The following is a 230686-nucleotide window of genomic DNA, read 5'->3' as shown; positions in this document are numbered from 1 at the left end:
GGGGAGTCTTCCGTGTCCCCCCGGACGCCGCCAAGGGGGTCCTCCCTTCGGACATCCCGTACGCCGCCGCGGCGGTCATGGTGGCACCCCGGCTGGGCGCGGCGGCCCGGGTGGCGACGGCCGCGCGGGTCGGGAACCCCGCGGCTGTCGATGAGGGCACCCTTTCCCGGCGAAGCGCCGATGCGACCGTGGACGCCTCCCGCCGATAGTCTGGTCGGCGGCCCACGAGCCGATCGCCACCCCGGCACCCCGACCGCCCGTCGGTGGACGAGGACCGGCGGCGTTCCCCGCGGCCGCACCGACCCATTCCCCTCACGAGAGCGGACGCCGTACACCCATGTCTGAGACCAGGACCCGACGCAACGATCTGCGCAACGTCGCCATCGTGGCGCACGTCGACCACGGCAAGACCACCCTGGTCGACGCGATGCTGCACCAGGCCGGCGCGTTCACCGCCCACCAGGCCGAGGGCGTCGCCGAGCGCGTCATGGACTCCGGCGACCTCGAGCGCGAGAAGGGCATCACCATCCTCGCCAAGAACACCGCGGTCCACTACCGCGGTCCCTCGGCGCAGGAGCTCGCCGACGGCGACATGGTCATCAACATCATCGACACCCCCGGCCACGCCGACTTCGGTGGCGAGGTCGAGCGCGGCCTGTCGATGGTCGACGGCATCGTGCTGCTGGTCGACGCCTCCGAGGGCCCGCTGCCGCAGACCCGGTTCGTGCTGCGCAAGGCGCTCAACGCCGACATGCCGGTGATCCTGGTCGTCAACAAGACCGACCGCGGCGACGCCCGGATCGACGAGGTCGTCGACGAGACCTACGAGCTGTTCATGGACCTGCTCGACGACAGCCACGGCCAGGACGCCCTGGACTTCCCGGTCGTCTACGCCTCGGGCAAGGCCGGCATCGCCTCGCTGGAGAAGCCGGAGAACGGCGCGCTGCCGCCGGGCGAGGACCTGGAGCCGCTGTTCCGGACCATCCTGGAGACCATCCCGGCACCGGAGTACGACGAGGGCGCGCCGCTGCAGGCCCACGTCACCAACCTCGACGCCTCCCCGTTCCTGGGCCGCCTCGCGCTGCTGCGGATCAAGCAGGGCTTCCTGCGCAAGGGCCAGACCGTGGCCTGGATGCAGCGCGACGGCAACGTCAAGAACGTCAAGATCACCGAGCTGCTGATCACCGAGGGCCTCGAGCGCAAGCCCGGCGAGCAGGCCGGCCCCGGCGACATCGTCGCGGTGGCGGGCATCCCGGACATCACCATCGGCGAGACGCTGGCCGACCCGGAGAACCCGGTGGCGCTGCCGCTGATCCACGTCGACGAGCCGGCGATCTCGATGACCATCGGCACCAACACCTCCCCGCTGGTCGGCAAGGTGAAGGGCCACAAGGTCACCGCCCGCCTGGTGAAGGACCGCCTCGACTCCGAGCTGATCGGCAACGTGTCGCTGCGCGTCCTGCCGACCGAGCGCCCCGACGCCTGGGAGGTGCAGGGCCGCGGCGAGCTGGCGCTGGCGATCCTGGTCGAGCAGATGCGCCGCGAGGGCTACGAGCTGACCGTCGGCAAGCCGCAGGTGGTCACCCGCGAGATCGACGGCAAGGTCCACGAGCCCTACGAGCGCCTCACCATCGACGCGCCGGAGGAGTTCCTCGGCACCATCACCGAGCTGCTCGCCAACCGCAAGGGCCGCATGGAGGGCATGACCAACCACGGCACCGGTTGGGTCCGGATGGAGTTCGTGGTGCCGGCGCGCGGCCTGATCGGCTTCCGCACCGACTTCCTCACCGACACCCGCGGCACCGGCATCGCCCACCACATCTCCGAGGGCTACTTCCCGTGGGCCGGCGAGATCCGCTCGCGGGCCTCCGGCTCGCTGGTCGCGGACCGCGCGGGTGCCGCGACGGCGTACGCGATGACGTCGCTGCAGGAGCGCGGCGTGATGTTCGTCGACCCGGGCACCGAGGTCTACGAGGGCATGGTCGTCGGCGAGAACTCGCGCGCCGACGACATGGACGTCAACATCACCAAGGAGAAGCAGCAGACCAACATCCGGTCCGCCACCTCCGACAACTTCGAGAAGCTCATCCCGCCGAAGAAGCTCTCGCTCGAGCAGTGCCTGGAGTTCTGCCGCGAGGACGAGTGCGTGGAGATCACCCCGGAGATGGTCCGGATCCGCAAGGTGAACCTCGACGCCAACGAGCGGGCGAAGGCCGCGAGCCGAGCGCGTAAGGCCAACAAGTAACCCCGCCCTGCGCAGACACTCAGGCAACCCCGTCCAGTTGGGCGGGGTTGCTTGTTCGTCTTCTGCGAGGCGAGCTGCCGCGCGACGAAGGAGCGCCGGCCGCGAGCCGAGCCCGCAAGGCCAACAAGTAAGACCCCCCGGTCAAGACCCCCGGACTGCCACGGCAGTCCGGGGGTCTTCCCATTGCGCGAGTCGGTCGTCGCGACCGCCCGACTCAGTCGTCGCGACCGGCCCGAACGGCCGAATCGACCGGCGCTCACGACCGAATCGGCCGGCCCTCACGACCGATTCGGCCGGCCCTCACAACCGATTCGGCGGACGAGGTTGCCTTGGCGGCCCCGTCGCGGCATCCTCTTCCGAACAAACGTTTAGTTCGAGAGGACAACGATGCCCGCCTCGTACGTCGACGACCTCGTCGCCCGCACCCGCGCCTTCATCGCGGAGACCGTCCTTCCGCTGGACGACCAGTACGACGGCGACGTCGCCGCGGCCGGCGGCGACCAGCTCCGGCTCGAGCTCCAGGCCGCCGCGCGGGAGGCCGGGGTCTTCGCCCCGCACGCCCCCACCGAGCTGGGTGGCCTCGGCCTGAACATGGTGGACCGGGCGCGGGTCTTCGAGGAGGCCGGCTACTCGCTCTTCGGCCCGCTGGCGCTCAACATCGCCGCTCCCGACGAGGGCAACGTGCACCTGCTCGACCACCTGGCGACGCCGGCGCAGCGCGAGCGATACCTGGCGCCGCTGGCCCGCGGGGAGCAGCGCAGCGCGTTCGCGATGACCGAGCCGGCGCCGGGCGCCGGCTCCGACCCGAGCGCACTGGCGACCACCGCCACCCGCGTGGACGGCGGCTGGCTGGTCAACGGCGAGAAGCACTTCATCACCGGCGCCGACGGCGCGCACTTCTTCATCGTCATGGCCCGCACCGGCGAGGACGCGACGATGTTCCTCGCTCCCGCCGACCGCCACGGCCTCACGGTCGGGCGGCACATGAAGAGCCTGGACACCTCGATGATCGGCGGGCACTGCGAGGTGTCGTTCACCGACGCGTTCGTCCCCGCCGAGGACGTCCTCGGCGAGGTCGGGCGCGGGTTCGCCGGCGCCCAGATCCGCCTCGGCCCGGCGCGGATGACGCACGTGATGCGGTGGACGGGCGCCGCCCGCCGAGCCCACGAGGTCGCCGTCCGGCACGTCGCCGGCCGCGATGCCTTCGGCACCACGCTCGCCGGCCTGGGGATGGTCCAGCAGATGATCGCGGACAACGAGATCGACCTGGCCGCCACCCGCGCGCTCCTGCTCGAGGCCTGCCGGGTCCTCGACGAGGGCGGCCGGGCCAGCAAGGAGACCTCGATCGCGAAGACCTTCGCCGGCGAGGCACTGCACCGGGTCGCGGACCGCTCGGTCCAGATGTGCGGCGGCCTGGGCACCACCCACGACCTGCCGGTCGCCAAGATCTCCCGCGAGATCCGCCCCTTCCGGATCTACGACGGTCCCTCGGAGGTGCACCGCTGGTCGCTGGCCAGGCGCGCGGTCCGGGAGATCACCCGATGACCACCGAGATCCTCGGCGCCGACGAGCTCGCGGCCGTCGCGACCGTGATGGCACAGGCCGGTACGACGCCCGAGGGTCCGCTGACCGCGCGGGTGATCGCGGGCGGCAAGTCCAACCTGACGCTGCGCCTGAGCGACGGCGTACGGGACTGGGTGATGCGCACCCCGCCGCGCGCCGGCCGCACGCCGTCGGCCCACGACGTGGTCCGCGAGTACCGCGTGGTCAGCGCGCTGGGCCCGACCGAGGTACCGGTGGCGCCGACCGTGGTCGCCTACCCCGAGGAGGACCTGATCGGCGGGGCCTTCGCCATCTGCGACTACGTCGCGGGGGCCAACGTGCAGAGCCGCGAGGACCTCGCCCGGCTCTCCGACGCCCAGGTGGACGCGGCGATGAGTGCCCTCCTCGGCGCCCTGGCCGCGCTGCACCAGATCGACCACGTCGCGGCCGGCCTGGAGACGTTCGGCCGCCCCGACGGGTACGCCGCCCGCCAGCTCAAGCGCTGGAGCGGCCAGTGGGACATCGTCGGCCAGCACCAGTCGGCGGCCACGCGGGCCGCGGCCGCCGAGCTGGCCGCCCGCCTGGGCCGGCGCCTGCCCGAGCAGCGGGCCACCGGGATCGTCCACGGGGACTTCCGGATGGACAACACGCTGCTGCGCCTCGACGCCGAGCACCCCGAGCACGTCGAGGTGGCCGCGGTGGTCGACTGGGAGCTCTCCACGATCGGGGACCCGGTCGCGGACGTGGCGATGATGTGCGTCTACCGCCACCCCTCGTTCGACCTGGTCGCCGGCGGACCCTGCGCCTGGACGAGTGACCGGCTGCCGAGCGTGGACGGCTTCGCGACGGCGTACCTGAAGGCGGGCGGGGTGGAGCTGCACGACTTCGAGCAACACCTGGCGCTGGGCTACTACAAGGTCGCGGTGATCGCGGCGGGGATCGACCACCGCTACCGCGCCGGCGCCACCGTCGGCGACGGCTTCGACGCAGCCGGCGAGGCCGTCGCGCCGCTGCTCGAGGCAGGCCTGGCGCTCACCTGAGCGCGGGGCGGTGGGCACCTCCCGCACCAGCCGTCACCGCGCTTCGGGGTTCCCTTGTGCGGCTCAGGGCCCCTCCCCCACCGCCCGCACGGTCCCCAGCGCGAAGTCGATGTACCGCCGCGACATCTCCTCGGGCGTGAGCTCGCCCCCCTGCCGGTACCAGACCGAGACGGTGGAGCCCATGTTCAGGATCGCCCGCGCCGCCTCGCGCGGGTAGCGGGTGGCGAACTCGCCCGACGCGACGCCGTCCTCGACGATCCCGCGGAAGAGCGCCTCCTGCTCGTCGCGCAGGCCGACCACCGTGTCCCGGCCGGGCCCGTCCAGGCTGCGGATCTCCGAGGCCCCGATCAGCGCCTCGGCCTGGCGCTGGGTGTGGAAGAGCACCCAGGCATCGACGACGGCCCGGAGCCGGCCGCACGCTGTGCCGTCGGCAGCGGCGTCGGCGGCGGTGGTCGCGGCGAGCAGGTCGGTCAGGGTGCCGGCCATGATGTGCACCAGCACCTCCTGCTTGGAGGAGAAGTGGTGGTAGATGCTCGCCACGGTGACGCCGGCCCCGGCGGCGATGTCGCGCATCGAGGTGCCGTGGTAGCCGCGCTCGGTGAAGTTCTCGACAGCCGAGGCGACCAGGGGTCCGCGTCCACTGCGGACCTGCTTGCTCTGCGTCACCCGTCCTCCTGAATAGCCGGCCGGGCGCCCCCCGCCAAGGGACTCATCCTCCCAGAAGGAAGCATTGTGGCGCACGTCACTCGCCGCGACGGGATCACCGGGCACCCGGCGAGGTGCCGGCGGAACCCCCACGCTCAGCCCCACGCTCAGCCGCCCCGCCGACACCAGCCTGTTGCCCCCCAGCCTGTTGCCCCCCAGCCTGTTGCCCCCCAGCCTGTTGCCCCCCAGCCCGTCGCCCGGGTTCAGTCCCCGGGTCGGTCAGTCCCCCTGGCCATTCCCCCTGGTCAGGCGCCCTGATCAGGCGCCCAGCCGCCTGCCGCTCGTCGCGTCGAAGACGTGCAGCGCGTCCGGGTCGGCCACCAACCGCACCTCCTGGCCGGCCCGCAGGTCCGGGCGACCCTCGAGCCGGGCCACCACGTGCGGCACCTCGCCGTCCGAGGCCCCCGGGTGCTGCCCGAGGACCGCATCCCCGCTGGAGCCCGACGGGGTCGCGTAGAGGAAGCCGTCGGCGCCGAGCTCCTCGACCACCAGCACGGTGACCGGGTAGCCGTCCTCGCCCTCGCCGGCCAGCCGCCAGGCCTCGGGCCGGACGCCGACGATGAGCTCGCCGGAGCTGGCCGAGCTGGCCACGTCGCGCGGGATCGGGAACTTGTGGCCGTCCACGAGCGCGACGCCGTCCCCGGCCGTGGTGGCGGAGAGCAGGTTCATCGCGGGCGAGCCGATGAACCCCGCGACGAAGGCGTTGGCGGGGCGGTCGTAGAGCGCGAGCGGCGTGTCGACCTGCTGCAGCTCGCCGTCCTTCATCACCGCGACGCGGTCGCCCATCGTCATCGCCTCGACCTGGTCGTGCGTGACGTAGATGGTGGTCACCCCGAGCCGGCGCTGGAGCGCGGCGATCTGGGTGCGGGTGGAGACGCGCAGCTTGGCGTCGAGGTTGGAGAGCGGCTCGTCCATCAGGAAGACCTGGGGCTGGCGCACGATCGCGCGGCCCATCGCGACGCGCTGCCGCTGGCCGCCGGAGAGAGCCTTCGGCTTGCGGTCGAGCACCGCGCCGAGGTCGAGCAGCTTGGCCGCCTCCTCGACCCGCTGGCGCCGCTCGGCCTTCGACACACCGGCGACCTTCAGCGCGAACGCCATGTTGTCGGCCACCGACAGGTGCGGGTAGAGCGCGTAGTTCTGGAAGACCATCGCGATGTCGCGGTCCTTGGGCGCGACCTCGGTGACGTCCTGGTCGCCGATGTAGACCGCGCCGTCGGTGACGTCCTCGAGACCGGCGAGCATCCGCAGCGCGGTCGACTTGCCACAGCCGGAGGGCCCCACCAGCACCACGAACTCCCCGTCCTCGACGGCCAGGTCGAACTCGCTGACCGCCGCGCGGTCGGCGCCGGGATAGACGTGCGAGGCCTTCTCATACCGCACCTGGGCCATGTGCCGATCCCTTTCGAGGAGTGAGGACGACGCCGGTCGGCGCCGTGACGGTCATCACCGTACGACGGGTTCGGCGCGCCGTCTAGTGGAAGCGCTCTCATGAGTTCCACAAGTCCCATTGCGCTGGGCCAAGCGGCCTATTGACGCCTGTTGTGACGCATGTCATGGTGACTGCACCTCAATATGTGGAAGCGCTCTCACGGATCCACCCGAGATGGTTCCATCGAGGCGCCAGTCCAACGCCGTACTCGCAGTCAGGAGCTCAACCCGTGCGCACCATCCACCAACGGGCCCTCTCAGGACCCGCACCCTCCGGCTCTCGCCGGCGCAACCGTTTCCTCGCGGCCGCGGCCGTCACCTCCCTGGTGCTGGGCGTGACCAGCGCCTGCGGCGGCAGTGACGACCCGACCGAGTCCGCCGACCAGGAGAGCCTGGGCGAAGGCGAGTCCCTCACCATCACCACCTTCGGCGAGTTCGGCTACGACGAGCTGATCGAGGAGTGGAACGCGGCCAACCCCGACATCCAGGTCGAGCAGACCAAGATCTCGCAGTGGGATGACTGGAAGGCCGAGATGAACACCAATCTCCAGGCCAACACCGGCATGCCCGACATCGCCGCGATCGAGGGCGACTTCATGCCCGCGCTGCTCGCCGCACCGGACCGCTGGGTCGACCTCTCCTCCGACGATCTCGACGGCCGCTGGCTGGAGTTCAAGGTCGACGGCGCGACCACCGCCGACGGCGAGCTGCTCGGCTACGCCACCGACTCCGGCCCCGAGGCGATCTGCTACCGCGCCGACCTGCTCAAGAAGGCCGGCCTGCCCTCGGACCGCGAGGAGGTCGCCGCCGCGATCGGTACCTGGGACGACTACTACGCCATGGGCGAGGAGTTCGTGAAGAAGATGCCGGGCACCGCCTGGTACGACGCCTCCGGCTCGATCGCGCAGGCGATGCTGAACCAGGTCGAGTTCCCGTTCCAGACCGAGGACAACACCGTCGACGTCGAGAACCCCGAGCTCGAGGCCGTCTACAAGACCGTCACCGACAACGTCGACACTCTCTCCACCAAGGCCTCCCAGTGGAGCGACGACTGGAGTGCCGGCTTCGCCAAGGCCGGCTTCGCCACCATGCCGTGCCCCGGCTGGATGCGCAGCGTGATCAAGGACAACACCGGCGACCCGGCCCCGAAGGGCGCGGTCTGGGACGTCGCCGACGTGTTCCCGGGCGGCGGTGGCAACTGGGGCGGCTCATACCTCTCCGTGCCGAAGTCCTCGAGCCACCAGGAGGAGGCCATGGAGGTCGCGGCCTGGCTGACCGCCCCCGAGCAGCAGCTGAAGATCTTCCAGAACTACGGCAACTTCCCGTCGGCCAACGAGGCCCTCGAGGACTCGGGCCTGCTGGCGTCGACCGACGAGTACTTCAACGACGCGCCGGTCGGTGAGATCTTCTCCAGCCGCGCCTCCGCGGTCGAGGTCCAGCCGTACAAGGGTCCCCTGTACTCGGACATCCTCCAGAAGTTCCAGGACGCCATCAACCGCGTCGACCAGGGCACCGACCCGCAGAAGTCGTGGGACACCTTCCTGTCCGACGTCCAGGCGCTCCAGTGATCCGCAGCGATCAGTGAGGACTGACCCGCACCCATGAGCACCTCATCCGACCGGCCCGCCGGGAACGTCGCCACCGCGACCGACCCGGCGGGCGGGTCGCCCGCCACCCGCGGCGCCGGTCGGCGCGACTCCGGATCGGGCGATCCCGACCGGCGCCGCCTGGTACGCCGCCAGCGCCGGTCCCGCTGGGACCTCAAGCTGAGCCCGTACCTGTACATCTCGCCGTTCTTCGCGCTGTTCGCGCTGGTCGGGCTGTACCCGCTGCTCTACACCGCCTACCTGTCGTTCTTCGACTGGAACCGGGCGTACTACATCCGGGGCGACTTCATCGGCCTGGAGAACTACAAGTTCGTGCTCACCGACCCGACGTTCATCAAGTCGCTGGTCAACACGTTCTCCATCTTCCTGCTCTCCTCGGTACCGCAGATCCTGCTGGCCCTGGCGGTCGCCGCGCTGCTCGACCGCAGCCTGCGCGTGGCGACCTTCTGGCGGATGAGCGTGCTGCTGCCGTTCGTGGTCGCCCCGACGGCGGCGGTGCTGATCTTCGGCAGCCTCTTCGCCGATCAGTACGGGCTGATCAACCAGTTCCTCGCCAGCATCGGCATCGACAAGATCGCCTGGCACGTGGACCGGCTGTGGAGCCACGTCGCGATCGCGAGCATGGTCAACTGGCGCTGGACCGGCTACAACGCGCTGATCCTGCTGGCCGCGATGCAGGCCGTCCCACGCGAGCTGTACGAGTCCGCCGCGCTGGACGGCGCCGGGCGGATCCGACAGTTCGTCTCGGTGACCCTGCCGCTGATCCGGCCCACGATGATCTTCGTCATCGTCACCAGCACCATCGGCGGCCTGCAGATCTTCACCGAACCCCGGTTGTTCGACGACACCGTCAGCCGCGAGGGCGGACCGGACCACCAGTACATGACCACGACGCTCTACATCTACGCCCGGGGCATCGAGGACCAGTTCTACGGGCGGGCCTCGGCGGCGGCCTGGGTGCTGTTCCTGATCATCGTCTCGATCGCGGTCCTCAACTTCGTGATCACCCGCTACCTGACGCGGAGGCACACCGCATGAGCATGCAGCTGAGAGCCGGCGAGGCCACCAAGGGACGGGTCTCCAAGAAGCGCACCGCCGACCGCCCCGGCTTCCTGGTCTACGGGCTGCTCGCGGCGTTCGTGATCGGCTCCGCGCTGCCCCTCTACTGGTCGTTCGTGATCGGCTCCCACACCAAGGGCCAGGCCAACAGCTTCCCGCCGCCGTTCCTGCCCGGCGGGCACTTCCTCGAGAACGCCCGTCGCGTGCTCGACACGGTCGAGTTCTGGCAGGCGATGCTCAACTCGATCCTCGTCTCCACCGCCTGCGCGATCTCGGTGGTCTTCTTCTCCACCCTGGCCGGGTACGCCTTCGCGAAGCTGAAGTTCCGCGGCAGCTCGGTGCTGATGGCGTTCGTGGTGATGACGATGGCGGTGCCGACCCAGCTCGCGATGGTGCCCCTGTTCATCCTGATGCGCGACTACGGGCTGCTGGACACGCTGATCGCCGTCTCGCTGCCGACCCTGGTCACCGCGTTCGGCGTCTTCTTCATGCGCCAGTTCCTGCTCGACGCCGTCCCCGACGAGCTGATCGAGGCCGCCCGGATGGACGGCTGCACGATGATCCGCACGTTCTGGACCGTCGCCGTCCCCGCCGCCCGCCCCGCGATGGCGATCCTGTTCCTGTTCACCTTCATGCAGGTGTGGACCGACTACATGTGGCCGCTGGTGGCGCTGCAGAAGACGGAGACCCTGCAGATCGCCCTGGACCGTCTCGCGCTGACCGGCCAGGGGCAGACCACCGACTACGCGCTCGTCCTCTGCGGCGCCGGGATGTCGACCATCCCGCTGCTGCTGCTGTTCATCTTCGCCGGCCGCCAGCTGGTCTCCGGCATCATGCAAGGAGCGGTCAAGGGATGACCCCCACCTCCCCCACCACCCAGTCCGCCGAGCGGTCCGCCCGGTTCCCCGACGGCTTCGTCTGGGGCGCGGCCACCGCGTCGTACCAGATCGAGGGCGCCGCGGCCGAGGACGGCCGCACCCCCTCCATCTGGGACACCTTCTGCCGGGTCCCCGGCGCGGTCATCGACGCCGACAACGGCGACGTGGCCTGCGACCACTACCACCGCTGGCCCGAGGACGTCGCGCTGATCAAGGAGCTCGGCTTCGGCGCCTACCGGTTCTCCGTGGCCTGGCCGCGGGTGCGCCCCGACGGCGGCGCGGTCAACCAGCGCGGCCTGGACTTCTACTCGCGGCTGGTCGACGGGCTGCTCGAGGCCGGGATCGAGCCGTGGCTGACGCTCTACCACTGGGACCTGCCGCAGACCCTCGAGGACGCCGGCGGCTGGCTCAACCGCGACACCACCGACCGGTTCGTCGACTACGCGCTGAGCGTGTACGACGCCCTCGGCGACCGCGTCGACCGGTGGACCACGCTGAACGAGCCGTGGTGCTCGGCGTTCCTCGGCTACACCGGCGGCCAGCACGCGCCGGGCCGACAGGAGGGCGTCGCCGGCATCGTGGCCGCCCACCACCTGATGCTCGCGCACGGCCGGACGATCACCGCGCTCCGCGAGCGGCAGCGCCCCGGGCAGGAGCTGGGGATCACGCTCAACCTGACCGTCCCCGAGCCGTTCGTCGCCGGTGACCCCGACGACATCGAGGCCGCCGCCGACGTGGACACGATGTGGAACCGGATGTTCCTCGACCCGATCCTGCTCGGGAAGTACGAGGACCGGCTCGCCGAGCGGACCGCCGGGATGACCTGGCGGGGACGCGCCTGGCAGGACTTCGTCCAGGACGGCGATCTGGATGCGATCGCGGCGCCCCTGGACTTCCTCGGCGTGAACTACTACCACGGCGACGGCGCCTCGAGCCGGGTCCACCCGCCCGAGGAGATCCTCGGGTCGCGCGCCCCCGCGCCCGGGCGGCCGACGCTCTCCCCCTACCCCGGCGGCGAGGGGATCTCCTTCCCGCGCCGCGGCCTGCCGACGACCGGTCAGGACTGGGAGGTGCAGCCCGAGGCGCTGACGCGCCTGCTGCAGCGGCTGCGCGACGAGTACCCCGTGCCGCCGATCTACATCACCGAGAACGGCGCCGCCTACCCCGACACCGAGATCGTCGACGGGGTCGTCCAGGACACCGACCGGCGCGGCTTCTTCGCCGACCACCTGCGGGCGGTGCTGGACGCGATCGCAGACGGCGTGGACGTGCGCGGCTACTTCGCCTGGTCGCTGCTGGACAACTTCGAGTGGGCCTACGGCTACGGGCAGCGCTTCGGCATCGTCCGGGTCGACTACGAGACGTTGGAGCGGACACCGAAGCTGAGCGCCCGATGGCTCGCCGAGGTCATCGGTGAGGGTCGACTGACCGAGGTCGACTAACGTGGCCCGGGTGAGCCCGCCGTCCGACGATCCCGACGGCGAAGCGACCAGCGGCTCGGCCAACGGCACCCTCGGCGGCACCTCGAAGACGGCTGGGCACACCCCGACGCTCGACGAGGTGGCCCGGGTCGCCGGCGTCTCCCGCGCGACCGCGTCCCGGGCGATCAACGGCGGCAACCGGGTCTCCCCGGCGGCGCAGTCGAAGGTCGACGCGGCCGTGGCGTCGCTGGGCTACGTGCCGAACCCCGCGGCCCGGAGCCTGGTCACCCGTCGTACCGACTCCGTGGCGCTGGTCGTGCCCGAGCCCGACGAGCGGGTCTTCTCCGACCCGTTCTTCCTCGCCACGCTGCGCTCGGTCAACCGGGTGCTGGCCACCCGCGACCTGCAGCTGGTGCTGCTGCTGGCCCAGCCGGGCGAGGAGGAGCGGCGGATGCTGCGCTACCTCGGCCGGCACCACATCGACGGCGCGATCGTGGTCTCCCACCACCGCAGCGACCAGCTGGCCGACCACCTGCCGGCACTCGGGCTGCCGTGCGTCTTCGTCGGCCGCCCGTGGACCAGCGCGGACCAGGTGGCCTACGTCGACACCGACAACCTCGGCGGCGGCCGGGCCGCCACCGAGGTGCTGGTCGAGCGCGGCTGCCGACGGATCGCGAACATCGCCGGACCCACCGACATGGCCGCCGGCTTCGACCGGCTCGCCGGCTGGCGCGCCGCGATGCGCGAGGCCGGGCTGGATGACGACCTGGTCGAGCTCGGCGACTTCACCGAGGCCGGAGGCGCCGCGGCCGCGGCGGCGCTGCTGGAGCGCTGCCCGGAGATCGACGGCCTCGTGGTCGCCTCGGACCTGATGGCCGCCGGCGCGATGGCGGTGCTGGACGACGCGGGACTGCGGGTCCCCGAGGACGTGGCGGTGGTCGGGTACGACGACCTCGGCGTCGCCGCGCGCTCCACCCCGGCGCTGACCACCGTGCGCAACCCGATCGGCGCGATGGCCGAGCAGGCCACCCGGATGCTGCTCGAGCAGATCGACGACGCCCACTCCCCGCGCGGGATCCGGGTGATCTTCCCGCCGGCCGTGGTGCACCGCGACTCCGCCTGACCCCCGACCCCGCGAGTGGGTGGAGAGCGCCGCCCGAGTCGGTGGAAACCGCCGCGCCAGTCGGTGGGAACCGCCGCCCCAGTCGGTAGGAACCGCCGCCCCAGTCGGCAGAAGACGCCCCGCCGACCCGACCGCCCGCCCCCTGCCCGACGATTGGGCCCGTGAGCGGCGAAAAGGCACCGGGGCGGGGACTCTTCGCCACCCTGGCCGCGATCGCCACGGTCACCGCGGTGATCAGCAGCCTGGGCGCGCCGCTGGTGCCCTCCATCGCGGAGACGTACGACGTGCCCGTGGCCACCGCGCAGTGGGCGCTGACGGCGACCCTGCTCGTCGCCGCGGTGGCCACGCCCGCGGTCGGCCGTTGGGCCAGCGGGCGGCTGCGGCGCCCGATCCTCCTCGGCGGGCTCGCGGTGGTGCTGCTGGGCGCGGCGCTCTCCGCGCTCGCCGTGGAGGTCGAGGCGCTCGGCATCGGCACGCTGGTCGCCGGCCGCGCACTGCAGGGGGTGGGCCTGGCGCTGGTGCCGCTGACGCTCGCGGTCGCGCGCGACGAGTGGTCCGGGCCGGTGCTGGTACGCCGGCTCTCCTGGCTGTCGGTGACGGTCGTGGCCGGCGCGGGGCTCGGCTACCCGCTGACCGCGTTCACCGCGCAGCAGCTCGGCGTCGCCGGGGCGTACTGGTTCGGCGCGGCGCTGGTCGCGGTGACGCTGTGGGCCGCCGCGCACCAGCTGCCGCGCGCCGCCGCCGGCGCACCCCAGCACGTCGACCTGGTCGGCCTGCTGCTGCTCTCCTCCGCCACGGTCGGGCTGCTGCTGGCGATCAGCCGCGGCGAGGTCTGGGGCTGGGACGCGCCGGCCACCATCGCCCTCGGCGCCGCGGGCGTCGCCCTGCTGCCGTGCTGGGCGCTGTGGTCGGTCCGGCCCCGCCCGGAGGACCGCCCGCCGCTGATCGACCTGCGGCTGGCCACCCGCCCCGCGCTGCTCGGCCCGAACACCGTCACCATCTGCATCGCCACCGCGATGTACGGCCTGCTCACCCTGGTGGTGCTGCTGGTCCGCGGCGACCCGGCGGAACCGGACGCCTTCGGCCTCGGGTACGGCGTGACGGCGGCCGGCCTGGTGCTGGTGCCGTACTCGCTGCTCAGCGTCGCCGGCAGCCGCCTGGCCCGGCTGGTCGCCGCCCGTCTGGGCCCCCACCTGCTGCTCCCGATCGGGTCCACGGCGTTCGGCGCCTCGATGCTGCTGCTGGCGGGCTGGCACGACGAGCTCTGGCAGGCGCTCGCGGCGATGGCGCTGGGCGGGCTGGGCAGCGGCTTCACGTTCTCCTCGCTGCCGATGCTGATCGTCCCGCACGTCCCGGCCGCGGAGACGGGGAGCGCGCTGGGGTTCAACCAGCTGCTGCGCTACCTCGGCTTCTCGTTCGGCTCGGCGGCGAGCGTGGCCCTGCTGCACCTCTACGGCGGCACCGAAGCCGCGTTCGAGGGTGCCCTGGTCACCCTCGGCGCCCTCAGCCTGCTCGCCGCGGCGGCCTCGGTCGCCGGCAACCGCCTGCCGGGACGTGGCGCAGGTCACTAGCCTGCTGGCATGACCGACGACGCCGTCAGCACCGCCAACCCCAGCACGGTCGCCGCCGCCCGCCAGCACGCGCTGGGCGACATTCCCCGCCGTACCGCCCAGCGGGTCCCCGACAAGCTGGCCATCGTCGACGGCGACCAGCGCCTCACGTTCGCCGAGCTCGAGGAGTACGTCGAGCGCACGGCCGCGGCGATCGCCGCCGCCGGCCTGGCCAAGGGCGACCGGCTGGCGCTGCTGAGCCACAACTGCTGGCAGTTCGCTGTGCTGGACTTCGCCGCCGCCCGCGCCGGCGTCGTGCTGGTGCCGATCAACTTCATGCTCGGTGCGAGCGAGATCGCGTTCATCCTCGACCACTCGGGGTCAACCGGGTTCGTCGTCGAGGACGCACTGGTGCCCACCGCCGACGCGGCGCTGGCCGCCACCGAGACGCACCGGGTCCACACCCGCCGGGTGATCACCTTCCCGGGCGCGGAGAACCCGACCTCGGAGGGCTGGGAGGACCTCACCGGCTGGCTCGAGCACGACCTGGAGCGCGACGGCGGGCCCGTCGCCGTACCGATGGGCGACGACGACCCCGTCCGGATGATGTTCACCTCGGGCACCGAGTCGCGGCCGAAGGGCGCGCTGCTGAGCAGCCGGGCGCTGATGTGGCAGTACGTCTCCTGCGTGATCGACGGCTCGATGGCCGCCGACGACGTCGAGCTGCACACGCTGCCGCTCTACCACTGCGCGCAGCTGGACTGCTTCCTCGGCGTGGACGTCTACCTCGGCGCGACCAGCATCATCCTGCCCGGCCCGGACCCGGCCACGGTGCTGCGCTCGATCGCCGAGCACGGCGTGACGAAGTACTTCGCGCCGCCGACGGTGTGGATCGGCCTGCTCCGCCATCCCGACTTCGACGCCACCGACCTGTCCAGCCTGCGCAAGGGCTACTACGGCGCCTCGCCGATGCCCGTGGAGGTGCTGCACGAGCTGCAGGAGCGGCTGCCCGACGTGGACTTCTGGAACTTCTACGGGCAGACCGAGATGGCGCCGCTGGCCACCATCCTGCGCCCCGACGAGCAGGTCGCGTACGCCGGATCGGCCGGCCGCGCCTCGATCAACGTCGAGACCCGGATCGTCGACGACCTGGACCAGCCGGTGCCGGCGGGCACCGTCGGCGAGATCGTGCACCGCAGCCCGCACGCGACGCTGGGCTACTTCCACGACGAGGCGAAGACCGCCGAGGCGTTCCGCAACGGCTGGTTCCACTCCGGCGACCTCGGCTACGTCGACGGGACCGGCCATCTCTACGTGGTGGACCGCAAGAAGGACATGATCAAGACCGGCGGGGAGAACGTGGCCAGCCGGGAGGTCGAGGAGGCGATCTACACGCTGGACGGGGTCGCGGAGGTGGCCGTCTTCGGGGTCAGCCACCCGCGCTGGGTGGAGGCGGTCGCGGCGGTGGTGGTGCCGAGGTCCGGGGTCGCGCTGACCTCGGAGGACGTGCTCGCCCACGCCCGCGAGGTGCTGGCGCACTACAAGGCGCCCAAGTACGTCGTCATCGCCGAGGCGCTGCCGAAGAACCCGTCCGGCAAGATCCTCAAGCGGCAGCTGCGCGACGCGCACGCGGACCTGGCCGCGGGCGACGAGCCGACCGGAACGGCCGGCTGACCCGGTGCTGCTGGACCTGCAGCTGGACGGCCGCCCCGACCAGGCGGTGCGGCGAGCCCGCGAGCTGACCGAGGCCGGCGCCGCGGGGCTGTTCACCTTCGAGGGCCCGCACGACGTCTTCCTGCCGCTGGCGGCGGTGGCCGGCGTCGTCGAGGCGGACCTGATGACCAACGTGGCGATCGCGATGCCGCGCAGCCCGATGCACCTGGCGCACGCCGCCTGGGACCTGCAGCTGATGTCGCGGGGCCGGTTCCGGCTCGGGCTCGGCTCCCAGATCAGGGTGCACATCGAGAAGCGGTACGGCGCCCAGTGGTCGCCGCCCGCCGCGCGGATGCGCGAGATCGTCGGCGCCGTGAAGGCGATCCTGTCCTCGTGGGAGACCGGCGAGCGGCTGGAGTTCCGCGGCGAGCACACCACGCACACGCTGATGCCGCCGACGTTCGTGCCGGGGCCGAACCCGTACGGCCCTCCCCCGGTGCTGCTCGGCGCGCTGGGTCCGCTGATGACCCGCACCGCCGCGGAGGTCGCCGACGGGCTGCTGGTGATGCCGTTCCACTCCGCGCGCCACTTCCGGGAGCGCACGCTGCCGGCGTACCGCTCGGGCCTGGAGCTGGCGGGCCGGTCGGCGTCGGAGTGCGCGGTGCTGCCGGCGGCGATCACGGCGATGTACCGCACCGAGGCCGAGCGCGCCGCGGCGCTGGCCGGCGTGCGCGGGCTGATCGCGTTCTACGCCTCCACCCCGGCGTACCGGCCCGTCCTGGAGGTGGAGGGCTGGGCCGACCTTCAGCCCGAGCTCAACGCGCTGTCCAAGCGCGGCGACGTGGCGTCGATGTTCGCGCTGGTCACCGACGAGATGGTGGCGACGATCGGCGTCGTGGGCACCCCGGACGAGTGCGCGGCCGAGATCGGGCGGCGGTTCGGCGACGTGGCCGCGCGCGTGTGCTGCTACTTCCCCGGCTACCAGCCGCCGGCCGAGCAGGTGGCGGACCTGTCCGCGGGGCTGGCGCGGGTCGGCCTGGACTGACGGGGGCCGGCGCGTGGCGCGTCGTCACATCCAGAATGGTCCTGTTCTCCGCGATTTGGGGGCCATTCTGGATGTGACGACGCGAATCCCGCGCCCGCCAGCAGCCTCAATCGCGCTTGCTGAACAGACCCCACACGAACGTCACCACGATCGCACCGAGGAACGAGCCGATCAGCCCGGTCGGGTGGATGCTCAGGCCGTGGCCGAACAGCAGGCTCAGCAGCAGGCCGCCGACGAACGAGCCGATCAGGCCGGCGATGAACGCGGTGGGCCAGTCGATGTTGCTCCAGGAACGGCCGAGGACCAGCTGGGCGAGACCGCCGGCGACCATGCCCAGCAGGATGATGGCGAGGATCAGCATGCCCCGAACCCTAGTGGGCTTCGGCGGTCAGTCCCACAGGATGTGATCGGGCAGCGCGGCGCGGATCCGGCGGCCGCGCGTGGCCAGGGGCACAGCGGCTGCGACCGCCTGCGCGGCGATGGTCGTGCGCTCAGCCCCCGAACGCCGGCTTCTCCTTGGCCAGGAACGCCCGCACGCCCTCGGCGAAGTCGGGCCCGCCGTAGACCGAGCGGAGCAGGTCCTGCTCGCCGGGCATCGACGACTCGAGTCCTCGCGCCCGCGACAGCAGCTGCCGCTTGGTGGTCTCGATGGTGACCGGCGAGGCCTGCACGATCCCGGAGACGAGCGCCCGCAGCTCGGCCTCGAGCGCCTCGGCGTCGGGGACGACCCCCAGCAGCGCCCCCACGGCGTAGGCGCGCTCGGCGGAGACCAGCCGGGAGGCCAGCAGCATCTCCCGGGTCAGCGACTCCCCGAAGATCGCCTGGCAGCGGTAGAGCACCGTGCCGGACAGCGCGTTGCCGAGGGTCCGCGCGATCGGGTACCCGAACCGCGACGCCGTCGTCGCCACCCGCAGGTCGCAGTGCGTGGCCACGGCGAGCCCGCCGCCGACGCAGACGCCGTCGACGGCGGCGATGGTGACCTGCGGCAGCGACCAGAGCCGGTCGAACATCTCCCGGATCCAGTTCTCGTAGTCGACCGCGTCGGCCTCGAGGAAGTCGGAGATCTCGTTGCCGGCCGCGAACGCCTTGCCTCCGGCGCCGCGCAGCACCACCACCCGCACCGACCGGTCGGCGGCGGTCGCCTCCCACAGGGCGCGCATCTCGGCGTACATCGCCTTCGTGAAGGCGTTGCGCCGCTCGGGCCGGTTGAAGGTGACCTCGAGGACCCCCTCACCGAGGCGGTTGCGGTGGATCAGCAGGTCAGCGGAGGTGTCAGCCACGGCCCCGAGGGTACGACGCCCGGACGCCGCCGCGGGCGGGGGCCGGCCAGGCGAGATCAGACGGGATCAGGCGGGATCAGGCGGGATCAGGCGAGATAGATCAGCGAGACGCCGGCCAGGCCGATCAGCCAGCTGGCGAAGGAGCCGATGAGGAAGTACTCCGTGACGTCGCTGGGCCCGGCCTTCGCGCTGGCGTTCAGCTCGGGGAAGCGGAGCAGCCCCTTGGCGGCGACGACGATCGCGGCCGCGGTGACCTCGCCGATGTGGCCGAGCCCGACGATGAAGATCCGCTCCATCGGTCCGAGCAGCCGCCCACCCTTGAGCTTCTTCTCGTTCGTGACCGCCGGTACGCCGACCGCGTCGAGCACCAGCCGGACGATCAGGTTGCCGGTGGCCAGCTGCAGCAGCACGGCGCCGGCGGAGACGGTGACGTCCGCAGCGGGCCAGTGCGCGAAGACGGTCGAGTCCATGCGCGCGGGCCACTCGACCCACTCCTCCAGCGCACCGACGCCGAGGAGCCCCACCGCGGCGCCGAGCGCGAGCCCGGAGAAGGCGGCCGCGCGCCACCGGCGGACGTGCGCCCCGCCTTGCGTGAGGGCCGCCGACGAGGCGACGACCCACAGCGCGAACCCGGCGAAGAGGCCGAGGAAGAGCACGAGTCCGCGACCGAACGAGTCGCCGGCCCAGGCGAGGAAGAGCGCGAGCAGCACCGCACCCGCGGCCAGGATCGCGGCCAGCCGGCGCGGGCTCACGGCGTCGCGGTCGAAGCGCAGCAGGTCGCAGGCGCCGACGACGACGAGGAACCCACCGAGCGCCATCAGGCTCATCGCCGTACCCCTCTCACGCCCACCTCGCGCAGGACGACCTCACGCCGACACGTCGGGCGCCGGTGCCCAGCGGGCCACACAGTAGGCCACGCCGTACGGCGCGTCCCGGTAAAGGATCTCCGCGGGTCCCGACACATTGCCGTCGGCGTCTCCACCCGAGCCGCGGGCGACCAGCTCGGGCAGGCAGCGCATCGCCTCGACGTCGGCCCACAGCTCGGCCGCGAGGTCGGCGTCGATCGCGGAGAAGTCCAGGGTCCGCACCGCCGCGAGCAGCGCGTCGTCGAAGGCCTCGGCACGTTCGTCGAGGTGGCCGGGCGCCTTCTCGGTGCGCTTGGCCGACCCGTTGCCGACCACCAGCACGCCGCTGATGGGGTCGTGTGCCTGAGACCGACCCATAGCGGGGTCTGGGGCACACGACTCGGCCCCGGCGGCGGCGACCAGCGCCTCGCCGACCTCCCGCCCGGACCCCCCGGAGGCGTCCGAGGCGATCACGGCGACCCGCGGCCCCAGGCCGCCGACGACCTTCAGGCACGCGGCGCGCAGCTCGGCCACCGGGTCCTCGATGGACGCGTACCGCGGCAGCAGCGCCCGCACCCCCGGCACCAACGCCACCGGCAGCCCCACCGGCAGCCCCACCGGCAGCCCCGGCAGCCCCGGCAGACCGGCGCTCACTGGATCCCCCGGATCGCCCGCAGCGGCGCCCGCCGCCCGGCGATGGTGGCGACCATGTCGACGGTCTCCCGCGTCTCCACCACCTGGTGCACGCGGTAGACCCGCGCCCCGGCCAGCGCGCACAGCGAGGTCGCGGCGAGCGTGCCGACCAGCCGCTGTCCCACCGGCAGCCCGAGCGACTCCCCGACGAAGTCCTTGTTGGAGAGCGAGACCAGCACCGGCCACCCGGTCTCGACCATCTCCCCCAGCCGCCGGGTCACCTCGAGGGAGTGGAAGGTGTTCTTGCCGAAGTCGTGCGCGGGGTCGATCAGGATCGACTCGCGCGCCACGCCCGCCTCCAGCGCCCGCGACGCGTACCCCAGGGTGTCGGCGAGCACCGAGGCCATCACGTCGTCGTACTCGACCCGGTAGGGCCGCGTCCGCGGCGTCGCACCGCCGGTGTGGGTGCACACGATCCCGACGTCGTACGCCGCCGCGACGTCGACGAGCTCGGGGTCGGCGCCGCCCCAGGCGTCGTTGAGGATGTCCGCTCCAGCCGAGCAGACCGCGTCCCCGACCTCGGCCCGCCAGGTGTCGACGGAGATCACGACCTCCGGGAAGTGCTCGCGGACCCGTGCGACGAAGTCGACGACCCGCGCCTTCTCCTCGGCGGGTCCGATCTCGACGCCGGGCGCGGCCTTGATGCCGCCGATGTCGACGATCTCGGCGCCCTGCGCGACCACCTCGGCGACGCGGGCGAACGCGGCGTCCTCGGCCCAGGTGGCGCCCTGGTCGAAGAACGAGTCGGGGGTCCGGTTGACGATCGCCATCATCAGGCTGGCGTCGGCGTCGAACCGGTGGCGCCCGAACCGCATCGGACTGGCCGCAACGCTCACAGGTACTCCTCCGCAGGTGGTCGTTCGTCGATCGGCACCGCCCGGTCCAGCGGTCGCCCGCCAGCCTCGGCCCCGAACTGTCGCAGCAGCACCTCCGCCGCCTCGACACCGGCCCCGACAGCACCGGCGCGGGCCAGCGCGGCCGCCAGGATCTGGGTGGCCATCCCGCCGAGGTCACGCAGCGCCTGGTGCCGGTGCGCGCGCACCCCGAGGTCGACCTGCGCCAGCGCCGCGGGACCGAGCAGCCGCGCCGTGTCGACGAGGGCGGCCAGCTCCACGGCGTACCCGGTCGGCACGGCCAGCCGCGCGAAGAGCGAGCGCCGGATCGCCCACTCCCCGGCCAGCGGCTGCACCAGCCCGGCGAGCTCGGGGAAGAGCAGAGCGATCAGGGGCCGGGCGACGAGCTCGGTGACCCGTCCGCCCTCCAGCCCGCCGCCGACGCCGGGCCGCTCGTAGAACCCCTTGACCAGCGCGACGGGCGAGTCGGGCTCGAGCAGCGGGCCGAGCAGGCCGGGCACGAAGTGGGTGTCCCAGTCGAGCAGGTCGGCGTCCATGAAGACGACCAGGTCGCCGGTGGTGACGAAGAGCGACTTCCACATCGCCTCGCCCTTGCCGGGGCGCGCGCCGAGCTCGGACCGGATCTCGGAGGCGCGGTGCACCCGCGCACCCGCCTCCTCGGCGACGGCGTACGTCGCGTCGGTGGAGTCGCTGTCGATGACGACGATCTCGTCGAGCAGGTCGACGGTCTCCACCAGGGCCTCGCGGACCCGTCCGACGACGGAGCCGACCGTGGCGGCCTCGTTGCGCGCCGGTACGACGAGGCTGACCCGCTGCGTCCCCTTGAGCGCACGCAGGTCGTCGAGGGTCCAGTCGTCCCAGTGCGCCGTGCGGACTGCTGGCGCGGGGTGGACGGCTGCCATGCGGCGACCCTACCGACGCGGCGGGCGCCGCCGGCGACGCCTACCCCAGGAACCGCGTGACCCCGGCGACCACGCCCACCGCATAGGTACGCCGCCCGGCGGCCGACGTCATCAGCGCCGCGTCCCCCGGGTCCCGCATGTTGCCCAGCTCGACCATCACGGTCGGCTTGTCGGACCAGTTCAGGGTGCCCAGGTCCCCCCGCACGTCCAGGCCGTCGACCCCGAGGTACGTCGACACCGGCACCCCGACGCCGAGCAGCCCGTCGCGCACCGCCCGCGCCAGCACCAGCGAGGGCGCCGCGATGTCGTCGGTCCACCCGGCGCGCGACTCCGGGGCGATGACGTGGAAGCCGCGCGCTCCCGCGGAGAGGTTGCCGTCGCCGTGCAGGCTGATCTCGAGGTCGGCGGTGGGGCCGGACCACCCCGGGTTGCCGATCCGACCGCGCTCGTCGATGCACGGGCCCCAGGCGGACGCGCTGTTGCTGGATCGGGTGAGCACGACCGTCGCGCCGGCCGCCTCGAGCTCCTCGCGCATCAGCACCGCGACCTCCCAGGCGAACGTCGCCTCCGGGTAGCCGCCGTCGGTGGCGGTGCCGGTCGTGTTGCAGGCCTTGGTGAACCCGCCGGCGTCGACGCTGGCGTTGACCTGCGCGGGGAACCGGGAGTTGCCCAGCTGGTGGCCGGGGTCGATCACGATCACCCGCCCGGCCAGCGACCGTCCGCCGGCCGGCGGGGCCGGCACGGACGCGGGCGCCCCCGGCGCGGAGGTCGGCTCCGGCAGCGGCTCCAGCGGCGCGGCCGGGCTGGGCGTCACCACCTCCGCCGTACGGCGGGAGGCCGGAGCCGACGCAGCACCCGACACCGCGACCGACGGCAGCGCCGACGCCGTCGGCGAGGCCACCGGCGCCCGGTCGACCGGCCCGGCGGTCGTCCACAGCGCGGCAGCGACGGCCACCACCACCGCGACCACGATCGCGGCGATCCCGCCGGCCAGCACCCGGCGGTCGCGTCGGCTGGAGCTCACCACGCCGCCCTCGGCAGATCAGTCGGTCAGGTCAGTCAGGTCAGGCCGGATCAGGTCAGCTCAGTCGTAGCCGAGGATCGCCTTGCGCTTCTCGCCCCAGGCCAGCGCGGAGGCGATCGCGTCGTCGAGCGTCAGCTCGGTCTTCCAGCCGAGCAGCTCGTAGGCCTTGTCGGCGTTGGCGAACGCGCCGACGGCGTCGCCCGGCCGCGAGGGCGCCTCGCGCACCGGGACCGGTCGGCCGACGACCCGCTCGACGGCCGCCAGCAGCTCGCGGACGGTGACCCCGTCGCCGCCGCCGATGTTGATCACGGTCGACGGGGCGTCGACGGCCGCGAGCACGGAGTCGAACTTCTCCACCGCGACCACGTGCGCGCGCGCCAGGTCCCAGGCGTGGATGTAGTCGCGGATGCCGGTGCCGTCGCGGGTGGGCAGGTCGGTGCCGGTGATGGTGAAGACGTCGCGCTGCCCGAGCGCGGTCTGCGCCATCAGCGGCACCACGTGCGTGGCGTCCTTGAGGTGGTAGCCGGTCTCGAGGTCCGGGTCGGCGCCGATCGGGTTGAAGTAGCGCAGGATGACCGCACGCAGCGGCGTCGCCACCGCCATGTCCTCCAGCACCTGCTCCATCATCCGCTTCGTGCGGGCGTACGGGGAGTTGGTGGAGAGGGCGTCGTCCTCGCGCACCTCGAAGTCGTCCTTGAGCGCGTAGAGCGAGGCGGTCGAGGAGAAGAGCAGCCGCGGCTTGCCGAGCGCCACCAGCTCGTCGAAGAGCTCGAGCGACTTGGCGACGTTGTCGCGGTAGTACTCGTAGGGCAGCTCCACCGACTCCGGTACGACGATCCGTGCGGCCATGTGGATCGTCGCCTCGAGGTCGGGGTGCTCGGCGACGATGCGGCGCAGCAGCGCCCGGTCGGCGATGTCGCCCTCGTAGAAGACGCGGTCGCCGACGAACGCCCGCGGCCCGACCAGCAGCGAGTCGAGCACGACCGGGGTGTGGCCTGCCTCCTCGAGCGCCTTGCACGTGATGGAGCCGAGGTAGCCGGCGCCGCCGGTGACGAGAACCTTCATGCCCCGGACCCTAACCGGCCTCGCCCTCCCACCCTGCACACCGGTCTGGACGCTGATTGGTTGCCGTGACCCATATTGGTGAATCCGGTGAGCAACAGTGCGCCGTGCGCCCCGCCGGATCGGGAAGGTGCCTTCGGCACCGCCCACGCATTCGCCATCGACGTCGCTCCGTGTGGGTATCGGATCCGACAGGGTTCCTGGGGGAACTGTCATGGGGGAACTGGCGTGACGACGATGATGGAGCGCGCGCGGACGGCGCCGCGCATGCAGCACCACCTGCGGCCGCTGAGGTTCATGCCGGTCGCCGCGCTGGCGGTCGACGTGGCGGTCATCGCGGCCGTGGCGGGTGTCTCGTCCGCGGGCCGCCAGTACCTGGAGGTCTTCCCGAACCCGTTCAACAGCCAACCCGAGCTCGGTACGGCGGGGCTGCTGATCGGCCGCTTCGCCCTGCGTCAGGCAGTGCAGAGCACCCGGCGCCGCGATCACCGGCAGATGCGGGTGCTGATGTACGGCACCCCGCGGCAGGTCGACGAGATCGGCGCGGGCTGAGCGACCGACCCTGGCTCGGCCACATCGTGGTGGGCACCGTGGTGCCCGACGGCGAGGCCCTCGCCCAGACGGCCGGCCGGCGTGCCGGTGCTCGGCGGCCCGGCGACGTGGTGCGCCTGGCCGAGGCGGTCGAGGCGGTCGAGGCGGTCGAGGCAGTCGAGGCCGACGTCATCTTCGTGACCGGGGGGCTGCACCAGCGGCGAGGACCTGCGGCAGATGATCTGGGCCCTGGAGGAGAGGGGCGTCGGCGTCGTGGTGGCGCCGAGCATCACCGACATCGCGCAGGAGCGGGTCTCGATGCATCCGATCGACGGCCTCCCGCTGATCCACGTCGGCCACCCCACCTGGGCCGACGCCTCCCGCTGGGGCAAGCGCGCCTCCGACGTGATCGGCCCGCTGGCGCTGATCGGCGCAATCCCCCGTCTTCGCCTTCGTCGCGTCCCGGATCTGGCTCGACGACCGCGGCCCGATCCTGTTCAGCCACCGTCGGATCGGCCGGCACGGCCACGCGTTCGGGTGCTTCAAGTTCCGCACCATGGTCACCGACGCCGAGGCGATGGTGAGAGACCTGAAGGAGCAGACCGGCCAGAGCGCACTGCTGTTCAAGAAAGGACGACACCCCGGATCACCACGCCGGGCCGGTGGCTGCGCCGCTACTCCATCGACGAGCTGCCCCAGCTCTTCAACGTCCTGAAGGGCGACATGAGCCTGGTCGGCCCGCGCCCGCAGGTGCAGGCCGAGGTCGCCCTCTACGAGGGCGGCAGGGAGCACCGCCTCCTCGTCCGCCCGGCATGACCGGCCTGTGGCAGGTCGCCGGTCACAACGACCTCTCCGCCGACGAGGCCCGCCGCCTCGACCTCTTCTACGTCGACAACTGGTCGATGATGAAGGACCTGAAGATCCTCGGCCGCACCGTCGACGCGGTGTTCGGAGCCTCCGGCCCCTACTGAGGTCTAGACCAGGCGGTGGTTGATGTGCGAGCTTGCGGGCCTCGACGGAAGCCTCGAAGCCACTGGGTCGGATATTTAAGCCAGATCACATCGACTGACATCCCGAAAACTGAGTAATTCCTCTGTCAATGAGTGAGAGCATCCGGACCGGAGTTCGTGGGGAACTCGGGGACAGCAGGTAGCAGGGGGACGGCCTTGACGGCTATGTCGGAGCGCACGCGCCAGTTCACGGGCGCGGCGGGCAACACCGGACTTCGACTGCTCCCGGCCGCGCCCCTGATCAGCGACCTGGCGCTCCTGGCCGCCACCGCCGCGATCGCGACCTTCGGTCGGGGGTGGCTGGAGTTCCTGCCCAACCCTTACCAGGCGCCCCAGGTCCTCTCCCCCGCCGGCTACCTGGTGCTCTTCGGCTGGATCGCGGTCAGCGCGATCGTCGGCGCCTACGACCGGATGCTCCTGGGCAGCGGCACCGAGGAGTACCTGCGCGTCGCGCGGGCCGGACTGATCACGGCCGCCGCCGTCGGCATCGGCTGCTACCTCGTGAAGTACCAGCTCTCCCGCGGCTTCTTCCTGCTGACCTTCGCGGTCGGCATCCCGCTGCTCTGCCTGGGCCGCTTCGCCGTCCGCCGCGGCCTGCACGCGGTACGACGCCGGGGTCACCTGCAGGTGCGGGTGCTGATGGCCGGCTCGCCGGCTCAGATCGACGAGGTCAGCGGCGTGCTCACCGCCAAGCCGTGGCTGGGCTTCTCGGTGATCGGCGCCGTCGTGCCGACCGAGTACGCCGACCGCCCGGAGACCGGCACCGGCGTACCGATCATCGGCGACTCCGCCGACGCGGTGCTGATCGCCCAGGCGAGCGGGACCGACACTATCCTCTTCGCCGGCGGCACCACGTCGGGCCAGGAGCTGCGCGAGACGATCTGGGCGCTCGAGGAGCACGGCATCCACGTGGCGATCGTGCCCAGCGTCACCGACATCTCCCAGGAGCGGATCACGGTGCGCCCGATCGGCGGGCTGCCGGTGATCCACGTCGGCCACCCGACCTGGGCCGACGCCTCGCGACTCGGCAAGCGCGTGTTCGACCTGGTCGGCTCGCTGGCGCTGCTGCTCGCGTTCTCGCCGCTGCTGGCCTTCGTGGCGGCGCGGATCTGGATCGCGGACCGCGGCCCGGTGCTCTTCAGCCACCAGCGGATCGGCCGCGACGGCCAGCCGTTCGCCTGCTTCAAGTTCCGCACGATGGTCCCCGACGCCGAGGCGATGGTGAAGGACCTCCAGGAGCAGACCGGCCAGAGCGCGTTGCTGTTCAAGATGAAGGACGACCCCCGGATCACGAAGCCCGGCCGGTGGCTGCGCCGCTACTCGATCGACGAGATCCCCCAGCTGCTCAACGTGGTCCGCGGCGAGATGAGCCTGGTCGGCCCCCGGCCCCAGGTGCAGGCCGAGGTCGACCTCTACGAGCGCGGCATGGAGCGCCGCCTGCTGGTCCGGCCCGGCATGACCGGCCTGTGGCAGGTCTCGGGCCGCAACGACCTCTCCGCCGAGGAGGCCCGCCGCCTCGACCTCTTCTACGTCGACAACTGGTCGATGATGCAGGACCTCTCGATCCTGGCCCGCACGTTCCGCGCGGTCGTCGGCTCCTCCGGCGCCTACTGAGCGCCGGGGGCCGCCGCCTCACTCGTCGAGCAGCTCCAGCAGGTACCGCCCGTACCCGCTCTTGAGCAGCGGCTGCGCCAGCTCGACGAGCCGGTCGTCGTCGATGTAGCCCATCCGCCAGGCGATCTCCTCGGGCGCGCCGACCTTCATCCCCTGCCGCTTCTCCAGCGCGCGGACGAAGTTGCTGGCGTCGTTGAGGTCGTCGAACGTGCCGGTGTCGAGCCAGGCCGTGCCCCGGGGCAGGATGTCGACCTGGAGCCGGCCCTCCTCGAGGTAGGTGCGGTTCAGGTCGGTGATCTCCAGCTCCCCGCGCGCCGAGGGCTTGAGCGCCTTGGCCCGCTCGGTCACCTCGCCGTCGTAGAAGTAGAGGCCGGGCACCGCGTAGTGGCTCTTCGGCTTCTCCGGCTTCTCCTCCAGCGAGAGCGCCCGGCCGTCCGCGTCGAACTCGACCACGCCGTACGCCGTCGGGTCGGCCACCCGATACCCGAAGACCGCCGCCCCGTCGAGGTGCTCGAAGCGGCGCAGCTGGGTGCCCATGCCGGAGCCGTAGAAGATGTTGTCGCCGAGCACGAGGCCGGCCGGACCGCCCGCCAGGTGGGACTCGCCGATCACGAACGCCTGGGCCAGGCCGTCCGGCGAGGGCTGCACGGCGTAGGTGATCGCGATGCCGAACTGCGACCCGTCACCGAGCAGGCGCCGGAACTGCTCGGCCTCGTGCGGCGTGGTGATCACCAGCACCTCGTCGATCCCGGCCAGCATCAGCGTGGAGAGCGGGTAGTAGATCATCGGCTTGTCGTAGATCGGCATCAGCTGCTTGCTGATCGCGTGGGTGATCGGGTGCAGCCTGCTGCCCGTACCGCCGGCCAGGATGATCCCGCGCATGATGAATCCCACTTCCGCTTGCGTGACGTTGCTTGGTCGGGCACCCAGTGTCCCGCCTATCGTGTCCGGGTGCAGCGCATCCTCGTCACCGGCGGCGCCGGTTTCATCGGCTCGAACTTCGTCCACCACCTGGTCCACCACACGGACGCCCAGGTCACGGTACTGGACAAGATGACCTACGCCGCGAGCCGGGAGTCGCTCGCCGGCCTCCCGGAGAGCCGGGTCTCCCTGGTCGTCGGCGACATCGCCGACGCCGCGGTCGTGGACCCGCTGGTCGAGGCGCACGACGCGGTCGTGCACTACGCGGCGGAGTCGCACAACGACAACTCGCTCAGCGACCCCTCGCCGTTCATCCAGACCAACCTGATCGGCACCTTCACACTGCTGGAGGCGGTCCGCCGCACCGGCGCGCGCTTCCACCACGTCTCCACCGACGAGGTCTACGGCGACCTGGAGCTGGACGACCCGGCCAAGTTCACCGAGGCCACGCCGTACCGCCCGAGCAGCCCCTACTCGGCCTCCAAGGCCGGCTCGGACCACCTGGTCCGCGCGTGGGTGCGCTCCTTCGGCGTGCAGGCGACCATCTCGAACTGCTCCAACAACTACGGGCCCTGGCAGCACATCGAGAAGTTCATCCCCCGCCAGATCACCAACCTGCTCGCCGGCGGCCGGGTCAAGCTGTACGGCGCCGGCGCCAACGTGCGCGACTGGATCCACACCGAGGACCACTCCTCCGCGGTGCTGCGGATCCTGGAGGCGGGCCGGATCGGCGAGACCTACCTGATCGGCGCCGACGGGGAGAAGTCGAACCTCGAGGTCGTGAGGATGATCCTCGGCATCCTCGGCCACGCTGAGGACGACTTCGACCACGTCACCGACCGCGCGGGCCACGACCTGCGCTACGCGATCGACTCCACGAAGCTGCGCGAGGAGCTCGGCTGGACCCCGCAGTACGGCGACTTCGCCGACGGCCTGGCCCGGACCATCGACTGGTACCGGGAGAACGAGGCCTGGTGGCGCCCCGCCAAGGAGGCCGTCGAGTCGTCGTACGCCGCGAAGGGTCAGTGACCGTGGGGGCCGACGACCTGGCGGTGACGTCGACGCCGATCCCCGGCCTGCTGGTGGTCACCCTCCCGGTGCACCGCGATCACCGGGGCTGGTTCAAGGAGAACTGGCAGCGGGAGAAGATGGTCGCGCTCGGCCTGCCCGACTTCGGCCCGGTGCAGAACAACATGTCGTTCAACGCCCGGCGCGGCGCGACCCGCGGCATCCACACCGAGCCGTGGGACAAGTTCGTCTCGGTGGCCACCGGCCGCGTCTTCGCGGCCTGGGTCGACATGCGCGCCGGCGAGTCGTTCGGGGCGACGTTCAGCATCGAGCTCGGTCCGGAGACGGCCGTGTACGTACCGCGCGGGGTGGGCAACTCCTACCAGGCGCTGGAGGACGGCACCCTCTACTCCTACCTGGTCAACGACCACTGGCGCCCCGGCCTCGCCTACCCGGCCCTGCACCTGGCCGACGAGACCGCCGCGATCGACTGGCCGATCCCGCTGGACGCACCCGAGGTGGAGATCTCGGAGAAGGACCACCACAACCCGCGCCTGGACGAGGTCACCCCGGTGGCGCCGCGGCGCACCCTGATCCTCGGGGGCGGCGGCCAGCTGGGCCGCGCGCTCGCGGCGGCGTTCCCCGACGCCGAGGTCGCGGACCGGGCGACGCTCGACGTCGCCGACCCGGCGGCGCTGGCAGCCTGGCCGTGGGCGGAGTACGACACGATCCTCAACGCGGCCGCGCACACCGCGGTGGACGCCGCGGAGGAGCCCGAGGGGCGCCGGGCGGCCTGGGCCGCGAACGCGGCGGCGCCGGCGGCGCTGGCCCGGATCGCGGACGAGCACGGCCTGACGCTGGTCCACTACTCCACCGACTACGTCTTCGACGGGGAGCCGCGCGACGGCGGCCACGCCGAGGACGACCCGGTCGCGCCGCTGGGCGTCTACGGCCAGTCGAAGGCGGCCGGCGACCTCGCCGTCACCGGCGCCCGGCGCCACTACGTGCTGCGCACCTCGTGGGTGATCGGCGAGGGCGGCAACTTCGTGCGCACCATGCGCCGCCTGGCCGAGGGCGGGGTCTCCCCCACCGTGGTCGCCGACCAGGTCGGCCGCCTCACCTTCACCGCCGAGCTGGCCCGGGCCACGAAGCACCTGCTGGAGACCCGCCCGGCGTACGGCGTCTACAACGTGACCAACGGCGGCGCCCCGCAGTCCTGGGCGCAGATCGCGGCGCGGGTCTTCGAGCTGAGCGGCCGCTCGGCCGACGACGTGACCCCGGTGAGCACCGAGGAGTACGGCGCCGGCAGGTCGATGGCGCCGCGGCCCCGGTTCAGCGTGCTGAGCCTGGAGAAGATCACCGCGACGGGCTTCGAGCCCGTCGACGCCGGCGAGGCGCTGGAGGCCTACCTCGCGGAGTGACCGGGCCCCGGTGGTTGAGGTGCGACGAGCGCTAGCGAGGAGCCTCGAAACCACCAACCAGCGCGACCGCCGCGCCGCTACCGCCGCCGCAGACCGGCGAGCGCCGGCCGCACGTCGGCGAGGTAGACCAGCGCGACCACGGTCATCGCCAGGTTGACGATGGCGAGCGGGATCGGGATCACCGCCAGCACGACCGCGACGCCGAGCAGCAGGCACCAGGTCGTCTTGTTGAGCTTGCCGGCCGCGTCGTACGCCTCCCCCGGGTACAGCAGGGAGTTGGAGAAGGCGAAGATCTTGACGACGAGGAGGACGAACCAGACAGTCACGTCGACCCAGGGCTCGACGGGTCCGATCGTCGGAATCATCCCATTCATGGTGGCTCGATCCTATCGGGCGAAAAGCCTCGCGGCCCCCGGGGTCACCCAGGGGCCGCGAGGCTTTTTCCAGCGGTGCGCCAGTCGGCAGGAGCGTCAGGCGTCGCCGTCGATCGGCAGGGTCGGCTCGGCCGACGCCTTCTTCGCCGGGGCCTTCTTGGCGGGGGCCTTCTTCGCGGCGGCCTTCTTGGCCGGTGCGGCCTTCTTCGCCGGCGCCTTCTTGGCGGCCGTCTTCTTCACCGTCTTGGTGGCCTGGGCCTTCTCGGCCGGGGTGGGCTCGACGGCCTCGATCACCGGCTCGACGGCCTCCACGACCGCCTCCACCGCGTCCTCGGCGGCGGCCGCGGCACCGCCGCGGAACTTGACCACGAGCGCCTCGCCGCGCTTGGCGAGGTCGGCGTAGGCGGAGGTGGCGGTCGAGACGTTGTCGCCGTAGGCGGCCTTGACGGTGGCGACGCCCTCGTCGTAGCGACCCTTCACGGTGGCCACGCCCTCGTCGTACTGAGCCTTCGCCGTGGTCTGCACCTTGGTCGGCAGCGCCTTGGCCTCGGCCTGGAGCTCGGCGAACTTGGCCTCGATCTTGGCGCGGCGCTCGGCCAGCGTGGCGGTGGCCTTGCCCTGCACATCCTTGGCCACGTCCTTGGCCGCGGGCAGCTCGAAGTCCTTGACGGACTTCTGCGCGTCGGCGACGACGGTGGTCGCCTTGCCCTGGAGGCCGGCGACGTAGGCGACGACGGCCTGCAGCAGCAGGTCGGCGGCACCGACGTAGGCGTAGATCGGCTTGGCGGCCGCGGCGGGCACCTCGACGGTGGCGAGGTCGATCTTCGGCAGCTCCACCTTGGACAGGTCGACCTTCGTGAGGTCGATCTTGGGCAGCTCGAACTTCGGGAGGTCCAGCTTCGGCATTGTCATCACCCTTCTGTCGGGTTCTCGGTTGGTTCTGGGGCGACGAGGTCGGAGACCCGATCTGCGAGCTCGTCGGGTGGATGGGGAGCGTCGGTGCTCCCGGTGTCGGTCGGGTTCTCAGCGGCATTGAGCGCCAGGAACGAGGTGTAGACGTCGAGCAGCGACTGCTTCTGCCGCTCGGTGAGGTCGTCGTCGGCGAGGATCGCGATCTCGACGGCGCCGGCGGGAGCCTCGTCGGGGCTGAGGATGCCGGCGCGCACGTAGAGCTGGCCCGCGGAGATCCGCAGCGCCTTGGCGAGCTGGCCGAGCACCTCGGCGGACGGCTTGCGCAGCCCGCGCTCGATCTGGCTGAGGTAGGGGTTGGAGACGCCGGCGAGGTCGGCGAGCTGCCTCAAGGAGAGGCGGCTGGCGAGCCGCTGCTCCCTGAGATACTCACCGAGCGAGCCGACGGCCTGCCCGACCTTTCCCTTCACCATGCTTCCAGCCTGCTTGCATTTGCTTGCAATTGCAAGCGCTCGACCGGTGATCCGGTTCACACGGGGTGCCGAGGTCGTCGCGAAAGACGAGTGACTTGACTTTATTTGGCAAGATGCTGCCCGTGACCCCTCCCGCCACGCCGCAGCACTGCCCCACCCCCCGCGAGCTGGACGACCTGGAGCTCCTCTCCAGCGGCGCCCTCCCCGCGGCCGAGGGCTTCAACCGTCCGGGCAGCCCGGTCACCCTCGACCTCCCCGCGGAGCTGACCCAGGCGCTGGCCGAGGGCGGAGCCGTCGAGCTCGTCGACCCCGAGGGCCTGCCCCTGGCGACCGTCGCCGCGGACGGCGACGGCCTGGCGGTCACCCCGCTCACCCACGCCCAGTACGGGCCCTTCCGCCGCCTGTACCTCTCCCCCGCACAGACCCGCGAGGCGTACGCCGGCCGTACCGTCGTCGTGGTCACCGCGCCCCTCACCGACGCCCAGCGCGACCAGCTGGCCGCCGCCGGTCCGGTGCTGCTGCTGGCGCTGGTCGGCCGCGGCACCTCCTCACTGAGCGCCGTCGGGCTGCTGCGCGCGACCCTGGTCGCCACCGCCGGCCTGGACGCCGAGGTGGTCGCCGTACCGCTGGCCGACCACGGCGACCCCGCCGGTGACGCCGCGCTGCGCGCGCGGGTCGTGGCGGCGTACGCCGGGGAGGACGCGGTGCTGACCCTGGCCGCCGGCGGCAGCCTGGCGCCCGCGGTGGCCGAGGTGGTCGCCGCCGAGCAGCCGCCAAAGGCCGCGCAGGGCCTGGTCCTCTTCTTCACCGGCCTCTCCGGCAGCGGCAAGTCGACGCTGGCGCAGGCCCTGATGGACCGCCTGCTCGAGCGCGGCGGGCGGTCGCTGACCAGCCTCGACGGCGACGTGGTGCGCCGCAACCTGTCGGCCGGGCTCACCTTCTCGAAGGCCGACCGGGAGACCAACATCCGCCGGATCGGCTGGGTCGCCGCCGAGATCGCCCGCCACGGCGGGGTCGCGGTCTGCAGCCCGATCGCTCCGTTCGACGAGACCCGGCAGCAGGTCCGGGAGTACGTCGCGGACGCCGGCGGCGCCTTCTTCCTGGTGCACGTGGCCACCCCGTTGGAGGAGTGCGAGCGGCGCGACCGCAAGGGCCTCTACGCCAAGGCCCGGCGCGGGGAGATCCCCGAGTTCACCGGCATCTCCTCGCCGTACGAGGAGCCCGAGGACGCCGACGTGCGGGTGGACACCACCGGCCGCACCATCGACGAGGCGCTGGACGACGTCCTGGTCGCACTGAAGGAGTCGGGCTACCTCGACCTCACCGGCGACGACCTGGCCCCCGCCGCCCGCGTCCACCCGCCCTCGGCGATGGCGGCCGACCCGGTGGCCGAGGTGCGCAGCGAAGCGAGCCTCGAAACCACCACCCCCCTTCGGGTCCTCTTCGTCTGCACCGCCAACATCTGCCGCTCCCCCTACATGGACCTCAGCGCCCGCCAGCGCGCAGCCGGCTCGGGCATCGAGTTCGCCAGCGCCGGGACGCACGGCTTCGACGCGCACCCGGTGGACGCCACGATGGCCGGGGTCCTGCGCGACCGCGGCGTCGACGGCGCCGCGATCGAGGCGTTCCGCAGCCGCCCGCTGACCCGCGACCTGGTCGCGGCGGCGGACCTGGTGATCACCGCCGAGGCCAGCCACCGCCAGTTCGTGCTGGACGAGGTGCCCGGCGCGTTCCGCAAGACCTTCTCCCTGGGCCAGCTGGCGGCATCGCTGGAACGCGTGGAGGACGACCTGACCGGCCTCGACCTGGTGGCCGCGGTCGGGCAGCACCGGGCCACCGCCACCGAGGCGATGGACGTGAAGGACCCGTACCGCCGCGGCCGCGAGGCCGCCGACGCGGCAGCGGACCAGATCGACGGGCTGCTGGCCGCCGTGCTCCCCCGGCTCGCGACGGAGGTCCGGGCATGAACGAGATGCTCACGCTGACCGCACTGGCCATCGTCACGGCCGGCTTCGTGGTCGGCATCGTGGTCGGCCTGACCGGCATGGGCGGCGGCGCCCTGATGACGCCCGCGCTGATCTTCCTCGGCGTCGGCGGCGGCGAGGCGGCGACGGTGGTCACCGCCGACCTGACCGCGGCCGCGGTCTACAAGACCGGCGGCGCCGCCGTGCACGCCAAGCACGGCTCGCCGAACTTCAGGCTGGCCGGCTGGCTGATCGCGGGGTCGGTGCCGATGGCGTTCCTGGGGCCGTACATGGTGAAGACGCTGACCGACTCACCCGAGGACCTGGACCACGTGCTGAAGCTGGCGATCGGCTTCGCGCTGCTGTTCGCGGCGGCGACGTACGCCCTGCGCCTGTACGTCGGGCTGCGCCAGGTCCGTCGCGGCGGCTCGACCGGCGACCCGGATCCGAGGATCCGCCCGATCCCGACGCTGCTGGTCGGCATGCTCGGCGGCCTGCTGGTCGGCGTGACCAGCGTCGGGTCGGGCTCGGTGATCATGATCGCGCTGCTGATGCTCTACCCCGGCCTGTCGGCCGTGAAGCTGGTCGGCACCGACCTGGTGCAGGCGGTGCCGCTGGTGCTGGCCGCCGCGGTCGCCAACATCGCGATCCACGGGCTGGACTGGTCGATCGCGATCCCGCTGATCGTCGGCTCGGTGCCCGGCACCCTGCTGGGCAGCCGGATCGCCCCGCTCGTGCCGCAGTCCTACATCCGTCGCGGCATCGTGGTGGTGCTGACGATGTCCGGCGTCGCGCTGCTGGACAAGGCCGGCTGGGCGCCGCTGGGCAAGGAGGAGACCCACCCCGAGCTGGTCGGCCTGGTCGGCCTGGCGATGATCATCCTGGTGCCGCTGGTCTGGGGCCTGATCCGCAAGACCGAGGGGATGCCGATGTTCGGCGCCCCGACGGTCGCGGAGATCGAGAAGCAGTCAGCCGGCAAGGAGTAACCCGGCCCGCCGGCCCGGTCGTTGAGGTGCGAGCGAAGCCGAGCACTGCCGGTGGTTGAGGTGCGAGCGAAGCGAGCCTCGAAACCACCACCAACCAAACAGTCCTACCGGTGGTACCAGCTCGTGTGCGGGCAGGACGACCCGTGCTTCACCCGGCAGCGAATCCGTCGTCGCAAGCGTCGTGTGATCGTCATGCGCACGACGCTAGGGACGGGTTCGGACGTGTCGCCAGGGTCGCCGCGGGCATCTCCCCGCTATTGGGGCGTGGTCCTGACCTGCCTTTACTCAGCCGACACGTGTGAGCCGTACGCCGTTACCCCATCCGCGGCAAGTCCCCGGATGACAGGTGCTGGAGCGCCCGGTGGTTGAGGCGCGAGGCGCCCCAGCGCCGAGCCTCGAAACCACCACTACCCGCGACGGCGCCTACCGCCGCCCAAGCGCCCGGTAGGTCCACCCGGCAGCGCGCCACGCGACCGGGTCGAGGCAGTTGCGACCGTCCAACACGTTCGGCTCACGGACCTTCGACCGCAGCGCGGTCGGGTCGAGCCCGACGTACTCGGGCCACTCGGTGGCCACCAGGACCACCTCGGCGTCGGCCACCGCGTCCTCGACAGAGGCCGCGAACACGAGGTCCGGCCACTTCTTGGCCGCGTTGTCGATGGCCTGGGGGTCGCTGACGGTGACGTAGGCGCCCTGCAGCTGCATCTGCGCCGCGACCGACAGCGCCGGGGAGTCCCGGACGTCGTCGGAGTCGGGCTTGAACGCCGCGCCGAGCACCGCGATCTTGCGGCCGACGATGGAGCCACCGCACACCTCGCGGGCCAGGTCGACCATCCGCACCCGGCGGCGCATGTTGATCGAGTCGACCTCGCGCAGGAACGAGAGCGCTTGGTCCACGCCGAGCTCCCCGGCCCGGGCCATGAACGCGCGGATGTCCTTGGGCAGGCAGCCGCCGCCGAAGCCGAGGCCGGCGTTGAGGAAGCGGCGACCGATCCGGGCGTCGTGGCCGATCGCGTCGGCCAGCTGCGTCACGTCAGCGCCGGTGGCCTCGCACAGCTCGGCCATCGCGTTGATGAAGGAGATCTTGGTGGCCAGGAACGAGTTGGCGGCGACCTTGACCAGCTGGGCGGTGGCCAGGTCGGTCTCGATCTTCGGGGTGCCGTCCCCCAGTGCGCGAGCGTAGACCTCGTCGAGCACCGCGGCCGCGGCCCGACCCTGGTCGGTGTCGGCGACCCCGTACACGAACCGGTCGGGGCGCAGGGTGTCCTCGACGGCGAAGCCCTCGCGCAGGAACTCGGGGTTCCAGATCAGCTCGGCCTCGGGCTGCGCCTCGTGGACCAGCTCGGCGAGCTCCTCAGCAGTACCCACCGGCACGGTCGACTTGCCGACGACCACGTCGCCCGGCTTCAAGAAGGGCAGCAGGCCGGTCACGGCCGCCCGCACGTAACGCAGATCGGCGGCGTACTCGTTCTTCTTCTGCGGCGTGCCCACGCAGATGAAGTGGACCGTGGCCGACGCGGCGGACGCCGCGTCGATGCTGAACGAGAGCCGGCCGGTCGCCAGCGACGACTCCAGCAGCTCGGGCAGTCCCGGCTCGTGGAAGGGGGCCCGCCCCTGGCCGAGGAGCGCCACCTGCTCGGGCAACACGTCGATTCCCACCACCTCGTGTCCGAGGTGGGCCATGCAAGCCGCGTGCACCGCTCCGAGATACCCGCAACCGAAAACTGAGATCTGCATGTGCGGATCGTATGAGTCCCACGGGATCGACACGGCATTCTTCCGACGTCCGGAGAGTGAACGCCTTCACACCGCCAGACGTCGCGTCGGGATCGCTCCCACACGAACGCCCTCGCCACCGGCAGTCACGTGTAGCGTTTCGTGGCAACGACCACATTCCCGCCCCAGGAGGAGACGTGTACGCCCTCGACTGTCCGACCCAGGGTTACGACTGGGGCTCGACGGACGGCATCCCCCGGTTCCGCCGCCACGAGGGCGACGGGAGCCCGGTCGCCGAGGTGTGGATGGGCACCCACCCGCTCGGCACGGCCAGCGTGCGGCTGGAGGAGGGCAACCGGCCGCTGACCGAGGTCGCCGGCGAGCTCGGCTTCATGCTGAAGATCCTCGCCGCGGAGCGGCCGCTGTCGATCCAGGTTCACCCCAACGCGGCCCGCGCCGAGGCCGGGTACGCCGAGGAGGACGCCGCCGGTATCCCCCTGGACTCGCGGGAGCGGGTCTTCAAAGACCGGAACCCGAAGCCGGAGATGGTCTACGCGCTCTCCCAGTTCGACACGCTGGTCGGGTTCCGCCCGACCGCGGAGATCCTGCGGGTGCTGGCCGGTCTGGATACGCCGCTGACCCGGCGGATGGCCGCCGAGCTGCGCAGCAAGCCCGGCTTCAAGGGCATCGTGCAGCTGGTCGAGCGGCGGCTGATGGAGCCGCCGAGCGAGCAGCAGGTCGCGGAGGTGGTGGCCGCGTGCGCCTCGGCGCTGGAGCGCGGACTGGACGTGAAGCGCGCCTACCTGACCGCCGTGGAGGTCGACAAGCACCACCCCGGCGACGTCGGCGTGGTGATCTCGCTGCTGCTCAACCGGCTGACGCTCCAGGCCGGCGAGGCGGCGTACCTCGACGCGGGGATCATCCACGCCCACCTCTCCGGCATGTGCCTGGAGGTGATGGTCTCCTCCGACAACGTGATGCGTGCGGGCCTGACCAGCAAGCACATCGCGCCCGCCGACATGGTGCAGTGCCTCCAGGAGGGAATGTCCCGGGTCGCGCGGGTGACCCCGGAGCTCCATGGCTTCTCCACCGACGTCTACCGGCCGGGCCTCGGCGACTTCGCGCTCTCGGTCACCCAGATCTCCCAGGCGGAGCCGGCCGGCGCCGTGCTGCCGGCCACCGGACGCCGGATCCTGGTCTGCACCGCCGGAGATGTGGCGCTGGTCAACCAGCACGGCCAGTCGCTGTGGATGGAGCGCGGCGACGTGGCGTACGCCGACGACAGCGACGGCGAGCTGCGGGTGGTCGGGACCGGTGAGGTGGCGCAGGCCTACCAGCCCGAGAACGCCCACGCCGGCAAGTTGACCGATCTGGTGTAGATCACGGGGCCATCGCCCCGGGCCGCCCGGGCGTCCAGCACGGGTGCGGTTTACTCAGCGCGAGCGACGGGCGGCTACGATGGCCGCTGCTTGTACCGATCCGAGAGGACGCCTGTCCACCCATGACGCAAACGCATGCCGACTATCGAATGAGCCAGCTGGACCAGCTGGAGGCGGAGTCGATCCACATCTTCCGTGAGGTCGCCGCCGAGTTCGAGAAGCCCGTCCTGATGTTCTCGGGCGGCAAGGACTCCATCGTGATGCTGCGCCTCGCCGAGAAGGCCTTCTTCCCCGCGAAGATCCCCTTCCCGGTGCTGCAGGTCGACACCGGTCTGGACTTCCCCGAGGTCCTCGCGACCCGGGACAACTGGGTCAACCGCCTGGGCGTGAAGCTCGTCGTGGCCAGCATCGACGAGGCGATCGCCAACGGCGTCGTGGTCGACGACGGCAAGACCAGCCGCAACCGCCTCCAGATCGGCACGCTGCTCAACGCGATCGAGGAGAACGGCTTCACCGCCGCCTTCGGTGGCGGTCGCCGCGACGAGGAGAAGGCCCGCGCCAAGGAGCGCGTCTACTCCCACCGCGACGAGTTCGGCCAGTGGGACCCGAAGAACCAGCGCCCCGAGCTGTGGAGCCTCTACAACGGCCGCCTGCACGAGGGCGAGCACATGCGGATCTTCCCGATCTCCAACTGGACCGAGCTGGACATCTGGGACTACATCGGCCGCGAGGGCATCGAGATCCCCAACATCTACTTCAGCCACCAGCGCCGCGTCTTCGAGCGCGACGGCATGCTGATGAGCGAGACCCCGCTCAACCCGACCCGCGAGGGCGAGGTCGTGGAGGAGCGCACCGTCCGTTTCCGCACCTGCGGCGACATCACCCTCACCGGCTGCGTGGAGTCCACCGCGTCGACCATCCCCGAGATCATCGAGGAGGTCGCGGCCGCCCGGCTCACCGAGCGCGGCGCGACCCGCGGTGACGACCGGTTCTCCGAGGCCGCCATGGAGGACCGCAAGAAGGAAGGCTACTTCTGATGAGCACCCCCACCGCTGAGATGACGGGCGAGAAGAAGCCGATGGACCTCCTTCGCTTCGCCACCGCCGGCTCCGTCGACGACGGCAAGTCCACGCTGATCGGCCGCCTGCTGTACGACAGCAAGTCGATCTTCGCCGACCAGCTCGAGGCCGTGGAGGCCACGTCGTCGGCCAAGGGCCACGACTACGTCGACCTGAGCCTGCTCACCGACGGCCTGCGCTCGGAGCGGGAGCAGGGCATCACCATCGATGTCGCCTACCGCTACTTCGCGACCCCGAACCGCAAGTTCATCATCGCCGACACCCCGGGCCACGTGCAGTACACCCGGAACATGGTCACCGGCGCCTCGACCGCCGACCTCGGCCTGGTGCTGGTCGACGCCCGCCACGGCCTGACCGAGCAGTCGCGCCGCCACGCGGTGCTGCTGTCGCTGCTGCGGGTGCCGCACCTGGTGCTGTGCGTGAACAAGATGGACCTCGTGGACTACTCGGAGGAGGTCTACGAGAAGATCCACGCCGAGTTCACCCAGTTCGCCACCAAGCTGAACATCCCCGACCTCGCGGTGATCCCGATCTCCGCGCTCAAGGGCGACAACGTGGTGGACCGCTCCGAGTCGATGCCGTGGTACTCCGGCCCGACCCTGATGCACCATCTCGAGCACGTCCATGTCGCCTCCGACCGCGACCTGGTCGACGTCCGCTTCCCGGTGCAGTACGTCGTGCGCCCGAAGTCGGACGAGCACCACGACTACCGCGGCTACGCCGGCCAGGTGGCCGGCGGCGTGCTGAAGCCGGGCGACGAGGTCGTCGTTCTGCCCTCGGGCATGACCAGCAAGATCCAGGGCATCGACCTGTTCGACCAGGAGATCGACGAGGCGTTCCCGCCGATGTCGGTGACGATCCGCCTCGAGGACGACGTGGACGTCTCCCGCGGCGACATGATCGCCCGGGTCAAGAACGCCCCGTCCCCCAGCCAGGACATCGACGCGATGGTCTGCTGGATGACCACGACCCCGCTCAAGCCGCGGCAGAAGCTGGCCATCAAGCACACCACCCGCACCGGCCGCGCCCTGGTGAAGGACATCCAGTACCGCATGGACGTCAACACCCTGCACCGCGACCAGGACACCAAGGAGCTCGGCCTCAACGAGATCGGCCGCGTCCAGCTGCGCACCACCGTCCCGCTGCTGTGCGACCCGTACTCGAAGAACCGGACCACTGGGTCGTTCATCCTGATCGACGAGGCGACCGGCGTGACCGTCGGCGCAGGCATGATCAACGGCTGACAATGGCGGGGGCTCTTCCGTCATCAAGCGCTCCCCCCGCAGACGTAAGGCTCGTTCGTAGGAACGGGACGTGGAGCGCCGCACACCGCGGCCTCGCCATTGCGTCGAACTCCTTGACCACGCTCATTCTTGTGCTGGTCCTACCGGTCGAGGAGTTCGGCGCCTACTCGTACGCCATCACGCTTGCGTCCCTTGGGATCACCATCATGGGCGCCGGCCTGTGGGGGATAGCCGTCAAGGCTCTGGTCATCCACCCAGAGTCGAGCGCTCGACTTGTGAGCTCACTGATGCTCATCCGCGAGGCTTTCGGCCTCGCTGGATATGCAGCCATCGCCGCTGTGAGCGTCACTAGCGGATCCTCGCAGACAATCGCAGCGACCCTCGTCGCTGGCACCGCCCTACTGGCGAGAGCGGCCGACGCGCCCGAACTCTGGTTCCAAGCGGAGATGCGATCACCGGTGGTCGCCCGAATCCGGATCACCGTGACTGTGGCACTCCTTGCCGTCAGACTTCTCGCACTGGTCTTCTGGTCGTCGATCTGGGTGTTCCTGGCTCTCTATGTTCTCGAGTCGGTCATCGCAAGCACCTGGATCGCCGTGCGATATCTCCGCGACCGACAGTCACCCGGGTTGTCGCGGCCGCGCGCCGCCGAGTGCGCTCCACTGGTCCGCGAATCTTTCCCACTATTTCTGTCCGGCGTCGCGAATCAGGTGAATCTTCGCGGCGACATCATTCTGATCCAGGCACTGCTCGGTTCTGCAGCGGTCGGCGCATACTCCGTGGCGGCCCGCATTAGTGAGGTCGCCTACTTCCTTCCGGTCGTGTTCATGAACGCAACCCTGCCGCTACTCGTCAAGCTACGGCGCGAGGTCGGCGCAGACGACCCTCGGTATGTAGCGATGCTCCAGAAGTCGTACGACCAGGCATTCTGGTACGGAGTCGCGATCGCTGCGGCAGCTGGTGCGAGCGGGAGCATCGTGATCGGACTGCTCGGACCCGATTACTCCCCCTCGATCGGCGTGCTCTGGATCCACCTGCTCGCCTGCCCATTCGTATTTATGGGCGCGGTGTACGCCAAATGGATCATCGCGGAGGGGGCACTGTGGTCGGCGCTCATCCGGCACAGCGCCGGAGCAGGGGCGAATATCGGACTCAACCTATTGCTCATACCCACTCTCGGGATACGAGGTTCTGCGATTGCCACAGTGACGTCGTACATTCTCGCCTCTTACCTAGCCTGTTTCATTGGGCGTGACACTCGCGTTGCCGGAGTGCAGATGTCACTGGCTATTGCGGCACCGGCCCGATTGGTTGTTGCGCGCCTCAAGCAGGAAACCACAATTGCCCGGAGCGCACCCGCCGCGGCCACGTTCACACCGAAGGGTCGATCTGATCAGGCCCAGAGGTAGCCCTTAACGACCAGAATTCAGGACCTCAGAACGAATAGCACGGCTTCTGGGTTAACCACCAAACTTCGGGAGCAAGCCTGCCCATGTATCGCGGACGCTCGAGGGAGCTTCATCGCCAACCGCATTTCCCCTGGCAGCGAAAGCCGTGGCAGAGCGTGTCAGCCAGAACTACGCGCTGACGATCGCCCCAGGCGGACGTAAGTACGCCCGAACAATAGGGGCACCCGACAGTGGACCCTCCATACGGACCGACTTCCCAGGACAGGCGCACGAAACCGATAACGGCCTACCGCATGATCTGATAACACCTGATGTGCGTCCGCGTCCCATCACGGGAGGCGACAACCGCATCTGGCTGTCGAGAAACCGAGTGAGATCCCGAGCCGGACCGCTCCCTACCTCGCTAGGGCGCCGTGCCGACAAACTGACATACACAACTGGTCCGCGAACTGGCCCTCAACGGGATCCCCGGAGCCGCGGCGGGCGGGCTTCAGGATTGCCCTCCAGCCCTTCTGGCCGATGGCTGCCTAGGCCGGTCGCGGACGCCGAATTGACCGCAGTCTACCGAGGCAGAGCGTTGCCCGACACCGACCGTGACGGTCCTGCGTTCGGCACTGGCACCTGGTCGACGAGACCCGATCATCGGCGACCTGACCACGCCGCCGGGGCCGGCACCAGTTCAGCGCCAACGAACCACGGGGCAGCACGACATCACCGATCTTTGGATCGAACGTCCGTCGATGCTCTCAACATCCACGCCACGATCGGCTCGATGTGCCGGGTCGGCCCGACCGGGGACAGCGCGGCATTGATGCCGCTCCGCGCTCGGTGCCAAGTCCTGATCCAACCTGCTGGCCTCGTGCTGGAGTGATCGTGCCTACCTGAGGGACCAACGCTCCGAGTGGAGGCCAGACTGAAGGGCAAGGAAGCACGTCTCCTATCCGCGCAGGCTTCACGTCAGGACGCGTGTCCGCGCCAGCACTGGATCATCGGCATCCGCCACCACGGGCCTGACCTCCGAGAACCGCTTTCTAAGCCTGGTAAACGGCTTCTCAAGCCCTACGTGGAATAGCCACGCGACTCCTATCGAGACAACTGCGGCGACGGCGAACCCGATCCAGGGGTTCACTATGCGCTCGTCGGTCCACTGAATGAACCAACGGTGCACCAGATAGAGCGAGTAAGACAGAACGCCAATGAAGGCGACCGGGCGCCAGTTCAGGACGCGGATCGGACCCCACTCCGGGTTTCGGATCACGGCAGCGACGATCAACCAGATCGCAGCAGCTTGGATGGTGAGGGCGAAGGAGGGCCGGTTGCCCCCTGCAGCGTGCACCGAATAGAGAACGACGAGTCCCACCGGAAGCCCGACCCATGCCCACACGCGATCCGGGATCCGACTGCGATCCAGGAACGGGTTCGCAACCAAGGCCATGACACAGCCCCACAGGATCGAATCGGCTCGAGTGTCGGTGCCCATGTAAATCCGGTCGAAGTAGGGGGCACCGTAGCCGTACATCAGCACGCACCGCCAGGCGAGCACGGCGAGGCAGATCGCAATCAGCGCGGTGCCGCGACTTCGGTTGTTGGGCAGCCACTTGATTAGGCCCACGTAGAGCAATGGGAACACGAGGTAGAAGTGCTCCTCGACCGCGAGGGACCAGAGAACACGCATGGCGGTCGGTACACCCGCGTTGTCGCCCTCAACGATGAGGCGCCAATTCGTGACCTGCAAGATGGCTGACACGAGGCCACCCCAGTTCATCGTCGCGGCGACCAATCCGGAAGCGGTCAGAATCAGGCCGAGAACGATCGACGCATACAATGGCGGGAAAATACGAAACACCCGGCGCAGGTAGAAGTTCTTGATCGAAATCCTGCCATGACGCTCGTACTCCATCCGGAGCAAGGTAGTGATTAGATAGCCGCTGATAAAGAAGAAGATCGTGACGCCGACGCTGGCTTGGAGAACGTGGGGCACGCGCTCGGCGTGTCCCCAGAATACGATCAGTACCGAAATAGCGCGCAAACCGTCCAGCGACGGGATGAACTTACTCTGTCCACCGTGGTTAGTCACTACGACATGCTAGACGCCACGAGCACCACCCTTGGCGCTTTCTCAAGAAGTGTTCGCTACGTCACCGCAGATGCCGCAGGCCCATCCGAAACCATGCGCGCCGCCGCTCCCGTACACTGTCGGGCGGGTTCTCAATAGCATCCACAAGATCGGGTGAATACCAGTCGCGGCCCTCCACCACGGGGCCTACGACATGGGACCTCACGGACATCGAGTTCCGCTACCGGCCCCGCGAATCACCTGAGAAACCAGACACACCAGAGTCCGAGACCACCCATGCCGCGGCCCTCAACCGAGAGCAACTCGAATAGGTGAGGCACAGCACCGGGGCAGTTCACATCGGGCCAGGAAGTGACTTGGAGTCGTCGAGGACCGGACTGATCGCACCGGTCGAGGTGCGTCGATATTCGGCGTATTCCAGACCGATAGCCGATCCGAGCATACCCACGCCTCGCCCGAACATCCGCAGCCACCGAACAGTCGGGTGCCGTCGCAAGACGAGGTCGCCCAGCGTTGCAAGGCCACCGACTGAGAGGCGCGTGAGACCGCCCAGGACCATGGTGATCCGGTTCCGACTCCGTCGCGCGCGGACGTTTCCCAACCGGATCGCGCGGCGGAGCACCCAGCTCGTGGTGGTGCGCTCAACCGGCACCGACTCGCGCACCACGGCCGCGCTCACCCAGCGGCAATCGGCACCGAGGTCGATCATCCGCCCGAAGAAGTCCGTGTCACTGCCCCCGGTGTAGCGAAAGCGCTGATCGAACTCGGGCCGTCCCGCATCGATCCACGCACTAACTAGGACGAGCGTATTGTTGGTGGCGACCCGATGGACTGGTGAACCAGTACGCCGATCGGCGCGACTGTGGAGATCTCCCACCTGCAGCCAGTCCGGGGTGCCAACCGGGAACGCTTGCTCCACGGGCCCCGTCGTAACTGCGCAGCCCCATTCCTCGCATGCGCGGGCAAGTGTTTCGACCCAGTCGGGGGGCGCCCACTCGTCGTCGTCGATGAACATCATCGCGTCGTCGGCCGCCTGAAGGCTGGCCAGCCCTCGGTTCCGCGCCGAGACGATTCCTGGATCGGGTTCGTGGTGATATTCGACGTCAAGCGGATGACTCGCGACGGCAGCCCTCGCTGAAGAATCTGGATCATTATCGACAACAACGACGCGCAGCGAACGCGCGGTGCGCTGGACGGCAAGCGAGTCAAGCAGACGCATGAGCAACTCCGGGCGACCGTACGTCGCGATAAGTACGGCGATCCGCTCAATCCGGTCGCCGGTCACGACGCCAACTCCCTTAGGCCTCGCACCACCGCAACCAAGCCAGCGCCGGTCACTTCCCAGGCCAAACTGGGAGCAATCCGGTCGCAAGCATCGCGGAGCTGGTAGCGCAGGTCATCGTCTTGGACGAGGCGTCGCGCAGCCTTCGCCAGCGCGTCAGGGTCATCGATGGGAACAACCACCCCATAACCACCCGCAGAAAGCATCCGGCGTTGCGCCGGTATGTCGGTGGCGATCACCGGCACACCAGCTGCGACGCTCTCTAGGATCTTGAACGGTGCCGTCACCTCAGCCATCGAGGCCGTCGCCCTCTTCGGGCAGAAGGTCATCATGGCGCCAGCGACAATGGGCGCAAGCTGCTCGGGCGGCAGAGCACCGCGCCAGTCGACAAGGGAATCGCTACGCGTGGCTAGCATCGACGCCTGGGCACCATCGCCAACGACCACGAGGCGCAGCCCTTGAGGCCAGGACGGGAGCTCGGTGGCGCGCAGAACCGTCTCAAGTCCCTGCCAGGGAGCGAGGTTCCCGAAGAACACTGCATACCGGTCAGAATCTTCGCCGGCGCCTTGAGCAGCGCGGGCTTCGAAGAAGACTGCGGCGACACCTTGAGAGATCGCATGGATCTTGTCGTCGGGCAGACCAGCTGAACGCACCAGTTCCCTCAGAGGCTCGTTGATGACGAACGCCGCGTCTGCCTGACGCAGTCCGAGGCGGAGCACCGCCCGAGTTCCAGGGATTCTCCTGAGCCATCGGTTCGACTCGAACGCGGCTTCGCCGTTGCCCTGAACAAGCAGAACAATCTTCCGGCCGCGCAAGCGGAGCAACCAGGTCACCAACCCCACGAGCACGTGGAACCGACAGACGACGACGTCGCCAGGCCGAGACACACGGATGACCGCTGCGAACAGCCTGAGCACTCGCGCCGCGCGCGCGAACTTCGAGCGCGGCGACGGGGTGTCCGCGTACACCTCCGCCCCAACCTGCTCGCCCTCCGCGCGCAGTCGGGCTCTAGAGCCGTCGAAGTGTGTCCGCGCCGCAGTGCCGGGCGGAACCGGCTCAAGCCAGAAGAGGACGACCCGCGCTGCCCCGCTCACGCCAGCCACCTCGGAACCTCTGCGTCATCCACCAAGAACTCCCGCAACGCCGCCAGGTCGTCCACGAAAAGGCGCGACAGCGCTTCGTCCTCCGGTTGGTTAGCGGAAGCGTCCGGCCTTCTCAGCGCCAATCGCCGCAATCGTTCTCTCGTCTCGAGCGTGGTCACCGACTTCGCCAGCGAGCGGAATCGCGGCGTACCGACGACGCCGCGGAGGACAGCCGCCACCGCCCAATTGCGGGGAACACCGGAAGAATTCACCCGAGTATTGACCAGCACATCGCGCGGCAGGTCCGAAACGCCCGCGAAGTTGAGGGCTCTAGCTATCGTTACCTCGTAGCGCACCTCGAGGTCGTCGTGAAACAGGACGAGCATCCGATCGCGACCAAATTCCCGTGCAAACGCTGCCAGAGCATCCGCATACCTGCTCATTCGAGTGTAGTGCCACAGATGGTGCCAACCAGCCGCGACGCGGTGGTCCTCCTGTGCGACGGCGTCGGTTAGGCTCGCGGACGTCTCGAATCCTCGGCTCCGCATGTAGTCGTACGCCGATCGCGCTCGGGCGACCGGTTCCCGAAGGATGACGATGATCCGGGGGTCATCAAGGAGGCGCCGGATCTCAGGAATTGACCGCTCAAAATGATAGAGCGTCGAAACAGATGCATCCACGCCCAACTCTTCCGCCCCAAGGTCAGAAAACAGCGCTCGGTAGCCAGACTCATGAGTAATAGCCTCCCGGTTGATCGTCGCTGCGTCACCAGGGCCACTAAACGAGGCCGACTGACCGTGCAAAGCGAGGTAGTGCGGTTCCTTCGGCGTGGATAGCCGAAGATCGGGATGGTGCGCCATCGCTGAGGCGAGCGCCGTGGTACCGGCGCGTCCAGCGCCCGCGATCAATATCGATGGAAGATCGCTCATCGATCGTCCCTCTCTTCTCCGATCAGAGCGACCCTCAACATCGCGAGCGCCATCAATGGCAGCAGCGGAGTCAAGTGTCGCACGTACGATCCGTAATCCGGTTCGAACAATGCCTGGATCGTCAGCAGGGCAGGCACTAGAGAGTAGATCCGCTCCTGAACAACGTCCGGCGTCCCCATCCGAACGAAGCGCCGATAACAGGAGAAGAACTGCATCCAGAGAAGCGCGATCAGGGCGCCAACCACCGCGTAGACCGCACCGACAGTGAGCAGTGACCACGGCAGCACCAACTCGACGGCGGCACCAACGGTATTAAGAAATCCCACGAACGGACCGTCCCCACCGAAGAGTGGGTCGATAATCGTGTTCGTGCCAAGCCTGTGCTCCCTGGAATTCGCCCGCGCCCGGTACATATCAAGCGGCCCGCCCAACCTAACCAGGAACACGACGGCTAACACAGACCAGACGGCCATTGGCAGGACGAGATGCCATCGAAGCGCCACCCTTCGCCGATGGAGATACCTGAACGCGAGGTAGACCACCAGCACCAACAACCAGTACCGGCGGACACCGATGCTGATCGTCAGCATGGCGGCCAGTATCGCCATCTCGACGTTGATACTTCGACGCCGGCTCAGACCGATCACCAGGACCACCGACAGCGTCACGATCTCCTTGGTGTACTGGCCGAGGAAGACCCCACCAATCACCACTGAACCGACCACAAGCGCAAGAACGAATCCATGCGCTCTTGCGAGCTCGCGCGGACGGATAATGGCGAGCTGAACGAGGAAGAACAATCCGAAGGAAAACAATCCGGCAAGGAAGGCGTGGTCCGCCAGCCCCACCGCACTATAGACGGACGCGACAGCTTCGAAAGCTTTGTCGCTGACCACGAGGGTCCCCTGTGCAATCTGCTGGATCTTCAGGTCGTCGTCACCAAAGTTCCCCGGAAGATTGCCCTGCATCGCGACAGCCGCTACGCCCACGACGCAAGCCGCAATCTCCGCGGCAACAACGTAACCAGCACCGGTCATCGTCTGATTCTGCGCAGCCATCTCGCGCGCACTCCGGTTAGGCATTCTCACCTCGGTATAGCCTCGCGACCGCAGGCGCAACGAGCTCCGGGTCAAATTGCGTCCGAATACGCTCAAGATTCCGAAGGGCAGCGGTGGAACAACCCGCGAGATATTCTCGCACCATCATCGCTGCCTCCGGAACGGTATCGAAGCTATCAAGGCCTAGCCCGTCATAAGCCGCAGCGGTGCGGACGACCAGTGGCACCTGGCGAGCTGCGGCGTCGAGCACACTCAGTGGGAAACCCTCATAACGCGCGGTGTGAAGATAGATCGCAGCGCCGTCGAGCTCTTCGGTCAACCCATCAGCGTCGAGCCAGCCCGTGACCCTTACCCCCGAACTCTCGAGTGCCTTCCTCTGGCCAGGATCACCATCGCCGACCCACACAAGCTCTGCGTTCACTCCCTCCGCCCGTACTCTCCGGGCGACCGCGGCGAAGAACGTTGGGTCCTTCTGGGAACGGATCTCACCGCACATGACAACCGCCCGCCTAGGCGCCGCGGAGATCGGTCGCGAGCCGACCAGCGCAAGGTCCGAGCGGTTGGGAACCAGCACCGTTGTGGCTAGCGGCGCGACTGCCTGCCCCAGAGCCCGCTCACGCTCGCTGACGGCCACCATCACGTCTGTGTTGCGGCCAAGCACGCGCTCAGCCAGTCGATAGAACTTTCGATGCAAGTAAGGGCGGCCCAGATCTTCGAAAACGAAGCAATGCGGTTGGTACAGGACTCGCGCGTCCAGTCTTCGCACCCGCCCATACACACCGGCCCAGCTGGAATGCAGGTGAACGACCTCAGCACCGGTCGACTCGAGTGCACGCCGAACTGCTTTCACTCGCCGCAGGCCGCCCGCCGGCAAGGTCATGACGCCGGCAAAGGTCGCATCCATCGCTGGGCGCTCCCAGCCGTCGTACAAGAGGAAGTGCTCGTGCTCAGGAGCTGCCGTCACAATTCCGGAGAGAGCCCGCGCAACGCCGGTCGCGTACGTCTCAGTTACGTGAAGGATCTTCACGGCCTGTCGCGCTTTCCGTCAACTGAGTCCGGCGCGTATCCGTATCCGTATCCGTACGCCTTCGACCTTGCAGGCATCTTGTTGAGCACGACCCCAACAAGCTGACCCTCGACCTGAGCAAGACGCTCCACCGAGTGAGAGAGCTGATCGCGAGTTAACCTTCCATGGCCGACAACCAAGAGGGCGCCATCCGCCTTGGCCGCTAGCAGAGCCGCGTCGGTGACCGGCAGGAGTGGCGGAGCATCCATCAGAACGACGTCGTAACTCTCCCGTGCCAGCGCGATCAGATCCGCCATCGACTTGGACTGAAGCAGTTCCGCAGGGTTTGGTGGGATCGGCCCCGCTGCGAGCACGTGCAGGCCGCTAGGGCCATGCAGTTGAACCGGGTCGTTCGGCAGGGCGTGACCGATCAGGAGACTGGTCACGCCTACAGCGTCGTCGAGCCCTAGCCGCACGATCGCCCGCGGCCGGCGCAAGTCACACTCGATCAACAACACCTTGGCGCCGCCCTGAGCGATGCTCATTGCAAGGTTGACGGCTGTGGTCGTCTTCCCCTCCTCCGGCACGGACGACGTGACGACGAAGACCTTGTTCGCCCCGTCGACGTCGACGAACTGCAGGTTGGTGCGCAGCACCCGGAACGCCTCCGACCTCGCCGAGTGGGTGCCGATGTCGGTCAGGAGGGGGGCCTTGTCTGCGTCGGGGTCGAAACCGATCGAACCGAGGATCGGGGCATCGATCACGTCGGTCACGTCGCTCGCTGTGCGCACCCGGGTGTCGAGAGTCTCGCGGAGCACCGCGATGCCGACGCCGAGCAGGAAGCCGACCACCACGCCGAGGCCGATGTTGCGGGGCCAGCTCGGCGAGACCGGGAGACCGCTGAACGAGGCGGCATCGACGATCGTCGCCTTGATCGGAGGGACCCTCTCCCCCAGTGGCGTCTCGAGCTCTCGTACGAGGTCCGTCAGCTGCTCGGCGTACGACTGGGCGATCCGTTGAGCGTCACTCGGGTCGGTGTTGGTGACGGTGAGAGTGAGATTGACGGTATCCAGCACGACCGCCGACGACACCTCCTGACTGAGGTCGGCCGCCTCGACGTCGAGACCCAGGTCGTCGATCACGCGGTTGGCCAACTCACGGCTGGTTACCAGGTCGGCGTACGACTTCACGCGCTGGGCGGAGTACTGACCGCCCTGGAAGAGCGCCGAATCGTCCGTCTCCGCGGTCGAGACGAAGAGCCGCGCGGTCGAGGAGTAGATCGGCGTCTGTAGCGCGGTGACGCCGGCCGCAGCGCCCGCGACCAGCAGCGTCACCAGGAGGATGCTGAGCCAGCGCTTCCTCAGGATCTGCAGATAGTCCCGTAACTCCATACCTACTCCACTTCCAGCGTCAGCCGTCATCGGCACGCACTCTCGACGGACGCCGCGGCGTCGTTCTGCGCGCGGTGGGGGCGCCGCCAGATCGACGGCGCCGCGCATGCCTCACCCCGCCGTTGCCAGGCAGCCCCACCGGAAAGCAGGGCTCCACCGTCGCATCGTCCGCGCGGCGGTCCGTCGCGATCCTTCGAGAGTTGACCTGCCCGTGACCGTTGGGGCCGTCAGGCCGAGGCCGGGGCGTTGCCCAGGGCTTCCCGTCCGGACGGGTCGGTGGTTTCGAGGCTCGGCGCTAGCACCCCTCGCACCTCAACCGGCGGATCAGTTGGTGCCTTGGTTTCGATGCTCGGCGCTAGCGCGCCTCGCACCTCAACCAGCGGGTCGCGCTCAACCAGCGGGTCGCCCTCAACCGGCGGTTCGGGGGGCTCGTCGGGGGCGTAGCCATAGCCATAGCCATAGCCGCGGCCCTTGGTCGGCACCTTGTTGAACACGACGCCGACCGGCGCCGCGTCGACCTGGGCCAGCCGCTCCACCGCGCCCGCGACCTGGTCGCGGGTCACCATGCCGTGGCTGACCACCAGGATCGCGCCGTCGGCCTTCGCTGCCAGCAGCGCGGCGTCGGTGACCGGCAGGAGGGGCGGGGCGTCGACGATCACCACATCGAAGGCCGCCCGCGCCTGGTCCAGCAGCTCCGCCATCGCCTGGGACTGGATGAGCTCGGCCGGGTTCGGCGGGGTCGGGCCCGCGGCCAGCAGGCCCAGCCCGTTGGCGCCCTGCTGGAGCGCCTCCTCGAACCCGACCTTGCCGATCAGCACACTCGTCACGCCGATCGCGTCGTCCATGCCCAGGCGCTTCGCGGCGCGGGGGCGACGCAGGTCGCACTCGATCAGCAGCGTCCGGGATCCGCCCTGCGCCAGGCTGAGCGCGAGGTTGACGGCGGTCGAGGTCTTGCCCTCGCCCGGGATGGCCGAGGAGACGACGTACACCTTGTCCTCGGCGTCGACGTCGACGAACCGCAGGTTGGTGCGCAGCACCCGGTAGGCCTCGCCACGCGGGGCGTGCGAGGGCAGGTCGGTGACCAGCGGCGCCTTCTCGGCCGTGTTGTCGAACGGGATAGCACCGAGCACGGGCGCCGCCACCGCGGCCTGGAGGTCCTCGACCGTCCGCACCCGGGTGTCCAGCACGTGCCGCAGCACCGCCAGTCCGACGCCGAGCAGCAGCCCGACCACCAGGCCGAGGCCGAGGTTGCGCGGCCAGCTCGGCGATACCGGAGCGTCCGAGTACGACGCAGCATCGACGATCGTGGCCTTGATCGGCGCGTCGGTCGCGCCGGGCGGGGTCTCCAGCTCGCGGACCAGGTCGGCGAGGTGCTCGGCGTAGGCCTGCGCGATCCGCTGCGCCTCCGCCGGGTCGGTGTCGGTCGCGGTCAGCGCCAGGTTCACGGTGTCCAGTACGACCTTGGCCCCGACCTGGTTGGCGAGGGCCGCGGGGTCGGTGTCCAGGCCCAGATCCGCAGCGACGCGCTGCGCCAGCTCCTGGCTGCTGACCAGGTCGGCGTACGACATGGCCCGCTGCGCGGCGAACTGCCCGCCCTGCAGCAGCGCGCCGTCCGCAGACTGCGCGGTCGAGACGAAGATCCGCGCGTCGGACGCGTACAGCGGGGCCTGTACGGCGGTCACGCCGGCTGCGGCGGCCACCACAACGAGGGTGATCGCGAGGATGCTGAGCCAACGGCGGCGCGCGATCAGCAGGTAGTCACGAAGCTCCATGTCACTTCTCTCCCGAGTCGGCGGTGGTCATCGGCACGCGCTCTCGACGGTCACGGCGTTGTCCTGCTCTTCGATGGTCGGCGTGACCGTGAGGTCGGCGTCGTCGACCTGGCCGGGTCCGCCCTTCATCCGCCAGCCGAGGTCCACCCGCTGGCCGGGCTTGAGCTCGATGTAGGCCATCGCGATGGGGCGGCCGTTCTCGTCGGTGTACAACGGCTCGAACCTCTTGCCGTTGAGCTCGAACTCGCTGATCGCGCCGTCGACCGGCGCGTAGATCCGCACGGTGACCAGCTGGCGACCCGGCTCGGTGCCGTAGACGCCGCCACCGGTGATGTAGGCGGGCAGGTCCGCGGCGTCGCGCGGGGCCACGGACTCCAGGTGGGCCTTCGCGGCGAACGCCTGCACGCCCTCGGCGCAGTACGTCGCGTCCACGTCGACGTCGTAGCGCAGGTAGTACGACATCTTCGCGCCGGTGGAGTCGTTGAGGGTGACGTCGACCTGGGGCGCGGTCACCCCCGGGTCGGTGACGAGCTCGCCGGCCACGGCGGACCCCGCCAGTAGCGCCTGCTCGTCGACGTCGAAGGAGTGCAGGTAGACCCGACGCTCGTCGGCGGCCCGCGACAGGGCGCGGAGCACGCCGGTCGGGTTCATTGTGCCGGTGGCGAAGCGCTCGAACGCCGCCGCCGCGACCTCGGCGAAGAAGGCGTCCTGCTGCCGCGGGTCCTCGAGCCGCTGGTAGGTGCCGCTGAGCAGCTCGTCCACCGCGTTGTCGCCGGTCAGGGTGACCCCGTCGACCGTGATCGGCCCGGTGGCATCGAGCACATAGGCGAGCGTCACCGCGTCGACCATCAGTACCCCGGCGAGCTCGTCGTCGGGGAACTCCTGCGCCCAACGGGCGCGCATCAGGTCGGCCGCACGGGGGAAGTCGGGCGTCATGTTGGCGTCGAGGAAGTAGCGCCCCAGCACGCCTTGGTACAACTGCCGCTCGGTCTTCGTCTCGGCGAGCACTGGCTGGTCGGTCCGGCCGAAGGACGCGCCTGTGACGTGGCGGGTGATCCCGAGGGTGCCGTCGGCGGCGCGCACCTCCGAGACCGCACCGGGCAGTCCCCCGGTGGCGCGGATCTCGGCGTTGTTCTGGAAGACCAGCAGGTAGTTGCGGTCGCCGTCTCCGCCGAGCATCGCCGGCAGCAGAGCGGCCGCGGTATCCGCGGCGCGCACGGCGCGGTCGGCGCGGGCGACCTCGTCGCGGAAGTCGGTGAACTGGTCGCGGAGGCGGGCGACGTAGCCCGACGCGTCCTGCGCCTGCAGGTCCTCGTGGGCCGCGGCCAGGGCAGCCCGGGCCGAGGCGACCGGCTCCTGCAGGGCGCGGACCGCATCGACGTCGACCGCGCCGCCATCGGGCAGCAGCCGGTCGAGGTCGTCGACCACGGCGACCAGCGGCGCGATCCCGTCGCGGGCCAGGTCGTCGAGGACCCGGCTGGTGACCCGGACGCCCGAGGCGTCGTCACCGAACCAGGGCACGTGCGTCAGCAGCGACCAGGTGGGACCGGCGGTCCGCTCGGCGGCGCGACCGCTGGCCGTCTGCACTGCGTCGAGGGCGGCGGCGGTTCGCGCGGTCTGCCCGGCGTCGAGCGACGACTGGAGAGCGCGGGCGCCGGCGACGGCGTCGTTCAGGTCGCGCTGCACCTGCCACGCCTGCCAGGCGCACCAGGCGGCGAGCAGGAGCGCGACCACGGCGGCGCCGACGGCGGCCAGGCGGATCGGCCGGGGGCTCAGCATGGGTACAACCACTTCATCTCTATCCCGAGGCGAGCCGCGGGCGACCGGAGGCCGGTCCCACGACTCAGGACGCTGCAGAGGGCCCCGGGCACTGCCTCGGGGCCCCCTGCGGCACTTCTATCGGGCGTCGGCGAGACGCCCAGGGCTCATCCGCGTCGCGGAGAGATTCAGCGCTTGTTGGACTTCACAATGACCGTGAAGTCGTCCGAGCTGTTGCGCTGGTTGACGACACCGCGGAAGGTGGCGACGCACTTGTACTTGCCGGGCTTCGCCAGCTTGATCGTGGTGTTGCCGTTGCCGAAGCGGCCCAGCTCGATCGTCTTCTGGATGCCGCCGGGCTTGCAGTTCACGACGACCTTGCCCTGCGGCTTGGTGGTGCTGTACCTGATCTTCACGTTCGCCTTGATCTTGAACGCCTTGCCCGCCTTCACCTTCTTGGGCGCCTTGGCCGCAATCTTCGAGTCCAGGCACGCCGCCGGGTAGCCGCAGTAGGCGTGGGCGGTGCCGGTCGTGGTGCCGACCAGGCCGAGGGTCATCATCGCGGCGGCGAGCAGGCCGACGATCAACTTCTTCATCCGGGGGGTCCCCTTAGTTCGTTGCGAGCACGAGCACGCCCGGCTCGTGGAGCCGGGCTAACGGGAATGAGTATCACCGGCGCGTCATCAAAGTTGGGGTTAATTTCAGAGAGATCGTACGGCACGGTGCAGACGTAGCGGCTTCGTTGCACGGCCGTTACCCAAGGCGGGACATAGTCCCGGTCGGCGGTTGAGGCGCGCGCGTGTGGGGTACGCCTCGAGCCACCTCGGCCGCCCGTTGATCGACGCGGGTGGGCGTCAGCGGCAGACGGCCGCCACGGTGCCCGCGTCGCTCCCCTGCTCGACCGACGGGGTGACCCACAACGCGGCGTCGCCGTCCTGGCCGGGGCCGCCGCGCATCGTCCAGGCCAGGTCGACCTTCTGCCCCGGTTCCAGCAGGACGTAGAGCTCGGCCACCGGTCGGCCGGCCTGGTGGGTACGGCGCGCCTCCGTCGGCTTCGACGCCACCGTCATGCCCTTGATCCGCCCGCCGGCCGGGCCCATCACCCGGACCGTGACCAGCTGCGAGCCGGCATCGACGTAGCCGCGGCCGTTGGCCCCGGTCACGTAGGCGGGCAGGTCCGCCGCGTCGGCCGGCGCCGCCGACCACAGCCGCGCCTTCGCGCTGAAGCCCTGCACACCGTCGGTGCAGTAGGTCGCGCGGACGTCGACGTCGTACCGCAGGAAGTACGACATCTTCGCGCCCGTGGTGTCGTTCATCGTCACCGTGACCTGGGGCGCGGCCACGTCCGGGTCGGCGACCAGCTCGCCGGCGACCGGCGAGCCGGCCAGCGCGGCCTGCTCCTCGTCGTGGAAGGAGTGGACGAAGGCGCGGCGCTCGGCCACCGCCCGGGCCAGCGCCCGGACCGTGCCGGGTCCGTCGCCGGCCCCGTCGACGAAGTGCGCGAACGCCTTGGCCGCGACGTCGGCGAAGAAGTCGTCCTGGTCGGCCGGGTCGGGCAGCCGCAGGTAGGTGCCGTGCAGCAGCTCGTCGACGACGTTGTCACCGGTCAGGGTGACCCCGTCGACGGTGACCGGGCCGTTCTCCTGCAGCACGTAGCCCAACGTCACCGTGTCGATCAGGAGCACCGCGTCGAGCCGCTCGTCGGGAAAGGCCGCCTCCCAGCGGGCCCGCATCAGGTCCGCGGCCCGCGGCACGTCGGGCGTCATGTTCGCGTCGACGAAGTAGGTGCCGAGGATGTCGCCGTACTGGTCCCGCTCGGCCGGGGTCAGCGGCAGCACCGGCTCCGACGTCCGCCCCAGGCTGCTGCCGGCGACCTGGCGCCCGATCGACAGCGCACCGTCCTCGGCGTGCAGCGACATCACCGCCCCCGGCAGGCCACCGGTGGCGCGGATCTCGGCGTTGTTCTGGAAGACCAGCAGCGTGGTGCGCGGGCCGTCGGCGCCGAGCATGCCCGGCAGCAGGCTCATCGCGGTGCTCGTCGCCGTCATCGCCCGGTCCGCCTCCGCGACCTGGCCGCGGAACTCGGCGAACCGGTCGGCCAGGCGATCGGTGAAGTCCGAGTCGTCCTCGGCGCGGAGGGTGGCGTCGGCGTCGGCGAAGACGGCCTGCGCCGCGGCGACCGGCTCCGCGAGGTCGTCGACAGCGGCCAGGTCGACGCCACCACGGTGGGGCAGCATCTCCTTGACCCGGTCCGACACCTCGACCAGCGGCTCCAGCCCGTCGCGGGCGATGTCGTCCAGCACCCGGCTGGTGGTCCGTACGCCGTGCGCGTCGTCACCGATCCACGGCAGGTGCGTCAGCAGCGACCAGGTGGCGCCAGAGGTGCGCGCGGCGGCGTCGTCGCTGGCCGAGCGGAGGGCCTCCAGCTCGACGGCCGCCACGGCGGAGGCGTCGAGGTCCTCGTCGCCCCGCGCATCGGGCGCCGCGAGCGCGGCCCGCAGCGTCGTGGCGTGGTCGACGGCGTCGTCGAGGCTCCGGGCGACCGCGTACGCCTGCCACCCGCTCCACGCGGCGAGCCCCACCACGAGCACGACGACGGCAGCGCCGCCGAGGACGATCGGACGCTTGACCCGGCTGCTGGCGCGGATGGGGAGCCTCCTCGCGGTTCGCTGTCGTGAGCCTGAATCAGGTGTCGTCACGGCGCACCGCCCGGCCGGCCCCTGCTACTTCGCGCGGACGGTGAAGCCCTTCGTGCCCTTGGCCATCCCCGCGGGCGAGTAGGACGCGATGCAGGACCACATGCCCTTCCGCCACAGGCGCAGCCTGGGGTACGCCTTCTTCGCCTTCGTCTTGACCGTCGCCCAGCTCCGCGCCGTCGACTCGCCGTGCTTGCAGACGACGAAGACCGGGCCGGTGGCGGGCATGTTGCCGTAGGTGGCGACCTTCACCTTCGCGGTGAACGGCTTGGCCTTCGTGACCACGTTCGCCGCCTTGACCCAGGACACGCCCGCGTGCGGGCAGCCGGGGTAGGCCGGCAGGCAGGAGGCCTGGGCCGGGACGGATGCGGCGCCGACGAGGCCGGCGGAGACCAGCACGGCGGCGAGGAGTGCGACGATCACCTTCTTCATCGTGGTACCCCCGGGACGATGCACGGATGGGCGCCAGCGCCCACGAGACATCCAGCAGGCTGGCAGCACCCGCACGCCTGGGCGCACGCGAGCGGGCAAACATCCCCAAGGTCTGGGACGCGTCACCCGGCGTCGTATTCCGGCGTGTTGCGGTGCCGTGCCGGCACGGAAGCGCGTCAGCGCGTGGGGCGGAAGTGCTTCCCCACGTCGGGGTCGACGATCGTCTCCTGCGCCGCCGGCAGACCGTCGACCTCGAGGGCGGCGTCCGTCGCCGTGTTGCGCTTGAGCAGCGCCAGACCGATCGGGCCCAGCTCGTGGTGGCGGGCCGAGGAGCCCATCGCGCCGACGGGCTTCGCAAGGCCGGACTGGACGGTGATCGCGGTGCCCGGGGCGGGCAGCCGGTTCTCCGAGCCGTCCAGGTGCAGCAGCGTCAGCCGACGCGGCGGGCGGCCGAGGTTGTGCACCCGGGCCACCGTCTCCTGGCCGCGGTAGCAGCCCTTGTCCAGGTGCACCGCCGCCCACGGCGCCTCGCCCTGCAGCCAGCCGACCTCGTTCGGGATCGTCCGCTCGTCGGTGTCCACGCCGAAGCGGGGCTCGCCGCGCTCGATCCGCAGCGCCTCGAAGGCCCACAGGCCGGCCGCGGGACCGGCCGCGTCGGCGTACGCCGCCAGCTGGTCGCGGGGCACGAGGTCGTATCGACCGGTGGTTTCGAGGCTCGGCGCCGGGGCGCCTCGCACCTCAACCACCGGGGGTCGCCACATCGCGGCCACGTCGTCGACCTCGCCGACCTCGACGCGGGTCATGAACTTCATCCGCTCCAGGAACGTCACCAGCGCGGCGGCACGCCCCGGCTCGGTGTGCGCGGTGAACGCCTCGCCGTCGTCGACGCCGGCGAAGGCGTGCTCGACGTGCCCCTGCGGGCTCAGCACCAGCGCCTGCACCCACACCCCGGGCGCGAGATTCTCGAAGTACTGGGTGGTCAGCGAGTGCAGCCAGGTGAGCCGCTCGGGGCCGCTGACCCGGAACACGTCGCGGTGCGAGAGGTCGACGAACCCCTCGCCCGCGGCGAGCGCCTTCTGCTCGCCGTACAGGGAGCCGTAGTGGGCGGCCACCCCGGCGTCGATGCCGTCGCCGGCGACCGCCCCGGGAAGGTCCAGCAGGGGGCTGGGCTGGCTCGTCATGACTTCTCCTCGCACTGCTTGCGCTCACACTCCTGGCACATGCCGAACACCGTCAGGTGCCCCACATCAGGGGTGAACGCGTGGCGGGTGGTCAGTGATTCCACGAACCCGGCCGCCTCCTCCACGTCCACCGAGACCACCGTGCGGCAGCCCCGGCAGACCAGGTGGAAGTGCTCGTGGCCGGCCGTGGAGTGGTACGTCGGGGCCCGGTCGCTCAGGTGCGTGTGGCGCACCAGGCCGAGCTCCTCGAGCACCTCCAGGGTCCGGTAGACCGTGGAGGCGTTGACGGTGGACGCGGTCCTCTGCACGTGGGCGAGGACCTCGTCCGGGGTGGCGTGCCCCAGCTCGGTGACCGCGGCGAGGATCAGCTCGCGCTGCGGGGTCAGGCGGTAGCCCGAGTCACGGAGCCTGGCACGCCAGTCAGGCACGCTTGAGCCTCGCCCACAGGTGCGGCTGCAGCTCCTGGCCGACGGCGGCCATGTCGTAGGCGTAGAGCAGGTCGCCCTCGACGTTGCCGTACATGCGCTGGCCGCCGGCGACCTCCTTCGCGGTCTCGGTGAACCCGACCCCGGCGGTGTGCAGCTCGATCTTGCCGGCGTCGGCGTGGCCGTACCAGATCTCCGTGATGCCACTGGAGTGCGTGAGGACGAGCTCGAGCTTGCCGTCGCCGACGGCGCGCATGAAGCCGGTCTCCAGGGCCGCGTCGCGGACCTTCTCACCGTTCTCGTCGACGATCCACGACCGCGCGAAGTAGTGGAAGAACGGCCGACCGTCGTGGGTGAAGATCAGCTCCTGGCCGTACTGGAACTTGTCGATCGTCGGGTAGTCGCCGTGGCCGTTGCCCCGCCACGTGCCGAGGAGCCACGCGATCGGGCCGCAGTTGGGGTGCAGGTTGTCGGGGAGTTCGAACGCCACGTCGGCTGAGTCTAGTGGGGACCTACGCTGAGGCCATGACTCGCGAGCTCCTGGTCAAGGTCACCTGCGGCGACGAGGCGCCGGAGCGGCTCAACCAGGGCTTCACCGTGGCGGCCACGGCGGCCGCCTCCGGCGTACCGGTGTCGTTGTGGTTGACCGGCGACGCGACCTGGGTGGCCGTGCCGGGCCGGGCCGACTCGTTCTCGTTGGACCTGGCGACCCCGCTCGCGGAGCTGCTCGAGACGGTCCTCGAGCTCGGATCGGTCACCGTGTGCGGGCAGTGCGCCTCCCGCCGCTCGCTGGGCGAGGCCGACCTGGTGCCCGGCGCGAGGATCGCCGGGGCGGCGGCGTTCGTCGAGGAGGCGCTGCGCGACGGGGTGCAGGCGCTCGTCTACTGAGCACCGCCGGCCTGACAGAATCGCCGCCGTGCGAGCGGTGGTGCAGCGGGTCTCCTCGGCGTCGGTGACGGTCGACGGGCGGGTGGTCGGCGCGCTCGACTCCCCCGGCCTGCTGGTCTACCTCGGCATCACGCACTCCGACGGCCCGGATCAGATCGAGTGGATGGCCCGCAAGCTGCACGGCCTGCGGATCCTGCGCGACGAGCGGTCCCTCTCCGACACCGGCGCCGGCGCGCTGGTCGTCTCCCAGTTCACGCTGTACGGCGACGCGCGCAAGGGCCGCCGCCCTACCTGGGTCGCGGCGGCGCCGGGCCCCGTGAGCGAGCCGCTCTACGAGTCGGTGTGCGAGGCGTTGGCCGGGCTGGGCGTGCCGGTCTCCCGGGGCGTCTTCGGTGCGGCGATGGAGGTCGCCTCCGTCAACGACGGGCCGTTCACGGTGTGGTTGGAGACTCCCTGACCCGCCGGCACCACGGGGGCGCTCAGGCGACCGGCGTGCGCTCGACCAGGTGCCCGAAGACGATGCTGCGGTTGTCGGTGTGGAAGATCTCCGAGCAGGTGACCAGCGTGATCAGCCGCTTGCCGACGCCGGCCGGCGGCTGCACGCCGCCGTTGGGGTTCTTCGGGTTCGCCTCGAGCACCCAGGTCTCGGTGAACGGCAGGATCAGGTCCTCGCCCCCGCTGTCGAGCACGTAGGTGTACGTCGCCTTCCGGGTCTCCACGACCACCTCGTCGCCCGGGCGCAGGCTGGGGAACTCCGCGAACGGCTCACCGTGCGTCACCCGGTGCGCCGCCAGCACGTAGTTGCCGACCTTGCCCGGCTTGCCGGTGCCCTCGACGTGGCCGATGCCCGCGGCCAGCACCTCGTCGGTGGAGCCCTCCAGCACCGGTACGGCGTAGTCCTTGCCGAACCGTGCCACGTGCAGGATCGCGGTCGCGTCGCCGAAGTCCGTGGTCGCGGTGGCCCGGCCGGACTGCCACGCCTCCTCGATCTCCTGGGTGACCTCGTCCTGCTTCTGCGCGGACTGCCAGTTGGTGCCGTAGACCTGCCAGCCCAACCACCCCAGGAGCGACAGGCCCGTGGCGATCAGCAGCAGGCCGAACAGCATCAGGACCAGGCGTCCGCGCCGGCGCGGCGGCCTCCCGGGCGGGGCGGCGGTCTCCTCGGCGAGCGCGTCCTGGGTCACGCCCGCGACTCTACGTCGGCGCCCTCCGCGAGAAGGGCTTTCGTCACCGATCGGCGGGGCGCGGGGCGGCGGGAAAGGTCAGGCGATGCAGGACGGGCGGTGCAGGTCAGGCGGGGCGGCGGGTGAGGCGCAGGCCCAGCAGGTACATCTCGCAGCCCAGGCAGAACCCGAAGACCGCGTTGAGCAGCGCGGCGAACACCGCGAAGCCGGCGGCGACCTGGGCCAGCACCAGGGCGCCGGTCAGGTACCCGATCAGCGACAGCGTCGCGAAGACCAGCCCGACCGCCTGGGCGAACCGCGGCGGGCGCGGGTCCTCGAGCTCGGCCGGCGGGGTCAGCCGCGGACGCACGAAGCGGCGGAAGACGATGCCGGTCGGGGTGTGCTGGATGCCGGCGAAGACGCCGATCGCGAAGCAGGCGGCCTGCGCCGCCATGATCGCGGCGGAGACCGTCGCGTTGGGGCTGACCAGCGCGGCGGCCAGGATGACGACGGTGACGGCCGCGGTGAACCGGGGGCCGCGGGGGTCGATGCCGCTCACGCGGTCTCCTTCAGGTTGTCGAGGCTGCTCAGCGCGGCGAGCACCTGGTCGCGGCGCGGGGCGCCGGCGGCACGGGTGACCTCGGCGCCGTTCGGGTCGAGGATCAGCGTGGTCGGCGTACGTCGTACGTCGAGGGCCCGGACCAGGTCGAGGTGCTGCTCCGCGTCGACCTCGAGGTGCACGACGCCGTCCTCACGGGCGGAGACGTCGGCCAGCAGGACGCGGGTGGTGCGGCAGGGCGCGCAGAAGGCGGAGGAGAACTGCACGAGCGTCGCCCGCTCGCCGAGCACGGCGTCGGGCAGCGCGGCGGCGACCTGGGTCCAGGTGGTCGCGGGCGCGGCGGCTTCGAGGCTCGCTTCGCTTCGCACCTCGACCACCGAGTCCTCGGCGCCACGGAAGGCGCCGTCCGTCGTACGGCGGTAGAGGCCGAAGCCCACCGCGACGACGACCGCGAGGGCCAGCACAACGATTCCGGTCATGTCTCCTCCAACGTCGATGGCGGACCCCGTCATCCGGGATCCGCCATCGAACGCGTCACATCGGGTCTCTCACCCTCAGAGGGTGATGGTCACCTCGGCCACCGAGCCCACCGCGGCCTGGACGACGCGGTCGGTCGGGTCGGCCTTGGGGGCCAGGGTCCGCAGGGTCCACTGGCCCTCGCCGGCGAAGAACCGGAAGTGGCCGCTCGCCGAGGTCGGGACCTCGGCGGTGAACTCACCGGTCTTGTCGAGCAGCCGCACGTAGGCGTTCGGCACGGGCTCCTCGCCGCGCAGCACCTGGCCCTGGATCACGGCCTCCTTGGCGACGTTCACGCCGTCCAGGGAGAGCCCGCCCTTGGTCGCGCCGCACATCAGGCGTCACCCTTCTCGTCACCGAGCGCCACCGGGACGCCGACGAGGGAGCCGTACTCGGTCCAGGAGCCGTCGTAGTTCTTGACGTTCTCCTGGCCCAGCAGCTCCTTGAGCACGAACCAGGTGTGCGAGGAGCGCTCGCCGATGCGGCAGTAGGCGATGGTGTCCTTGCTCCAGTCCACGCCGGCCTCGGTGTAGATCTGGCGCAGGTCGTCGTCGGACTTGAAGGTGCCGTCGTCGTTGGCCGCCTTGCTCCACGGGACGTTCGCGGCGGTCGGGATATGGCCCGCGCGCTGCGCCTGCTCCTGCGGGAGGTGGGCCGGGGCGAGCAGCCGGCCGGCGTACTCGTCGGGGCTGCGCACGTCGACCAGGTTCTGGGTGCCGATGGCGGCCACGACCTCGTCGCGGAACGCGCGGATCGAGGAGTCCTGCTCCGTCGCGGTGTAGGTGGTCGCCGCGCGCTCGGGCAGCTCGTCGGTCAGCTCGCGGCTGTCCAGCTCCCACTTCTTGCGGCCGCCGTCGAGCAGCTTGACGTCGGTGTGGCCGTAGAGCTTGAAGTACCAGTACGCGTAGGCGGCGAACCAGTTGTTGTTGCCGCCGTACAGGACGACGGTGTCGTCGTTGGCGACGCCGCGGCTCGAGAGCAGCGCCTCGAACTGGGCCTTGTTGACGAAGTCGCGGCGGACCTGGTCCTGGAGGTCGGTCGTCCAGTCGAGCTTGATGGCGCCCTTGATGTGGCCCTTGTCGTAGGCCGAGGTGTCCTCGTCGACCTCGACCAGCACGACCTTCGGGTTGTCCAGGTTGTCCTCGACCCACTGGGCGGAGACGAGGGTGTTCTCGCGGCTCATTGCGTATCCCTTTGCAATCGTTTTCGAGTGGTGCGGGCCCTGGTGGCAGCGGGCCCGTCCGGGCTTGAGTACGCCGACACGGGGTCGCGGTCGCCGCGCTGGGGCGACGGGTGCGACGGGGTGCCAGGTCGGCGGTGACGCTGGATGACTGGCTCGGAGACGACGCGGGGTGGTCGTCGGGCGCTCTGGTCGCTGCCGGTTGCTGGCCGGTCGGCGTGGCGCCGGGAGTCAGTCGGGGCGGGCCGGTCCGTGGGGGCCGGCGGCCGGGAGGTGAACCCCGCTCAGCGCATGCGACACAGCGCCGAGGAGACGCGGCAGTTGTCCACCGCGCGGCGCTTGGTCAGCATGGTCGTGGGCATGGCGACAACAGTAGGGCCGAGGGCGGTCGTTCGCCCAATCGGGTTTCGCATCGTGAGACTGTTGCTCATATAATGAGATGCTGAGCGTGGAGCGGGCGGCTGATCTGGACGCTGGTTGCGTCGTCACATGTCGTTTGGCCCCTATCTCGGGCCGTTGGGGGGCCAATCCGCATGTGACGACACCAACGTCGGCGGCCCCTGTGGAGGGCGAGCACGCGACCGCCCGGAAGCCGGCAGCCTCGCGTGCGTGCTCCTCCACGTGACCCACCCAGCGGTGACCGCGCCTGTCGCGGTGGACCCCAGCGGCCAGCACGGCCCCACGAGACGGCAGGCCCGCGGGCCCCACTGGCGGCGCACCAGCGCGAACCGCTTCGTCCCCGCCACCGTGGACCCGACCCACCTCCAGCAGCGGATCGTCGAGGCAGTGGCGAGCGTCCCGGAGGGTTCCGCGGTCACCGGCTGGGCAGCCCTGGGGTGGGGTGGCGCGCGGTGGTTCGCCGGGACGACGGCGACCGGTCAGCTGCTGCCCGTGCCCATCGCACTGGACGACCACCGCCTCGCCGTCCGGCGTCCCGGCGTGCTGGCGTGCCACGACTGGCTCTTCGACGGCGAGGTGACGATGGTCGACGGGGTACCGATGACCGTCCCGGAGCGATCCCTCTCGTTCGCCGTACGACGCGCGCGGTCCGACCGGGCCGCGGTCGGGCTCATCGACATGGCGTACGCCTGGGACCTCACCGCGCCTGATCCCTTCTGGCTCCACCTCTCACGCCTCGGGGGTCGCCCCGGGATCCGCCGGGCGCGACGCGCGTTCGCGCGGGCGGAGGAGAACGCGTGGTCGCCGATGGAGTCGGTGATGCGATGCCTGTGGCGAGAGACCGGCCGCCCCCGACCGCTGAGCAACGCTCCGATCTTCGACCTCGCCGGGGATCACCTCCTCACCCCGGACCTGCTCGATCCGGTGGCCGGCGTCGCCGGCGAGTACGACGGCGCGGACCACGCCGGACTCGAACCGCGGCGGCGGGACCTGGACCGGGAGGACCTCTACCGGGAGCTCGGCATCGAGCTGGTCACGATGATGTCGACCGACCTGCGCGACACCACCGCATTCCTGACCCGCCTGCACCGGGCGTACGGCCGCTCGTCCGGCGGCCGGGGATCACTCCGCTGGACGCTCGACCACCCCGAGTGGTGGGTCGACACCTCGACGGTGGCTCGCCGCCGGGCGCTCTCAGCGAGCGAGCGGGCCGTCTGGCTTCGCTGGCGGCGCTGAGGTCCGACCGGGGTCATGGGCGGTCGACGTGCGTCGTCACATGCGGATTGGCCCCCACCACCGCCCGAGAGGGAGCCAAACCGCATGTGACGACGACAAACAGCGCCAGGTCAGCCGTGCAACAACCGCCGCAGGTCCTCGCGGTCGGCGTCGACCATCAGCCGCGCCAGGTCGGGCGCGAGCGTCGCCGGCTCCCACCCGAGCAACGACTTCGCCTTGGAGGCGTCACCGATCAGCGCGTCCACCTCGGCGGGGCGCTCGAACGCCTCGTTGTGCTTGACGTGGTCGGCCCAGTTCAGCCCCGCGTGCGAGAAGGCGGCGTCGCAGAAGTCGCGCACCGTGTGCCCCACGCCGGTGGCCAGCACGTAGTCGTCGGGGTCGTCGGCCTGCAGCATCCGCCACATGCCCTCGACGTACTCGGGAGCAAAGCCCCAGTCCCGTACGGCGTCCAGGTTGCCGAGCTCGACGTGGTCGGTGATCCCGGCCTCGATCGCGGCGACCGCCTTGGTGATCTTGCGGGTCACGAAGTTCTCCCCGCGCCGCGGCGACTCGTGGTTGAACAGGATCCCCGACACCGCGTACAGCCCGTACGCCTCGCGGTAGTTCACCGTCACCCAGTGCGCCTGCAGCTTCGAGGCGCCGTACGGCGAGCGCGGGTGGAAGACCGACGACTCGTTCTGCGGCGGCGGGGTGAGGCCGAACATCTCCGAGGTGGAGGCCTGGTAGAAGCGGCAGTCCAGGCCCGCGGCGCGGATCGCCTCGAGCAGCCGCAGCGTGCCGATCGCGTTGGTCGACGCGGTGTGGTCGGGCATCTCGAAGGAGATCTTGACGTGGCTCTGTGCGCCCAGGTTGTAGACCTCGTGGGGCTCGATCAGCCGGACCAGGTTGACCAGGCTGACCCCGTCGGTGAGGTCGCCGTAGTGCAGCGTCAGGTGCGGGTCGTCCTTGAGGTGGTCGATCCGACCACGGTTCAACATCGACGACCGGCGCACCAGGCCGTGGACGTCGTACCCCTTGGCCAGCAGCAGCTCGGCGAGGTAGGAGCCGTCCTGGCCGGTGATCCCGGTGATGAATGCGCGCTTCACGCGGCAGAGCCTACGGCGCGGGTGCCGCCGGCCCGCAGGTGTTCACGGATGCGGCCCGGCTCGCGACGCCTCAGCCGCCGGCGAACGGCGGCAGGAACTCCACCGCCACGCCGGCCGGGACCACCACGTCCCCGGGGTCGCGCGTGCCGACCGGCTGGTCTCCGAGCAGGACGGAGCAGACACCCAGTACGTCGCCGAGCCGACCGGGGTGGCGGTCGACCGCCGCCGCGCGCAGCGCCGCCAGGGTGACCGGCGCGGGCAGCTCGAACCCCTCCGACGCGGTCCCCGCGGCCGCCCGGGCCGCGGCCCAGTAGTGCACCTGGGTGAACTGCGTCTCACTCATCTCGGATTCACTTCCCCGTCACACGGATGTTTCGATAAAGTCCCCGGAACGGAAAACCGGCCGGAGCCCAACGTTGCGTTCTGGTCTCTCGGACGGCCATTTTGCCGCGATAGGAGACCATGGGATGAGCACTCTCCTTCTTCTGACCAGCGCGCTGCAACCCTCCGCCGAGGTACTGCCCGGTCTCGCCCTGCTGGGCCACCAGGTGAAGATCCTCCCCGCCGAGGGAAGCGCCCTGCTCGAGGCGCCCGAGTCCGACCTGCTCCTGGTCGACGGTCGCCAGGACCTCGCGAACGCCCGCGACCTCTGCCGCCTGATCCGCGCGACCGGCACCGAGGTGCCAGTGCTGCTCGTGGTCACCGAGGGCGGCCTGTCGGTCGTCACCCACGACTGGGGCATGGACGACGTCGTCCTGCACACCTGCGGTCCGGCCGAGCTGGAGGCCCGGATCAAGCTGGCCATCGGCCGGCTGGTCGCCGCCCGCGACGCCGCGGACCCCGAGGCGCACGTCATCCGCTCCGGCGAGGTGGTCGTCGACGAGGCGACCTACACCGCCAAGGTCGGTGGCCGCACGCTGGACCTGACCTTCAAGGAGTTCGAGCTCCTGAAGTTCCTCGCCCAGCACCCGGGCCGCGTCTTCAGCCGCCAGCAGCTGCTGCAGGAGGTGTGGGGCTACGACTACTTCGGCGGCACCCGCACCGTCGACGTCCACGTGCGTCGCCTGCGCGCCAAGCTCGGCGCCGAGAACGAGACGCTGATCGGCACCGTCCGCAACGTGGGCTACCGCTTCGTGCTCCCGTCGAAGGAGGCCGCCGCGGACGCCGCGCGGATCGCCGAGCAGGAGCACCAGGACGCCTGAGCGGGCCGACCGGTAGCGTGCCGGGGGTGTTCCTCACCGCCGACCTGCTCACCGGAGAGGCCGCCCTCGCGGCGATCCAGGGCGTACGACGCGCCTGCCGCCGTGAGGACGGTCGCGACCCGTTGGACGAGGCAGCGGACCTGTTGCTCAAGCACCACGGGATTTCCGGGATCGACGCCTGGGTGACCAGCGACGGCTTCGCGCTGCGCCACGACGGGAGTCTCGACGTGGCCGTCGCCCCGCGGGCCCGGGAGCACGGCCTCGGCGGTGCCCTGGCCGCCGCCGCGCTCGCGGCTCCCGGGCCGGTCACGGCGTGGTCCCACGGCGACCACCCGGCTGCGCGCGAGCTGGCCGCCGTGCACGGCATGGCTCGTGCCCGCGAGCTGTGGGTGATGCGGCGGTCGACCGCGCTCCCCCTGCCGGCGGTGGCGCTGCCCGCGGGGGTCAGCATCCGCGGGTTCGCCGGCGCCGACGACGTACCTGCCCTGCTGGCGGTCAACGCCGCCGCCTTCGCCACCCATCCCGAGCAGGGCTCGCTGGACGCCGCCGGTCTGGCCGAGCGGATGGCCGAGCGGTGGTTCGAGGCCGACGGACTGCTCCAGGCCTTCGACGCGGACGGCTCCCTGCTGGGCTTCCACTGGACCAAGCGGCACGACGCCGACCACGGCGAGGTGTACGTCGTCGGGATCGCGCCGCAGGCCCAGGGACGCGGCCTGGGCCGCGCGCTCACCATCGCGGGGCTGGATCACCTGGCCCGCCGGGGCGTCAGGGAGGTCCACCTCTACGTCGAGGCTGACAACGCGCCCGCGAGGCGGCTCTACGAGGGCCTCGGGTTCGACCACGCAGCGGTCGACACGCACGTGCAGTACGCCCGTCCCTGAACCGGGACTTTGTCCGTGACATGTTGTCCGGGAACCGGGGGCAATCATCCCTAACCGTGGGTAGCATCACGGCTCATGACGTTCCTCACTGACGGCGGACGGGACCCTGGGGAGTCCGGCGTCGGGGAAACCGGACGACTGCGCGGGCGCCGTGGGCGCCGCTGGGGCCGGGACACCTCCGTGGAGAAGGGCGACCAGGGTCGCCCTGACGGCGACGCCACCCCCGGCGACGCTGGCACGGACGCTGGTGCGGACGCCGCGGCCACGCCACCCCCCACGCCGACCCCCGGGCCGACCCCCGCGCCGACCCCCGCGTCGGCCTTCGCCTCGGTCTTCGCGCCGCCGACCGACGGTGCCACGCGCACCGACACCAGTGAGCTGCCGGCGGTGCCCGCCGAGGCCTCGACGCCGGAGGCCTCGAGCGAGGACGCCTGGGCGCGCCTGATCAACCGCTCCGTCGCCCTGGGCCGTACGTCGGCTCCCGCGGATGCCGCCGTCTCCACCGGGGGGAGCCCGGCGGAAGCCACCGACCAGGGAACCCTCAGCGACCGGATCCACCGCCTCCGGGCCGGCATGTCGGCCGGGACCGCGGAGCTGCCGACGTCGCCGATCGCTCGACTCAGCGCGACCCAGGCACAGCTGGCGGCCGACGATGCGGCCGCCGCCGTCGCCGACGCCACGGACGAGGCCGAGCAGGACCGGGCTGGGTCCTCGGCGCCGCCCGAGCCGCCCGAGCCGTCCGACGAAGCCGACGCGGCGACCGCGGACGAGGATGCGGTCGCACCCACCGACACCGTCGAGCGCGTCCGACCCGCCGCCCCGCTCCCACGCTCCGCCCTCGACGACGTGGCGGACTCCGCGGAGGTCGAGCACGCCGAGGTCGAGCACGCCGAGGTCGAGCACGCCGAGGTCGAGCACGCCGAGGTCGAGCACGCCGATGACGGCACCGCGGTGGACGACACCGAGGACGTGGCGGCTGCCGAGGACGGGGCGGCTGCCGAGGACGGGGCCGCGCCGATGCGAGCCGCCCGCCCCACGTTCGAGGAGGACCCGCTCACCGGCGACATCCCGGCGACCCTCCTGCACGACGAGCCAGACGCGGACACCGCCCGCGACGCACACGGCGACGCACATCCCGCCGTCGCCGAGCCCCACGACGAGCCGCACGACGAGCCGCACGACGAGCCCGCGGCCCACGACAACCAGACCGTCTCGGACATCGCACATCCCGGAGTGGACGCCGAGCACGGCGTACCGCTGGACGGCGAGGCCCCGACGGCCGCCGCTGGGACGTCCCCATCGCCCGAGGAGCGCCCGATGGAAGAGCTGACCGCCACCATGCCCGAGGACCTGATCGACACCGACCTGGAGTCCGACGTCGAGATGCCCGACGGCCTCGCCGGGTCCGAGGCCCCCGCTCCGCTCCCGGCCGAGGAGGTCTTCGCGGCCGCCGCCGAGGTGGCCGAGCCGCTCAGCGGCGAGGCCGCCAAGCAGGCCGAGGCCGTCGCCGCGCAGGCCGCCCGTCTGCGCCGGGACGCGGAGCTGGCCGCGGCCGAGCAGGCAGCCGAGCGCCTGGCCGCCGAGGAGGCCGCCCAGCGTGCCGCCGAGGCGCGTGCCGAGGCCGACCGCCTCGCCCAGGAGCAGGCCGGCGTCGCCGCGGAGGCGCACCGCGCCCGCGTCGAGGCCGAGACCCTGGCCCGCGCCGAGGCGCTGGCCCGCGAGGCCGCCGAGCGCGCCGCGCGTGAGCGCGCCGAGCTCGCCGGCGCGGAGGCGGCCCGTCGCAGCGAGGCCGAGCGCAACGCGATCGAGCAGGCGGAGCGCGCCGCCGCCGCGCACGCCGAGCGGGAGGCCGCGGAGGCCCGCGCCCAGGCCCAGACCGAGCTCGCCGAGCAGGCCACGATGGCCCGCCAGGAGGCCGAGGAGACCGCCCAGCGGTTCGCGGCCGAGGCACAGCGGGCCTACGAGGAGCGGGCGATGGCCGAGGAGCGGGCCCGCGCCCTGGCCGAGGCCGCTGCGTCGTCGGCCGCCGAGCACGCCGAGTTCGCGCGCCGAATGCTGCAGGAGCGCGAGGACGCCGAGCGTACGTCGGCCGAGATCGCCGCGGCCCGCACGCTGGCCGAGGAGGCCGCGCGCCAGCAGGCGGCGCTGGCCGCGCAGGCCAACGAGGCAGCCGTGCTCGCCGAGGAGAGGGCTCATGCTCTCGCCGAGCAGGCAGCGGAGCATGCCGAGCTGAGCAGGCTCGCCGCCGAGGGTCGCGCCGCCGCCGAGGCCGCCGCGGAGGAGCATGCGCGGCTGGCCCGCGAGGCCCACGAGGCGCGGAGCATCGCCGAGGAGGCCGCCCGCCAGCAGGCCGAGCTGGCGATGATCGCACTGGAGTCCTCCGAGACCGCCGAGCGGCGGGCCAGGGAGGCCGCCGAGCTGGCCGAGGAGCAGACGGCCGCGCGCGTCGCCGCCGACGCCGACGCCGCCGCCCAGGCACGGCTCGCCGCGGAGGCCCACGAGGCCCGCCGCACCGCCGAGGAGGCGGCCGCCGCTCAGGCGCGGCTCGCCGAGGAGGCGGTCGAGGCGCGCCTCGCGGCGGAGCAGGCGGTCCAGGCCCAGATCGCGATCGCGCTCGAGGCCCAGGCCTCCGCTGCGCTCGCCCACGAGTCGGCCGCCGTCGCGGCGGAGGAGCAGCGCGCGACCGCGGCCGCGCTGGCGGCCGCCGAGCAGCGCGCCGCGGAGGCCCACCGGGCCCGCGCCGCCGCCGAGGAGCGGGCCGTCGAGACGCTGGCCCGGCTGCACGCCACCGCGCAGGACCACCAGGAGTCGCTGGCCACCCTGCGCCGCGAGCTGGTCGCGGTGCAGGAGCAGCTGCTCGCCGCCACGAGGGCGCGTGCCGAGGCGGAGCGGGCGGCCACCGAGCAGGCGCTGGCGCGCACCCAGGCCGAGGCGCGGACCGCCACGCTGGTGCTCAAGCACGAGGAGACCCTGGTCGGGCTGCGCGGCGAGGGCGACGCCGACCGCGCCGAGGTCGCCGAGGAGGAGCGCGCGCGGGCGATCGCGGAAGCGAGGGCCGCGGAGATCGCGCTGGAGGAGGCGGAAGCCCGCGGGGCCGCTCAGGTCGAGGAGCACGAGGCCGCGCTCGCCGAGATGCGGCGTACCGTCGATGCGGAGCGTGACGCCGCCGTCGAGGAGGCGCGCGCCGAGGCCGCGGCCCGCGCCGACGCGGAGGCCCGGGTGGCCGAGCTGGAGCAGCAGCTCGAGCGAGCCGCAGCGGCGCCGCTCCTGGCCCCGGATCCGCTCGAGGAGATCGACGCGCTCCCCGAGATCGAGGGGACCGTCGAGCCTGACGTGCTGGACCTGGGCGACGTCGCCGAGGACCTGGACCACGAGATGGACGAGGACCTCCGCGAGGAGGCCGCGTTCACCCCGGAGCTGGTCGCCCTGGTGGAGGAGCCGGCCGTGCTCCCCGCCGCCCTCGCCACCGACGAGGACGACGCGCTCCAGGCCGACGCGCTCCAGGCCGACGCGCTCGACGAGGACGCGCTCGACGAGAACCTCCACGTGGACGAGGACGCGCTCGACGAGAACCTCCACGTGGACGAGGACGCGCTCGACGACTACCTCTACCTGGACGAGGACGTCGAGGACCCCGAGACCGACGAGCCCGAGACCGAGGCGCTCGCGCCGGCGGAGCCCGAGCAGGAGGCCGCCGAGGAGGCCGCCGAGGGGCCGGCCACGCCGAGCCTTCTGGCGCAGTGGCTCGCGCGCCGCAACCTGGAAGCCGCTCAGGCGCTGGACACCGCGCCCGGGGACCACGAGGTCGAGGCCGACCCCGAGGATCGGGATGCGCACGGGTCCGTCGAGGATCTGGCCGCCGAGGAACGGGCCGTCGAGGACCGGGCCGTCGGGCTCGAGGAGGACGCCGAGGCGACCGGGGCCGAGGTCGAGGAGGTCGAGGCCGGCGAGGTCGAGGCCGAGGAGGTCGAGGCCGAGGAACAGGTCGAGGTCGACGCCCCGGACGAGGTCACCGTCGAGGCCCCTGTGGAGGGCATCACCGGCGACGCCACCGCCGCGGACGCCGCCGTCGCCGAGCCCGCCACCGAGCCCGCCACCGAGGCAGACAGCGCGGCAGACAGCGCGGCAGACAGCGCGGAAGGCACCGCGGCCCCGTCCCCCGACGCCTACGGCGAGCCGGTGCGCAAGCAGCCGTACCACTCCAAGCGCGGACTGGACATCCTGCTGCCGGTCGCGATCATCGCGGCGCTCGCCTGCGCGGCCGTGGTCGGCCGGATGGCGGTCGAGCGCACCCTGACCTCCGACCCGGGGCTCGCCGGCGTCATGACCGTGACCGCCGCGGCGCTGCTGCTCTACGCGATGCGCCTGGGCGGCAACTCGCGCAGCGTCGACATCGACGAGTACGGCCTGCTCAAGGTGACGGCGGGCGACTCCTCCACCAAGTTCGACCTGACCAACCCGAACACCCAGATCGAGCAGGTCGGCACCCCCGGCCGCCGCGGCTGGCGGGTGATGGTGATGCGCCGCGGCATGCCGCCGGTGGCGATCGACGCCCGCTCGGTCCAGGCCTCCCTCTTCCTCGAGGCGGTGCACCAGTGGCGTCCGGAGCTGTAGACGAGGACCCAGCAGCCCTCCGCGCTCGGGTCACCGATCTCGCGGAGCGGCTGAGCGCCGCCGAGGCCGAGATCGCCCGGCTCTCCGCGGCTCTCGACGCCGTCCGGGCGGCCCAGCCCGGGCCGGGCGGCCACGTCGACCCGTACGGGGAGGTCGGGCAGCCGCCCGCCTTCAGCGAGCGCGGCGCGGACGCCCGGGACACCATCGACCTGTTCGACCCCGACGGGGCGAGCGACGGCTCCGACCCACTGGCCGGCGACGGCAGCGACCCGCACGTCCTGTCCAGGATCCTGGCCGGGACGGCCGTCCTCGCCGGCCTGGTGACGCTGCTGGCGATGCGCACCGGCACGCTGCTCTCGCCGTTCGGGATCGTGATGGCCCTGGTCACCGTGGGGCTGGCGTGGGCGGCCGCTCGAACCCGGGTGGTGCCGGTCGAGGTGTCGGTGACCCGCGGCATCGTGCACATCCAGAAGGGCGACTCCACCCACCGCTTCGACGTGCGCGACTCCTCCGCGACCGTCGTGGAGATGGTCGGCCGCCCGGGCGATCCCGGGTGGGAGCTGCGGTTCTACCGCCGCGGGCTGGACCCCTTCGTGATCGACGCGAGCATGGTCGACGCCCACGACCTCGTGGGCCAGCTGCGGGAGTGGCGTCCCGACCTCTGACGGCTCGGATTTGCGGGGTCGAGGCTCGCCCTCCTCGCACCTCGACCGCCGGAGGGTCAGGGGCGCAGCGCCTCGCGCAGCCGGTCCGCGATCTCGGCCACCGCGGCCGGGCTGGTCCGACCGGCGCCCACGATGTTGAGGAAGCCGTGGATCTGGTCGTCGAACCGACGACACTCCACGCGGGCGCCGGCGCTGGCCAGCCGGTCGGCGTAGTCCTCCCCCTCGTCGCGCAGCGGATCGAAGCCCGCGGTCGCGACGTAGGCCGGCGCCAGGCGGGCGGGCAGGTCGGCGTACCGGAGGTTGACCCGCTCGTCCTTGCGGTCGAGGTCGGTGGGGAGGAAGGTCTCCGTGGCCAGCCGCATGAACTCGTCGGTCAGGTAGAGGTCACGGTTGAAGAGGCGGTAGCTCTCCGTGTCGTGATCGGTGCAGGCCACCGGGTAGACGAGCAGCTGGAAGGCCAGCGGCGTGCGGCGGCGGGCGGCGCACACGGCCACCCACGCCGCGAGGTTGCCGCCGGCGGAGTCACCGCCGACCGCGAGCCGGCCCGGGTCGACGTCGATCTCCGCGGCGTGGTCCAGCACCCAGGCGTACGCCGCCTCGGCGTCGTCGAAGGCCGCCGGGAAGGGCGCCTCGGGCGCGAGTCGGTACTCGACCGCCAGCACCGGCACGCCGGAGCGCTCGGCGAGCACCCGGCACGGGGCGTCGTGGGTCTCCAGGTCGCCGTAGAGGAAGCCGCCGCCGTGGAAGAAGAGCAGCAGCGGGCCCGGCGCCTCGGCGTACCCCGTGGGCAGGTAGCGGCGCGCCGGCAGCCCGGCGACCGTGAGGTGCTCGACGGCGCCGACCGGCTGGTGGCCGCGGACGAGCGCGGTGTGCTCACGCATCGCCAGCCGCCCCTCGGCGATCGGCAGGGTCTCGGCGCCCGGCATCCGCAGCAGCCGCTGCAGGCGCAGCGTGAGCTGGGTGTCGGGGGCCAGCGTCTGCCCGTCGAGCCGCAGCGGAGGCCCGGCGACCGCCCGCAGCAGCGGCGCCGGCAGGGCGAGCAGCGCTCGCAGGGAAGCAGCCTCGAACCTCGTCCGCAGGGTCACGCGCAGCAACCTACCGGCGGGTCACCCACCTGTGGGCCGGTCGTCATCTTTGCCGTCACCCACTGTTCACCCGGAGATGCCAAACTCGTGGACATGACGGCGGAGATGCGCGAGGACCCCACACCGATCCCCGCGGACTCCCCGCCGAGCTCCGCCCCGGCCCTCGCCGAGCCGGCGGAGCAGACGGACGCGCAGCCGCCGATCGAGGAGTTCCACAACCGGTTCCTGGATCGCGAGCTCTCCTGGCTGCGGTTCAACGAGCGGGTGCTGGAGCTGGCCGAGGACGAGTCGATCCCGCTGCTCGAGCGCGCCCGCTTCCTGGCGATCTTCACCAGCAACCTCGACGAGTTCTTCATGGTCCGCGTGGCCGGTCTCAAGCGGCGGATCGCGACCGGCCTGGCGGTCCGCGCGGCCTCCGGCCTGATGCCCCGCGACGTCCTCGAGCAGATCTGGGAGACCAGCGGCGAGCTCAGCCAGCGGCAGGCGGCGCTGTTCCGCGACCGGATCAGCCCCGAGCTGTCCCGTGAGGGGATCCACCTGGTGCGCTGGGCCGACCTGGACGCCGACGAGCAGCGCACCTGCAAGACGCTCTTCAGGAACCGGATCTTCCCGGTGCTCACCCCGCTGGCCGTCGACCCCGCGCACCCCTTCCCCTACATCTCCGGCCTCTCCCTCAACCTGGCCGTCGTGGTCCGCAACCCGCGCACCGGCAAGGAGCACTTCGCCCGGGTGAAGGTGCCCTCGAACTTCGAGCGGTTCATCCCGCTCGGGAACGCCCGGTTCGTGCCGCTGGAGGACGTCATCGGCGCGCAGCTCAAGCGGCTCTTCCCGGGCATGGAGGTGGTCGAGGCGCACACCTTCCGGGTGACCCGCAACGAGGACCTCGAGGTCGAGGAGGACGACGCGGAGAACCTGCTGGCCGCCCTGGAGAAGGAGCTGCTGCGCCGCAAGTTCGGTCCGCCGGTCCGCCTCGAGGTGGAGGAGTCGATCACCCCCTCCGTGCTGGAGCTGCTGATCTCCGAGCTGGACATCGGCACCGAGGAGGTCGTCCGACTGCCCGGCCCGCTGGACCTGCGCGGCCTGCACGGCATCGCCGACCTGGCGCGCGAGGAGCTGAAGTACCCGGCGTTCCTGCCCTCCACCCATGTCCGGCTCGCCGAGGTGGAGTCGGCCGCCCCGGTCGACGTCTTCAAGGCGGTGCGCCGTCGCGACGTGCTGCTGCACCACCCCTACGACTCGTTCTCCACCTCGGTGCAGCGCTTCATCGAGCAGGCCGCCGCCGACCCGCACGTGCTCGCGATCAAGCAGACGCTGTACCGGACCTCGGGCGACTCCCCCATCATCGACGCCCTGATCGACGCGGCCGAGGCGGGCAAGCAGGTGCTCGTGCTGGTCGAGATCAAGGCCCGCTTCGACGAGCAGGCCAACATCCGGTGGGCCCGCAAGCTGGAGCAGGCCGGCTGCCACGTGGTCTACGGGCTGGTCGGCCTCAAGACCCACTGCAAGCTGGCCCTGGTGGTCCGCGACGAGGCGGACGGGATCCGCCGCTACGCCCACATCGGCACCGGCAACTACAACCCGAAGACCTCCCGGCTCTACGAGGACCTCGGCCTGCTGACCACCAACCCGGAGATCTGCGAGGACGTCGCGCACCTGTTCAACAACCTCTCCGGCTGGTCCCGCAACGCGCAGTACGAGCAGCTGCTGGTGGCGCCGGACTCGGTGCGCAGCGGCCTGATCGACCTGATCGACGCCGAGATCGAGCACCACCGCGCGGGGCGCCCGGCGCGGATCCGGATCAAGGCGAACTCGATCGTCGACGAGCAGCTGATCGACGCGCTGTACGGCGCGTCGCGGGCGGGGGTCCCGGTGGACCTGCTGATCCGCGGCATCTGCGCGCTGCGGCCCGGCGTACCGGGGTTGAGCGAGAACATCGAGGTCCGCTCGATCCTGGGCCGGTTCCTTGAGCACAGCAGGGTGTTCTGGTTCGCCGGAGGCGGCGACCCCAGCGCCTGGATCGGCTCCGCGGACATGATGCACCGCAACCTCGACCGCCGGGTCGAGGCGATGGTGCGGCTGCCCGGTGAGGAGTCGAAGCGGTCGGTGGGCGAGATGCTGGACCTGGCCTTCGCCGCCGACACGCAGGCCTGGGTGCTGGCGCCGACCGGCGAGTGGCACCGCAACGCGGGCTCGGTGCACCTCCAGGAGACCCTGATCGAGGCCCACCGACACACCACCCGGCCGATCAGCTCCGCGCCGAACCGCGACCGCTGACCGGGATCACGCGCTCGCACTGAGGCGTCGCACCCCCGCGACACGCCGCGTTGCGGGGCCACCCACCTGCGCGTCGCCCGGGGGGTGGGCTGGAACACATGCTCCCCGAATCTCGGCGGTTTGCGTTCTCCTGTTCGTCACCCCCTAGCATGAGTCCGTTCGTCTCCGCCTCTACGGGAGTCACTGTGGGTCTGCGTCTGCGTCCTGTCGATACCTCTTTCTACGACCTCTTCACCGAGTCGGCTCAGCACCTGGTGAAGGGCGCTGCGCTGCTTGCCGAGATGCTCTCCGAGTCCTCGGACAAGCCGGACGTCGCCGAGCGGATGCGTGCTGCCGAGCACGCCGCCGACGAGACGACGCACGCGATCATCAAGAAGGTGAACAGCACCTTCGTCACGCCGTTCGACCGCGAGGACATCTACGACCTCGGCGCCGGCCTCGACGACGTGATGGACTGGATGGACGAGGCCGTCGACTTCATCCTCCTCTACGAGGTGGACACCATCCCGGCCGAGCTCTCCGAGCAGGTCGAGGTCCTCCAGCGCTGTGCCGAGCTGACCGCGGACGCGATGCCGCGGCTGCAGTCGATGAAGTCGCTCGAGGACTACTGGATCGAGATCAACCGCCTCGAGAACACCGGCGACCGCAACCACCGGCGCACGCTGGCCAAGCTGTTCTCGGGTGAGTACAAGACGATCGAGGTCCTGAAGCTCAAGGACATCGTGACCTCCCTCGAGGGCGCCATCGACGCGTTCGAGAAGGTCGCGAACACCGTCGAGCAGATCGCCGTCAAGGAAAGCTGAGCGGGTGGACGTCACCCTTGCGATCGTCATCCTCGTCGTCGTCGTAGCGCTGGTCTTCGACTACACCAACGGGTTCCACGACGCTGCGAACGCGATCGCCACCTCGGTCTCGACGCGCGCCCTCACGCCGAGGATCGCGCTCGCGTTGGCCGCGGTGATGAACTTCGTCGGCGCCTTCCTCGGCCAGAAGGTCGCCCAGACGGTGAGCGACGTGATCAGCCCACCTCAGGACAACCACGGCCTGATCATCGTCTGCGCCGGCCTGTTCGGCGCGATCGCCTGGAACCTGATCACCTGGTACTTCGGGCTGCCCTCGTCGTCCTCGCACGCGCTGATCGGCGGCCTCGCCGGCTCCGCCATCGCGGCCGGCGTGACGGTCAACTGGGACACGGTGCTGAACAAGGTCGTGATCCCGATGCTCCTGTCCCCGCTCTTCGCCTTCGCCGCCGGCTTCGCCGTGATGCTGGCGCTGCTGTGGCTCTTCAAGCGTGCCAACCCGCACCGGGCCAACCGCGGCTTCCGCATCGCGCAGACCTTCTCGGCCGCCGCGATGGCGCTGGGCCACGGCCTGCAGGACGCCCAGAAGACGATGGGCGTGATCTTCCTGGCGCTGCTCACCGGCGGGTACGTCTCCGCCGGCGACCCGCTGCCGATCTGGGTCATCGTCGCCGCGGCCGCCGCGATCTCGGCCGGCACCTGGGCAGGCGGCTGGCGGATCATGCGGACGCTGGGCCGGCGGATCATCCACCTCGACCCGCCGCAGGGCTTCGCCGCGGAGACGGTGGCGGCGTCGGTGCTCTACACGACGGCCTTCGTCTACTCGGCGCCGATCTCGACGACCCACACGATCACCTCCGCGGTGATGGGCGTCGGCGCGACCAAGCGGCTCTCGGCCGTCCGTTGGGGCGTCGCGCGCACGATCCTCGCGGCGTGGGTGCTCACGTTCCCCGCGGCCGCCGCGGTCGCCGCCGCGAGCTACTACCTGCTGCACGGCCTCACCGGTATCTGACCGAGCCCGTCCGGCTCCGTCCAACTCCACAGGCCCGATCGCCTCGGCGGTCGGGCCTGTCGGCTTCTCAGCCCTCGGTCGTGAGCGAGTACCCACGGCCGCGGACCCGGCGGATCTCCGCCGCGCCCTCGAGCCGCGCCCGGAGCCGGGTCACGTGCATCGCGATGGTGCTGCCGCTCACCCGGCTCTCCTCGCTCGGACCCCACAGGGCGACCCGCAGCTCGTCGTCGGAGACCACCTCGGGGGCGCGCAGCATCAGCGCCCGGAGCAGCTCGAACTCCTTGAGCGGCAGGTCCGGCTGGCGCTCCCCCGCGACGCTCACCCGGTACGCCGCCGCGTCGAGCTCGAGCGGCCCGACCGTGACGTGCGCGTGCTCCTCGAGCGCCCCCGGCGTGGCGACCAGCAGCTCCCACAGGTCGCCGGCCCGGTAGGGGCGGCTCACCCAGGTGCTGGCGCCGGCGACCAGCAGGCTGCCGGCGGACTCGCCGGCGACCCCGTCCACCGCGGCGATCACGTAGGGGGACCCGTGGCGCCGGATCGTCGTCACGAACTCCTCGGCGGGGATCCCGTGCGCGGTGGGCGCCACCACGACGGCGTGCGGGTCGGTGCGCCCGAAGGCGACCAGCGCGTCCGTGGTCGAGTGCACCCAGGTGACGTGGACCCCGCGCCCGGCCATCGCGTCGCTGAGGTCCTGGCGCTCCTGGTCGGGGTCGACGACGAGCAGCTGCGCGCCCGCCGCCTCCGCCCAGCGGTGCAGGTAGCTGCGCACGGCTGCCCGCCGCGTTGATCCAGTCCCGACAGTCGCCGGTCGCGTATCACGGCCAGGCGAGCTGCTCATGGCTCAGCCGAAGCGACCCGAGATGTAGGCCTCGGTGGCCGGGTCGTCGGGGTTGGCGAACATCTTGGTGGTCGGGTTGAACTCGACCAGGTGGCCGGGCTCTCCGGTCGCCTTGAGGTTGAAGAAGCCGGTGTCGTCGCTGACCCGTGCCGCCTGCTGCATGTTGTGGGTGACGATGACGATCGTGTAGTCGGACTTGAGCTCGTGGATCAGGTCCTCGATCGCGGCGGTGGAGATCGGGTCGAGCGCCGAGCACGGCTCGTCCATCAGCAGCACCTCCGGCTCGACGGCGATCGCCCGGGCGATGCACAGCCGCTGCTGCTGGCCACCGGAGAGGCCCATGCCGGGCTTGCCGAGGCGGTCCTTGACCTCGTTCCAGAGGTTGGCCCCGCGCAGCGACTTCTCGACGATGTCGTCGGCCTCGGACTTCTTCATCCGCTTGGCGTTCAGCTTGTTGCCGGCCAGGACGTTGTCGTAGATCGACATCGTCGGGAACGGGTTCGGCCGCTGGAAGACCATGCCGATCTGGCGCCGCACCGCCACCGGGTCGACGCCCGGACCGTACAGGTCGTGACCGTCGACCACGATCTTGCCCTCGACGCGGGCCCCCGGGATCACCTCGTGCATCCGGTTCAGCGAGCGCAGGAAGGTGGACTTGCCGCAGCCCGACGGGCCGATGAAGGCCGTCACCGCCCGCGCACGGACGGACATGTTGACGCCCTCGACCGCGAGGAAGTCGCCGTAGTAGATGTTGACGTCGGAGACGTCGATGCTCTTGGCCATGGGTGGGTTCCTTCTCTAGGCCGGGTCAGCGGCCGGTCTTGGGGCTGAAGATCTTGCCCAGCAACCGGGCGATCAGGTTGAGGGTCATCACGATCACGACCAGGACGAGGGCGGCGCCCCAGGCGCGCTGCTCCTGGATCTCGGCGTACTTGCCGCCCTGCGTCACGCTGGAGTAGATGAACACCGGCAGCGTCATCATCCGGTCGGAGAAGACGTTCCAGTTGGTCACCGTGGTGCTGCCGGCGATGATCAGCAGCGGCGCGGTCTCACCCGCGACCCGGGCGATGGCGAGCGTGACGCCCGTGGCGATGCCGCCGAAGGCGGTCGGCAGGACGACCTTCACGATGGTGCGCCACTTCGGCACACCCAGCGCGTACGACGCCTCGCGCAGCTCGTCCGGCACCAGCTTGAGCATCTCCTCGGTGGCGCGGACCACGATCGGGACCATCAGCACCGAGAGCGCCAGCGCGCCGCCGAAGCCGGAGCGGTAGGCGGGGCCGAAGGTCAGCGTCAGCAGCGAGAAGGCGAACAGGCCGGCGACGATGGACGGGATGCCGGTCATCACGTCGACCAGGAAGGTCAGCACCCGCGAGAGGCGGTTCTTCTTGCCGTACTCCACCAGGTAGATCGCCGCCATCACACCGACGGGGACCGACATCACGGTCGCGGTCAGGGTGATCAGCAGCGTGCCGACCAGCGCGTGCTTGATGCCGCCGGGCTCGCCGGTCAGCCGGTTGGTCTCGCCCAGCACACCGAGCATGTCGTTGCTGAAGAAGCCAGCGCTGATCGCGCCGTGCCCCTTGCTGATGACCTCCCAGGTGACCGCGACCAGCGGCACCATCGCGACCAGGAAGGTCGACCAGACCAGGGTGGTGGCGAGGCGGTCGACGGACTTGCGACGCCCCTCGACGGCGCCGGACCAGCCGGTCAGCACCAGGACGAACACGATCCACGCGACGACCGCGAGCGCGACCGGACCGGTGCCGGCGGTGAGGCTCACCAGGGCGCCCAGCGCGAGCGCGATGACGCCGACCAGGATCGGTGCGATCGACGGCAGCTGGGGGCTCTGCAGCGGCACGGAGGGCCGCGGCTCGGCCTTCTGCAGGGTGTCGCTCATGCCTTCACCTCACCGCGGGAGGCGATCCAACGACCGGCGAAGTTGACCGCGAAGGAGACCACGAAGAGCACCAGGCCGCTGAAGATCAGGGTGTTGATCTTGCTGCCCGAGGCGTTGCCGAAGTTCAGCGCGATGTTGGCGGCGATGGTCGAGGGCTGGTCGGTGCCGATCAGGTTGATCGTGACGAAGCCGCCGGCGGAGAGCACCATCGCGACCGCCATGGTCTCGCCGAGCGCGCGGCCCAGGCCGAGCATCATGGCCGAGATGACCCCGGAGCGGGAGTAGGGGAAGACGGTCATCCGGACCATCTCCCAGCGGGTGGCGCCCAGCGCCAGCGCCGCCTCCTCGTGCATCCGCGGCGTCTGCTGGAAGACCTCGCGGCAGATCGCGGTGATGATCGGCAGCGCCATCACCGCGAGCACGATGGAGGCGGTGAGGATGGTACGGCCGTGGGTCACCGGCGGCGCGAAGAACGGCAGCCACCCCAGGTGGTCGCCGAGCCACACGTAGGCCGGCAGGACCGCCGGCGCGAGGACGACGCGGCCCCACAGGCCGTAGACGACCGAGGGCACCGCGGCCAGCAGGTCGATCAGGTAGCCGAGGTAGACCGCCACCCGGCGCGGCGCGTAGTGGGAGATCACCAGCGCGATGCCGATCGCCAGCGGCCCGGCGATGATCATCGCCAGGATGGCCGCCAGCAGTGTGCCGAACAGCAGCGGCCACACGTAGACGACGATGTTGTCCTCGCCGTAGAGCGACTCCCCCGACGCGGTGATCGCGGGGGCTCCCTCGAGGATCAGGAAGATCGCCACACCCGCGAGCGCCAGCATGATCAGCAGGCCGGCGGCGGTCGCCAGGCCCGAGAAGATGCTGTCACCCACGCGGGTGGTTCGGGCCTGGGAGTCGGCCTCCGGGGCCGGGGGTTCGGTGGTGGTCGTCACCGGTGAACTCTCTCAATCATGGTGGTGCTGCCGGAAGTGGTGACGGGGTCCGGGCCGGTACGTGGCCCGGACCCCATCGGGTTCAACTGTCGATCACTCGACGGTAATGCTGTCGATCACCGAGCGCACCTTGTCGCCCAGCTCGGCGCTCAGCGGGGCGGAGCCCGCCTCCTCGGCGCCGAACTGCTGGCCCTCCTCGCTCACGATGAAGTTCAGGTAGGCCTTGGCCAGCGTGCCCACCTCGGCCTCGTCGCCCGTGTACGACGGGCACGCGATCAGGTACGAGGTCAGCACGACCGGGTAGGTGCCCGACTCGGTGGTCTCGTGGTCGAGGTCGAAGATCAGCTCGGTGTCGGTCGCGCCCTCAGCGGGCGAGGAGACGTCGAGGATCTTGGCCGCGGCCTCGGCGGTGGGGCCGACGAACTCGTCGCCGACGCCGACGTTGGCCACGCCCAGCTCACCGGCCTGGCTGGCGTCCGCGTAGCCGATCGAGTTGGTGCCGCCCTTGACCGCGTCGATGACACCGGAGGTGCCCTGCGCGCCCTGGCCGCCGTACTCCTTGGGCCAGACCTCGATCACGCCGGCGTCCCACACGTCGGGCGCGACGGCGTCGAGGTAGTCGGTGAAGTTCTCGGTGGTGCCGGACTCGTCCGAGCGGTGGACCGCGTCGATCGGCGCGCTCGGCAGCTTCGCGTTCGGGTTGTCGGCGGCGATCGCCTTGTCGTTCCACTTGGTGATCTTGCCGGCGAAGATGCCCGCGATCGTGTCGGCCGACAGGTTGAGCTCGTCGACGCCCTCGATGTTGTAGACCAGCGCGATCGGGCTGATGTAGTCGGGGACCTCGATCGGGGCCTCGCCGCCGCACCGCTCGGTGGCGGCGGAGAGCTCGCCCTCGTCGTCGGTCAGGTAGGCGTCGGAGCCCGCGAACGGGAACGCGCCGGAGATGAAGTTCTCGCGACCGCCGCCGGAGCCGATCGCGTCGTAGGTGACGGTGACGTCGGGCGCCACGGCGGTGAAGCCGGCGATCCACGCCTCCTGGGCGGCCTGCTGGGCCGAGGAGCCACCGGCCGCGAGGGTGCCGGAGAGCGAGGCGGTGTCGGCGGAGTCCGAACCGGAGCCGTCGCTGTCGTCGCTACCGCAGGCGGTCAGCACGAGGGCCAGAGCGGCGAGGCCGGGAACCACCGCGCGCCGAAGGTGGGTGACGTTCAAGAGATCTGCCTCTCGGGAGCCGGGGGCTCGACTCTCTACCCCCCGTTGTTTCAGTGGACGACCAGAACGTAGGCACCGTCGGTAACGCAAATGGCCAGCCGAACTGAACGGAACGTGAACAGCGACGGAGCAGTCGGCGACGGTCGTCGCCCGGGTCACACCGGCGTCGCGATGAACGCGACCCGGCTCACACCAGGTGGCGCTCCACGGCCACCAGCCGTTGCTTGCGCAGGTGGACGACGAGCATCTCCCCGGGCGCCAGCGGGCCACCCCGGTGGGTCCCGTTGAGCCCCACCGCATCGAGGACCAACGGCAGCACCGGACGGTGCGTGCAGACCACGACGCCGCCGCGGTCCGCCAGCAGGTCGGCCATCACCGCCGCGACGCCGTCCGCGCTCGCCCGCTCCTCGCTCAGCCTCCGCCGCGGCTCCAGGTCCCGGCCGGTCGCCTCGGCGTACGGCGCGACCGTCTGCAGGCAGCGGGTGCTGCTGGAGGAGACGAGGCGGCGCACGTCGTAGGCGGCGAGCAGCGGCACCAGCCGGCGCGCGTGCTGCTCCCCGTCGGCCAGCAGCGGCCGCCGGGTGTCCTCCTCGTGCCAGCGCGACCGGGACCGCGCCGCGGCGTGCCGCAGCACCACCAGGGCGCGGGTCTTCGGCCGCAGCCCGAGCGCCTCGGCCAGCGTGTCCCGGTCCCGAGCGTGGGTGAGCATCGTGGCCGCCTTCGTCGCCGGCACCCAGCGCGCCGCGTCGATCTCGGCGTTCGGCCGGAAGTCGCGCGGGTCCGACCCGCCCACGACCCGCCCGGTCCAGTAGTGGACCGTCTTGGGGCGGTCGTTGACCGGGTAGTGCTGGTCGGCCAGCGGCGGCCCGAGCCGCACGTGCACGCCGGTCTCCTCCGCCACCTCGCGCACGGCCGCCGCGGTGGGGTGCTCCCACCGCTCCAGCTTGCCCTTGGGGAACGACCAGTCGTCGTACTTGGGGCGGTGCACCAGCAGCACCTCCCGGCCGGGCCGGAACGTCACCACCCCGGCCGCGGTGATCGGCCTGCGCGTCGCGTCGTCCTTGGTCGGTCGCGGGCTGGGCACGACGCTAGTCTCACACCTCCGCGTGAACGACAGGAGCCTGCACCGATGTCCCGCCCCAGCCGACCCTCCAGCCGACGCCGCTGGCTGGTGATCGCGCTGGCGACGGCGGTGGTCGCGGCGCTCGCCGGGACCGGCGTGCTGGTCGCCCGACGGGTGCTCGCCGAGCCCCCGTCGCGACTCTCGGCGGCGATGGAGCTGGCGCCGGCCGACGCGGTCCGGCTCACCTGGACCGACTGGGCCGCGGTGCGCTCCGAGCTCGACGCCACCGTGTCGGGATCGAGCTCCGCCGACGACCTCGACGCCTTCCTCGGCGCCGCCTTCGACGCGGACCTCAGCGCGATGTCGGCGCTGATCTCCTCCGCCCCCGTCCTGCAGGAGAGGTACCGCCTCTCGCCCGCGTCGCTGGAGTGGGAGCTCTACGCGCAGAGCCGCCGCGGCGCCGTCGTCCTGATGGGGCTCCCCGACGACCTCGACCTCGACGAGCTGCGGGCGCGGCTCGGCCGCCTCGGCTACCGGGCGCCCGACACCGGTGACGGGGTCTGGGACGGCGGCCCCGAGCTGCTCCCGACGATCGGCTCCCTCACCCCCGAGCTCGCCTACCTCCGCATCGACGACGAGCACCGCGTGCTCGCCTCCAGCGACCAGCGCGCACCGCTCTCGCCCGGCGAGGAGCTCCGGGGCGCGGTCGCCGAGCCCGCCTCGGGGTCCAGCTCGGCGGACGGCTCCGCCGGCGGGATCGACGCGGCGGTCGAGGCGCTCGGCGAGGTGGTCGCCGCCGCCGTCTACAGCGGCGACTACGCCTGCGTCGGGCTCGCCCTGAACCAGGCCGACGCTGCCGACCAGGCCGACGGCGCCCGGCTGATCGAGGCCGCCGGCGGCGTGCACCCGTTGGACGCCTACGCCATCGGCACCCAGCCGGGCGGCAGCGTCCGGGTGACGATGGCGTTGGAGTCGGAGGAGGCGGCGCGGGCCGACGCCGACAGCCGCTCGGCGCTCGCCTCCGGCCAGGCCCCGGGGCAGGGCGGCTCCTTCCCCGACCGGTTCGCACTGGACGAGGCCACCGCCGACGGGCGCGTGGTCACCCTCGGCCTCTCCCCGCGGCCGGGCACGTTCGTGCTCTCGGACATGGCGAGCGGGCCGGTGCTGTTCGCGACCTGCTGAGCGCTGGCCGGCACCCGGCAGGGGGCCGTCGCAGGCGCCGGCGGCTCAGCGGAAGCGCCGCAGCCGCAGCGAGTTGCTGACCACGAACACGCTGGACAGCGCCATCGCGGCACCGGCGATCATCGGGCTCAACAGTCCCGCGGCGGCCAGCGGCAGGGCGGCCACGTTGTAGGCGAACGCCCAGAAGAGGTTGCCGCGGATCGTGGCCAGCGTCCGCCTGGCCAGCCGTACGCCGTCCGCGGCGACGCGCAGGTCTCCGGAGACGATCGTCAGGTCGCTGGCCTCACGCGCCACGTCGGTGCCGGTGCCCATCGCGATCCCCAGGTCCGCGGTGGCCAAGGCGGGGGCGTCGTTGATCCCGTCACCGACCATCGCCACCACCCGGCCCTTCTCCTGCAGAGAACGGACGTGCGCCACCTTGCCCTCCGGCAGCACCCCGGCGACGACGTCGTCGATGCCGACCTCGGCGGCCACGGCGCGGGCGGCGCGCTCGTTGTCGCCGGTCAGCAGCACCGGGGAGAGGCCGAGGTCGTGCAGGGCCGCGACCGCCTCCGCCGCGCCCTCCTTGACCGTGTCGGCCACCACCAGCACGCCGCGCGTCGCACCGTCCCAGCCGACGGCGACCGCGGTCGCCCCGCGGGCCTCGGCCTCCTCCACCGCCGCGTCGAGCGCCGGCGTCAGCGGCATCCCCCGCTCGGCCAGCAGCGACGGCCGGCCGAGTACGGCGGCGACGCCGTCCACGGTGCCGCTCACCCCGAGCCCGGCCAGCGCCGCGAACGCCTCGACCTGCTCCCGGGGGCCGTCCCAGCCCGCCACGACGGCGCGGGCGATCGGGTGCTCGGAGCCCGACTCCAGGGCGGCCGCCCGTCGGCGTACCTCCTCCTCGGGGGCGCCGTCGGCGACCACCCCGACCAGGCGCATCCGGCCGGTGGTGACGGTGCCGGTCTTGTCCAGCACCACGGTGTCGACCGCGCGGGTGGCCTCCAGCACCTCGGGGCCACGGATCAGGATGCCGAGCTGGGCGCCCCGGCCGGTGCCGACCATCAGGGCGGTCGGCGTGGCCAGCCCGAGCGCGCACGGGCAGGCGATGATCAGCACCGCGACGGCGGCGGTGAACGCGACCGCGGCGCCGGCACCCGCGAGCAGCCAGAAGGCGAGGGTGGCCGCCGAGAGGACGATCACCGCCGGCACGAAGAAGGCGGAGATCCGGTCCGCCAGACGCTGCGCCGCGGCCTTGCCGGCCTGCGCCTCCTCGACCAGGCGCGCCATCTGCGCGACCTGGGTGTCCGCCCCGACCCGACGGGCGCGCACGACCAGTCGGCCGGTCGTGTTGACCGCGCCGCCGACGACCTCGTCGCCGGGTCCGGTCTCGACCGGGAGGGACTCGCCGGTCATCAGGGACTGGTCGATGGCGGACTCGCCGGTGACGACCGTGCCGTCGGTGGCGACCCGCTCACCCGGTCGCACGACGAACAGGTCGCCGACGCGCACCCGGTTCAACGGCAGCCGCCGCTCGGGGCCGTCGGGCCCGTCCGGGAGGACGACGACCTCGGCGGTGCCGGCGGTGGCCAGCGCGCGCAGCGCGGCGCCGGCCTGGCGCTTGGAGCGCTTCTCGAAGTACCGGCCGGCCAGCAGGAACGTGGTGACGCCGGCCGCGGTCTCCAGGTAGATGTTGTCGAGCCCGGAGGTCGGCGCCTCGCCCCATCCGGCGAACAGGTCGAAGCCGTGGGTCATCCCCGGCATCCCGGCGTCGCCGAGGAACAGGGCGACCAGGGACCAGCCGAACGCCGCCAGCACGCCCACCGAGACGAGCGTGTCCATCGTGGTGGCTCCGTGACGCAGGTTGATCCACGCGGCGCGGTGGAAGGGCCAGGCGCCCCAGGTGGCGACCGGTGCCGCCAGCGTCAGCGACGCCCACTGCCAGTACTGGAACTGCCAGGCGGGCACCATCGCCAGCACGATCACCGGTACGGCGAGCACGGCCGACCAGATCAGCCGGGTCCGCAGCGCCTCGAGCTCGGGGTCCCGGTCGGCCGGCGGCTCGGCGGCGTCCGCCGTACCGCCGTCGGGGGGATGCGCCGGCTCCGGCTCGGGCTCGGGCCGGTGCACGGTGGCGCCGTACCCGGCAGCCTCGACGGTCGCGATCAGCCGCGGCACGTCCACGCTCGGGTCGTGGGTGACCCGCGCCCGCTCGGTCGCGTAGTTCACCGTGGCGATCACGCCGTCGAGCTTGTTGAGCTTGCGCTCGATCCGGTTCGCGCACGAGGCGCAGGTCATCCCGGTCAGGTCCAGGTCGACGTCGAGCTGGTCTGACTCGGCGCCGGGCTGGGCGCCGACGTTCTCGGCGCTCGTATCGGTGCTCGTCCTGGTGCTCATGGCGCTCCGTCAGGCGAGGGCGTAGCCGGCCTCCTCGACGGCGGCCGCGACCGCGGCTGCGTCGAGCGGCGCGGCGCTGGTCACCGTGACCGCGCCGGTCGGCAGGTCCACCTCGACGTCCTCGACGCCGGCGATCTCCTCGATCTCCTCCGTGACCGAGGCGACACAGTGCTCGCAGGTCATGCCGGTGACGGTCCAGGTGCTCGTGGTGCTCATCGGTTTCCTCCCTCAGGATCGGGTGGTGCGGCCCGCGCGGCGGCGCGGGCCGCGCTGGCTAGGAGCGGACGAGGCGCCGGATGGCGGCCATCGCCTCGGCGACCTTCTCGTCGGCCTCGGGTCCGCCCGCGGCGGCAGCGTCGACGAGGCAGTGGGCCATGTGCTCCTCCAGCAGGGCCAGCGAGAAGGCGTGCAGCGCGCTGGTCATCGCGGAGACCTGGGTGAGGATGTCGATGCAGTACTTCTCCTCGTCGACCATCCGCTGCAGGCCGCGCGCCTGGCCCTCGATCCGGCGCAGGCGCTTGACGTAGTCCTCCTTGTGGTGGAGGTAGCCGTGCCGGTGGGACTGCTCCGCCTCGGCGGCGGCAAGGGCTTCATCCATACCCACATCATACCCCTAGGGGGTATAAGCGCCAGTCCTGCTCGAGGATGGGACGCGAGACCGCTGCACAGCTCCGGCCCGCTCCCCGCACGGTGGAGGGCCGGGAGGCGGGTGGGGTGCTCGGAGGGAACGCGTCAGTCAGCGTGCGGCACGACGCCGAGGATCCGGTCGATCTCCTCAGGCGGAAGGCGCTCCTCGGACGCGGTCGCAGCGATGATCAGGTTCGTCGTCAACTCGACCTCGATCATCAGGTCGTCATCCTCGAGCTTCACATCGAACGGGTCCGCCACGACCTTCCCACCTCCCGCCGGGCGAAGGGTTCGACTCAGCGCGTATCGGCGCGGCCCGGATCCGACGCCGTTTCCATAGTGCCCCCAGTTCGCCGACCGAAACCGGGAGAAACGAGAAGAAAGCCGAAAAAGCGCGAACCCCGCCGGATCGCTCCGGCGGGGTTCGACAAGTCAGTCCCGGTTCAGAGGGGACGAACGTTCTCCGCCTGCGGGCCCTTCGGACCCTGGGTGACGTCGAACTCGACCTTCTGGTTGTCCTCCAGGGACTTGTAGCCCTGGGTCTGGATCGCCGAGTAGTGGACGAAGACGTCGTCGCCGCCACCCTCCTGCTCGATGAAGCCGAAGCCCTTCTCGGCGCTGAACCACTTCACGGTGCCCTGAGCCATGTGCTCGTTACTCCTAGTGTCGGGGCGGGAGCCGCCACTTCGGCGGCCCGCACCAGATGCGTGACACGTCGTTCCGGAACCGTGATTGGTGGAACCACTAACCAGAAACGCCGTCGGCCAACAAGCTCCGCAGGCGTCTAACCTCAGACCTTGCATCTGTTGCAGCATGGACAGTACCAATCACCGACCCGTTCGCGAGGGGCAGTTCGCAGGGATCTCGCCCAGAAGCGTGAAGGTTGCGCGTCGAAGCCGTGACACGAATGCAAACCGATCGCCGGCGCGCGCTGCGCGCAACGACGCGCTAGCCTTCCTCCGACAGCTCCGCCAGGCGTGAGCAGTGCCGCGGGCGACCTCGACCATCTCCTCGAACGCCAGCCCGACCACTCGCCGCTTTCACCAATTTTGCGTAGCGCGCAACGCCAGTCACCTGCGCAACACTGCTGTACATGGTGCGTTCCAGGTCTGAGAAGTTCACGACCCCTCGTAAGGTCAGGGGAGTCGCCGCGCTCCTGATGGCCATGGGTGTCGCCTTGTGGTTCCTCTGCGGCACCGTGGCCTCGCCCGCGCAAGCGGACCCCGAGACCACGACGAAGACATCGAAGACGTGCGACCTGTACGACGACTCGTGCGACACGCCTCCCACGGCGACCGTCGGCACCCCGCCGTCGCTGCCGCCGTCCACGACGCCCACGACGGCGACCACTCCGGCCGGCCCGACGCCGCCGCCGACGACCACCACGACCTCGCCGTGCCTGTACTGCTCGACGACGCCGACCACCCCCGGTGGCCCGACCCCGCCGCCGTCGACCACGCCGACCGAGTCGACCACCACGCCGACCACGCCCGGTGGCCCGACGCCGCCGCCGTCGACCCCGCCGACGACCACCACGACCTCGCCGTGCCTGTACTGCTCGACGACGCCGACCACCCCCGGTGGCCCGACCCCGCCGCCGTCGACCACGCCGACCGAGTCGACCACCACGCCGACCACGCCCGGTGGCCCGACGCCGCCGCCGTCGACCACGCCGACGACCACCACGACCTCGCCGTGCCTGTACTGCTCGACGACGCCGACCACCCCCGGTGGCCCGACCCCGCCGCCGTCGACCACGCCGACCGAGTCGACCACCACGCCGACCACGCCCGGTGGCCCGACGCCGCCGCCGTCGACCACGCCGACGACCACCACGACCTCGCCGTGCCTGTACTGCTCGACGACGCCGACCACCCCCGGTGGCCCGACCCCGCCGCCGTCGACCACGCCGACCGAGTCGACCACCACGCCGACCACCCCGGCTGGCCCGACCCCGCCGACCTCGACCGCGCCGACCGAGTCGACCACCCCGCCGACGACGCCGACCACCCCCGCGACGCCGACCACCCCGGTCACCTCGCCGACGAGCAGCTACCCGTGCCCGACCTGCACGCCGAGCACGCCGACCAGCAGCCCGCCGACGAGCCTCCCGGCGACAGGATCGCCCGCCTGGACGATCCCGGCCGCAGCGCTCGGCGTCATCCTGATCGCTGCCGGTGTCGGACTCTTCGGAGTCTCCTTCCGGAACTCCGCAGGACGCAGGTCCGCGATCAGCTGATCCGCTCCACCAGCACCTAGCACGACGCCCCGTGGCCGCAGCGATGCGGACACGGGGCGTCGTCGTCCGGGCCCGGCTCCGACCGCGCGGGCGGCAGGTCACCGCGCGCGGCGTACGGGTCACCAGCGGCTCCGCCCCTCGGGCAGCGGCGCGCCGCCGGGCGGTCGAGCGGCCGGGCGGCGGGGCGCACGACTCCTCCCGTAGGGTGGCCCCCGTCGGATCAGGCCGGTCGGCGAACGACACGGGAGTCATCCCGAGGGTTCTCCCGATGAATCTCCTGATCCCACGGGCCCCTAGCTCAATTGGCAGAGCATCGGACTTTTAATCCGCGGGTTGTGGGTTCGAGTCCCACGGGGCCTACCGGTCGGTCGACGTACGACTGCAGCTCGCGCAGGTGCCGACCAGCTCGATGGTGTGGCTCACCTCGGCGAAGTCGTGATCGGCGGCGACGCTGCGCGCCCACCGCTCGACGGCGGGCGCCGAGATCTCGACGGTCCGGCCGCACTCCCGGCAGACCAGGTGGTGATGGTGGTCGGGGCTGCAGCGCCGGTACGTCGCCTCGCCGGCAACGCTCTGCAGGACGTCGACCTCGCCGGAGTCCGCCATCGCCTGCAGCGTTCGGTAGACGGTGGCGAGCCCGACCTTCTCGCCCGCGTGGCGCAGGGCGTCGTGGATGTCCTGGGCGCTCTGGAAGTCGGCCGCGCGCTCCAGGGCGTCGGTGATCGCGCGCCGTTGCCGGGTGGGACGCAGCCCACTCGGCCGCTCCTCGGTCTGCGGCACCGACACCTCCCGGCTCCCCGTCGTACGGCCGCGCGGCTGGATCCGCGGCCCGTCCCGCCCCAACCTACCGCCGCCCCCCACGGCCAGCCGCATGAGTGACGCCACGCGGCGAATCTGGCGAACTTCCGCAGGTCACGGGTGGCGGGTCTAGCATGGCGGGCGGGGGAAAGGATGGGATTTCGTCATGGGGATGGGTGGCGAGTTCGGCAAGGACACTGACGCGATCAAGTCGTGGCTGGCGAAGCGTGCCAGCTACCGCGAGGACGTCGAGGACCTGCCGCACCTGGAGGAGACCGCGGATCGGGCGACGCCGGACCCGCTGACCGATCCGGCGTTCACCGTCGCCCCCGACGAGCCGGACGACATCGTCGACCCACTGGCGGACCCACTCGCGGACCCACTGGCGGACCCACTGACGGACCCGCTCAGCGACCCGCTCGGCGACCCGTTGACCGACCCGCTGTCGGATCCCCTCACCGACCCGATCATCGGCCAGGGCTCCGAGCAGCCGACATGGACTCCGCCGCGAGCGGCGGCCGCACCGGTCACCGTCGCGCCCGCGCCCGCGCCCGCGCCCGCGCCCGCGGCTGTCGCGCGGCCGGTTCCCGTGACCCCACCGCCCCGCCCGGTCGGTCCGCCCAGGGAGGTCTACGTGCGCCCGCAGCGCGGGTCGACGGCCGACGTCACCTTCACCCCGAAGGTCGCCTCCCGCTGGGTCACCGGCGCGCTGCTGCTGGTCACCTTCGGCGCCGCAGCCACCGCCACCTACGTCGCGGCCGCCGAGCCCACCACCCCGCGGGTGGTGCTCTCGGTAGCCCTCGTCCTGATCGCCCTCACCGTGTGGGCGGCTCGGGCCGGAGCACCGCCCACGGAGCTCGCCATCCGGGACGGCCAGCTCGTCGTGCACCAGAACGGCCGCAAGCGGGTGATCGACCTGGCCAACCCGTACACGCCGGTCCAGGTCGTCGGCCGACCCGAGCGGCGCGGCTGGAAGGTGCTCATCCAGCCTCCGGGCGAGCCGGTCTTCACCGTCACCGCGGGCATGGTGGACCCGGTCTGGTTCACCGACACGCTCCACCGGCTCCGCCCGGCGCTGCGCGACGGGCACCGGCGGGCGGCGTTCACCCGACGCTGATCCAGTAGCGCCGCTTGTCGCCGCGCACGTCCTCCAGCACGCCGCCGTTGCGCTCGATGGTGCGCGCCGACGGCTCGTTGTCGTCGTCGCAGGTGACCAGCACCCGCCGCAGGCCGAGCACGGCGGCCTCCGTGAGGGCACGGTCCAGCGCACGTCCCGCATGGCCCTCACCACGCCGGGAGGGCCGCACCGAGTAGCCGATGTGCCCGCCCTGCTCGAGCAGGAACTCGTTGAGCTCGTGCCGGGTGTTGAGGAAGCCGACCAGCTCCTCCCCCGGCACCCCGTCACCCTCGGCGATCCAGTAGAAGGTCGACGCCACCCGACTGCCGTCCGCCGCGGCTGGCGCCATCGCACGGAGCACCTCGACGAAGGTCGCGCAGCCGGCTTCGGTCGGCTCCGGATCGCCGTCGAGGAACCAGTGCCCGGACCCGTGCATCTCGTCGACGCCGCCGAAGTCCTCGAGCATGGCCGCCCACTCGCGCCAGCGGGAGGGATCGGGGGCAACGAGCGCGGTCATGGAGCCATCCCAGCAGACCGGGCGAGGTGCCCACCAACCGATTTCGAGCGGAGCAGAAGTAGAACCCGTTCTAGTATTCGTCCATGAAGGGGATGAAGCCGTTCCAGCCGGACGAGGCCACCGACGCGGAGGTCGCCGCGGAGGCGGCGGCGTTCGGTCCACTGGCGCAGGCCGTCCGGGAGCTCGCCGACGCGGCCCTCCGCTCCACGGTCGACGCCGCGACCGCGCGCGAGGCGACCGCACGGATCCAGGAGGTCACCGCACGACTCGCGGCCGACCAGCTGCCCGGGTCGTACGGCGTGCGCTACCGCCCCGACGGGCAGGGACGCCCGTGGGGCAACGCCGTGATCGGGCTGCGGAACCCGATCGCGCCACCCCTGGACCCGGTCCGCGAGGGCGAGCGCAGCGAGGGGCGGATCTCCGCCGACTTCGACCTCGGTGCGGTCTACGAGGGCCCTCCCGGCCTCGTCCACGGCGGCGTGGTCTCGCTGATCCTCGACCAGATGCTCGGCCAGGCCGCCGGATCGGGCGGGCGACCCGGCATGACCGGGACGCTGACCATCGTCTACCGCCAGGGCACCCCGCTCGGCCCACTGCGCGCCGAGGCATGGATCGACCGCAGCGAAGGGATCAAGACCTGGGCGAAGGGCCACATCGTCGGCCCCGACGGCATCACCGCCGAGGCCGAGGGCGTCTTCATCCTGCCCCGCTGGGCGCGGGAGCTGATCGAGAAGCGCGGCCCGGACGCAGCGACGCCGGCCTACTACGAGTAGCAGGCCGGCGACGGCAGGTGGGACGCGCCCGAGGCGTCAGCCGGGCAGGTGCACGCCCCTGAGGTTGTCGTCGGAGAGGTGCGCCTCCTCGGCGGCACGCTCCTCGAGCTCCTCGCGGCGGCGGCGCTCCGCCTCCGCGTCGTACTCGCCGGGCTCGGAGACCAGGTCCGTGGTGCCGCCCTGGAGGCGCTGGAGAGCGATCCGGGCGAAGATCTGCTGCTCGGTCATCGTCCGCTCGGACCGGCCGCGGCCGATGAACGAGATGAACCAGTGCAGGATCGCGGTGACGCGGTTCTTGAAGCCGGTGATGTAGAAGAGGTGCACGATCAGCCACATCAGCCACGCCAGGAAGCCGGTCAGGCGCAGCTTGCCGACCATCGCGACGGCCTCGAAGCGGCTGACGATGGCCATGGAGCCCTTGTCGTGGTACTTGAACGGGCCCTGCGGCGCCTTCCCCTCGAGGCGGCGGTCGATCTCCTTGGCGGCGTACTTCGCGCCCTGGATCGCCACCTGGGCGACGCCCGGCAGGTTGTCCAGCGAGATCATGTCGCCGACCACGAAGACCTCCGGGTGACCCGGAAGCGTCAGGTCGGGGTTCACCGAGATCCGGCCGGCGCGGTCCAGCGCGGCACCGGTCTGCTCGCTGAGCGTCTTGCCCAGCGGGCTCGCCTGCACGCCGGCGGCCCACACCTTGGTGACAGCGTGGATCTTCTCCTCCGAGCCGTCCTTGTACTTCAGGACCAGGCCGCGCTCGTCGACGTCGGTGACCATGCCGCCGAGCTTGACCTCGACGCCGAGGGTCTCCAGCTTCTTCTCGGTCCAGGTGCCGAGCTTCTGGCCGAACGGCGGCAGCACCTGCGGCGCGGCGTCGACCAGGATCACCCGCGCGTGCTTGGAGTTGATCGCGCGGAAGTCCTTCTTCAGCGTCCGGTGCGCGAGCTCGGCGATCTGGCCGGCCATCTCGACACCGGTCGGGCCGGCTCCGACCACCACGAAGGTCAGCAGGTGGTCGACGTTCTCGCCGCGGGCGGCACCGAGCTCGGCCATCTCGAAGGCACCGAAGATGCGGCCGCGCAGCTCCAGCGCGTCGTCGATGCTCTTCATGCCGGGCGCGTACTCGGAGAAGTGGTCGTTCCCGAAGTACGACTGGCCGGCGCCGGCGGCGACGATCAGCGAGTCGTACGGCGTCTTCAGCTCGCGGCCGAGCACCTGGGAGGTGATCATGCGGTTGGTCAGGTCGATGTCGGTGACCTCACCGAGCAGCACCTGGGCGTTCTTCTGGCTGGACAGCACCTCGCGGGTCGGCGGCGCGATCTCGCCCTCGGAGAGGATGCCGGTGGCCACCTGGTAGAGCAGCGGCTGGAACAGGTGGTGACTGGTCTTCGCGATCATGGTCACGTCGACGTCGGACCGCTTCAGAGCCTCGGTCCCGAACAGGCCTCCGAAGCCGGAGCCGATCACGACGACCTGGTGCCGGTCGGACCGTCGTACCAGCTCGCGATCGCTGCTGGTGGCTTCCTCTGCTGACATGAGTGCCGCCTCCTGGGGCATCGGTGCCCCGTCCCGGCAGCGGCTCCGATGCCGGCCGACAGGGGCAACCGTGGTTCGGTTGTCTCTCGTGTGATCATTCTCCCCACCGGCGCACGCACGGGCCAATCAGGACGGCCGTCTGCTGAATCACAGGGTCGTGGTGAGAGTGACGCGCCGGCATCGCCGTGTGGCGTGCGACAAGTCGCGGTTTGAGCCAGTATCGGCATGGGTAAGGACTGGCCGACCAGTCGATCCGGCCGATGAGGAGTTCAACGAGAGGACGGAAGTCGCCCACACCGGAACACCGACGTTCCCCAATCCCCGAGGACAACGGGAGTAGCAGCACGTGCCGTATCGGCAGGCCCTGAATCTGGAGCCAGGCCCACGCAGCGCGCAGGAGGCGCGCCGCTGGGCCATTGCGCGTTGCCGGGACCTGGGCCGCGAGGACCTCTGCGAGTGCGCCGAGCTCGCGATCTCCGAGCTGGTCACCAACGCAGTGCTGCACGGTGAGCCGCCGATGGTGATCCGACTCCGCGGCACCCGCGAGCACCCGCGCTTCGAGGTCCGCGACGCCTCCGTCATCCCGCCGCAGCCGATCCAGCCCGGCGGCACGCACGAGCACGGCCACCTCGTCCTCGACGACCTCGTCGACGGCTTGGACGACGAACAGCTCGTCTCGCTGCTCACCGTCGGCCGCGGCCTCGACATCGTGGCCCGCGCCTCGCTCGCGTGGGGCACCGAGGTCGAGGAGGACGGCAAGATCGTCTGGTTCGAACCCGCCTCCGAGCTCGCCGAGGAGGCGGGGGCGGACTACCAGCTGACCCGCAGCGCACCGCCGCCCGACATCGACGACACCCGTGCCGACCAGATCGCGGTCCAGGTCCAGGGCGTCCCGATCGAGGCCTTCGAGCGCTTCCAGGACCACTTCCTGGACCTGCGTCGCGAGATCCGCCTGCTGGCGCTGGCCCATCAGGACGACTACCCGCTGGCGAAGGTGCTCTCGGAGCACTTCGACGCCCTCGAGACGCCGCTGCGCGCCAACATGGGCCGCGAACAGGTCGCCGCGGCGCGCGAGTCTGGCGACCCCACCATCGACCTGCGGCTGCGGATGGCCCCCGAGACAGCCCGGCAGATCGGCGGCCTGATCGACCTGATGGACGCCTCCGACGACTTCAGCCGAGCGCAGCGGCTGCTCACCGCGCCGCGTACGAGCGACCAGCGGGCGTTCCAGATCTGGTTCCTCGGCGAGTTCCGTCGGCAGGCCGCCGGCGCGACCCCGGTGCCCTGGGCCCAGCAGACTCAGCCGTAGCCGAGGGCGTGCAGCCGCTCGTCGTCGATGCCGAAGTGGTGCGCGACCTCGTGGACCACGGTGATCCGGATCTCCTCGGCGAGGTCCTCCTCGTCCTCGCACATGTCGAGGAGCGGTCCGCGGAACAGGAAGATCCTGTCCGGCAGTCCCGGCAGCACGCCGGAGTCGCGCTCGGTCAGCGCGATCCCGTCGTACAGGCCGAGCAGGTCCGCCGGCTCCCCCTCCGGCGGCTCCTCCTCGACCAGCACCACGACGTTGGTCACCAGCCGGGCCAGCTCCTCGGGGATCTGGTCCAGCGCGGCGTCCACGAGCTCGTCGAAGCGTTCGGGGTCCACCTGTACCGGCACGACGCCCATTGTGCCGGGCTCCGGGAGGCCGCGCCTCGTCCCGGCGCCCGGTCCGCATCGTCCCCACCGCGCACGGTCCGCTGGGTACACTCCCGGCGACGGCGGTGGGGCTCGCCGACAACCGCGCGGCGCCGCGCCAACAGTCCCTACCTGCGACCGAGGTAGGAGGAGTCTGCCCCCGATGACACACGAGCCCGACGACGCCGCGGCCGCCCACGGTCACCCGCATCCGTTCACCGACCTTCCGGTCGATCCCGACGTCGACCCGATCAGCCCGCCCGACGAGGAGCCCGGCGCCGGCGCAACGCCAGCACCGGTGCTCCCGATCGCCGACCTGCTGCGCCGCGACCTCTCGCTGCTGCCACTGATCGCGCTCGGCGGTGCGCTGGGGGCGCTCGCCCGCTGGGGCCTGGCCGAGGCGCTGCCCGCCGAGCACGTCCACTGGGGCACCGTCGCGGCCAACATCGCCGGCTGCTTCCTGCTCGCGGTGCTGATGGAGCTGCTGCTGGAGCGCGCGCCGCACTCGCGGTTCCGACGCCCGTTCTTCGGCGTCGGCGTGCTGGGCGGCTTCACCACCTTCTCGACCGCGATGCTCGAGCTGCACGACTTCCTGGCCGACGGCAGGTTCCCGCTGGCGGTGGCCACGCTGACGCTGCACGTCGCCGGCGGCACCGCCGCGGTCGTGCTCGGCCTGGTCACGACCCGGTGGGCCGTCACCGGGCGCCGTCGCCTAGTCGAGGAGCCGGCGCAGTGACGGCGCTGATGGTGCTGCTCGGCGGCGCGATCGGCGCACCCAGCCGCTATGCGATCGACCTGGTGGTCCGCTCCCGCGCCCGCGGGCCCTACCCGTGGGGCACGTTCGCGGTGAACGTCGCCGGCTCCCTGCTCCTCGGCCTGCTGGCCGGCCTCGCCCCCGCGACCTGGTTGGGCAGCGCCGCCGGCACCGGGTTCTGCGGCGCGCTGACCACGTTCTCGACCTTCGGGTTCGAGGCCGTGCGACTGGTCGAGGACGGTCGCTGGCGGACCGCGGCGTGGTACGTCGGGGCGTCGCTGGTCGTGGGACTCGCGGCGGTGAGCCTCGGGTGGTGGATCGGCAGCCGGCTCTAGGGCGACGCCGCTGCGCTGCGTGGCGCTGCTGGACCGACCCGAGTCGTGTGCCTGAGAACGCCGTATGCGGGGGTGTCAGGCACACGACCACCAACAGCGTGCCCGCCAACGCACGAAGGCCCTCCCAGACTTGGGAGGGCCTTCGCCTTCTGCGACCCCGACGGGACTCGAACCCGCGGCCTCCGCCGTGACAGGGCGGCGCGCTAACCAACTGCGCTACGGGGCCTCGCTCCTTCGCCGCTTCTGCCTTTCGGCTCTCGCGGCGAGGTGGTAGAACCGTAACCCATCGCCGCCGGGGATTCCCAATCGGGGACGTACCCCGCGACGGAGGCACTGCCTGCCGTCCTCGTTTGCGCTGGTCAGCGGGCAGAAGGTGGCGGCAACGGGTCACCCCCGCATCGATCCGTGTGCCCCATGCCCGCCCAGCGGGCGCTCCGCACGGACGACCACGACCCCGGCACCAGACACCTGGCGCACCCAGGTCTGCCCGGCAGGAAAAGCAGAGACGGGCCTGATCGACATCGCTGCCATCAGACCCGTAGGACCACCTTGCACCCCCGACCGGATTCGAACCGGCGCTACCGCCGTGAAAGGGCGGGGTCCTGGGCCGCTAGACGACGGGGGCCCACCGCAGCGGACCGCGGTGGCCACAGCATAGTGCCGGCCGGCCGGGCCACGCCCATCGGCGGCGCGGCCGGGGGTGTCGATGCGAGCGCCGCGACCGGTCCCACCGCCGGCCTCCCGTGCGCGAGACAGCCGGAAGGTGGCGCCGCTTTCGTTCCTGGGGCAGGTGTCGGGTAACGTACGCATCGCTCGGGCAGGTAGCTCAGTTGGTACGAGCGTCCGCCTGAAAAGTGGAAGGTCGGCGGTTCGACCCCGCCCCTGCCCACCGAGCCAGAAGCCCCCGCCGGGTCACCGTGCGGGGGCTTCTGCCTTTTCCGGGGCCGACGGCCGCCGCCTTGCGCTCACCGGCGAGGATGGGCGCGTGACTGCTCCGGACCAGCCCCTCTCCCTGACCCGCGGCCCGGCCTGGCGGAACCGCTTCGCCCTGGCGCCGTTGACCAACACCCAGAGCCACGACGACGGCACGCTCTCCGAGGACGAGCACCGCTGGCTGACCGCCCGCGGCGAGGGCGGCTTCGGCCTGGTGATGACCTGCGCGGCGTACGTCGTGCCGACCGGCCAGGCGTGGCGGGGCCAGCTGGGCGTCGCCGACGACGAGCACGAGGCGAGCCTGCGGGACCTCGCCTCGTCGATCCGCGCCACCGGGGCGGTCTCCTCGATCCAGCTCCACCACGGCGGCCGCCGCGCGGACCCCACCGTCACCGGCAGGCCCAACGAGGCCCCCTGGGACGACCCTGACCGGAACACCGTCGCGCTGACCACCGAGGGCGTCGAGCGGGTGGTCGCCGACTTCGTGGCGGCCGCGGCGCGCGCGGAGCGGGCCGGCTTCGACGGGGTCGAGGTGCACGGCGCCCACGGCTACCTGCTCGGCCAGTTCCTCGACGACCGCCACAACCGCCGCACCGACCGGTACGGCGGCTCGCTGGAGAACCGCTCGCGCGCCATGCTCGAGGTGGTCGAGGGGATCCGCGCCGCGACCGGCCCCGCGTTCCAGCTCGGGCTGCGGCTGAGCCCCGAGGGCTTCGGGGTGCCCCTGGCCGAGGGCCGCGAGGTGGCGGCGGCGATGCTCGGCACCGGACTGCTGGACTACCTCGACCTCTCCCTGTGGGACGTCTACGCCGCCCCGCGCGGCGAGGGCCTCGACGGGCGCCTGATCGACCGGTTCACCGACCTGCCCCGCGGGGGGACCCGGCTCGGCGTGGCCGGCAAGGTGCTGACCGCCGCCGACGCCCAGTGGTGCCTGGACCAGGGCGCGGACTTCGCCACCGTGGGCACGGGCGCGATCCTGCACCACGACTTCGCCCGCCGCGCGCTGGCCGACGCCTCCTTCGCGGCCCGGTCACGGCCGGTGACCCGCGAGGAGCTGCGCGCCGAGGCGGTCGGGCCGGCGTTCGTGGAGTACCTGGCAGCGGGCTGGCCGGACCTGGTCGCCTGAGGCCGCCCACCGCAGGACCGTGTGCCTGAGACCACCCGAGAGAAGGGCCTCAGGCACACGACGTCAACGGGAGCCGGCTCAGCGACCGATCCGGTCGACGTAGCCGACGACCCGGGCGAACAGCGCGGTGGCGGCTGCGGGCTCCGGCGGCGCGGGGTGCGGCCGGTGGACGTCCGCGGGCGCGCCGGCGTACCCGCTCGCGTCGCCCTGCTCGCCCCGCGCGATCTCCCGGCAGACCGCCGCGGCCTCGGCGACGTCGCCGGGATCCAGCGACCAGGCCACCTCGAACTCGCGGTCCCGGTCGGCGACGCCGCGCTGGCCGGGGAGCTCCCAGGCGGTGAGCACCACCGGGAACGCGTCGGCGAGGCAGACGATCGACCACTCACGGCGCAGCGGGGCGCCCGGCGCGAGGGCGATCCGCGCGGGCGAGGCGTCCGGGTCGGGGTCGACGAAGTCCGCGAAGACGGTGGCCGAGGCCGCGGCGAGAGCGAGCTCCTCCCAGCGCCCCCGCGAGGCGTCGAAGAACCGCTCGCGCTGGAACGCGCCGTACAGCTCCGGGGCGTGCGCCTGGGCGCAGAACTCGTCCTCGATCGCCCAGGAGATCGCGGTCAGCGTGGTCTTGCGGAGCCGCTGGGTGGGCAGCGCGGGGTTGCGCCGCCGCAGTCGGGCGTAGATCGACGGCGGCTGCGGGCTGGCGCTGCGGAGGGTCTCCGCGATCGCGGTATCCAGCCGCATGCCGGCGTCACGGTGGCGCAGCACCTCGCGGACGAGCGCGGCGTCGGCCTCGGTGTAGCGGCGGTGTCCGCTGGGCAGCCGCGATGCCTGGGGGAAACCGTGCCGCTGCTCCCACATCCGCAGCGTGGCGACCGCGATCCCGGCCCGGTCGGCGACCTCGCCGATGGAGAGGGACGCCTCTCCCGCTCTGGAGGCGTCCGGGACGGTCTCGGATGTCATGTCCCCAGAATACCTGATTTCGTTTGTTGAGGTTTTTGGTTATTGTCTGTTCAGGTATTTCGGAATGGTCGTTCCCAGGGAGTCCGCGATGAGCCGAGCACCGGCGTCCCCACCGGCGGCGCCCAGCGACGCGCAGCTGCGTGCACTGCTGCGCCGCGCGGCCTCCTGCGACCCCACCGCGGCGAGCCGCTTCTATGACGCCACGGCGGCCGACGCCTGGCGACTCGCACTGGCCGTCACCGGCTCGGAGCGCGCGGCGACCGAGGCGATGGTCGATGCCTACACATCCGTGTGGGCCGGCGCTCCGAACTACTTAGCGGGCGGGGCCGGTCCCAGGCCCCGCCCGCGCACCTGGCTGCTCGCCCAGGTGCGGTCGAGCGCACGATCGACGACCGGGACGATCGACCAGATGATGAACGAGGAGGACGACCGTGGCTGACCACGGCAGCGTGGCCACCATCCGGCGGGGGGACGACCCGCGACCGATGTCCGAGGACCCTGCGGCCCCGGCGCCGTCCCCCGGCCCGCCCGCGGGACGGTCGGAGGAGCCGCACGCCTCGGGGCTGGCCGCGTGGCTGACCTCCCGCCGCTGGGCCTGGCTGGTGGCACTGGTGCCGATGCTCGTCGCGGTCGCCGCGCTCGGAACCATCGGCGAGGCCGAGCGCACCCCGTCCCCCACCGACACGATGCCGCGCGACCTGGACAGCACGCTCGGCACGGAGCTCCGTGCGCAGCTGCCCACGCCCGACACCTCGACGGCGGTCGTGGTGTTCTCGACCGCCGACGGCGCCCCCGGGATCGGCGCCCGCGTCCCCGACCTCACACCGGTCGCCCGCGAAGCAGGCGCGGTGCCGGCCGGCCCCAGCCAGGGTGGCGGCCAGACCTCGACGCTGCTGGTCGCCGAGGACGACACGGCGGCGATCGCCGTCGTACCGGTCGAGGGCGGCTCCTCCACCGAGGTCGCCGACCGCGTCACCGAGCTGCGCGCACAGGTCCAGGCGGATCTCCCGGCGGGCATCGAGGCCCAGGTGACCGGCCCGGCGGCGGTCCAGGCCGACCTGACCGAGGTCTTCGCCGGCGCCGACGTGCGCCTGCTCATCGCCACCGCCACCGTGGTGGCGCTCCTGCTGGTGATCACCTACCGGTCCCCCGTGCTGTGGGTGATCCCGCTGCTGGTGGTCGGCATCGCCGACCGGGTCGCCGCCGTCGCGGCCACGCAGACGCTGGCCGGCCTCGACATGGCCTGGGACGAGTCGACCGTCGGCATCCTGTCGGTGCTCGTCTTCGGCGCCGGCACCGACTACGCGCTGCTGCTGATCTCCCGCTACCGCGAGGAGCTGCGGCGCGTGGAGTCACGGCACGTCGCGATGGCGCACGCCCTGCGTCGTACGGCGGAGGCGGTCCTCTCCAGCAGCGTCACCGTCGTCGCCGGCGTGCTCACCCTGGCGCTCTCGCTCACCCCGACCACCCGTGGCCTGGGCGTCGCCTGCGCCGTCGGGATCGTGGTGGCCGCCTTCGCGGCCCTGGTCGTGCTGCCCGCGGCGCTGGTGCTGTTCGGGCGGTGGGTCTTCTGGCCGCGCGTCCCGCGCTTCGACCCCTCCACGGGTGAGGCGGGCAGCACGACCGAGCGGCGGACCCTGTGGCACCGGCTCGGCGCGATCGTCGCCCGCCGCCCCGGCGCCTTCGCTCTCGGCGCCCTGGCGCTGGTCGCGGCCATGGCCGTCAACGTGGCGAACATCCAGACCGGCCTCGACACCGCGGACCAGTTCCTCGACAAGCCCGAGGCGATCTCCGGCTCCGAGCGGATCGCCGACTCCTTCCCCGCCGGCGTCGCCTCCCCCACGCAGGTGGTCTCGACCGCACCGGCCGGCCAGGTGATGGCCGCGATCGACGAGGTGGACGCCGTCTCCTCGGCGCGGGTCACCGCGGAGGGCGGCGGGGTCACCGAGATCTCGGTGGTGCTCGACACCGCCGCGGGCTCCGACGCCGCGTCCGAGGCGATCCGAGACCTCCGCGCGGCACTCGCCGATCTCCCGGAGAGCCACGTGACCGGGCAGGAGGCGGAGGCGCTCGACGAGTCCGAGGCGGCGGCCCGGGACCGCCTGCTGATCTTCCCGCTGATCCTCGGCCTCGTCCTGCTGGCGCTCGGCGCCCTGCTCCGCTCGCTGCTCGCGCCGGTGCTGCTGGTGGCGACGGTCGTCGCGACGTACGCCGCCAGCCTGGGCGCGTCCTGGTGGATCTTCACCCAGGTCTTCGGCTTCGGCGCGCTCGACTCGGGCGCCCCGCTGCTGTCGTTCCTGTTCCTGGTCGCCCTCGGCGTGGACTACAACATCTTCCTGCTCGCCCGCGCCTCCGAGGGCCTGGCGACGGAGGGACCGCGTCGCGCGATGCTGACGGCCCTGGCCGCCACGGGCGGGGTGATCACCAGCGCCGGCGTGCTGCTCGCCGCGGTGTTCCTGGTGCTCGGCGTGCTGCCGCTCGTGGTGCTGGCCCAGCTCGGCGTGATCGTGTGCATCGGCGTGCTGCTGGACACCCTCGTGGTCCGCACCGTGCTGGTCCCGGCGCTGGCCCTGCTGCTGGGCGAGCGGTTCTGGTGGCCGCGGCCGGTGGGCGGGACCGCGGCGGCGCACGGAGGTCAGTTGAACGGCTGGTAAAGGTTGCCTGAATCCTCTGCACGGCAGTCGTTCCAGAAGGCATAGTCATGGGTGTCCGCAGGGTGCCCGAGACGCCTTGGACCTCGACGCCCGCGACACCACCCCACAGTGTCGCGGGCGTCGCACGTTCCGGGCACGGTGGTGGTTTCGAGGCTCGCTTCGCTCGCACCTCAACCACCGGGGCCGCTCGCTTCGCTCGCACCTCAACCACCGGGGCCGCTCGCCCTGCTCGCACCTCAACCACCGAGGCCGCTCGCCCTGCCACACCTCAACCACCGCGGACGCTCGCCCTGCTCGCACCAACCGCCGAGGCCGCTCGCCCTGCTCGCACCTCAACCACCGGGGCCGCTCGCCCTGCTCGCACCTCGACCACCGACACGGTGGTGATGCCGAGCGAGCGCCGGCACCTCACTACAGTGGAGTGTGATCCGCACCACCCTCGCGGGTCGCCCACCGCCACACCACCCTCGTGGCCTCAGGAAAGCGACACCACCATGTCTACGAGCACGCCTCCACCCGCCGCCGACTCCGCCGACCCGGCCTCCATCCTCGACCACGGCGTCGAGCACGAGCAGGTCGTCTTCGCCCAGGACCCCGCGAGCGGCCTGCGCGCGATCATCGCGATCCACTCCACCGCACTCGGCCCCGCGCTCGGCGGCACCCGCTTCTACCCCTACGCCACCACCGCCGACGCGGTGCGCGACGTGCTCGCGCTGTCCCGCGGCATGACCTACAAGGCCGCGGTCGCCGGGCTCGACCTCGGCGGCGGCAAGGCCGTCATCATCGGCGACCCGACCGCCCTGAAGGGCGAGGCGCTGCTGCGGGCCTACGGACGCTTCGTGGAGTCTCTCGGAGGGCGCTACGTGACAGCCTGCGACGTCGGCACCTTCAGCGAGGACATGGACCTGATCGGCCGGGAGAGCAGCCACGTCACCGGGCGCACCGTCGCCAACGGCGGCGCCGGCGACTCCTCGGTGCTGACGGCGTACGGCGTCTTCCGGGGGCTGCAGGCCTCCGCGGAGCACCTGTGGGGCGACACGGACCCGGCGGACGTGCTGGCCGGGCGCCGGGTCGGCGTGGCGGGGGTCGGCAAGGTCGGCCGCCACCTGGTCGGCCACCTGCTCGAGGCGGGCGCCGAGGTCATCGTCACCGACGTCTCGGAGCGCGCCGTGGCCAGGGTCCGCGACGAGCACCCCTCGGTGCGGGTCGTGGCGTCGACGGCCGAGCTGGTCGCCGCGCCGCTCGACGTCTACGCGCCGTGCGCGCTCGGCGGCGCACTGACCGCCGACGTGATCGAGGTCCTTCAGGCACGGATCGTCTGCGGTGCCGCCAACAACCAGCTCGCCCACCCCGGGGTCGACAAGCTGGTCGACGAGGCTGGCCTCGTCTACGCACCCGACTTCGTCGTCAACGCCGGCGGCCTGATCCAGGTCGCCGACCAGCTGGTCGGCTTCGACTTCGAGCGCGCCCGTGCCCGGGCCGCCACCATCTACGAGACGACCCGTACCGTGCTGGAGCGCGCCGCCTCCGACGCCGTGCCGACCGCCGTCGCGGCGGATCGGATGGCCGAGCAGCGGATCCGCGAGGTCGGTCGACTTCGCGGGATCTGGCTCGGCTGAGGCCCGGCGGCGCCGGTACGCCGCCACGCGTCCGTCACCGGCGCTGCGGGGTCACCCCCGCGGCGCCCGTGACGGCGCCGATCAGCGTGCGGTCAGTCGCGGCGGTCAGTCGCGGCGGTCGACGTAGTCCGACCAGTCGTCGACGTCGTCGACGTCGTCGACTTGATCGACGCGGTCGCTTCCGCCGGGCTCACCGTGCAGCTCGCGGGCGAGTGCCCCGAAGTCTGTCTCGTGAGTACGGTACTTCAGGTCGCGTGCGACCTTCGTCTGCTTGGCTTTCGCTCGGCCGCGGCCCATAGGGTCCAGCCCCCTCGCACACTTGGCCGGGAACCACCCAGGGTCCCGGACTGCTGATTCAGAGTCTCGTGGGGGCAACGGTACCTGCTCCCCGTCTGTTCCCGCACGCCGGGGCACGCATTGGTACCTCTGTTATGAGATGGACCTCATCCGGCGCCCGGGTCGAGACTCACCAGCCGGGGTGCTGCCCCACCAGCTCCACGGTGCCCGCCTGCTCCGGGTCGACGTCGACCTGACCGGCGACCCACGCCTCGATGCCGTGCTCGCCCAGCCGGGCGATCGCGTCGTCCACCGAGTCCGGGGCGGTCAGCGCGACCATGCCGACGCCGCAGTTCAGCGTCGCCTCCAGGTCCGGCTGGGAGACGTTGCCGACCTTGCGCACCGCGTCGAAGATCGGCGCCGGGGTCCAGGTGGACCGGTCCAGCGTCGCCTTGAGCTCGACGGGCATCACGCGGGCCAGGTTGGCGGCCAGGCCGCCGCCGGTGATGTGGGCCATCGCGTGGGTCTCGGTGTTCCGGGCGATGTCGAGGCAGGGCTTGGTGTAGATCCGGGTCGGCACCAGCAGCTCCTCGCCGAGGGTGCGGCCGAACTCCTCGACGTACCGGTCGACGGTCCAGCCGGCCTCGGTGAAGAAGACGTGGCGGGCCAGGGAGTAGCCGTTGGAGTGCAGGCCGCTGGCGGCCATCGCGATCACCACGTCACCGGGGCGCACCCGGCCGGGGCCGAGCAGGTCGTCGGCCTCGACCACGCCGGTGGTGGCGCCGGCGATGTCGTACTCGTCGGGTCCGAGGAGGCCCGGGTGCTCGGCGGTCTCGCCGCCGACCAGCGCACAGCCGGCCTCGACGCAGGCCTCCGCGATGCCCTTGACGATCGCCGCGATCCGCTCGGGGACGACCCGGCCGGTGGCGATGTAGTCGGTCATGAACAGCGGCTCGGCGCCGCACACGACGAGGTCGTCGACGACCATGCCGACCAGGTCGAAGCCGATCGTGTCGTGCTTGTCCATCATCTGCGCGACCGCGACCTTGGTGCCGGCACCGTCGGTGGACGTGGCCAGCAGCGGTCGCTTGTACTTCGTCAGCGCGGAGGCGTCGAACAGGCCGGCGAATCCGCCCAGGCCGCCCAGCATCTCGGGACGGCGGGCCTTCTCCACCCAGGTCTTCATCAGGTCCACGGCACGGTCGGCGGCGGCGATGTCCACCCCGGCACGGGCGTAGGCGCCCGGCTCGGTCGCGTCGTCCTGGGGCTGGGTCGGCTCGGCCACGGTCGGCTCCTCGTTCACGGTGTCGGTGACGGTGACCGGATCGGTCACGGGTTGTTCAGGACGGGCAGGGCCTCGTCGCGGCTCGACGCGGCGAGGGTCGCCTCGAGCAGGTGCTTGCCGAGCTTGCTCTCGTCGGGCAGCTCGATCGGGTACTCGCCGGTGAAGCAGGCGGTGCAGAGCGAGGTGGCCGGCTGGGCGGTCGCCTCGACCATGCCCTCCAGCGAGATGTACCCGAGGCTGTCGGCGCCGACGCTGGCGGCGATCTCGTCGACGTCCAGGCCGTTGGCGATCAGCTCGGCGCGGGTCGCGAAGTCGATGCCGTAGAAGCACGGCCACTTCACCGGCGGGGAGGAGATCCGGACGTGGACCTCGGTCGCGCCGGCCTCGCGCAGCATCCGGATCTGGGCGCGCTGGGTGTTGCCGCGGACGATCGAGTCGTCGACGACCACGATCCGCTTGCCCCGGATCATGTGCTCCAACGCGTTGAGCTTCAGCCGGATGCCGAGCTGGCGCAGGGTCTGGCTGGGCTGGATGAAGGTGCGGCCGACGTAGGCGTTCTTGACGAACCCCTGGCCGAACGGGATGCCGCTCTCCAGCGCGTAGCCGGAGGCGGCGGGGGTGCCCGACTCGGGCACCGGGATCACCAGGTCGGCCTCGACCGGGAACTCCTTCGCCAGCCGGCGACCCATCTCGACCCGGGCCTCGTGGACGCTGCGGCCGGCGACGGTGGCGTCGGGGCGGGCCAGGTAGACGTACTCGAACACGCAGCCCTTGCGGCGCGGCTCGGCGAACTTGTGGGAGCGCAGGCCCTCCTCGTCGATGACCAGCAGCTCGCCGGGCTCGACCTCGCGAACGACACTGGCGCCGATCGTGGCGAGCGCGGCGTCCTCGCTGGCGACGACCCAGCCGCGGTCGAGGCGGCCCAGCACCAGCGGTCGGATGCCCTCGGGGTCGCGCGCGGCGTACAGCGTGTCCTCGTTGATCCACACGAACGAGAACGCGCCCTCGACCTGGGGCAGCAGCTCCAGCGCACGCTGCTCGAGCGAGACGTCGGGGTGGTGCGCCAACAGCGCCGTGACCAGGCTGGTGTCGTTGGTCGACGCCTCCAGGTTCACGCTGTGGATGTCGAGCTCGTCCTCGTCGCTCGGCAGGTCGGCGACCATCTGGGCGAGCTCGTGGGTGTTGACCAGGTTGCCGTTGTGACCGAGCGCGATCGAGCCGTGACCGGTGGGCCGGAAGGTCGGCTGCGCGTTCTGCCAGGTGCTGGCGCCGGTGGTCGAGTACCGGCAGTGGCCGACCGCGAGGTGGCCCTGGAAGGACTCCAGGGTGTTCTCGTCGAAGACCTGGGAGACCAGCCCCATGTCCTTGTAGACGAGGATCTGCCGCCCGTTGCTCACCGAGATGCCGGCTGACTCCTGCCCTCGGTGCTGCAGGGCGTAGAGGCCGAAATAGGTCAGCTTGGCGACGTCCTCACCGGGAGCCCAGACGCCGAACACTCCGCACACGTGCGTCAGCCTACCGGTCGGTCGCCCGCCAGCCCGATTCGCGGGTGGCGGGCGACCGGAACGCCGTGCGGGGGCGTCAGGCGCCCAGGTTGCGCAGCATCAGCGCCTCGGCGAGCAGCACCTTCTCGAACTCCGCCAGGTGCAGGCCCTCGTTGGCGCCGTGGGCCCGCGTGTCGGGGTCCTCCACGCCGGTGACCAGCACCGACGCGGCCGGGAAGGTCTCGAGGAACTCGGCGATGAACGGGATGGAGCCGCCCACGCCCATGTCGACCGGGGCGGTGCCGTCCCAGGCCTCGGTGAACGCGGCCCGCGCGGCGTCGTACGCCGGACCGGTGGCGTCGATCGCGATCGGCTCGCCGGTGTCGCAGACCGTCGTGGTCAGCTGCGCGCCCCAGGGGGTGTGCTTCTCCAGGTGCGCCTGGAGGCAGGCCACCGCGTTCTCGGCGGTGTCGCCCGGCGCGAGGCGCACCGTGATCTTGGCGCGGGCCGCCGGGGTGAGGGTGTTGGAGGCGCCGTCCACCTTGGGAGCGTCGATGCCGGTGACGGTCACCGCGGGCTGGGTCCACAGCCGCTCGACGACCGAGCCGGTGCCGACCCACTCCAGGCCCTCGATGGCGCCGGACTCGGCCCGCAGCCGCTCCTCGGGGTACTCCACGTCGGCGGCGGGGCCGCTGTGCAGGCCCTCGATCGCGCAGCCGCCCTCGGGGGTCCACAGGCTGTCCAGGACGCGGATCAGCGTCATGATCGCGTCCGGCTCCAGGCCGCCCCACATGCCGGAGTGGACGGCGTGGGTCAGGGTGCGCACCTCGACGTCGACCCGGATCATGCCGCGCAGGCTGGTGGTCAGCGCCGGAACGCCGATGTCCCAGTTGCCGGAGTCGGCGATCACGATCGCGTCCGAGCGCAGCTCCTCCTGGAACTGGTGCAGCAGCGCGGGCAGCGTCGCCGAGGCGACCTCCTCCTCGCCCTCGATGAAGAGCCGCACGGTGACCGGCAGGTCGTCACCGAAGGCCCGCAGCGCGGCGAGATGGGTGATGATCCCGGCCTTGTCGTCGGCGGCACCGCGGCCGTAGAGGCGGCCGTCGCGCTCGGTGGGCTCCCACGGCGGGCTGTCCCAGTCGGCGGGGTCGTTCTCGGGCTGCACGTCGTGGTGGGCGTAGAGCAGCACCGTCGGCGCGCCCTCGGGGCCCTTCTTCTCGCCGATCACGGCCGGCGGGGCGCCGTCGAAGGCGCGCACGATCCGGGCGTCGACGCCCTCGGCGGCGAACAGTGCCTGGGTCCGCTCGGCGCTCCGCTCGACCTCGCTGAGGCGGGCCGGGTCCGCGCTGACGGACTGGATCCGGATCAGGTCCTCCAGGTCGCTGCGGAGGCCCGGCATCAGGTCAGCCAGGCGTGCCTTCAGGGTGGCGGTGTCGAGACTCATGGGCTCACGGTAACCGGGCGCGGGAGCGGGTCCCAGAGGCAGGTGGCGGCTGGCGTCGGAGGTCCTCGGGCGACCCCTCGACCGATCAGCCCAGCGGCAGGTACGGCGACAGGTCGGTGCGCTCGCCGCTGGCGATCACGCGGGCGTCGCCGACGGCCTCGTCGAAGGCGATCCGACCGGTGGCCAGGGCGATCCAGGTGGCTGCATCGGTCTCGATCACGGCCGGCGGCGTGCCGCGCGTGTGTCGCACGCCCTCGACCACCTGGACCGCCGCGAACGGCGGCACCCGGACCTCGACCGAGCGACCGGGCGCACGCTCCTCCAGCAACGCCAGGAAGTGCTTGGTGAGCAGCCGGAGGTCGGCGCGGTCGGGGTCCTCGCCGGCCCGCTGCGCGTCGCCCAGGCGGGTGAGCGCGGCGGCGACGTCGGTCGGGGCGGCGGGGCGGAGTCGGGCGGGCATCGGTGTTGATTCTGCCTGGTCGGGGTGGTGCGGGCGGCGTGGGTCCGGCGGCGTGGGTCCGGCGGGTGTGCCCCGGGTGGGTCGTGTGCCTCAGACCCCGGAATGCGGGTGCCTCAGGCACACGAGCCGTGACCGAGCGGCCTCGTGTGCCCCACACCCCGGAATACCGGTGCCTCAGGCACACGACCCACCCCGGGCCGGGTCAGCCCGCGAGCTCCTCGGCGATCGCGGCCAGCCCGACCGCCACCTCGTGGAACGACGTGGACAGCGGCGACAGCCCGACCCGCAGGCCGTGCGGCGGGCGGAAGTCGGGGATCACGCCGCGCTCCCACAGCCGCGCGGTGACGGCCTTGAAGTCGGGGTGGTCGAGGGTGACGTGGCCGCCCCGGACCTCCGGGTCGCGCGGGGTGGCCACGACGACGCCGTACGGCGCCAGGAGCTCCTCGGCGACCTCGACCGCGAACGCAGTCAGTGCCCGCGACTTGGCCCGGACCGCGGCCATGCCGACGCTGTCGATCAGCTCCAGCATGTCGCGCATCGGCGCCATCCCGAGCACCGGCGGGGTGCCGCTGATCATCCGCCGGATGCCGCTGGCGGGCTGGTAGGCCTCCCCCATCGCGAACGGGTCCGCGGCTCCCATCCAGCCCTGGATCGGCTGGCGGAAGGCCGCCTGGTGGCGGCGCGCGACGTAGCCGAAGGCCGGCGCGCCGGGTCCGCCGTTGAGGTACTTGTAGGTGCAGCCGACGGCCAGGTCGACACCGTCGGCGTCGAGGGCCAGCTCGACCGCGCCGGTCGCGTGGCTCAGGTCCCACAGCACCAGCGCACCCGCGTCGTGGGCGGCCGCGGTGATGCCGGGGATGTCGGCGACGTGGCCCGACCGGTAGGCGATCGCGCTGAGCAGCACCAGCGCCGTGCGCTCGGAGACCGCCTCGGCGACCTGCGCCACCGAGACGCCGTCGTCGTGCGGCGCGGAGAGCCAGCGGATGGTCAGGTCGTGCTCGGCGGCCAGGCCCTCGACGATGAACCGGTCGGTCGGGAAGTTGTCGCGGTCGATGACGATCTCGTCCCGACCGGCGTCCGCCTGCGCCCCGAGCGCGGCGCGGGCCAGCTTGTAGAGCATCACCGTGGTGGAGTCCGCGACGATCGTCTGCCCCGGCGCGGCCCCGAGGCAGACCCGGGCGATCGTGTCGCCGAGCTCGGTCGGGGCGTCCATCCAGCCCTCGTCCCAGGCCCGGATCAGCCGGTCGCCCCAGGCGCCGTCGACCAGGTCCACGAGGCGCTCGCGGGTCGCCTTCAACGGCCGGCCCAGCGAGTTGCCGTCGAGGTAGGCGAGCACTCCCTCGGTCGTCACGAAGGCGTCGCGGTGCGCGGCCAGCGGGTCCTCGGCGTCGAGGATCGCGGCGCGCGCCGCGATCGACTCCGGCACCGCGGGCGGGATCGGCGCCGCGGTCACGGCGTCTCCTGCTCGACCCGGACGGACGTCTGCAACCACTTCACCAGCTCCTCGGCATCGCGGGGCCGCGGCCCCGGCGCGGCCAGGCGGGGGCCGCTCCCGTTCTCCGGTGCCAGCACCGCGGCCAGCAGGTCCTCCCCGGTCAGCCCGGCCTCGCCGAGCGCGAGGATCTCCTCGGGCACCAGGCCGGCCGGCGTCGGGCCGTTGCCGAGGTCCGTGCCGTGGACGACCCGGCCGCCCGCGGCCCGGAACCTCCGGATGTTCTCGATCGCGACCGCCCGCTCCTCGGGGCCGTGGATCGCCAGCGTGGAGATCCAGGTCATCCCCCGGCGCCCGGCATCGGCCAGCACGTCGTCGGGGACCCGCTCGGTCCACGGGGCGTGCGCCAGGGCGTCGGCGCCGGCGGCCACCGCGCGGGCCACCTGGCCGGGGCCCTCGGCGTGCACCACCGCGGTCAGCCCGGTCTCGTGCGCAGCGCGGACCAGCCAGTACAGCTCCTCGTCGCCCAGCAGCGGCATGCCGGCATGCAGGGCGATCTTGATCCGGCTCGCGCCCCGCTCGGCCGCGATGGAGACCGCGGCCCGGGCGTCACCGTCGTCCACCACCGGGCGGACCGCCTCGACGGGCGCCCAGGAGCGACCCGACGGGTAGCCGCCGACGGCGGTGTGGAACGGGCCGGCGTACCGGACCCGGACGCCGGCCGGCGGGTCGGCCGCCCACGCGGCGACCTCGGCGATCACCCAGCCGAGGTCGTGCACCTCCACGACGGGCGAGTCCGCGAACAGCGCGCGATCGACGAGCCCGAGGTGGACGTGGTGGTCGACCACGCCCGGGAGCACGGTCAGGTGGCGCATGGCGCTCAGCCGAGCTCGGTGCGGACCGAGATCAGCTCGGGGAAGAACGTCAGGTCCAGCGCCCGCTTGAGGAAGCCGACGCCCGAGGAGCCCCCGGTGCCGGTCTTGAACCCGATAGTCCGCTGCACCGTGCGCAGGTGCCGGAAGCGCCAGAACTGGAAGGCGTCCTCGATGTCGACGAGGTCCTCGCAGGTCTCGTAGAGGTCCCAGTGCGCCTCGGTGTCGGTGTAGATGGCGCGGAACACCTCGACCAGCTCGGGCACCTCGACCCACGGCTCCCGCACGTCGCGCTCGAGCACCGCCGCCGGCACCGGCAGGCCGCGGCGGGCGACCAGGCGCAGGAAGGCGTCGTAGACGGTCGGCTGCTCGAAGACCTCGCTCAGCATCGCGTGCGCCGGCGGGTCGGACTCGAAGACCTTGAGCATCGCCGCGTGCTTGTTGCCGAGCAGGAACTCGATCGCCCGGTACTGCACCGACTGGAACCCCGAGGACGGGCCGAGCACGTCGCGGAACTCGGCGTACTCGGTCGGGGTGAGCGTGGCCAGCACCGACCACTGCTCGGTGATCGTCTTCAGGATGTGCTTGACCCGGGCCAGGCTCTTCAGCGCCGGCGCCAGGTCGTCGGCGTCCAGGAAGACCCGGGCGCCCCGCAGCTCGTGGATCATCAGCTTGAGCCACAGCTCGGTGGTCTGGTGCTGGATGATGAAGAGCAGCTCGTCGTGGTGCGCCGGGTCGCTCAGCGGGTGCTGGGCCGACAGCAGCCGGTCCAGGTCGAGGTACCCGCCGTAGGTCAGGCGCGAGGCGAGATCGGTGTGCACGCCCTCCTCGAGCGGCCGGACCCCTCCCTCGATGCCCATCAGCCCAGCGCCGCCGGCAGGGTGGCGGTCCAGGCCTCGCGCGCCTCGGCGAGCGGGATCTCGAAGCGGCCCTCGACGGCGATCGAGTCGCCGCCGGTGGCGCCGATCTCGGTGACCGGCACGCCGAGCTCGGCGGCCAGCGCGACGACCCGCTCGACGGCGTCGGCCGGCACGGTGACCAGCGCACGGGTGGCGGACTCGGAGAACAGCGCCACGAACGCGTCGCCGTGGACGGCGGTCGGGTCGACCCGGACACCGACGCCGTTGGCCAGGCAGGCCTCGACCAGCGCCTGCGCGAGACCGCCCTCGGCGAGGTCGTGCGCCGAGGTCGCGGTGCCGACCAGGTCGGTGAGCAGCCGGCCGAGCGCGGCCTCCGCGGCCAGGTCGAGCACCGGCGGGCGGCCACCGAGGTGACCGTGCACGACGTGCGCCCACTCCGAGCCCGAGAGCTCCTCGCGGGTGGCGCCGAGCAGCAGCACCGTCTCGTCCGCGGCCTGGAAGCCGGTCGGCGTACGGCGGGTGACGTCCTCGATCACGCCGAGCACCGCGACCACGGGGGTCGGCAGGATCGCGACCTCGCCGGTCTGGTTGTAGAGGCTGACGTTGCCGCCGGTGACCGGCACGCCGAGCTCGAGGCAGGCGTCCTTGAGGCCACGGCAGGCCTCGGCGAACTGCCACATCACGTCGGGGTCCTCGGGCGAGCCGAAGTTGAGGCAGTCGCTGACGGCCAGCGGGGTCGCCCCGCCGGTCGAGACGTTGCGGTAGGACTCCGCCAGCGCCAGCTGCGCTCCGAGGTACGGGTCGAGCTTGGCGAAGCGGCCGTTGCAGTCGGTGGAGACCGAGACGCCGAGGTTGGACTCCTCGTCGACGCGGACCATGCCGCTGTCGGCCGGCTGGGCGAGGACGGTGTTGCCCTGGACGTAGCGGTCGTACTGGTCGGTGATCCAGGACTTGTCGCACAGGTTCGGGCTGGCGGCCAGCTGGAGCACGGTGGAGCGCAGCTCCGCGTCGGTGGTCGGCCGCGGCAGCACCTCCGCGGCGTCGGCCTGCAGCTCGTCCTGCCAGGACGGGCGGGCGAACGGGCGGTGGTAGACCGGGCCGTCGTGGGCCACGGTGCGCGGCGGTACGTCGACGACGACCTCGCCGTGCCAGGTGATCTCGAGGCGGCCGGTGTCGGTGACCTCGCCGATGTCGACGGCCTCGACGTCCCACTTCGCGCAGATCGCGAGGAACGCGTCGACGTCGCCGGGCTCGACGACGGCCATCATCCGCTCCTGGCTCTCGCTCATCAGGATCTCCTCCGGCGCGAGCGTGGAGTCGCGCAGCGGGACCCGGTCCAGCTCGACGCTCATGCCGCCGTCACCGGCCGAGGCGAGCTCGGAGGTGGCGCAGGAGAGGCCGGCGCCGCCGAGGTCCTGGATGCCGGCGACGACGCCGGCCTGGAAGAGCTCGAGGGTGCACTCGATGAGCAGCTTCTCCATGAAGGGGTCGCCGACCTGGACGCTGGGCCGCTTCGCGGGGCCGTCGGCGTCGAAGGTCTCGCTGGCGAGCACGGAGACGCCGCCGATGCCGTCGCCGCCGGTGCGGGCGCCGTACAGCATCACGCGGTTGCCGGTGCCCGACGCCTTGGCGAGGTGCAGGTCCTCGTGCTTGAGGACGCCGACGCAGAGCGCGTTGACCAGCGGGTTGCCCGCGTAGGTGGGGTCGAAGACGGCCTCGCCGCCGATGTTGGGCAGGCCCAGACAGTTGCCGTAGCCGCCGACGCCGGCGACGATCCCGGGCAGGACGCGGTGGGTGTCCTCGGCCTCGAGCGGTCCGAAGCGCAGCGGGTCCATCACCGCGACCGGGCGGGCGCCCATCGCAAGGATGTCGCGGACGATGCCGCCCACGCCCGTGGCCGCGCCCTGGTAGGGCTCGACGTAGGACGGGTGGTTGTGGGACTCGACCTTGAAGGTGACCGCGTAGCCCTGGCCGATGTCGATCACGCCGGCGTTCTCGCCGATGCCGGCGAGCATCGCGCCGACCCGGGTCTCCTGCGGGATCTCGGAGAACTGCTTGAGGTGCACCTTGGAGGACTTGTAGGAGCAGTGCTCGCTCCACATCACCGAGTACATCGCCAGCTCGGAGGAGGTGGGCCGACGGCCCAGGATCTCCTTGATCCGGTCGTACTCGTCGGCCTTCAGGCCGAGCTCGGCCCACGGCTGGTCGCGGTCCGGGTCGGACCCGGCGACGGCGACCGTGTCGAGGGTGGGGCGGACGCTGTCGGACGCGGGGTCGGACGCGGGGTCGGACGTGCGGTCGGACGCAAGCTCAGGCGCGAGATCTGCCACGGGGTCAGGCTATCCCGGAGGGGCGGGATCGCCGCAGTCGGTGCGGGCACCGCCCGGTTCCCTCCGGACCGCTCGGGTCGGCGGCGGCGACGGGCGGCCCGGCCGGGGCGGACCAGGGGCTCGACGTCCGGCAGCCGCTCCCCCGCGGAGCGAGCCGGATGCGCACCGGAACCGGTGGCCGAACTACAGAACTGTAGTTATTGCGCTTCGTGTTACTGGTGGGACGAACGTGGTTATTGTTGCTGCTTCTGACGGAACGACGACCTTCCCCTGGAGCTCCGCCATGCCTCACCGCACCGCCCTGACCGACGCGCGCCCGGACCCCGATCGACCGGCCCCCGAGCGCCCCCGCCGGAGGCGCCGTACGGCGGGCCGCATCGCCGCGGCCGGCGTGGTCGCCGCGCTCGCACTGGGCGCGCTGGCCGGCCATCAGGCCGCCCCGGCCGCGCCGTCCACCCCGGCGGCGGGCGACGCCGCCGACCTCAGCCTCGCCGCCGCCGGCACCAACCCGGTCACCCCCGGTGACTTCACCGGCTACGGGTTCGACCAGTGCCTGGCACCGACGCAGAAGGCGATGGACGCCTGGCTGCGCAGCTCGCCGTTCCTGGCGGTCGGCATCTACATCTCCGGCAACTCCCGCGCCTGCCGCAGCCAGCCGAACCTGACGCCCACCTGGATCAGCACCCAGCTGCGCAAGGGGTGGCGCCTGCTGCCGATCACGCTCGGCCCCCAGGCCTCCTGCGCGACCCGGTTCCCGCGGTACAACGACGACCCGACCATCAACCCCCAGCCCGGCACCGGCAACCGCTACCTCAAGGCGCGCCGGATGGCACGCGCGGAGGCGGAGAAGGCGGTCGCCGAGGCCGGCCGCCTGGGCATCGTGCCCGGCAGCACGCTCTGGTACGACCTCGAGGGCTTCGACGTCAGCAACACCCGGTGCCGCGAGTCCGCGCTGTGGTTCCTGCACGGATGGACCACCCGCGTCCGCCAGCTCGGCTACGTCTCCGGGGTCTACTCCAGCGCCAGCTCGGGGATCAAGATGCTCGACGACGCGCGCGTCAACCGGCCGGGCATGTTCCGGCTGCCCGACCAGATCTGGATCGCCCGCTGGGACGGCGTCGCCAACACCTCCTCGACCAGCCCCGCCTCGGCCGTGATCCGCGAGGACGGCTGGCGGCCGGGCGGCCGGATGAAGCAGTACCAGGGCGGGCACAACGAGACCTGGGGCGGCGTCACCATCAACATCGACCGCAACTACCTCGAGCTCGGCAACGGCGGGGTCGCGCCCGCCGAGAGCCACTGCGGCGGCGTCCGGGTCAACTTCCGCAACTACCCCGCGATCGCCCCGGCCGCCACGCTCTCGAAGGCGAAGACGCGGCGCGTCAAGGCCCTGCAGTGCCTGCTGCGCGAGGCCGGCCGGTACGACGGCGAGGCCGACGGTCGCTACGACAGCGCCACCGAGGAGGCCGTCCGCCGCTGGCAGTCCGCCGGCGGGCGCCCGGCCACCGGCGCGATGGCACGCGCCGACTGGATGCGGCTGCACACCATCGGGGCGCGCCCGGTGCTCAAGATCGGGTCGACCGGCCCGACGGTCCGTCGCCTCCAGCGCGCGCTCAACGCCGCCCGGGTGAAGCCGCGGGTCCCCGTCGACGGCGTCTTCGACACCGAGACCGCCCGGGCGGTGCGCACCTACCAGGCGTCGGCCGACGCCGGCACCACCGGCATCGTCGAGGGCAAGACCTGGCGCCGCCTGCGCGCCGGTCGTTGACCGCCGTACCGCACCGGACCGGCGCCGCCCGTCCCACCGTCCGCGCCGCGGGCACCGGGGCGGGCGGCGCTCGTCCGGGCACCGAAGTCCTCAACTGGCGGCCCGTGCTGCCGATCACCAGACCACGACGCCAGGACGGCGCCGCCCCTCCAGTGCCACGGACGGCGCTCCGCACGCACCGCGTCTCGGCCGGTGCGCACCGAGAGGCCGGATGAGTGCCCGTCAAGTCCCTGCAGAAGCTCGCCATCCCGGTGGGCATCGTGATGATCATCGTGATGCTGGTCGTCCCGCTGCCCGCGGTGGTCCTCGACCTGCTGATCGCGCTGAACATCACCGGCGCGCTGATGGTGCTGATGGTCGCCATGTTCATCCACGGCCCGCTGGAGTTCGCCGGGTTCCCCGCCGTGATCCTGGTGATGACCCTCTTCCGCCTGGCGCTCAACATCAGCGCGACCCGGCTGGTGCTGCTCGACGGGTACGCCGGCAAGGTGATCGACACCTTCGGCCACTTCGTGGTCGGCGGGTCGCTGGTCGTCGGCCTGATCGTCTTCGTGATCCTGCTGGTCATCCAGTTCGTGGTGATCACCAACGGTGCCGGCCGCGTCGCCGAGGTCGGCGCCCGGTTCACCCTGGACGCGATGCCGGGCAAGCAGATGGCGATCGACGCCGACCTCAACTCCGGCCTGATCTCCGAGGACGAAGCGCGCCGGCGCCGCGCCGAGGTGCACGCCGAGGCCGACTTCTACGGCGCGATGGACGGTGCCTCCAAGTTCGTCAAGGGCGACGCGATCGCCGCGATCGTGATCACCCTGGTCAACCTGATCGGCGGCTTCGCGATCGGCGTCGCGCAGTACGGGATGCCCTGGGACGAGGCGATCAGCACGTACTCGCTGCTCTCCATCGGCGACGGCCTGGTCTCCCAGATCCCGGCGCTGCTGCTCTCGGTGGCCACCGGCCTGATCGTCACCCGTTCGGTCAGCGACGCCGACATGGGCTCGGACATCGTCCGCCAGATCACCGCGCGCCAGATGCCGCTGCGGGTGGCCGGCTTCGGCGCGCTCGCGCTGTGCCTGATCCCCGGCCTGCCCAAGACCCCCTTCATCATCGTCGGCGGAGCGATGCTGATCGCCTCGACCCGGATCGACGAGTCCGAGCCCGCGACCGCCGCGGCGGCGTCCGAGGAGGCCGCGACCGAGCCGCCGGACTCCCCCGAGCGGCTGGCCGCCGAGATCCGCGTCGACCCGCTGGGCCTGGAGCTGTCGGCCGACCTGATCGACCTCGTCGACGCCCGCACCGGCGGCGACCTCCTGGACCGGGTCAAGGCGCTGCGCCGCAAGATTGCCGGCGAGCTGGGCATCGTCATCCCGCCGGTGCGCACCCGGGACAACCTCGAGCTGCCGCCGCACACCTACGCGATCACGCTCTTCGGTGCTGAGATCGCCCGCGGCGAGGCACCCCGCGGCACCGTGCTGGCGATCGGCGACTTCCTCGCCGCGCTGCCCGGCACCCCGACGCGCGAGCCGGTCTTCGGGCTGGAGGCCAAGTGGATCCCGGCCGAGCTGCGCCACCAGGCGGAGATCGGCGGCGCCACCGTCGTCGACCGCGCCTCCGTGGTCACCACGCACCTGGCCGAGGTCGTCCACCGCCACGCGAGCAGCCTGCTCGGCCGTGAGGACGTGCGCCTGCTGACCGACGTGGTCAAGCGCAGCCACCCGGTGGTGATCGAGGAGCTGACCCCCACCCAGCTCTCGCTCGGCGAGGTGCAGCGGGTGCTGCGCAGCCTGCTGGACGAGGGCGTGCCCATCCGCGACCTGGTCCGGATCTTCGAGGCGCTCTCGGTGCGCGCCGCGACCTCGAAGGACCTGGACGGGCTCGTCGATGCCGCGCGGGCGGCGCTCGACCCGGCGCTGGCGGCGCCGTACGTCGTCGACGGCGTCCTGCACGTGATCAGCCTCGACCCGGTGCTGGAGCAGCAGATGCTCGAGGGCCTGCGCCCCAGCGACCTCGGCGCACAGCTGCTGATCGACCCCGACGTGGCCCAGCAGCTGATGGTCAGCCTGGCCCAGCACCAGGCCGCGGCCGAGGAGCAGAACCTGCGGCCGGTCCTGGTCTGCGCGCCGCAGATCCGCTCGGCCCTGCGCCGGCTGGTGGCGCCGGCCGTCGAGCGGCTGCCGGTCTTCGCCTACACCGAGCTCGGTGCGGCCCAGCAGGTCCGCTCGCTCGGGGTGGTCTCCGGCGCCGCGCCCGGCCCGACCGGCACGTCCGGTCCGGCCGGCCCGGCTAGCGCGATCGCACTGGCGGGCTCCTGATGCGCCGGGCACAGGCTTCCGGCGCCCCGGCGGCACGTCGGCCGGTCCGCGTCCCGGGCCGTGGGCTCGTCGACGGCTGGACGCTGCTCGCGGCCGCCGTCGTCGCCTCCCCCGCCTACTGGCAGCTCGCCCAGGGGATGGTGTCGCTGACCGACGCGCTGACCCGCTACCTGGCGGTCCTGGCCGGATGCTGCGTCGCCTCGCTCGCCATCCGAGGGACCTGGCCGGTGTTGATCGGTCCGGCTGGCTCGTCGGCCAAGGACACCGACGCCCGCGAGACCGCCGAGCTGCTGGGCGCCACCGGACGGCTGGAGTCGTCGGGAGCCGACGACGCGGCGCTGTGGGACGCCGAGGGCGACGTGGCGGACCTGCTGGGCGCGCCGCGGAGCTAGCGGCGTCCGGGGCGGCGAAAAGCCAGACGTCCGGGTCGGCCCCCGCGGGGGCCGACCCGGACGTCGGTGCTGCTCAGCCCAGCTCTGACCGGCGGATCAGCGCAGGTCGAACCGGTCCGCGTCCATGACCTTCACCCAGGCGGCGACGAAGTCGTTGACGAACTTCTCCTTCGCGTCGTCGGAGGCGTAGACCTCGGCCAGCGCCCGCAGCTCCGAGTTCGAGCCGAAGACGAGGTCGTTGCGGGTGCCGGTGAGGGTCTTGCCGGACTCGGTGGTGCCGGTGAAGACGTCCTCGGACTCGTCCACGGCGGTCCAGGTGGTGCCGAGCTCGAGCAGGTTGACGAAGAAGTCGTTCGTCAGCACGCCCGGGGTGTCGGTGAAGACACCGTGGTCGGACCCGTCCCAGTTGGTGCCGAGGACGCGGAGACCGCCGATGAGGACGGTCAGCTCCGGCGCGCTCACGCCCAGCAGGTTGGCGCGGTCGATCAGGGTGAACTCGGCCGGGAACTTGCTGGACTTGGCCAGGTAGTTCCGGAAGCCGTCGGCCTTGGGCTCCAGGTAGCCGAACGACTCGACGTCGGTCTGCTCCTGGGTCGCGTCGCCGCGGCCGGTCGTGGTGGTGACCGTGACGTCGACGCCGGCCGCGGCCGCCGCCTTCTCGACGCCCACCGAGCCACCGACGACGATCGCGTCGGCCAGGGAGACGCCCTGCGCCGCGGCGATCTCGCCGAGGGTGGCCAGGATCGGGGCGAGCTCGGCCGGGCGGTTGATCGCCCACGACCGCTGCGGCTCCAGGGCGATGCGGGCACCGTTGGCGCCGCCGCGCTTGTCGGAGGAGCGGAAGGTCGAGGCCGACGCCCACGCGGTGGACACCAGCTGGGAGACCGTGAGACCGGAGTCGGCGATCGCGGCCTTCAGCGAGGCGACCTGCTCGTCGGTGAGCTCGGTGCCGGCGGGGATCGGGTCCTGCCAGACCAGGTCCTCGGCGGGGACCTCGGCGCCGCGGTAGCGCGCCTTGGGGCCCATGTCGCGGTGGGTCAGCTTGAACCAGGCGCGGGCGAACGCGTCGGTGAACGCGTCCTGGTCGTCCTTGAACTTGCGCGAGATCGCCTCGAACTCCGGGTCCATCCGCAGCGCCAGGTCGGAGGTCAGCATCCGCGGCTCGCGCTTGCCGTCGCCGAACGCCTCGGGCACCAGGTCGGCGCCGCCGTTGTTGACCGGGCGCCACTGGTAGGCGCCGGCCGGCGACTTGAACAGCTCCCACTCGTAGGCGAAGAGGATGTGGAAGAACTCGTTGTCCCAGCGGGTCGGGTGGTAGGTCCAGGTGACCTCCAGGCCCGAGGTGATCGCGTCGATGCCCTTGCCCGAGGCGTGGGTCGAGGCCCAGCCCAGGCCCTGCTGCTCGATCTTGCCGGCCTCGGGCTCGGCGCCGACCAGAGCGGCGTCCCCGGCGCCGTGGGTCTTGCCGAAGGTGTGACCACCGGCGATCAGCGCGACGGTCTCCTCGTGGGTCATGCCCATCCGGGTGAAGGTGTCCTTGATGTCCGCGGCGGACGCCAGCGGGTCGGGGTTGCCCTCCGGACCCTCCGGGTTGACGTAGATCAGGCCCATCTGGACAGCCGCCAGCGGGTCGTCGAGGTCGCGCTCGCCGGTGTAGCGCTGCGCGCCGCCCTCGTCGCCGCCGAGCCACTCGGTCTCGGGACCCCAGTAGATGTCGTCGTCGGCCTCCCAGACATCGGGGCGACCGCCACCGAAGCCGAAGGTCGGGAAGCCCATCTCCTCCAGCGCCACGTTGCCCGCGAGGATCATCAGGTCGGCCCACGACAGCGCGCGCCCGTACTTCTTCTTGACCGGCCACAGCAGGCGGCGGGCCTTGTCCAGGTTGCCGTTGTCCGGCCACGAGTTGAGCGGCGCGAACCGCTGCTGGCCGGTGCCGCCACCACCCCGACCGTCCTGCACGCGGTAGGTGCCCGCGGAGTGCCACGCCATCCGGATGTAGAGGGGGCCGTAGTTGCCGAAGTCGGCCGGCCAGAAGTCCTTGGAGTCGGTCAGCGTGGCCGCGATGTCGGCCTTGACCGCGCTGAGGTCGAGCGCCTCGAAGGCGGCGTTGTAGTCGAAGTCCGCGCCGTAGGGGTCACCCACCTCGGGGTTCTTGGCGAGGATCTTGAGGTTGAGCTTGTTCGGCCACCACTGCTGGTTGGGCGAGCCCTGGCTCGGGTGCGGCAGGGCGTCGTGCATCACGGGGCACTTGCCGGCCGAGGTCTCGTTCAGGTCAGCGAGCTCGGTCTCGTGGTTCTCGGACATGTTTCCTCTCCAGTTGGGCAAAGACGGCGGCGGGAAGACTCAGGGGGCGATGGCGTCGGCCGAGGCGGCCTCGGCAGCGCAGTCGGGGCAGGTGCCCCAGTAGATGACCTCGGCCTCGTCGATCGAGAAGCCTCGGTCGTCGGAGGCGAGCAGGCAGGGCGTATGACCCACGGCGCAGTCCACGTCGGCGATCGTGCCGCAGCCGCGACACACCACGTGGTGGTGGTTGTCGCCGACCCGGCTCTCGTAACGGGCCACCGAGCCGGAGGGCTGGATCCGACGGATCAGCCCGGTCGCGGTCAGCGCTCGGAGCACGTCGTACACGGCCTGGTGGGAGACGTCGGGCAGCCCCTGTCGCACCACGCCGATCACGGTGTCGGTGTCGGCGTGGGCGTGGGCGTGCACGGCGTCCAGGACGGCCAGGCGAGGACGAGTGACCCGGAGCCCGGCACCGCGCAGCATCTGCGGGAAGTCGGGGGGCGTCGTCATGCCCCGAACACTGCCAGCCTTTCTTGAACGAGTCAAGATAACTAAGCCTGTCCTCAGTGTGTCCGAGGGGCGACGGACCTCGTTGACAGAGTCGGCCACGCGACCCATCTTTGAGACATGTCGGCCGATCTGTCTCACACGGGCGCGACGACCGCGCCGCCGGTCCCCGCTGCCTTCGTGCCACGCTCGGGGCCCTCCTGGCGCGACCCCTGGCCGATGTACGCGGCTCTCCGCGAGCACGACCCGGTGCACCACGTCGCGGACGGCGACTACTGGGTGCTCAGCCGCCACGAGCACGTCTTCGCGGCGGCCCGCGACCACGAGACGTTCTCGTCCGCGGCCGGCCTCACGGTGACGTACGGCGAGCTCGAGGCGATCGGGCTGACCGACAACCCGCCCATGGTGATGACCGACCCGCCCGAGCACACCGCGTTCCGGCGGCTCGTCAGCCGCGGTTTCACGCCGCGCCAGGTGGAGTCGGTCGAGCCGGCGATCCGGGCCTTCGTGGTCGACCGGCTCGAACGGCTGCGCGCCGCCGGCGGCGGCGACATCGTCGGCTCGCTGTTCAAGCCGCTGCCGAGCATGCTGGTCGCCCACTACCTCGGCGTGCCGGAGGAGGACCGCGGTCGGTTCGACGCCTGGACCGACGCGATCGTGGCGGCCAACGCCGGGGCGGGCGCCGCCGGTGCCACCACGACCGCGGCCGAGGCCACCGCCGAGATGGCGGGCTACTTCGCCGACCTGGTGGAGCGGCGGCGTACCGAGCCGGAGGATGACGTCGTCTCCCACCTGGTCGCCGCCGGCGAGGGCGACTCCCCCGACGGCCTGCTCCGGATCCTCGCCTTCACCTTCACCATGGTCGCCGGCGGCAACGACACCACCACCGGGCTGCTGGGCGCCGGAGCACAGCTGCTGGCCGATCACCCCGAGCAGCGGGCCAGGGCGCTCGACGACGTGCCCGCGACGGTCGAGGAGCTGCTCCGGCTCACCTCCCCGGTCCAGGGGCTGGCCCGCACCACGACCCGCGACGTCACCGTCCACGGCACCACGATCCCGGCGGGCCGGAAGGTGCTGCTCTGCTACGCCGCCGCGAACCGCGACCCGCGCGCCTTCGGCCCCGACGCCGAGGACCTCGACGTGACTCGGGCGCCGCGGCAGATCCTCACCTTCGCCCACGGCGCCCACCACTGCCTGGGGGCTGCGGCGGCCCGGATGACGGCCCGGGTGGCGCTGAGCGAGCTGCTCACCCGGATGCCGTCGTACACCGTCGATCCGGCGTCGGTGACCTGGGCTCCGGGCCCCTACGTGCGTCGTCCGCTCCGGCTCGACCTGGCGGCCGGCACGTGAGCTGGCTGACCGGCCGCCGCACGGTGGCGGCGACCGACCAGATCCTCGACGCGGCCGCGGCCCTCTTCGCCGCCGAGGGCCTCGACGGCCCGGGGATGGAGGAGCTGGCCCGCGCCGCCGGCTGCTCGCGGGCCACCCTCTACCGCTACTTCCCCACCCGGTCCGCGCTGCTCGCCGCCTTCGCCGAGCGCGAGGCGATCACGATCCTCGACGAGGTCGCGGCGACGTACCGCGCCGACGGCGGGGTGGCGGGCTACGCCGTCGCCTGCCTCACCGCGGTGCGCGCCCGCCCGCACCTGACCGCCTGGTACGCCGCCGACGGCGGCCAGCAGCTGCTGGCGGTGCTGGTCGGGTCGGCGCGGATCCGCTCCTACCTGCGCGGCGCGCTGGGCCGCGGCGAGGACGGCGACCGGGAGCTGCCACAGCTGTTCCTCCGCGTCCTGGTCTCGCTGCTGGTCACGCCCGGCGCCGACACGCACGAGGAGCACGCGCTGCTCGCACGGCTGACGCCGGACACCCAGCCGCGGGCACCGCGGTGAGACCTCAACGGCCGGCGACCTCGCTGCGCCGTTCCAGCAGGACGACGTCGCGCCACGCGCCGGCGAGCGGCCCCCGCGCCATCCGACCGATCCGTTCACGGGTGCCGACCACGCGGAAGCCCGCGGCCCGGTGCAGGGCCAGGCTGGCGGCGTTCTCGGGGAAGACCCCGGCCTGGACCGTCCACACTCCGGCGGCCTCCGTCGAGGCCACGAACGCCTCCAGGAGCAGCCGGCCCACGCCCTGTCCGGCGACGCCCGGGTCGACGTACACGGACTCCTCGACCACGCCGGCGTAGACGCCGCGCGAGGAGTACGCCGAGCCGGCGATCCAGCCGAGCACCCGCTCACCCCCGGTGGCGGTCGAGGTGCCGAGCGCCACCAGCCGGTGGTCGGCCAGCCTGCCGGCGTCGAACCGCTCCCAGGTCGGCGGCGCGGTCTCGAAGGTGGCGTGACCGCCGGCGATGCCGGCGGCGTAGATGCGCTCGACCTCGGGCCAGTGCCGAGGCTCGAGCGGCGCCACCCGCACCTGCGCGGACAGCGTCAGAACTTCCGCATCTGGTAGTAGCCGTGCGTGGTCGCGACCACGGTGCCGGCCTCGTCGGTGAGCTCGGCGGTGAGCTCGAAGTCGGACTTCCCGTTGGCCTGCGTCTCGGCGAGGATCCGCTCGATCTCGTCGTCGCTCAGGGTGGCCCGGGAGACCACGTCGGAGTTGGCCGGGCGTCGGTAGTCGATCTCGAGCCGCTTGACCAGCGGCACCGCGCCCTCGAGCACCAGCGAGGTGCTGGCGTAGATGCCGCCGAGCACCTCCGCCACGGTGAACAGCGAGCCGGCGTACGCCGAGCCGAAGTGGTTGCCGTTGGGCCCGAACGGGAGCCGCGCTGCGACGTCGTTGCGTCCGGCCTCGATCACCTCGATCCCCATCGCGGAGAGGATCGGGATCACCTGGTGGGTGTAGGCGGTGAGCTGCTCGGGGCTGGGCGTGTCGGTCACGGGCGCCAACCTAGTCGCTCGGTCGGCCGACCCCGGCAGCGGACGGCGCCGTACCGGGCCGCCCGAAGAAGGTATCCGGCGGGCCCGGGAATGATCGCGACTTCATGTCGTCACCGGCCTTGATAACACAAGAATGCCTCGTTTACGAGGGGTGACACAGGCCACAGGATCTCACTAGCGTCGCCAGCAGGTGCGCGATCCGCACCGTGGTCGACCACAGGAGACGTGAGGCATGAGAAGACTGATCGTGGCAGTCGCCGGCATCGGGGCGCTCGCCGTCCAGGGCACCCTGGGGGTGGGGCCGGCGAACGCGGAACCGGAGCCTCTGAAGCCCGCTGCGCCACCCGACGCCGCGTCCGCCCGCTCCGACAACCTCTCCTCCCCGCTCAGCGACAAGCAGTCCGCCGAACGGACCCGCGCCCAGGAGATGGTGCTGTCCGGCGAGGCGACGCCGAAGGGCAAGAACCAGGTCGTGAAGATCGCCCCCGGGCAGTACGTCGAGCTGGCCCGCGCGGACGAGGACTCGATCTTCAGCGTGCTCGCCGAGTTCGGCGACCAGGAGAGCCCCTACGGGATCCTCAAGGGCGGGGCCGAGGGCCCGCAGCACAACCAGATCCCGGAGCCGGACCGCTCGGTCGACAACACCACGATCTGGGAACCCGACTTCTCGCAGGGCTACTACGAGGACCTGCTCTTCTCCGAGGAGCCCGGCGCGGTCTCGATGCGCAACTACTACGACGAGATGTCCTCGGGCGCCTACAGCGTCAACGGCGACGTCACCGACTGGGTGCAGGTGCCCTACCGGGCCGCGCACTACGGCCGCGACTGGTGCGGCAGCATCACCTGCGGCCAGACCACCTGGTGGTTCGTGCGGGACTCGGTCAACGCCTGGTACCAGCGCGCGCTCGCCGAGATGGGCAGCGTGCAGGCGGTCGACGACTACCTCGCGAAGTTCGACGTCTGGGACCGTTACGACTACGACAGCGACGGGAACTTCGACGAGCCCGACGGCTACATCGACCACTTCCAGTCGATCCACGCCGGCGTCGGCCAGGAGACAGGCGGCGGCACCTACGGCGACGACGCGATCTGGTCGCACCGCTGGTACGTCCAGCTGACCGGCATCGGCTCCGGCGGCCCGACGGTGGGCGGGCAGACCGTCCCGTTCGGCGGCGTGCAGGTCGGCAACTCCAACCTGTGGATCGGTGACTACACGATCGAGCCGGAGAACGGCGGCGTCGGCGTCTTCGCCCACGAGTTCGGCCACGACCTCGGGCTGCCCGACCTCTACGACACCTCCGGCAACACCGGCGGCGCGGAGAACTCCACCGCGTTCTGGACGCTGATGAGCTCCGGCTCCTACGGCAACACCGGCAAGCCCGAGGACGGCATCGGCGGCGAGCCCACCCACATGGGCAACTGGGAGAAGCAGCAGCTCGGCTGGCTCGACTACGACGTGGTCCGGTACGGCGAGAAGCGGACCCTGAACCTCGGCCCCGCCGAGCACCGCACCAAGAAGTCCCAGGGCGCCTTCGTGCTGCTGCCGGACAAGGAGGTGCCGCTGGAGCTCGGGGACCCGTACGAGGGCGACCAGTACTACTACAGCGGCTCGGGCAACGACCTCGACGTCTCGATGACCACGTCGGTCACCGTGGGCGCCGGCGCGCTCACCGCCCACGCGCGGTACGACATCGAGACCGACTGGGACTACGCCTACCTGACCGTCAACGGCGATCCCGTCGCGACCAACCTGTCGACCGACGCTGACCCGAACGGCCAGAACTTCGGCTCCGGGATCACCGGTTCCTCCGGGGACACCTGGGTCGAGCTGACGGCCGACCTGTCGGCGTACGCGGGCCAGACGGTCGACCTCGGGTTCCGCTACTGGACCGACGGCGCCGTGGTCGGGGACGGCTTCCAGGTCGACGCGATCACCCTCGACGGGACGCCGATCGGCACCGCGGAGACCGACGAGGGCTGGACCTTCGACGGGTTCCGGACCACGACCGGGTCGGAGGAGCAGTCGTTCTTCAACGCCTACGTGCTCTCCAGCCGGCAGTACCTCGGCTCGGACGACGCGCTGCGGACCGGCCCGTACAACTTCGGGTTCACCAGCACCATGCCGGACTGGGTCGAGCACTTCTCGTACCAGGACGGGCTGCTGATCGACTACTGGGACACCAGCTACTCCGACAACAACGTCGGCGACCACCCGGGCGGCGGCCTGCTGCTGCCGGTCGACGCGCACCCGGACCGGCTGTACTGGGACGACGGGACGATGATGCGCCCGCGGATCCAGTCCTACGACTCCACCTTCGGGACGGAGCGGACGGATGCCTACACGCTGCACCTGGACGGGGTGCCGACGCGGATCCCGTCACAGCCGGCGCAGCGGGTCTTCGACGACACGAAGTCGTGGTGGTCGGGCGGATCGGCGCCGGGTCGCTACCAGCCCGGCTGGGTCGGCGTGGACGTGCCGAAGACCGGCACCACGGTGAAGGTGGCGGGCAGCGACGGGCACGGCGTGATGCGGGTGCACGTCAACAAGTAGCCCGCTGAGGTACGACGCCGGGTCGGCAGGAACGTTCTGCCGGCCCGGCGTCGTCGCGTCGCCCCGGCCCCGGTCAGCCCCGGTCAGCCCCGGTCAGCCCCGGTCAGCCCCGGTCAGCCCCGGGCGATAGCGCGGCCGGCGGCGCGGCCGGAGAAGATGCAGCCGCCGAGGAACGTCCCCTCCAGCGCGTTGTAGCCGTGCACCCCGCCCCCGCCGAACCCGGCGGCCTCGCCGGCGGCGTACAGCCCCGGGATCGGGCTGCCGTCGGCGGCGATGCACTGCGCGTCCAGGTTGGTCTCCAGCCCGCCGAGGGTCTTGCGGGAGAGGATGTTGAGGCGGACCGCGATCAGCGGGCCGTGCTCGGGGTCGAGGATCCGGTGCGGCGGGGCGACCCGGATGATCTTCTCGGTCTTGGCGCGGCGCGCGTTGTGGATCGCCATCACCTGGACGTCCTTGCAGAACGGGTTGCCCAGCTCCCGGTCGCGGGCCACGATCTGGCGCTCGATCTCGGCGACGTCGAGCTGGGGTCCCCGGGCGATCGCGTTCATCTTCTCGACCAGCCCGGCCAGGTCGTCGGCGACCACGAAGTCGACGCCGTGCTCCTTGAACGCCTCGACCGGCCCCGGCGCGCCCTTCGCCAGCCGGCTCTTGATCGCGAACTTCACGTCCTTGCCGGTGATGTCGGGGTTCTGCTCGGAACCGCTGAGGCCGAACTCCTTCTCGATGATCGTCTGGGTGAGGATGAACCACGAGTAGTCGTGACCGGTGGCCAGCACCTGCTTCATGGAGCCGTTCGTGTCCGCCCCCGGTACGCCGGACATCCCCTCCAGCCGCTTGCCGTCGGCGTCGAACCACATCGACGAGGGACCGGGCAGGATCCGGATCGCGTGGTCGGGCCAGATCGGGTCCCAGTTGTGGACGCCCTCGACGTAGGCCCACAGCCGGTCGCGGTTGACCACGGTGGCGCCCGCGGACTCGGTGATGCCGATCATCCGGCCGTCCACGTGCGCCGGTACGCCGGCGATCAGGTGCTCCGGGGCGGGGCCGATCCGCTCGGTGGGCCAGTTCTGGCGCATCAGGTCGAAGTTGTGGCCGATGCCGCCGCTGCTCACCACCACGGCCGCGGCCCGGTAGTCGAAGTCGCCGACCACGTCGCGGTTGGACTTCACCCCGCGCGGGGAGTCGTCCTCGGCCAGCCGCGCGCCGCGCACGCCCACCACGGCGCCGTCCTCGACGACCAGGTCGTCGACGCGGTGCCGGAAGCCGAACCGGACCAGGCCGCGCTGCTCGGCCGCCTCGACCGGTTCGGCGAAGACCCGGACCACCTCGGGACCGGTCCCCCAGGTGAGGTGGAAGCGCGGCACCGAGTTGCCGTGGCCGGTCGCCCGGCCGTCACCGCGCTCGGCCCAGCCGGCGAACGGCATCGAGGCCAGCCCGAGGTCGTTGAGGTAGGCCTGCTTCTCGGTGTGCGCGAACCTGACGTAGGCCTCGGCCCACCGGCGCGGCCAGTAGTCCTCGCCGCGTCCGGGACCGTCGGTCCCGTCCCCGAGCCGGTCGAACTGGGCGCTGCCCATCCAGTCCTGCAGCGCCAGCTCGTAGGAGTCCTTGATGCCGGTGCGGCGCTGCTGCTTGGAGTCGACGAAGAAGAGACCGCCCAGCGACCAGAAGGCCTGGGCGCCGAGGTTGGCGCGGTTCTCCTGGTCCAGCACCAGCACCCGCTTGCCCGCCTTCGCCAGCTCGTGCGTGGCGACCAGGCCGGCCAGCCCGGCGCCGACCACGATCGCATCGGGCGTGAACCCCGCGGCAGGACCATCCACTGCGGCCGGGCCGTGCGCTTCTGTCATGGGGACGTGCTCCTCGGGGTCGCTGGGTCGCTAACGTGCGCGTGTGATCGGCATTACACCGTAGTGCCGGCGCGAGGGTGCAACGGATCGAACCGCGGAGGCGACTTCCCATGGCGTACGGCGACTACCAGCTCGAGCTCTACTTCAACGCGGTCAACGGGGCGCTCCCCCGGATGCCGTTCGACTACGGCGTCCTCGAGGCCGACGCGCTGGCCGCGCTCCCGCCCGAGCTGCGCACCTACATCGCCGGCGGCTGCGGCAACGAGGCCACCCAGCGCGCCAACGTCACCGCCTTCGACAGCTGGGCGCTGATCCCCCGGATGCTCGGCGGCAACGGCGAGCGCGACCTCTCGATCGAGCTGTTCGGGAAGACGCTGCCGACCCCGCTGATGATGGCGCCCGTGGGCGTGATCGGACTGTGCACGCCCGACCAGCACGGCGACGTCCACACCGCCGAGGCCTCGGCGCAGACCGGCGTGCCGATGATCGGCTCCACCCTGATGAGCGACCCGCTGGAGGACGTCGTCGCGGCCACCGGCGACACCCCGTCGTACTTCCAGCTCTACACGCCGAAGGACCGCGACCTCGCCGCCAGCCTGGTGCGGCGCGCCGAGCAGGCCGGGTACGACGGCATCGTGGTCACCCTCGACACCTGGATCCCCGGCTGGCGCCCGCGCGACCTGGCCACCGGCAACTTCCCGCAGCTGCGCGGCAAGTGCCTGGCCAACTACACCTCCGACCCGGTCTTCACGGGCCTGCTGCCGCCCGACGCCGACACCATGACGACGGTGCTGACCTGGGCCGGCATCTTCGGCAACCCGATGGGCTGGGAGGACCTGGCCTGGCTGCGGTCGCTGACCGACCTGCCGATGCTGCTCAAGGGGATCTGCCACCCCGACGACGCGCGCCGGGCACTGGACGGCGGGATGGACGGCATCTACTGCTCCAACCACGGCGGCCGGCAGGCCAACGGCGGCGGCTCGGCGCTGCAGTGGCTGCCCGGCGTGGTCGAGGCCGCGGGTGACGCACCGGTGATCTTCGACTCCGGCGTCCGTTCGGGCTCCGACGTGGTCAAGGCGCTCGCGCTGGGCGCCACGGCGGTCGCGGTCGGCCGGCCCTACGTCTACGGGCTCGGCCTGGGCGGGGTGGACGGGCTGGTGCACGTGCTCCGCTCGCTGCTCGCCGAGGCCGACCTGCTGATGGCCGTGGACGGCTACGCCTCGATCGCCGACCTGACCCGGGAGACGATCGTCCCGGCACTCTGACCCGCCACGGGATGCTGGCACGGCCGGGTGTCCCCAGTGTTGGGTACCGTCCCGGACGAACGCGGTCTACCCCGGTCCGGTTGCCGAACGCTGGAAGCATCCGGACGACCACGCACCCCACCGAACAGTCGGGAGACCCGATCCGTGTCCAACCGCCGTTTCGTCATCTCTGAGCACCGCTCTCGCCGGCAGCCACCACCGCCCGGTCTGGGGGCGGCGAACAGCGAGGCTCGCGATGATCTCGCCTGAGCAGAGCCGCCTCGGGGCCGTCATCGTCCCCGCCCACAACGAGGAGGCCGTGGTCGCCCGGACACTTGCTCCGCTGTCCGACCTCGCCACATCGGGCCGTATCGAGCTGATCGTGGTGGCCAACGGATGCACCGACGGCACGGCCCAGGTCGCGCGTGCCGTCCCCGGAGCCCAGGTACTGGAGGTGGAAACGGCGTCGAAGGTCGCCGCCCTCAACGCCGGCGACTCCCACGCGTCGACGTGGCCACGGATGTACCTCGACGCTGACATCGAGATCACCGCGGTCGCGGTCGAACGGGTGTTGTCGTTGCTCACGGCCGGCCCGGCCCTCGCCGCTCGCCCGGCCTTCCGTTACGAGGCGACCGGCGCCACCCGCGTGGTGCGCTCCTTCTACCGTGCTCGGCAGCGGCTTCCCGAGATCTCCGACCACCTTTGGGGCGCGGGCGTCTACGCGCTCTCGAAGTCAGGCCACGAGCGCTTCGACCGTTTCCCGGAACGAGTCGGGGACGACCTGTTCGTCGACGGCCTCTTCGACCGCAAGGAGATCGAGATCGTGGCCACGGACCCCGTGCTGGTCCGTACCCCGCGGGACCTGAAGAGCCTGATGGCAGTACTGCGCCGGACCCACTACGGCAGAGCTGAGGCCGCGAAGGCCGAGAATGGCGAGGCTTCGCGGCCCACGGGTCGGACGACCTCCGGGATCGCGCGCCAGCTGCTGACCACGACGTTCGAGCCGGCCGCCGACTCGGCCGTCTACGCCGGTCTGGTCGTCGCCGCGCGCCTGCAGCTGGCGCGGGGCCGGTACGCAGCCTGGGAACGCGACCACAGCAGCCGAGGAGGGGCCGCCTCGATCGAGGAGACGGATTCACGGTCCCCCGTGTAGGCAGCGAGACCCAGCGGACGTGCCTGACCACGAACGCGCGCCTGCTCGTTCACCGGCATGCTGTGGGCCCGGTCCCTAGGATCGGCCCCGTGGTGCACCTGCTGCTGGTCGAGGACGACGAGTCGATCCGCCGCAGCCTGGCCCGCGGCCTGACCGAGCAGGGCGCCACGGTCTCCGCGGTCGGCACGGCGGTCGAGGCGATCCAGGCGCTGCCCACCGAGCGGCCCGACGTCGTGATGCTCGACCTCGGCCTGCCCGACCTCGACGGCGCCGACGTGCTGGCGCTGATCCGGGCGCAGGGCGACCTGCCGGTCGTGGTCGCCACCGCCCGCGACGACGACCGCGAGGTGGTCCGGCTCCTCGACGCCGGCGCGGACGACTACCTGGTCAAGCCCTTCTCCGCCGCACAGGCGATGGCGCGGGTCCGGGCCGTGCTCCGCCGTACCTCCGCGGCCGGGGAGGCGGGCGAGGTCGAGGGCCGCCGGGCCGCCGTCGGCGGACTGGTGATGGACGCGGTGGCGCGGACCGCCGAGCTCGACGGCCGACCGCTGGACCTGAACCGCAAGGAGTTCGACCTGCTGCTGGCGCTCGCCTCCCGGCCCGGGCAGGTGATCTCCAAGCGCCAGCTGCTGGCCGAGGTCTGGCAGCAGCCCTGGGGCGGCGCGGACCGCACGGTCGACGTGCACCTGTCCTGGCTGCGCCGCAAGCTCGGTGAGAGCGCGGCGCAGCCCCGGTACCTGCACAGCGTGCGCGGCGTCGGCGTCAAGCTGGTCGACCCCGGCCCCTCCCCCGACCAGCCATGAGCCTGCGCACCCGGATCCTGTCGCTGACGGTCGGCGCGACCGTGGCGGTGCTGCTGCTCTTCGCGATCCCGCTGGGGGTGCTCGAGCAGCGCTCGGCGGCGCGCGACGTCGAGCAGGCCGCCACCCGCGCCGCGTGGACGGTGGCCGACTACGTGGCCGCCGGCGGCGACGCGAGCACGACGACGAGCTGGGAGCGGCTGGCCAGCGACCGCGACGAGGGCACGCAGGTAGCGATCTACACGCCGGACGGCACCCGCTACGGCCCGGACCTGCCCGGCTCCTCGCCCGCCGAGGACCGCGACCGGGACACCGACGACACCCCCTCCCCCGCGGACGACGACGGCGACGCGGGCGAGCACGAGCGGGATGGGGACAGCGACCACGACGGACCGTTCTCCAGCCAGAGCGGGCCCGACGTCGACGTGGTGGACGGCGGCAAGCTGGTCCGGGTCGAGGTGGCGACCGCCGGCGGCCCGACGGTGGTGATGGCCTTCGCCGACGACGCCGCGGTCCGGCACACCCTCGCCGAACGGCTGCTGCCGCTGGCCGTGGCCGGGGTGGTGCTGCTGCTCCTGGTCGGCGCGGCGGCCGAGGTCCTCTCCCGCCGCCTGGTCCGCGACCTGGGTCGGACCGCGGACCTCGCCGACGCGATCGCCGGCGGCGACGCGGTCTCCCGGGTGCCCGAGACCGGCCCGCCGGAGGTACGCCGCGTCGCACACGCGCTGAACGGCCTGGCCGGCCGGATCGAGGAGCTCCTGGCGAGCGAGCGCGAGGCGGCGGCCGACATGTCGCACCGCCTGCGCACCCCGCTGATGGCGCTGCGCCTGGACGTGGACGCGCTGCCCGACGGTCCGGCGCGGAGCGAGCTGGAGGACCACGTCGCCACGCTCGAGCGGACCTTGACCGCGGTGATCCACGAGGCCCGCCGCTCCACCCGGGAGGGCCGGCGGGTCGGCTGCTTCCCCGGCCCGGTGGCCGCGGAGTCGGTGGCGTACTGGCAGCCCCTGATCGAGGACCAGGACCGGCGGATCGAGGTCGCGCTGGCCCCGGACCTGCCCGAGGTGCACTGCTCCGCCGACGACCTGCGCGCCGCGATCGACGCGCTGGTCGAGAACTGCATCGCGCACACCCCCGACCGCACCCCGGTCGCCGTCCGGGCTCGCCTCACCCCGCAGGAGCCGCCACGGGTCGTGGTCGAGGTCCGCGACCAGGGTCCCGGCTTCGACGCCGACGCCGTACGCCGCGGCCGCAGCGACCGCGGCTCCACCGGCCTCGGACTCGACATCGCACGCCGCTGCGCCCGTGCCTCGGGCGGGGACCTGGTGGTGCTCCGCGAGTCGGAGGCCGGCGGCAGCGAGTGGACCGTGGTCCGGCTCGAGCTCGGCCTCGCCTGACCCCCGCCCCGCGGCTCGGAGGGGCCTTTCCCGCGGCTCGGAGGGGTCTTTCCCCCGGCTCGCGCGAGGATTTGAGGCCGATTTGAGGTTCGCTTGGGGGGTGGCTAAGCCGCCCCCGGCGAGTCTCGGGGCATGACCACACGCGACGCCCTCCTCCGCCGGGGCCGCATCGCCACGGCCGGGGTGCTGATCGCCGCCGCCTCGGCCACCGGGCTCCTGACCCTGGCGACCGCCCAGGCGACCACCTCCGCCAGCGGGCAGACCGGGACCACGCAGACCGGCATCGGCGAGGACCGGGCCGGCGACGGCGGGGGCTCCGTCTCGAGCCCGTCCGCCCGGTCCGACCAGTCCAGCGGCGGCGCGGTCGCGGGGAGCCACGCCTCATGAGCGCGCTGGAGTGGCGCGACTGGTCCTGCGCGGTCCGCGTCGTCCTGGCCGACGGCCTGCCGGCGACGGCAGCGCCCGTCCCGGCGCTGGCCACGCGGGTCGAGCGCGCCGTGCGGACCCTGATGGACGACGTGGCGCTGTCGGCCAGCCGGTTCCGCGGCGACAGCGACCTCGCCCGGGTCAACGAGCGGGCCGGCCGGCTGGTGCCGGTGCGACCGCTGACCGTGGAGCTGGTGCAGGTGGCGCTCGAGGCCGCCCGGGCGACCCACGGCGCCTGCGACCCCACCGTCGGACGCCACCTGCTGGCCGCCGGGTACGTCGCCGACATCGATGAGCTGCGCGCCCCGGGCGGACCGCACGGGAGCGGCGCACCCCCGACGCCGCCCGCCGGGGCACGGCCGGCCCCGCGGGCGGACCACTCGGCGGTCCGCGTGGACCCCGACCTCGTCCGCGTCGGCGTACCGGCCGGGCTGGCGCTGGATCTCGGCGCCACCGCGAAGGCCTGGACCGCCGACGAGGCCGCCCGGCGACTGCACGACCTGCTCGGCCTGCCGGCGCTCGTCGCGCTCGGCGGCGACGTGGCGGTGAGCGGCCCCCGGACCGGCCCCGGGACCGGCCCGACCGAGGGCCGGCCGTGGCCGGTCCTGGTCAGCGAGCGGGCCGACGAGCCCGGCGAGGTGGTCGACCTGCTCCGCGGCGGGGTGGCCACCTCCTCGACCCGGGCCCGGCGCTGGCAGACCACCGACGGCGAGCGCCACCACCTGATCGACCCGCGGGTCGGACGCCCCACCGACGGAGCCGTCCGCACCGCGACCGTGCTCGGCACCACCTGCGTCGAGGCGAACACGTTCAGCACCGCTGCCCTGGTCTGGGGCGACGAGGCCGCCGCACGGCTCGGCGGCCGCCCCGCGCGCCTGGTGCGGGCCGACGGCACGGTGCTCACCACCGCGACCTGGCCGCACCGGGAGGTAGCGGCATGACGCTGTGGTTCCTGGCCCGCTCGGCCGGTTTCGTCGCGGTGCTCGCGGCCACCCTGACCGTCGCCCTCGGTGCCGCCGGCACGGCATCGCGGGGCGACGCCAGGGTCCTCGCCCAGCTCGTGCACCGCTCGGCCGCCGTGCTCACGCTGGCGATGCTGGCCCTGCACGCGGGCCTGCTGGTCGCCGACCACTACGTCGACGTGACGCCGGGCGGGGCTCTGCTGCCCTTCACCGCCGGCTACCGCGGCCCGGCGCTCGGGCTCGGCACGCTGGCCGGCTACGGCTTCGTCGTGCTCGCGCTCACCGGGGCGCTGCGCGGCCGGATGGCGGCGAGCGAGGCGGCGGCCCGCACCTGGCGCGGCGTCCACCTGACGGCGTACGGCGCCTGGGTGCTGGCGATGGCGCACGGCGTGCTCGCCGGCACCGACAGCGGCACCCCCTGGGCCGTCCTGCTCTACGGCGGCTGCGCGACCGTCGTCGTCGGCACGGTCGCCGCCCGCGTCATCGCCGGCCTGGCGCACGCCGACGACCCGCTGCCCCGCGCACGCCAGGGGGTCCGCCGGCCGGTCCAGGTACCGACGACCGCCCGCCGACCCCTGACCGGAGGAACCCGATGACCACGCGGACCAGCACCCCGCCCGCCGCGGCCGGCGGCCCCGTCCCGGCCTCCGCCTGGGGCTCGGCCCGCCTGCTGGCCGGCACCACCCAGGGCCGGGTCGATCTGACCCGGCACCGCGCCGTGCACGGGATGCCCCGCCTGCCCGACGCGGCCGGGCTCGCCCGGATGCTCGGCGCGGTCCACCTGCTCGGCCGTGGCGGCGCCGGGTTCCCGGTCGCCACCAAGCTCCGCGGGATGCGGACCGGCGCCCGTGCCCACGTGCTGGTCAACGGCTCCGAGGGCGAGCCGGCCAGCCGCAAGGACCGCGCGCTGCTCTCCCTGGCGCCGCACCTGGTCCTGGACGGGGCGCTGGCGATCGCGCGGGCCCTGGAGACCGAGCAGGTGACCGTCGTGGTCGCCGACCCCGCGGCGTACGACTCGCTGGCCGTCTCCCTGCGCGAGCGCCCCGACGCCCGCAGCGTCCGTCTCGTCCCGCACGACCAGGGCTTCGTCGCCGGCGAGGTCCGGTCGGTGGTGCGGGCGCTCTCCGGCGGCCCGGCCGTCCCCCCGGGCCGCCGGACCCTCCCCACCGAGCACGGCATCGACGGCCGGCCGACGTTCGCCTCCAACGCCGAGACGTTCGCCCAGATCGCGCTGGTGCTCACCCTCGGCGTCGAGGAGTACGCCGCGGTCGGCACCCCCGAGGAGCCGGGCACCACGCTGCTCACCCTGCTCGGCGACGTACCGCGTGCCGGCGTGGTCGAGGTGCCGACCGGGCTGCCGCTGGCGGCCCTCGTCGGCGCGGGCCACGGGGAGGCGGCGCCGGTGCTCGTCGGCGGCTACCACGGCACCTGGGTCGCCGGACCCGGCGACCTGACGGTCAGCCGACCGGCGCTGCGCCAGGCCGGCGTGCCGCTCAATGCCGGCGTGCTGGCTCGGCTGCCGCAGGGCACCTGCGCGCTCGGCGAGGTGGCCACGGTGGCGGCCTGGCTGGCCTCGGAGTCGTCCGGCCAGTGCGGCCCCTGCTACTTCGGGCTGCCCTCGGTGGCCGACGCGCTGGTCCAGCTGGCCGCGGGCCGCCTCACCACCGAGGAGGTACGCCGACGGGCCGGCCTGCTGCCCGGCCGCGGCGCCTGCGCCCACCCCGACGGAGCGGCCGCGTTCGTCGCGTCGGCGCTGCCCGTGCTGGAGGCCGAGATCGCCGTCCACCGCGCCCACGGGCACTGCGGCCGGCCGCTGCTCGGCGCCCTGCCGACCACCGACCCCACCCCGAGGAGGGCGGCATGAGGCTCGAGGTCGACTGGACCCGCTGCGACGGCCACGGGCTCTGCGCGCAGCTGCTGCCGGAGGCGATCTGGCTGGACGAGCACGGCTTCCCGGTGCTGCGCGAGCGCGAGATGGGCGAGGGGTTCGCCGAGCTCCGCGACGCCCGCCGCGCGGTGGCGGCCTGCCCCGTCCTCGCGCTGCGGCTCGAGCGGTCCACCGCCCACGCCCGCTGATCCCCGGCCACCCCGGGGCCACCCCGGGGCCACCCCGGCCACCCCTGACCCCCCGGCCGCCCGGCCGGGACCACCCACCCGACAGGAGACCCGCCCGTGTTCGACCTCGTCAACGGCCTGCCCCTGCACCCGCTCGTGGTGCACGCGGTCGTCGTCCTGCTCCCGCTGGCCTGCCTGGGCACCATCGCCATCGCCGTCAGCTCCCGCCTGCGCCGCCGCTACGGCCTGCTGGTGGTGGCCTGCGCCGCGCTGGCCACCGCCCTCATCCCGATCGCGACCTCCAGCGGCGAGGCGCTGGAGGAGCACGTCGGCAACCCCGGCGAGCACGCCGAGCTCGGCGACCAGCTGATCTGGTTCGCGATCCCGCTGCTGGTCCTGGGCGCCGCCCTGGTCTGGCTCGACCGACGCCGCCCGGACTCCTCCGCACCCGACGCCGGCGAGGTGACCCGCGAGGTCACCAGGGCCGACAGCGCCTCCTCCGCGCTCGACCGCCCGGTCGCGCTGCGGGCGGTCGGGGTGCTGGCGCTGGTCGCCGCGCTCGCCACCTCGGTGCAGGTCTACCGGGTGGGCGACTCCGGAGCCCGCGCAGCGTGGGGCGACCAGGTGGCCTCCTCGGCCAACTGATCGCCCCACCCGGCTCGCGGGTCGCCGGCGACCGCTCAGACGGTCGTCGGCGGCGCGGGCGCGGCCGGCGAGCGCGGACGGACCGCGATCGCCAGCACCACGACCACGATCCCGGCGCCGAGCACCAGCAGCGCGGTCACCAGCATCCCGCCCGCGACCCAGCCGAGCACGGGCAGCTCCGCGCCGACGCTGACGTCGGCGGCGACACCCTGCTGACCGTCGGCCTGCATGAGGACGATCGTCCAGTCGCCGCTCTCCGGCGCCCAGGTCAGCTCCTGCTCACCGGTGCCGCTGGTCGAGGCGGCCCAGATGTCCAGCGTGCCCGGGGCGGCCGCCGGAGCGGAGCCGTCGGAGTGCCGGTAGACCGGGTCGCGGTCGGTGCCGGTGAAGTCGGTCAGGGTGTCGTGGGCGACCCCGGCCAGGTAGGCGTCGACCTCGTCGGTCGGTCCGATGCCGAGGAAGAGCGGCTCCGTCCCGTCCGCCTCCGCGGTGATCCTGACGTCACCCAGGATGTTCTCCAGCAGCGCGTCCGGCCCGTCGTACGTCATCTCCATGCTGTCCGAGGCCAGCGCGTAGCTCTGCGTCGACAGGTACTCGTCGCCGGAGGCGAGGTAGCCGCCGGAGTCGCGCAGGCCCACCTGCGCGAAGCCCAGGCCGAGGCCGGCGACGCCGAGCCCGGCGCCGGTCAGCAGGAGCACCGAGCCGAGCACCACCGCCACCACCCGACCGGCACCCCACGCGGGCCGCTCCTGCGGTGATCCCGGCGGCGCGGGTGCGGTCGCCACCGCCGTGCCACCGCCCGCCGTCGCGCCCGGGGCGCTGTCGGGCTCCCCGGGAACCAGCGGCGGCTCGGGGTCGTCGCCGCCCATGTCCAGTCGGAACGGCGGGTACTCGTCCGTCATCAGCGAGACGTACGCCGCCACCCGCAGCACCCAGCGGTTGAGCCCGAGCACCAGGTCGAAGATCGGCTTCGGGTAGCGGCCGGTGAACAGCAGCGCCACGGCGGCGAAGAAGACCAGCAGGCCGATCAGGCCCGGTCCCCCGTAGCCCCACTCGTCCACGCTGTTGGCGGCGTACCAACCGCCGCCGAGGAAGAACGCCACCACGAGGTAGTGCGGGATGGCCAGCAGCCACCACTTCACCAGCACCAGCCCGCGGGAGAGCTCCCCGGGCGGGTCGACCCGGAGCCGGGCCGGGTACTCGGGCACGTCCTGCAGCGTGAACGGCGGGTACCGGTCGGTGCCCAGCGCGCTGTAGGCGTAGAAGGCGACCCGCCAGCTCCAGCGGAGCACGCCCACGTTGTACTCGAAGATCGAGCGCGGGTAGCGCCCGGTGAAGAGGATCGCGAAGAACGCCACGACGGTCGTCACGGCGAACGCGATCCACAGGAAGAACAGCACGATGTAGTGGGGGATGACGAGCAGCCACTTGACCAGCCACAGCCATCGGCTCTGGCCCTCGTCGAGGTGGCCCTCGAGATGGACGGGTCCCCGGGCCCGTTGCGTTGAGGTGCTCATCACGCCTCCTTGGGCACGATTCCTCTCCGATGCACTCCTTCACCCTCCAGCCAACACCCGCGGGCGCCGGATCGGACCGGGCGAAGGTCCCCACCGGTGCGACCTCCGTCCCTGACGCCGGCGGGCCGGAGCCGGGACGCTGGAAGCGGGACCCGGCCGACGACGGAAGGGCCGACGACGGAAGGAGCGGGTGATGGGATCGGACAGCAGGGGTGCCGGCGCCTCCAACGCCAGCGGCGGCGCGCTCTACGGCCTCGGCATCTTCGGCGCCTGGGTCTACTTCTGGATGGCCGCCGACGGGTTCTGGGAGCACGCCTACGCGATCTTCCAGGGCATCTTCTGGCCGGCGTACATGGTGTACGACGCCTTCGCGGCGCTCCGCTGACGCGCGCGCCGGGGGCTGACGCCGGTGGTCACCGCGTGGGAGTCTCGGGGGGTGGCGGGCGCGGCGGAGGGTGAGGGGGTCCGGGCGGCCCCGGGGACGCCGCGGGTGAACCGGATGGCGCTGCGACTGGTCGGCTCCCCCTGGGGTCGCCTGGTCGACGGACACCTGACCGCGCTGCGCTACCGGTCCGAGGCCGGCCGCCCGGTGGTCCTCCCCGTGCAGTGGGAGCGCGACGCCGACGGCGCCGACATCGTCGCCGCCCAGGCCAGCCAGAAGCGCTGGTGGCGCCACTTCCGGACGCCGGCGGCGGTCGAGGTCTGGGCGGACGGGCGGTGGCGGGCCGCGACGGCGCGCGTGGTCGCCCACCACCCGGGCGACGACCTGGTCACCCTCCGCCTGACCGCGGACCTGGGCCCGCGCGCCGGCCTCGACCGCCGCACCTTCCTGCGGCTCTGGGTCGCGCTGGTGACCCTCTGCGAGGCGGTCGGCTTCGCCGTACCGGCGGCTGTCGGCGCGCTGCTGGCCGACGCGCCGTGGCCGCTCCTGCTCGGCGCGCTGCTGGCCGCCGGGGCGTTCGAGGGCGCGCTGCTCGGCGCCGGGCAGGCGACCGTGCTGCGCCGGGTCCTCGGTGGGCTCGACCCCGGCCGCTGGACGCGGCTGACCGCGCTGGCGGCGGTGGCGGCCTACGCGCTCGGGATGGCGCCGTCCACCTGGGCGCAGGGGCTGTACGACGACCCGACGGGCCCGGGCGCGGCCCTCGCCTGGGCGCTCGCCGGCCTCGGCGGGCTGGTGCTGCTGGTCAGCATCGGCGGCGCGCAGTGGCTGGAGCTGCGCCGGCGCCTGCCGGGGGCCTGGCGCTGGGTGCCCGCCGCCGCCCTGGCCTGGCTGGCGGCGCTCGCGGCGTTCCTGGTGATCGCCACGCCGCTGTGGCGGCCGGGGCAGCCGGCGGCGCTCGGCGTGCTGATCGGCGTCGCCGCCGGGGTGGTGATGGCCGCGGTGCAGGCGGTCATCACCGGCGTGGCGATGAGCCGCCTGGTCGGGCCCGACCGGGCGGCCGGCCACGTAGCCTGACCCCATGACGCACCCGCTGAGCGAGTCGCTGGCCTGGGTCGCGGACGGCACGGAGCTGTTCACCGCCGCCGCGGCCGCACTGGACGAGGACGAGATGGGGGCCCCGAGCCCGCTGCCGGGATGGAGCCGCAAGCACGTGGTGGCCCACGTCGCGCTCAACGCCGAGGCGATCGGACGGCTCGCCCACTGGGCCCGGACCGGCGAGCCGACCCCGATGTACGCCTCCCCCGAGGCACGCACGGCCGACATCGAGGCCGGTGCCCGCCGGTCCGCGGACGACCTCCGCGCCTGGCTGGTCGACTCCGCGGCCGCGCTGGACGCCGCGCTGGCCGGACTGACCGACGAGCAGTGGGCCGCGGAGGTGGAGGCCCGCAACGGCAAGCGGGTGCGCGGCACCGCGCTCCCCTGGATGCGGGCGCGCGAGGTCCTCATCCACTCCGTCGACCTCGGCACCGGGATCGGCTTCGCCGACCTGCCCGCGGACTTCCTCGGTGCCCTGGTCGCCGAGGTCGCCCACCAGCGCGACCTCCCCCGCCTGCCGGAGGGCCCGCTCCCGCAGCTGGCGGCGTACCTGACCGGGCGGCCCCACGCCCTCGTCGATGCGCCCGAGCTGGGCGCGTGGCTCTGACCCTGCTCCCGCCCCCGCGCTGACCGGGCGCTCCCCCGGGCGCTCCCCCGGGCGCTCCCCGGGCGCTCCCCCGGGCGCTCCCCCGGCAGGTCAGGCTGGGTCGACGGGTCTTCCCTCCAGCGCCGATCCACGGGAGGGTGTGATCTCCGACAGCACCGCACCGAGCGGCCCGCCCGACGGGCCACGGCCCAGGAGGCGCGCGTGACCACTGCACCCGAGGCGACCCGAGTGGCGGCGCGAGCCGTCGAGGCCCGCAAGACCTACGGCACCGGCGAGGCCGCGGTGCACGCCCTGGCCGGCGTCACGGTGGACTTCCCGCAGGGCGAGTTCACCGCGATCATGGGCCCGTCCGGATCGGGCAAGAGCACGCTCATGCAATGCGTCGCCGGCCTGGACCGGCTCACCTCCGGCTCGGCCTTCATCGGCGACACCGACATCTCCGAGCTGAGCAAGAACGACCTGACCCTGCTGCGGCGCGACCGACTCGGGTTCATCTTCCAGCAGTACAACCTGATCCCCTCGCTGACCGCGCGCGAGAACATCCTGCTGCCGCTCACCCTGGCCGGCACCAAGCCCGACCAGGAGTGGTTCGACACCGTCGTCGCCACGGTGAACATGGCCGACCGGCTCGGCAACCTGCCCAGCCAGCTCTCCGGCGGCCAGCAGCAGCGGGTCGCGGTCGCCCGCGCCCTGGTCCCCCGCCCCGACATCGTCTTCGCCGACGAGCCGACCGGCGCCCTGGACTCGCGCACCGGCATCGAGATCCTCACCTTCATGCGGCGCGCTGTCGACGAGACCGGGCAGACGATCGTGATGGTCACCCACGACCCGCACGCGGCGTCGTACGCGAACGAGGTGCTGTTCCTCGAGGACGGGCAGATCGTCGACTCGATGGAGGCGCCCACCGCGGACCGCGTGCTGGACCGGATGAAGCGCTTCGAGGGCTGAGGGCGGCCGGGCATGTTCACGCTCGTCCTCAGCAGCGTCCGGCACAACCTGGGCCGCTACCTGGCCACGCTGATCGCGATCATCACCGGCGTCGGCTTCTACACCGCCGTCGGCTTCATCTCCGACCGCGTCATCGACTCCTTCGAGGGCGACGTCGACACCCAGTACGGCGCGGTCTCGGTGGCGGTGATCCCCGACGAGGGCCCGTCGGTCGAGAACGCCACCGGCACCGGCGACCAGCTGCGGGTGCCGCAGCGCGTCGTCGACCAGCTGCTCGCGCTGCCCGACATCGAGGGCGGGGCGGGGATCGTCACCGGCACCGTCGGTTTCCTCGGCGACGACGGCGACGCGTATGCCAGCAACACCGCCGGCCGGCTCTGGGTGACCGACGAGGAGCTCAACCCGCTCACCGTCGACGAGGGCGAGGCCCCCGAGTCCTCGGGTGACATCGCCGTCGACAAGGGGCTCGCGGAGGACGAGGGCTTCGCGGTCGGCGACCAGGTCACCCTCCTCACCCTGGCCGGCAAGCAGGACGTCACGATCGTCGGCATCACCTCCTTCGGCGACTCCGCCGCCATCGACAGCAACGGCACCGTCTCGATCAGCCCCGACGACGCCTTCGCCTGGCTCAACAACGGCCACACCAGCTACGAGACCTACTACCTGCGCGGCTCCGGCGCCGAGGCCGACCTCGTCGACGAGGTCGCCGACGTCGTGCCGGCCGGCTTCCAGGCCCAGAGCGGCGAGGAGTTCCGCGCCGACCAGCGCAAGAGCGCCGGGTCGTTCGGCACCGTGCTCAAGCAGGCCCTCCGAGCCTTCGCGATCCTGGCGCTGCTGGTCGGCGGGTTCGTCATCTACAACACCTTCAGCGTGATCGTCGCCCAGCGGCTGCGCGAGCTGGCGGTGCTGGCCGCGATCGGCGCGACCCCGCGCCAGCTCAAGCGGTCGCTGCGCACCGAGGGCCTGGTCATCGGCGTCGTCGGCTCCGTGCTCGGCGTCGTCGCCGGGTTCGCGCTGACCCTGCTGCTGGACCTGGTCCTCCGGATCACCGGCGGCAGCCTCCCCGGCAGCGCCACGACCATCGGACTCTCCAACGTCCTCAGCGGCATCCTCCTCGGCACCGTCATCACCGTGGTGTCGGTGATGATCCCGGCCCGGCGGGCGGCGAAGACCGAGCCGATCGAGGCGATGCGCGACGCCGCGGTGGAGAGCAACGTGCTCAGCCGCACCCGCGGGCTCATCGCCCTCGTCCTGGTCCTGGCGGGACTGGCCGGCATGGCCTTCGGCGGCGGGCTGTGGACCATCGGCGGCGGCATCGTCGCGTTCATGGCCGGCCTCTTCGTCGGCGCCCCGCACATCGCCAAGGGCGGCGCCCGGCTCGCCCGCCCCGCGCTCTCCCGGTTCGGGCTCGAGGGCCGCCTCGCGGTCGACAACTCCGTGCGCAACCCCAAGCGCACCGCGACCACCTCCAACGCGCTGCTGATCGGCGTCTTCCTGGTCACGCTGGTCGGGGTGGCCGGCACCAGCATGAAGGACTTCGCGGTCGGGGAGATCAACAAGCTCCAGTCGGCCGACTACATCGTGACCAGCAACGGCGGCAGCGTGGACGACGACCTGATCGCGGACTTCGAGGACGTCAAGGACGTCGAGCAGGTGGTGCCCTTCCGGCGCGAGCCCGTGGTCGTCGACGGCGACCCGCTGGCGATCTCCTCCGGCGACATCGACGCGATCGCCGACGTCTCCGACCTCGAGGCCGAGTACGGGTCGCTCGACGACCTCGGCCCCGGCACGATCGCGCTGCTGGACCTGGGCGAGCCGGGCAAGCCGGGGCCCGGGGTCGGCGACACGGTGAGCGTCGAGAACACCGACGGGCAGCAGCGCGACCTGGAGGTCGTGGCGGTCCTCGCGCTCAGCCTCGACGCCGCCCAGGTGGGCGCCATCGCCGACCCGGCGACCTTCGACGACCTCGTCGGCGACGTGGCCCCCACCGTGGCGTTCATCGACGTGGCCTCCGGCGCCCAGTCGAAGACCAAGCGCGACATCGAGGACATCGCCGACCTGCGCCCCGACATCACCGTCCAGGCCGGCAACTCGCTCGGTCAGCTGATCGGCGGGATCTTCGACTTCCTCATCAAGGCCGTCACCGGCCTGCTGCTGATGAGCGTGATCATCGCGCTGATCGGCATCATCAACACCATGTCGCTCTCCATCCTGGAGCGGCGCCGCGAGCTCGGCCTGCTGCGCATCATCGGGATGACCGACGCCAAGGTACGGCGGATGGTGACTCTGGAGTCGGTGCTGATCTCGGTCCTCGGCACGCTCAGCGGCCTGGTCTCCGGGCTGGTCGTCGCGGTACTGCTGGTGCTGTCGATCAACCGGCTCAGCTCCGCGACCGTGGCACCGAGCGTCCCGGTCCTGGAGCTGGTGCTGATCCTCGTCGCCGGCGTCCTGCTGGGCGTGCTCGCCGCGCTCGTGCCGGCCCGCCGCTCGACGAAGCTGGCGGTGCTGGACGCGATCCAGGCGACCTGAGTCGAGCGGGGTCAGGCCAGGCGGAGCACGCTGATCAGCCGGCGGGCGGACTCCCCGCCCTGCTCCAGCGCGGCGGCGACGGCGGCCGGCACGTCGAGGTCGGCCCGGAGCGCGTCGTCGACCGCGACCGGGTCGCCGGCGCCGGGCTTGCTGGCCGCCGCGTACAGCGCGTCGAGCAGGTCCTGGGTCGCGGCGAGCCCGTCGGCGTCGAAGTCCCAGGCATCGGCGTACCGGCGGTGGAGCAGGTGCAGCCGCAGGGTGGCCGGGGCGACGTCGCGGAGCAGGTCGTCGACGAGCACCAGGTTGCCGGTGGACTTCGCCATCTTCTCGCCGTCGATGCGGACCTCGCCGACGTGCAGCACGGCCCGCGCGAACGGGGTGACCCGCGCGACGGCCTCCACCATCGCCGACTGGTAGGCGTGGTGCGGGAAGGCCAGGTCCTCGCCGCCGACCAGCACGTCGACGCTCGGCCCGTGCACGGCCATCGCCATCGCGGCGCACTCGGCGTGCCACCCCGGGCGGCCCCAGCCCCACGGGCTGGGCCAGGCGGGCTGCTCGTCGACCGACGGACGCCAGATCGCGACGTCGAACGGGTCGGCCTTGGCGGGGTCGTCGGGGCGGTCGCCGTACGCCGCCGACAGCGCGAGCAGCCGCTCCCGGTCCAGCCCGGTGCGCTCGGCGACGCCGGCGCCGCGGAACCAGACCGTGCCCTCGCTCTCGTACGCCGCCCCGGCGTCCAGCAGCGCCTGGGCCAGCTGGACCACGGCGTCGATGTGGTGTCGGGCGTGCGGCTGCTCGGACGGCGTGGCCACCCGCAGCGCGCGCATCGACTGGTCGAAGATCGCCTCCTGCATCAGGGCCAGCTCGTCGAAGTGGTCGCCGCGCAGCCGAGCCGCGTCGAGCAGCACGTCGTCGACGTCGGTGACGTTGCGGCAGGTGCGCACCTCGGCGCCGGTGAGGTCGAGCACGGTCGCCAGCACATCGGCCCAGACGAAGGTCGAGGCATGGCCGAGGTGGGTGACGTCGTAGGGCGTGATGCCGCAGACATAGACCCGCGCGGAGCCGGCGACCGGGAGCGCCCCGCCGCCGAGCGTGAGGTGGCGCGGAGCGGGCGCCGGCGCCCCCAGCCGCTGGGCGGCGTCGAAGACGGGCGAGGTCACGTGGCGCAGCGAGCGGAGCGGCATGTGTCCAGTCTCGCACCCCGACCGGCGTCCGCTCCCCGGGACCGGTCACGGCGGCGCGCGGCGGTCTGCTCTCATGGTGCGGTGACCACGACCGCGCGCGAGCAGCAGCAGCCGGCCGTCCCCGCCGGGGCGCCCCGCCGTACCGGCCTGCGCGCACGGCTCGCCGCGGTCCTCCGGCTGGTGCGCTCGGCACACGAGGAGCGCGTCCCCTTCTGACCGCGAGCCGGGGACGGTGGTTTCGAGGCTCGGCGCCGGGGCGCCTCGCACCTCAACCACCGGCAGTCCGGTGGGTGAGGTGCGAGCGAAGCGAGCCTCGACACCGCCCCGCCGCTCCGGTCAGGTCAGCCCCAGCTCCACGGCCCGGTCGTACTCGTCGTCGACGAGGGTGACGTCGTGGCCCGCGCGGGCCAGCAGGCTGGCGGCGATGGAGGCGCGGAACCCGCTCGCGCAGTGCACCCACAGCGGCCGGTCGGGGATCTCGTCCATGCGCACCAGCAGCGAGTGGATGGGCACGTGGATGGAGTCGCTGACCGCGTCCTCCTTCCGCTCGTCGTCGCGCCGGGTGTCGAGCACCACGATGCGCGCCCGCTGCTCGGGCCCGAGCGCGGCGAGATCCGCGAAGGTGGCCGTGGCGTAGTCCTCCACCTGGCCCGGGTCCGCCGCGAGGTCGGCGACCGGGCCGATCGCCGCGCCGTCGGGGCGCTCGATGCCGATCCGGACCAGCTGGCGCTGGGCCGCCTCGATCTCCTCGGCCGAGTCGGCGATCAGGGTGAACGGGCTGCCCCAGGGCATCAGCCAGCCGAGGTACGTCGAGAACTGGTCGCCGAGCTCGATGCCCACGGTGCCGGCGAGGTGCTGCCCGGCGTACGCGGTCCGGCTGCGCAGGTCGACCACCCACTCGCCGGCCTCGATGCTCGCGCGCAGCCGCGCGGGGTCGATCGCGGTCGGCGGGCTGAGGTCGGCGGGGCCGGGGCCGGCGAGGTTCCGCGGCGCCATGTGCCGGTAGTAGGCCGGGTAGGCGGTGAGGTTGGCGATCAGCGTCTCGACGAAGGCATCCTCGTCGGCCGCCGTGAGGGCGTCGTTGCGCAGCCGCTCGTCGGCGATCGTCGAGGAGTCGCCGCCCGACGCCGAGCCCGAGGAGCAGAAGCTGCCGAAGCCGTGCGTGGGGAAGACCCGGACGTCGCCGGGCAGCTCGGCCAGCCGCCGCGCGGAGTGGAACTGGGCGCGGGTCAGCTCCTCGGTGCGCTCGACGTCGACCAGGTCGGTGCGGCCGACGGAGCCGTAGAGCAGCGAGCCTCCCGTGAAGACCGCCGCCGGCTCGTCCCCGGAGGCCTCCTCGACCAGGTACGACAGGTGGGTGACGGTGTGCCCGGGGGTGGCCAGCGCGGTGATCCGCAGGCCGCCGACCTCGTGGGTGTCGCCGTCGCCGACGGCCAGCCGGTCGAACTGGACCGGGTCGTCGCCGTTGACGAGGTAGTCCGCGCCGGTGCGGCGGGCGAGCTCGAAGCCTCCGGTGACGTAGTCGTTGTGGATGTGGGTCTCCACGACCGCGGCGCAGCGCAGGCCGCGGTCGGCCAGTGCCGCCTCCACGCGGTCGATGTCGCGCTGCGGGTCCACCACGATCGCGACCGCGCCGTCGTGCGCGACGTAGCTGCGGTCGCCCAGCTCGCTCGTCTCGAGCACCTCTACCTGGAGCATTCGTCCTCCCGGGTCGGGAATAGCGCGCGGCTCTTGCGGCGCTGTACGGATGTACGTACATTTCACTGTAGGAGCCGCGGGCAACCCCCACAAGCCCCGGATACCCACCCCGAGTCCAACGCACACAGGAGGCACCCGTGGTCCCCGAGCACCCCCGCGCTCGCCCCGTCGACCGCGCCAGCGCGCTGCCCCTGTGGGCGCAGGTCCAGGCCGACATCGAGCGCCGCCTGCGCGCCGGCGAGTTCACCGACTCCTTCCCCGGTGAGATGGCCCTGGTCGACCAGTACGCCGTCAGCCGGCACACCGTGCGCGAGGCACTGCGCCGCCTGCGCGAGGGCGGGCTGCTGGACGCGGGCCGCGGCCGCGCGCCGCGGGTGGCCAGCGCCGAGATCGCCCAGCCCGCCGGCACCCTCTACTCGATCTTCGCCTCCGCACAGGAGAGCGGGCACAGCCAGCGCAGCATCGTCCGGGCGCTGGACGCGCGGGCGGACGGCACCGTCGCCGCCCGGCTCGGCCTGGAGGAGTCGACCCCGCTGATCTACCTCGAGCGGATCCGCCTGCTCGACGAGGAGCCGCTGGCGATGGACCGGGCCTGGCTCCCGGCCAGCATCGCCGCCCCGCTGCTCGACGCCGACTTCACCCAGACCTCCCTCTACGGCGAGCTCAGCGCCCGCTGCGACGTACGGCTGACCGGCGGCCGCGAGGAGATCCGCGCGGTGGTGCCGACCACCGCCGAGCGCGTGCTGCTCGACATCCCCGACCGCACCGCCGCCCTGGCCATCGACCGGCTCGGCGAGCTCGGCGGGCGACCCGTCGAGTGGCGCCAGACCGTCGTCCGCGGCGACCGCTTCGGCCTCGTCACCGACCTCACCCGCCCCCACCACCTGGAGGCCAGCGTCACCGCGGGCCGTCAGCCAAGGAGATCCGCATGACGCACGCACCCACCCCGGACGCCACCCCGACCCCCGTCGAGGACGTCGACCCGACCCGCGCGCTCGCGCTGGTCGGAGAGGGCGCCCTGCTCCTCGACGTCCGCGAGGACGACGAGTGGGCCGCCGGACACATCCCCGGCTCGGTGCACATGCGCCTCGGCGACCTGGACCCGGCGAAGGTGCCCTCCGGCGTACGGGTGGTCGCGGTGTGCCGCTCGGGCAACCGGTCGCGGAAGGCCGCGACCGCGCTGGCCGCGGCCGGCGTCGACGTCGTCAACCTGGCCGGCGGCGTGATCGCCTGGCACGGCGCCGGGCTCGACCTGGTCGCGGTGCCGGGCCACGGCCAGGACGGGTGACCGGCGTGCTCGACGCGACCCTGCTCGAGGCGGTCCTGCTCGGCCTCGCCATCGGCGCCGTCCTGGGCGGCCTGGGCGGCGGCGGCGCGATCCTGACCGTGCCGGCGCTGGTCTACCTGCTCGACCAGCCGGCCGCCGCGGCGACCACCGGCAGCCTCGTGATCGTCGGAGCCTCCGCGCTGACCGGCGTCGCCTCCTACGTGGCCAGCCGCCAGGTGCAGTGGCGGGTCGGCCTGACCTTCGGCCTGATCGGACTGCCCGGCGCCTGGATCGGCAGCCGGCTCAACCACACCGTGGACGAGAACGTCCTGCTGCTCGGCTTCTCCGCGCTGATGGTCCTCGCCGCGGCGGCGATGATCTCCGACCGGGTCGGCGGCCGCCGACGGGGCGCCCCCGAGCCGAGCGCACCGCGCCCGGGCGACGGCGGGGGCGTCGCCACCCTCGCCCGCACCGGGCAGTCCACCCGCACCTCCGCCTCACCGCTGGCCGTCGGCGCGACCGCGCTCGGCGTCGGCCTGCTGACCGGCTTCTTCGGCGTCGGCGGCGGCTTCGTGATCGTGCCCGCGCTGGTGCTCGTCCTCGGCCTGGAGCTGCCGATCGCGGTCGGCACGTCGCTGATGATCGTGGCGATCAACTCCGGCACCTCGCTGGTGTCGCGGATCGGCGGACCGGCCATCGACTGGCAGGTCGTCGTGCCGTTCGCGCTCGCCGCCATGGTGGCCTCGGTGCTCGGCAAGCAGGTGGCCTCGCGGCTGCCCGCCCGCCAGCTCGCCCTGGGCTTCGCCGCCCTGCTGGTCGCGGTCGCCGGCTACACCGCCTGGCAGAGCGTCGACGCGCTCACCGCGGACGGCGGCGGCAGCAGCACCAGCAGCGCCGTGTCGGCACCGGCCGCCGCCGACCCGACCGCGATCGTGGCACCGGCCGAGGCGGCCGCGACCCTCGACGCGGGGGCGGTCGCGATCGACGTGCGGACGCCGGAGGAGTACGCCGCGGGCCACCTGGCCGGCGCCGTGAACCTCGACGTCAGCGGGCCGGGCTTCGAGGCCGGCCTGGCGAGGTTGGACCGGGAGGCGTCGTACGTCGTCTACTGCGCCTCGGGCAACCGGGCCGGCGGCGCGGTCGCGCGGATGGTCGAGCTGGGCTTCACCGACGTGGTCAACGGCGGCGGCTTCGTCGACCTGGCCGCCGCGGGCGTCCCGACCGCCTGACGCGCGAGCCGGCGGGAGTGCCGGCCGACACCGCACGATGTGACCTACGTCGCAACGATTTGGTGGGCGAGCGAGGCGAGGTTACCCTTACCTCACTTCCCGCCTCGTTCCCTGGAGAGCCCGTGATCGTCTGCCACTGTCGCGTCGTCAGCGACCGCGACGTCTCCGCGGCGATCAGCGACGGCGCCCGGACCACGGCGGCCGTCTGCCGCCGTACCGGCGCCGCCCAGGACTGCGGGACGTGCATCTTCACAGTGAAGGCGCTCGTGTGCCAGCATCAGGAGGTCGAACAGACCATCCTGGAGGTCGAAGGTGCAGCCAGTTGATTCCCGTGTCGTCGACCTGCTGAACGACGCGCTGACGTTCGAGCTCACCGTCACCAACACCTACTTCCTGCACGCCCGGATGCTCGAGAACTGGGGCCTGGGCAAGCTCGGCAAGGTCTTCTACGACCTGTCGATCGACGAGATGCGCGACGCCGACGACCTGATCAACCGGATCCTGCTCTTCGACGGGCACCCGAACCTGCAGAAGCTGAACGCGATCACCGTCGGCGAGACCGCCGAGGAGATGCTGCACCTCGCGCTGGTCAGCGAGCGCGCCGCGGTGGCCCAGTTCAACTCGTCCGCCCAGGAGTGCCACGACCTCGGCGACCACGGCACCGCCAGCGTCTTCGAGGAGATGGTGCTGGACGAGGAGAAGCACGCCGACTGGTTCGAGAGCCAGCTCGACGCGATCGAGCGGGTCGGCCTGCAGCAGTACCTGGCGCAGCAGATCGAGCCCGGCGGCCCCGAGTAGTCGCCGGCCCGTGGTCGCCGGCCCGTTCAGCGCTTCCGCTTCCCGCGGCGCAGCTGCACGAGCTCGTCGTTCACGAACCAGGGGTCGAGCGTCCCGGTGGGGGTCCGGACCTTGCTGGAGCCGAGGATCTTGATCCCGGTGGCGGTGATCTCGACCTTGACCGTGGCCTCCCACGGCACGCCGTTGCGCTTGCCCCACGCCGGCGCGGTGTCGATGACGGCCCCCACCTTCTCGTCCTTGGGGGTGCTCACCCGGATGGCCTGGCGCGGCAGGCCCTGGAACTTGCGGTCCTTGGGGTCGACCGGCTTCGGCGGCGGCGCGGCCGGGGCCGGCGTCTTCGGCGGGGCCGTGGACGCCTCGGCGCCCTCGTCCTTCGTGGCGCCGGCCTTCTCCGCGTCGTCCCCCTTGCCCCCCTTGCCGCGCAGGCCCTTGATCCCGGCGTCGAGGTCGGCCAGCAGCTGATCCAGCGACTCGGCACGGCCGCTGATCTGCTTCTTCAGCTCCGCCAGCTCGGCGTCGGTGGCCTTCGCGTCCGCCAGCTTCTTGAGGATGGCCCCGACCGCCTTGTCGTCGGCGTGCACCCCCTTCCCGGTGCCGGTGACCAGCAGGGCGACCACCAGGTCCTTGGTCGCCTGTCCGGCGGCGTCGAGGCGCTTGCGGGTCTCCTCGCTGACCTTCTTCAGGTGCTCGTCGTCGACCTTGGGCGGCTCCTCGGCCTTCCCGCCCGGCTTCTCCGTCGGCTTGGCGAGGCCCTCGCCGGCGCCCTCCTTGCCCTGCTCGGCGCCGCCGCTGCCGCCGGTGCCCACCTTGGTGACCTTCAGCTTCTGGCCGGACAGCGTGACCGGCTTGTCGGAGGCGGCCACGGTGGCTCCGGGCGGGAGGTCGATCTCGATCTGTGAGTCGCTGATGGTGGTCTCCCCGCCGAGCACCACCTTGCCGCCCTTGATCACCCCGCCGTGCTTGATGGTGATGGTGGTGTTCTTCAGCTTCGTCTTGAACGCGACGGTGACCGGCGTCCCGTCGCCGGTCACCGAGCCGGTGATGGTGACGTTCTCGGTCTGGATCTCGGCGGTCCCCGACACGTTGGGGACCCCCGTGGTGGTGACGTCGATCTTGGTGTCCTTCAGCTCGCCCGCGGCGGCACCCCCCTTGTTGCCCTTGGACTTGATGTCGGTGTCGCCCTTCAGGTCGGCCTCCGGCTTGCCCAGCCCGAACTCGATGGTGCCGCCCTTGGCGACGTGGTCGGCCATGGCCAGCGCGTCGCTGGCGACCAGGACGATGCTCAGGAACGGCACGGCCCGCGAGAGGACCTTGCCGGCGACCTTCTTGGCGACCCCCTTGGCGACCCCCTTGGCCGCCTTCTTCTCGGCCTGCTTCAGCAGCTGCTTCTCCGCCTGCTTCTCCAGGTCCTTGGCGAGCGCCTCCACGGCCTCCTTCTCGAACTTCGCGGACAGCTGGCGGCTGCCGAGCTTGACCCCGTTGATCCCGATCGCCTTGGCCAGCTGCGGTGCCCCCCGCTTGGCGATCTCCGCCGTCGTCGCCTGGTACGCCTTCTCCAGCGCGCGTCGCTTGGCGACCTCCCGGACCCCCACGGCTGCCGCGCTGAGGACGGCGGTGGCCACCAGCAGGTCGGTGATCCGGCTGGCGTCGTCACCCCCGCGGGCCGCCGCGGGCTGGTCGCCCGGCTGCTGCCCCGGCGCGCGCACCGGGGGCACCACGGGCTGGTCGCCCGGCTGGTCGGCGGGCTGCTTGCCCGGCACGCGGGGCTGCTCCCCCGGCTCCCGGACATCCTCCTCGTCGCCCTCCTGCCGGAGCCGTTGGTCCGTCGACCGGCGCTTGGTCGCGTCGGCGGCGGGCTGCGGCCTCTTGCGCTCCTCGTCGGTGTCGGAGCACCTCTTGTTGCACCCGTAGCTGGCGCCGCCCTTGCCACTGACCTCGTAGACGAGGGTGGTCGTGCCCGGCACCGCCTTGCCCCGCCGGCGGCAGGTGATCGTCCACGGCCCGCCGGCGACGTACTCGGTGCCCGGTGTGCCGTCCTTGTTGACCGCGACGTCCAGCCCGTCGAACGCTGCGGTGAAGGTGGTGTTCAACCGGTTCTGGACGCTGTTGTAGAAGGTCCAGGCCCGCCACCGGCCGGGGTTGGTGCCGGTCGCGCCGACGTCCAGCAGCAGCTGGCGTGCCGCGGCGTTGGGCTTCTGCTTCTCCCCGACCCGCAGCCCGCCGGCCTTGGCGAGCCCCTTCGACACCGCGACGAAGTCGGCGGCGATCCCGGACAGGGCGACCCGGTAGCCCTCGGCCTCGGCATCGGCCAGGGCACAGCCGCCGCCCAGGCTGCTGCGCGCCTTCACCTCGACGATCTCCACCTGGAGGCTGGAGCCCTGGGTCACCTTCAGCCCGTCCACGAAGCCGTGCGCGGTGCTCTTGGCCGACGCCGGCACCGTCACCCGGGGCAGGAACCGTCCGCCGAACCGCTGCTGCATGTTATCCACGACGACGTCGCCGATGTCGTGGACCTGCTTGCCGCCGGACGGGTCGGTGAGGGTGATCTTGCCCAGCGAGGGCGCCGCGTAGCATCCGGTCGGCTTCCCGTCGTGGCCGCAGGCACGCTGCACGGCGCCGCTCACGGCACCCGCGGCCAGCGCCGGGTTGCGGGCCTGCTGGACGACGTGGGTCAGCTCGTGGGCCAGCAGCGCCCGCCCGGAGCCGGTGTCCGCCGCGGGTTCCGCGAGCACCACGTGCTGCCCGACCGTGTACGCCGAGGCCTGGATCGAGCGGGCGGCGCGGCCGGCCGCGGGGCCGGTGTGGATCCGCACGCCGGAGAAGTCCGGCCGCGGCCCGGAGGTCGCCGCGGGGCCGGAGGCGACCTCGCGGGCCAGGGCGTCGGCCTGCCGCTCGGACGGGTCGCCCGGCGCGCTGACGCGGGAGCGCCCCGGGGACGGTGCCGGCGTGATCGCGTCGAGGCGACCGGCGAAGCCCTCCTCCAGCCGCGAGCGCAGCCCCTCGGGGATCGCCGCGCCGGGCTCGCGGAGCACCGCACCGACCTCGGCCGGCAGCGCCTCCGGCGGCGGGCCGCCGCCGTGCCGGTCAAGCCGGGCGACGTCCTCGGGTGCGGCGGTGTGGCACGGGCAGGGCTCGGGGGCGCCGTTGCAGCGCTGCACCAGCGCCGCTCCCTGCTCCGGGGCGCGCTGCACCGGCGGCTCGTCGTGCGCCGCGCAGCCGGTCCCGCAGCGCTGCACCAACGACTCGTCGGCCTGCGGCGGGCCGCCGCACCGCTGGACGAGCGCGGGCATCGCGCGGCCGGTCGGAACGCCGACCAACGACTCCCCGACCGGTCGACCGCTCGACGCCACGGCGCGCCGCGGCGCGGGGTGCGCCGGCGACCGCCGGCGTCCGTGCCCCGCCGCACGCGCCGGGTCGACGGTCCGCGCGGAGCGCTGCCCGGTCATCGGCACCTGGCGAGCGCTGTGAAGAAGCGGCGCATGTCCGTGACCTTCCCGTCGGCCCCGACGGCGGCGAGCGGCGCGTAGTGGTGCTCGACGCCCTGGGGACCGACGGCGTCCGGCTCGCCCCGGGTGCGCGGCCAGACGATGTCGCCGGTGGCCACCCGCGCCGGGATCGTCCAGTAGTCGCCGACCCGGTAGCGGGTCGCGACAGCGTCGTCCACGGGCGGGAGGAACTGGACCGAGATGCCGTCCTCGAGGGCCACCCGCCCACTCTCCTCCTCACCCTCGACGACGTCGAGCGCGCCGGCGTGCAGCGTGGTCCCGGTGCGCCGGCGGGCGTCCCAGCGGCGCACCACCGGGTGGGCGAGGAGCCGTGGGTCGGCCGGCACCGTGCCGCTGGCGTCGGCGTAGCTGACCAGCCCCCCGTCCACCGCGGTCACCCGGACCCGGGGGCCCGGCACGCCGGCCAGCTCCAGCTCGTCCCAGGTGAGCTCCAGCCAGTCGTCGGGGGCGAAGCCGAGGACCCGGTCGCGCATCCCGGCGACCACGAGCCGGTCGCCGTCGGTGGCGAGCCAGGACGCGGTGACCGATCCGTTCTCGCGCGACCAGAGGAACCGGGCGGCCCCCTCGCCGTCGACGTCGGTGATCTCGACGCGGTAGAGCTGGTTCTCCACCCCGCGGTAGCCGGAGTCCGGAGCCGCCAGGCACGGGTCGTCGTCCTCCTCCGCCCGCCCCGCCCAGGCCCGGAGCCGCGGCCGGGCGCCGACCAGGCCCGCTCGCCACTCCTCCACCGGGAACTTCTGGCACCCGACGAGCAGGTCGGGGTCGACCGTCGCCGCCCGGACCTGCCAGACGATCTGCGCCACGGAGACCGTGTCCGGGCCGCCGAGGCCGACCTCGCGCAGGCCGTCGTCCTGGACGGCGTCGACGTGGCGCTCCCAGACGTCGAGGTAGACCAGGTACGGCGGCTCCGGCAGTGCCGGAGGCTCGGAGCGGTCCGGCCACGGGGGGTAGGGCTGCCGGCGCCACGTCAGCGGCTCCGTGTCGGGGCGCGGCGCGACCGCCACCCGGATCCCGTCGACGTAGTAGACGCCGACGCCGATGGCGAGGTCCGGGTCGCCGTCCACGTCCGCGAGGCCCACCGCGAAGCCCAGCTCCGAAGCGGGACCGCCGTGGGGACCGATCAGGTCGGCGGCGAGGTGGCGCTGAGCGCTCAGCAGCACCGCGCCGGCGGCGTTCCAGTCGGCATCGAGGAGGACCCGGCCCTGCTGCTGGAGCACGCGGCTGGCGCCGGGCGCCTCGATGATCAGCTGTGAGAAGTTCCCGTGCATGGCGTCCTCCTAGGGCGTCCGTCCCGTGTTGGTGCCCTCGGCGGGGCCGATCGGGTGGCCGGCCGGCGGACCGGTCGGGCGGGTCCACCGGTCGGCGAGGAGCACCGCGCTCTCGCTGCGGGCCGGCGTGTACTCGGCCAGGCGCGCGCTGAGCGCGGCCAGCCGCTGCGGCTGGTAGAGGTCGTGGTGAGCGCCGATCTCCGACTCGTCGTCCGCCCCACGGAGGATCTCGACGGCGCAGTCCTCGGCGAGGCGGGCGTAGTCGGGGCGGCCGTACCTGAGTCCGTCGAAGCGCGGCACCACCCGGAGCCGGGCCTCGGCGGCGCGGGCGTCCTGCTCGTCCCGCGTCCCGCCGTCACCTGCGGCCGCGGCGCGCGCCGCCGCCTCGGCCAGGTTGGGCTGGCAGCGATGCCGGCGCGGGGTGCGTGATCCCGGCGCGACCCAGCAGTAGCGCAGGCACCCGAACTGGCGGCGGGCCACCCGCACCCGACCGAGGAGCAGGGTGTTCTCGGCCAGCGCGATCGCGTGGGCCTGCACCTGGCCCACCACCGTGCAGTCGCGCAGCGTGAGCACGGCGTGCGCCAGCGGCCAGTTGGGCGCGCCCACCGCCTCGCGCTCGAGCGAGGTCGCGTCCAGCACCGAGTCGCAGATGGTCACCCGGACCGGGTCGCTGGTGACCTCGTCGGCGAACACCTGGATCGAGCCGAGGATGCTGCGCTCGACCAGGATCGGTCCCCGGCACCGGTAGAGCTCCAGGCTCGGCTCGGCCGGGCGGGTCGGCTCGCAGTCGGCGCGCAGGCCCCAGCCCGGCACCAGGGTGCAGTCGCGGATCTCCACCCGCTGCAGGGGCCCCTCGACATGCACGGCCCGCCCGGTGACCAGCAGGCCGTCGAGTCGTACGCAGCCACCGGGCTGCGGCGCGTGAGGCTCGGCGGCGTCGTCGGCCCGACCAGCACCCTCACCCTCACCAGCACCCTCACCAGCACCCTCACCAGCACCCTCACCAGCACCCTCACCAGCACCCTCACCAGCACCCTCACCAGCACCGTCGCCGTGGCCCGCGTCGTGCTCCAGGGTCGCGATCCGGAGCGCGTCCGGCGCGTTGCGGGTGCGGTCGAGCAGGCGGATCACCGGCCGGACCCGCTGGCCGGCCCGGATCTCCACGCTCTCCCCGCGGCGGACCAGGACCTCCAGGCTCTCGACGTACTCCTCGCTGTCGAGGATCTCCACCACGCAGGTGGGCTGGCGCTCGCGGACCCGCGCCCACCGCTCCAGCGCCTCCCCGATGCTGCGCACCGACCCCGAGGGGTAGGGGCGGGTGAGGCTCACCGTCTGGTGGAAGGTGTCCGGGCCGGGCGTGCGCAGCCGGCGCGGGTAGGGACCGCCGCCGATGTCGGCCGGGACGCCGTAGGAGTAGGAGACCCACAGCCCGTGCGGCGCGTGACCGGGTGGGAAGGCCACCCGCCCCAGCTCCGGGTCGACGGCCACGGTGCCGGGCAGCGGACGGTAGCTCCAGTCGGTGAGGTCGGCGGCGACCAGCCGCTCCACCGGGACCGGCTGGCGGGCCACGCCGGACCCCCGCCGCACGCCGACCTCGAGGTGGAGGTCGAGGTCGCTGCCGTAGACGGCCGCCGGGTCCGCGGCGAGCGCCCGGCGGCGCAGCGGGACCGGCAGGTCGGCCTCGCCGGCGACCGTCTCCGCCGCCTCGGGGTCGGGCGCCGGCCGCCGCCAGATCGGCGCGTCGTTGCCGAGCACGCTGACGGTGAAGGCGCTCGGGCCGACCTCCTCCAGGCACGCCGCCGGGGACGAGACCAGCCGGTGCGCGCGGGTGCGCCAGGCCCAGAGCCCGACCGCCTCGACGTTGAGGAGACCGGGCTGCCGGTGGCTGGAGATCCGGCGCAGGTCGGCGACGTGGGCGATCCGGTCGAAGGGACCACCGAGCAGCTCCACGGCGTCGACGTCGTGCAGGTCCACGGCGCGGCCGCGGTCGGGGTACTCGAAGTCGAGGTGGGCGCTGACCACGAGCAGCCGGGCGAACTCGACGGCACGGGCCGGCCAGCCGGCGACGTCGCGACCCAGCTCCTCGAGGAGCGCGAGGGTGCCCTTGCGGCGCAGTGAGCGGACCAGGTGGGCGACCTCGGCCCGTGGCGCGAGCACGCGGGCCAGCTCCGGGCGGGTCGCGACCCCGTCGCCGCCGGCGGCGACCGGCCGGTAGCCGACCAGGTCGCCCAGGTAGGGCACCACCCAGTCGTCGGCCGTCTCCACGAACCAGTTGTCGTAGAGGGCCTCGAGGTCCGCCTCGACCACCTCCACCTGCTCGGTCACCACCCGGAGCAGGTCGCGCAGCGGGTGCCCGGCCAGCTCGTCCCGGGCCCGGTGCACGGCGGGCAGCAGGGCGTAGAGGCGGTCGGGTCCGAGGTCGGGTCGCTCGTCGTTCATCGCCGCTCCTCCAGGACCAGGGTGTCGGGTGCGTCGGGGCTGAGCAGCACCAGCTCGGCGGGGACGACCCCGCCGGCCGCGGAGCGGTCACTGCGAGCCGGGTGCGCCCGCACCACCCGCGCCCGACCCAGCCCGGCGGTCGGGTCCTCGGCGACCAGGGCCGCCTCGTCGACGGCGCCGAAGAGGCCGAGGTCGACCGAGGCGACGCCGGGCACGGCGGCCATCGTCGCGAGCACGGCGGAGGCAGGCACCGACCGGAGGATCCGCTGGGCGGTGGGGCCGAAGCGCGCGAGCAGCGCGGCACGCACGGCCGGTTCGAGATCCTCCCAGCGGCGGTCGGCCGCCACCCGGACCCCCGCGGCCACCACCAGGAGCCTGAGCCGGCGTACCGCCACCACCACCTCGAGATCGGGGTCGCCCAGCTCGAGCAGGGCGCCCCGCAACCCGGCGACCAGGTCGGAGGAGGCGTCGATCGGCTCGTCGTCGATCCCGGCGACGGTCACGTGGACGACGCGGCGCCGACCGTCGGTCAGCTCGGAGGCCGTCGCGCTGCCGATGCCGGCGAAGCCGAGCGCGAGGTCGGCGTAGTCCTGGACCGAGACCAGCCGGTCGAGGGCGCGAACGCTGACCGGCGTCCGCTCCCGCAGGTCCGCGTCGGCCTCGGGGTCCGCGCCGCCGGTCGCCGGCACCGGGTTGGTCACCTCCGTCACGCCGAGCGGCCGCGACGTCGCCGTGGTCACGGTGCCGGCCGCGGTGTTGCCGGAACGGCCCTGCCCCGTGCGATAGCGGGCCACGATGTTCTCGCTGCCGGTCGGCGGCCGCAGCCCGTGCACCCCGTCACCGAAGACCACCCGCACCGCGCCGTCCGCAGCGTGGACGACCTGGTAGCAGCGCTCGGCGGGGCCGGCGTCGCCGAGGTCGGGCACCTCGGCCCAGCGCACGCCGTCGACGAAGACCTCCAGCGTGCTGCGGGCACCCGCCGCGGTCGCGGCCGGGAGGTGGGTCAGCGGTGGCCGCTTGAGGGGGAGGGCCAGCCAGGCGCGCGTGGCGTCCCCGGAGCCGAGCACCTCCTGGACCGACTCCCCCTGACTGGCGCGCACGACGTTGCCGTGCACCCGGACCGTCGCGCGCCGGTAGGTGTACGCGAGCGGCGCGGCGAGCCGCAGGTAGGTGTGGTTCGCGTCCCCCGGCAACGGTCGCGGCGCCCCCTGCCCGCCCTCGCCCCCGGCAGCTCCGGCATCTCCCCCCTCGTCCGGGGGGTCGGCGGGCAGCAGCGCCGGGTGGTGGTCGACGGCGGCGATCATCGCCAGCTCCGCCCCCGGTACGCCGGTGGCCGGCCCCTCCGGGTCCGGTCGCCCCGGCCCCCGGACCGCGGCACGGGCCCCCCGCCCCTGCACCACCCGCAGGGCGGCGTCCGTGCGCTCCCCGGCGACCACGACGAAGCGCCCCGGCTCGAGGTCGGGATAGAGCCCGTCGAGCTCGAGCTCGTCGCCGCCCACGTCCTCGGCGTCGATCGACTCCTCGGCCGCCGCGAGGTCGGCGGGCGCGGCCAGCACGGTGGTGCCCCGCAGCACCGTCGCCAGGCTCGGCCCGTGGTCGCCGTCGTCCTCGGGCCAGTCGGCATCGATCTCGACGCGGGTGGCCTGACCGGTGATCCCCAGCGCGCTCGCCGAGACCTGCCGCACGTCGCGGACGGTGCGGTAGGCCACCGGCGGCGCCAGGCGGTCGTTCACCAGGGCGAGCGCACCGCCGGGACGGATCTGGTCCTGCGCGCCGTCCAGCAGCAGCACCCGGCGGGCGGGGAAGTCCGGCGGCTCGAGCGCCTCCCCGTCGGCGGCGAGCTCGACCTCGCCGTGGTCGGCGACCGGCAGCGGGGTGACCAGCGGATCGGTGAAGCCGACCACCGCGCCGGACCGGTAGCGGGGCAGCAGCGGGGCCTGGTGCCCGAAGAGCCCGGTCCGCACGGTCCAGTGCGACAGTGCGGCGGGATCGGGATCGACGCTGAGCGAACCGGCCAGTGCCCGTGCGAGCGCGGCACGGACCGCCGGAACCGCGACCCCCAGCAGGCGGAGCACGCCGTCGGAGCCGGCGGCCAGCAGCGCGCGTGGATCACGCTCCAGCGCCCGGGCGGTGGGCGGCGGCACCGAGGGCGGCACACGCAGCGCGTCCACCAGCAGGCCGAGCCGGGTGCCGTCCTTGCCGCGGACCCGCGAGGTCAGCACCCGCCCGAACGGCGGCTGCGCGTCACCGACCCCGTCGGCGTACCGGGTGCGGATGCCGAGCACGGTGCGGTCCCCCTGCACCTGCGCGGAGGTGACCTCCACCAGCGCCCGCGCCGTGGCGCCGGCGAACCGGACGTCCAGCATCGCTCCGGGCCGGACCTGCGGCTGCGCGCCCGCCAGGTCCAGGGTCTCCCGAGCGGCGAAGGTGTCCGCGGTCAGGTACGGCGGCCGCCGGCGGCGGACCGGCAGCAGGTTGGCGTCGGTGCGGGCCAGCAGCGGCTCGGCGGTCTCGAAGGTGGCCGGCAGCGCGCCCGGCTCGGGCACCGACTGGGCCCGGGTGCCGGCCGGGACGGTGACCGTCGTGCCCGGCGCGACGGTGTAGGCGAGGTGCGTGGTGGCGCCCAGGCCCGGCCGGGGCCGGTAGCCGACGAGCGCGGCGAGGTCGACGAGCGAGGAGCGCTCGGTGGCGGTCCGCAGATAGCCCTCCTGCGCGATCCGCTCGGTGTAGAACGAGACGACGTCGGCGATCGCGGCCCAGCCGTCGAGCAGGGCCATCGAGAGGTCGCCTCCGTCGCGGGTGCGGAACCCCGCCAGCCCCGGCCGGTCGGCACGCGTCAGGCCGGCCACCATGCTGTCGAGGAACTGGCCGTGGACGCCGACCCGGTAGTCGATCCGGGACAGACCGGGCCGGTTCCAGATCGGCTGCGGCGTGGCGGGCGCGGTGCCGCGGCAGCAGTCCGCACCGCGGCGGGGGTCGTGACAGGCGCCCCCGCAGCCGGCGCCGCCACCGGCGCAACCACCGGCGCAACCACCGCACCCGCCGCACCCGCCGCACCCGCCGCACCCGCCGCACCCGCCGCACCCGCCGCAGCTCATCGTCCACCGACCAGGTCGAGGCTGAGCGCTCCGAGGTCGGGCGCGGACGGGTCGTTCCCGACCCGCGGCACCTCGTCGGGGGCGAAGCGCAGGAGGCCCGTGGTGGCGGCGACGTCCTCGCCGCTGTCGACGCGGCGCAGCGCGGTCACGGTCACCGACTCCACGCCCGCCACCGCCGCGGCGGTCGCGACCAGGGAGCTGACGCTCACCTCGGTCCCGAAGGTGACCGCGTCGGGGTGGAACATGCCGGGCCTCCCGTCCGCGCCGCGGCGCTCGCCCAATCGGTCCCGCAGGACCCGGGCGACGTCGGCTCGGCGGTGGTGGGCGAGCACGCAGACCGCGAGCCCGATGTCGAGGCCGACCGCCCGCGCCGGGGTGACCCGGAGGTCGTGGGCCACCCGGCGGTACCGCTCGAGCCGCCGCTGGACCCGGGCCAGCAGGTCGGGGTCCGGCACACCGGTCACGCGAGCGTCCAGGGCCACCCGCGCCTCGTACCAGCTGCCGTTCCAGCGCAGCTCGGCGCCGGCTGCCTGCAGCTCGGCCGAGAAGTCGCGCGCGGCGAGCTCGGCGTAGTCCTCGGCGGTGACCGCCCGACGGCGGTCCCGCCGGTACGCCGTCGGGGCCAGCCGGCGCACCTCGGCGACCGACTCCGGCTCGTGGCCGCCGGTGGCCGGCAACGGATTGGTCAACCGCAGCCGCGCCCCGGCCAGCCGGGACGGGTGCACGATCCGGGTCACGCTGCCGGCGCCGACGTTCCCGGCCGTTCCGTTGCCGACCCGGTAGCGCGCGGCGAGACCGCGCCCCGGCTCGGGGGCGCGGCCCAGCACGTCGTCGCCGAAGCGCAGCCGGGCCACCTGCTCGTCGTCGACCTCGACCACCAGGTGCGCGTCGTCGGGACCGCTGGCCAGCAGGTCCGGTACGACGGTCCAGGTCATCGCGCCGTCGTGCACCTCCAGGCAGGGCTCCGCGACGCGCGGGTCGCGGGGCAGCGGCGCGGCGGCCGGGCCATCGGTCGCGACCGGGGCCCGATGGGTGAGCGGTAAGCGACCCAGACGGGGCCGGAACCTGCCGGCGGTCAGCGTGGGCGGGTCCGGGCACCCGTCCGCACAGGGCTCCTGCCGGGTCAGCACCGGCACCTCGCCGAGCTGCTCCTCGACGGTCCGGCCGGCGTCGACCAGCACCACGTTGGCCCGCGCGACGCTGAGCCCGGAGAGCGGGGCGCACTGCGGGGGCGGGCCCACCGCGGAGAGGCAGAGGTCGAAGGGCAGCGCGTCCGCCTCGGCCCAGGCGACCTCGACGTACGCGGTCCCGGTGAGCGGGTCGACGCCGGTCTCGACCGCGGTGAGCCGCACCGCGTGCCGGTGGCAGGGATCGGCGTCCTCCCGCTGCCCGGTGCCGGGGTCGCGGACCTCCTCGAACAGCACCACGTCGCCCGGCGCGAGCCGCAGGGCGCCACCGCCGTCCGCCCGCTCGTCCGGCGCCACCCCGTCGGCCACCCCGTCGGCCACCCCGTCGGCCGCCACGTCGGCCGCGACGTCGGCCACCTCGTCGGCCGGGTCGGCGGCCGGGTCGGCGGCCGGATCGGCGCCGTCGACCTCCGGCGCGGGGACCGGATCGACCAGGGTGGCGCGCGTCGACCCGGCCGGGAGGCAGCACTCGCTGTCGCCCCAGGTGTGGAGCGCGATCTCGCTGCGGGCGGCGAGCACCTCGATCGGGCCCGGGACCGACGGCTCGAACCAGACCACCGAGCCCTCCGGCAGCTCGGCCGCCTCGGCGGCGGTCAGCAGCGTCCGCTCGGCCCCGGCGAGACCGTGCCGGGGGGTGGTGAGGAACGCCGTGCCCGGCTCCAGCACCAGGTCTGTGTCGCTGTCGATCGAGACCCAGGTCCAGGCGGTGCAGCCCTCGTGCATCCGGTAGTCCACCAGGCGCGCGTGGCGGCGTACCGACGTGCGCAGCCGGGCGGTGCGCAGGTACGCCTCGGTGGCGACGGCGTCCTGCTCGTAGGCCAGGTGGTCGCCGACGTAGGCGAGGATCTCGAGCAGCGTCACCTGGAGGTCGGGGGCGTGGCGCTCGACCCAGCCGGGCGCCGTCAGCGCCCACCTGTCGAGCAGGAGGGCGCGCAGCCCGGCGTAGTCCCGGCCCAGGTAGCGCAGCTCGGCGGCCGGCCACCGCTGTGGTTCCGCAGGCGGGCAGAGGCAGTCCAGGTCGCTGGGGCAGTCGATCGTGAAGTCGAGCGGGAGCCGCCGGTAGCGCGGGTCGAAGCCAGGATGCGGCCGATCGGTCGGCCGGCCGCGTTCGTCGGCCTCGACCACCTCGAGGTGGTAGCAGGAGGTGTCGCCCGGCCGGTCCAGGTCGATCCGCAGGCAGTCGTCGCGCTCGGGGTCCTCGCTGCGACACACCTCGATCCCGGTCACCGCGATGTCCCGCACCCGCCGGCCGCCGGTGATCCGGAGATTGCCGAGGCTCAACTCCGGGGCGCGGTCGAGAAAGTAGACCGTCAGCCGCCGCTGGTCGCGGGAGACCTCCAGGTAGTCCAACCCGTTCAGGGCGGGGTCGGCGCGGACCAGGTCACGGCGCGACTCGCTGCGGCAGACCTGCTGCTCGCCGGCCCGGCGGCCGATGCCCGCCCCGGTCATCCGGTCACCTCCGAGATGCTCGCCACCACGGCCTCGCCGGTGGGGCGGACCAGGTACTCCAGGTCCACCCGCAGGGTGGCGTCGTCGGCGGAGACGACCAGCCGGCGCAGGTCGACCACGTCGCCGAGCCAGGTGGTCACGGCGGCGGTCAGGGACAGCTCCAGCGCGGCGGCGCGCTCCGGGCTGTTCGGCGAGAAGACCGTCTGACCGAGGCCACCGCCGATGTCGGGACGGTTGACACGCTCGCCCGGACCGGTCAGCAGCAGCTGCTCGATCATGTCCGTCACGTGCTCGGCGTACGGCGTGGTCGCGGTGCGTCCGGCGGCGTCGAAGCCGAACGGGAAGTCGAGGTCGGTGCGCTCCATCTGCTCTCCTCAGCTCGCCGTCGCCCGGAGCTGGGCGGCCAGTGTCAGCAGCGGCGTCCCGGTGGGCGCGCACAGGGCGGTGCCGCCGAGGATGGCCAGGGGCTGCCCCGTCGAGGTCACCCGCGTCGTGCCGAGGGTCCACTGACCGGTCACGCAGGGGCCGTTGGCCGTCGGCGGCGGCGGGAGGGCGCAGCCGGTGACCCGGTAGGGCGCGGTCAGCAGGGCGGTCGGCTGTCCGGAGACGGTGACCCGCGGGTTCGTCATCGTCGGCGCGGCGGGGCCGGCGTGGGCGCAGGTCACCGTGGCGCCGAGGTGCAGCAGCGGTCCGGGCATCAGGTCACCGTCAATCCGCCGTTGTTGACGTCGACCACCGGGCCGATCAGGGTGATCTGCGCTCCGGCCGCGGTGCGCAGGTAGATGCCGCTGTCGTTGACGACGATCATCGAGCCGCCGGCGCTCCTGAGCACCACCCCACCGGTGGCCGGGGTCGGCGGGGAGTCGCTCAGCACCAGGGCGGACTGGCCGGTGGTCTGCACGACGATGTTCTGGCCGGGCGGGATCGGCGGCGGGGCGAGGGCCAGCGGCGGCACCTCCGCGGCGCTCCCCCAGAACCCGCCGGTCCAGATCGGGTAGTCGGGGTCACCCTGCTCGAACTCGACCCAGACGCCGGCGCCGACCTGCGGCACGAGGAAGACACCCTCCGCCTTGCCGGCCAGCGGGACGCAGGGCATCGCCCACGAGGAGGGCGTCAGGCCGAGAACGTCGGGCACCATCGCGGTGATCCGGCCCCGCTGCTCGGGGTCGACGTTGACCAGCACCGTGCCCCGGTACTTGCCGTAGTAGCGGCGGCCCCCCTCGCCGACGGACCCGGTCACGGGACCACCTCCGGGACGGTGGAGAGCAGGCCGTTGCGGCTCAGCGCGAACCGCTGGGTGTAGCTGCCGCGCCGCAGGCTGTGGGTGACCCGGGTGACGTAGTGCAGGCCGTCGTAGGCGGGACCGGCGCCGCGCACCCCGACCAGCTGTCGGGCCCGCAGCACCCGCCCGTAGCGCACCACGTCGAGGGTGCCCTCGCCGGTGACGGCGTCGGCGTAGTCGGCCGCCTTGGCCAGGCCGATCATGACCGCCTGCGGGATCGGCAGCTTGGACAGGTTGTCGGCCACCGGCTGCAGGTCGCCGATGCTGGTGGGCAGCGGCGGCACGAGCCCGAGGGGCGGGTTGAGCGGGGTGATCGGCGGGATCGGGATCGGGATCACCACCTTGGTCAGCTCGTTGTAGATGAAGACGGTGGGGATCTTGTTCCGGGTGCTGTCGAACCGGAACGAGAGCGAGGTGACGTTGCGGTCGGCGTCGAAGTCGGCGTTGAGCGCCGGCTGGGGTACGCCGACCTTGATCCGCGGCCCCCAGTAGGCGATGTTCGCCCCGGGCACGGGACCGGGCTCGACGTGGAAGACGTAGCCGACCCGGTCGGCGAGGGCGCGGATGTAGGCCAGGTCGGTCCCCTGCTGACTCGGCGTCGCCGAGGTCGGGATCGGCACGTCCACCAGCACGCTCGGCACGATCAGCGGCACCACGCCGTAGACGGCGTACTTGGCGAGCAGCAGGGCGACCCGCCCCTCGGCCGGCAGGGCGGGGAACGGCAGGCCGCTCCAGTCCTGCTGGTCCATCAGCACCGTCACGTCCTCCCCGGTGACCACGAGGCTGGAGTGGCCCTCGTCCCCGCCCGGGGCGACCTGGTGATCGGTGATCACCCCGTCGGCGAGCACCGTGGGGGTGCCGTTGACGGTGACCGTGACGATCACGCGGAGGAAGAGCACCGGGCCACCACCGGCGAGCAGGAACAGGGTGTGCAGCGGGGAGCGGTTGGCGAGGGTGAAGGTCAGCTGGAACAGCGTGGGCCCGGTGTCGGTGGTGGTCACCTCGACCCCGGTCAGCGCGTCCATCACGACCTGCGGCGCCGGGATCGGCACCACCGGGCCGATCATCAGGTCCAACCGGACGCCGTCGTTCACCGCGGCCCCCCGGGAGTGGGCAGCCCGGGGAACCCCGCGGGCCGGGTGATCCGCAGCCGGCGCCCGGGCCGGGCGGTGAGCGCCTCCACCCACAGCGCCCGGTTGGCGTCGGCCACCTGCCAGAACTGCTCGGGGTCGCCCAGGTGCTCGGCGGCGATCCGGTCCAACCGGTCGCCCCCGGCCACCACGTGCTCGGTGAGCGGGGCGAGCTGGTCGGGGTCGGGGCAGAACCGACGCCGCAGGTACGGCGTGGCGCGGCCGTCGGGATCGAGGTGGACGGCGACCTCGAGGCCGGCGTACCGGCTGGTCGGGGGCACCGGTGCGGTGGTCATCTCACCCCACCACCGTGACGCCGAGCTGGCCGAGGGTGCCGCCGTCCGCCGCGGCGGCGAGCCGCTCGAGGTTGCGCAGGTGACCCATGAACAGCGCGCCTCCGCGGTGGTCGAACCCGAGGTCGTCGACGGTCAGCACGCGCAGCGACAGGGCGACCCGGGCCCTGATCGGGTTGAGCCTGGTGTCGAAGGCCTCCTCGGTGATCGTGAGCTGGGTGATCCGCACCGGCACCACCCGATGCCGGCTCCAGACCAGCACGGTGAGCGGGGCCTGCGCGGGGACGATCTCGAGCCGGCCCTGGCTGCTCAGCCGGTCGTTGGTGAGCAACGCCTCGACCGCGGGGTTGACCAGCACCTCGAGCGCGGCCAGGTGGGGGTGCAGGCCGTCGGCCCCGTCACCCTGCTCGAGGGTGTCGGTGAGGTCGAGCTCGGCGTCGAGGGTGATCGTCTCGGTGGCCGGCCCGAGCAGGCGCAGCGCCTCGGAGCGGTCGCCCTCGACCACGGCGGCGGTGCGCGGGGTGAGGGATCGGCTGACCGAGTCGGGGTTGTACTGGAGCGGCAGCACGCGGCGTACGGCACCGGTCGCCGCGTCGAGGGTGACCAGGCCGCCCTTGACCAGCCGCGGTGAGACGGTCATCGGGTCACCCCCCGGGTCAGCGCGGCACCGACGGCGGCGGCGAGCGCGGCCGGGGCGAGGGCGGCCTCGGCACCCGGGCCGGGCCCCGGGCCCGCGACCGGCGGCAGGGCGGCCAGGTGCGTGCCCGTCGCGGGCCAGCCCTCCGCACGACCCCCCGGCCCCTGGGCGACGGCCTCGGTGAGCGCGGCGGCGAGCTCCGCGCGCCACCGCTCGGGGTCCGCGGGGAGCGGCCCGTCGAGGACGACCCGCTCCAGGTGCAGGTGCACGGTCACGACAGCCTCCCGGCGGCGGTCGGGGCCGGCGGCCGGAACTGGGCCTCGACCACCGGACGCTGGAGCTTGCGCAGCTCCGCGCGCGCGGCGTGCAGCACGTCGGGCATCTCGACCGCGCGGTCCTGGGCGGCGGCGACGAAGGCGGCGGCCAACGCCGCGGCGGCGATCCCGGCGCCGCTGAGGTCGATCCGGGCGAGGCCGGCCGGGTCGAGGTCGCCGACCCGGGCGGCGTCCGGGAACGCCCGCTCCCACATCGCCTCGCGGTCGGCGCGGGCCGGGAACGGGAACTCCACCACGAAGCGCAACCGGCGGGCGAAGGCCCGGTCCAGGGCCGATCGCATGTTGGTCGCCAGGATGGCCAGGCCGCCGTAGGCCTCCATCCGCTGGAGGAGGTAGTTGGTCTCGATGTTGGCGTAGCGGTCGTGGGCGTCCTTGACCTCGCTGCGCTTGCCGAAGAGGGCGTCGGCCTCGTCGAAGAAGAGGATCACGCCGCCCCCCTCGGCGGCGTCGAAGAGCTGACGGAGGTTCTTCTCGGTCTCGCCGATGTACTTGCTCACCACCGCCGACAGGTCGATCCGGTACAGGTCGAGGTCGAGGTCGCGGGCCAGCACCTCGGCGGTCATGCTCTTGCCGGTGCCGCTCTCGCCGGCGAACAGGGCGCTGACGCCCAGCCCCCGGTTCATCCGCTCCGCGAATCCCCAGTCGCGGTGGACCCGGTGTCGGTGCCGGACCTGGTCGGCGAGCGCGTGCAACTGCTCGCGCTGCGGCGCGGGGAGCACCAGGTCGTCCCAGCCGGCCAGCGGCCGGATCCGCTGCGCGACCGCCTCCAGCCGGGGCCGGCTGTGCCGCCGGGCGGCCGCCCAGACCTCCGTGGACGTGGGGCTCCGCCCGTCGCCCCCCACCTCGGCAGCGATGGCGGCGATGCTCGGGGCGTCCAGGTCGAACTGCTCGACGACCTCGGCCAGCCCCTCGTCGAGCTCCTCGTCCAGCTCCCCGTCCAGCTCCCCGTCCAGCTCCCCGTCGAGCTCCCCGTCGAGTCCCACGACCAGCCCGTCCGCCGGTCCCCCGGCCGCCTCCGCTCCGGCCAGGTCCGACGCCGCGGTCCCGCCGAGCGCGCCACGCCAGAGATCCAGCTGCTCCGCGGTGCTCGGCAGGGTCGCCTCGACCGCGCCGGCGCTGCCGGGGAGGTCGGCCACCGCCTCGGACGCGGTCACCAGCACCAGCCCTCCGCTGCGGGCCAGGAACGCGGCGACCTCGGGCGGCGCGGCGCCGGCGTCGGAGAGGTCGATCAGCAGGACGGGGGCGTCGAGCAGCACCTCCCGGTGCCACAGCCGGGCCAGCTGCTCGATCTCCTCCGCGCCCGCGGGAAGCATCCGCGGCTCCAGGCGCAGCAGCCGACCGCCGACGGCCGCCGCGGTCAGCCGTGCGACCTCACGGCGCCCGGCGGCCGTGGCGCCGATCACCTGGACCACGGTCAGCGGCGACTCCGCGGCGCGCCCCGCGAGGGCGACCGCCTCGGCGACGGTCGCGCGCTGGCTCCGCGGGACCGCCGGGGACGGATCCGGCTCCGGCACCAGCACCCCGGCCAGCGGGGAGTCCAGGTGGTGCAGCCCCTTCAGCGCGTTGAGGATCCGCTCGTCGACACGCAGCGGGCAGGCCGTGAGGCCCGCACCGCCGGAGCGGTCGGCCTCGACCAGCAGCCAGTAGCGCAGCGGCGCGGCCGGTGAACGGGACGACCAGTCCGGGCGGTCCAGCGCCTGGGCGGCGATCGACCAGGTCGGCCAGGGTTGGCCGTGCAGGTCGACCAGGAGCCGACCGATGCCGGGGTCCAGCTCGGGGGCGGCACACAGCAGCAGCAGGTCCCGGGCGAACTCGCCGAGCTCGAAGACCTCGGCGAGCTGGACCAGCGCCGGTGAGGGGTCGGCCTCCTCGAGGTCCCGCAGCACCGCCTCCGCCTCGGCGATCTCGGCGGCGATCTCGGGAGCGATCTCGGGAGCGATCTCGGCGGCGGGGGCGCCGCCGCGGGCGCCGACGGGTCGCCCGGCGGCCTGGCCGGACCCGTCGGGCGGTTCCGACGCGCGGCCGGCGCTCAGCGCGGGCACCGGGTCCGGTGCGGGCCGTTCCCGGCGGCGCCAGGAGCGCCGGCGGTGCGCGCTGTCGACCTGCGCCGGACCGCCGACGACGTCGGTCGCGACCGCGGTGACCGTCACCGGTCCGCCACGGTCCGCCGCCCGGTCGTCCAGGCGGTCGCGGAGGAGCTCCAGCCGCAGCCGCAGCCAGTCGACGGCAGCCTCGAGGTACCGGTCGTTGGCCCGCAGCCACTCGTCCTCGGTCACGTGACCACCACCTGCACCGCCGGGTCGAACTCGGGTCGGGGCGGGCTGCCGGCCATCCGCACCGGGTCGCTGTCCACGCCGTCGACCCGGAGCCGGACGACGTGGCTGCCGGGCGCCACCCCGGGGAGCGTGGCGGTCACCGTCGAGGGCTGCGTGGGGTCGGCCGGGGTGCTGGTCGCGGTCGGTGCCACCGGTGCCGCCGAGCCCAGCACGACGGCCACCTCCTGCCCCGCCCGCAGCCGGGGCCGGCAGGTGAGGGTCAGCGTCACGTCGCCGGCGGGGGCGGTGGCCGGGGCGACGGTGATCCGCGGGCCGAGCCCGAACGAGCGCGTGTTGGAGACCACCGCGGGCAGCCCCGGGCGCTGCGTCGTCAGCGTGACGTCGTAGACGCCGGCGGCCCAGCTGTCGATGCCGGCGTCGGGGTCGGGAAGGGCCAGCCTCATCTCGCCCTCGCCGGCGGGCGCGGGCACCAGGTCCACCGGCGCGGGCAGCCGGCGGCTGCGCAGCCGGGCGCTCGTCACCTGCGCCAGCCCGGTGCCGAGCAGCCGCAGCGTGGCGCCGAGCACGGCCACCGATCCGACCGACGGCAGGGCGGCGGTCAGTACCGCCGCCGGGGCCGGCACCGCGAGCGGGGCGTCGCTGCCGGGCCCCTGCCGCAGCACGGGCAGCGGGGCGGTGCGCGGCAGGTTGCTGTCGATGAGCACCACCCCCACCTCGTAGGCCTGGGAGATCCGGAAGCTGGCGGAGAAGCTGCTCCACAGGTCGCTCATGTCGTGCAGGGGGACCTCGGCCGGTGTGATCCGCAGCCGTTCCGCCTGCTGGTGCAGGTCGCTGCCCGGGAGGGGACCGCTGGTCGCGTCGAGTATCTCGTCGCTGCCGAGCACGGGGTGGTCGTGCAGCACGCTCATGGCGGCGCCCAGCAGTGCGTGGGCGCGCACCTCGGAACCGGCGAACGCGGTGACCAGGTAGCGCAGCACCAGCGGCAGCGGCGCCGGACCGGTCTCCCCCGGCGGCAGACCGGGCGGATCCGCGTTGCGCCAGGCCGCGGAGATGTCGAGGGAGTAGAGGAACAGGTTGAGCTGCTCCTCGACACCCTCGTCGTGGGCCTTGTCCGGCGGCAGGGCGGTCACGTTCGGTGTGGCCTGCACGAGCAGGTTGACCAGGGTGGCGGTGGTGGCGGCGACGGCCAGGGCGTTGCTCATCGCTTGCCCCGGGCGGCGCCGTAGTCGTCGAGGGTCCTCAGCGCCGGCGCCCGGCGCACCGGCCCGGTCGGGTTCGGACGGGCCGGCGGGGTGCGGATCTCCAACCGGCCGATGGTGACGTGGACATCGGGCGGAGCGGCCGTCGCAGGCGGCCCGGGGGCGGCGGTCGGCGCCGCACGGCGGACCGGTGCCGGCGCAGCGGGGACCGCTGGAGGCACCGGAGCCGTCGGCGGCAACGACGGCGGCTCCAGCAGGCCGCGTGCGGGGAGCGGCGCGAGCGGCGGTGCGGTCGGCTGCGCGGGCCGCACGGGCGTCGGGTCCTCCGCCGGCTCACCGGCGGCGGGGCGGGGCAGCGGCCCGACGGCGGTCGGGGCGGGCACGCTCCTGTCCGGGCGCACGGGGGCGGCCCCCGGCGCCGGCGGGCTGGGCGCCGGTACCGGCGGCGCGACCTCCGCCGTCGGGAAGCGCGGCAGCGGTGCCGGCGGCGAGCCGATCGGCGACGGGGACGGGGTCGGGTGCTCCACGCCGGGCGGCGCCGGCTGCTCGACGGCCGGCGACGGCGCCGGGGGCGCGGGGGCCGCCGGTACCGCGGCCGGTGGGGCGGCCGGGCCCGTGGCGCCCGGCACGGGGTCGGACTCGTGCGGGGAGGTCGGCTCGAACCGGGACCGACGCCGGGGCGCCACCGCGGGCGCCACGCCCAGGGCCGCCGCCGCCACCGCGGCCAGGTGGCCGGTCATGCCGCACCGGCGCCGCAGAGGTGCAGGTAGGCCTGGCGGCGCGCCGGGGAGAGCCGCAGCACCTCCGCCTCCGACCAGCCGTACGCCGTGGCGAGCCCGTGCACCTCGGCGAGCAGCCGCCACGCCCAGGCGTCGAGCTCCTCCCAGAGCAGCGCGGCCGGGTCCAGCGCCAGTCGCGAGGTGCCCGCGCACGCCGGGCAGATCACGGTCAGCCCGAGCTCGGACGCCGGGTCGGCCTCGGCCAGGGCCCGGTCCACGGCGTCGACGACGTCGGGGGGCAGCTCCGCCGCGGCCACCGGCTCCCCGGCCCGACGGGCGCTGAGCACGCACCGCTCCAGCAGCAGCGCGGTGGCGGCGTCGACCTCGCCGGGGAGCCCGGCCAGGTCGGCACCGGTGGGCAGGCGGAGGCGTACGTCGTACCCGTCGATCCGCACCGCGGTCCCGGCGTCCTCGGCCCCGGGGGCGCGTTCCAGCAGGTCGACCACCGAGACCTCGGCCTCGAGCTCCTCCCCGCACGCCGGGCAGTGGGCGACCAGCTCGGCGCGGGCCCCGAAGAGCAGCGCCCGCCCGGCCAGCAGCAGGCGGTTGCGTCCCCCGAGCGGCCGTCCGCCGGGATCCTCGACGCCGAGGGCGCGCAGCACCTCGTCGATCCGCCCCGGGTGCCCCGGCCACAGCGCCTGGCCGCGTTCCCAGGCCGCCAGCAGCTCGTCCGCGCCGGGGGCCCGGAGCGGTGCGCTCTCACCGGTCATCTCGCGCCTCCTGGGCCGGCCACGGTGGTGATCGTGGGTCGCGGTCGTGTCGGGCCCCGGTCAGGCCGGAGCCGTGAACGTGGGCTCGGTCGGCTCGACGACGCTGGTGTCGCGCTCCCAGCCCTCGTTCTCGAGCTTGATGTGCTGGATCGAGATCGCGTTCGCGTTGGCGTCGAAGTCGGCGACCGGTTGGAACTCGGAGACCCAGCAGCGCAGGATCCGGTAGGTGATCACCGGCTGGCCGGCCTCGTTGTACATCTCCAGCAGGATGTCCTTGCGGAAGTCGCGCAGCGAGGACTCGGCGCCGAGCCCCGCGCCGAAGCTCCAGACCTTGTTGGCCCAGCGCTCGAACTCCGGGTCGTGGGTGACGCCCCGCTCGAGCATGACCGGGTCGTACTCGGTGCGCCCGGGCGACTTGCGACTGGTCGAGGGGTCGCCGCCCTCGCGGTGCTTGACCACCTCGGTGGTCCGCTTGAGCGCGCCGACCTTGCTGATGCCCGCCACGTAGCGGCCGTCCCACTTCACCCGGAACTTGAAGTTCTTGTAGGGGTCGAAGCGCAGCGCGTTGACGGTGAACTGAGCCATCTCTCCTCCTCAGGCCGGGGCGTCCGGCGCGCCCGGTTGCCGGTGGTCACACGTCGAGCTGGCCGGCCAGCTGCTGGAGCCGCACGACCACGAACTCGGCGGGCTTGAGCGGGGCGAACCCGACGACGATGTTGACGACGCCCCGGTTGCGGTCGTCCTGGGTGGTGGTCTCCTTGTCGCACTTGACGAAGTAGGCCTGGTCGGGGGTGGTCCCCTGGAAGGCGCCGAGCCGGAACAGCGACTGGAGGAACGCGCCGACGTTGAGCCGAATCTGGGCCCACAGCGGCTCGTCGTTCGGTTCGAAGACCACCCACTTCAGCCCTCGGTAGAGGCTCTCCTCCAGGAACAGCGCGGTACGCCGGACCGGGACGTACTTGTACTCGTCGCCGAGCTGGTCGGCACCGCGCAGGGTCCGTGCCCCCCACACCACGTGCCCGTAGACGGGGAAGGTGCGCAGGGCGTTGATCGCGACCTTGTTGAGCACCCCGTTCTCCTTGTCGGTGAGCTGGTCGGAGAGCTCGATCACGGCGGTCAGCGTGGCGTCGATCCCCGCGGGCGCCTTCCAGACCCCCCGGGTCGCGTCGGTGCGCGCCATCACCCCGGCCACGGCGCCGCACGCGGGGTAGGTGGCGATCAGCCCGCCACGGGCCGGGTCGGCCGCGCGGAGCCGGGGATGGAACAGGGCGGCGTTGCGCGCGTCCGGACCGGTGAGCCCGATGTCGGAGAGCTTCGAGGTGGGGTTGGAGACCAGCTCGTCGTGCTTCCACGTGCTGGGGCTGTCCACGACCAGGAAGGCGCGTCGCTCCACGCAGTAGGTCAGCAGGTCCGCGAGGACGGTCGAGCCGACCGTGTCGGCCGGCGTGCTGCCGAGCACGCAGACCAGGTTGACCAGGTCGACGTCCTCGAGCAGGTACTTGCCGGTGCGGCTGTCCCGGTCGCCCTGGTAGGCGGCGTCGTCGAGCGCCTCGCTCGCCTTGCCGCTGACGGTGACCTTGGTCGGCGTGTCCCCCGTCCACGGCGAGGTGCCGGCGTCGGGGTCGTCGTTGGCGTCCGGCCGCTTCGAGCGAGGGGTGGCGCCGTCCTCGAGCGGGACGACGCCCACCAGTGCCGACTCCGCCGCGAGCACCCGGTCGACCAGTCCCGGGCTGTCCTTGACGGTCAGGTTCAGGAAGGTCTCCAGCGGCCCCTCGGGGCCGAGCCGGACCTGGAGGTTGAACAGGTCCGCCTCCGTGAGCCCCCAGGACTCCGCGACCTCCTTCGAGACGTGGTGGTCGACCCGCGCGAGCAGGGCGTCGCCCCAGGTCCCGGGCGAGCTCGCCTGGAGCCTCAGGTCGTCGGCCAGCTTCAGCCTCGCCCGACCGCTCCCGCCGTCGCCGGCCTTGTAGAGCCGGCACACGACCGCCTCGCTGCCACCGTTGCGGAAGAAGTCGCGGACCGCGTAGCCCATCGCGTAGCCGGGGTCGAGCGCGCCGAACCGACGGGTGAAGTCGGAGAAGTCGAGCACCCGCACGGCCACGTCGGTCGGCCCCATCGGGGCGGTCCCGAGGAAGGCGGTGATCGACGTCGCCACCCCGGTGATGGTGCGGACGCCGCTGGAGACCTCCTCGACGTACACGCCGGGGTAGGAGACGGTGGTGGTCATGGCGGTCCTTCCTGGGACCCGGAGCGCGACCGCTCCGGCGGAGGTCAGAGGGGAGGCGCTCCGGTCAGCACGGCGGCCCGCAGCTCGTCGGTGCCGAGCTCCCCGAGCGGCCGCGGGTGCGGCACCAGCTCGTAGAGCCAGGTCTGCCGGGCGTCGTGGCGCAGACCGAGGACGATGAGCCCCGGGTGGGAGCTCTTCAGCCGCAGCACCTCCGGTTCCCAGGCACCGGCGACGCCGGCGATCACCGCGTCGTGGCCGTGCCCGGTGGCGGGGTCGCGGACGGTCGCGGCGTCGGTCAGGTCCTCGAACTCGGCGACGCCCGGCCCGAAGGCGGAGCGGACGACGTCGGCGAGGAGCTCCGGCACCTGCAGGAGTCCGATGCGCAGCGGCACCCGTTCAGGATGCGCCGCCACCCCCGGGGCGCGCATGAATCCCCCGATCCAACTGTGGGCCCGCGTCGAGGCCCGGGCCCGATCGGCGGGAGACCCGGACCGCCGCCGCGTGGGAGATCCGGGCCGTCTCCCGGAAGGGGGTGCTCGCATCCCCGTCCCGGAGCAGCGCGGCGGCCTCGCCCCGGCCGCTGACGCCGAGCTTGGCGAGCATGCTGTGCACGTGGTTCTTCACCGTGTGCAGCTCGATGGTGAGCTCCTCCGCGATCGCCCGGTTGGACATGCCCACGCCGATCAGCCGGAGGATCTGGATCTCCCGGTCGGTCAGCACCTCCAGGCGCGCGGGCGTGGTCCGCTCCGGCGCGAGCTCGCGCACCCGGCGCAGCAGCATCGCCGAGATGCGCTGGGAGACGCGCGTGCCTCCCTCGGAGACGTTGCGGATCACCGAGATCAGGTCGGCCAGGGAGTCCTCGCGGGTGAGATAGCCGCTGACCCCGGCCTCGGCGCACCCGATGACCTGACCCTCGTCGTTCTCGTCGACCCCGACCGCGACCACCTTGGCAGCCGCCCGGAGCTGCTCGACCGTCCGCAGGATCTCGTTGCTGCGAGCGGCGGCGAGGTTGACCACGACCACCTCCGGCCGGTCGGGCGGCAGCTCGGCCAGCAGCTGCTCCAGCGCGGACAGCGAGGCCGCGGACCCGACGGCGCCGCGGCCGAGGCCGGCGGAGAGCAGCTCGACCAGGCCCTCCCGGTAGAGCCGGCTGTCATCGACCACGAGCACTCGGCACCCGGTGCCCGGCGAGCTGTCGCCGGGCACCGGTCGCGCCGACGCTTGGTCCACCATCACCATCCCGGGCGGTCGGTCATCTGACAGGCGGGGTCACGTCGTCCGCGGTGCGACGGCCCCACCTCTGCGCCACGGGCCACGGCCCACCGCCCATCGTCCCGCGGGGCGAGCGGCCCCGCAAGGACTCCGGCTCAGGCGCCGGCCACCTCGGCGAGGGCGCGGTCCAGGACCGTCAGGCCCTCGCGGGCCTCCTCGAAGGTGGTGGTCAGCGGCGGCACCGTGTGGATCCGGTTGAAGTTCACGAACGGGAGCATCCCGCCGCTCACGCACGCCTTGGTCAGCGCCGCCATCTCCGGGCTGCTGCCGCCGTACGGCGCCAGCGGCTCCTTCGTCGCACGGTCGGAGACGAGCTCGACGGCCCAGAAGGCGCCGACGCCGCGGACCTCACCGACCCACTCGTGCTTCTCCGCGAGCGCCCGCAGGCCAGGCCCGAAGACCTGCTCGCCCAGGGCCGCCGCGTGCTCGACGACGCCCTCGTCCTCCATCGCCTCGATGGTGGCCACCACCGCCGCGCACGCCAGCGGGTGCCCGGAGTAGGTGAGGCCGCCGGGGTAGGCGCGGTCGGCGAAGGTGGAGTAGATCGCGTCGTTGATCGCGACGCCGCCCAGCGGCACGTAGCCGGAGTTGACGCCCTTCGCGAAGGTGATCAGGTCCGGCACGACGTCGGCGTGCTCGATCGCGAACCACGTGCCGGTGCGACCGAAGCCGGCCATCACCTCGTCGGCGATGAACACGATGCCGTGCTTGTCGCACAGCTCCCGGACGCCGGCCAGGTAGCCCGGCGGCGGGATCATGATGCCGGCGGTGCCCGGGACGGACTCCAGGATGATCGCGGCGATCGTGCTGGCACCCTCCAGCGCGATCACCTGCTCGAGGTGGGCGAGCGCGCGCTGGCACTCCTCCTCCTCGGTGGTCGCGTTGAACGGGCTGCGGTAGAGGAACGGCCCGAAGAAGTGGACGTTGCCGGTCGAGCCGTTGTCGTTCGGCCAGCGGCGCGGGTCGCCGGTGACGTTGATCGCCAGCTGGGTGCCGCCGTGGTAGGAGCGGTATGTCGAGAGGACCTTGTGCTTGCCGGTGTGCAGCCGCGCCATCCGGATCGCGTGCTCGTTGGCGTCCGCGCCGCCGTTGGTGAAGAAGACGTGGTCCAGGTCGCCGGGGGTGTGCGAGGCGATCAGCCGCGCCGCCTCCGAGCGGGCCCCGTTGACGTACGCCGGAGCCACGGTGCAGAGCGTCGCCGCCTGCTCCTGGATCGCCTTGACCACGCGCGGGTGCTGGTGGCCGAGGTTGGTGAAGACCAGCTGCGAGGTGAAGTCCAGCAGCCGGTTGCCGTGCCGGTCCCAGACGTAGGCGCCGTCGGCCTTGGTCACGACCATCGGGTCGAGCTGGGCCTGGGCGGACCAGGAGTGGAAGACGTGCGCCCGGTCGAGCTCGTAGGCGCGGTCGGCGTCGGTCAGGTCGTTGCGGAAGGTCGATTCCATCTCCGGACCCCTCAGTCGTTCTGCGGGAAGCCGAGCTGCAGGCCGCCCTCGGGGCGCGCGGCGGGGTTGATCCACCGGGAGGTGACGACCTTGGCGCGGGTGAAGAAGTGCACGCCCTCGGCGCCGTGGGCGTGGGTGTCGCCGAAGAGCGACTTCTTCCACCCGCCGAAGGAGTAGTAGGCGACCGGGACCGGCACCGGCACGTTGATGCCGATCATGCCGACCTGGACGTCGTTCTCGAAGCGGCGGGCGGCGCCGCCGTCGTTGGTGAAGATCGCGGTGCCGTTGCCGTACTGGTTGGCGTTGATCAGCTCCAGCGCCTCGTCGTACGAGCCGACCCGGACGACCGCCAGGACCGGACCGAAGATCTCCTCGGTGTAGATGTCCATGTCGGTGGTGACGTGGTCGAACAGCGTCGGGCCGACCCAGAAGCCGTCCGCCTCGCCGCGCGGCTGCACGTCGCGGCCGTCCACGACGACCTTGGCGCCGGCGGCCTCGCCGGACTCGATGAAGCCGGCCACGCGGTCGCGGTGGGCCTTGGTCACCAGCGGGCCCATGTCGGCCTCGCGGCCGTCGCCGTCGGTGGTCGCGGCGGCGCCGCCGTCGCCGATCAGCAGGGTGCGGGTGCGGTCGGCGATCCGGGCGACCAGCTCGTCGGCGATCGGCTCGACGGCGACCAGCACGCTGACCGCCATGCAGCGCTCACCGGCGGAGCCGTAGCCGGCGCTGACGGCGGCGTCGGCGGCGAGGTCGAGGTCGGCGTCGGGCAGGACGACCATGTGGTTCTTGGCGCCGCCGAGGGCCTGCACGCGCTTGCCGTGGCGGCTGGCCTCCTCGTAGACGTACTGGGCGATCGGGGTGGAGCCGACGAACGAGATCGCCTCCACGTCCGGCGACTGGAGCAGCGCGTCGACGGCGACCTTGTCGCCGTTGAGCACGTTGAAGACGCCGTCGGGGAGACCGGCCTCCTTCCACAGCTCGGCCAGCCAGAGCGCGGAGGTCGGGTCCTTCTCGCTGGGCTTGAGGACGACGGTGTTGCCCGCGGCGATCGCGATCGGGAAGAACCACATCGGGACCATCGCCGGGAAGTTGAAGGGGCTGATGATGCCCACGACGCCGAGCGGGGCGCGCTTGGAGTAGACGTCGACGCCGGTGGAGGCGGAGTCGGTGTGGCCGCCCTTGAGCAGGTGCGAGATACCGCAGGCGACCTCGACGACCTCCTGGCCGCGGGCGATCTCGGCGAGCGCGTCGGAGTAGACCTTGCCGTGCTCGGCGGTGATCAGGTGGGCCAGCTCGCCCTTGCGGGCGTTGAGCAGCTCGCGGAAGTTGAAGACGATCTGCGTACGACGGGCCAGCGAGGTCTCGCCCCACGCCTTGGCGGCGGCCTTGGCGGCGCCGATCACGGTCTCGGCGTCGGCCCGGCTGGCCAGCGCCACCTGGCCGGTCACCTTGCCGGTGGCGGGGTTGGTGACGTCGGCGTAGGCGCCGGAGGTACCGGCGAAGGGGGCGCCGGCGGCCCAGTGGCCGATCGTGGGCAGGTCGTTGGTCATGCGTCTCTCCTTGTGTTGCTGAGGGCTCCATCCTGGCGGCCGGGAAGGGGCGGACAGGCCGACGTTCTGTAGGATCGGTTTACATTGACCGACAGAACGTCGGTATCGGTCGACCCAGGAGGTACGCCGTGGGAACGCTGTCGGTCGCCGACGTGCTGGCGATGCCCGTGCTGCGCGCGGCGGGCCCGGTCGTGCTCGCCGGCGACGACACGCTCGACCGCCCGGTGCGCTGGGTGCACGCCGCCGAGCTCGCCGACATCGCCCCGCTGCTGCGCGCCGGCGACCTGCTGCTGAGCACGGGCATCGCGATGCCCGACACCGGCAGCGAGCTGGAGCGGTTCGCGGCGAGCCTCGCCGAGAGCGAGGCGGCCGGCCTGGTGATCGAGCTGGGGCGCCGCTGGGAGAGCGTGCCGCAGTCGCTCGTCGCCGCCTGCGAGCGGCACGGCCTGCCGCTGGTCGCGCTCCCCCGCGAGGTGCGGTTCGCGGCGGTCACCCAGGCCGTCGGCGAGCGGCTGGTCGACGAGCAGCTGGCGGAGCTGCGGGAGACCCAGCGGGTGCACGAGACGTTCACCGAGCTCAGCCTCGGCGAGGCCGGGCCGCGCGAGATCCTGGCCGCCGTGCAGCGGCTCGCCGGCGCCACCGTCGTGGTGGAGAGCGAGCAGCACCAGGTCCTCGACTACCGACTCGGCCCGGACGACGAGGCCGGCTTCCTGGCGGGTTGGGCGGCCCGGTCGCGAACGGTGGCCCCGGAGGGGCGCACCGGCTGGGACCCGGCCAGCGGCTGGCTGGTGACCCGGATCGGCAAGCGCGAGCGCGGCTGGGGCCGCCTGGTGGTGCAGTCCCCCGAGCCGCCCTCGCAGCGGCTCGTGGCGCTGGCCGAGCGCGCCGCGGCCGCGCTCGCGCTGCACCGACTGCACGATCGGCAGCGCGACGGCCTGCTCCGCCGTACGCACCACGAGCTGCTGCTCGGCCTGCTCACCGACCCGACCTCGACCGACCTGCTGCGTCGGTGCGAGCTGGCCGGCCTGCCGACCGCGCGGCGGCAGCTGATCGGGGTCACGCTGCGCCCGCGGCGGGAGGCGCTCGAGGGCACCACCACGCCGCCGGAGACCCTGGTGGACGAGGTGATCGCCGCGACCGTGCTGGCCGCCGACCAGCTCCGCGTGCCGGCACTGGTCTGCGAGGTGGAGCACGACGTCCGCGCCCTGCTCTCGCTGCCGCTGGCGACGAACGCCGACCGCGCGGTCGACGACCTGGCCGCGCGGGTGCTGCGGCGCTTCGCGGTGGTGGTCGGCGCGGGTCGGGCGGTCACCCGCGAGGCGGCGATCGACCGCACCCTGCGGGAGGCCCAGCACGTCGTGGAGTCGGTGCGGCCCGGCGCGGGCGACGGCGCCGCCGGGCCGGTGGTGCACCGGCTCGAGGACGTGCACCTGCGGGGGCTGCTGACGATGCTGGCCGGCGACGAGCGGCTGGCGCTGTTCGCGGCCCGCGAGCTCGACCCGCTCCGCGACCACGACCGCCAGCACGGGACGCAGCTGGTGGCGGCGCTCCGGGCGCTGGTCACCCACCCGGGCAGCAAGTCCGACGCCGCGGCCGCCCTGCACGTCTCGCGTCCGGTCTTCTACGACCGGCTCGCGAAGGCCCGACGCGTGCTCGGGGCCGACCTCGACGATCCGGACATCCGGGTGTCGCTGCAGGTGGCGCTGATGATCGACGAGATCACCCCGGGACCGTGAGGCGCCGGGCGCGCCACGTCCGTCGGCCGCTCGCCTCGTGTGACCCTACCCACATTTCATGAGAATTTATAATATATGATTGACGATATAGTAATACCGGCCAGCGTGAGCGGCGCCGCGTGACCGACAAGCGCGGTGCAGGGACAGGTCCTGCTACTCCTCGCCCCCCAGGGCGTGACCCGAGAAGGAGACGGGTAGATGAGAGCAAGGAACAAGTTCGCTGCCGTGCTCGGCGGCACCGTGGTGATGGCCAGCGCGGCCATCGTCACCACCACCACAGCGGCGTCGGCGGTCGAGCCCACCGGCGGCTGCTGGGTCTACAACACCGGCGGCAACACCAACCTGGAGTCGGCGCCGACCAGCAGCATCAGCAGCGCTCTCGCGGGGTGGAGCAGCTCACCCCCTGACTACGACCTCACCACCAGCGGCGGCACCCTCGTCGGCGAGACGCGCAACTTCTCGCTGGTCGTGAGCGCCGGGCCGTCCTCCCCCGTGCCGGCGACCACCACCGCCTACTACTACTTCTCCGTGAACGGGGCGAACCTCGCACCCGTGGCCGTCGCCGATATCCCGGCCAGCACGAACACCCCCGGGGGCACGGTCACCGGCAGCTTCGACATCGCCCAGGGCGGCACCAACACACTGGTCCTCCGCAAGGTCATCTACGACATCCCGAGCTACTCCGTCCGGGTGCAGTGCAACGGCCAGTCGTCCGGATCGCAGACCGGGATCAACCCCGCGACCTCGCCGGTCGACACCAACGTCACCGCCAGCTTCACCGCGTTCGCGCAGGGCGTCGCGACCATCACGGGCATCACCAACCAGACGGTCATGAACGCGGCCCGAGCCGGTGACACCATCAGCTTCGCAGCGTCGAACTTCTCCGGCGCCGACGCGAACAGCACCGCCGAGATCTGCACCACCGACGGCGCCACCTGCGTCGGCGCCACCTCGTTCGGCGTCGGCACGAATGGCGCCGGCACCGGCACCATCACCGTGCCGAGCGGCGTCTCCGGTTCGATGAGGCTGCGGTTGACCAGCGGCGGCGAGGTGGGCATGCGCAGCATCACCATCCTCGGCCAGCCGACCCTCACGCTGAGCCTCACCGGCGGCGGCGCGGGCACCACCGTCGGCGTGACCGGCACCGACTGGGACCCGAGCCAGACGGTGTCCATCGGCGGCTACACCGCACCGCTGGGCGGCTTCCCGCTCCCGTCGACCACGGACCCGGTGAGCACCGCCACCGCGTCGGCCACCGGCACCCTGTCCGGCTCGTTCACCGTGAACGACGCGAACACGGCGTACATCAGCGCGAGCCAGCGCTCCGGCCCCGGCGCCATCTGGTCGGACGCGGCGTTCGCCTTCTCCGCCGACACCTGCACGGCCAAGGAGGGCCTGGAGGACAACTCCGACGCTTGCTCGGTCCTCGAGACCATCGAGCTGACCGTCCTCCCCGGCGACCTGACGATGGCCAAGGCGGCCGGAACCGTCGAGATGGGCGCCGTCCAGCTCAACGGCACGGACCAGACCTCCACCGGCAGCCTCCAGGACGTCACGGTGATGGACTACCGCGGCGGCACCCTCGGCTGGTCGCTGATCGGCACGTTCGCCGGCCTGACCAGCGGCCCGCAGCCGATCGACGCCGACAAGCTGTCGTGGACCCCGTCCTGCACCCCGGGCGCCAACAGCGACGACACCGTCACCGTCGGCGCCGCCGGCGCCTTCCCGTCGGCCACCGAGGCACTGCCGCTGTGCGCGGTCGCGGCGGCCGGCTTCGGCCCCGACGGGGTCAGCGGTGGAGACGTCACCGCCGACGCCGACCTGTCGCTGGACCTGCTGATCAACCAGCAGGCGGGTGACTACTCGGGGACCCTCACCCTCACCCTCTCCTGACGGTGAGCTGCACGACACCTGCATGACCCCTGCATGACCTCCGGGATCCCGGGTGGGCCGACCGCCCGGGATCCCGGACCAGCACCGACCAGCACGACCGGCGAGCACGACCGACGAGCACCAGCCAGGAGGACGACATGACCGCACAGCCCGGACCGCCCCGCCGTACGGCGTACGTGCTCGGCCTGCTCGTCACCGTCCTCGCCCTCGGCGCGCTCACCCTGGTCCCCGCCCCCGGCGCGAGCGCGGCCGACAACGGCGCCTGGTCGGTGGCCCCGACCCCACCCGCGGGCGGCACGACGGTGCCCCGCACCTACTTCGTGCTCGAGGGCGACCCGGGCACCACGATCAAGGACAAGGTCCGGCTGCAGAACTGGACGAAGAAGCCGATCACCTTCAAGGTCTACGGCGCCGACGGCTACAACACCGAGCAGGACGGCTTCTTCGCGCTCCGCGGCTACGAGGAGGAGATGACCGACCTCGGCGCCTGGGTGACCCCGGCGACCTCCCAGGTCACCGTCTACGGCACGACGCAGGTCGACGTCCCGGTCACGATCCGGATCCCACGCGACGCCGCCCCGGGCGACCACGTCGGCGCCGTGGTGGCGATGAACGTCGCCGTCGAGTCCGGCGGGGACAGGGAGGGGATCGACATCGGCATCCAGCGCGCCGTCGGCGCCCGGATGTACGTCCGCGTCAGCGGCGCCACCAGTCCCGCACTCGCGGTCAGCGACGTCCGGCTCGAGCACGACCGCGGCGCGCTGCCGTGGGGCGGCCGGGGCCGGGGCACCGTCAGCTACACCGTGGAGAACACCGGCAACGTGCGACTCTCCCCGACCGCGACCGTCGAGCTCGACGGCATGACGGGCCGCACCGGCGAGGCCACCGCGCCGCCGCTGGCCGACCTGCTCCCCGGGCAGACGGTGCGGCTGACCCAGCAGGTCGACGGCGTACCGGCGCTGGGACCGGTCACCGCGCGCGTCACCCTGACCACCGACGAGGGCGCTGACGGCCGCGCGGAGACCAGCACCTGGCTGCTGCCCTGGCCGCTGCCGGTGCTCGCCCTCGCCCTCGCCGCCGTGGCCGCCTGGTGGCTGCGCCGCCGGCGCCGGCTGGCCGGGAGCCGGATGGCGGCCGCCGAGGACGCCCCCGCGATCTCCGTCTCCGCGGGGCGGTGAGCCACGGCGTGCACCGCTCCCCGCTGCGCCCGCTCGCGGGCCTGCTGCTCGCGGCGCTGCTGGCGTTGCCCGCCCTGGCGCTGCCCGGCGCGGCCGCCGCGGACGAGCCGACACCGGCGCCGGCGGGCCGGGCCCTGCCCAACAACGCCGGGCTCGGAGAGCGGATCTCCGTCTACCTCTCGGGGTGGGCGCCGGGCACCCAGCTGCAGGCCGCGCTCTGCGGCGACAACGCGATCGGCGGGTCCCGCGCGTGCCACCTGCCGAGCGCGGTCACCGGGACCACCGACCCCGAGGGGGCGCTGACCCTCCAGCTGGTCCTCGACCGGCCGCCGCGCCCCTGCCCGTGCGTGGTGCACGTCGCGCCGTTCTCCGGCCAGGGCACCCCGATCGACATCCCGGTCAACGTCGTCGGGGTCCGGATCGGCACCCCGCCGGCGCCGACGGTCACCGAGCCGGCGGCGCTGCGGCTCGAGGGCCTGCGCGTCGAGGGCGGGGCGTCGCTGCTGCGGGCCTTCGGGCTCGGCGGCGACGCCCGGCTGGTGCTGACCGTCGCCAACGACGGCGGCGAGGCCGGCGCGCTGCCGGGCCTGCGCTACGGCTTCGGGGCGGCCGCCGCGGCCAGCACGCTGACCGATCCCGGCATCGTGGTGCCCGCCGGCGAGAGCCGCGAGGTGGTCCTGGAGGCGCCGGTCCCGGTCGCCGCGATCGGAGCCCAGCGCGCCTCCGTCGGCTGGGGCGACGGCTCCGGGCTGCTCGTGGACGCGGAGCTGACCACCTACCCCTGGGCGACGCTGGCGCTGCTGGTCAGCGTTCCGTGCGCGGCGTGGCTGATCACCCGGGCCAGGCGCCGGGCCGCGGCGGCCGCGCCGCCGGCCGCACCGACGCCGTCGGCGTACCCGCTGCCCGACGTGGTCTACGTCGAGGGCCTCGGCGGCCTGCTCGTGAACCCCGACTCGCTGCGCACCTCCCGCACCCTGCGCCGCGTGGCCGGCCGGGTGACCGGCGACGACCTGGCCCGGCTCGCCGCCGGCGGACGGGTCGACCGCTCCCCCTGACCGGCGGGGCTTCCGCGTTACCTGTCAGCCGGGAGCCCCGCCACTCACCCACGCCGCCCGGGCGCCCCACCGCCCTGCACCAGCGGCGCTGCCCCCACCCCGCCGCGATGACGCGCGGCGTGGTGAGGGCAGTGCCCGCTGGTCGGAGGACCACCTGGGTCAGGCGACCGTGTCCTCCTCGTGGGCCCGCGCCTCGGCGGCCGCGGCCACCGAACCGGGCCGCCGGATGGCGTACCAGGCCACGCCGCTCGCGAACGCGACCGCGGGCAGCAGCATCAGCACCGTGTTGACCGTGCCGGTGTAGCCGGTGACGACGACGAAGTTGGTGAGGATCAGGTACAGACCCGTGACGAGCCCGGCCACCGCGAGGACCGGGGCGACGACCACCCGCAGCGGCGAGTGTCCGCGACGGTCCCGGCCGAAGAACGCCAGCACCGCGATCGCACACAGCGCCTGGGCCGCCACGATCGAGACCACACCGGTGCCGTAGGCCAGCAGGCCGAGGTCGAGGTAGGGGTCCCAGCCGACGACCTGCGTCAGCAGCAGCGCGGCGACCGAGAGGGCGGTCAGCGCGAGGCTGCCGACGTACGGCGAGTGGTGCTTCGGGTGCGCCTTGCCGAGCACGGCGGGGAGCAGCCCGGAGCGGCCCTGCGAGAAGAGGTACCGCGAGCAGGCGTTGTGGAAGGCGATCAGGCAGGCCACGAAGCTGGTCACGATCAGCACCTGGAGCACCTTCAGAGCCAGGGTGCCCAGGTACTCGTCGGCCCACACGAACGGCAGGGACTCGAAGTCGCCCTGGGCCGCGGCCACCACGCCGTCCATGCCGAACGCCGCGATGAAGCAGTAGAACGTGAAGGCGTAGAAGACGCCGAGGAACCCGATCGCGATGTAGGTCGCCCGCGGGATGGTGCGCTCGGGGTTGCGCGCCTCCTCGGCGTAGATCGCGGTGCCCTCGAAGCCGATGTAGGCACCGAAGCCGAGCACGAACAGGCCGCCGGCGCCCTCGGCGGTCAGCCAGTTGCTCGGGTCGAACGGCGCCAGCGTGAGCGGCTCGGGGCTGCCCTGGATCAGCACCGCCAGCGACAGCACGGCGAGCAGCGCCACCTCCGCGGTGAGCAGCACGGCGAGCACCTTCGCGCCCATGTCGACCTGGCGGTAGCCCAGGAAGCCGATGAACGCGGCGATCAGCACGGCCCACACGATCCAGGGCAGGTCGATGCCGAACAGGTCGGCCGCGGTCATCTGGGCGAAGAACGCCACGAAGCCGTAGAAGCCGAGCAGCAGCGCGGTGTAGCCGTAGGTGGTCAGCGCCGCGGCGCCCGAGCCGACCGGGGCGCCCAGGCCCTCGGTCGTGTAGGCGTAGAAGGCGCCGGCGTCACGCACGTAGCGGGTCATCGCCGTGAAGCCGGAGGCGAACAGCATCAGCACGACGCCCGCCGCGAGCATCGCGCCCGGGCCACCGATGCCCGCGAGGTAGACGGTCAGCGGCGCGCCGCTGGCGACGACGGTGAGCGGCGCGGCGGCCGACATCACGAAGAAGACGATCGCCCAGACGCCGAGGGAGCCGGAGGCCAGTCCCTTCGACGTCTCCGGAGCGCTCATGGGCTCCATGGTGGTACCGGACATGCGGTGTTCTCCTTGCGGGTTGGGGTGGGCTGCGGTGTCGCAGCGTTCAGGCGAGCCCGAGAGCGGAGCGGAGCAGGTCGTGGTCGAGGGCGTGCGCGGTCAGCCCGTCGCGGCCCACGGTGGTCTCGGCGGCGACCATCGCGTTGACGATCGCCTCTTCGGTGGCCTCGACGACGAGGTCGAAGAGCGGGTCGATGGTCGGGTTGGTGACCATCCGCACCGGCAGCTCGGTGGCGCCACCCGGCTCCTCGAAGCCGACCGGCGGCAGGCCGGTGTTGCCGGTGGCGAAGGAGAGGATCAGGTCGCCGCTGCCGTGCTCGCCGGTGCCGCCCATCCGGCCGATGCCGAGCGCGGCGCGCTGGGCGAGCCGGTCGCACTGGTGCGGGAGCAGCGGGGCGTCGGTGGCGACGATGACGATGATCGAGCCGGAGCCGGCCTGACCCGCGAGGCCGACCGCGGCGTCGTACGGCGAGGGGATGACGTCGGGCCCGATCTTCTCGCCGACCGGCGCGCCGTTGATGCGCAGCCGGGAGCGGCGGCCGTAGTTGGCCTGCACCAGGACGCCGACGGTGTACCCGCCGGCCTCGGCGGCGAGGCGGCGGGAGGAGGTGCCGATGCCGCCCTTGAACTCGTGGCAGATCATCCCGGTGCCGCCGCCGACGGCGCCCTCGGCGACCGGGCCCGCGGCGAGGCCGTCGAAGGCCTCGTGGACGTGCTCGGCCTTCACGTGCTGGCCGTTGATGTCGTTGAGCACGCCGTCCCAGGTCTCGGCGACCACGGGCAGCAGCCAGAACAGGTCGCGGTCGGGGCGCTCGTCGGCCAGTCGGGCGACGATCGCGTCGCGGACGACGCCGACGCTGTGGCTGTTGGTGAGGCCGATCGGCGTGGTGAGGGCGCCGTTCTCCTTGATCCACTGCAGGCCGGTCATCTCGCCGTTGCCGTTGAGACGGTGGAAGCCGGCGAAGACCGGCGAGGAGGCGACGTCGGGACGCGGCTCGACCAGCGTCACGCCGGTGCGGATCGGCCCGTAGCCGCGCTTGAGGTCGCCCTCGCCGTCGACCAGCGTCGTGTGCGCGACGCGGACGCCGGGCACGTCCGTGATGGCGTTCTGCGGTCCGGTCGGGTGGTCGCCGATCACGATGCCGAGATCCCTGGCCCGAGTGGGCATGTCGCCTCCAGAGTTTTTTTCACTTCGTGCAAATAACTCGCCCAATGTGACACGGCACACGTTTCGTTGGCAAGAGGTTCGGGTTTCCGAACTGTTAATTCGTGCCGCGACGCGGTCGGGGCGGGCCACTTTCGCGGCCCGGCTAGGCTCGCCGCCGAACCAGCGCGAAGGAGGTCCCATGGCCCGGCCGGTCACCCAGGAGGCGCGCCGACGCGACATCGTCGACGCGGCGATCGCGGCTCTCGGCGAGAGCGAGAACGGGCAGGTGAGCATCGCCGAGGTCGCCCGCCGCCTCGACCTCACGCCGAACGCCGTGCGGTACTACTTCCGCGACGCGGGCGCGCTGCTCTGGGCGGTCCGCTCCCGGGTCGAGCAGCGCTTCCTCACCGAACGCCTCACCGCCGTCTCGGGGGCTCACGACCCGCGCCAGAAGCTGGTCAGGGCGATGGGCGCCGGTCTGCCCACCGGCCCCGACGACGTCGAGTGGCGGGTCACCTTCCGCCCGGTGATGGTCGACAGCCCGACCGCCGCGCACGGCCGGATGCTCGCCGAGGTCCTGGCCGAGCAGGCCGCGATCTACGAGCGGATCCTCGCCGAGGGGGTGGACGCGGGGGCATTCGCCCCCGCCCAGCCGCTGGCCGACGTCGCCCGCACGCTGATGGTGATGGAGGACTACCTCGGCCTGCGCATCGTCATGCTCGACCCGACCTTCAGCCGCGACGAGGCGCTGCGCCTGATGCGCGAGTACGCCGGGCTCGCGCTCGGCACCGCGCTCCCCGACCCCTCCTGACGCGCGCCGACGCCCCGGCCGCTCGGGGTCCGGGGCGTCGTTGTCCGTGTCAGACGGGCTGGCGCTCCCCCGCCCCCTCCGGGTCGGCCGCGGCCGCCGAGGACGCCGGGCGCAGCCCGAGCGTGGCGATCCCGAGCACCACGGTCGCGGTGACGAAGACCGGGCTCGCCAGGTCGGGTGCCACCACCGCGAGCAGGACCGTCGCGCCGATCACCGGACCGACCAGCGCCAGGATCCGGCCGCCGATCCCGAGCGGGTTGCGGCGCAGCAGCGCGAGACCGAGGACCAGCACCGAGACGAAGACGGCGAGCAGGCAGAGGAGGGCGACCAGCCCGCTGGCGTCGTAGAAGGTGCCGGAGTCGATGCCCGCCAGCAGCTGGACGGGGTTGACCACCGTCAGCCCGACGGCGAGCGCGACCAGGCCGACCAGCAGGGGCCGGCGGACCCAGCGCGCGGCCCGGGGCGCGGCGGCGAACGCGGCGCGCTCGCCGCGGACCACGGCCGCCAGCGCGGCGAAGGTGAGCCCGAGCCAGACCGACATCAGGGCGCCGGCGGCCGCCGGCCCCTGGGTGTCGTCGGTGATCACGGTGCGCTCCCCGGTCACGAGGGAGACGACGAGGTCGACCACGACCAGGACGACGGTGGCGACGGCTGTCGCGAGGGCGACGCGGTGGTGGGTGCTCATGTCGAACCTTTCCTGGGAGCCCCGGCGGGGCTGGTGTCCCCAGCGTGTGCCGCAGGCACCGGCCGCCGCGTCGCCCGGCCGGACGAACCGGCGGCCGCGCGGAGGAGCACTGTCCTCCCTGGGGATGACCCACGAGGAGGACCCACGACCAGGATCGGCAGTGCACCGTCCACCGCGGAGCGCCCGCTGGAACGCCGACGATCGGCCGCGTCGCTCCCGGTCCTCGGGCGAGGAGAGCCGGCCCCGGGCATCGGGACCCGCGGCTCAGTCGGGGCGCTGCTCCCCCCGCCACGCGCCGTACGCGGCGATCCAATCGGCGACATCGTCCTGGACGCCGGCTGGTGGCAGCCCGCCGGCGCTGGGTACCTGGAGGGTGCTGACACCGTCGCCCTCGAGGTGGATCCAGACCACGCCCACGGCCGAGGAGACGACCACGACGCCGGCCCGGGTGCCCGGCTGAGCCTGCCAGTCGACACCGCTGCAGGATTCGAGGTTGGCGACGAGGACGGCGACCGCGTCCGACGCCTGCACGGCGGACGGGAAGCCGATCGCGTCGGCCCACGCGGACCCGACCTCACCCGCCGAGGTCCGGACGGGGATGGTCCCGCCGCTCTCCCCCTCGGCGGCCGACGACCAGTCTCCGCCGCAGGGCTGGAGGATCGTGGGGTCGCCGGCAGCGATCGGCCAGCCGGGCTCCTGAGCCAGGATCCCCCGCAACTCCCTGACGAAGGACTTCTCGGAGCCCGGCGGAGGCGTGGTGCTCCCATCGGTCGACGGCGACTCGGGAGCGGGCGTCGCGGGCGGCCCGATGGGCGCGGGCCGGGCGTCGCCGAGCCTCCCGCCGGCGAGGCTGCCGCCCACGGCGACGAGCGCGACGGCGGCCACGGCCGCGCTCGCGGCCGCCGCGCTCCGCCGTCGACGGGCCCGCTTGATGGCCGCCGGCGCCCCGGGGGGCCGGGTGCCTGCTGCGACGTCGGCGAGCACGGTGTCGAGGAAGTGGTCCAGGTCAGGCATGGGAGTGATCTCCGTCCTGGGGGGCGAGGAGGGTGGCGAGAGCGGTGCGGCCCCTGGAGAGGCGGGCCTTGACGGTCCCCTCCGGGCACCGCTCGATCCGAGCGATCTCGGCGAGGGGAAGGTCGCCCAGGTGGTGGAGCACGATGGCCCGGCGCTGGGATTCGGGCAGTTGCCTGAGCGCCGTGACCAGCGCGACGGTGGCCTCCGAGGGCGGGGCCGAGGGGGCCACCGGCCTGGACCGGGCCAGGAACGCCATCGCCGTCCGCGCCCGCCGCCAGCGCGAGACCGCCAAGCGGGTCGCCACCTGGCGGACCCACGCCCCCGGGTCGTCGTAGTGGCGCAGCGACGACCACCGCGGCCAGGCGCGGCTGTACGCCTCCTGCGCGATGTCCTCGGCGTCGCTGAGCACCCCGGTCATCGCCAGTGCGCACGCGACCGTGCGTGACCAGGTCGCGTCGTAGAACGCCGTGAAGTCATGGTGGCTGCTGGGATCCATCTGTCTACCCACCCCGTGCGAAGGGACCGCTCTCACAGGCACACACGCTCGACCGCTGCTCGGGGTTGCCTGCGAGGGTCACAGGAACCTCGGGGCCGCGCGGACGAGCCCCCGTCCGGCACTGCGGGATCCGGGCACCCGTCGCGGCGCGGCGCCCCGCGCACACGCGGCTGCGGCCGCCGGGGGCGCTCCGTCGAGGTCGCTGCACGGCTCCGCGGCGGCCGATCGGCCTCTCGGCCACTCAGCCCGCGACTCCGGCGCGGTGGGCGACCACCACCGCCTGCACCCGGTCGCGTACGCCGAGCTTGTCGAGGATGCGCGCGACGTGGGTCTTCACGGTGGTCTCGCCGAGGAACAGGTGGCCGGCGATCTCGGCGTTCGACATGCCGGTCGCCATCGCCCGCAGCACGTCGCGCTCGCGCTCGGTGAGCCGCTCCAGGCCGGGCGCCGCGGCGGTCCGGGCCGGCTCCCCGAGGAAGCTGTCGACCAGTCGCCCCATCACCGCGTCCCCGACCGTGGCCTGGCCGGCGGCGCACGCCTTCACCGCGCTGATCAACGCCCGCGGCTCGGTGGTCTTGAGCAGGAAGCCGGAGGCGCCGGCACGGAGGCCGCCCACCACGTACTCGTCGAGGTCGAACATGGTCAGGATCAGCACGCGTACGCCGAGCTCGGACACGATCTCCCGGGTCGCGGTGATCCCGTCGCCGCCGGCCATCTCGACGTCCATCAGGACGAGGTCGGCGCCGGTCTCCCGCGTGCGGCGAACCCCCGCGGGGCCGTCGGCGGCCTCGGCGACCACCTCCAGGTCCGGGTCGCTGCCGAGGACGGTGACCAGGCCGGCCCGGAGCAGGTCGTTGTCGTCGACCACCACGATCCGCACCGTCACGCTCCCACCCCGCTCGGCTCCGGGAGCACCGCCTCGACCCTGAACCCGCCGCCGTCCGCCGCTCGGCCGCTGGCGAGCCGTCCACCCGAGTAGCCGACCCGCTCGGCGAGCCCGAGCAGGCCGAAGCCCCGCTCGGCGCCGAGGTCGGGCCCGGGACCGGTGTCGGAGACGGCGACGGTGAGGCCACCCGGCCCGCTCGTCACCTCGATCCGGGCCCGGGCGCCGGGAGCGTGCCGCATCACGTTGGTCAGGCACTCCTGGACGATCCGGTAGACCAGCCGGCTCGAGGAGTCCGGCACCAGGTCGAGACCGACGGCGTCGACCTCGGTCCCGGAGGCGCGGACCCGCGCCACCAGCGCACGCAGGTCTCCCCCGCACGTCACCCACGGCTCCACGCCGCCGTCGAGACGGTTCAGCTCGGCGAGCGCGCCCGCGCAGGCGTCGGCGATCACGCGCAGCGCGCCTCGGGTCGCCTCGGGGTGGTCGGGCCAGGAGACCTCCGCCGCGCCCGCCTGGAGCGCGACCAGCCCGACCGTGTGGGAGACGACGTCGTGCAGGTCCCGGGCGAACGCGAGCCGCTCGGCGACCACCGCCTCGTGCGCAGCCGCGGCCAGCGCGGTCTCCCGCTCCTGGGCCGCGTCGCGGTGGCGCCGGCGATGTCGGGCCAGCGCCCCGCTCGATGCACCACCGACGCACGCCAGCGCCATCAGCACGAGCATCACGCCGACGTTCTCCCCGTCGAGTGCGGCCGTGCTGGCCGACGCAGCGGCGACCAGCGCGGCGAGAGCGGCGCCGTCGGCGACCACACCGCGGGCCGAGCGGGCCCGGGCGCACCGGGCGGCGAGCGTCCACAGCAGCCCTCCGATCGTGGCCAACACCCAGAAGCCGCCCGAGAGCGGGGCGGTGAACGCGAGGCCGAGCAGGTAGGCGCCGGCGGCGACCAGCGCGCCCCTGCGGGGCGCCGAGCGCCGCAGCGCCACCGTTCCCGCGGCGAGCACGGTCAGGGCCGCCCCGACCCACGTGAACGGGTCACCCTCGACGCGCGGGTAGACGGTCGCCTCGACGCAGGCCAACGCCGCGATCGTCGCGCCGAGCACCAGGTCGCGCCCGCGAGGCGCCTCCCCCGACGGCGGCGCCCCCGCCGCGGGCGGGAGGGAGGTGCGGAGCAGACCCAGGTGGCGCCGGAGCTCGCTGGAGGCCTCCTGGGCGCGGAGGTGGATCCGGCGTACGGCGGGCAACGGGTCCGCGGCGCGCGCGGCGTCCGCCGCGTCCCGCCCCACCTCGGCCAGGCAGTCGCGCAGCGAGGCGGCGATGTCCTCGGCGAGCCGGGTCCGTTCCTCCAGCACCGCGCGGCGCGCGTACGCGACCGGCTCGGCCGCGGCGAGGTCGCGGGCGACGCGGGCCTGCGCGCGCGTGGCGCGCCAGTCGCGCAGGGTGTGCCGCAGCAGGAGCAGCAACGCCGCCAGGCAGACCGACCCGAAGAGCCACTCAGCGGGTCCGGCGCCCTGCACCACGGTGTGCACGGCGCAGACCCCGGCCGACGCCGCGACCAGGCCGACGACGGCGCTGTCGACACCGGAGGGGCGGCCCATGAAGCGACACTAGGGGCCCGGGACACCGCCGGGGATCCTCCATGAGGATGATCCGCAGTGCGCCCGCTCGGCGGGGATCAGCCGCGCTCGCGCGCCAGCCGCACTGCCAGACCGTCCAGGATCAGCTCCAGCCCGACGTCGAACTCGTCGCCGAAGTCGTAGCCCGGCCGCAGCGCATGCTCGAGCGTGAACTCCTTGAAGTAGGGCAGCTGCCCGTCCGGCAGCTGGGTCAGGATCTGGTCGGCCAGCTCGGCGAGGTCCTGCTCGCCCTCGAAGGCCAGGCTGAGCTCCTGGACCAGGAAGCCGTAGAGGTGAGCGTCGAGCACGGCGAAGGCGTGCGCGGTGAGCGTGAGCGAGAAGCCGGCCTCGCGCAGGCAGCCGAGGACCGCGTCGTGGTGCAGCAACGTCGGGAAGCCGGAGTTGCGCCGCGAGTCCATCAGGCCGACGGCCCACGGGTGACGCTTCAGCACCTGCCGAGCCGAGCGGGACCGCGCCCGCATCTCCTCGACCCAGTCGCCGCCGATCCGGGGCGCATGGAACTCGGTGAAGACCTCGTCGACCATCCCGTCGAGCATCGCCTCCTTGTTCGCGACGTGGTGGTAGAGCGACATCGCCTCCACCCCCAGCCGCTTGGCCACCGAGCGCATCGAGACCGCAGCGAGACCGCCGGCGTCGGCGATCTCCATCGCCGCGCGGACCACCTCCTCGCGGGTCAGCGCGGTGGCACGCACGGTGCCCGTTCGTCCGGCCACGATCCCTCCTCCCGGGTCGGTCCTGCGGTTCCCTCCGCTGGACCCCTTGACGGACCTTACGCCGTAAGTCTACGGTCGAGTCAAGACTTACACCGTAAGGCGCCCGACACGACGAGCGGAGACCCGAGATGCGCGCAGTGATCCAGCACCGGTACGGCGGCACCGAGACCCTCGAGGTCGCGGAGATCGCCGACCCCACCCCCGGCCCCGACGAGGTCCTGGTCCGGGTCCGCGCCGCGGGGGTGGACCGCGGCACCTGGCACCTGATGACCGGCCAGCCCTACGCCGTCCGGCTGATGTTCGGGCTGCGCCGCCCGAAGTTCCCCGTGGCCGGTCGCGACGCGGCGGGCGTGGTCGAGTCGGTCGGCGCCGGCGTCACCGCGGTCGCCGTGGGGGACGAGGTGATCGGCACCGCCGACGGCTCGTTCGCCGAGCTCGCCGTCGTCCCGGTCGAGCGCGTGGCCCGCAAGCCCGCGAACGTCTCCTTCGCCGAGGCGGCCGCGCTGCCGGTCTCCGGCGTGACCGCGCTGCAGGCCGTCCGCGATGCCGCCCGGGTCCGGCCCGGCGACCGGGTGCTGGTGATCGGCGCCTCCGGCGGCGTCGGCTCCTACGCGGTGCAGATCGCGGCGTCGTACGGCGCCGAGGTGACCGGCGTGGCCAGCGGCGCGAAGGCGGACCTGGTCCGCGACCTCGGCGCCGCCCACGTCGTGGACTACACCCGCGAGGAGATCGGCGCCGGCGGCGAGCGGTACGACGTGATCATCGACCTCGGCGGTCGGCGCCCGCTGCGCGCGCTGCGCCGCTGCCTGACCCCGACCGGCACGCTGGTGATCGCCGGCGGCGAGGGCGGGGACCGCTGGCTCGGCGGTGTCCACCGCCAGCTCGCCGCGCTCGCCCTCTCCCCGTTCACCCGGCAGCGGCTGACCTCGATGATGGCCTCCGAGAACACCGCCGACTACGCCGAGCTGGCGGACCTCGTCGAGCGGGGCGCCGTACGCCCGAGCCTGGACCGCACCTACGCCCTCGACGAGGCAGCCGAGGCCATCGAGCACCTCGCCGCCGGCCACGTGCGCGGCAAGGTCGCGCTCACCGTCTGACCCCGCCCCACCTCCGGAAGGCACCCGCCATGACCACCACGCTCACCGCTCCGACGGCCGCCCCCGAGGCACCCGGTACCGACCCGCGCACCGCGGCCGGCTGGGCCGGCGCCGGCTACCTCGCACTCTTCGTGCTGGCGATCTTCGCGAACTTCCTCGCCCTCGGCAGCGTGCTCCACCCCGACGACGCCGGGGCCACCGCCGCGGCCCTGGCCGCGCACGAGACCACGTTCCGGGTGGGCACCGTCGCCTTCCTGGCGATCTTCCTGATCGACGTCGTGATCGCCTGGGCGCTGCTCGTCCTGTTCCGTGGCGTCCAGCGCGACCTGGCCCTGCTCGCGGCCTGGTTCCGGCTCGGCTACACCGTGATGCTCGGCGTCTCGCTGGTCTTCCTCTACGTGGCGCTCGAGCTGATCGGCACCGACGCCGCCGAGCCGACCCTGCTCGCGCTGCGGGCCTTCGACTTCACCTGGGTGGCCGGGCTGGCCGCGTTCGGGCTGCACCTGGTGCTGATCGGCCGCCTGCTGCTGACGGCGCGCACCAGCGGGCGCGGGACCCGGGCGATCGGCTGGCTGCTGGTCGTGGCCGGGGCGGCGTACGTCGTCGACACGGTCGCCCACGTCGCGCTCGCCGACTACGAGCGGTACGCCGACGCGTTCCTCGCCATGGTCGCGCTGCCGTCGATGGTCGGAGAGCTGAGCCTGGCCGTGTGGCTGCTGCTGGTGGCCACCGGGCGACAGCCGGTCCCGGCGCGGCGGGTCTGACCGCGCTGCGGTGGGTCGTGTGCCCGACAGCCCGGGATAGGGGGTTCTCGGGCACACGACTGCCCGTCGGCGCCCACCCCCCGGCTCGGGTGGCCCAACCCCCGGCTCGGGGTCACGCGGGGGTGGGGACGGGCGCCGGCAGCACCGCCCGCCGTCGGCGCACGACCAGCAGCGCGGCCAGGCTCGCGCCGATGCCCCACGCGACCAGGACCGCGACCGCGGCCGCGAGCGACCCGCCGGCGCCGCCCGCGACGAGCTGGCTGCTGGCGTCGACGTAGACCGGCAACGGCAGCAGGCGGTTGAGCAGGGGCAGCGGGGCCGGGGCGGTCTCGATCGGCAGCACGTTGCCCAGCGCCGCCGCCTGCAGCAGCAGGAGCAGCACGAAGGCGACGATGCCGGCGCGACCGAAGGCCCAGCGCAGGCTGACCCCGATCAGCGTGAAGGTGACCGCGGCCAGCACCGTCAGCAGGCCGAGCGCGACCGGGCTCGCGGCGTCGACCCGCACCAGGACCAGCGCCAGCAGCACCGCCACCCCCTGGCCCAGCGCGAGCGCCGTGGCAGGAGCCAGCTGCACCGCGGCCAGCCGCCGGGAGGAGAGCGGCGTGCCGGACTGGCGCAGCACCGGGCCGAGGTCGCGGCGCAGCACGCCGAGCAGGGCGGCGAGCCAGAGGACCACGGCGAGGACCACCCCGAGCAGCCACCCGTTGCCGTGCTCGGCGTTCTCCACCGAGGTGGTCAGCGCGACCGGTTGGCTGACCACGGTGGTCAGCGCCTTCTGCTGCTTCGAGGAGTACGACGGGCTCTGCGCCGCCAGCTGGTCCAGGCCCTGACCCAGCTGGTGGGCGCCCTGGTTCGCCGACGCCGCCCCGGAGGCGAGCGAGGCGCTGCCGGAGGCGAGCTGGCCGCCCGCGGAGGCCGACGAGGAGGCGCCGGCGGCGAGGCGGCCGGTCGCCTCGTCGATCTCGACGGTGCTGGCGGCCAGCGACGTGGCGCCGGCGCTCACCCGGTCGGCGCCGGTGGCGAGCCGACCGGCCGACCCGGCGAGGAGCCCCGCTCCGGTGGCCAGGCCGTCGGCCCCGCGCGCCACGCTGGCCGCTCCGGCGGCCAGCAGGCCCCCGCCCGCGGCCACCTCGTCGGTGCCGTCGGCCACCTCGATCGATGCCTGGCCGAGGCGGGTGGCACGGTCGGCGGCGCGCTGCAGGGCCGCGCAGAACCGGGGCGCGGCACCGCGGCGCCCGCAGAGGCGGGCCAGCACGCGGACGTTGAGCGCGATCGCACGGGTGCCCAGGGAGAGCTCGCGGACGGCGCCGGCGACCCGGTTCAGGCCGCGGTCCAGCCGGCGGGCGTCGGCGGCCAGGGCGTCGCTGCCGCGGGCCAGCGTGCGTGCCCCGGTGGCCAGGGCCCGCGACCCGGTGGCGAGCTCGGCCGCGCCGTCGGCGACCTCGCCGGCGCCGGTCCGGAGCCGGACGGCGCCGGCGTCGAGCTCCCCGGTGCCCTGCGCGAGCTGCGCCGCACCCGCGGAGAGCTGGTCGAGACCCGAGGAGAGCTCGTCGGCGCCGGACTCGACCCGGTCCGCCCCGTCGGCCACCTGCGCGGTGCCGTCGGCCAGCTGACCGGCGCTGCTGGCGGCCTTCTCGGTCGACGACGAGAGCTTGTTGAAGCCGTCGTACACCTGCCCCAGGTAGCCCTCGGTGCTCTGCCGGCCCAGCGCCGCGGCGGCCTTCGCGGCGACCACCTCGCTGATGTAGGGCACGGTCGTGCTCGCCGCGCCGTTGCTGACCAGGGTCAGCTTGCCCTGTGCCGGCGCGTCGGTGCCGGTGGACAGGATCGCCTTGGAGAAGTCCTTCGGGATGGTCAGCACGGCGTAGTAGTCGCCGCTCGCGAGGCCGTTCGCCGCGTCGGCGGTGTCGGCCAGCGTCCAGTCCAGGTTGCTCTGCCCCGGCCCGGGCTGGGTCAGCGCCGCCGCGAGCGCCCGCCCCGCGGCCATCGGCTGGGGCTTCGTGATGATCTGGTCGTTGTTGACGACCGCGACCGGGACCCGGTCGAGGTGCTCGGGCCGGTTGCTGGTCGCCCACACCAGGACGGTCGCCGCCAGCAGCGGCAGGACCAGCCCGACGAGCACGATCCGGCGCCGGGCGACGCGGCGACCACCGGGGGAAGGTGTGGGGGTGTCGGTCACGGCCGGGCCTCCTCGGGCTCGCGGTGTGCTGCGTCGTCGGGCGGACGGTGGAGCGCGGCCGGGAGCCGCCAGGGCGGTGGGCGGAGCAGCACGGCGGTGACGCCGCCGGCCGCGACCCGCCGGGCCAGCGCCTCGGCGGCGCCGGGCGGCACCGGGCTCTCCGGGTCCTCCTGCACCAGGACCAGGAGCCGGACCCCGCCGGCCAGGGCGAGCGCCGCCTCGACCACGGCGTCCCGGATCGCGGCTCGCCCGGCCGGGCCCGCGATGGCGGCGTACGGCGCGGCGACGCCGTCGAGCGCCTCGACCCGGTCCAGCGCGCGCTCCGCGAACGCCGACCGCGCGCGTCGCCCGAACGCGCTCAACCGGGACCGCTCGACCACCCGCGCCTCGGGGGACCGGTCGTCGGCGGGCCGGCCGTCAGCGCGCCGGCCGTCGGGTGGGCCGACGTCGACGCAGGCCGCCGACGCCAGCACGGCCTCGCGCTGCTCGGGCAGGAGCAGCCCGCCCACGACCAGGTCCCCCGCGACCGGCCGGAGCCGGCCGACCAGGGCGCGCGCCAGGTCGGCCGGGTCCACGCCGTCGGGCACCACGAGGCGGGTCACCTCGCCCGGGGGCGCCTCGACGCTCACCGACGGGCCGCCGGGCCGCACCACGAGGTCGCGGGCCACCAGGGCCGCCGTGCCGTGGGTCTTCTCCCAGTCCTCGTAGGCGACCTTGCGGTGCATCGCCGCGCCCTCCACGTCGACCGCCGGGACCCGGCGGTCCAGCCAGCCGGGCAGCCACCACGCCCGGGACCCGAGCAGCACCAGCACCGCGGGGACGAACGTCATCCGCACCGCGAAGGCGTCCACGAAGACGCCCACGGCCAGGCCGAAGGCGATCGGCTTGATCGTGGTGGATCCGTCCGGCACGAACGTCAGGAAGACCGAGGTCATGATCAGCGCGGCCGCCGTGACCACGATCGAGGAGGCGCGGAACCCGGTCCGGACGGCCGCGCGGGCGTCCCCGGAGCCGACGTACGCCTCCCGCATCGCCGAGACCAGGAACATCTCGTAGTCCATGGCCAGGCCGAAGAGCACGCCCATCACGAAGATCGGCAGGAAGCTCACCACCGGCCCGGTGTCCCCGCCGGCGACCGCGCCGAGCCAGCCCCACTGGAAGACCACCACGACGGCACCGAGCGCCGCGCCGACCGAGAGCAGGTAGCCCAGCGTCGCCTTCAGCGGCACCGCGACCGACCGGAAGACGATCATCAGCAGCAGCAGCGACAGACCGATCACGATCGCCGCGAACGGCAGCAGCGAGGCGCCCAGCCGCTCGGAGACGTCGATGTTCACCGCGGTCGGGCCGGTCACCAGCATGTCGGTGACGCCGTACGTCTGCTCCAGCTCGGCGCTGTGGTCGCGCAGCTCGCCGACCAGCCGGGCGGTCGAGGGCGCGGTCTGCCCGGCCGTCGGGATCACCTGGATCAGCGCGGTGTCGGCGCTCTCGTTCGGCGTCGCCTGGGTCACCGCCACCACACCCGGGAGCTTGCCGAGCGCGGTCGCCAGCTTGTTCACGGTGCCGACCGGGTCGTCGCTGGTGATCACCCCGGCGGTGATCGTCAGCGGGGCGTTGTAGCCCTCGCCGAACGCGTCGGTGATGTCGTCGTAGGTCTGCCGGGGCGCGGTGCCCTCGGGAGCCGAGCTGTTGTCGGGGAGCGCGAGCTCGAGCCTGCTGGCGGGCACGGCGGCGAGCAGCAGGACGGACGCGACGACGAGGATCGTCAGCAGCGGTCGCCCGGTGACCAACGCGATCCAGCGCATCGAGAGCGGCACCCGCTCCCTCGACGGCGCGGGCGACGGTGGATCCGGCTGCGCTGCGGGCTTCCGCGCGCGCCGCCACCTCCGGCGCCGTGGCGTACGCCGACGGGTGCGCGGCCGCAGCCGCTCCCCCAGCAGCAGGGCGATCGCCGGGAGCAGTGTCAGCGCGACGGTGACGGCCACCGCGACGGCCGCCGCGGCCGCCAGCCCCATCACCGTCAGCACCGGGATCCGGGCCACCGCGAGGCCGGTCAGCGCGATGATCACGGTGCTTCCGGCGAAGACCACCGCGCTGCCGGCGGTGGCGAGGGCCCGCGACATCGCCACGGCGGGAGTGATGCCGGGGTCGCGCAACTGGCGGCGGTAGCGGGAGAGCAGGAACAGGGCGTAGTCGATGCCGACGGCGAGGCCGAGCATCTCGGCGAGGTTCGGGGAGGCGCTGGAGACGCTGGCGACGTTCGAGGCCAGGACCACCGCGCTGATCGTGACGCCCACCCCGACCAGGGCGGACAGGATCGGCATCCCGGCGGTGATCAGGGAGCCGAAGGTGAGCGCCAGGATCAGGAACGAGACCCCGAGCCCGATCAGCTCGGGTACCCGGCTCGGCGGGGCGCTGGCCTTGTACGCGTTGCCGCCGACGGAGGTGGTGATCCCGCTGCCGGACGGTGGTCTCGCGGCCGCCACGACGGCCGCGAGCGTCTCCTCGGTGGGGTCGACGTCGTCGAAGAGCACCTGGCCGAGCGTGGAGCGCTTGTCGCTGGCGAGCACGGGGCGCTTCTGCCCCGGCGGCGGGCCGAGCGGGTCGCTCATCTGCGCGCCGGGCACCGCGTCGACTGCGGCGGCGATCCTCTTCACCGCCCGGGCGTTCGCCGAGCCGGTGATCGCACCCGCCGCGGCGGTGAAGATCACCTGGCCCGAGGTGCCGCTCTGCCCGAACCGGTCGCGGATCAGGTCCAGCCCCTCCTGGGACTGGGTGCCGGGCACGGTGAAGGAGTCGTCGAAGTCGTTGCCGAGGGTCGTCGAGGAGCCGACGACGGCGAGCAGGACGAGCAGCCAGCCGCCGACGACCAGCCCGCGACGGCGGCTGAGGAACACCCCGAGCCGGTACAGAAGAACGGACACTCGGCACTCCTCCCTGCTGCCGGTCCGGACCTAGCGGGGCAGCGCCGCGAAGACCGGGCGACCGATCACGGGGTCCTTCAAGAGGTGCTGGAAGTCGTTGGTGTTGCGCGAGATCGAGATCAGCAGCCGACCGGAGCGCAACCGGACCTCGGGGTGGGCCAGGGGCGCGTACTCGTACCTACCGGTGTCCAGCCCGGCCGGGGCCTTCAGCTCCTCGACCGGCCGCCAGGGACCCCACGGGTCCGGGGCCGTCCACTTGTAGACGAAGTCGGAGACGTCGCCGTTGCGCTTGGAGACCGCGACGAACCCGGCCCCGATCCGATCCACCGACAGGGTCTGGGAGACGCCGCCGTCGCTGGGCAGCACTGCCTGCGCGGCGTCGGCGCCCGCCACCCACCCGTCGCCGTCCCAGAACCGCCAGCGGTGGCGCGCGCCCGGGTCCGAGCGCGGCGCCCGGGCGACGTACAGCTCGCGACCGACGTCGTACTTCTGGCCGGTCAGCCGGGTGCCGTAGACGTAGATCCAGTCGCCGGAGAGGGTCGCCGCGGCCCCCCAGTTGATCTGGTCGGCACGCCGCGAGTCCGGCGTGATGTCGACGACCTTGACCAGCTGCGGCGCCTCGCCGGGCTGGGCGGCGAAGACCGCGGCGCTGGTGCCCAGGAAGGTGAAGCCGAACTCACCGGAGTGCCCGCGGTCGATCCGCGAGCAGAGGACCGCGATCAGCTCGGGGTCGCCGTCGTCGCCCCCGCCGGCGACCACCGACATCGGCCACCGGACGACGTTCTCGGAGACGTCCGGGATCACCGGACCCTTCGCCGCGTCCAGGAGCTGGGAGACGCACTCCCCGGAGGTGACCAGCATCGAGTTCGCCACCAGCGACGGGTCCATGTTCGGGCGGAGCGTGTCGCCGAAGAGCCAGACGATCCGGCCGTCGGCCAGGCGGGCGCTGGCCCCGATGTCGCCGGCCTGCCAGGTCGGCAGGTCGATGGCCTTGCCGAGCTGGTTGAGCTGCTGCACGGTCGGGCGGATCTCCCGGGCGGGCGGGGCGGGGCAGGACGGGGAGAGGGTCATCGCGCCCGCTGCGTCGGTCGGCGATCCGCTCGCCCCGCCGCTCGCCCCGCCGCTCGCCGCGCCGGTCGTGCCACCGGTCGGCGCGGCCGGCTGGTCCGTGCTTGGCGGCGACGACGAGGCGCTGCAGGCGGCGGCCGCCCCCAGCACCAGCGCTCCGACGAGCGGCAGGAGCCGAGCGAGCAGCGGACGGGGCGGCACCGTCACCGCCGCCGGCCTGGGCATCCGCCCAGCATGCTCCCCCGCCGCCGGCACCACAACCGCCGACCACCTGCCCGACCGCCAGCGCCGATCACCTGCCCCGACCACCGGCCCCGACCACCAGCCCCGACGACGACCAGCGCCTCCGCGCTGCGGGCACTACCGCGACCGCGGCCTCGGTGCCACTGTCGGGGCATGGCCACACCGACCCTCGCCGTCACCGGCGCGACCGGAGCGATCGGCGGCCTGGTCGCCCGCGCCCTCGCGGCCGACGGCCTGCCGCAACGCCTGCTGGTCCGCGACCCCGCCCGGGCGCCCGACCTGCCGGGCGCCTCGGTGCACGGCTGCTCCTACGACGACCGGGCGGCCGCCGTACGGGCGCTGGCGGGGGTGGAGGTGCTGCTGATGGTCTCCGCCTCGGAGGCGGAGGATCGGGTGGCACAGCACCTGACCTTCGTGGGGGCGGCCGAGACGGCGGGCGTGCGCCAAGTGGTCTATACCTCTTTCGTCGGCGCCGCCCCGGACGCCACGTTCACACTGGCCCGCGACCACCACGTGACCGAGCAGGCGATCCGGGCCACCGGGATGGGGTTCACGTTCCTGCGCGACAACCTCTACGCGGACTTCGCGCCGGACCTGGTCGGGGACGACGACGTGCTCCGCGGACCGGCCGGCGACGGGCGCGCCGCGATGGTCGCCCGCGCCGACGTCGCCCGGAGCGCGCTCGCCGTGCTGCGCGACCCCGAGGCGCACGCCGGCGCGACCTACGACCTGACCGGTCCCGAGGCGCTCACGCTGACCGAGGTCGCGGCGACGCTGTCGCGCCACCTCGGCCGCCCGATCACCTACCACCCCGAGACGGTCGAGGAGGCCTACGCCTCGCGACGGCGCTGGCCCGCCCCGCCGTGGCAGTACGACGCCTGGGTCTCCACCTACACCGCGATCGCGGCGGGCGAGATGGCGGAGGTGAGCGACGCGGTGGAGCGACTGACCGGGCGGGCGGCGACGACGCTGGCCGAGGTGCTGGGGTCCGCACCGCGCTGAGGCCGACACGCGAGAGGGCTGACGGCACCCGCGCGCTGGGGGCAGGATGAGCGCGTCCCGCAACGGCACCGCGAGGAGTTGCTGATGTCCCAGCCCGTCGAGTCCGCCGCTCCTGCCGCGCCCGCGCCGTCCGCCGGCGCCCGACCGTCCCGCGGGCGCAGCGTCGCCGCAGTGCTGTGCCTGGTGCTGGCGGCGCTGCTCACCACCCCGGCCGGGATCGCGTACTGGGGACAGCGGACGCTGAACGACACCGAGCGGTACGTCGCCACGGTCGAGCCGCTGGTGGAGTCGGCCGAGGTCCAGGACGTGATCGCGACCCGGGTCAGCGACGCCCTGCAGAGTCAGGTCGACATCGAGGCGATCCTGCGCGACGTCTTCGCCGGGGTGATCGACGAGGCGCCCCGGCTCGACCAGCTGGTCGGCCCGCTCTCCGCGGCGATCAACGGGCTGATCGAGCGCGAGGTACGGGCGTTCGTCGCCTCCGACGCCTTCGCCGAGTTCTGGGTCCGCGCAAACACGACGGCCCAGCAGGTGCTCCTCAAGGTCCTCCAGGGCACCGCCGAGAGCACGGCGATCGGGTTCCAGGGCAACGAGATCGTGCTCGACGTGGACGAGGTGATCAACGTCGTCAAGGAGCGACTGGTCGCCCGCGGCCTCACGCTCCTGGAGGGCGTGCCGATCCCGGAGACCGACCGCCAGGTCGTGCTGCTCGACGCCCCGCAGGTCAAGCAGCTGCGCACCATCTACGCGTTCGCCAACCCGCCGGCCAAGTGGCTGCTGCCGGTGGCCGCGCTGCTCTACCTGGCCGCCTTCGCCCTGGCTCGCCGGCGGGCCCGGATGATGGTCTGGATCGGCGCCTGCATCCTGGCCAACGCTCTGCTGGTGGCCCTGCTGCTGTCGGTCGGGCGCCAGCTCTTCGTCAACCAGCTGGCCGGCACACCGTTCGGCCCGGCCAGCCGGGTCTTCTTCGACACGCTCCTCGCCTACCTGCAGAACGGCCGCAAGGCGATGATGTGGCTGGGCATCGTGGGCATCCTCGCCGGCCTGTACGCCGGCGCCGCCGCCTGGGCGAACCCGATCCGCCGCGGCGTCAGCGGCGCCCTCGAGGGCGCGGGCGCCGAGCTGGTCCGTGGCCCGGCCGGGGGCCCGGTCGGCCAGGTCGGTACGGCGATCCTGCCGGCCGTCGGCTGGCTCCGGGGCGGGGCGATCGTGCTCGGCGGCGTGGTGCTGCTCTGGGGCAACAACGCGACCGCCGGCAGGCTCGCCTGGTCGGTCGCGTTCGTGGTGCTGCTGCTGGCGGTGCTCCAGGTGCTGGTCGGCGCCGGCCGCGCCAGCCACGCGGACGGCCCGGGCGGCCGGGGCGGCCCGGGCGGCGAGCCCGACGCCGCGGCTGCCTGACCCGAGCGGCCCTCCTCCCACCGGGGTCGTGTGCCTGAGAACCCGGCACAAGCGGGCGTCAGGCACACGACGGACACCCGGCCACCCGAGCCCCCTCCCCGGGCGGGGTCGTGTGCCTGACAACCCCGTATAGGCGGGTCTGAGGCACACGACCGCGACCGGCCCCGCCGCCCGCACCCACACCCACGCCCGCACCCGCGACCCGCACCCCGAGCACGACGGAGGGGCCGCCCCGGCTGGGACGACCCCTCCTGACGTAGCCACCGCGCGACGGGCCGGGCCGGTCAGACCGGCCCGACCCGCTCGATCACGGCACCGGGGTGATCCGGCCCTCGCCACCCTCCGGGTAGTCCGCGGCGGTGATCAGGCCGCCGAGGCCGTCGGAGATGTAGTTCGCCAGCGCCTGCTGGTAGGTCACGCCGACCGTGGTGAACGGCGCGCCCCGGAACGGCCACTGGTCGCCGTCCTGGCGGACGCTGAAGTCGATCGTCGCGATCGAGATCCCGGGCCCGTCGACGACCTCGCCGTCCTGCACGATGACGGTGCCGTCGTCGAGGGTGACGTCCTGCACCCGGGTGCCGACCTGGCTGACGGTCCCGTCCTCCTCGATCACCATCGGCGTACCGATGAGGTCGTAGGTGAACGAGAAGCCGGCGACCTGCGCGAACCGACCGTCCGCGACCGGCAGCTTCGACACCGCGTTCTCCAGCAGCTCCTTGAGCTGAGCCCGGGGGAAGTCCGGGACGATGGAGACGAAGTTGGAGAACGCCGCGATCTCGAACGTGTTGAGCTCAGTGATCGGGCCCGGCGGGATCAGGCTGTTGTTGCGGATGCCGCCACCGTTCTGGAGGCCGATCACAGGGGCGTCCAGACCGTACTCCGCGGCCTTCTGCTGCGCGGTCCACAGCAGCGAGTCCGCCATCAGGTTGCCGAGGTTGGTCTCCTCGCTGCGCACGCCCGGGTCGCGGCGACCCTCCAGGGCCACCTGGGAGGTGCCGACCACGTTGGCCGCGAGGTCGTCGACGTAGGCCTGCACCGGGTCGACCACGTTCTCCTGGATCCAGGCGTCGGGCTCGACCGCGTCGTCCTCGACACCGGAGACCCGGAGCGGGCCGCTGTCGTCGCCGACCGAGAGCAGCTTGCCGCGGGGGTTGAACTTCACGACCAGCTTGCCGAGGTACTTGTAGTCGCCCGCGGTGGTGACGATCGGCACGGTGGCGCCGTCCCCGCCGGTGGCGGTCAGCGGGTACGACAGCGGCTCCCCGGTGGTCGGGTCGAGGCTGATCGAGTCGCCCGGCACCAGCGCGTCGCCCTCGTTGGCGAGCAGCTCGTCACCGCCGCCGGCGATCGCCACGTCGACCCCGCGCAGCATCGGCACCAGCGCGCGGTCCTCCTCCACGCTCTGCAGGTGGCTGATCAGGATGATCTTGTTGACGCCCCGACGGGTCAGCGCGTTGACCTGTCGCTGCACGATGCCGGCCACGTCCTGGAGCACCTCGACGTCGCCGGGACTGGAGATCGAGGCCAGCGCCGGCGTGGTGGCGCCGACGATGCCGATCGGCTCGCCCTTCTCCCAGACCACGTGCCGCTTGACGATCGTGCCCTGCTCGACCAGCGCCTGCAGCGACGGCTCACCCGTGAAGTCGAGGTTGGCCGAGACGAACTTCGGCGGGGTACCGAAGCTGGTGATGAACGTGGCGAGGTTCTCGGGTCCGAAGTCGAACTCGTGGTTGCCCAGCGCGAACGCGTCGTACCCGATCCGGGCCAGGCCGAGCGAGTCGTAGTACGGCGCCCCCTTGCTCAGGCTGGCGTTGAACTCCGGGCCGGCGAGGTAGTTGTCACCCGAGGAGAGCAGTACGACGCCGCGCCGGCCCTTCCCCTCCAGCGCCGCCGCGCGCTCCTGGTCGACGAGGCTGGCGAACCGGGCGATGCCGCCGTAGTCCGCCTGGTCGGGGGCGCTGATCAGCTGCGACTCACCGTCGTTGTTGTGCAGCACGGTGAGCGTGTAGGGCGACCTCCGCGGGTGCTTGTGCTTCCTCGGCTTGTGGTTCGCGGCCTTCTGCACCGCCGCCTTCTGGGCGACGACGCGGTCGGCGGTCGGCGACTGGGCCTGTGCTGCCGGCGTCGCGAGCGCGGTGAGTGATCCGACGGCGACCGCCGCCGCTGCCGCTACGGCGAACCGCTTGCTGGACTGGAGACGCATTCGTGAGATCCCCTCGGGTCGAGACCGGAGGAGTCCGCCGGGTGGGGCGGAACCCCTCGCTTGGACCCCATTGACCCTAGGGACGTTCGCGACCGCCGGCCAGTGGTAGACCAGGAAACCTCAGGTGAATCGCGCCGGTGGGCAGCCTCGCCTCACTCCTTCTCCGGGGTGACGATCGCGAAGTCCGGGTCGCCCGGGTCGAGCACCGCCACCAGCCGCTGCAGCACGCCGGCGTCCCCGGTCACCTCGACGCCCGCCGCCGCCATCGCGTCCGGGGTGGGCGCGGCCAGCACCGCCAGCGCCACGCGGGGCAGTGTCACCGTGACGTCGGCCGGCTCGTCGTCCCGCGCGCCGGCCGTGTAGGTCAGCACGCCGTTGGCCAGGCGCAGCCGGTAGGACTCGACGGTCTCCGCGCCGCCCTCACCGCCGCCGGTCAGCACCAGGTCGATGCTGAGCCGCTCGTCCCAGGCCGCCGGGCCGTCGACCCGGACCGCCATCGCGTCGAAGAGCATCGCCGGGCTGAGGTGGGTCAGCATGTCGGCCGAGGCGGTCGCGGTCGGCGTACCGAAGCCGCCCGAGCGCAGCTCGGTGGCGCCGGAGAGGAAGAAGTTGCGCCAGGTCCCGTTCTCCGCGCCGTACCCGAGCTGCTCGTAGGTGTCGGCGAGCAGCTCGCGCGCCGCGCCGTGCCCGGGCTCGGCGAAGACCACGTGGTTCAGCACCTCCGCGACCCAGCGGTAGTCGCCGGCGCCGAACGAGACGCGGGCCTTGTCCACCACGGCGTCCGCGCCGCCCATGAAGTCGACGTACCGGATCGCCTGCTCGACCGGCGGGTGCTGCCACAGGTGCGCCGGGTTGCCGTCGAACCAGCCCATGTACCGCTGGTAGATCGCCTTCACGTTGTGGCTGACCGAGCCGTAGTAGCCGCGGGTGTGCCAGGCGTTCTCCAGCGCCGGCGGCAGCACCATCGCCTCCGCGATCTCGGCGCCGGTCATGCCGGCGTTCATCATCCGCACCGTCTGGTCGTGCAGGTAGGCGTAGAGGTCGCGCTGCAGCTCGAGGTACTCCACGATCCGCTCGCTGCCCCAGGTCGGCCAGTGGTGGGAGGCGAAGGCGACGTCGGCGTCGCGGGCGAACAGGTCGATCACCTCGGTCAGGTACTGCGACCACACGTGCGGGTCGCGGACCAGCGCGCCGCGCAGGGTCAGCAGGTTGTGCAGGGTGTGGGTGGCGTTCTCGGCCAGGCAGAGCGCCCGGAGGTCGGGGAAGTAGAAGTGCATCTCCGCCGGCGCCTCGGTGCCGGGCGCCATCTGGAAGACGATCCGGACCCCGTCGAGCACCTCCTCCTGGCCGGTGGTGGTGATCTCCAGCGTCGGCGGGATCACCGTGACCGTGCCGGTGGACGTGGTCTGCCCGAGGCCGGCGCCGACCTGGCCGCGCGGGCCGCGGGCCAGCGCCGCGCCGTACATGTAGCCGGCGCGACGGGCCATCGCGGTGCCCGCGTACACGTTCTCGGCGACGGCGTGCTCGACCAGCCCCTCCGGCGCGACCACCACCACCCGACCCGCGTCCACGTCCTCCTGGGTGGTCACGCCCTTGACTCCGCCGAAGTGGTCGACATGGGAGTGCGTGTAGATCACCGCGGTGACCGGTCGGTCGCCCCGGTGCTCGCGGTAGAGCGCCAGCGCGGCGGCGGCGGTCTCGACCGAGATCAGCGGGTCGATCACGATCACGCCGGCCTCACCCTCGACGAAGGTGACGTTCGAGAGGTCCAGGCCGCGGACCTGGTAGATCCCCTCGACCACCTCGAAGAGCCCGTCGATGGCGACCAGGTTCGACTGGCGCCACAGGCTGGGGTTGACCGAGTCCGGGGCGGGGCCGTCGAGGAACCCGTACGACGCGTTGTCCCAGACCACCCGCCCGTCGACCGCGGTGATCACGCACGGCTCGAGGCGACCGAGGAGGCCGCGCTCGGCGTCCTCGAAGTCGCGGGTGTCGTCGAACGGCAGCGTCTCCGCGAGCCGCTCCTGGTGCTCGACGACGAGGTGCTCGGGTTCCTTGCTGGACATCGGTGATCCCCCTGGGCGGCGCCTCGGACCGGGTGGGCCGGGGGACGGCCGAGGTCCGCGTTCCCTGGCCCGGCCAGCCTGCTCCTTCGGAGGGCGTAGCGGAAGGGCCCTCCTGCCCGGCCGGCGAAGTGACGTAGGACACGAAGAACGTCCGATCTGTTCACCCAAGAATCCTTGAGGACCGGGTCCCAGGTGCCGACGGAATGGCAGCCCCGTCCCCCCGCGTGGGCTTAGCGACCAGCAAGGACCCCCCGACATGGCACGACTCAGCAAGAAGAAGAAGCTCCTCGGCGTCATCGCCGCGGCGGCCCTCGTCACCGGCGGCGGCACGGCGTACGCGTACTGGACGTCCGGCGGCGCCGGCACCGGCAGCGGCACCACCACCGCGTCGATCGCCCCGGTGGTCGTCAACCAGACCAGCACGGTCTCCGACCTGCGACCCGGCGGTACGCCGGTGACGCTGGCGGGCACGTTCACCAACCCCAACGGCAGCCCGGCCTACGTCGCGGCGGTGACCGTGAGCATCGGCTCGGTCACGAAGGCGGCGGGCGCCCCGGCCGGCGCCTGCGACGCGAGCGACTACACGCTGACCAACACCGTGATGCCGGTCGGCGCCGAGATCCCCGCGGGCACCTCGAAGGGCGCCTGGAGCGGTGCGACCATCGCGTTCAACAACAAGGCGACCACGAACCAGGACGGCTGCAAGGGCGCGACGGTGACCCTGGCCTACGCGGTCAGCTGATGCCGGGGGTGCCCGCCGGGCCCCCCGCGCGTCGAGGTCGGCCGCTCCGAGCGACCGGCGCCAGCCGGCGTGGGCGCCACGTGGCGCCCAGCCGCCGGCGCGGTCCGACCGCACGGCTCGCCCTCACCGCGGCCGGGGCGATCGCCGGCATCTGGCTGCTGGCCTCACCCGCCCTGGGCTACCTGACCGCGGGCGGGTACGGCGAGGGCACCGGCCGGACCGGTTCGCTGCAGCCGCTGGAGATGCTCCCGGCAGTGGTCGGGACCACCGACGTCGCCCTGCTCCCGGGGGCCAGGGCCGACCTGGTCCTCCGGGTGGTCAACCCGAACGACCGCCCGGTCACGATCACCGGCGTCTCCCAGGCCGGCGGGGTCACCGTCACCGGCGGATCCGGGTGCACCGGGGATCCGGCCTGGCCGGGCGCCCTCGGCACCTCGGGCGTCGGGGTACCGACGCGGACCGGGCTCGACCTGACGGTCCCGGGCGGTGCGACCCTCGCGGTCCGGATCCCCGACGGCGCGGCGATGGGGGTCGGCGCGGCCGCCGGCTGCCAGGGCGCGACCTTCCGCGTGCCCGTCGCCGTGGCGGTGACCCAGTGACCGGCGGACGCCACCGCGCGCCGACCGTGCGCCGGCGCGGTCGCCGGCGACGGCTGCTCGGCGTCGCCCTGACCGCGCTCGTCGCGCTCGGGGCCGGCCCCGCGCACGCCTTCTGGACGGCCACCTCCACGGCACCCGACGCCTGGGCCCGCGCGGCCACCCTGGCGGCGCCGGTCCTCACCCAGGGGGCCAGCACGCCCACCTCGGTGGCGCTCTCCTGGTCGACCTCGTTCACCCCCACCTCGGTGGAGCTGAGCCAGTCCGACGGCACGCTGGCCGGGTGCTCGGCGTCCCCGTCCCCCACGGCCACCGGCGGCTGCACGGCGACCGGCCTCGTCCCCAACACCCGCTACACGTGGACGCTCACCGCGCGGCGGCACGGCTGGGTCACCCAGCAGTCGCTGACGGTCACGACCGACAAGCAGGCGGCGACCGTCGCGGTCGGCGGCCTCCCCGCGACCACCGGCCCTGCCGGGGCCTCGTTCTCCGCGACGGCCACGGTCACCGGCTTCGGCACGCCCGCCGGCACCGTCCTCTTCCGGCTGTTCAAGGACCCCTCCTGCACGACGCTCGCCCAGGCCGCCGGCGCCGTGCCGCTGCGGTCCGGCACGGCGACCGGCTCGGTGCAGCCCGCCCATGCGGGGACCTACTACTGGCAGGCGGAGTACACGCCGACGGACGGCCACCACCTGCCCGCCACGAGCCCCTGCGGCCCCTCGATCACGGTGACCGAGGCCCCGTCGACCCTGCGGCTCCACGGCTACGACTTCTGGGGCGGCGGCTACCAGGGGAGCCGCCCGACGACGCTGGTGGTGCAGCAGTCCGGCCTGCAGAACGCCGGTCCGCAGACCGTCACCGCCTTCACGCTCACCTTCACCTTCCCGGCCGCCCGGGTGCCGGCGACGGCACCCACCTCGGTGACCGGCGCCGGCTGGACGTACGCCGGCAGCAGCGTCGTGGGGCCGGACCGGGTCCTCACCTTCACCTGGTCGAGGCCGCTGGCCCTCAACGAGGAGGCCGGTCCGCTCGGCTTCGTCCTCGCGCTGACCGACAACGGTCCGGGCACCGTCACCTCGAAGATGACGGCGTCGGGGCCGGAGATCACCACGGCGAGCCTCTCCGCCTCGCGGATCCTGCCGAGCTGAGGTCGACGACCGGACGTACGCCGGAGCGGCTGACCCCGGTCGCGGCTCAGCGCGGCTCGGCAGGCACGATCTCGGCGGCGGCGAGCCGCGCGTCGACGGCGCGACGGGCGTGGTCGTAGACGTCGAAGCCGCCGGTGAGCAGCGACCGCAGGTTGGCGGAGTCGAGATAGGCGACCAGGTCGAAGGCGAGCAGGTCGGCATCCTCCTCGGCCCGGATCTCCCCCACCTGCTGGGCCTCGGCGACCGTGGTGGCGATCAGCCCGACCCACTCCTGGTCGATCGAGGCCAGGGCGTCGCGCACGGCGCCGGGCCGTCCGGCGTACTCGTGGCTGACGCGGGCGAAGAAGCAGCCCCCGGGGAATCGACGGTCGCTGGAGTACGCCAGCCAGGCATCGATCAGGGCGCGCAGCCGGACCACCCCGACGGGAGCCCGGAGCGCCGGCTCCACCACCGTCTGCACGAAGATCGCACGGGCGGCCCGGATGGTGGCGAGCTGCAGCTGCTCCTTGCTGCCGAACGCGCCGACCAGGCCGCTCTTGCTCATCGAGAGCTCGGTGGCCAGCCGCCCGATGGAGAGCCCCTCGAGGCCCTCGACCGAGGCGACGTCGACCGCCTTGCCCAGGATGGCCCGGCGGGTGCGGTCGCCGCGCTGCACGCGTCCGTCGGTAGTGATCTCGCTCATCGTTCCGCAGCCTAGTCGGGGTCAGGGGGTTGACGTTCGAAACAATTAGTACGATCGTTCGTATTGTAATCTTACCCCACACGAGAGACCCGCCCATGTCCGCAACCTCAGCCGCCATCACCGCAACCGTGGGCGCCCTGCTCACCGGCACCACCCGCCTCTCGCCACACGGCGGCGGTCGCCTCGCCCTCGAGCTGTGGCGCCGCCCGGGCGGACCGGCCCGGGTCCGCCCCGAGGAGCGGGCCGTCCACGAGGCCGCGGAGCCCGGCGCGGTCGGCCGGGTGGTCACCTACGCCTGGGGCGACGGGCGACGCCCGGTCCTCCTCGTGCACGGCTGGGGCGCGCGCTCGTCGCGCTGGGCCGACGTGGTGCGGGCGCTGCTGGCGACCGGCCACAGCGCGGTCGCGTACGACGCCTGGGGGCACGGCGCGACGCCCGGCCCGGTGCGGCCGATCCCCGAGCACCAGCGGGTGATCGCCGAGCTCGAGCGCCAGCACGGCCCCTTCGCCGGCGTCATCGCCCACTCCTTCGGCGCCCCGGTGGCGATCCACGCCGCACGGCAGGGCCTGCGCGCCGACCGCCTCGTGACGATCAGCGGCGTCGGCGAGTTCGGCTACCTCGTCGACACCTTCTGCGACCGGCTCGGCGCGGGCCCGACCGTCAACGCCGCGCTGCGGCGGGCGATCGCGCGCCGCTACTTCGCGGGGGCGGACGACATCTGGGACCGCTTCTCGGCGCAGCCCCTCCCCGGCTGGGACGCCCTGGTCGTCCACGACGCCGGCGACCGCGTGGTCGACCGCCGACAGGCCGACGTGCTCACCGAGGCCCTCGGCGCCCGACTGGTCGAGACCTCCGGACTCGGCCACGGCCGCATCCTGCGCGACCCCGATGTGATCGACCGGGTCGTCGGCTTCCTCGACCGGGTGCCGGCATGAGCACCGCGACGCCGTCGACCGGCACGGCCCGGATCCGGCCGGCCACCGAGGCCGACCGCGGCGCCGTCACGGAGCTGCTCGCGGACCTGTCCCCCGAGTCGGCGTACCGACGCTTCCAGGCGAGCCCGGGCCCCGTGCCGCCGCCCGCCGTCGTCACCGCGCTGCTCCCGTCCGGACCGGACGCCGGCGCCGTCCTCGCGTACGACGGAGCGACCGTCGTGGGCCACGGCATCTGGCGCCGCACCGGCGCCGGCGCCGCCGCGGAGATCGGGCTGGTCGTGGCGGACGACCACCAGGGCCGGGGCATCGGGAGCGCCCTGGCCCGGGCGCTGCTCGCCGACCTCGCGTCCCACGACGTCGAGCAGGTCGAGGTGTTCACGACCGCGAGCAACGACGCGGTGGCGCACATGGTCGCCCGGTACGCGCCCGGCGCGGCCCCCCACCGCGACGGCCCGACGGTGACCTACTCCCTCTCCACCGGGGTCGCCGAGCGCCGCCGGCGCGCCGTGCACGACCGGCCGACGGAAGACCCCGGCGGACCGCGCCGGCGGTGCGCGGCCTGACCCACCCGCCGACCCGCCCCTGGCGACCCGCCCCGGGGTGGCCCAGCCCGGGCGCGGGCGATCAGGCGGGGGACTCCTCGGGCGAGGAGTCCTCGACCTCGTCGGAGCGGGTCGCCCGGGTCGTGGTGTCCTCCCCGCCCTCGACCTCCTCCTTGATCGCCTCGGGCGCCTCGTCGATCGACGGGTTGCCGCGCGGACGCGCGTCGCGGACCAGCGGCTCCGGCTCCCCCGTCTCGGCCTGCGGCCCGCTGCCGTGCACCACGGCGTCCGCGCCCCCCGGCGCGGGCTCCCGCTCCTCGACCTTCGGCTCGGGTCGCTCTCCAGGCTTCTCGTCCGACATGGGACCTCCGCTCTCGTCGTGGCTGGCCGGCACGGGCGGCGGGACGATCCGCGAGGGCGCACCGCCGCTGGGCAGCGTCCGAACCACGGTAGCCACCGCGCGGTGAGCGGCGCCGGTCCGCACGGTCGCACCCGGATCCCGGCGCATCCGACGGGCGGCACGCCGCCTGCCGCCGTATCTCCGCCCCCGACGGCTCCTCCTCCCTGTGACGAGGACAGGGCGTCCTCGGGGAGGAGCGTCGCCATGAGCGAGCACGAGAAGAGCGCGGGGGCCACGGGAGAGTCGCCCGCCGAGACCGACGTACACCCGACCCGGGCCCGGATGCTGGCGCTGTTGGGGACCAACCCCAACTACTTCGGCACGCTGCCGGGCGTGGGCTTCGAGGCGGTCGAGAAGCTGGCCGCGGACACGACGTACGAGGCACTCTCGTGCGTCTCGTACAGCCCGGAGCGGGACCGGCTCGAGGCGACCATCGAGGTGCGTCGCCCGACGGGCTACTCCGGCCCGCTGTGCACGGCGGGGTCCTTCGAGTACGTCCGGTTCTGGGTGGACTACGGCACCGGCTGGGAGGACGCGGGCGTCTCCGTCGTCAACGTCCACGACATCCCGGCCGGCACGGACTGCGCCGGACGTCGGTGGCACCCGCTGTCGTACGTGGTCGGGGTCGACCACCACCCGAAGCGACGATGGTGCGGCTCGCCCGTCCTGCCCAAGGTCCGCGCGATCCTCTCCTGGGGCGTCGAGCCGCCGAGCACGCCCCCGCCGGCCTCGCCGGCCGACTGGCAGCCGGTCTGGGGCGACATCAGGGAGTGCCGCATCCAGATCAGGCCGCGCACCTTCTGGCTCACCGACATCGCCGACCTGGTCGGCTCCTCGGTGCTGGACAAGGTCATCGCCCAGCTCCCGCCGCACCTCAAGGCGGTCCCGGCGCCCACCGAGCCCGACCCCGGGCCGGTGGCGGCCCTGCCGCTGCCCGAGATGCTCGAGGCATCGCGGCGCGCCGACGTACCCGACCACCGGTCGATGGTGCCGCACCTCGCACAGCAGAAGGTGCTGGCGGGACCGACCCCGGAGGTCTTCCTCGGCTCGGCCAACCTGCTGAAGGGGCTCGACATCGACCTCTCCGCGATCCTCGACCTGCTGGACGAGGGCAAGGGCGACACGACCTACGAGGAGCTGAGGTGTCTCGGCCTCGACGAGACGGCCAGCGCACTGGTCGCGACGTTCACGGTCAAGAAGCCGAGCGGCTACGCCGGGGGCCCGTGCACGAAGGGCAGCACCGAGTACGTCGCCTTCTGGGCCGACTGGGACGACGACTGCTCGCCGCAGTACCTCGGCACCGTCGAGGTCGCGGTCCACGACTACGAGAAGGTCGACGACCCCGGCCTCTGCTACGCCGCGGTGCTGCCGGTGGACCTCGGCGCGCTCCGCCGGCCCTGCGACGAGGCCCGGCTGTCTCGGGTCCGCGCGGTGCTGTCGTGGGGGACGCCGCCGTCGACCACCGACCCCGACGCGGTCCCGTACTGGGGCAACCGGATCGACCGTCACGTGCAGGTCGCCCCCGGCCTTCCCTACGACGGCACGGCCCGGTTCACCCGGGTCGGCGGGGTGCCGTCGGACAACGTCAGTCAGGTCACCGGTCTCACCAGCGTCGGCGCGCTCGGGTCGCTGCCCGTGGTGATCGCGAACGTGGCCCGTCCGGTGGCGGTGGGGGCGCCGTTCGCCGGCTGGGTGCACCTCCAGGGCCCGCTCGACCCGGCGCTGGCCGGGCGCACCTACCGGTTGCGGGCGGTCTCCGACTCCGGCTCCGAGCACGTCTTCACCACCGCCTTCGTCCGGGTGAGCCCGAGCGGCGCCCTGGTCCCCGTCACGCCGGGGGCGGACGGGGCGCTGATCTACCCCGGGTCGGCCCAGTTCGACGCGGGCGAGCTCGGCCGGTTCGCACCCGGCGGCGACGAGCGGTGGACGGTCTACCTGGAGTTCTGGGTGGGCGGGTCCTGGGTCGCCGAGGCCCAGGCGGCGGTGCGGATGGACAACACCGTCGAGCACGTCGAGCTGCAGCTCGAGACGGCGGCCGCCTGCAAGATGCCGGCCGGGCCGGTGCAGGGCACGCTGATCGCGAGCGACCTCAACTTCCGCTCCTGGTCGATCCAGGTGCTCGGCTCGAACCCCTGGCCGGTGACGCCGGTCGCCCCGGGCTCGGGACTGCCGTTGTCGACGACGGTGCCGGCGCCGCCTCCGGGTCGCGCCTTCCAGATCGACTTCACCGGTGCCCCGCCGTGCGGGTACGTCGTCCGGCTGTGGCTGAACGAGGACGTGGTCGTGAGCTCCACCTACCCGGTGCGCAGCACCAACGACGACCAGGGCCTCTGCCTGGTCTGAGGGATCAGGGGGGCGCCCCCGGCCCGGAGCGCCAGAAGGCCGGACCCAGCATCTGGGTCCGGCCAGTCCGGTATCTCGCGAGGGACCGGATCGGCGGAGCTGAGGGGCGCTCCCCTGGCCTTCCGAACCGGGGCAGGTGGTGCTCGTGGATCGGCACCGAGCAAGGCGCCCGTCACCGGGAACCTCACCTGGCGGGGTCCGCTGGACGGGGCGCACGGGACCGCGTGTCCGGCGCGCGAGGCGGGTCGTGTGCCTGAGGACCCGCTATGCCGGGGCGTGGGGCACACGACCCGTCTCCGGGTCTGCGCCGCCGCGCGGAGGGCCCATGTAACACGCTCCAGCAGAGCTCGGCGATCCTCTTCATCCGCGGCGCGGGACCGAGGTACTACCTGCGCACCATCGGCCCCTTCAGCCCTCGGTGGCCTTCCACCCATCACTCGGTTGGACAACCTGACTGGGCATCACACCTGGACGGCGGCGCACCCCGGAGTCTGCCGGACGGTCGGGCGACCGCCCCGCAGCCGAGGCCCACGGGGGTGACCACGCGCCGGAGTACGCCGACACGCATCGCCACTCCTCGGCAGCACCCAGCCGACCCGGCGTGAGGCACGGCAGGGTGGTCGGAAACGACGAACCCCCGCCCCGCCTGTCGGCGGAGCGGGGGTTCGTGCTGGTGGAGCTGAGGGGATTCGAACCCCTGACCTTCTCAACCGGTCACGGGTCCGCCGGACACCTCGACTCACCTCGGACTACATGTCCGAAAACCGCTGGATCACGCCTGAAAGCGCGGATCAAACGTCGTCTTGTACGTCGACTCTACCCCGACGCCTCGGGGCGTCTCGGGCCATTTCGGAGGCAGTAAGTGCTGAATAAGTGGTATCTCCAGCGCTCGGGAGAGCCTCGAATGCCCCCCCGTACGCGCCGGCGAACACGGCGGCAGCCACCGCCATGCCCGACTGGAGCAGGTCGGGCTCGAGCCCGGTGCCGCTGACGGCCCCCGTCCCGGGAATCTCACCGGACGGGGCAAACGGGACGGGGCGCGTGACGCCCGCGGCGAGGAGGGACGTTCGGCCGGCCGGTTGTCGCAAGAGGTTCGGCTCTTGGGACGTCCGATCGTGCCGATGTGAGGTAGATGGGTGGGGACTCTCAGCTCGCACCGGTAGGACGTCTGGATCTGTACGTACGGATCTGTACGTCGAGCCGTGGGATTGGGGGTCGCCGCGGACGGCTGAGGCCATCGGCTACCAGCGCGAGGGCCTCCTTCGTGCATGGCAACGCGTCGGAGCGCTCTCCGAGCGCGCTGATCCGCCGGGGCAGACCCCGGATAGCCGCGGGTTGGCGTTCTACCGCCACGTCACCCTCGGAAGTGGCGCAAGGAGCCGGCGTCGCCGACGAGGGCGGGGGAATCTGGGCCATTCGCCGAGCAGTCGCTTGCGGGCTCGGGTCATCCCGAGCGGTCGGGGGAAGAGGTACAGGGCGTCGCTCTACTCGGCCTCGCCGATGCTGCTTTGCTCGTAACGGTTACAGCCACGCGGCCTCACGCGGGGAGCCAGAGTCCGTGTGAAACTTGTGCGAGCCCCCCGAATCGTTGCGAGGAGCCGCATCCATGGACGTGTCTCACGGACGCCCCGAGCGGTCGAGTCATTCGTGGACGCGATGCGGCCCGAGGGCAGGAAGCACGATCAGCTGCTCTCCCGTCGCGATCCGGGCACCCCATCCTCGGGCCATAGAGCAGAGAGGTTCTTGACCATGCGCGTATCGCCGAAGCCGTCGACCGCACTGATCGTCTTCATGCTGTACCTGGTGCTGTTCTATGGCGTGTGGGTCGTTACCGACGTCGACTACGAGAACATCGGCGAAAGCGCCGACACGCTGATGAAGTGGTACTTCGCCCCGACCTGGGTGGGCGGAATCGCCATGGCTATTGCCGTGTGGTGGTTGGGCTGGTGGCGACCAGTGATGTTCGAGAGGGAACGGTCCGGTGCGCGGTGGCTCATGATCGCGCCCGCGTTCACGGCGATTCTTCTGATCCTCTTCGCCATCACCTCGGACTTCTCCGGGTTGAACGGGGCCATGGTGCTGTTCCTGCTCTTGGGCAGCGCCGGCGTCGGCTTCGCCGAGGAGATCACTACTCGAGGCATTCTCATCACCGGTTTCCGTCCCACGATGACTGAGCCCGCCGTGTGGTTCTTCTCGTGTCTTCTCTTCGGACTCCTTCACTTGCCGAACTGGTTCTTCGGATTGGGTGCGGCATCGGTCCCGCAGGTGCTACTTGCCTTCGGGGTCGGCTCGACCTTCTATCTTCTGCGCAGGTTCTCAGGCACGCTCGTGTTGTGCATGGTGCTGCATGCTGCGTGGGACTTCGTGGCCTTCGCGGGCGAGCGGCCCGGTTCTTTGGCGGCGCTGGTAGTCGTGAACGCGCTGGTCGGCCTTGTATTCGGACTCGTCTATGTCCGGTCGGCCAGGGGCCAACGCGTGGGCCAGTCCGACGAGTCCGAAGTCGCCGCCTGAGCCAGGAACTCGACAGGCGGACTATCCCAAGCCTGCGGCGTTGTCTGTGATCCACCGGCTAGCTCCAGGAAGGTCTGGCATGGGCGACATTCGCACCTCTCCACTCGTCCTGGGCGCCTACGAGGCCAGGCGCAAGACGCACTGGTTGGTCGCCTGGGTCATCAGCTTTGTCGTGGGCGTGATCATCGTGAGCAGTGTCATTCACGAGGTCGGGCTCTCTGTGCTGGACGCGGAAGCGAACAGCTACCGCGGACAGTGGGTTGAGCTCCTCACGAACGCGGGGACGCTGCTCGTACTGTTCCTGTGGCTGCGGCTCTTCGAACGAAGGCCCTTCGCCTCGGTCGGACTGAGGGGCCGGGGACCGTCGCGTCTTGCGATGGGCTTCGCCGGGGGCATCGGCATCTTCATCGTCCCGGTGCTGGTTCTGTGGGGTACGGGACAGCTCAGCTCAACCGGGTCGGCGCACACTGAGTCCGGCGTCTCCGCGCTCCTGCCGATCCTGCTGCTCATCCCAGTGTGGATCGTCCAGGGGTCCACTGAGGAGATCGTCACTCGGGGCTACCTGCTCCAGAACAACGCGACGCAACTTCCGGGTTGGCTGGCAGTCGTGCTCGTGAGCGTGGGGTTCGGGGTCGTGCACCTCGAGTTCAGCCCGATCCCGCTGCTCACGATCATCGTGGTGAGTCTGGCCTTCGTACTGATCGCACTTGCCGATGGATCTCTCTGGCTGGTCTGCGGCCTTCATGCCGGCTGGAACTTCGCTCAGGGCAATGTCTTCGGCATCCCCGTGAGCGGTGTCCCTCGCGACGTCTCACTCTTGACCTTCGGACCGGCGGCGGGCTCCAACGACCTCCTGACCGGCGGGGAATTCGGAGTCGAGGCGAGCCTGCTTTCCCTGGTCGTGTGGGCCCTCATCGCGCTCCTCGCCTTCCCCCGGTTCCGCCGAGCGCAACTGCAGCGGGAGACGGACCGAGTTCCCCTCGCCGCCTACGAAGCCGGGAATGGGGCGAGCACCGATAAGCCGGAAGCCGGGTAGCACTCGCCTCATGTCGGAGCCACCTCGCAGAGCCGCACTGTCCCCCCGGCGGATCCGGGTGCGACAGCGGCACCCGGGCGACGAACGCCAGCCGGGTGCCTCACCGCCGATCGCGCGGTGGACAAGGCACAGCCGGGGAGCGTTCACATCGAGAGCACCGGCGCGACGGCAACCGCGATGCAAAGAGGCGGGCCACGATTCCGGACGTCAGGACGGTGGTGCGACGCGCTTGTGGCGCCGAGGTCGGTGGACCGCCTCGGTCACGACCGGGTCGGCGACAGGCATGGGATGCCTCTCTCGCACGCCTCGCTGCGTGCTCGATCTCCTGTCCGGGCGTGTGCACGTCCGGGTCGATGCAGAATCAGCGCGTGCAAGGACGCCGATCGCGAGGCCACCGACCGACCCAGTGCGCTGGGCGGTTCCGTTGCACGCGCGGCCTTCTTGTCAGTGGCATGACAGGAGGTCGGACACGATGTGGAGGTCGATACGCCGATGGATCGGGATGTGGCTGAGGTCGAAGGGCTGTCGGACCCCAATGTCTCGTCCACCGATGCCGTCGCTGCCCTGAGGCGCGTACTGGACAGCGAAGCATTCTCCAGGGCTCCGCGGTCGAGGGACTTCCTGGCATACGTTGCGGCCGAGACGTTGGCGGGCCGGGGCGCTCATTTGCACGAGCGCACGGTGGCTCGGTACGCGCTGAATCGAAGTGGCGACTTCGACGGGCAATCACACTCGGTGACCCGCGTTCGCGCCACGAGGGTGCGCCGTGCGCTCGAGGCCTACTACCGAGGAGAGGGAAGCCGAGACCCGGTGGTGCTGGCATTGCCCGTCGGATCGTACGTTCCCACGTTCACTCGTGCTGAGCTGTCGGAGCTCCCCCACCCAGGGCCCCATCCGACGGGTCCGCCCGCAGTAGCCGTTGTCTGGGTCGATGCTCTGGGTGACCCCAGCGGTGTGGCGGCCAGATTCGCCAACGCCCTGGTGCCCCGCATGGAGAAGTTTGACGGGCTGCGAGTGATTCTCGCCGCCCGCAAGCGCGCGGAGGACGCCCGCGTCCTGGGAACTCAGCTGGGCGCGAAGTTTCTCCTCACGTGCAGCGTGGCTGGTTCTGCGGAGGCAGCTACCGTTCTGACGCAGCTGCTCGACGGTGAAGACGGACGGCTCCTGTGGTCCGACCGTGTCGAGGTTGAACCATCTGAAGACCAGGCACTGGCAGTCGAGACGTGGACGGTGAGAGCCGCCGCGCTGGTGGGTGACTACGCAGGTTTGATCGCGCGCCAGCTGCAGGTCGCGGGCGACGTGACAACCGGCGGCCAGCGGGCACGAGTGGCCCTCTACCGTTACGTCACCGTCGGTAGCGAGGAGGCGCTTGCTGCGGCCCGGGCAGAACTGTCAGCAGTTGTCGCGGACCGTCCGCATGATCCCGAGCTCAACGCGATGTTTGCCTTCGCGGTGGGCTCTGAACTTGTCTATCGGGACGATCTGGATGCGCGTACCGACAGTGTTCTGGTGGAGACGCACGCGGCAAGAGCCCTCACTGCTGACCCCCGCTCAGCAGTAGCCCACCTCGCACTGTCCTTTCTCGCCATCCGCCGGCGGGATTGGGAGACGTGCGCGAGGGAGGCAAGGACCGCGGCGGAGCTATCGCCTGACCATCCTTCGCTTCTCTTCAGTGCAGGAGGCGCTCTGATGAATGCCGGCGACTGGGCCCTGGGCGCGCGATTGACGCGTCGCTCCTTCGACCTGAACCCTTTCCACCCGACGTATCAACACGCGAACCTGGCGTTCGAGTGCCTGCTGAAGGGCGACCTTGCGGGGGCGCTGGGGGAGGCCAGCATCGTCGACGAGGGTGGCCGGGTCTGGGGACCGTTCTGCCGGGCCGTTGCTCTGTGCGGGTTGGGTCATCCCGAGCAGTCGCGAGCGGAGTTCCGCGAGGCCCTGCGCATCGAGCCTGGGCTCTCGACGGAGCCTGAGCGGCTGTTCGATGGCATCAACCTGACCGCGGACCAATTGAATACCCTTCTGGACCTCATGGCGCCCCTGTTGGCGGACGGCGGTGGCGATGGCTGACATGGCGCTTGCGATCATGGTCCCGGCGGACGGCGTCTCGAAGCACGCGACGAGGCGGGCTGATGACGCTCGTCGCGAACCTGGCCAGCCGATTCAGGCAGCCAATGGGTGGATCGGATGACGGGAATCGAATCCGCATGCTGAGCTTGAGGAGTGTGAGAGCACAGCGGGCGACGCCTTCAGGAGGTCGGCGTAGCCAACGTCCTGATCGTCTGGAGCAGAGCCCAGCAGACACGGCTCAGGGGTGCGGTGCCGCTGGTGGGCCGCGCGGCGAATCGATGCGGACTGTCATGCCGATGAGCGCATAGGGAACACCCGAGGATGGGGGCGACCCGGTGAGCACCGTGCCGCCCGGAACCGCTCGATTCGTCAACCCCGCGTCAGCGGCCGACGGGCAGTTTCCCCTGTACTAGCACGCTCATTCCGCGATCCGTGTCGTCCCAGTAGCCGATCGGCTTACGGTCACGCACTGTGGCGCTCGGCACGCCAGGCCCCGCTCGCCTCGGGGCGCTGACTGTCAGCCGGCGATGGCTGGCAACAGCACGAACGACTCCACGTGTCGCGGACGAACCACGCGGAAGTGTCGATGATCAAGCGTGGCGATCTCCTCCACGCCCAACCGCTCGGCAAGTGCGATCACCGACGCGTCGGTGGTGCCCAGCGGGAGGTCGTCGTACCGCGACACCAGTTCGGCAATGCGAGCGACGTCAGGCTGGGTGAGGTTGACGAGTTCGAAGCCGCCGGCCGCCACGGACTCGAGGAAGGCGGCCTCGGCGAAGGCCCCGACCTTAGCCTCGAGCATGTATCCGACTTCGGCGAGAACTGTTGGCGGTAGGAGGAGGCGCCGGCCAGCGAGTCGAAGCCCGGTGAACAGCTCGACGCAGGCATGATGGTCGGCGTCCCTGCGGTCGGCCGCGGCAAAGATCGGGCCCGTGTCGCAGATGATCACGAGCGTCCGGCGCCGAATCCCTCAGCAAGGATCTCGTCGACGCGCCGCGCGTTGTCGGTGCGGCCATCCTTGGACTCGCCGATGCCGAAGAACCTCGGCGGCCATTCCGCCTCCGGAGTCTTCGAGGTCAGCCGGCGCACGTCCGCGAGTACGACCTCGACCTGATCGTCGGGCAGGCCCTCGATCAGGTGGATCAACTCGTCGCGGTTCGCGGTCACGGGAGCAGTCTAGGGGCCTCGGCGGCAGCGGGCACGGACGAACGACCGTCGTCCCCATGAGCCCGGAACGAGGCGAGGGCGCGCTCCCGCTGCTCGGGGCTGAGGACGCCAGCGAACGGTGAGTTCTGCCGCAGGTCCTCGGCCTCCTCGCTCGAACCGGTGAGGCTCTCGACGATGGCCTCAACGCCGTCGTCGAGGATCTCGCTCCACCGGTCCAGCGCCTCCTGGATCGGCGGGCGGCCGGCGTGGACGTCGCGCCAACGCTCGATGTTGCCCCGCGCGATGGCGATGACCCGGTCCGGGTCGAGCATCAGCTCGCCGACCACCACCCGGTTCAGCCAGCGCGAGCGCTCCTTCTCCCGACGCGGCTCCCCCGCGGCCGTCGAGCGGAGCTCGAGGTGCAGCTCTGCGCCGAGCCCGTCGAGGATCCGCTGGAGGGTGGCGACGCTGGGCTGGGTCTCACCGGACTCGATGCGCGAGAGCATCGACTGCGGGATTCCGCAGGACCGCGCGGCCGCGCGCTGACTCAGGCCGAGGCGGTTGCGCCGCTCTCGCACCAGGTCACCCACGGTCGTCCTCCTGCCCATGCGACCATGATATGCAATCAGGCATCGCACTGCATCTGGCTTTGCCAAGGCTTCGCCCGAGCCGGCCACCGGTCACCATCGGGCACCTCGCTTGCCGCGGATCGCCTCATTGAGCGCCGCGAGCGCCCTGACCGCCGGTTGCCACCGATTGTCGTGGGAGAGCATGTCCGCCCGCGCCAGTGCGGCGAGCGCGGTCAGCACGTTGGCGGCAGCGCGGGGCGAGTTGATCACCCGATGCACGCACTCGCCGATGTCGTGGCCCTGGTCGACCACGCGCTCGACGACCTTCACCTGGACGGCACCGGGTCGCTTAGCGCGTCGGTCCTCGTACGCCGCCTGCCGGCAGGCGGGCGTGCAGTAGACGCGCGGGCGGCCGGTCGCTGCCGCCGTGGGCAGCGGGCCGCCGCAGCGTTGGCAGACCTCGATCGGGGCTCTGGTGCGTGCGGTTCTCACGCCGATCAGGTGCGCGGCAGACCCCGTGTTGCGTCACCGACGAAACGACCGCCCCGCGATCTGCCAGTCGTGTGGCGTTGTCGTGGTGGTTGGTCGTGTCGTCGTGGCTGGGGCGGGTGGGCTGGTCGCTGCCTGGTCGTCCGGGTGCGTGGAGGTCTTGATGGCGTTGCCCTGGGACTGGACCTGATGTGTCGAGTCGTTGCGGATTCCAGTTCTCGCAGGTCGTCGCGGTGGGGGCGATTCGCCACCACCGCGAGGTCGACCTGAAATGGGCGTGAATCGCCATCGCCGCAGGTCGCTCTGGTCCCGTTGAATCACCGGGACCGTGGACTGTCGTCGGCGTCGTCCTCGTCGTCGACCGCGTCGAGCACCGCCGACTCCCCCGCCGGCGGCCGCATCGCCAGCAACGCGGCGTCGGGCGCGACCGGACGCAGGGTGCGCTCGAGGTGGGCGGCGGGCGTGGTGTCGATGGTGCGGTCGCGCTCGATGTAGTGGCCCTCGGTGATCACGGTGGAGGTGTGGCCGAGGAAGGTGGCCGCGGCGTCGGTACCCATGCCGCGGGCGATCACGGTGGCGCCGGTGCGGCGGTACCAGCGCAGGCTGATCCCCGAGTCGGCCAGGCCGGCGAGGCCGAGGAACTCCCGGAACGTGCGGCGCACGTTGTGCGGGCTGAGCGGACCGCCGGTGCGGTTGGCGAAGATCGTCCGCTCCTGCTCCCCCGGCCCGAGCGGCGCGAGCCGGCGGCGCAGCACCTCGGCGGCGAACTCGGGCACCGGGATCCGGCGGATCGACGCGTCGGTCTTGGGCCGGCCCTGGCGGTGGGCGCCGGCGCCCTTGCCCTGGACGACGGTGCCGGTGACTGCGGCGACCATCCCGCCGGGTCCGTCGGTGAGGTCGCAGGGCCGCAGCGCCAGCACCTCGCCGGGGCGCATCGCGGTGCCGAGGAGCACCTCGATGATGTCGCGGACCTGGCCGTCGGGCTTGGGGCCCGGCAGGCCGGGCTCGGTGCGCCAGCGGGCGGCGGCGTCGCGGATGGCGGCGATCTGGGCGAGGGTGAGCGCCCGCGGGGTGGCCTTGGACTGGCGCAGCTGCGAGGTGCCCTCGACCGGGTTGCGGCCGATCGCGTCGTGGCGCAGGGCGTAGCCGAACAACATGTTGAGCAGCGTCCGCGACTGGCGTGCGGTGGACGGCGAGACCTTGGTCAGTCGGGTCAGGAACCACTCGACGCGGCCGGTGGTCACCTCGGCGAGCGTGTAGTGCTCGAACGCGGGTCGGACGTGCAGCCGCAGCGTGGATCGGTAGCCCTCCTTGGTGTTGTCGGCGAGGTCCCTGAGCTCGAGGTCGGCCAGCCAGAGGTCGGCCAGGACCGGGAACGGGGACGTGGGCCGCAGGACGCCGCCGCTGGGCAGCTGCGGGCGCTCGCGGATCCGTTCCAACAGGCGGGTGCGAGCGGCAGCCGCGGTCGCGCCGGTGGCGCGGACCTGGCGCAACCGGCCGTCGAGGTCGCGAACCCGGGCCTCGGCCACCACCCGATCCCCGGTACGACGGGTGTTGATGGTCCCGTGGATCCCGATCGGCGTCCGGGGCCTGCCGCCGCTCATCGCGGTTCCCGTGGGTGCCGGGCGTCATCGTCGGCCTCGAGCCGACTCAGCCACGCCTCGACCTCACAGAGCCGGAACCGGAGCTCGCGGCCGACCCGGAAGCCGCGCGGGCCGCGGCCCTGGCTGCGCAGGTCGTACAGCGTCTGGATCGGGACCCCGAGCCGGGCGGCGAGCTGGGAGGTGGTGAGGACCGGGTCGAGCGCCGGCGCCTCGACGTGAGCGACGGGTTCGGCGGGCGCAGCGGCGGGCGTGCGGTCGGCGTACGGGTTCAGGTTGAAGAGCTGCATGCCGCACAGGTGCGCCAGCGTCGCCGAGGCGCGGCGAGATACCCCAGGGGTACCACCAGAACGGGCCCGAAAACGACGAAGACCGCCCGTAGGCGGCCTTCTGTGCACCGAGTAAGTGCTGAGTTTCTGCTGAGTCGCCATGCGCTTCCCCTGTTCCCAGGATCCGCGCATGGCCACTGCCAGCGGGTTTGGTGGAGCTGAGGGGATTCGAACCCCTGACCTTCTCATTGCGAACGAGACGCGCTACCAACTGCGCCACAGCCCCTTGAGCGAGAGGAACGTTAGCACCCGCCCGCTGCCCCCACCGAATCGGGAGGGGGGTCAGGACCCCATCGCGCGGCGCTCGGTCTCGGCCTCGCCGCCGGTCGCGCGGGGGGCCCGGGAGGCGCGGTCCTGCGCCTCGGCCTCGCGGGCCAGCAGGGAGTCCTCCTCCTTGCGGCCCGAGGTCCACACGCCGGTGGAGTCGAGGTCGATGGTGCGCACGGTGCGGCCGACGGTGGCCTTGCCGACGTAGGTGGGCAGCGTCATCGGGACCGGCTGCCAGGTGCCCTCCGGGGCGGCGTCGGCCTCGGCGACGACGGCGATCTCGCCGGTCGGGTCGCGCTCGACCTCGGCGGCGGCCTCCGGCTCCTCCCCGACGCGCTCGGCGTCGAGCGCCGCGGCGAGGGCGGCCCCGCGGGTGGCGGGGTGGATGGCGCGCGTGCGGCGGATGGCCCGCTCCCGGCGCACCATCACGCGGCAGAGCACCAGCCAGGCGACCACCACCACGGACGGCGCGGCGACCCACGGCCAGGCGACGACCTCGGCGACGGCCAGGCCGATCACGATGGCGACCGCGGTGAGCAGTACGGCGAGCACGCGGCGACGGCGCCGGGCGGCGCGGCGGGCAGCCGCGCGCTGCGGTGCGGTGCGGACGGCCTTGGCCAGCTCGGCCGCGGCCACCTTGAGCTCGACCTCGACGCGCTCGACCTCGAGCTCCGCCTCGATCAGCTCGACCTCGGCGGGCGCCACCTGCTCGGCGACCTCCTCGGCCACCCGCTCCACGACCTCCTCGGCCACGGCCTCCAGGTCCGTCGTACCGGCCTCGTCGACGTCGGACGAGCCGGCATCGGGCCTGCCCGGCGCGACCAGCGCGGTCGCTCGGGCGGAGACGGCGTCGCGCCGGGCCAGGACCCGGACGCGGTCGGAGACCTGGTCGACCGTGCGGCTGGCGTCGTCCTCCTCGTGGTGGCGCAGTGCTTTCGGTACCAGGTAGACGGCCCAGGCCACCGCGACGGCGACGAAGATCAGTGCGCTCACACGGAGAGGTTAGGTTCGGTAGCGCAGAACTGAACGCATGTCTACGGGCGTGTCACAGATTGAGTGTTGTGACTCGTGAGGTTTAACCCTCGGACGACGCCGAGACGTCCCCTCCGGCGGACTCGAGCCGGGCGAGCACGCCGGTCGGGACCTCCTCCTTGGTGATCGCGAAGATCCGGTGGTCGCGCCACTCGCCGTCGATGTGCAGGAACCGCGGCGCGTAGCCCACCTCCCGGATCCCCAGCTTCTCCACGACCCGCAGCGAGTTGCTGTTCTCGGGCCGGATGCAGACCTCGATCCGATGCAGGCCGACCGTGGTGAAGCAGTGGTCGATCGCCATCGCCACCGCGCGAGGCATCACCCCGCGCCCCGCGAACCGCTGGTCGATCCAGTACCCGACGGAGGCGAACTGGGCCGATCCGCGGACGATGTTGTTCACGCTGACCTGGCCGGCGAACGAGCCGTCCACCTCGATCACGAACGGCAGGCTGGTGCCGCGCTTGGCCGAGACGCGCAGCCGGCGCACCAGCCCCCGGAACGACGTCGGCCGGGCGTCCCCGCCGGGCGGCACCGTCGCGTCCCACGGCGTCAGCCAGGCGGCGTTGCGCTGCCGCGCCGACCGCCACGCGGTCGCGTCCGAGGCCCGGATCGGGCGCAGCGTCACCACCGGATCGGTGCCGGACGTGAGCCGGTTCGGCCAGGCCTGCCCCGGCACCTGGGTGGTCATCCGGCCGACTCCCCCGGACCGGGCCCACCCGTTCAGTGGTCGCTCCCGACGATCTGCTCGGCGGCGTGCACCAGCACCGGCGCGAGCACCGCGAGCGCGTCCTTGACCCCACCGCGGGAGCCGGGGAGGTTCACCACCAGGCACTGACCGGCGACGCCGGCCACGCCCCGGGACAGGGCGGCGGTCGACACCCCCTTGGCGACCCCGGCCGCACGGATCGCCTCGGCCAGGCCGGGCACCTCACGGTCCAGCAGCGGTCGGGTCACCTCCGGCGTACGGTCGGTCGGGGTGAGCCCGGTGCCGCCGGTGGTCAGCACCACCCGGGCGCCCGCGGCCACCTCCGCGGCGATCGCCGCACCGACCGCCTCACCGTCCGGTCGTACGACGGGAGGCCCGACCTCGAACCCGAGGTCGGCGAGCGCGGCGACGATGAGCGGGCCGGTCGTGTCCTCGTAGACGCCGGCCGCCGCTCGGTTGGAGGCCACCACCACGCCGGCGCGCAGCGCCCCGGCGGTCACGGGACGGGCGGCAGGGGCGGCAGGCTCAGCCACGGGACCAGTCCCCGGACTTGCCCCCGGTCTTGGTCTCCACGCGCACGTCGGTGATGGTCGCGGCCTTGTCGACGGCCTTGACCATGTCGACGACGGTCAGCGCGGCGACGGTGACCGCGGTCAGCGCCTCCATCTCGACCCCGGTGCGGTCGGTGGTGCGCACCCGGGCGCTGATCTCGACGGCGTCGTCGGCGACGGTCAGGTCGACCTGTGCGCCGGAGATCGCCAACGGGTGGCACAGCGGCACCAGGTCGGGGGTCCGCTTCGCGCCCATGATCCCGGCGATCCGGGCCACCCCGAGCGCGTCGCCCTTGGGCACGCCCTCGCCCCGCAGCAGCGCCACCACCTCGGGGGTGACCAGGACCCGCCCGCTGGCGGTGGCGGTCCGCGCCGTCACGTCCT

Annotated in this window: 207 protein-coding genes and 5 tRNA genes (1 of these 212 cut by a window edge); 91 read left to right on the top strand and 121 right to left on the bottom strand. The window is 72.8% G+C overall.

Annotation, left to right across the window (positions count from 1 at the left end; translation table 11 throughout):
* Window positions 1-337: 337 nt before the first annotated feature.
* The 3 genes from typA to E8D34_RS05725 all read left to right on the top strand — a co-directional run bounded on the left by typA (window position 338) and on the right by E8D34_RS05725 (window position 4827).
* Window positions 338-2245: a translational GTPase TypA gene (gene typA, locus E8D34_RS05735; RefSeq protein ID WP_136593631.1), complete on the top strand. Its 1908-nt coding sequence runs from the start codon at window positions 338-340 to the stop codon at window positions 2243-2245.
* A 387-nt stretch (window positions 2246-2632) separates the two neighbouring features.
* The gene (locus E8D34_RS05730) at window positions 2633-3790 is read left to right on the top strand and encodes an acyl-CoA dehydrogenase family protein (protein ID WP_136593630.1); all 1158 of its coding nucleotides are present in this window, start codon (window positions 2633-2635) and stop codon (window positions 3788-3790) included.
* Window positions 3787-4827: a phosphotransferase family protein gene (locus tag E8D34_RS05725; protein WP_136593629.1), complete on the top strand. Its 1041-nt coding sequence runs from the start codon at window positions 3787-3789 to the stop codon at window positions 4825-4827. The genes E8D34_RS05730 and E8D34_RS05725 overlap by 4 nt, the downstream gene beginning before the upstream one ends.
* Window positions 4828-4890: 63 nt before the next feature.
* Here E8D34_RS05725 and E8D34_RS05720 read toward each other — a convergent pair whose 3' ends face one another.
* Together E8D34_RS05720 and ugpC are read right to left on the bottom strand one after the other, a co-directional pair.
* On the bottom strand, window positions 4891-5493 hold the full coding sequence (locus E8D34_RS05720; protein ID WP_136593628.1) for a TetR/AcrR family transcriptional regulator: 603 nt from the start codon (window positions 5491-5493) through the stop codon (window positions 4891-4893).
* 297 nt (window positions 5494-5790) lie between these two features.
* Window positions 5791-6921 (bottom strand): sn-glycerol-3-phosphate ABC transporter ATP-binding protein UgpC, encoded by a 1131-nt coding sequence (gene ugpC / locus E8D34_RS05715; RefSeq protein WP_136593627.1) that lies wholly within the window; start codon window positions 6919-6921, stop codon window positions 5791-5793.
* A 269-nt stretch (window positions 6922-7190) separates the two neighbouring features.
* Between ugpC and E8D34_RS05710 the strand changes: the two genes are divergently transcribed.
* The 8 genes from E8D34_RS05710 to E8D34_RS05675 all read left to right on the top strand — a co-directional run bounded on the left by E8D34_RS05710 (window position 7191) and on the right by E8D34_RS05675 (window position 17296).
* On the top strand, window positions 7191-8528 hold the full coding sequence (locus E8D34_RS05710) for an ABC transporter substrate-binding protein (RefSeq protein ID WP_240771127.1): 1338 nt from the start codon (window positions 7191-7193) through the stop codon (window positions 8526-8528).
* Window positions 8529-8561: 33 nt separating this feature from the next.
* On the top strand, window positions 8562-9605 hold the full coding sequence (locus E8D34_RS05705) for a sugar ABC transporter permease (protein ID WP_136593625.1): 1044 nt from the start codon (window positions 8562-8564) through the stop codon (window positions 9603-9605).
* On the top strand, window positions 9602-10483 hold the full coding sequence (locus E8D34_RS05700; RefSeq protein ID WP_136593624.1) for a carbohydrate ABC transporter permease: 882 nt from the start codon (window positions 9602-9604) through the stop codon (window positions 10481-10483). The genes E8D34_RS05705 and E8D34_RS05700 overlap by 4 nt, the downstream gene beginning before the upstream one ends.
* Entirely contained in the window at window positions 10480-11946 is a 1467-nt protein-coding gene (locus E8D34_RS05695; protein ID WP_136593623.1) for a family 1 glycosylhydrolase, read from the top strand. The genes E8D34_RS05700 and E8D34_RS05695 overlap by 4 nt, the downstream gene beginning before the upstream one ends.
* Before the next feature lie 10 nt (window positions 11947-11956).
* Window positions 11957-13048, top strand: a complete 1092-nt coding sequence (locus E8D34_RS05690; RefSeq protein WP_136593622.1) for a LacI family DNA-binding transcriptional regulator — start codon at window positions 11957-11959, stop codon at window positions 13046-13048.
* A 161-nt stretch (window positions 13049-13209) separates the two neighbouring features.
* A complete protein-coding gene (locus tag E8D34_RS05685; protein WP_136593621.1) occupies window positions 13210-14619 on the top strand; it encodes an MFS transporter in 1410 nt (469 codons plus the stop codon).
* A 9-nt stretch (window positions 14620-14628) separates the two neighbouring features.
* Window positions 14629-16272 (top strand): fatty acyl-CoA synthetase, encoded by a 1644-nt coding sequence (locus E8D34_RS05680; RefSeq protein ID WP_136593620.1) that lies wholly within the window; start codon window positions 14629-14631, stop codon window positions 16270-16272.
* 4 nt (window positions 16273-16276) lie between these two features.
* Window positions 16277-17296: a TIGR03617 family F420-dependent LLM class oxidoreductase gene (locus tag E8D34_RS05675; protein ID WP_136593619.1), complete on the top strand. Its 1020-nt coding sequence runs from the start codon at window positions 16277-16279 to the stop codon at window positions 17294-17296.
* Between the two features lie 106 nt (window positions 17297-17402).
* Here E8D34_RS05675 and E8D34_RS05670 read toward each other — a convergent pair whose 3' ends face one another.
* The 8 genes from E8D34_RS05670 to galE form a co-directional block, all read right to left on the bottom strand.
* Window positions 17403-17657: a GlsB/YeaQ/YmgE family stress response membrane protein gene (locus tag E8D34_RS05670; RefSeq protein WP_136593618.1), complete on the bottom strand. Its 255-nt coding sequence runs from the start codon at window positions 17655-17657 to the stop codon at window positions 17403-17405.
* A gap of 130 nt (window positions 17658-17787) precedes the next feature.
* Entirely contained in the window at window positions 17788-18576 is a 789-nt protein-coding gene (locus E8D34_RS05665; RefSeq protein ID WP_136593617.1) for an enoyl-CoA hydratase-related protein, read from the bottom strand.
* Window positions 18577-18662: 86 nt separating this feature from the next.
* Window positions 18663-19403: a hypothetical protein gene (locus tag E8D34_RS05660; RefSeq protein WP_136593616.1), complete on the bottom strand. Its 741-nt coding sequence runs from the start codon at window positions 19401-19403 to the stop codon at window positions 18663-18665.
* Between the two features lie 39 nt (window positions 19404-19442).
* Window positions 19443-20075 carry a hypothetical protein gene (locus tag E8D34_RS05655; protein WP_240771126.1) on the bottom strand — a complete coding sequence of 211 codons (633 nt, stop codon included), beginning with the start codon at window positions 20073-20075 and terminating at the stop codon, window positions 19443-19445.
* Window positions 20072-20929, bottom strand: a complete 858-nt coding sequence (gene folP, locus E8D34_RS05650; RefSeq protein WP_136593725.1) for a dihydropteroate synthase — start codon at window positions 20927-20929, stop codon at window positions 20072-20074. The genes E8D34_RS05655 and folP overlap by 4 nt, the downstream gene beginning before the upstream one ends.
* 17 nt (window positions 20930-20946) lie before the next feature.
* Complete coding sequence (locus E8D34_RS05645; protein WP_136593615.1) at window positions 20947-21870, bottom strand: glucosyl-3-phosphoglycerate synthase; 924 nt, start codon at window positions 21868-21870, stop codon at window positions 20947-20949.
* A gap of 40 nt (window positions 21871-21910) precedes the next feature.
* The gene (locus tag E8D34_RS05640) at window positions 21911-22894 is read right to left on the bottom strand and encodes an N-acetylmuramoyl-L-alanine amidase (RefSeq protein ID WP_240771125.1); all 984 of its coding nucleotides are present in this window, start codon (window positions 22892-22894) and stop codon (window positions 21911-21913) included.
* 60 nt (window positions 22895-22954) lie between these two features.
* Window positions 22955-23959 (bottom strand): UDP-glucose 4-epimerase GalE, encoded by a 1005-nt coding sequence (galE, locus tag E8D34_RS05635; RefSeq protein WP_136593614.1) that lies wholly within the window; start codon window positions 23957-23959, stop codon window positions 22955-22957.
* 225 nt (window positions 23960-24184) lie between these two features.
* Between galE and E8D34_RS05630 the strand changes: the two genes are divergently transcribed.
* From E8D34_RS05630 to E8D34_RS05615, 4 genes are all read left to right on the top strand, one after another.
* A complete protein-coding gene (locus E8D34_RS05630; protein ID WP_136593613.1) occupies window positions 24185-24508 on the top strand; it encodes a hypothetical protein in 324 nt (107 codons plus the stop codon).
* Window positions 24509-24724: 216 nt separating this feature from the next.
* Complete coding sequence (locus E8D34_RS05625) at window positions 24725-25303, top strand: sugar transferase (protein ID WP_136593612.1); 579 nt, start codon at window positions 24725-24727, stop codon at window positions 25301-25303.
* A complete protein-coding gene (locus E8D34_RS05620; protein WP_136593611.1) occupies window positions 25300-25458 on the top strand; it encodes a sugar transferase in 159 nt (52 codons plus the stop codon). Before E8D34_RS05625 ends, E8D34_RS05620 begins: the two co-directional genes overlap by 4 nt.
* Window positions 25459-25662: 204 nt before the next feature.
* Window positions 25663-27111 carry a sugar transferase gene (locus E8D34_RS05615; RefSeq protein WP_136593610.1) on the top strand — a complete coding sequence of 483 codons (1449 nt, stop codon included), beginning with the start codon at window positions 25663-25665 and terminating at the stop codon, window positions 27109-27111.
* Window positions 27112-27129: 18 nt separating this feature from the next.
* Here the strand turns inward: E8D34_RS05615 and rfbA are convergent, their stop codons facing one another.
* A complete protein-coding gene (gene rfbA / locus E8D34_RS05610) occupies window positions 27130-27993 on the bottom strand; it encodes a glucose-1-phosphate thymidylyltransferase RfbA (RefSeq protein ID WP_136593609.1) in 864 nt (287 codons plus the stop codon).
* A 69-nt stretch (window positions 27994-28062) separates the two neighbouring features.
* Between rfbA and rfbB the strand changes: the two genes are divergently transcribed.
* Complete coding sequence (rfbB, locus tag E8D34_RS05605) at window positions 28063-29061, top strand: dTDP-glucose 4,6-dehydratase (RefSeq protein WP_136593608.1); 999 nt, start codon at window positions 28063-28065, stop codon at window positions 29059-29061.
* A 2-nt stretch (window positions 29062-29063) separates the two neighbouring features.
* Window positions 29064-30461, top strand: a complete 1398-nt coding sequence (locus tag E8D34_RS05600) for a bifunctional dTDP-4-dehydrorhamnose 3,5-epimerase family protein/NAD(P)-dependent oxidoreductase (RefSeq protein WP_136593607.1) — start codon at window positions 29064-29066, stop codon at window positions 30459-30461.
* 77 nt (window positions 30462-30538) lie between these two features.
* Here the strand turns inward: E8D34_RS05600 and E8D34_RS05595 are convergent, their stop codons facing one another.
* The 3 genes from E8D34_RS05595 to E8D34_RS05585 all read right to left on the bottom strand — a co-directional run bounded on the left by E8D34_RS05595 (window position 30539) and on the right by E8D34_RS05585 (window position 32217).
* Window positions 30539-30826 (bottom strand): DUF2516 family protein, encoded by a 288-nt coding sequence (locus tag E8D34_RS05595; RefSeq protein ID WP_168929342.1) that lies wholly within the window; start codon window positions 30824-30826, stop codon window positions 30539-30541.
* A 105-nt stretch (window positions 30827-30931) separates the two neighbouring features.
* Window positions 30932-31741, bottom strand: coding sequence for a hypothetical protein (locus tag E8D34_RS05590; RefSeq protein ID WP_136593605.1), 810 nt, complete (start codon window positions 31739-31741; stop codon window positions 30932-30934).
* Between the two features lie 5 nt (window positions 31742-31746).
* A complete protein-coding gene (locus E8D34_RS05585; RefSeq protein ID WP_136593604.1) occupies window positions 31747-32217 on the bottom strand; it encodes a helix-turn-helix transcriptional regulator in 471 nt (156 codons plus the stop codon).
* A 122-nt stretch (window positions 32218-32339) separates the two neighbouring features.
* Here E8D34_RS05585 and cysC point away from each other — a divergent pair, with 122 nt between their 5' ends.
* Both cysC and E8D34_RS05575 read left to right on the top strand, forming a co-directional pair.
* Window positions 32340-34184, top strand: a complete 1845-nt coding sequence (gene cysC / locus E8D34_RS05580) for an adenylyl-sulfate kinase (RefSeq protein WP_240771124.1) — start codon at window positions 32340-32342, stop codon at window positions 34182-34184.
* The gene (locus E8D34_RS05575) at window positions 34181-35167 is read left to right on the top strand and encodes a sulfite exporter TauE/SafE family protein (protein ID WP_136593602.1); all 987 of its coding nucleotides are present in this window, start codon (window positions 34181-34183) and stop codon (window positions 35165-35167) included. The genes cysC and E8D34_RS05575 overlap by 4 nt, the downstream gene beginning before the upstream one ends.
* A gap of 423 nt (window positions 35168-35590) precedes the next feature.
* Here the strand turns inward: E8D34_RS05575 and E8D34_RS05570 are convergent, their stop codons facing one another.
* A complete protein-coding gene (locus E8D34_RS05570; protein ID WP_136593601.1) occupies window positions 35591-36904 on the bottom strand; it encodes a UDP-glucose/GDP-mannose dehydrogenase family protein in 1314 nt (437 codons plus the stop codon).
* Between the two features lie 176 nt (window positions 36905-37080).
* Between E8D34_RS05570 and manA the strand changes: the two genes are divergently transcribed.
* The 4 genes from manA (at window position 37081) to E8D34_RS05550 (ending at window position 41994) form a co-directional block, all read left to right on the top strand.
* Window positions 37081-38262: a mannose-6-phosphate isomerase, class I gene (gene manA, locus E8D34_RS05565; RefSeq protein WP_168929341.1), complete on the top strand. Its 1182-nt coding sequence runs from the start codon at window positions 37081-37083 to the stop codon at window positions 38260-38262.
* A 122-nt stretch (window positions 38263-38384) separates the two neighbouring features.
* Window positions 38385-39299, top strand: a complete 915-nt coding sequence (gene cysD / locus E8D34_RS05560) for a sulfate adenylyltransferase subunit CysD (protein WP_136593599.1) — start codon at window positions 38385-38387, stop codon at window positions 39297-39299.
* Window positions 39299-40585, top strand: coding sequence for a GTP-binding protein (locus E8D34_RS05555; RefSeq protein ID WP_240771122.1), 1287 nt, complete (start codon window positions 39299-39301; stop codon window positions 40583-40585). Before cysD ends, E8D34_RS05555 begins: the two co-directional genes overlap by 1 nt.
* Before the next feature lie 113 nt (window positions 40586-40698).
* Window positions 40699-41994, top strand: coding sequence for a flippase (locus tag E8D34_RS05550; RefSeq protein ID WP_168929340.1), 1296 nt, complete (start codon window positions 40699-40701; stop codon window positions 41992-41994).
* A gap of 952 nt (window positions 41995-42946) precedes the next feature.
* Here the strand turns inward: E8D34_RS05550 and E8D34_RS05545 are convergent.
* From E8D34_RS05545 to E8D34_RS05475, 15 genes are all read right to left on the bottom strand, one after another.
* On the bottom strand, window positions 42947-44071 hold the full coding sequence (locus E8D34_RS05545) for an acyltransferase (protein WP_136593597.1): 1125 nt from the start codon (window positions 44069-44071) through the stop codon (window positions 42947-42949).
* Window positions 44072-44405: 334 nt separating this feature from the next.
* A complete protein-coding gene (locus E8D34_RS05540; RefSeq protein WP_136593596.1) occupies window positions 44406-45356 on the bottom strand; it encodes a glycosyltransferase family 2 protein in 951 nt (316 codons plus the stop codon).
* The gene (locus E8D34_RS05535) at window positions 45353-46447 is read right to left on the bottom strand and encodes a glycosyltransferase (protein ID WP_168929339.1); all 1095 of its coding nucleotides are present in this window, start codon (window positions 46445-46447) and stop codon (window positions 45353-45355) included. The genes E8D34_RS05540 and E8D34_RS05535 overlap by 4 nt, the downstream gene beginning before the upstream one ends.
* Window positions 46444-47364 carry a sulfotransferase gene (locus E8D34_RS05530; protein ID WP_136593594.1) on the bottom strand — a complete coding sequence of 307 codons (921 nt, stop codon included), beginning with the start codon at window positions 47362-47364 and terminating at the stop codon, window positions 46444-46446. The genes E8D34_RS05535 and E8D34_RS05530 overlap by 4 nt, the downstream gene beginning before the upstream one ends.
* On the bottom strand, window positions 47361-48401 hold the full coding sequence (locus E8D34_RS05525) for a hypothetical protein (protein ID WP_136593593.1): 1041 nt from the start codon (window positions 48399-48401) through the stop codon (window positions 47361-47363). The genes E8D34_RS05530 and E8D34_RS05525 overlap by 4 nt, the downstream gene beginning before the upstream one ends.
* 37 nt (window positions 48402-48438) lie before the next feature.
* The gene (locus E8D34_RS05520; protein ID WP_136593592.1) at window positions 48439-49449 is read right to left on the bottom strand and encodes a glycosyltransferase; all 1011 of its coding nucleotides are present in this window, start codon (window positions 49447-49449) and stop codon (window positions 48439-48441) included.
* Window positions 49446-50819: a polysaccharide biosynthesis tyrosine autokinase gene (locus tag E8D34_RS05515; protein WP_168929338.1), complete on the bottom strand. Its 1374-nt coding sequence runs from the start codon at window positions 50817-50819 to the stop codon at window positions 49446-49448. Before E8D34_RS05515 ends, E8D34_RS05520 begins: the two co-directional genes overlap by 4 nt.
* A gap of 227 nt (window positions 50820-51046) precedes the next feature.
* Window positions 51047-52591, bottom strand: coding sequence for a polysaccharide biosynthesis tyrosine autokinase (locus E8D34_RS05510; protein ID WP_136593590.1), 1545 nt, complete (start codon window positions 52589-52591; stop codon window positions 51047-51049).
* Window positions 52592-52618: 27 nt separating this feature from the next.
* Window positions 52619-54370, bottom strand: a complete 1752-nt coding sequence (locus E8D34_RS05505; RefSeq protein ID WP_136593589.1) for a DUF4012 domain-containing protein — start codon at window positions 54368-54370, stop codon at window positions 52619-52621.
* Window positions 54371-54537: 167 nt separating this feature from the next.
* A complete protein-coding gene (locus E8D34_RS05500; protein ID WP_136593588.1) occupies window positions 54538-54945 on the bottom strand; it encodes a hypothetical protein in 408 nt (135 codons plus the stop codon).
* A 258-nt stretch (window positions 54946-55203) separates the two neighbouring features.
* A complete protein-coding gene (locus E8D34_RS05495) occupies window positions 55204-56940 on the bottom strand; it encodes a DUF4012 domain-containing protein (protein WP_136593587.1) in 1737 nt (578 codons plus the stop codon).
* Between the two features lie 132 nt (window positions 56941-57072).
* On the bottom strand, window positions 57073-57477 hold the full coding sequence (locus E8D34_RS05490; RefSeq protein ID WP_136593586.1) for a hypothetical protein: 405 nt from the start codon (window positions 57475-57477) through the stop codon (window positions 57073-57075).
* A 176-nt stretch (window positions 57478-57653) separates the two neighbouring features.
* Window positions 57654-58658: a folate-binding protein YgfZ gene (locus tag E8D34_RS05485; protein WP_136593585.1), complete on the bottom strand. Its 1005-nt coding sequence runs from the start codon at window positions 58656-58658 to the stop codon at window positions 57654-57656.
* On the bottom strand, window positions 58655-59086 hold the full coding sequence (locus E8D34_RS05480; protein WP_136593584.1) for a Fur family transcriptional regulator: 432 nt from the start codon (window positions 59084-59086) through the stop codon (window positions 58655-58657). The genes E8D34_RS05485 and E8D34_RS05480 overlap by 4 nt, the downstream gene beginning before the upstream one ends.
* Window positions 59079-59573, bottom strand: coding sequence for an FABP family protein (locus E8D34_RS05475; RefSeq protein ID WP_136593583.1), 495 nt, complete (start codon window positions 59571-59573; stop codon window positions 59079-59081). Before E8D34_RS05475 ends, E8D34_RS05480 begins: the two co-directional genes overlap by 8 nt.
* A 35-nt stretch (window positions 59574-59608) precedes the next feature.
* Between E8D34_RS05475 and E8D34_RS05470 the strand changes: the two genes are divergently transcribed.
* Both E8D34_RS05470 and dtd read left to right on the top strand, forming a co-directional pair.
* Window positions 59609-59971 (top strand): DsrE family protein, encoded by a 363-nt coding sequence (locus tag E8D34_RS05470; protein WP_136593582.1) that lies wholly within the window; start codon window positions 59609-59611, stop codon window positions 59969-59971.
* 28 nt (window positions 59972-59999) lie between these two features.
* Window positions 60000-60428, top strand: a complete 429-nt coding sequence (gene dtd / locus E8D34_RS05465; RefSeq protein ID WP_136593581.1) for a D-aminoacyl-tRNA deacylase — start codon at window positions 60000-60002, stop codon at window positions 60426-60428.
* A gap of 22 nt (window positions 60429-60450) precedes the next feature.
* Here dtd and E8D34_RS05460 read toward each other — a convergent pair whose 3' ends face one another.
* The 5 genes from E8D34_RS05460 to E8D34_RS05440 all read right to left on the bottom strand — a co-directional run bounded on the left by E8D34_RS05460 (window position 60451) and on the right by E8D34_RS05440 (window position 63392).
* Window positions 60451-61155 (bottom strand): class E sortase, encoded by a 705-nt coding sequence (locus E8D34_RS05460; RefSeq protein ID WP_240771120.1) that lies wholly within the window; start codon window positions 61153-61155, stop codon window positions 60451-60453.
* Window positions 61156-61261: 106 nt separating this feature from the next.
* Window positions 61262-61693: a DUF4395 domain-containing protein gene (locus E8D34_RS05455; protein WP_136593580.1), complete on the bottom strand. Its 432-nt coding sequence runs from the start codon at window positions 61691-61693 to the stop codon at window positions 61262-61264.
* Window positions 61690-62172, bottom strand: coding sequence for a thioredoxin family protein (locus E8D34_RS05450; RefSeq protein WP_136593579.1), 483 nt, complete (start codon window positions 62170-62172; stop codon window positions 61690-61692). The genes E8D34_RS05455 and E8D34_RS05450 overlap by 4 nt, the downstream gene beginning before the upstream one ends.
* Before the next feature lie 75 nt (window positions 62173-62247).
* On the bottom strand, window positions 62248-62544 hold the full coding sequence (locus E8D34_RS05445; RefSeq protein WP_136593578.1) for a DUF1416 domain-containing protein: 297 nt from the start codon (window positions 62542-62544) through the stop codon (window positions 62248-62250).
* Complete coding sequence (locus tag E8D34_RS05440; protein ID WP_136593577.1) at window positions 62544-63392, bottom strand: sulfurtransferase; 849 nt, start codon at window positions 63390-63392, stop codon at window positions 62544-62546. The genes E8D34_RS05445 and E8D34_RS05440 overlap by 1 nt, the downstream gene beginning before the upstream one ends.
* A gap of 606 nt (window positions 63393-63998) precedes the next feature.
* Between E8D34_RS05440 and E8D34_RS05435 the strand changes: the two genes are divergently transcribed.
* Window positions 63999-65024: a hypothetical protein gene (locus tag E8D34_RS05435; protein ID WP_240771119.1), complete on the top strand. Its 1026-nt coding sequence runs from the start codon at window positions 63999-64001 to the stop codon at window positions 65022-65024.
* Between the two features lie 110 nt (window positions 65025-65134).
* On the opposite strand, the gene gmd is transcribed toward E8D34_RS05435, so the two are convergent.
* On the bottom strand, window positions 65135-66109 hold the full coding sequence (gene gmd / locus E8D34_RS05430) for a GDP-mannose 4,6-dehydratase (protein ID WP_136593576.1): 975 nt from the start codon (window positions 66107-66109) through the stop codon (window positions 65135-65137).
* Window positions 66110-66179: 70 nt separating this feature from the next.
* Window positions 66180-66452, bottom strand: a complete 273-nt coding sequence (locus E8D34_RS05425) for a MoaD/ThiS family protein (protein WP_136593575.1) — start codon at window positions 66450-66452, stop codon at window positions 66180-66182.
* Window positions 66453-66576: 124 nt separating this feature from the next.
* Between E8D34_RS05425 and E8D34_RS05420 the strand changes: the two genes are divergently transcribed.
* The 4 genes from E8D34_RS05420 to E8D34_RS05405 all read left to right on the top strand — a co-directional run bounded on the left by E8D34_RS05420 (window position 66577) and on the right by E8D34_RS05405 (window position 73471).
* Window positions 66577-67311 carry a response regulator transcription factor gene (locus E8D34_RS05420; RefSeq protein WP_136593574.1) on the top strand — a complete coding sequence of 245 codons (735 nt, stop codon included), beginning with the start codon at window positions 66577-66579 and terminating at the stop codon, window positions 67309-67311.
* 26 nt (window positions 67312-67337) lie between these two features.
* Window positions 67338-68192: a mycothiol synthase gene (mshD, locus tag E8D34_RS05415; RefSeq protein ID WP_240771118.1), complete on the top strand. Its 855-nt coding sequence runs from the start codon at window positions 67338-67340 to the stop codon at window positions 68190-68192.
* A 75-nt stretch (window positions 68193-68267) separates the two neighbouring features.
* Window positions 68268-72806, top strand: a complete 4539-nt coding sequence (locus tag E8D34_RS05410; RefSeq protein WP_136593573.1) for a hypothetical protein — start codon at window positions 68268-68270, stop codon at window positions 72804-72806.
* The gene (locus E8D34_RS05405) at window positions 72788-73471 is read left to right on the top strand and encodes a DUF1192 domain-containing protein (RefSeq protein WP_136593572.1); all 684 of its coding nucleotides are present in this window, start codon (window positions 72788-72790) and stop codon (window positions 73469-73471) included. Before E8D34_RS05410 ends, E8D34_RS05405 begins: the two co-directional genes overlap by 19 nt.
* Before the next feature lie 56 nt (window positions 73472-73527).
* Here the strand turns inward: E8D34_RS05405 and E8D34_RS05400 are convergent, their stop codons facing one another.
* Window positions 73528-74556, bottom strand: coding sequence for an alpha/beta hydrolase (locus E8D34_RS05400; protein WP_240771117.1), 1029 nt, complete (start codon window positions 74554-74556; stop codon window positions 73528-73530).
* Window positions 74557-74649: 93 nt separating this feature from the next.
* On the opposite strand from E8D34_RS05400, the gene E8D34_RS05395 reads away from it, so the two are divergent.
* The 3 genes from E8D34_RS05395 (at window position 74650) to E8D34_RS05385 (ending at window position 78642) form a co-directional block, all read left to right on the top strand.
* A complete protein-coding gene (locus E8D34_RS05395) occupies window positions 74650-76830 on the top strand; it encodes an RNA degradosome polyphosphate kinase (protein WP_136593571.1) in 2181 nt (726 codons plus the stop codon).
* Window positions 76831-77015: 185 nt separating this feature from the next.
* Entirely contained in the window at window positions 77016-77633 is a 618-nt protein-coding gene (locus E8D34_RS05390; RefSeq protein ID WP_136593570.1) for a DUF47 family protein, read from the top strand.
* Window positions 77634-77637: 4 nt separating this feature from the next.
* Window positions 77638-78642 carry an inorganic phosphate transporter gene (locus E8D34_RS05385; RefSeq protein WP_136593569.1) on the top strand — a complete coding sequence of 335 codons (1005 nt, stop codon included), beginning with the start codon at window positions 77638-77640 and terminating at the stop codon, window positions 78640-78642.
* Between the two features lie 67 nt (window positions 78643-78709).
* On the opposite strand, the gene E8D34_RS05380 is transcribed toward E8D34_RS05385, so the two are convergent.
* The 6 genes from E8D34_RS05380 to E8D34_RS05355 all read right to left on the bottom strand — a co-directional run bounded on the left by E8D34_RS05380 (window position 78710) and on the right by E8D34_RS05355 (window position 84614).
* Window positions 78710-79411, bottom strand: coding sequence for a winged helix-turn-helix domain-containing protein (locus E8D34_RS05380; protein WP_136593568.1), 702 nt, complete (start codon window positions 79409-79411; stop codon window positions 78710-78712).
* A gap of 72 nt (window positions 79412-79483) precedes the next feature.
* Complete coding sequence (pstB, locus tag E8D34_RS05375; RefSeq protein WP_136593567.1) at window positions 79484-80263, bottom strand: phosphate ABC transporter ATP-binding protein PstB; 780 nt, start codon at window positions 80261-80263, stop codon at window positions 79484-79486.
* A gap of 25 nt (window positions 80264-80288) precedes the next feature.
* Window positions 80289-81380, bottom strand: a complete 1092-nt coding sequence (pstA, locus tag E8D34_RS05370) for a phosphate ABC transporter permease PstA (RefSeq protein ID WP_136593566.1) — start codon at window positions 81378-81380, stop codon at window positions 80289-80291.
* Window positions 81377-82321, bottom strand: a complete 945-nt coding sequence (gene pstC, locus E8D34_RS05365; RefSeq protein ID WP_136593565.1) for a phosphate ABC transporter permease subunit PstC — start codon at window positions 82319-82321, stop codon at window positions 81377-81379. The genes pstA and pstC overlap by 4 nt, the downstream gene beginning before the upstream one ends.
* A gap of 93 nt (window positions 82322-82414) precedes the next feature.
* Window positions 82415-83530, bottom strand: a complete 1116-nt coding sequence (locus tag E8D34_RS05360; RefSeq protein WP_206056564.1) for a phosphate ABC transporter substrate-binding protein PstS — start codon at window positions 83528-83530, stop codon at window positions 82415-82417.
* Window positions 83531-83717: 187 nt separating this feature from the next.
* Window positions 83718-84614 (bottom strand): NUDIX hydrolase, encoded by an 897-nt coding sequence (locus E8D34_RS05355; protein ID WP_240771116.1) that lies wholly within the window; start codon window positions 84612-84614, stop codon window positions 83718-83720.
* A 45-nt stretch (window positions 84615-84659) separates the two neighbouring features.
* Between E8D34_RS05355 and E8D34_RS05350 the strand changes: the two genes are divergently transcribed.
* A complete protein-coding gene (locus E8D34_RS05350) occupies window positions 84660-85775 on the top strand; it encodes a hypothetical protein (protein WP_136593563.1) in 1116 nt (371 codons plus the stop codon).
* A gap of 45 nt (window positions 85776-85820) precedes the next feature.
* On the opposite strand, the gene E8D34_RS05345 is transcribed toward E8D34_RS05350, so the two are convergent.
* The 5 genes from E8D34_RS05345 to E8D34_RS05330 all read right to left on the bottom strand — a co-directional run bounded on the left by E8D34_RS05345 (window position 85821) and on the right by E8D34_RS05330 (window position 89425).
* Entirely contained in the window at window positions 85821-88151 is a 2331-nt protein-coding gene (locus E8D34_RS05345) for a heavy metal translocating P-type ATPase (protein ID WP_136593562.1), read from the bottom strand.
* Window positions 88152-88160: 9 nt separating this feature from the next.
* The gene (locus tag E8D34_RS05340; RefSeq protein ID WP_136593561.1) at window positions 88161-88367 is read right to left on the bottom strand and encodes a cation transporter; all 207 of its coding nucleotides are present in this window, start codon (window positions 88365-88367) and stop codon (window positions 88161-88163) included.
* Window positions 88368-88425: 58 nt separating this feature from the next.
* The gene (locus tag E8D34_RS05335; RefSeq protein WP_136593560.1) at window positions 88426-88749 is read right to left on the bottom strand and encodes a metal-sensitive transcriptional regulator; all 324 of its coding nucleotides are present in this window, start codon (window positions 88747-88749) and stop codon (window positions 88426-88428) included.
* Between the two features lie 134 nt (window positions 88750-88883).
* Complete coding sequence (locus E8D34_RS20680; protein WP_168929337.1) at window positions 88884-89039, bottom strand: hypothetical protein; 156 nt, start codon at window positions 89037-89039, stop codon at window positions 88884-88886.
* 182 nt (window positions 89040-89221) lie between these two features.
* The gene (locus E8D34_RS05330; RefSeq protein WP_136593559.1) at window positions 89222-89425 is read right to left on the bottom strand and encodes a cold-shock protein; all 204 of its coding nucleotides are present in this window, start codon (window positions 89423-89425) and stop codon (window positions 89222-89224) included.
* A 625-nt stretch (window positions 89426-90050) separates the two neighbouring features.
* Between E8D34_RS05330 and E8D34_RS05325 the strand changes: the two genes are divergently transcribed.
* Together E8D34_RS05325 and E8D34_RS05320 are read left to right on the top strand one after the other, a co-directional pair.
* On the top strand, window positions 90051-91037 hold the full coding sequence (locus E8D34_RS05325; protein ID WP_136593558.1) for a hypothetical protein: 987 nt from the start codon (window positions 90051-90053) through the stop codon (window positions 91035-91037).
* 267 nt (window positions 91038-91304) lie between these two features.
* Window positions 91305-91377: transfer RNA gene (locus tag E8D34_RS05320), tRNA-Lys, on the top strand.
* Here the strand turns inward: E8D34_RS05320 and E8D34_RS05315 are convergent.
* Window positions 91375-91902, bottom strand: a complete 528-nt coding sequence (locus tag E8D34_RS05315) for a Fur family transcriptional regulator (protein ID WP_346763605.1) — start codon at window positions 91900-91902, stop codon at window positions 91375-91377. The genes E8D34_RS05320 and E8D34_RS05315 overlap by 3 nt on opposite strands.
* Window positions 91903-91981: 79 nt before the next feature.
* Between E8D34_RS05315 and E8D34_RS05310 the strand changes: the two genes are divergently transcribed.
* The gene (locus E8D34_RS05310; protein WP_136593557.1) at window positions 91982-92932 is read left to right on the top strand and encodes a hypothetical protein; all 951 of its coding nucleotides are present in this window, start codon (window positions 91982-91984) and stop codon (window positions 92930-92932) included.
* Here E8D34_RS05310 and E8D34_RS05305 read toward each other — a convergent pair.
* Window positions 92919-93449: a GNAT family N-acetyltransferase gene (locus tag E8D34_RS05305; RefSeq protein ID WP_206056563.1), complete on the bottom strand. Its 531-nt coding sequence runs from the start codon at window positions 93447-93449 to the stop codon at window positions 92919-92921. The two genes, E8D34_RS05310 and E8D34_RS05305, sit on opposite strands and share 14 nt — an antisense overlap.
* An 83-nt stretch (window positions 93450-93532) precedes the next feature.
* Between E8D34_RS05305 and E8D34_RS05300 the strand changes: the two genes are divergently transcribed.
* A complete protein-coding gene (locus E8D34_RS05300; RefSeq protein WP_240771115.1) occupies window positions 93533-94222 on the top strand; it encodes a PaaI family thioesterase in 690 nt (229 codons plus the stop codon).
* Window positions 94223-94258: 36 nt separating this feature from the next.
* Here E8D34_RS05300 and E8D34_RS05295 read toward each other — a convergent pair whose 3' ends face one another.
* Entirely contained in the window at window positions 94259-95752 is a 1494-nt protein-coding gene (locus E8D34_RS05295; protein ID WP_136593556.1) for an NAD(P)/FAD-dependent oxidoreductase, read from the bottom strand.
* Between the two features lie 346 nt (window positions 95753-96098).
* Between E8D34_RS05295 and E8D34_RS05290 the strand changes: the two genes are divergently transcribed.
* Window positions 96099-97061 carry an ATP-binding protein gene (locus tag E8D34_RS05290; protein ID WP_136593555.1) on the top strand — a complete coding sequence of 321 codons (963 nt, stop codon included), beginning with the start codon at window positions 96099-96101 and terminating at the stop codon, window positions 97059-97061.
* On the opposite strand, the gene E8D34_RS05285 is transcribed toward E8D34_RS05290, so the two are convergent.
* Entirely contained in the window at window positions 97052-97417 is a 366-nt protein-coding gene (locus E8D34_RS05285; RefSeq protein WP_206056562.1) for a metallopeptidase family protein, read from the bottom strand. The two genes, E8D34_RS05290 and E8D34_RS05285, sit on opposite strands and share 10 nt — an antisense overlap.
* Before the next feature lie 172 nt (window positions 97418-97589).
* Here E8D34_RS05285 and E8D34_RS05280 point away from each other — a divergent pair, with 172 nt between their 5' ends.
* Both E8D34_RS05280 and crcB read left to right on the top strand, forming a co-directional pair.
* Entirely contained in the window at window positions 97590-98162 is a 573-nt protein-coding gene (locus tag E8D34_RS05280; protein ID WP_136593553.1) for a CrcB family protein, read from the top strand.
* Entirely contained in the window at window positions 98159-98515 is a 357-nt protein-coding gene (gene crcB, locus E8D34_RS05275) for a fluoride efflux transporter CrcB (RefSeq protein ID WP_136593552.1), read from the top strand. Before E8D34_RS05280 ends, crcB begins: the two co-directional genes overlap by 4 nt.
* Window positions 98516-98667: 152 nt before the next feature.
* On the opposite strand, the gene E8D34_RS05270 is transcribed toward crcB, so the two are convergent.
* Both E8D34_RS05270 and E8D34_RS05265 read right to left on the bottom strand, forming a co-directional pair.
* Window positions 98668-98741 (bottom strand) — tRNA-Asp (locus E8D34_RS05270).
* 326 nt (window positions 98742-99067) lie between these two features.
* Window positions 99068-99140: transfer RNA gene (locus E8D34_RS05265), tRNA-Glu, on the bottom strand.
* Window positions 99141-99330: 190 nt separating this feature from the next.
* On the opposite strand from E8D34_RS05265, the gene E8D34_RS05260 reads away from it, so the two are divergent.
* Together E8D34_RS05260 and E8D34_RS05255 are read left to right on the top strand one after the other, a co-directional pair.
* Window positions 99331-99404, top strand: a tRNA-Phe gene (locus E8D34_RS05260).
* A 96-nt stretch (window positions 99405-99500) separates the two neighbouring features.
* A complete protein-coding gene (locus E8D34_RS05255; protein ID WP_136593551.1) occupies window positions 99501-100574 on the top strand; it encodes an NADH:flavin oxidoreductase in 1074 nt (357 codons plus the stop codon).
* A gap of 78 nt (window positions 100575-100652) precedes the next feature.
* On the opposite strand, the gene E8D34_RS05250 is transcribed toward E8D34_RS05255, so the two are convergent.
* Window positions 100653-101528 carry a DICT sensory domain-containing protein gene (locus tag E8D34_RS05250; RefSeq protein ID WP_136593550.1) on the bottom strand — a complete coding sequence of 292 codons (876 nt, stop codon included), beginning with the start codon at window positions 101526-101528 and terminating at the stop codon, window positions 100653-100655.
* 88 nt (window positions 101529-101616) lie between these two features.
* Between E8D34_RS05250 and E8D34_RS05245 the strand changes: the two genes are divergently transcribed.
* The 3 genes from E8D34_RS05245 to E8D34_RS05235 all read left to right on the top strand — a co-directional run bounded on the left by E8D34_RS05245 (window position 101617) and on the right by E8D34_RS05235 (window position 105801).
* Complete coding sequence (locus tag E8D34_RS05245; RefSeq protein WP_136593549.1) at window positions 101617-101967, top strand: hypothetical protein; 351 nt, start codon at window positions 101617-101619, stop codon at window positions 101965-101967.
* Window positions 101960-104182, top strand: a complete 2223-nt coding sequence (locus E8D34_RS05240; RefSeq protein WP_240771114.1) for an MMPL family transporter — start codon at window positions 101960-101962, stop codon at window positions 104180-104182. Before E8D34_RS05245 ends, E8D34_RS05240 begins: the two co-directional genes overlap by 8 nt.
* A gap of 494 nt (window positions 104183-104676) precedes the next feature.
* Entirely contained in the window at window positions 104677-105801 is a 1125-nt protein-coding gene (locus E8D34_RS05235; protein WP_136593548.1) for a Glu/Leu/Phe/Val dehydrogenase dimerization domain-containing protein, read from the top strand.
* A gap of 105 nt (window positions 105802-105906) precedes the next feature.
* Here the strand turns inward: E8D34_RS05235 and E8D34_RS05230 are convergent, their stop codons facing one another.
* The 9 genes from E8D34_RS05230 to purL all read right to left on the bottom strand — a co-directional run bounded on the left by E8D34_RS05230 (window position 105907) and on the right by purL (window position 116244).
* Complete coding sequence (locus E8D34_RS05230) at window positions 105907-106098, bottom strand: DUF3073 domain-containing protein (RefSeq protein ID WP_136593547.1); 192 nt, start codon at window positions 106096-106098, stop codon at window positions 105907-105909.
* Between the two features lie 169 nt (window positions 106099-106267).
* Window positions 106268-107362, bottom strand: a complete 1095-nt coding sequence (gene purM, locus E8D34_RS05225) for a phosphoribosylformylglycinamidine cyclo-ligase (RefSeq protein ID WP_136593713.1) — start codon at window positions 107360-107362, stop codon at window positions 106268-106270.
* A gap of 44 nt (window positions 107363-107406) precedes the next feature.
* The gene (purF, locus tag E8D34_RS05220) at window positions 107407-108867 is read right to left on the bottom strand and encodes an amidophosphoribosyltransferase (protein WP_240771113.1); all 1461 of its coding nucleotides are present in this window, start codon (window positions 108865-108867) and stop codon (window positions 107407-107409) included.
* A gap of 76 nt (window positions 108868-108943) precedes the next feature.
* A complete protein-coding gene (locus E8D34_RS05215) occupies window positions 108944-110290 on the bottom strand; it encodes a dipeptidase (protein WP_136593545.1) in 1347 nt (448 codons plus the stop codon).
* Between the two features lie 85 nt (window positions 110291-110375).
* Window positions 110376-110750, bottom strand: coding sequence for a sterol carrier family protein (locus E8D34_RS05210; RefSeq protein WP_136593544.1), 375 nt, complete (start codon window positions 110748-110750; stop codon window positions 110376-110378).
* A 202-nt stretch (window positions 110751-110952) separates the two neighbouring features.
* The gene (locus E8D34_RS05205; protein WP_240771112.1) at window positions 110953-112203 is read right to left on the bottom strand and encodes an aminotransferase class V-fold PLP-dependent enzyme; all 1251 of its coding nucleotides are present in this window, start codon (window positions 112201-112203) and stop codon (window positions 110953-110955) included.
* Window positions 112200-113057, bottom strand: a complete 858-nt coding sequence (locus tag E8D34_RS05200) for a hydrolase (RefSeq protein WP_136593543.1) — start codon at window positions 113055-113057, stop codon at window positions 112200-112202. Before E8D34_RS05200 ends, E8D34_RS05205 begins: the two co-directional genes overlap by 4 nt.
* A gap of 5 nt (window positions 113058-113062) precedes the next feature.
* Window positions 113063-113914 carry a tryptophan 2,3-dioxygenase family protein gene (locus tag E8D34_RS05195; RefSeq protein ID WP_136593542.1) on the bottom strand — a complete coding sequence of 284 codons (852 nt, stop codon included), beginning with the start codon at window positions 113912-113914 and terminating at the stop codon, window positions 113063-113065.
* Window positions 113914-116244 (bottom strand): phosphoribosylformylglycinamidine synthase subunit PurL, encoded by a 2331-nt coding sequence (gene purL, locus E8D34_RS05190; protein WP_136593541.1) that lies wholly within the window; start codon window positions 116242-116244, stop codon window positions 113914-113916. The genes E8D34_RS05195 and purL overlap by 1 nt, the downstream gene beginning before the upstream one ends.
* 283 nt (window positions 116245-116527) lie before the next feature.
* On the opposite strand from purL, the gene E8D34_RS05185 reads away from it, so the two are divergent.
* The 3 genes from E8D34_RS05185 to E8D34_RS05175 all read left to right on the top strand — a co-directional run bounded on the left by E8D34_RS05185 (window position 116528) and on the right by E8D34_RS05175 (window position 120713).
* A complete protein-coding gene (locus tag E8D34_RS05185; protein ID WP_136593540.1) occupies window positions 116528-118012 on the top strand; it encodes a glycoside hydrolase domain-containing protein in 1485 nt (494 codons plus the stop codon).
* Between the two features lie 215 nt (window positions 118013-118227).
* Entirely contained in the window at window positions 118228-120321 is a 2094-nt protein-coding gene (flhA, locus tag E8D34_RS05180; protein WP_136593539.1) for a flagellar biosynthesis protein FlhA, read from the top strand.
* On the top strand, window positions 120321-120713 hold the full coding sequence (locus E8D34_RS05175; RefSeq protein WP_136593538.1) for a hypothetical protein: 393 nt from the start codon (window positions 120321-120323) through the stop codon (window positions 120711-120713). The genes flhA and E8D34_RS05175 overlap by 1 nt, the downstream gene beginning before the upstream one ends.
* Window positions 120714-120809: 96 nt before the next feature.
* Here the strand turns inward: E8D34_RS05175 and katG are convergent, their stop codons facing one another.
* A complete protein-coding gene (gene katG, locus E8D34_RS05170; protein ID WP_136593537.1) occupies window positions 120810-123017 on the bottom strand; it encodes a catalase/peroxidase HPI in 2208 nt (735 codons plus the stop codon).
* A gap of 39 nt (window positions 123018-123056) precedes the next feature.
* The gene (locus E8D34_RS05165) at window positions 123057-123506 is read right to left on the bottom strand and encodes a Fur family transcriptional regulator (RefSeq protein WP_136593536.1); all 450 of its coding nucleotides are present in this window, start codon (window positions 123504-123506) and stop codon (window positions 123057-123059) included.
* Window positions 123507-123722: 216 nt separating this feature from the next.
* Between E8D34_RS05165 and E8D34_RS05160 the strand changes: the two genes are divergently transcribed.
* Window positions 123723-124853, top strand: coding sequence for a cytochrome P450 (locus tag E8D34_RS05160; RefSeq protein WP_276606577.1), 1131 nt, complete (start codon window positions 123723-123725; stop codon window positions 124851-124853).
* Window positions 124850-125392 carry a TetR/AcrR family transcriptional regulator gene (locus E8D34_RS05155; protein WP_168929336.1) on the top strand — a complete coding sequence of 181 codons (543 nt, stop codon included), beginning with the start codon at window positions 124850-124852 and terminating at the stop codon, window positions 125390-125392. Before E8D34_RS05160 ends, E8D34_RS05155 begins: the two co-directional genes overlap by 4 nt.
* 4 nt (window positions 125393-125396) lie before the next feature.
* Here E8D34_RS05155 and E8D34_RS05150 read toward each other — a convergent pair whose 3' ends face one another.
* A complete protein-coding gene (locus E8D34_RS05150) occupies window positions 125397-125912 on the bottom strand; it encodes a GNAT family N-acetyltransferase (protein WP_240771111.1) in 516 nt (171 codons plus the stop codon).
* A 20-nt stretch (window positions 125913-125932) separates the two neighbouring features.
* The gene (locus E8D34_RS05145; protein ID WP_168929335.1) at window positions 125933-126382 is read right to left on the bottom strand and encodes a YiiD C-terminal domain-containing protein; all 450 of its coding nucleotides are present in this window, start codon (window positions 126380-126382) and stop codon (window positions 125933-125935) included.
* 232 nt (window positions 126383-126614) lie between these two features.
* Between E8D34_RS05145 and E8D34_RS05140 the strand changes: the two genes are divergently transcribed.
* Entirely contained in the window at window positions 126615-128933 is a 2319-nt protein-coding gene (locus E8D34_RS05140; protein ID WP_136593531.1) for an immune inhibitor A domain-containing protein, read from the top strand.
* A gap of 113 nt (window positions 128934-129046) precedes the next feature.
* On the opposite strand, the gene E8D34_RS05135 is transcribed toward E8D34_RS05140, so the two are convergent.
* Window positions 129047-130777 (bottom strand): FAD-binding dehydrogenase, encoded by a 1731-nt coding sequence (locus E8D34_RS05135; protein WP_136593530.1) that lies wholly within the window; start codon window positions 130775-130777, stop codon window positions 129047-129049.
* 110 nt (window positions 130778-130887) lie between these two features.
* Between E8D34_RS05135 and E8D34_RS05130 the strand changes: the two genes are divergently transcribed.
* The 10 genes from E8D34_RS05130 to E8D34_RS05085 all read left to right on the top strand — a co-directional run bounded on the left by E8D34_RS05130 (window position 130888) and on the right by E8D34_RS05085 (window position 139459).
* A complete protein-coding gene (locus tag E8D34_RS05130; RefSeq protein ID WP_136593529.1) occupies window positions 130888-132042 on the top strand; it encodes an alpha-hydroxy-acid oxidizing protein in 1155 nt (384 codons plus the stop codon).
* 235 nt (window positions 132043-132277) lie between these two features.
* Window positions 132278-133174, top strand: a complete 897-nt coding sequence (locus E8D34_RS05125; RefSeq protein ID WP_136593528.1) for a glycosyltransferase — start codon at window positions 132278-132280, stop codon at window positions 133172-133174.
* A gap of 89 nt (window positions 133175-133263) precedes the next feature.
* Window positions 133264-133977 carry a response regulator transcription factor gene (locus E8D34_RS05120; protein WP_136593527.1) on the top strand — a complete coding sequence of 238 codons (714 nt, stop codon included), beginning with the start codon at window positions 133264-133266 and terminating at the stop codon, window positions 133975-133977.
* Complete coding sequence (locus E8D34_RS05115; protein WP_136593526.1) at window positions 133974-135371, top strand: HAMP domain-containing sensor histidine kinase; 1398 nt, start codon at window positions 133974-133976, stop codon at window positions 135369-135371. Before E8D34_RS05120 ends, E8D34_RS05115 begins: the two co-directional genes overlap by 4 nt.
* 132 nt (window positions 135372-135503) lie before the next feature.
* A complete protein-coding gene (locus E8D34_RS05110) occupies window positions 135504-135758 on the top strand; it encodes a hypothetical protein (RefSeq protein WP_136593525.1) in 255 nt (84 codons plus the stop codon).
* Entirely contained in the window at window positions 135755-136738 is a 984-nt protein-coding gene (locus E8D34_RS05105; RefSeq protein ID WP_136593524.1) for an FAD:protein FMN transferase, read from the top strand. The genes E8D34_RS05110 and E8D34_RS05105 overlap by 4 nt, the downstream gene beginning before the upstream one ends.
* Window positions 136735-137355, top strand: coding sequence for a ferric reductase (locus E8D34_RS05100; RefSeq protein ID WP_136593523.1), 621 nt, complete (start codon window positions 136735-136737; stop codon window positions 137353-137355). Before E8D34_RS05105 ends, E8D34_RS05100 begins: the two co-directional genes overlap by 4 nt.
* Window positions 137352-138623: an NADH-ubiquinone oxidoreductase-F iron-sulfur binding region domain-containing protein gene (locus tag E8D34_RS05095; protein ID WP_136593522.1), complete on the top strand. Its 1272-nt coding sequence runs from the start codon at window positions 137352-137354 to the stop codon at window positions 138621-138623. The genes E8D34_RS05100 and E8D34_RS05095 overlap by 4 nt, the downstream gene beginning before the upstream one ends.
* Entirely contained in the window at window positions 138620-138835 is a 216-nt protein-coding gene (locus E8D34_RS05090; RefSeq protein WP_136593521.1) for a ferredoxin, read from the top strand. The genes E8D34_RS05095 and E8D34_RS05090 overlap by 4 nt, the downstream gene beginning before the upstream one ends.
* 96 nt (window positions 138836-138931) lie before the next feature.
* Window positions 138932-139459, top strand: a complete 528-nt coding sequence (locus E8D34_RS05085; RefSeq protein WP_136593520.1) for a DUF2231 domain-containing protein — start codon at window positions 138932-138934, stop codon at window positions 139457-139459.
* Between the two features lie 35 nt (window positions 139460-139494).
* Here E8D34_RS05085 and E8D34_RS05080 read toward each other — a convergent pair whose 3' ends face one another.
* Window positions 139495-140976: a DUF4389 domain-containing protein gene (locus tag E8D34_RS05080; protein WP_136593519.1), complete on the bottom strand. Its 1482-nt coding sequence runs from the start codon at window positions 140974-140976 to the stop codon at window positions 139495-139497.
* A 193-nt stretch (window positions 140977-141169) separates the two neighbouring features.
* Between E8D34_RS05080 and E8D34_RS05075 the strand changes: the two genes are divergently transcribed.
* From E8D34_RS05075 to E8D34_RS05055, 5 genes are all read left to right on the top strand, one after another.
* Window positions 141170-141361 (top strand): hypothetical protein, encoded by a 192-nt coding sequence (locus E8D34_RS05075; RefSeq protein WP_136593518.1) that lies wholly within the window; start codon window positions 141170-141172, stop codon window positions 141359-141361.
* A gap of 114 nt (window positions 141362-141475) precedes the next feature.
* Entirely contained in the window at window positions 141476-142432 is a 957-nt protein-coding gene (locus tag E8D34_RS05070; RefSeq protein ID WP_206056561.1) for a hypothetical protein, read from the top strand.
* A 4-nt stretch (window positions 142433-142436) separates the two neighbouring features.
* Window positions 142437-143060: a maleylpyruvate isomerase family mycothiol-dependent enzyme gene (locus E8D34_RS05065; protein WP_136593517.1), complete on the top strand. Its 624-nt coding sequence runs from the start codon at window positions 142437-142439 to the stop codon at window positions 143058-143060.
* A gap of 201 nt (window positions 143061-143261) precedes the next feature.
* Window positions 143262-144008 (top strand): ABC transporter ATP-binding protein, encoded by a 747-nt coding sequence (locus E8D34_RS05060; protein WP_136593516.1) that lies wholly within the window; start codon window positions 143262-143264, stop codon window positions 144006-144008.
* A 12-nt stretch (window positions 144009-144020) separates the two neighbouring features.
* The gene (locus E8D34_RS05055) at window positions 144021-146537 is read left to right on the top strand and encodes an FtsX-like permease family protein (RefSeq protein WP_136593515.1); all 2517 of its coding nucleotides are present in this window, start codon (window positions 144021-144023) and stop codon (window positions 146535-146537) included.
* An 11-nt stretch (window positions 146538-146548) separates the two neighbouring features.
* Here E8D34_RS05055 and E8D34_RS05050 read toward each other — a convergent pair whose 3' ends face one another.
* Window positions 146549-147721 carry a cysteine--tRNA ligase gene (locus E8D34_RS05050; RefSeq protein WP_136593514.1) on the bottom strand — a complete coding sequence of 391 codons (1173 nt, stop codon included), beginning with the start codon at window positions 147719-147721 and terminating at the stop codon, window positions 146549-146551.
* Window positions 147722-147802: 81 nt separating this feature from the next.
* Between E8D34_RS05050 and E8D34_RS21500 the strand changes: the two genes are divergently transcribed.
* Window positions 147803-147937 carry a hypothetical protein gene (locus E8D34_RS21500; RefSeq protein WP_276606575.1) on the top strand — a complete coding sequence of 45 codons (135 nt, stop codon included), beginning with the start codon at window positions 147803-147805 and terminating at the stop codon, window positions 147935-147937.
* A gap of 120 nt (window positions 147938-148057) precedes the next feature.
* Here E8D34_RS21500 and E8D34_RS05045 read toward each other — a convergent pair whose 3' ends face one another.
* A complete protein-coding gene (locus E8D34_RS05045; RefSeq protein ID WP_136593513.1) occupies window positions 148058-149419 on the bottom strand; it encodes an MBL fold metallo-hydrolase in 1362 nt (453 codons plus the stop codon).
* Between the two features lie 137 nt (window positions 149420-149556).
* On the opposite strand from E8D34_RS05045, the gene E8D34_RS05040 reads away from it, so the two are divergent.
* The 5 genes from E8D34_RS05040 (at window position 149557) to bfr (ending at window position 152713) form a co-directional block, all read left to right on the top strand.
* Window positions 149557-150351 (top strand): GntR family transcriptional regulator, encoded by a 795-nt coding sequence (locus E8D34_RS05040; RefSeq protein ID WP_240771110.1) that lies wholly within the window; start codon window positions 149557-149559, stop codon window positions 150349-150351.
* On the top strand, window positions 150348-150707 hold the full coding sequence (locus tag E8D34_RS05035; protein ID WP_136593512.1) for a rhodanese-like domain-containing protein: 360 nt from the start codon (window positions 150348-150350) through the stop codon (window positions 150705-150707). Before E8D34_RS05040 ends, E8D34_RS05035 begins: the two co-directional genes overlap by 4 nt.
* Window positions 150708-150712: 5 nt before the next feature.
* A complete protein-coding gene (locus E8D34_RS05030) occupies window positions 150713-151915 on the top strand; it encodes a TSUP family transporter (protein ID WP_206056560.1) in 1203 nt (400 codons plus the stop codon).
* Between the two features lie 122 nt (window positions 151916-152037).
* Window positions 152038-152241, top strand: a complete 204-nt coding sequence (locus E8D34_RS05025) for a (2Fe-2S)-binding protein (RefSeq protein WP_136593511.1) — start codon at window positions 152038-152040, stop codon at window positions 152239-152241.
* The gene (gene bfr / locus E8D34_RS05020; protein WP_136593510.1) at window positions 152228-152713 is read left to right on the top strand and encodes a bacterioferritin; all 486 of its coding nucleotides are present in this window, start codon (window positions 152228-152230) and stop codon (window positions 152711-152713) included. Before E8D34_RS05025 ends, bfr begins: the two co-directional genes overlap by 14 nt.
* A 26-nt stretch (window positions 152714-152739) precedes the next feature.
* On the opposite strand, the gene E8D34_RS21030 is transcribed toward bfr, so the two are convergent.
* The 22 genes from E8D34_RS21030 to E8D34_RS04905 all read right to left on the bottom strand — a co-directional run bounded on the left by E8D34_RS21030 (window position 152740) and on the right by E8D34_RS04905 (window position 180792).
* Entirely contained in the window at window positions 152740-156003 is a 3264-nt protein-coding gene (locus E8D34_RS21030; RefSeq protein ID WP_206056559.1) for a DUF4157 domain-containing protein, read from the bottom strand.
* 152 nt (window positions 156004-156155) lie between these two features.
* Complete coding sequence (locus tag E8D34_RS05005) at window positions 156156-157487, bottom strand: DUF6519 domain-containing protein (protein ID WP_136593509.1); 1332 nt, start codon at window positions 157485-157487, stop codon at window positions 156156-156158.
* A gap of 9 nt (window positions 157488-157496) precedes the next feature.
* Window positions 157497-159926: a hypothetical protein gene (locus tag E8D34_RS05000; RefSeq protein WP_136593508.1), complete on the bottom strand. Its 2430-nt coding sequence runs from the start codon at window positions 159924-159926 to the stop codon at window positions 157497-157499.
* A complete protein-coding gene (locus E8D34_RS04995; protein WP_206056558.1) occupies window positions 159923-162778 on the bottom strand; it encodes a putative baseplate assembly protein in 2856 nt (951 codons plus the stop codon). Before E8D34_RS04995 ends, E8D34_RS05000 begins: the two co-directional genes overlap by 4 nt.
* A 242-nt stretch (window positions 162779-163020) precedes the next feature.
* Complete coding sequence (locus E8D34_RS04990; RefSeq protein ID WP_136593506.1) at window positions 163021-165660, bottom strand: putative baseplate assembly protein; 2640 nt, start codon at window positions 165658-165660, stop codon at window positions 163021-163023.
* Complete coding sequence (locus E8D34_RS04985) at window positions 165657-166025, bottom strand: GPW/gp25 family protein (RefSeq protein ID WP_136593505.1); 369 nt, start codon at window positions 166023-166025, stop codon at window positions 165657-165659. The genes E8D34_RS04990 and E8D34_RS04985 overlap by 4 nt, the downstream gene beginning before the upstream one ends.
* A 9-nt stretch (window positions 166026-166034) precedes the next feature.
* The gene (locus E8D34_RS04980) at window positions 166035-166358 is read right to left on the bottom strand and encodes a hypothetical protein (protein WP_136593504.1); all 324 of its coding nucleotides are present in this window, start codon (window positions 166356-166358) and stop codon (window positions 166035-166037) included.
* Entirely contained in the window at window positions 166358-166900 is a 543-nt protein-coding gene (locus E8D34_RS04975) for a phage baseplate assembly protein V (RefSeq protein ID WP_136593503.1), read from the bottom strand. The genes E8D34_RS04980 and E8D34_RS04975 overlap by 1 nt, the downstream gene beginning before the upstream one ends.
* Window positions 166897-168036 (bottom strand): hypothetical protein, encoded by a 1140-nt coding sequence (locus tag E8D34_RS04970; protein ID WP_136593502.1) that lies wholly within the window; start codon window positions 168034-168036, stop codon window positions 166897-166899. The genes E8D34_RS04975 and E8D34_RS04970 overlap by 4 nt, the downstream gene beginning before the upstream one ends.
* Window positions 168033-168368, bottom strand: coding sequence for a LysM domain-containing protein (locus E8D34_RS04965; protein ID WP_136593501.1), 336 nt, complete (start codon window positions 168366-168368; stop codon window positions 168033-168035). Before E8D34_RS04965 ends, E8D34_RS04970 begins: the two co-directional genes overlap by 4 nt.
* A 1-nt stretch (window position 168369) precedes the next feature.
* Entirely contained in the window at window positions 168370-169005 is a 636-nt protein-coding gene (locus E8D34_RS04960) for a hypothetical protein (protein ID WP_136593500.1), read from the bottom strand.
* Complete coding sequence (locus E8D34_RS04955) at window positions 169002-169277, bottom strand: hypothetical protein (protein WP_136593499.1); 276 nt, start codon at window positions 169275-169277, stop codon at window positions 169002-169004. Before E8D34_RS04955 ends, E8D34_RS04960 begins: the two co-directional genes overlap by 4 nt.
* On the bottom strand, window positions 169274-171613 hold the full coding sequence (locus E8D34_RS21025) for an AAA family ATPase (RefSeq protein ID WP_206056557.1): 2340 nt from the start codon (window positions 171611-171613) through the stop codon (window positions 169274-169276). The genes E8D34_RS04955 and E8D34_RS21025 overlap by 4 nt, the downstream gene beginning before the upstream one ends.
* Window positions 171610-172815 carry a DUF4255 domain-containing protein gene (locus E8D34_RS04945; protein WP_136593498.1) on the bottom strand — a complete coding sequence of 402 codons (1206 nt, stop codon included), beginning with the start codon at window positions 172813-172815 and terminating at the stop codon, window positions 171610-171612. The genes E8D34_RS21025 and E8D34_RS04945 overlap by 4 nt, the downstream gene beginning before the upstream one ends.
* Window positions 172812-173552, bottom strand: a complete 741-nt coding sequence (locus E8D34_RS04940) for a hypothetical protein (RefSeq protein ID WP_136593497.1) — start codon at window positions 173550-173552, stop codon at window positions 172812-172814. Before E8D34_RS04940 ends, E8D34_RS04945 begins: the two co-directional genes overlap by 4 nt.
* Window positions 173549-174301, bottom strand: coding sequence for a hypothetical protein (locus E8D34_RS04935; protein ID WP_136593496.1), 753 nt, complete (start codon window positions 174299-174301; stop codon window positions 173549-173551). Before E8D34_RS04935 ends, E8D34_RS04940 begins: the two co-directional genes overlap by 4 nt.
* Window positions 174302-174361: 60 nt before the next feature.
* Complete coding sequence (locus E8D34_RS04930; RefSeq protein WP_136593495.1) at window positions 174362-174886, bottom strand: phage tail protein; 525 nt, start codon at window positions 174884-174886, stop codon at window positions 174362-174364.
* 46 nt (window positions 174887-174932) lie between these two features.
* Window positions 174933-176528, bottom strand: coding sequence for a phage tail sheath C-terminal domain-containing protein (locus tag E8D34_RS04925; RefSeq protein WP_136593494.1), 1596 nt, complete (start codon window positions 176526-176528; stop codon window positions 174933-174935).
* 44 nt (window positions 176529-176572) lie between these two features.
* Window positions 176573-176920: a hypothetical protein gene (locus E8D34_RS04920; RefSeq protein WP_136593493.1), complete on the bottom strand. Its 348-nt coding sequence runs from the start codon at window positions 176918-176920 to the stop codon at window positions 176573-176575.
* Window positions 176921-176924: 4 nt separating this feature from the next.
* The gene (locus tag E8D34_RS04915; protein WP_168929334.1) at window positions 176925-177692 is read right to left on the bottom strand and encodes a response regulator transcription factor; all 768 of its coding nucleotides are present in this window, start codon (window positions 177690-177692) and stop codon (window positions 176925-176927) included.
* Window positions 177693-177895: 203 nt separating this feature from the next.
* Window positions 177896-179242: an aspartate aminotransferase family protein gene (locus E8D34_RS04910; protein WP_136593491.1), complete on the bottom strand. Its 1347-nt coding sequence runs from the start codon at window positions 179240-179242 to the stop codon at window positions 177896-177898.
* Window positions 179243-179253: 11 nt separating this feature from the next.
* Entirely contained in the window at window positions 179254-180792 is a 1539-nt protein-coding gene (locus E8D34_RS04905) for a CoA-acylating methylmalonate-semialdehyde dehydrogenase (RefSeq protein ID WP_136593490.1), read from the bottom strand.
* Window positions 180793-180920: 128 nt separating this feature from the next.
* Between E8D34_RS04905 and E8D34_RS04900 the strand changes: the two genes are divergently transcribed.
* From E8D34_RS04900 to E8D34_RS04885, 4 genes are all read left to right on the top strand, one after another.
* Complete coding sequence (locus E8D34_RS04900; protein ID WP_240771109.1) at window positions 180921-182528, top strand: PucR family transcriptional regulator; 1608 nt, start codon at window positions 180921-180923, stop codon at window positions 182526-182528.
* A 198-nt stretch (window positions 182529-182726) separates the two neighbouring features.
* A complete protein-coding gene (locus tag E8D34_RS04895) occupies window positions 182727-184421 on the top strand; it encodes a hypothetical protein (protein WP_136593489.1) in 1695 nt (564 codons plus the stop codon).
* A gap of 137 nt (window positions 184422-184558) precedes the next feature.
* Window positions 184559-185599: a DUF916 domain-containing protein gene (locus tag E8D34_RS04890; protein WP_136593488.1), complete on the top strand. Its 1041-nt coding sequence runs from the start codon at window positions 184559-184561 to the stop codon at window positions 185597-185599.
* 8 nt (window positions 185600-185607) lie between these two features.
* Entirely contained in the window at window positions 185608-186654 is a 1047-nt protein-coding gene (locus E8D34_RS04885) for a hypothetical protein (RefSeq protein WP_136593487.1), read from the top strand.
* 159 nt (window positions 186655-186813) lie between these two features.
* Here the strand turns inward: E8D34_RS04885 and E8D34_RS04880 are convergent, their stop codons facing one another.
* Together E8D34_RS04880 and E8D34_RS04875 are read right to left on the bottom strand one after the other, a co-directional pair.
* On the bottom strand, window positions 186814-188256 hold the full coding sequence (locus E8D34_RS04880) for an APC family permease (RefSeq protein WP_168929333.1): 1443 nt from the start codon (window positions 188254-188256) through the stop codon (window positions 186814-186816).
* Between the two features lie 70 nt (window positions 188257-188326).
* On the bottom strand, window positions 188327-189448 hold the full coding sequence (locus tag E8D34_RS04875) for a P1 family peptidase (protein WP_136593485.1): 1122 nt from the start codon (window positions 189446-189448) through the stop codon (window positions 188327-188329).
* Between the two features lie 178 nt (window positions 189449-189626).
* Between E8D34_RS04875 and E8D34_RS04870 the strand changes: the two genes are divergently transcribed.
* Complete coding sequence (locus E8D34_RS04870) at window positions 189627-190238, top strand: TetR/AcrR family transcriptional regulator (RefSeq protein WP_136593484.1); 612 nt, start codon at window positions 189627-189629, stop codon at window positions 190236-190238.
* Between the two features lie 49 nt (window positions 190239-190287).
* Here the strand turns inward: E8D34_RS04870 and E8D34_RS04865 are convergent, their stop codons facing one another.
* From E8D34_RS04865 to E8D34_RS04840, 6 genes are all read right to left on the bottom strand, one after another.
* Window positions 190288-190923 (bottom strand): hypothetical protein, encoded by a 636-nt coding sequence (locus E8D34_RS04865; protein ID WP_136593483.1) that lies wholly within the window; start codon window positions 190921-190923, stop codon window positions 190288-190290.
* Window positions 190924-191187: 264 nt separating this feature from the next.
* Window positions 191188-191937: a hypothetical protein gene (locus E8D34_RS04860; protein WP_136593482.1), complete on the bottom strand. Its 750-nt coding sequence runs from the start codon at window positions 191935-191937 to the stop codon at window positions 191188-191190.
* A complete protein-coding gene (locus E8D34_RS04855; RefSeq protein WP_136593481.1) occupies window positions 191930-192433 on the bottom strand; it encodes a SigE family RNA polymerase sigma factor in 504 nt (167 codons plus the stop codon). Before E8D34_RS04855 ends, E8D34_RS04860 begins: the two co-directional genes overlap by 8 nt.
* 241 nt (window positions 192434-192674) lie before the next feature.
* On the bottom strand, window positions 192675-193319 hold the full coding sequence (locus E8D34_RS04850; RefSeq protein WP_136593480.1) for a response regulator transcription factor: 645 nt from the start codon (window positions 193317-193319) through the stop codon (window positions 192675-192677).
* Window positions 193316-194911 carry a sensor histidine kinase gene (locus E8D34_RS04845; RefSeq protein WP_136593479.1) on the bottom strand — a complete coding sequence of 532 codons (1596 nt, stop codon included), beginning with the start codon at window positions 194909-194911 and terminating at the stop codon, window positions 193316-193318. The genes E8D34_RS04850 and E8D34_RS04845 overlap by 4 nt, the downstream gene beginning before the upstream one ends.
* A gap of 77 nt (window positions 194912-194988) precedes the next feature.
* A complete protein-coding gene (locus tag E8D34_RS04840; RefSeq protein WP_136593478.1) occupies window positions 194989-195663 on the bottom strand; it encodes a TetR/AcrR family transcriptional regulator in 675 nt (224 codons plus the stop codon).
* Between the two features lie 128 nt (window positions 195664-195791).
* On the opposite strand from E8D34_RS04840, the gene E8D34_RS04835 reads away from it, so the two are divergent.
* Window positions 195792-196760 (top strand): NAD(P)-dependent alcohol dehydrogenase, encoded by a 969-nt coding sequence (locus E8D34_RS04835; RefSeq protein WP_136593477.1) that lies wholly within the window; start codon window positions 195792-195794, stop codon window positions 196758-196760.
* A 29-nt stretch (window positions 196761-196789) separates the two neighbouring features.
* Window positions 196790-197524 carry a DUF4386 domain-containing protein gene (locus tag E8D34_RS04830; RefSeq protein WP_136593476.1) on the top strand — a complete coding sequence of 245 codons (735 nt, stop codon included), beginning with the start codon at window positions 196790-196792 and terminating at the stop codon, window positions 197522-197524.
* A gap of 112 nt (window positions 197525-197636) precedes the next feature.
* On the opposite strand, the gene E8D34_RS04825 is transcribed toward E8D34_RS04830, so the two are convergent.
* The 3 genes from E8D34_RS04825 to E8D34_RS04815 are packed head-to-tail and all read right to left on the bottom strand — an operon-like array spanning window position 197637 to window position 203920.
* The gene (locus tag E8D34_RS04825) at window positions 197637-199703 is read right to left on the bottom strand and encodes a YhgE/Pip family protein (protein WP_136593475.1); all 2067 of its coding nucleotides are present in this window, start codon (window positions 199701-199703) and stop codon (window positions 197637-197639) included.
* Entirely contained in the window at window positions 199700-202627 is a 2928-nt protein-coding gene (locus tag E8D34_RS04820) for an MMPL family transporter (RefSeq protein WP_136593474.1), read from the bottom strand. The genes E8D34_RS04825 and E8D34_RS04820 overlap by 4 nt, the downstream gene beginning before the upstream one ends.
* Before the next feature lie 30 nt (window positions 202628-202657).
* A complete protein-coding gene (locus tag E8D34_RS04815; RefSeq protein WP_136593473.1) occupies window positions 202658-203920 on the bottom strand; it encodes a DUF4185 domain-containing protein in 1263 nt (420 codons plus the stop codon).
* A gap of 171 nt (window positions 203921-204091) precedes the next feature.
* Between E8D34_RS04815 and E8D34_RS04810 the strand changes: the two genes are divergently transcribed.
* Both E8D34_RS04810 and E8D34_RS04805 read left to right on the top strand, forming a co-directional pair.
* Window positions 204092-204940 (top strand): SDR family oxidoreductase, encoded by an 849-nt coding sequence (locus E8D34_RS04810; RefSeq protein WP_136593472.1) that lies wholly within the window; start codon window positions 204092-204094, stop codon window positions 204938-204940.
* 84 nt (window positions 204941-205024) lie between these two features.
* Window positions 205025-206338, top strand: a complete 1314-nt coding sequence (locus E8D34_RS04805) for a hypothetical protein (protein ID WP_136593471.1) — start codon at window positions 205025-205027, stop codon at window positions 206336-206338.
* Between the two features lie 307 nt (window positions 206339-206645).
* Here E8D34_RS04805 and E8D34_RS04800 read toward each other — a convergent pair whose 3' ends face one another.
* Window positions 206646-208541, bottom strand: coding sequence for a bifunctional metallophosphatase/5'-nucleotidase (locus E8D34_RS04800; RefSeq protein WP_136593470.1), 1896 nt, complete (start codon window positions 208539-208541; stop codon window positions 206646-206648).
* A 152-nt stretch (window positions 208542-208693) separates the two neighbouring features.
* Window positions 208694-210607, bottom strand: coding sequence for an alkyl sulfatase dimerization domain-containing protein (locus E8D34_RS04795; RefSeq protein WP_136593469.1), 1914 nt, complete (start codon window positions 210605-210607; stop codon window positions 208694-208696).
* Window positions 210608-210863: 256 nt separating this feature from the next.
* Here E8D34_RS04795 and E8D34_RS04790 point away from each other — a divergent pair, with 256 nt between their 5' ends.
* The 3 genes from E8D34_RS04790 (at window position 210864) to E8D34_RS04780 (ending at window position 213093) form a co-directional block, all read left to right on the top strand.
* Window positions 210864-211349 carry a hypothetical protein gene (locus E8D34_RS04790; RefSeq protein WP_136593468.1) on the top strand — a complete coding sequence of 162 codons (486 nt, stop codon included), beginning with the start codon at window positions 210864-210866 and terminating at the stop codon, window positions 211347-211349.
* Between the two features lie 80 nt (window positions 211350-211429).
* Complete coding sequence (locus E8D34_RS04785) at window positions 211430-211948, top strand: hypothetical protein (RefSeq protein WP_136593467.1); 519 nt, start codon at window positions 211430-211432, stop codon at window positions 211946-211948.
* Window positions 211945-213093 (top strand): hypothetical protein, encoded by a 1149-nt coding sequence (locus E8D34_RS04780; protein WP_136593466.1) that lies wholly within the window; start codon window positions 211945-211947, stop codon window positions 213091-213093. Before E8D34_RS04785 ends, E8D34_RS04780 begins: the two co-directional genes overlap by 4 nt.
* A gap of 46 nt (window positions 213094-213139) precedes the next feature.
* Here E8D34_RS04780 and E8D34_RS04775 read toward each other — a convergent pair whose 3' ends face one another.
* Window positions 213140-213775 (bottom strand): TetR family transcriptional regulator C-terminal domain-containing protein, encoded by a 636-nt coding sequence (locus E8D34_RS04775; RefSeq protein WP_136593465.1) that lies wholly within the window; start codon window positions 213773-213775, stop codon window positions 213140-213142.
* Window positions 213776-213870: 95 nt separating this feature from the next.
* On the opposite strand from E8D34_RS04775, the gene E8D34_RS04770 reads away from it, so the two are divergent.
* Together E8D34_RS04770 and E8D34_RS04765 are read left to right on the top strand one after the other, a co-directional pair.
* Window positions 213871-214710, top strand: a complete 840-nt coding sequence (locus E8D34_RS04770) for an alpha/beta hydrolase (RefSeq protein WP_136593464.1) — start codon at window positions 213871-213873, stop codon at window positions 214708-214710.
* The gene (locus E8D34_RS04765; protein WP_136593463.1) at window positions 214707-215273 is read left to right on the top strand and encodes a GNAT family N-acetyltransferase; all 567 of its coding nucleotides are present in this window, start codon (window positions 214707-214709) and stop codon (window positions 215271-215273) included. The genes E8D34_RS04770 and E8D34_RS04765 overlap by 4 nt, the downstream gene beginning before the upstream one ends.
* Window positions 215274-215334: 61 nt before the next feature.
* Here E8D34_RS04765 and E8D34_RS04760 read toward each other — a convergent pair whose 3' ends face one another.
* A complete protein-coding gene (locus tag E8D34_RS04760; protein ID WP_136593462.1) occupies window positions 215335-215613 on the bottom strand; it encodes a hypothetical protein in 279 nt (92 codons plus the stop codon).
* A 243-nt stretch (window positions 215614-215856) separates the two neighbouring features.
* Between E8D34_RS04760 and E8D34_RS04755 the strand changes: the two genes are divergently transcribed.
* The 4 genes from E8D34_RS04755 to E8D34_RS04740 all read left to right on the top strand — a co-directional run bounded on the left by E8D34_RS04755 (window position 215857) and on the right by E8D34_RS04740 (window position 223612).
* Window positions 215857-217995: a hypothetical protein gene (locus tag E8D34_RS04755; RefSeq protein WP_136593461.1), complete on the top strand. Its 2139-nt coding sequence runs from the start codon at window positions 215857-215859 to the stop codon at window positions 217993-217995.
* 1749 nt (window positions 217996-219744) lie between these two features.
* A complete protein-coding gene (locus tag E8D34_RS04750) occupies window positions 219745-220506 on the top strand; it encodes a CPBP family intramembrane glutamic endopeptidase (protein WP_168929332.1) in 762 nt (253 codons plus the stop codon).
* Window positions 220507-220585: 79 nt separating this feature from the next.
* Entirely contained in the window at window positions 220586-221542 is a 957-nt protein-coding gene (locus E8D34_RS04745) for a CPBP family intramembrane glutamic endopeptidase (protein WP_168929331.1), read from the top strand.
* 990 nt (window positions 221543-222532) lie between these two features.
* Complete coding sequence (locus E8D34_RS04740; RefSeq protein WP_136593458.1) at window positions 222533-223612, top strand: hypothetical protein; 1080 nt, start codon at window positions 222533-222535, stop codon at window positions 223610-223612.
* Window positions 223613-224129: 517 nt separating this feature from the next.
* Here E8D34_RS04740 and E8D34_RS04735 read toward each other — a convergent pair.
* The 11 genes from E8D34_RS04735 to moaC form a co-directional block, all read right to left on the bottom strand.
* Entirely contained in the window at window positions 224130-224561 is a 432-nt protein-coding gene (locus tag E8D34_RS04735; RefSeq protein WP_136593457.1) for a PIN domain-containing protein, read from the bottom strand.
* Window positions 224558-224779, bottom strand: a complete 222-nt coding sequence (locus E8D34_RS04730) for a hypothetical protein (RefSeq protein ID WP_136593456.1) — start codon at window positions 224777-224779, stop codon at window positions 224558-224560. The genes E8D34_RS04735 and E8D34_RS04730 overlap by 4 nt, the downstream gene beginning before the upstream one ends.
* Window positions 224776-225366 (bottom strand): helix-turn-helix transcriptional regulator, encoded by a 591-nt coding sequence (locus E8D34_RS04725; RefSeq protein WP_136593455.1) that lies wholly within the window; start codon window positions 225364-225366, stop codon window positions 224776-224778. The genes E8D34_RS04730 and E8D34_RS04725 overlap by 4 nt, the downstream gene beginning before the upstream one ends.
* Before the next feature lie 72 nt (window positions 225367-225438).
* On the bottom strand, window positions 225439-225657 hold the full coding sequence (locus E8D34_RS04720; RefSeq protein ID WP_136593454.1) for a hypothetical protein: 219 nt from the start codon (window positions 225655-225657) through the stop codon (window positions 225439-225441).
* A gap of 476 nt (window positions 225658-226133) precedes the next feature.
* Window positions 226134-227420: a tyrosine-type recombinase/integrase gene (locus E8D34_RS04715; RefSeq protein WP_136593453.1), complete on the bottom strand. Its 1287-nt coding sequence runs from the start codon at window positions 227418-227420 to the stop codon at window positions 226134-226136.
* Window positions 227417-227707: a helix-turn-helix domain-containing protein gene (locus tag E8D34_RS04710; protein WP_136593452.1), complete on the bottom strand. Its 291-nt coding sequence runs from the start codon at window positions 227705-227707 to the stop codon at window positions 227417-227419. The genes E8D34_RS04715 and E8D34_RS04710 overlap by 4 nt, the downstream gene beginning before the upstream one ends.
* A 189-nt stretch (window positions 227708-227896) precedes the next feature.
* Window positions 227897-227972: transfer RNA gene (locus tag E8D34_RS04705), tRNA-Ala, on the bottom strand.
* Between the two features lie 56 nt (window positions 227973-228028).
* A complete protein-coding gene (locus E8D34_RS04700; protein ID WP_136593451.1) occupies window positions 228029-229006 on the bottom strand; it encodes a hypothetical protein in 978 nt (325 codons plus the stop codon).
* Between the two features lie 82 nt (window positions 229007-229088).
* Window positions 229089-229733 carry a GNAT family protein gene (locus E8D34_RS04695; protein WP_136593450.1) on the bottom strand — a complete coding sequence of 215 codons (645 nt, stop codon included), beginning with the start codon at window positions 229731-229733 and terminating at the stop codon, window positions 229089-229091.
* A 32-nt stretch (window positions 229734-229765) separates the two neighbouring features.
* On the bottom strand, window positions 229766-230284 hold the full coding sequence (locus tag E8D34_RS04690; RefSeq protein ID WP_240771108.1) for a molybdenum cofactor synthesis domain-containing protein: 519 nt from the start codon (window positions 230282-230284) through the stop codon (window positions 229766-229768).
* On the bottom strand, window positions 230277-230686 hold the 3' portion of the coding sequence (moaC, locus tag E8D34_RS04685) for a cyclic pyranopterin monophosphate synthase MoaC (protein WP_136593449.1). 67 nt of this gene lie beyond the right edge of the window; 410 of the gene's 477 nt are visible here — the last part of the coding sequence; the start codon falls outside the window, past its right edge; the stop codon is at window positions 230277-230279. Before moaC ends, E8D34_RS04690 begins: the two co-directional genes overlap by 8 nt.

The organism is Nocardioides sp. GY 10113 (assembly GCF_004919105.1).
Taxonomy (GTDB): domain Bacteria; phylum Actinomycetota; class Actinomycetes; order Propionibacteriales; family Nocardioidaceae; genus Nocardioides.
The sequence above is the reverse complement of the archived record's forward strand: the minus strand, read 5'-3'. Positions and strand labels throughout refer to the sequence as shown.

Bases quoted from the DNA above. Each gene is read 5' to 3' on its own strand.
- E8D34_RS05100 (WP_136593523.1), top strand. From the start codon at position 136,735: ATGACGCTGTGGTTCCTGGCCCGCTCGGCCGGTTTCGTCGCGGTGCTC.
- E8D34_RS05075 (WP_136593518.1), top strand. From the start codon at position 141,170: ATGGGATCGGACAGCAGGGGTGCCGGCGCCTCCAACGCCAGCGGCGGC.
- E8D34_RS05210 (WP_136593544.1), bottom strand. From the start codon at position 110,750: ATGCCCGCCCGACTCCGCCCCGCCGCCCCGACCGACGTCGCCGCCGCG.
- E8D34_RS05235 (WP_136593548.1), top strand. From the start codon at position 104,677: ATGTCTACGAGCACGCCTCCACCCGCCGCCGACTCCGCCGACCCGGCC.
- E8D34_RS05140 (WP_136593531.1), top strand. From the start codon at position 126,615: ATGAGAAGACTGATCGTGGCAGTCGCCGGCATCGGGGCGCTCGCCGTC.
- E8D34_RS04990 (WP_136593506.1), bottom strand. From the start codon at position 165,660: ATGACCGGGGCGGGCATCGGCCGCCGGGCCGGCGAGCAGCAGGTCTGC.
- E8D34_RS05470 (WP_136593582.1), top strand. From the start codon at position 59,609: ATGACTCGCGAGCTCCTGGTCAAGGTCACCTGCGGCGACGAGGCGCCG.
- E8D34_RS05530 (WP_136593594.1), bottom strand. From the start codon at position 47,364: ATGAGCGATCTTCCATCGATATTGATCGCGGGCGCTGGACGCGCCGGT.
- galE (WP_136593614.1), bottom strand. From the start codon at position 23,959: ATGAAGGTTCTCGTCACCGGCGGCGCCGGCTACCTCGGCTCCATCACG.
- E8D34_RS05185 (WP_136593540.1), top strand. From the start codon at position 116,528: ATGCCTCACCGCACCGCCCTGACCGACGCGCGCCCGGACCCCGATCGA.
- E8D34_RS05450 (WP_136593579.1), bottom strand. From the start codon at position 62,172: ATGACCGGAATCGTTGTGCTGGCCCTCGCGGTCGTCGTCGCGGTGGGC.
- E8D34_RS05175 (WP_136593538.1), top strand. From the start codon at position 120,321: ATGCGCCGGGCACAGGCTTCCGGCGCCCCGGCGGCACGTCGGCCGGTC.
- E8D34_RS05215 (WP_136593545.1), bottom strand. From the start codon at position 110,290: ATGAGTCTCGACACCGCCACCCTGAAGGCACGCCTGGCTGACCTGATG.
- E8D34_RS05500 (WP_136593588.1), bottom strand. From the start codon at position 54,945: ATGAAGAAGTTGATCGTCGGCCTGCTCGCCGCCGCGATGATGACCCTC.
- E8D34_RS05280 (WP_136593553.1), top strand. From the start codon at position 97,590: ATGACACACGAGCCCGACGACGCCGCGGCCGCCCACGGTCACCCGCAT.
- E8D34_RS05395 (WP_136593571.1), top strand. From the start codon at position 74,650: ATGACGGCGGAGATGCGCGAGGACCCCACACCGATCCCCGCGGACTCC.
- pstA (WP_136593566.1), bottom strand. From the start codon at position 81,380: ATGAGCGACACCCTGCAGAAGGCCGAGCCGCGGCCCTCCGTGCCGCTG.
- E8D34_RS04740 (WP_136593458.1), top strand. From the start codon at position 222,533: ATGGAGAAGTTTGACGGGCTGCGAGTGATTCTCGCCGCCCGCAAGCGC.
- E8D34_RS04755 (WP_136593461.1), top strand. From the start codon at position 215,857: ATGAGCGAGCACGAGAAGAGCGCGGGGGCCACGGGAGAGTCGCCCGCC.
- E8D34_RS05595 (WP_168929342.1), bottom strand. From the start codon at position 30,826: ATGATTCCGACGATCGGACCCGTCGAGCCCTGGGTCGACGTGACTGTC.
- E8D34_RS04790 (WP_136593468.1), top strand. From the start codon at position 210,864: ATGGCACGACTCAGCAAGAAGAAGAAGCTCCTCGGCGTCATCGCCGCG.
- E8D34_RS04880 (WP_168929333.1), bottom strand. From the start codon at position 188,256: ATGAGCGCTCCGGAGACGTCGAAGGGACTGGCCTCCGGCTCCCTCGGC.
- E8D34_RS04860 (WP_136593482.1), bottom strand. From the start codon at position 191,937: ATGCCTGACCTGGACCACTTCCTCGACACCGTGCTCGCCGACGTCGCA.
- E8D34_RS04965 (WP_136593501.1), bottom strand. From the start codon at position 168,368: ATGACCACCGCACCGGTGCCCCCGACCAGCCGGTACGCCGGCCTCGAG.
- E8D34_RS05505 (WP_136593589.1), bottom strand. From the start codon at position 54,370: ATGCTGAGCCCCCGGCCGATCCGCCTGGCCGCCGTCGGCGCCGCCGTG.
- E8D34_RS05660 (WP_136593616.1), bottom strand. From the start codon at position 19,403: ATGAGCCTGATGGCGCTCGGTGGGTTCCTCGTCGTCGTCGGCGCCTGC.
- E8D34_RS05250 (WP_136593550.1), bottom strand. From the start codon at position 101,528: ATGACATCCGAGACCGTCCCGGACGCCTCCAGAGCGGGAGAGGCGTCC.
- E8D34_RS04810 (WP_136593472.1), top strand. From the start codon at position 204,092: ATGGCCACACCGACCCTCGCCGTCACCGGCGCGACCGGAGCGATCGGC.
- E8D34_RS04815 (WP_136593473.1), bottom strand. From the start codon at position 203,920: ATGCCCAGGCCGGCGGCGGTGACGGTGCCGCCCCGTCCGCTGCTCGCT.
- E8D34_RS05115 (WP_136593526.1), top strand. From the start codon at position 133,974: ATGAGCCTGCGCACCCGGATCCTGTCGCTGACGGTCGGCGCGACCGTG.
- E8D34_RS05110 (WP_136593525.1), top strand. From the start codon at position 135,504: ATGACCACACGCGACGCCCTCCTCCGCCGGGGCCGCATCGCCACGGCC.
- E8D34_RS05125 (WP_136593528.1), top strand. From the start codon at position 132,278: ATGATCTCGCCTGAGCAGAGCCGCCTCGGGGCCGTCATCGTCCCCGCC.
- E8D34_RS04980 (WP_136593504.1), bottom strand. From the start codon at position 166,358: ATGCCCGGACCGCTGCTGCACCTCGGCGCCACGGTGACCTGCGCCCAC.
- E8D34_RS05345 (WP_136593562.1), bottom strand. From the start codon at position 88,151: ATGAGCACCAGGACGAGCACCGATACGAGCGCCGAGAACGTCGGCGCC.
- E8D34_RS05490 (WP_136593586.1), bottom strand. From the start codon at position 57,477: ATGAAGAAGGTGATCGTCGCACTCCTCGCCGCCGTGCTGGTCTCCGCC.
- E8D34_RS05330 (WP_136593559.1), bottom strand. From the start codon at position 89,425: ATGGCTCAGGGCACCGTGAAGTGGTTCAGCGCCGAGAAGGGCTTCGGC.
- E8D34_RS05510 (WP_136593590.1), bottom strand. From the start codon at position 52,591: ATGGAGCTTCGTGACTACCTGCTGATCGCGCGCCGCCGTTGGCTCAGC.
- E8D34_RS04895 (WP_136593489.1), top strand. From the start codon at position 182,727: ATGAGAGCAAGGAACAAGTTCGCTGCCGTGCTCGGCGGCACCGTGGTG.
- E8D34_RS05555 (WP_240771122.1), top strand. From the start codon at position 39,299: ATGAGCACCCCCACCGCTGAGATGACGGGCGAGAAGAAGCCGATGGAC.
- E8D34_RS04935 (WP_136593496.1), bottom strand. From the start codon at position 174,301: ATGACCGGTGAGAGCGCACCGCTCCGGGCCCCCGGCGCGGACGAGCTG.
- E8D34_RS04845 (WP_136593479.1), bottom strand. From the start codon at position 194,911: ATGGGCCGCCCCTCCGGTGTCGACAGCGCCGTCGTCGGCCTGGTCGCG.
- E8D34_RS05090 (WP_136593521.1), top strand. From the start codon at position 138,620: ATGAGGCTCGAGGTCGACTGGACCCGCTGCGACGGCCACGGGCTCTGC.
- E8D34_RS04795 (WP_136593469.1), bottom strand. From the start codon at position 210,607: ATGTCCAGCAAGGAACCCGAGCACCTCGTCGTCGAGCACCAGGAGCGG.
- E8D34_RS05105 (WP_136593524.1), top strand. From the start codon at position 135,755: ATGAGCGCGCTGGAGTGGCGCGACTGGTCCTGCGCGGTCCGCGTCGTC.
- E8D34_RS05445 (WP_136593578.1), bottom strand. From the start codon at position 62,544: ATGTGCGGCGCGACCAAGGGCGGGCTCTCCCTGGACGGCGTGAACGTC.
- E8D34_RS05295 (WP_136593556.1), bottom strand. From the start codon at position 95,752: ATGTCAGCAGAGGAAGCCACCAGCAGCGATCGCGAGCTGGTACGACGG.
- E8D34_RS05095 (WP_136593522.1), top strand. From the start codon at position 137,352: ATGACCACGCGGACCAGCACCCCGCCCGCCGCGGCCGGCGGCCCCGTC.
- E8D34_RS05160 (WP_276606577.1), top strand. From the start codon at position 123,723: ATGTACGCGGCTCTCCGCGAGCACGACCCGGTGCACCACGTCGCGGAC.
- E8D34_RS05440 (WP_136593577.1), bottom strand. From the start codon at position 63,392: ATGAGCCGCGAGAACACCCTCGTCTCCGCCCAGTGGGTCGAGGACAAC.
- E8D34_RS04995 (WP_206056558.1), bottom strand. From the start codon at position 162,778: ATGGTGGCCGGCCTGACGCGTGCCGACCGGCCGGGGCTGGCGGGGTTC.
- E8D34_RS04890 (WP_136593488.1), top strand. From the start codon at position 184,559: ATGACCGCACAGCCCGGACCGCCCCGCCGTACGGCGTACGTGCTCGGC.
- E8D34_RS05335 (WP_136593560.1), bottom strand. From the start codon at position 88,749: ATGGATGAAGCCCTTGCCGCCGCCGAGGCGGAGCAGTCCCACCGGCAC.
- E8D34_RS05230 (WP_136593547.1), bottom strand. From the start codon at position 106,098: ATGGGCCGCGGCCGAGCGAAAGCCAAGCAGACGAAGGTCGCACGCGAC.
- cysD (WP_136593599.1), top strand. From the start codon at position 38,385: ATGACGCAAACGCATGCCGACTATCGAATGAGCCAGCTGGACCAGCTG.
- E8D34_RS05130 (WP_136593529.1), top strand. From the start codon at position 130,888: ATGGCGTACGGCGACTACCAGCTCGAGCTCTACTTCAACGCGGTCAAC.
- E8D34_RS04865 (WP_136593483.1), bottom strand. From the start codon at position 190,923: ATGAGCACCCACCACCGCGTCGCCCTCGCGACAGCCGTCGCCACCGTC.
- E8D34_RS04945 (WP_136593498.1), bottom strand. From the start codon at position 172,815: ATGAGCAACGCCCTGGCCGTCGCCGCCACCACCGCCACCCTGGTCAAC.
- E8D34_RS04710 (WP_136593452.1), bottom strand. From the start codon at position 227,707: ATGCAGCTCTTCAACCTGAACCCGTACGCCGACCGCACGCCCGCCGCT.
- E8D34_RS05080 (WP_136593519.1), bottom strand. From the start codon at position 140,976: ATGAGCACCTCAACGCAACGGGCCCGGGGACCCGTCCATCTCGAGGGC.
- E8D34_RS04770 (WP_136593464.1), top strand. From the start codon at position 213,871: ATGTCCGCAACCTCAGCCGCCATCACCGCAACCGTGGGCGCCCTGCTC.
- E8D34_RS05575 (WP_136593602.1), top strand. From the start codon at position 34,181: ATGAACGAGATGCTCACGCTGACCGCACTGGCCATCGTCACGGCCGGC.
- folP (WP_136593725.1), bottom strand. From the start codon at position 20,929: ATGCGGTTCGGGCGCCACCGGTTCGACGCCGACGCCAGCCTGATGATG.
- E8D34_RS04760 (WP_136593462.1), bottom strand. From the start codon at position 215,613: ATGTCGGACGAGAAGCCTGGAGAGCGACCCGAGCCGAAGGTCGAGGAG.
- E8D34_RS05485 (WP_136593585.1), bottom strand. From the start codon at position 58,658: ATGACGAGCCAGCCCAGCCCCCTGCTGGACCTTCCCGGGGCGGTCGCC.
- E8D34_RS05590 (WP_136593605.1), bottom strand. From the start codon at position 31,741: ATGCCGAAGCTGGACCTCCCGAAGTTCGAGCTGCCCAAGATCGACCTC.
- E8D34_RS04715 (WP_136593453.1), bottom strand. From the start codon at position 227,420: ATGAGCGGCGGCAGGCCCCGGACGCCGATCGGGATCCACGGGACCATC.
- rfbA (WP_136593609.1), bottom strand. From the start codon at position 27,993: ATGCGCGGGATCATCCTGGCCGGCGGTACGGGCAGCAGGCTGCACCCG.
- E8D34_RS05680 (WP_136593620.1), top strand. From the start codon at position 14,629: ATGACCGACGACGCCGTCAGCACCGCCAACCCCAGCACGGTCGCCGCC.
- E8D34_RS05615 (WP_136593610.1), top strand. From the start codon at position 25,663: ATGTCGGAGCGCACGCGCCAGTTCACGGGCGCGGCGGGCAACACCGGA.
- E8D34_RS04830 (WP_136593476.1), top strand. From the start codon at position 196,790: ATGACCACCACGCTCACCGCTCCGACGGCCGCCCCCGAGGCACCCGGT.
- E8D34_RS05585 (WP_136593604.1), bottom strand. From the start codon at position 32,217: ATGGTGAAGGGAAAGGTCGGGCAGGCCGTCGGCTCGCTCGGTGAGTAT.
- katG (WP_136593537.1), bottom strand. From the start codon at position 123,017: ATGTCCGAGAACCACGAGACCGAGCTCGCTGACCTGAACGAGACCTCG.
- E8D34_RS05050 (WP_136593514.1), bottom strand. From the start codon at position 147,721: ATGCCGCTCCGCTCGCTGCGCCACGTGACCTCGCCCGTCTTCGACGCC.
- E8D34_RS04985 (WP_136593505.1), bottom strand. From the start codon at position 166,025: ATGGAGCGCACCGACCTCGACTTCCCGTTCGGCTTCGACGCCGCCGGA.
- E8D34_RS05285 (WP_206056562.1), bottom strand. From the start codon at position 97,417: ATGGGCGTCGTGCCGGTACAGGTGGACCCCGAACGCTTCGACGAGCTC.
- E8D34_RS05570 (WP_136593601.1), bottom strand. From the start codon at position 36,904: ATGCAGATCTCAGTTTTCGGTTGCGGGTATCTCGGAGCGGTGCACGCG.
- E8D34_RS05670 (WP_136593618.1), bottom strand. From the start codon at position 17,657: ATGCTGATCCTCGCCATCATCCTGCTGGGCATGGTCGCCGGCGGTCTC.
- E8D34_RS05310 (WP_136593557.1), top strand. From the start codon at position 91,982: ATGGGGATGGGTGGCGAGTTCGGCAAGGACACTGACGCGATCAAGTCG.
- E8D34_RS05700 (WP_136593624.1), top strand. From the start codon at position 9,602: ATGAGCATGCAGCTGAGAGCCGGCGAGGCCACCAAGGGACGGGTCTCC.
- E8D34_RS04875 (WP_136593485.1), bottom strand. From the start codon at position 189,448: ATGCCCACTCGGGCCAGGGATCTCGGCATCGTGATCGGCGACCACCCG.
- E8D34_RS05065 (WP_136593517.1), top strand. From the start codon at position 142,437: ATGACGCACCCGCTGAGCGAGTCGCTGGCCTGGGTCGCGGACGGCACG.
- E8D34_RS04750 (WP_168929332.1), top strand. From the start codon at position 219,745: ATGCGCGTATCGCCGAAGCCGTCGACCGCACTGATCGTCTTCATGCTG.
- E8D34_RS05340 (WP_136593561.1), bottom strand. From the start codon at position 88,367: ATGAGCACCACGAGCACCTGGACCGTCACCGGCATGACCTGCGAGCAC.
- E8D34_RS05070 (WP_206056561.1), top strand. From the start codon at position 141,476: ATGGCGCTGCGACTGGTCGGCTCCCCCTGGGGTCGCCTGGTCGACGGA.
- E8D34_RS05410 (WP_136593573.1), top strand. From the start codon at position 68,268: ATGACGTTCCTCACTGACGGCGGACGGGACCCTGGGGAGTCCGGCGTC.
- E8D34_RS04925 (WP_136593494.1), bottom strand. From the start codon at position 176,528: ATGACCACCACCGTCTCCTACCCCGGCGTGTACGTCGAGGAGGTCTCC.
- E8D34_RS04835 (WP_136593477.1), top strand. From the start codon at position 195,792: ATGCGCGCAGTGATCCAGCACCGGTACGGCGGCACCGAGACCCTCGAG.
- E8D34_RS05725 (WP_136593629.1), top strand. From the start codon at position 3,787: ATGACCACCGAGATCCTCGGCGCCGACGAGCTCGCGGCCGTCGCGACC.
- E8D34_RS05695 (WP_136593623.1), top strand. From the start codon at position 10,480: ATGACCCCCACCTCCCCCACCACCCAGTCCGCCGAGCGGTCCGCCCGG.
- E8D34_RS05705 (WP_136593625.1), top strand. From the start codon at position 8,562: ATGAGCACCTCATCCGACCGGCCCGCCGGGAACGTCGCCACCGCGACC.
- E8D34_RS04870 (WP_136593484.1), top strand. From the start codon at position 189,627: ATGGCCCGGCCGGTCACCCAGGAGGCGCGCCGACGCGACATCGTCGAC.
- E8D34_RS04905 (WP_136593490.1), bottom strand. From the start codon at position 180,792: ATGACCAACGACCTGCCCACGATCGGCCACTGGGCCGCCGGCGCCCCC.
- E8D34_RS05200 (WP_136593543.1), bottom strand. From the start codon at position 113,057: ATGCGCCACCTGACCGTGCTCCCGGGCGTGGTCGACCACCACGTCCAC.
- E8D34_RS05035 (WP_136593512.1), top strand. From the start codon at position 150,348: ATGACGCACGCACCCACCCCGGACGCCACCCCGACCCCCGTCGAGGAC.
- E8D34_RS04805 (WP_136593471.1), top strand. From the start codon at position 205,025: ATGTCCCAGCCCGTCGAGTCCGCCGCTCCTGCCGCGCCCGCGCCGTCC.
- E8D34_RS05420 (WP_136593574.1), top strand. From the start codon at position 66,577: ATGAGCACTCTCCTTCTTCTGACCAGCGCGCTGCAACCCTCCGCCGAG.
- E8D34_RS05425 (WP_136593575.1), bottom strand. From the start codon at position 66,452: ATGAGTGAGACGCAGTTCACCCAGGTGCACTACTGGGCCGCGGCCCGG.
- pstB (WP_136593567.1), bottom strand. From the start codon at position 80,263: ATGGCCAAGAGCATCGACGTCTCCGACGTCAACATCTACTACGGCGAC.
- E8D34_RS05515 (WP_168929338.1), bottom strand. From the start codon at position 50,819: ATGGAGTTACGGGACTATCTGCAGATCCTGAGGAAGCGCTGGCTCAGC.
- E8D34_RS04695 (WP_136593450.1), bottom strand. From the start codon at position 229,733: ATGACCACCCAGGTGCCGGGGCAGGCCTGGCCGAACCGGCTCACGTCC.
- E8D34_RS04725 (WP_136593455.1), bottom strand. From the start codon at position 225,366: ATGGGCAGGAGGACGACCGTGGGTGACCTGGTGCGAGAGCGGCGCAAC.
- E8D34_RS04765 (WP_136593463.1), top strand. From the start codon at position 214,707: ATGAGCACCGCGACGCCGTCGACCGGCACGGCCCGGATCCGGCCGGCC.
- E8D34_RS04855 (WP_136593481.1), bottom strand. From the start codon at position 192,433: ATGGATCCCAGCAGCCACCATGACTTCACGGCGTTCTACGACGCGACC.
- E8D34_RS04930 (WP_136593495.1), bottom strand. From the start codon at position 174,886: ATGGCTCAGTTCACCGTCAACGCGCTGCGCTTCGACCCCTACAAGAAC.
- E8D34_RS05350 (WP_136593563.1), top strand. From the start codon at position 84,660: ATGTCCCGCCCCAGCCGACCCTCCAGCCGACGCCGCTGGCTGGTGATC.
- E8D34_RS05165 (WP_136593536.1), bottom strand. From the start codon at position 123,506: ATGACGACGCCCCCCGACTTCCCGCAGATGCTGCGCGGTGCCGGGCTC.
- E8D34_RS04775 (WP_136593465.1), bottom strand. From the start codon at position 213,775: ATGAGCGAGATCACTACCGACGGACGCGTGCAGCGCGGCGACCGCACC.
- E8D34_RS05525 (WP_136593593.1), bottom strand. From the start codon at position 48,401: ATGACCGGTGCTGGTTACGTTGTTGCCGCGGAGATTGCGGCTTGCGTC.
- E8D34_RS05245 (WP_136593549.1), top strand. From the start codon at position 101,617: ATGAGCCGAGCACCGGCGTCCCCACCGGCGGCGCCCAGCGACGCGCAG.
- E8D34_RS05000 (WP_136593508.1), bottom strand. From the start codon at position 159,926: ATGAACGACGAGCGACCCGACCTCGGACCCGACCGCCTCTACGCCCTG.
- typA (WP_136593631.1), top strand. From the start codon at position 338: ATGTCTGAGACCAGGACCCGACGCAACGATCTGCGCAACGTCGCCATC.
- E8D34_RS04800 (WP_136593470.1), bottom strand. From the start codon at position 208,541: ATGCGTCTCCAGTCCAGCAAGCGGTTCGCCGTAGCGGCAGCGGCGGCG.
- E8D34_RS04940 (WP_136593497.1), bottom strand. From the start codon at position 173,552: ATGACCGGCCACCTGGCCGCGGTGGCGGCGGCGGCCCTGGGCGTGGCG.
- E8D34_RS05135 (WP_136593530.1), bottom strand. From the start codon at position 130,777: ATGACAGAAGCGCACGGCCCGGCCGCAGTGGATGGTCCTGCCGCGGGG.
- E8D34_RS21030 (WP_206056559.1), bottom strand. From the start codon at position 156,003: ATGCCCGCGCTCGTCCAGCGGTGCGGCGGCCCGCCGCAGGCCGACGAG.
- E8D34_RS04960 (WP_136593500.1), bottom strand. From the start codon at position 169,005: ATGACCGTCTCACCGCGGCTGGTCAAGGGCGGCCTGGTCACCCTCGAC.
- E8D34_RS04910 (WP_136593491.1), bottom strand. From the start codon at position 179,242: ATGGAATCGACCTTCCGCAACGACCTGACCGACGCCGACCGCGCCTAC.
- E8D34_RS05620 (WP_136593611.1), top strand. From the start codon at position 25,300: ATGACCGGCCTGTGGCAGGTCGCCGGTCACAACGACCTCTCCGCCGAC.
- E8D34_RS05045 (WP_136593513.1), bottom strand. From the start codon at position 149,419: ATGCTCCAGGTAGAGGTGCTCGAGACGAGCGAGCTGGGCGACCGCAGC.
- E8D34_RS05055 (WP_136593515.1), top strand. From the start codon at position 144,021: ATGTTCACGCTCGTCCTCAGCAGCGTCCGGCACAACCTGGGCCGCTAC.
- E8D34_RS05645 (WP_136593615.1), bottom strand. From the start codon at position 21,870: ATGGCAGCCGTCCACCCCGCGCCAGCAGTCCGCACGGCGCACTGGGAC.
- E8D34_RS04745 (WP_168929331.1), top strand. From the start codon at position 220,586: ATGGGCGACATTCGCACCTCTCCACTCGTCCTGGGCGCCTACGAGGCC.
- E8D34_RS05005 (WP_136593509.1), bottom strand. From the start codon at position 157,487: ATGCACGGGAACTTCTCACAGCTGATCATCGAGGCGCCCGGCGCCAGC.
- E8D34_RS05730 (WP_136593630.1), top strand. From the start codon at position 2,633: ATGCCCGCCTCGTACGTCGACGACCTCGTCGCCCGCACCCGCGCCTTC.
- E8D34_RS05625 (WP_136593612.1), top strand. From the start codon at position 24,725: ATGATCTGGGCCCTGGAGGAGAGGGGCGTCGGCGTCGTGGTGGCGCCG.
- ugpC (WP_136593627.1), bottom strand. From the start codon at position 6,921: ATGGCCCAGGTGCGGTATGAGAAGGCCTCGCACGTCTATCCCGGCGCC.
- E8D34_RS05300 (WP_240771115.1), top strand. From the start codon at position 93,533: ATGAAGGGGATGAAGCCGTTCCAGCCGGACGAGGCCACCGACGCGGAG.
- E8D34_RS05195 (WP_136593542.1), bottom strand. From the start codon at position 113,914: ATGGGCATCGAGGGAGGGGTCCGGCCGCTCGAGGAGGGCGTGCACACC.
- E8D34_RS05305 (WP_206056563.1), bottom strand. From the start codon at position 93,449: ATGACCGCGCTCGTTGCCCCCGATCCCTCCCGCTGGCGCGAGTGGGCG.